The organism is Exiguobacterium sp. s57, assembly GCF_018617685.1.
GTDB lineage: Bacteria > Bacillota > Bacilli > Exiguobacteriales > Exiguobacteriaceae > Exiguobacterium > Exiguobacterium marinum.
This window is the reverse complement of sequence record NZ_JACSKR010000001.1, coordinates 230,686-461,371: the sequence shown is the minus strand read 5'-3', so window position 1 is coordinate 461,371 and position 230,686 is coordinate 230,686. Positions and strand designations below refer to the sequence as shown.

Here is a 230,686-nt window from a genome sequence, read left to right as displayed (position 1 = left end):
TAACGCATCAACTGCCTCATGTCATCAAACGGACATTCTGCGATGACGAAATCGACGTCAGTGAGCGGTGTCGTCTGTAAGACGGTCGCTGCTCCCATCGAGACACCATGTAGACCGACTTGCTCGACTTGTTCATTTGTTTTCAACCAGTCGACCCAGTCAATCATATCGTATTTTTCATGATAGCCGTATGAGGCATATATTCCTTCGGATTCACCATGTGATCGTAAGTCAACGGGGAGCAGGTTGTAACCGAGACGATGGAACATGGCGAGGTGAGGAGCCATGAAACTATGTGAAGCGGTATATCCATGCACAAAGACAATCCATTTCGTCGAGGAATCGTTCCGATAGATTCGTCCATAGAGTCGATAATCGTCTTTGGACTGAATCGAGACGTGTTCAAATGGAACGTCGTGATAAAATGCGCGGTCCTCTTCCGTATATGGAGCGAGTAACATCTCTGGTGTCTTGCGCTTGCCTCTCGTCATCCGTTTGAAGGCATAGTAGCTGACCGCATAGTATCCTGTGAATAGTGAGGCTAATCCAATTTTCCATTTTTGTTGCATATATACCGACTCCTTTCATCGCTATTGTACCCGAAACGAATCGATACGGTCCTGTTTTCTTACATAAGGATGGGCTATACATAGCATAAGCGGGTTAATTGAAGGAATCATGGTGCATCGAAAAATATGGGTCCGAGCGATATGATGGAATGACAAAAGCAGGGAAGTGGGGGAGATCTTGATGGAGAGGGCAGATATCTATCGAATGATTCAAAGGGTGTTGAGCAATCGGGAGGGGACACTCGAACGAGGAATAACTTTCTCGTGGACGACCGATGGTGATGAACGAATCGTCGGACTCGTATTTGATCTGTTACTCGACCGCTCTTTTCTACTCAACAAAACGAGCCTCCTCACCGAAGTACAAGAGGTTGCGCATCTGGTCGGGTGTCGACCAGAAGAAATCGTCCACGCATTCTCCTGTCTCTCGGGGATTCGACTCGAATCGAATCATATCACCGAACGACTGATGACCATTGAAGAGGCGACCATCTCCGGGGATGGGTTAATTAGTGTCACTATTCGCCTTGGAGGATGGCTCACTCATCAACTGCATCAAATTTGTCTTCGTGATGCCCTTCTTCCTTGTTGACCTCGGTCAAGGTACCGTCGATCACGCGAAGGACACGGTCACACACATCGAGCATACGTTCATCATGTGTGATGACGACGACACTTCTTCCTTTTTCATGTGCCTGTTGGGACAATAGTTCCATCACACGTCGCCCATTCTCATAATCGAGACTCGCCGTCGGTTCATCTGCCAAAATGAGTTGCGGGGAGTTGATCAAAGCCCGTGCGACGGCGACTCGTTGCTTTTCTCCTCCTGACAAGGTCGCCGGGAGAAGATGCAGTCGATGTCCTAAGCCGAGGTCGCTCAGTAGTTGCTTTGCGTCGATCTTACTTGTCTCTTGAATGAGTTCGAGTTGTTCGAGCACCGTCAGATACGGGATTAGATGAGCTTGTTGAAACACGAAGCCTACTTCATGTAGCCGTATAAGACGACGTTGTTCCTCATCTAGTTCGAACACGTCGCGTTCGTTCATCAAGAAGGTGCCTTGATCCGGTTTTCGCAATAGTCCCAGAATATATAACAGTGTACTTTTTCCGCTGCCACTCGGGCCGACGATGGCGATACATTCTCCGGATGATACATCTAACTCGATATCATTTAATACAAGTTGACCGTCGAACTGATGTGACACATGGCTTAACTTCATGATGCTTTCCCTCCTATAATCTCAATTGCGTCGACTTGACGGAGTTTCCATAGCGGTAACAATGCGCCGAGAACAGATAAGTTGATGAACATAAATCCGAACAGCGCGACATGACCGAAGTCAACGAGAAACGGTAGCGACGATGGAATCACCGCATCGACGACGTACGTGACCCCAATCGATGTGGCGACAGCAGCCGAGACGATGACGATGACTTGAAAGAGCAGTGCCCATCCGATGATGCGTGGCGAGATGCCGATTGCCTTTAAGATTCCGAGTTCGGGTAATTTTTGAAGCGTGAACAAATAAAAGAATGCGGTTAAAATAAAGGTTCCAATCACGAGTAAAAATGCCCGCATCATCGTGAACGTACTCTGTTCGGCACTATATCCCGGAACCGACTCAATCAAATCTTGTTGACTCATGACGAGCGCGTCGGATATCGTAGATTCAGTCCCAATCTCAGCAGATACATATGGACGTTGTTCGGAATGATTCAAATAATCGAACCATGTCTCGTTCGTCGTGTAAATCACTGGTCCATGACTATAGCGTCCATGCGATTCCCCAGCAATCGTAAAACGATAATCAGACACGAAGTCTGTCAAGGTTTCACCTGTTCCAAGATTATCTGAAAGACTGGGGTCGAAAACGACCTCACCTTTTTTAAGAGCGGCAACAGGACCGATATTGCTATCTTTTGGAAGAGCGAATAGTGTCACTTCTTCTTTTTTTCCATTAAATGTGACCGTGAGCGGTCGAACACTCATCGTTTCATTTGAAGTATCCGCTGTGACGTTTATAAACGATCGTGTTAATTGACCTTCTGAGTCTGGATCAAGTTGATACGTCGTAGCATTCAATTCGTGCAAGGCGGAGCCATTATCATATGCAAGGCCATCTGCTAGCCCCGTTATGAGTGTCGTCAACATGACAATCAATAATGTGATCACAAATAGCATCGAGAATTTTCTTTTTTGTCTCCACATCTCTTTCCAACCTAACTGCATAAAAAAACCTCCTTCAAGTGCTGATGAAGGAAGTGTACTTCAGTAATATGAACAGAATATGAACAGAATCAAAAATGTAGATGAATCGTGGTGCCGATTCCTTCACTCGATTCAAGTGTGATCTGACCGCCATGTAAGTCAAGGATATCTGAGGTGATGGCGAGACCGAGACCGGTTCCTCTGCTTGTCCGAGCCGTGTCGCCACGATAAAAACGGTCGAAGAGATGTTGTTTCGTTTCCTCGTTCATGCCAATCCCTTCATCAGTGAAGGATATAGTGACATGTGGTTCTAAAGTACATATGATTTGAATCGTACCCCCTTCGTGAGAAGCATGTATGGCGTTCACCAATACGTTATTCCATACTTGAGCGAGAAGGACCGGGTCGCTCGTCAATTCGACATCATTCGGAATATCTATGATGACAGCAATCCCTTTTTGATCGAGCAAGAAGGCGTTTATTTGAATGACTTCAGATACCGATTGGAGCACATTCACTTTCGTCTCAAGGATTGGTGGATTTTCATCCAGACGTGACAAAAGAAGGAGCTGTTTCGTCAATTGGGATAGACGTCTCGTCTCCTGTTCGATGACACGCGCATATTCGTTTGATACACCGTCCGTTCCGTCAACTAATTTTTCAGCATAGCCGACAAGGGATGTCAGTGGGGACTGGAACTCATGAGAGACGTTCGATACAAAACGCCGTTGTCTCGCTTCGGTCTGATTGATTGTGTTGGACATGTCTTGAAACTGTCGTGCTAGCGTCCCAATCTCATCTTGTCGTTCTATAGGTAGATCTTCAGGCTCTTTACGCATAGCGACAGAAGTGGTCGCTTTTGTGAGTGTCTTTAACGGACGAACGAGTGAGCGTGTCGAAATAGCAATCAAGCCGAACGCTAGGAGCGTGACGAGGGCGAAGAACATTCCGACGAAAAGATGTAACTCCCGGATTTGGGCACTTAAGTCCGGGCGGATAAAGATAATGTCTCCGTTATCGAGTGCAAATCCATACGTGTTAGTCAATTCGTTATCAAATAAACCTAACAAGAAGAGGTGAAACGGAAAGTCTCGCATTCCTTGATAAGGAGTACCTTCTCGTACTGCTTCGATTACATTGTCAGAAATAGTTTCGTCACGAAACGCACCACCATAGCGCCGGAGTCCATCTGTCGTATCAATGACGACCAATTGATAACCTGCCGCTGCTAAAAACATATAAAATGCATCAGCATCCTCATCGGTGTGTTGTTCAAAATAGATTGACGCTCCATTAGCAACCGCTTCAGTCTTCTCGCTATAGGAGGGTTGCCACCATCTATAATAGGCTACGTTACTAAATAATAGTGAAACGGCTCCTGATAGGAGTAAAATCAAAAACATGGTGACGATGATTCGTGTATAGAGTGTCTTCATGCGTTCACCTCGAGTGAATATCCAACGCCTCGAATCGTACGAATAAACAGTTCAGGATGGTTGAACCGGTGACGAAGTCGTTTAATATGAACATCAACGGTCCTCTCATCCCCCTCGAAATCGAATCCCCAAACAAGTTCAATCAACTCCTCGCGACGATATACCCTGCCAGGGAAGGAGGCTAGTTGAAATAAAAGTTCGAATTCTTTTTTAGGAAGGTAGAACAATTGGCCGTCAAGTTTCACCTCATATTCTCTTATATCCAAATGCAGTGGTCCTGTTTGAATCTTTGACGCGGACGAACGTTGATATCTCCGCGAAACGGCTTGTAAGCGGAATAGTAATTCCTCGGGGATGAACGGTTTTGTCACATAATCATCTGCCCCATGCTCGAAACCTTGGCGTTTATCTTCCCATTCATCGAGAGCCGTCAATAGGATAACTGGAATATCGAGTGTCCCCTTTAAGCGCTGACAAAGCTCTCGACCGTCCAATCCAGGAAGCATGACGTCTAGAATTGCTGCATCAATCGGACGGGTCGTGTATAGATGCTCACCTATTGTGCCATTTGTTGCGATTAAAACCTCGTGCCCTGCATTTTCAAACGTCTCCTTCACAAGTCGTAAAATAGCGGGATCGTCTTCGACGATGAGTATACGCATGTCAATCGTTCCTTTCAAAAAGTTACTGCAGGAAACGAGGTGACCTTTTTGGGGTCACCTCGAGTCGGATCAGCTCAACTGTTTCGTCATTTCTTGATGCAAGGAACGAAGCGCCCGGATGAATGCATCTTTGAAGTATTTGTCTTCTTGTGTCTCTAATGTTTGGATTGCTTTTTGGTCACCATTGCTCGCCTTGACGAGTAGATTGACGACAGTTCCCCAACGTTTCACATGTTCTGGGCGGGGATGATTCAATGCCGTCGTAAGTGTGAACCAGTACGGCTGATCACGTCTTTGAAGTGTGGCAATCATCCGTTTTGCGAGGAGCGTATCTTCTTCAGAAGGAATTGTTGCTGTAGCGAACCAACCGAGCATCGAGGCGCTCATGGATTCGAATTCCTGTTTCATAGACGGTTCGATTGCTAAACGACCGAAGTCTGTCACGTTGACGAACACCAATCGATCTTTGAGATCGACATGTGTGACCCAACCGGATATAGATTTCAGCTTCTCTCGCTCTTTTGACTGTGCTTTACACGTATAGCCCTGCTGTTTCCCGATGTAGATTCGGAATTGCCCCCGATCGATATGCTTGTCTACCTTGAATTCAATATCTTGTCCCACTTGAAACGGTTGATTTCGTTTATTCAATGTTTGTCCCTTTTTCAATTCTGGTCGTTTTGAGATATGCCGTAGCGCTTCTTGCTCAGTCCGGTCATCCAACGTCCACAGGTTGTGAGGGGTCACATTTTTAAACCGATGTCGTCGTACATAAATGTACTGGTCGAGCGCTTCAATCGCATCTGCAGAAGTGAGCTTTCCAGTCAAATAGTCATCAGCGATGTCACGTAAGGTGAGTGATTCGAGACGATCGATATGTCCGGCATATGGGACGGTTCCAACAACAAATAACGCGGTCGCGACCAACTCACTTTCACGAGGGGTCAACGGTCGTTTGGCCATGGTGCACTTCCTCTCTAGATTCATATGATTAGTATAACAAAAACACATTAGCCGTTGCGAATTCAACTATGATTTGGAAAAAAATGAGGAATGGAAAGGATTCCACTTACTTATCTCGAATAGTGACTTGTAGAGAATCAGACGAAGGATTGAAAGAGTGAGGTGAGACGATGAAGCTCTCTATCGAGCCAGGGGATTACGTTGTGTTGATTGAAATCAATAAAGAAGTATTGAAGTGTTCCTCCTTTGAGGAAGTCGATCAGGCGGATCGCATTAGATATGAACTTGTTAGTCGGATGAGTGAACGTTTACCAGCTGAGGTCATCGTCCCATCCATCATCGATTATATTCGCTTTGGTAGCGGATACATTGGGGACCACATCATCTGGGATGCTGAAACAGAGTCTTTTTTTTGTCAGCAGTTTGAAACCATTGATGGTTCTCCACTTGGAGAGGATTTAGAAGGATTTCGTCCTGACCCGAGTCGGGTTGAATTGGCGCGATATTATACGTACTTGACGATTGGACGAATTATTGAATTCGACATGCTACATCCGGATGAATCAAATTATTGGTAAGTTTTTCGGCAACTTTTTATTCAAAAAAAGGGAAATCTAATCCAAAGTTTGAGATAATGAAATCACTTTATCAGTTTGGAATGGAGCGGAAGGAATGAAGAAGATTGCCCTTTTGACAGCAGTTGCGCTTTTACTGCCTACGACGGTAGGTGCAGCCAAACCTGTCATCCTTGAGAAGCATGGTTATGTCGTCTCAGAACCTCGTATATCGAGTCAGTATTATGTTCATCAAATCGGAACCGATTTGGCCTGGAGTAAAACGAGAGGAGCCTCCGACATCGTCGTGGCACTGATTGACTCATCTGCCGACCGGAATCATATGGATTTGAAAAATGTTCCTCGTGTCGTCAACTCAATGAAAGGACCCTACAGCGCTGACATTCACGGGACGCATACTGCAGGCATTTTGGCCGGTAAACATAATCAGTTCGGTATTGCCGGACTCGCACCGAACGTACGATATCACTTTTACAATGTGTTCTACGGAAAGAATTCAAAGTACACTGATTCATGGACTGTCGCGAAAGCTGTGGATACGGCAGTCGCGAAAGGTGCAAATCTAATCAACCTGTCTCTTGGGGGGGATGATTATGACAGCCGATTGGCCACATCAATCAAGCGGGCAAGGGCGAAGGGTGTGATCATTGTCGCATCTTCTGGAAATGATGGGCAACGCAAATCGACCTTTCCAGCAAATATGAAAGAAGTGATTGCGGTCGGTGCGATCGATTCCCGGCATCGTATCGCCGACTTTAGTAATATGGATGCAAACGTCAAAATCGTTGCGCCAGGCGTCAACGTCTTGTCTTTAGGGGTCAACAATCGTTTTGTCTATATGGATGGAACGTCCATGGCAGCACCGATGGTCACTGCTAGTCTAGCTCTTGTCAAATCAATCAATCCTTATTTAACTCCGGGAGAGATCGAAGCTTTGATTGCAAAAATGCCTCGAGTGTCCGGAACAACACATACCGAACTAAATACGATGAAATTGCTTGAAGCGACAAGCCGTCCGATTTATATTTCTACACCTTCTGTTTGGAAAAGTCGATACGTCAAAGACGTGAAATTGAGTGTCATGAATCACTCGAATCTCAAATCATCGTTCACACTCTATCAAGGAAGTAAAAAAATTAAAACGTTCTCACCGAATCGTACGTTCACAATGTATTCGAGCGGAGACTGGTTACCGAGTGGACAATATCGGATTGTCGGACAAGTGACAGATGGGAAATATAAGCGCTACACGAGTCGAACAATTGACTATGTCAACACGTTAAAAACATCTGTTTCGGTCGAAGCGACAGATGAAAAGACCTTTACGTTACGGACGTCACGAAAAGGGATGGTCACGGTTCTTGATTTAGATGGGAATGTACTATATGAAGCCCTTCATATTGCCGGAACGTTCCCAGTACGAGGGGATACGACACGAGGCTTGACTGTCATCCTGAAACCGACCGATGTACGAGAAAAAGTCGTGACAACCACTTATGACGCTCCTGAGATTGAGAAGGAGCAGCCCGTCGTCGAAACACTGTAAAATTAAAAGCCGCCTACTCCTGAAGAGAGGCGGCTAATCTTATTTAGTCAATGGTGATGGCTTCTCCACACCAACGGATACTCGCTTCTAAGACATTTCCCTGGTCGTCGATATGCTCAAAACTAAGTTTACCATCTCGGATGATCTCACATAAACCGACTCGAACACGGTCACTCCATGTGCGACGCGTTTCATGCGTTTCATCGAACACTGGGATCGCGTCCGGGAAACGCTCTTCCAAGTGTGTTAAATTGTGATGGTCAAAATGATATGATCGTTTCGAGAGTTCGTTCGGTGCTTTAATGTCGAACGGTTCAAACCCTCGAACGAGACGATTATTCCGGTAGAAGGCGAACACGCCGTTGTTCGGGTGGAGCACTTTAATGTCATCGATTTCTATTACATAGGTTAGACGTTGAATCCAACCGTTTTTTGCATCCTGATGCATCAAAATCCCTCCTTATTCAATGAACACGCCTTATTTTATCGCTGACTGTTCGTAAAATCAAGTTTCGAATTTCAGTTGTCAAGCATTGAAATATCCGCTACAATAGTTGAAGTGACTATGAAGTCTGGACAATCGCGGGACGCAAGTCTTGAGGAAAGTCCATGCTCGCACAGCCTGTGATGGCTGTAGTGATCGTGCTACACGAAAAGATAAGTGTAGGCAACGCAAGTTGACGGCAGAAGAAACACCTAAGTCCTAGGATACGGTGTACGCTTCTTGAAAGTGCCACAGTGACGGAGTCTGATCGGAAACGTTCAGAGTGGAACGAGGTAAACCCCACGAGCGAGAAACCCAAACTATGGTAGGGGAACTTCCAGACCGGAATCGAACGGGACGGAGGGCGCACTTGTGCGTAGATAGATGATTGTCACTCCATCGTGCCAGGGAGACCGTTATGAGCACCGGAGTACAGAACATGGCTTACAGGACAACATAGTCTCAACTTACAACGACAAGGAGTTCAAGCACATATACTTGAACTCCTTTTTTCATGAACTTTTTATAACTTACAGATTAATGAATGATACCTTGTAGAAAGAAGGCGATAGGTAATGGCAAAACGTAAACTGATTGCGACAGCAGCGATGGGGATTGAGGCGCTCGTAGCAAAAGAAGTGAGAGATTTAGGGTACACGTGTGAAGTGGAAAATGGACGGATCTATATCGATGCGGAGATGGAAGACATCCCTCGCCTCAATATGTGGTTGCGGACAGCGGACCGAGTCAAACTCGTCGTCGCAGAATTCAAAGCGACGACGTTCACCGAATTGTTTGACGGGGTCGTGGCATTACCATGGACGGAACTCATGCCATGGGATGCGGCGTTCACGGTTGACGGACGTTCTGTCAAGTCGAAACTGTTCTCGATTCGTGACTGCCAGAAGATCACGGAGAAGGCAATCGTCGAGGCGATGCAACGTGGTTACCACAAGGAAGGCGAGTGGTTGCCGAAATCAGGCGCAAAATTCCCGATTGAAGTCGCACTATTAAAAGATGTGGCGACCATCACAATCGATACATCCGGTCCGCTTCACCGTCGTGGTTATCGAGAGCTTCATTCGCAAGCTCCACTCAAAGAGACGATGGCAGCGGCGATGATTCAATTGACGAACTGGCGTCCGGACATGCCGTTTTATGATGTATTCACCGGTTCAGGGACGCTTGCAATCGAAGCGGCGATGATCGGACGTAACATTGCTCCGGGTATCAATCGTGAATACTTCGCTCAGGACTGGGCATGTATCCCGAAGAAAGCCTGGTATGCGGCAATCAATGAAGCGAACGAGAAGGCAGAGTGGGATAAACCCCTAAAAATTTACGGGATCGATCTCGACCCACGGATGGTGAAGCTCGCGAAAGATAATGCTGAACTCGCAGACGTTCGTGATGCAATCACGTTCGTCCATAGTGACGCGGCCGCGTTGAAGCCGAAAGAAGAGTACGGTGTCATCATCGGCAACCCACCATATGGTGAGCGACTCCAATCTGAAGAAGAAATCATCGACTTGTACGAGCGAATCGGGGCACAATATGCGAAATACCCTGGATATAGCGTTTATATGTTGACGAGCTATGAAGACTTCGAGAAAGCGTACGGTCGCCCGGCGACGAAGCGTCGTAAATTGTACAACGGAAACATTGAGACACAATATTATCAATTCTTCGGTAAACGTCGTCCACGTCCGGATCGTGATACGAATCAAAAATCTGACTAATGTAGAGAATGACCGTTCCATCGAGCGGTCATTTTTCTAATTTCCTTCACTTACTCAATTGTTTCATCATTCGATGAACAGGTTATACATATCATATGTATAATAAAAAGGGGGACATGTGATGCAGACGTATACCGTCGAATATCAGTTACATGCGAAAGAACAGACCACCCGGACGGTAGATGTGAAAATGAACCGTGCGCCAAACTTGAATAATCAAGAAGAGCTAAATGCTGCCTACCAAATTGTTTCGGACGCGATTCGTGAGCCGATCACTAGTTTTGAGATTGTATCCATTACGTGAGCCCGAGGCAATCGCTTCGGGCTTTCTACATATGACTGAAGGAGTGAACAAATTGAATATTTTAGTAGTCGGAATTGGTGATGTGGCCCAAAAAGCATATCTGCCAGTGTATGCCGGATTGAAAGACGTCAACGTATACCTCGTTTCAAGGGATAAACAGAAGCTCGACGCTATGCTGTCAACGTATCGTTTCCAAGGTGGATACACTGACCTTAAGGAGGTGACGATGTCAGAGATGGATGCTGTCATGATTCATTCGACGACATCAGCACACTTTGAACAAGCCGAGTACTGTCTTCTTCAAAAGAAACATGTCTTCATTGATAAGCCGATCACGTTCATGCTTGAAGAGACGGAACGGCTTGTCATGTTAGCCAAAGAAAACGATGTTCATCTCGTCACCGGCTTCAATCGACGATTTGCGACTGCGACACAAGCGTTGAAAAAGATCGGACAAAAGAACATGGTGTTCATTCAAAAAAACCGAACTTATAAACCGGCGACGCTTCGTGAATTCGTCATCGAGGATTTTGTTCACGTCGTTGATACACTCCGCTATCTAACCGACCTTCGTCCGGTCGAACGGTTGCGTGTCACTCCGCGTTATGACGGCGACGTTTTGAAACAAGTGGTGATTCACTTCACTGCAGGTGGGATTGAAGCAATCGGTTGGATGAACCGTGATAACGGTTGCACCGAGGAAGTGATGGAGGTCATGTCTCCGAATGTGAAGCGTGTCAGCCGTGACGTCGAGCGGATTGTGGATTATGGACCCGACGGGGTGAGAGAATGGGCACTCGACCCGTGGGAGTCGAACTTGAAACGTCGCGGATTCATCCACATGGTCGAAGAGTTCATTCGGTTAGTAAACGGGGAACCGAATACGTCGGTCATTGCCGAGGATAGTCTTGAGACGCATCGACTGTGTGAAGAGATACTCACACATGTGCAGTGAATCGTCTGTTTCTGTCAGATTCAGAGCGGGTAAAAACTCGATAACCCGATAAAAGGAGGCGATTTTGTTGGATGTTCGTGAACTGATTATGCAAATCAATGACTATTTATGGTCGTACCTACTCATCTTTGTCTTGATTGCCGGAGGACTTTATTTTACGATTCGGATGGGATTCGTTCAATTTCGAATGCTACCTGAAATGTTTAAACTGCTATTTGTGAAAGGACTCAAGCATGAGAAAGGTCAGGTATCTTCCTTCCAGGCGTTCGCAATCGGGACGGCAGCTCGTGTCGGTACGGGAAACATCGCCGGTGTGTCGACCGCCATCGCATTAGGAGGTCCTGGCGCCGTGTTTTGGATGTGGCTCATCGCATTGATTGGAGCGGCATCAGCATTCGTCGAGAGTACTCTCGCCCAAGTATATAAAGTGCATGATGGCAAAGCTTGGCGTGGTGGACCAGCATATTACATCGAGCGGGCATTAGGGGAGCGCTGGTTAGGGATCGTCTTTGCCATTTTGATTACCTTTGCATTTGGATTTGCTTTCAACTCGGTACAGGCGAATACGATTGCGCTCTCTGTGAACAATGTATTTGAGATTGATACGATATGGGTCGGGCTGATTTTAGCCGCCCTCACTGCAATTGTCATTTTCGGCGGAATTCGTTCGATCTCGACTTTGTCGGGAATTATTGTACCAATCATGGCGGGTGGTTATATCCTACTAGCGATTTGGGTCGTCCTCACGAATCTTGATGTAGTGCCACAAGTATTCTCGGCCATCTTCTCAGAAGGTGTCCTCAGTTTCCAACAACTGTTCGGTGGAGCGGTCGGAGCAGCTGTCCTTCAAGGGATTCGCCGTGGATTGTTCTCGAACGAGGCAGGGATGGGTTCAGCACCGAATGCCGCCGCAACGGCTGAAGTTAGCCACCCTGTCAAACAAGGATTGATTCAATCGCTCAGTGTTTTTGTCGATACATTATTCATCTGTACGGCGACGGCGATGATTGTCTTGATTTCGGGTGTGGAAGGTTCTGAGGCGTTTCAAGGAATCGAGCTTGCCCAAGAGGCGCTCCTCGTTGAGATCGGTCCGATAGCAACGACACTCATGACAGTTGCGATTCTTCTTTTTGCTTTTAGCTCGATCTTGGCCAACTACTACTATGGAGAGACGAATATTGAATTTATTTCTGAAAAAAAACGATATCTCATCACTTACCGGATTGCTGTTGTCGGTATGGTCATGTTTGGTTCGGTACGCTCGGCAGGACTTGTCTGGTCGATTGCGGACATCTTCATGGGGTTGATGGCACTTGTCAATATGTACGCGATTTTCCGATTAAGTACAGTTGCTAAGACGCTCCTCGATGATTATATACTCCAGAAGAAAGATGGCAAAGACCCAGAATTCTTAAAAGATGATGTAGATTTACCTGGCAAGGAGCATATTGAAGCGTGGGAAGCAAAAAAAGAAGAAATCAGTTGAACGATATATGGGAGTGCTTCCGATTCAGGGAGCATTTTCTCCATTCACTTATTATTATTTCAGATACCGTATTTATTTTAATTAAAGAAAGTAGAGAATTATTATGAAACAAGTAATCTTGACAATCGTCAAGCGATTTTTTGTAGAACGATTTTTTGATCAAGCTGCTATGTTAGCCTATTACTTCATTCTTTCTACATTCCCGTTCTTGTTGTTCGTGTTGGGGATTGTTGGACTTTTACCTTTTTCAAGTGGCGATGTGATTCAAGCATTGTCGCTCATTATGCCAGAAGCAAGTTATCGTCTATTAGAAGGAAATATCGAGGCGATTTTTGACAATTCAAAATTGAAATTGGCATCATTCAGTATCTTACCCGCACTTTGGATTTCATCGATTGCTGTCCAGTCATTAGTCCGGGCCTTGAACGATGCCTATCGGGCAGTCCGAAACAAGGCGTTTTGGAGAGGGATTTTACAGGATATTGCCATCACGTTAGCACTCATGTTTGTGCTTCCATTTTCTTTGCTCGTACCGGTGATTGAGACGGCGCTACGCGAGGTATCTTCGTATATCCTATTCATCGATGAGATTGTCACAACCTATGCTCAAATTTGGTTTTACTTTAGATGGATTATCGGAACGAGTCTTCTATTCATAGTATTCGTATTCGTCTATAAGTGGTTGCCAAGTGTTGTTGGTACTTTCAAGAATAGTTGGGCTGGAGCAGCATTTGCGACTCTCGGAATACTAGTTGTGTCAAATGTGTTCAGTTACTATTCACAGTTTGCGAACTACGAACAGTTTTATGGACAACTTGGAGCGTTCATCGTCTTATTGATTTGGTTTTATCTAGCAGCCTCTGTGATCTTACTCGGAGGCCTCTTAAATGCGACACTGATCGAGAGGGAAGAAAAACTTCGTTAGACTTGTAATTATTAGTTATCATTCAAAAGAATAGGGAATGGTAACGTAAGGTCACATCATCTAAGCGGAGGTGGGAAACATGAATATGCAACGGCTCGTTCACAATCGTCGTTTCATCGATCAATCATTGTTTTACCTCGCCTTACATCTGTGGAAGTGGATTTTACTATTACCTGTTTTATTCTATTTGAACGTATCGTTTCAGCAATCACCATTTTCGGAGTACTTGATGGTCAGTATCATCCTGTATCTCATGTTTCGAGTCATTCAATATGTCGTCGCCAGTCGTGCTTCTTTCATGGAGTTAGTGGAATTCGGATATGCGATCTTGTCACTCTTACTCGTCTTTTCGTTCTTGATGGAGATTGGGTCGCCGCCAGTCGCCATTGCATTGATTGGCATAGTATACTTGAGCCATCCTATGCTAGCGCTTCATCACTATCAGAATTTCTCAGAACGGAAATGGCTGAACAAGCAGTTCCAACTATTTAGCCCGATGTTACGGCAAGGAGAAGTGCCAGTTCACGTTCTAGTATTGACGGAAGATGAGATTGTAATTACTGTAGAGAGTGGTAAAGAGTTTACGTACCGTCATATATATTGGGGCGGTTTTTATGTAGAAAATCCTTCCTAAAAGGTGGTTACACAGTTGTTTAGCGGATTCGATAATGTGATTGTCATTCTATTTTGGATTGCGACATTCATTGCGTTCTTTAAAGGAGCGTATGATATGTGGCGTGAGTATCGATCAACGAAAGAAAAATCAGTGCTCTATTATTTGATCGCATTGATCATTACTTGGTTTTGGTTCAACCCATACGAACTGGTCGCGCTTCATCCGTTCGTATTGATGGCGTACTATTGGAATCGGAACAAATGGATGCGTAACGCGATGCTCGTATTAGTGCTCGTTCCATTCGTGATTCGTGTATGGTTAATAGCCGCTTCCATGTAAAAAACTCGGTCCCTTTAAGGGAACCGAGTTTTTGTTTGTGGTATTATTCTTTTTTCGCAGCTGCCAATTCAGCTTCCATTTCGCCGAATTCACGAGTAATGCGTTTTTGTTCTTTCTGGCTTGTAAAGTTACTGACAAGTACGATTGCCAACATACTTAAGAAGAAGCCAGGGACCATTTCGTAAAGGACAGTTGAGAGTCCAGTCACAATCCAAAGAATAACTGTGATGGCACCAACGAGGATACCAGCGAGGGCACCTTGACGTGTCATCTTCGTCCAATAGAGTGACAAGAGAATTGCTGGTCCGAAAGCTGAGCCGAATCCAGCCCATGCATATCCAACGAGTGTCAAGATTGTGCTAGATGGGTTGAGAGACATGAGTGTTGCTACGAACCCGACGACCAAGACACCGATACGACCGGCGCGTACCATTGTTTTTTCACTTGCTTCTTTGTTGAAGAACTTACGATAAAAGTCTTCTGTTAAAGCAGACGACGTAACGAGCAATTGTGACGATACGGTCGACATGACCGCTGCAAGAATCGCAGCTAATAAGAATCCAGTGATGAACGGGTGGAACAAGACTTCAGAGAATTGAATGAAGACTGTTTCTGGGTCACCAAGCGGATTTCCTTGACCGCGGAAGTATGCGATTCCGACGAAACCTGTCATGACGGCACCAATAATCGATACAGTCATCCAGCTCATTCCGATACGACGAGCTGTTTTCAAAGATTTCACATCACGAATGGCCATAAAGCGGACGATGATGTGCGGCTGACCAAAGTAACCGAGTCCCCAGGCGAGGAGACCGATAATCCCAAGTGTTGTCGTACCTTTAAATAAATCAAACAAGTCGGCATTGATTGCTGTTGCAGAGTTGACAGCAGTGTCTACTCCACCGAGATCTGTTAATGCGACGAAAGGAACGAGCACGAGTGCCAAGAACATGATGACGCCTTGGGCGAAATCCGTCCAACTAACTGCTGTAAACCCACCGAAAAGGGTGTACAAGATGACGACACTGATTGTGACGATGACACCTGTCTGATAGTTTAATCCGAATGAGCTTTCAAACAACTTCCCGCCAGAAACGAGTCCGGCTGACGTGTAGAACGTGAAGAAGATGATGATGACGGATGCGGATAGGATCCGTAGCCAGTTCGAGTGATCTCGGAACCGATTCTCTAAAAAGTCTGGAATCGTAATCGAATCGTTCGCCATCTCTGTGAAGACGCGAAGTCGTGGAGCAACTAACAAGTAGTTCAAGTAAGCTCCGATGACCAATCCAACGGCTAACCAAATTGCTGATAGTCCAGTTGCATACATTGCACCTGGTAGTCCCATTAACATCCAACCACTCATATCCGAAGCCCCGGCTGACATGGCTGTAACTCCTGGCCCCATTTTACGGCCACCTAACATATAATCTGATGAATCGGTCGTTCGCTTATACGCGACGTATCCGATAAGAAGCATCATCACGAGATAAAGCGCGATTGATACCCATTCTTGCCATAGCATTGAATTACCTCCTATTAAGTTAAAAAAATCTATCTCATCAACTCGTTCGCGATTGTGTGAAGTCGTCACACAGTCAAATACAAAAGTTGAAAAGGCGAACTTGTGGTTTACCTTACAGAACCTTTGGAATGATTGCAAACTGTCATCTTTTCATAAAAACGGCTCTAAAGCCTATCATATCAACGGATAAGAGCAAATTTCTTTCATTAAAAAGTTTAAATATTCTGAATATTTGAAATGCTAAAGACTTGTTGTTGTAACATTAATGTAATATTAAATGATGTCTTTTCAGAAAAAATAAAAAAGAGCATAGATTAAATGCTCTTTCTCATCATTATTGAAATGCTGTCTCTTCAACGAGTCGCATCGTCGGGAATGTCTGCCCAGATTTTGCTTGCATTGTGACTAAGATATACGTCTCTTCTTCATGTTGCATGATGAACACCATCGTATAACCGGATTCGTCGGTGTAACCTGTTTTAGTAGCCGTCACGTATTTCGAATAGTTAATGCTTCTCTCATTAACAGCGGATCCGAGATGATACCACCAACGCCGTTTGCCGTTTCCGTCAATGTCGTCAAATTCAGCTTTGTATTCATAAGTCCCGGCAATTTCAACAAGTTCAGGGTATGTACTGAATGCGAAGGCAATTTTAGCCATGTCGTTCGCCGTTGTATAATGATTCGGATCTGAGTATCCGTGTGCATTCATAAAGTGAGTGCCAGCTAATCCTAAAACTTTCGCACGGTCGTTCATTAATTGAACAAATGCTTCGGTAGACCCACTCGTATATTCCGCTAGACTATTCGCAGCATCATTTCCCGATTCGAGAAGAGTAGCATATAAAGCCTGGCGTACCGTCAATTTATCACCAATTGTGAGATGGGCGATGTGACTATCCCATGGAATGTCGAGTGTAGATGCTTGGATGGTGATAACTGATTGATCGAGCTCGTCTGCGACGGATGCTTTTTCGTAGGCGAGCAGTGCCGTCATCAGTTTGGTTGTGCTCGCTGGGAACACGCGATCGTCTGCGTTCTTATCGATTAAAATTTCCTGCTTCGTCACATTGATGAAGGTCAAAGCTCCAACGGAAATGTCATCGTTTGATAATATAGTTGATTCACTGGGATGCCATGACCCCATCTCAATATTCGGAAAGACAGGACCTTGTTTCATCGGTTCCATTTTCGGAGCGGCTGCCTCTGCAGGTGTTGGTGATTCCTTGTCTTGTTTAAATCCGACTAAGGTCGGGATCATTGCGATGATGCTGAGCAACACAACCGCTGCAATCATTCGTCGCATGATGTACGTTCTTCTTCGGTGTCTCCTTTTACGGGTCAACAAAAGTCCCTCCTTTTATCATTACTCATTAAACATAATAGAAAATGCTCTCTTTTTTCGCTATTAAAATAAAGAACTAGGTCAATGATTGATGAGGAAACAATGAAGATTTGGGTAAAGACGTAGAGATACTACTATGAGAGGAGAATTTACCATGCATCGTTATCCGTTCACGAATTCTATTTGGCGACAGCATGACACGGGGCCCTTGTATCCCTCGTTAAATGTTTCAGAATCAGCTGACGTCGTAGTCATTGGAGCCGGGATTGCCGGACTTGTCTGTGCTTATGAGTTGCAGAAGCGAGGGAAGCAAGTGACGCTTTTAGAAGCGTTAGAGATTGGTCATGGTACCACTGGTCATACGACGGCCAAATGTTCTGTTCAACACGGGTCGATTTATCAAAAATTGATACGACACTTCGGTGAAACGGTTGCGCGTCTTTACTACGAATTCAATGCTGAAGCACTTGTCTATTTACAGAATCAAGTAAACGAAGGATTCGATTGCGATTTTTCTTTGGAACATTCGTACTTATATGCGACGGAACCAAATGACGAACTCGTAAAAGAACTCGATGCTTACCGCCGTCTAAAGATTGATGGGGGAGAAGCGACAGAGGAAGTGAATCATGCACTTCCATTTACAATCGAACAAGCTTTAGTAATTCGCAATCAAGCACAGTTTCATCCCGTCAAGTACTTACGTGAATTAGCTGAACGCTTTGTCCGACTCGGCGGAAATATCTATGAACAGACGAGGGCGATGGAAGTGAGTCAAGGTCCACGACCGATTGTCACGACTGCTACAGGAAGACGGGTTCAGGCAAATCAGGTCGTGATTGCGACCCATTATCCGTTCAATGACCTACGTGGGCTATACGTGTCTAAATTTTCAGTAGAGCGCTCCTATATCGTTGCTTGTGAAACGGATACAGATCCGCTGAAAGGGATGTATTTAAGTATCGATCACAACAGTCGATCGTATCGGTCATATGTTGATAATGGAAAAACATATTTACTAATTGGTGGAGAAGGACATTTAGCGGGACAGGTGACGGACACCCGAAGTCGTTATGATCGTCTGGAGAGCGATGCCCAACATCATTTTGGAACGAATCGGGCGACGTATCGTTGGTCTTCTCAAGATCTCATCACATTAGATTCCCTCCCGTATGTAGGACAGATGTTTAAGCGGGAACCAGATATCTTCGTGGCGACAGGATTTTTAAAATGGGGTATGACTAACGGAATTGCTGCCGGAATATTGTTAGCTGATCAACTCACGAATCGTCCAAACCGTTTTTCAGAGTTGGTGTCACCACTCCGGACAACTGTCAAATCAACAGACCTCCCTGCATTTTTAAAGACAAACCTCGACACCGCCACACAATTCACGAAAGGAGCGGTCGAACGGGTGCTCGAACAACAAGATGTTCAAGATCTTCAGCTAGATGAAGGTGGAATCGTGCAAGTGGGTCATCGCACAAAAGGGGTATACCGAGATTTAGAAAACCGTTGCCATGTTGTCAACCTGACCTGCACACACCTCGGTTGTACAGTGAAATGGAACAATGCGGAAAGGACATGGGATTGTCCTTGTCATGGATCGCGGTTCGATACAAAAGGAGCCGTTCTGGAAGGACCTGCTACAAAACCACTCACCTATAGCAAGCGAGAAGATTTGTAAACTGGTGTAGGCGAAGGTTGATAGCTATAATAAAGTAGAAAGAGAAAAGAATAACACAGAGGGGTGACTGACAGATGGAAGTAACAAAAGAATGGCGTGATCATTTTAAACAACTCCGGGCATTTGATGAAGCAATTTCTCTCTTATATTGGGATATGCGTACACAAATGCCGGAACATTCGGCACCGTTACGGGCAGAAACGATCGGATATTTGTCGACCGAGGCGTTCAAACGACAAACGAGTGAATCGTTTGCTTCTTTATTGGGACGGATGACTGAGGAAGAGGGGCTATCTGATATCGAAGTGCGTTCACTTGAAGTTGCAAAAACGCAATATGAACGAAACGCAAAGATTCCTCATGATGAGTATCAAGCTTACGTGACGCTTGTCTCTGAGGCGGAAACGGCATGGGAGAAAGCAAAAGACCAAGACGACTGGGACATGTTCGCTCCTTATTTAAAGAAAATCATCGGATTCCAACAAAAATTTGCGGAATATTTCGGTTATGAGAAGCATCCGTACGATGCACTGCTTTATGACTTCGAACCCGGTATGACGGTTGAACTCTTAGACGAATTGTTCGCCTCGCTCCGAGACGAACTAGTTCCCCTCATTCAGCAACTCCCGAATGAATCGTTCTCCATGGACTGGTCGATGCCGGCAGACGTTCAAGAGAAAATTTGTCACGACTGGATGAATGTTGTCGCCTACGACTTGTCGCGCGGGCGTCTCGATGCGACCGTGCATCCATTTGAGATCACAATCAACCGTCGTGACGTCCGAATCACGACGAAATATGATGAAGCCGATTTTCGGAATGCGTTGTTCGGTACGATGCACGAAGCGGGGCACGCGACGTATGAACAGCAAATCGACCCAGCCCTCGATGAACTCGGTTTAGGAGGGGGTGCATCAATGGGAATCCATGAATCGCAGTCGCTCTTCTTTGAGAACTTCATTGGACGCAGCGAGGCCTTTTTACGGCGTGTCTATCCGCAACTCAAACAACTGCATCCAACATATGCTGATATCGACTTCGATACATTCTATCGTGGGGTGAATGAAGCCAAGCCATCCCTCGTTCGAATCGAGGCAGACGAGTTGACGTACAGTCTCCACATCATCATCCGTTACGAGCTTGAGAAAGCGCTCATTCAAGGAACATTATCCGTAGATGAGCTGCCAGCGGCGTGGAACGAAAAATATAAAGAGTATCTTGGTCTCGATGTGCCGTCGAATGCCAAAGGGGTCCTTCAAGACGTCCATTGGGCAGGTGGTTCATTCGGTTACTTCCCGAGCTATGCCCTCGGGTTGATTTATGCGGCGCAATTGACGGAGGCTTTGAAGTCCGACCTTCCTCAATTCGAGACACTGATTCAAGATGGTGAGATTGAGCCGATAAAAGCATGGCTACAGGAGAATGTCCATCAATATGGAAAACGTCTAACGCCGAATGAACTTATTCGACAAGTGACCGGTCAAGAAATCTCGGTGCAACCTCTTGTTCGCTATTTGACGGACAAGTATCAGACTGTTTCCAAATGAGGCGATTCGCGCATCGTGGTGTGATGGCACTTCGACCTGAGAATACGATGTCGGCGTTCAGACTCGCGCTGGATACGGGGGCAGATGGAATCGAAACAGATGTTCATTTGACCAAAGATGGTGAGCTCGTTCTCATTCATGATGAGACACTGGAGCGAACGACGGACGGGAGCGGTATGGTGTCTTCATACACACTCAACGAACTGAGAAGGTTTAACGCCGGAGTTCAATATTCTCAACAAGAGGTCATCCCGACACTACAAGAACTTCTCGAACTTGTGAGTGATGAATCAATCCGATTAAATCTTGAGGTGAAGACCGATGTCCTTCGCTACGAAGGGATTGAATCCCGCATCATCGATACAATCGAAATGGCAGGAATCAACCCGTCGCGTATCCTTTTCTCTTCATTCAACCATGAGACGATTCATCGGTTGAAGCAAATGCGTCCAGATATCGAGTGTGCGATTTTATTGGCACAACCCTTATATGACCTTGTCGGATATCTTAAATTTGTGGGAGCCGACTCGGTCCATCCACATATCAATCGCATCACAGATCAAGAAATCGAATGCTTAAAACAACATGATATTCCTGTAAGACCTTATACAATCAAGACAGCTAGTGAAATGAAGCGCTGCCTAGCTCTTCAAGTCGATGCCATTTTTGTGAATGATATCGAATGGGCAAATCAAACCTCTTAGTCGCAGACTAAGGGGTTTTACTTTATCGAGATTGGGAATCTAAAATAGTGTAGAGGTTGCGCTTTCATTCCATAACATATCGGAGCACATTCAGGACATAATGTCCCCTTTACGTCACTGTCGGATTGTCTTAAGTTTAAGATGTCACCGAGCTACATAGCAATCAGATGTAGCACGCCATGTAGCACTGCATCACACTTGTTGTATGCAAGTCATAGGTTACCGTAGAAAAAAGGAGGATATTTCACATGAAGAAGTTGATGTCTTTACTTGGTACACTAGCACTGGCTTTCGCGTTCATCTTACCGGTTAGCGCCGATGGACATGAAAATGCGATGGTCCGTGTGCTACATGCTTCACCTGATGCACCGGCAGTTGACGTGTATGTGGATGGGGAAGTCGCGGTCGAGGGAGCAGAATTCAAAGACCTCACTGACTACTTGACTCTTCCTGCTGGAGATTACAACGTCGAGATCAAGCCAGCAGGTGACGCAGAAACAGTCGTCGTTGCAGCAGACCTTTCAATCGAGGCAGGCAAATTCTACACAGCTGCTGCGATTGGACAACTTGAAAACATCGAAATCGCTGCAATGGAAGACGATGCGAACTTCGAAGACGGTAAATCAAAAGTTCGCGTTGCTCACTTCGCACCGGATGCTCCAGCAGTTGATGTAGCACCTAAAGGTGGGGACCCACTATTCTCAAACCTCGAGTTCAAAGCAGTAAGTGATTACGGCACACTCGATGCCGGCACGTATGACCTTGAAGTTCGTCCAGCGGGGGCGACCGATGTCGTCAAAGCACTTGATGGTGTCGCACTCGAAAGTGGTATGAACTATACGGCATTCGCTATCGGACTCCTTGAAGGAGAACCAGCGTTTGAAGTACTCCTCGCTGCAGATGGCGGAGAAATGGCGATGGCTCCTGAGACTGGACAAGGTGGTCTCGCTCAAACAGCATCAATGAACTGGTTGCTCGCAGCAGCGGTAGTTGGAGCTGCAGCGGCAGGATTCTACGTCTTTCGTCGTCAGAAGCAAGACGCTTAAGCTCATCTTTTTAGGAACCATCACATTTTTCCTGTTGAGTGCTCAGGCCGATGCACCTGATCGATCATTCGTCATGCCGATGGCTGACTTCGGTAAACCAATCGTCTTGACGTCAAAACAGGTCGATCGTCAATCCTTTCATTCGAATAGTTTTGTCCCGTCCCGGCTTGTGATTCCATCAATCGATGTTGATGCATCGATTGAAGCAGTCGGGAAGGATGATGCTGGACGGATGGATACTCCGGCTGACGTAAATCAAGTTGGCTGGTATCAATACGGTGCGAAGGCAGGCGCAACAGGAAATGTTGTGTTATCCGGTCATCTCGATGACTTGAACGGTCCCGCCATCTTTTCGAACCTTGATCAACTTCCAATTGGAGAAGTGGTGACGCTCCAAAAAAAGGGTCAAGTCGCAACATATGAAGTCGTCAGTGTAAAACAATATCGCCTTGAACAAGTTCCGCTCGCTTCGATTTTTGCGGCCACTCAGGCAAAACGGATTCAACTGATTACTTGCGCGGGACCATACGATGAGAAGCTAGGATATCGTGACCGGATCGTTGTCACAGCACACTTGATTGAAACGAAATAAACAAAGGAGATGCGAATCAAAGATTCGCATCTCCTTTTAAAGTAAAACAGACCCCGCCCGTCCAGGGTGAGGTCTGTTTATAGGTTAAGCATCCATACGATCTAACAATTTTGAGAGTAAAATGAGTTCGTCATCTGAAAAATCAGTAAACACTTCTAACAAATATTCGATTTTCATGCTCTCTAGCGTCTCAAACAACTCACGACCGGCATCGGTCGCCTGAAGTTCAACGACACGGCGGTCACGCTCGCTACGCTCGCGAGAGATTAAGCCCTTTTTCGTTAACTCATCAGCGAGTGCTGTAATCATTGAAGCCGAAAATTGAAACTCGTTTGACAGTGCAGAGGCGATTTGAGGACTCTGTTGACAAAGAGAACGTAGAATGAAGAATTCATTGCGGGTCAAGTATTGTGAGAACATCGAACGGAGATTTTTTTTAACTCCGCGATAGTTCATTCGGATTCCACGTTCAGCATCAGCGACGAGCTGACGACGTGAAGTGGTCTGTACAGGTGTGGTCATCCTCTAAACTACCTCCTAGTTTAATATTATTCATATATACTTCAGAACATAGAAACATTCTACATTAAAAAGGTGTTGTCTGTAAAGTTATAGCGGCTCGTCTTTCACTCTAATTTGTTGAATGATGTCTTCGTAATGCTTTAGGTCCGGGTAGAAGCGTCTAAAGAAGAATTCGATTTGCGATTCATCTCCTTCTGCCAGAAGTTTTGCGAGCACGGCGTAAACAACTCCCATTCCTTGTCTTGGTAAAAGAGAAGAAGGAAGAAGCGTCGCACATTGGATGGCTTGCGTGAAATAAGTTGAGAGCGTATCACTTAAGTCTTTGAATGTCCGAATATCTGCGTAATGGAACATGCGTGTCAGTTCGACGATGGCCGAGAGGTCGGTTTCGAGTAACCACTCACTCTTAAAGATGGCGTTATCCAACTTTTCAACGACTTTGTCATTCGCGATATAATAATTCAAATTATCACGTGTAATCGCCACTTTCTCAGGAGACTCAAGAATCTGTTCCACCGTTTCTTGTTCGAATGTCCTTAATTGTTTCCGGATGTTCACGAACTCAGAATCAGCAATCTCCAACAGACCGGCGACTCGGCTGAAGCTGCGTTTAATCTCAGGCGGGACAGCGTTGGGATTTTTGTATCCAAGGTCATGCTCAATCTCAGCCCAAGCATGTTGCAAAATCGAGCGGACTTGAATCTCTGCCTCTTTTTCCGCAAAGCGACGATATTCGCCAAGTGCGAGTCGTTTGTCACTCAACTCCACGACGTAATGTACAGAAAGATAACCAAATTCATTGGAGTCAAGCAATGTCGATTTATCAATCGATTGTTCTCGATCGATGGTGAACTCATCTTCTAAAATTTGGGCAACAGTCCTCACATCATCATGAAAGTACGTAACAATACGAATTCCTGCCAAATCCTGTACATCACGTAAGGACCGATATTGGTAAGGTTTTCGGGATAGCTTCGCAAATAGACTATCTGCTTCTTTGGCACGGGCAACGATTGAATGAAACTGAATACCGGCTTCTGTCAATAGTTCGCTGAGGAGTGCTTTCAGCTTCGTCGCAAATGCTTCATAGTCTTCCTTTTCATTCAAATATTCGAGCATGATTGTATTTAGATCTTGTTTAGGCACGAAAATCACTCCTTTTCTCTATCAATAGTATATCATCTCAAACGAGAAACGATATGGTAGCATACGTATGATGAGAGGTTTGAAAGGAGATGATATATATGCATGTCTTTCAATCGGCAGAGAAAGAGAAGATTGAAATCATCGCAGGCTTATTGCAACAGGCAGGATATCGGATATCCCGTATCCGAGAAGACGAGAATCAGTTCACGGTAACCGCTCGATTAGAAGGACGAACAGGGATAGAGGATGAATGTGAGCGAATTCAGGGAATCGTACAACATTTTGATATCGAAGTGTGGGCAATCCACGAATAAACCATAGGGGTTCATGTTTATCACCTCACTTTTGGGGAATAGTAAAAATAGTAAAATTATGAGTGTGAACGTCTAGGAGGATGGGGCATGATAGAAACAAGAGTAGTGAATGATATGACGACAGTCGACCATGAAGTAAATGAAATGGTTTCAGGAGGTTGTGTGAACGAACACATCTATTTGTTCGCAAAAGACGAGGAATTGACAGTTCGATTGGCTGCAGAGGCGGGTGTTCAATCGTATCGTATCCCTGAGAAGGGAATGTTTGAGTCGCTTCTCTCCAAATTTACAAGCAATTCAGATGATCGAATGGAACAGATGGAGAGCCTTGGGTTAACAAAAGAGATGGTAGATTCACTCGAACGTGAGATTCAGGACGGTAAAATTGTTTTAGTTTGCGATAAATGACGATGGACCGGTACCCCGGTCCATTTTTATTTTGTTTGGTAGTATGCATTCACAATGCGACGTAATGATTGATGATCGAGTCGAAGTGGTGAGAATCCTGCATCCCGAAGCAACTGCTTCGTATTTTCATCATAGAACTTAATATTGCGATTCAAGTACGGATTGAATACTTTGACCATATCGTTAAAAGACTGTTCGATGGAACTGAGTGTGGATGTCGGTGTCTCAGAAATCATCAAATGTGGGAAAGATAATGACTCTTTCATAAAATCGAGCATCGTCTCATTTCGTGGGGGCGTATCATTCGTCACGTTATAGATGGTACCCGCTTTCGCATGCTCAATGGCTGCTAAGAGCACATCTGTCACATAATCGACCGGAACGAGGTTCGAAGTACCTGTTGCAGATCCAATCAGGCGAAGGGACTCAAAATCGTGACCCCGGCGCTCAAGTTTGCGTTTGAATAGCTCGAGGGCGCGCATGTATCCATACATCGTAAATTTTGAATCAGCCTCACCTGTCTTTGAGTCGCCGACGATGATCGCCGGTCGGAAGATGGAAACCTCAAGCGCTTCACGCGAGTCCCAGACCGCCCGTTCGGCGTGCGCCTTGCTCTCTTCGTATGGGTTTAAAAATGATTGCGACACATCGTACAAAGTCTCACCACCGATTTCTTTTGCGCCGAGCGTATAGGCCGTACTCACATGGAAGAAGCGGCGGCAATTGAGCGCCTTGGCCAATCGCAGGGCCTCTTTCGTCCCGGTCAAATTGGTTTCAAACAGAGCTTCACGTAGTTCTTCATCAAATTTGACGAGTGCCGCCATGTGTAGAAATAAATCAACCTTTCCTCTGTGAGAGTCGATGAAGCGTTCATCAGCACCGAGTGCATGCGCCGTCAAATCCCCTTGCAATATATCTATCATCTCACGTTCCTCAGTCGTGAACTGAGCGTTTACCTTTTCTGGCGTTCGTGCGAGCATACAGATGCGATGCCCACGACCAATCAACTCTTTGGCGAGACGTCCTCCTAAAAATCCAGTTCCACCAGTCATAAATATATACAATCGCGTTCTCCCTTTCTGTGACATTCTGCATCCATCATATCAAGTCTCGGCTGATGTAGCCACTTTGCCTCTTTTGAAATTTCATGTTTAGAAAAAAACGAAGTCGGTTATGAACTATAGAGAAGCGTACGAACGGTGCGTAAAGACAGCTTGCCTGTCAAATCCATTGAAGTGAGGTTTTTTTGAATCATGGCAAATCTATTCGGAACAGACAAGGATGACGCAAAGAAGAAGCAACAAGACATTGAGAAAACGGTACAAGAGAAAAATGTTACCCAAATCCATCTATACTTTTCAGATGTACTCGGTGATTTGAAACTCTTGACGCTTTCGGCAAAATTGTTGCCAGAAGTATTTGAAGGAAAAACGATGTTTGATGGCTCCTCCATCAATGGGTTCTCTTCCATCAAAAACTCTGACTTATTCTTGAGACCGGATTTAGATCGTCCACGGTATGAACAAGATGGTGATGAGAATATTTTGGCATTCTTCTGCGATGTTTGCACACCAGAAGGCGAACGATACGAATATGATCCCCGGAACGTATTGAAAGATGCGCTCGAACGTGCCGCCAAAGACGGCTATTCGGTATTCGTCGGTGCAGAGCCAGAATTCTTTATTTTTGACGAAAACGGCGAGTTTTATGATGAAGCTGGTTACTTCTCGACACGTTCAGAAGACAAAGGCTATGAAGTACGTCAACATATTGCGAATCGGTTGAGTGAAGTCGGATTTAATATTGAAGCGGTCCACCATGAAGTCGCCCCGGCACAACATGAGATTGGCATCAAATATGACGATGCACTCCATACTGCGGATAATATCCAGTTCTTCAAAGAAATCGTCAAGATTGCTGCGAAAGAAAAAGGGGCATCTGTTTCGTTCTTACCAAAACCGTTACGTGACGTGAACGGTTCGGGAATGCATCTTAATATCTCGGTATGGAAGAATGATGAATCCGGTAACCCGACAAACAATGCGTTCGACGAAGTTGATGCGGACTATGGCCTCTCAAAAACAGCTCGTCATTTTATCGAGGGAATTTTAAAGCATGCCCGCGCCACTGCCATCTTTACAAACCCGCTCCCTGAGTCGTACGAGCGTCTCGTTCCTGGATTTGAGGCTCCAGTCAATATTTGCTGGAGTCCATCGAACCGCAGTTCGATGATTCGTATCCCGGCTTCTCGTGGAAGTGCGACACGTGTCGAAGTGCGTAATCCTGACCCGAGTGCAAACCCATACTTGGCACTTGCTGCGCTCATTTATGCTGGACTCGAGGGAATCGAACAGCAACTTGTTCCGTCTTCTCCGAATGAAGACGACTTGTTCGAATATTCAGCAAAACAGATTGAGAGCCAAGGAATCGCATCACTCCCGGCAACGTTCCATGAATCGATTCAATCCCTGAAGCAAGACAACTTTCATGACTACTTTAATCACAATATGGTCGATCGTTACTTGTCACTCATTCAAGTACGAAAATAAAAACAAGCCAGCCGCTCTTCAGCGGCTGGCTTGTTTCATGATTAATGAATACCACGCATGTACACTTTGATTTTTGGTGCGAGCGCGAATAGGATCAAACTTAAGACGATGGCAGCACCACCGATGATTCCGAAGTATAGCATTTCATTCTCTGGTGAGTAAAATTTGACGAGCTGTGCGTTAATTCCTTGTGCAGCAGCATTTGACAAGAACCAGAGTGACATCGTTTGAGCAGAAAATGCGGCTGGGGCGAGTTTTGTCGTAGCTGACAAACCGACCGGTGATAAACTGAGTTCACCCAAGACGACGATAAAGTAACTCAAGACGAGCCAGAGCGGGTTGACGAGGGCATCTGGACCGCTGAAATAAGCAGGAAGTAAGATGACCAAGAAACTGATTCCTGCAAACAAGATCCCAAATGCGAACTTCGTCGGGATGCTCGGCTCGCGATCTCCTAGATGTACCCATAACCAAGCGAAAATCGGTGCGAGTAAGATGATGAAGAGCGGGTTCAATGATTGGAACCAAGCCGGTGACAATGTGAAACCGAAGAACTCAAGGTCAGTCCGTGTGTCCGCATAACTTGCGAGGATTGTTGCCCCCTGCTCTTGAATTGCCCAGAACATGACGGAAGCGATAAAGAGCGGGATATAAGCAATAATCCGAGACCGCTCGACTTCTGTTGTTTTTGGACTGCGATACATCATAATGAAATACAATGTCGGAATCGCAATTCCGAATACTCCGACAAGCGAGATGAACGTATTGATCGTGAACCAACCAAGTGGAATCAAAATCGCAAGTAGGATAGCGATTGCGATAGTGGCGATACTGACGATTCGAATCGTTTTCTTCTTCTCTTCAGGCGTCAACGGGTTTGGAACATATGACCCGGCTAGACCGAGATTTGTCTTACGGGTCAGGACGAAGACGACAAGACCGACGAACATTCCAATCGCGGCAAGGGCGAAGCCCCAATGGAAACCATAGTCTTTTTGTACTTGTCCGACGATGAGTGGTGAAATAAACGCCCCCAAGTTAATTCCCATGTAGAAGATACTAAATCCAGCGTCACGGCGGCGGTCCGTCTCGCTATACATATCTCCAACAATGCTTGATACGTTTGGTTTTAATAAACCAGTACCGATGACAATTAACGCCATCGAAATGAACAAGAAGACGACACTTCCCGGAATTGAGAGGACGATGTGTCCGAGCATGATGAACACACCACCGTAAAAGACTGCACGTGACGTCCCGAATATCCGGTCTGCGAGCCATCCCCCAATGACTCCTGACATATAGACGAGCGCACCATAGACGGACATGATCGATAGCGCGACGTTACGGTCGAGCCCGAGTCCTCCTTCAGAAACCTCATAGTACATATAGAATACGAGGATGGCACGCATTCCATAGTATGAGAAACGTTCCCAAAATTCTGTGAAAAACAATGTGAACAATCCTTTCGGTTGTCCTAAAAAACCTTTTTGTGGAACGCTATCCACAATTGTTTGTTTATCGATCCTTTCCATGAAAGATCCCTCCTTAACCGTTTTATCATAAAAAGGATTATTATGATTGTAAAGTGAAATTGAAAGATAATTTCAAATTTTAATAAATATGAAAAGAAACAAAAGACCACATCTCATAAAAATAGAGAGTGGTCAATGAGTGATTAAGCAGTCTTTTGTTTTGCTTCGGTTGATTGGACGTAGCGTCCGAGTTGCCAGTAAATAATGCCTGATAAGCAACTCGCACCACCAATCAAGATTAGAGCGATGTGCCCGGCACGATTATCAAAAAAGACACTTGCGATAATAGGTGCCGTGACTCCACCGATCAGCCACTGGACACTGGCAGCGCCGTTGTAGGCGCCGCGCATATTCTCCGGAGCAATCAAGGCGATGAACGTTTGTTGAACAGGGGACATGATCATCTCACCTAACGTGTAAAAGGCATAAACGGCGAGTAAGATACCTACGAGGGGCACATATGGCGTATCAAGTGCGAACAAAGTTCTTGGCACAATCGCCAATAAGATCATGCCGATACCAAATACGGTCGCTCCGGCCAACATGACTTTACCAAATGGTCTATTCCCAAGTTTTGATGCGATCGGGAACTGGAAGAGTACGACCATGATTCCGTTCAATGCTAAAAGATAAGGGAACGGATTTTGTTGTGCGGTATACGTCGGAAGCGATTCTTTTAAAAAGAGTGGCAGCATGCTCTCGACGACTGAAAATCCCATCGATATGAATATACCTGCAAAGATGAAAATAAGAAAAACGCGATCGTTGTAAAATACGCGCAACACTTCTCGGTTACTCGGGGTTTCATCTTCTGTAAATTCCGGCAACGATTCTCTGATAAAGTATCCGAGTGTGAGCGCATATAAGGCAAAGACGAACGCTGCTGTAAAGAAGATGAGCTCACGGTCGATGAACAGCACCGCGCTCCCGAGAAGCGGTCCGAATGCAGCACCGATATTATGCCCCATCCGTAAGAGTCCGAATGCTTCGTTCATATGCTCAGGCTCCGTGACGTCAGCGACCATCGCGCTTGCCGCAGGGTGGAAGAGTGAGTTCGTCAACCCGAGCATTGCGTTCAATAAAAGGAGTGGCCAAAACGAGTCAGCGAAGGCGAACCCGACGAGAGCGAGTGCGTCCCCTATGATGGCGATCATCATGATTGGTTTTCGACCATATAGGTCAGCAAGCCGTCCCCCAATCATCGAACCGAGTAGGGCCATGATGGGACCCGTCGCCATAATGATTCCGACTTGAAGGTAGCTGTCTAACTGATCACTATAATAAAGGACTAAGAATGGGGCAATCATGAACATCATGATTCCCGTGATCGTCTCCCCTAAGAAACGAATCCAGATGTTGCGGTCGAGCCGCTTGAGTGTTTGAAACATACAGGTCACCTGCTTTATTAAATTTATGATACACAAAAGGGACGTCATATGCATAAAGGCATACGACGTCCCACATTGTTTATGCATGCCTAGATAGGCAGGCATCTTAGATATAAATCAATCGAAGAGGTGCCTGCCAATCAGTATGAACTTGAGTGAATGCTTTCGAAGATACTACTGACATAGGAACCTCTCCTTTCTTTTAAATATTAATCTTCTTTTCAACTGTATGACACATTTGTTTAATATGTCAACAATTTCATGGGGAGAATCAAAGTAACTCGTTCAAATTTTTCCGATTCAGTCGATAATCGATGAGTCGGGACAAGACAACTTGAATCATGGCCGTGATTGGGACACTCACGAACATTCCGACCAGTCCGAATAGACTGCCTCCGATGATGATTGACGTGATGACCCAAAACGGGGTGATGCCGACACTACCCCCGAGAATCTTCGGTCCGAGCCACAACCCATCAAACTGTTGCAACAAGAAGATGAACAGGAGCACGAGCAGTGCCGTGAACGGATCATAGAAATAGGTGATGATGAACGCAGGAATCATCCCGAGGAGCGGTCCGACGTAGGGAATAAAGTTTAAGACGCCGACGATGATCCCGAGGAGTAGCGCATATGGGGCACCGATGATCAAGAGCCCGATGACTGCCAATACTCCAATGATTAGACAGTCGAGCGACTTGCCGATAATGTATCGTTTAAAGATGTAATCCATCTCTTGAAAGATATCGATTGTCGTCTTCGCAGTACCAACGGGTAATAGCGCGTAGAGAAGACGCTTGAACATCCGGGCAAAGACTTCTTTGTCCTTCAAGAGATAGATGGAGATCACAATCCCGATTAAGAAGTTAATCAGTGTCATCGTGAAGCTTGATACATAACTGACGGACGAGAGGACGGCCAATTCAACCCATCCTGAATAACGTTCCTCGAAGCGGGCAAAATCAATCGCCTGAGCAATTGTCGCGTTATAATCTCTCAAGTAATTATTCACCTCACCTAAAAACACGTCGATTTGACGAATATATACCGGTAACTCATCGATGAGTGATGACAGACTCGAGTAAATCCGCGGGAACAACGTGACGACCGAAATCGCCAAGATGCCGATGAACGTGATATAGACGATAAGTAGTCCCTGATACCGCTTCAAGTGGAACCGTTCTTCAATATAGGAGAGAACGGTGTTGAGTAACAAGGCGATGGCAATCCCCATGATGATTGGGGTCAGTAACTGGAACGTGTACTGTAAGACACGTGAGATGGTATCCGGTTCACTGATGACACGCCATAAGACGAGTAAAATCAGCCCGATTACACTCAGTTTCCAAATAAGTTGACGATTAAGCTCCAATGCTCTATCCCCTCATACAAATATAATTTTTCTACTCTTTTACTATGAATGTTTTTTGAAAAGGATTCAATAGATGTTAACCTTGAAAATTTTCTAACATAGGAAGTATACTGACGAGACAGAACGGGTTTGTTTACGGTGAAATGTCGAGCGTCATCAACTTCATCCACTCGATTCTATTCATCCAATACAGTCATTAGGAATCCGATTGGCAGCCAAGTTAAAACGTACCTAAAAAATAATCGTGTCGCCTTGGCGACACGATTTATGCGTTGTGGAGCAAGCGTTTCAGTTCAGCGATGCGGTCATTCCGAGGAATGAACGTTCGAATTTCCTTTTCACTGAAGCCGACCTGGATCCGATGATGATCGAAGACGATCGGACTTTTTAAGATTTGGGGATTCGAGGCGACAAAACTGTATAGTTCCCGTATCGACATCTCGTCGAGCTTCTCTGCAGCTTGTTTATAGACACTCTTTTGGACCGACAACAAGTCGGTCGTCCCATTCTCGGTCAGGCTTAACATCTCTTTAAATTCGCCAAAGGACAAACCTTGGTCGGTCAATTTCTTTTCGATGAAGGGGATGTTTTGTTCCCGCAACCAATCAATCGTTTTTCTAGAAGAACTACAGCTCGTATGCGTGAATACCGTGACCGTCACGACAACCACTTCTCCTTTACATCAGTTTGGTTCTAACTATTATCTCTTTTTATACGTTGTGTTTCAGGATTATGTTTCAAATCACATACAGTTTCTTTTTGATTGAAGAAGACTTCGTTCGGGTACAGTTCTCATGAACAACACGCTAAGGAGGAATCAAGATGTTTGATTATACCGTGCAATCTGATCGCACTGTGGATGACGTTGTCGTTCGACTCGGAGAGGCATTGAAAGAGGAATCGTTTGGCGTATTATGGGACTTTGACTTGAGTGAGACACTTGAGAAAAAGGGTCAAGCGATTGAAGGAAAGTATCGCATCTTAGAGGTATGTAATCCGAAAGCGGCAAAAGAAGTACTATCCGAACGATTAGAGGGAGGTTATTTCCTTCCATGTAAGATTGCGGTGTACGAAAAAGACGACCATACACGAATCGGCATGCCGAAACCGACAGCATTGATTCGACTCATCGATGACGAATCGTTACAAGCCGTTGCAGCAGACGTCGAATCTAGATTGCAACGTGCAATCGACCAAAGCAAGTAATAATTCTACCTTCCGCTCAAGAAACATGGGCGGAATTTTTTCGTATAGAACAGTTAGATAATGGTAAAATTGGATAGTACGATGACTGGAGGGGATTTTGTGTCCAAGCGAGGTATTGCGATGCTTGTAGGAGCATCACTATTAAGCGCATGCGGAACATCTGACATAGAAGTGATTCAATTAGACTATATAGAAGACCAATGGAATGTCGAAAGTTATTCAAAAGAAGGGGAAATCGTTCCGATTTACGAAACGAAAGAAGTGCTTGCGGCATGTGAAGGAGAACGACCGACCGAGCTTAAGGGGAACGTCACCGTATATCAAACGGTGATTGCAGGAAGAGAAGAACTCGTGTCTAGCCTTAATCCTTATATGATGAAAGTGGTCACATATTTAGAAGGGGACGAGCGCTATGTCGTTTGTCGAGAGAGCTATACGAATCAATTGATGGCTGAAACGGTTGACGCGTTCCCATCCTTTGTGGGGACATCTGAAGGCAACAGAGTTCCTCGATTACCTAGCATTGATCAAACGCCGTCATCTTTAAAGGACAAGTTAGCGGAAGCAGACGTGCTAGACTTTGATGGGAAACAGATTACCCCGCTCCCGCATACGTTACTAGAGGTCACCCCGGCACTATACGGCAATCTTGAAATTGAACTTGATGGTAAAGTGATCAGACATCCAATCGCCCAATTTGAACCGATTGGAATCGAGATGCCGAATCAACAGATTGCCATTGGATATGATAAAAAATCGTTTCGTCCATACATTCTCTACTCATATGACGGTCATTATTTTATGCCACATCCTATTGAGTTTGTAGAGCTGAAGGACCCCGAGTCAAAAGAAAATACTGTCTTTTCTGAATTAAGTATCCAGTCCATCGTGGAATCTCGTGAACTCAATGAGAAAGAGTCTATTCCCTTATATGAATTCACGTATATTAAAAAAGGACAGCAAGTGACTGAAACAATGTCGGCACGTTTCGTGCCCGGCACGTTGCTGAAGGAAGATGAAGAGCCTACCCCGATGTTCGAGGATTGGATGCCTGCATATGAAGAAGGACCAAGAGTCATTGCACATCGTGAAACGTTTGACGGAAAAACACTAAGTCATCCTGACTTTCTCGAGGCATCGAAGAAAGAATCCAAAGAAGTCGTGAAGATACTAGAGGAAGCCGTATCGGTCAATCGTTCAGGAGAGTCTTTAGACTTTCGATACTTAACGTTAATCGATGGATTGAAAGGTCAAGAATTCGAAATCAGTTATACACAACGTTCCAAAAAAGTCGATATTTATCTGACAGATCCGCTTCGTGATCAAACGTTTAAACTATCAAGCGAAGGGGCGGAAGCGTTCTTAGACATCTTTCCGCGGATGAGGGAGTCGTTATGAAACGAATCGTATTCATATTGTGTATGGTTGGCTTATTAGTAGGTTGTGGTACTCGAGAAACCGATGTCGTGCAGCTAGACTATATGCCAGAGCAATGGGTTGTGAGAGATTTGTATTCGGGTCGGATGGATGCTAAGTCGGAGACGTGGGCGAGTCATATCCTCGGTGCATGCACAGGCAAGCCGATCACACAAATTGAAGGGGATGTGACGGTTTTCAATTCATATGCTTTGAATCGGAAAGTAATGATATCAGATTATGATCCAAACAACTATAAATTAGTGACCTTCCTAAAAGGAAAAGAGAATTTTACCATTTGCTATGATGGCGATTATTCCAAAATGAAATTAGGAAAGATAGATGACATACCCGATTTTCTTGATTTGACATCCGGTGTGGAGGTTCCGCACGTCCCTTTGATCAAAGCGGGTACGAAAGAGGAGGAAAAAGTCGCAGAGCAGAGTGATCCTTCAGAATACCTTGGGATGCCGATTAATCTATTCGAAGAGACCATGGTTCACGTGACCACCCCATTAAATGGAACAATCGGATTAACAATCGGAGAACAACAAGGCCTCTTTCCAATCTCATTCATTGAGCCATATAATGCTCAAATGGGAACCGCGAAAATTGCGCTTGGCTATAATGACAAATTGAAACAAGCCTATTTTTATTTCAAGGCAACAAACGGAGCCACATCAATCCAACCGTTTGTTGTTTGGGATGAGGATGAATTTGGACATGAACCCATCCAGTTCGAAGGATTACAAGTCGAGCGGGTACTTCAAACAGACACACTCGATCCAGGTGTAAAGACGCCTCTTTACACATTCTCATACAGGAAAAATGGGAAGCGTGTGAAAGCCGATGTCAGCTTAACGTACACGAAAGGCGAGTTTGCCACAAAAGAAACCATTGACGAAGATATCATTGCGAACCCTTCCGTACCGCGCGGCCCATTCTTCTTTCTCCATAAAACACCGTTGGATGGAGCGGCTACATTGGAGTATCCGGACACATTGCGTGCGGCAGGAATCGACATGTCTGATTTGATGAACGCATTTGAGGAGGCAGAGCCTGTGGATCGAGCTGGGGAAGTGGGGGACTATCCGCTTCTCACCATCATCGAAGGATGGAAAGGACAAGAGTTTCAGTTAAGCTTCAAGAAACGGTCTAAAAAAGTGGATGTCTATGTAACAGATGAAACACGAGGCCAGACGTTCAAACTGACAAGTGCCGGTGCAGAAACCTTCTTCTCTTACTTTCCCGATTCAAAGAAATAAAGGCGCCTTTTGGCGTCTTTATAAATGGTAAATACTTCAAACTCAAGATATTGACCTTATGTATAAAAAGTGTGAGATGGGACACCATTCGTTACGTTACACTGTAATTCATGATTTCGTACGAATATCCTATTGAAAAGAAAGGTCGGTATTGAGAATGAGTACTTTGAACCAGAAAGATGTGACTTCAGTCGACGTGCTTCGGTCCATCGAGACGAACATGGCAATGATCCGATTCGATCGCCAACGCCGTGTTGTCGATGTGAATGATACGTTCGCGAAAGCGATGAAGTACAAACGAGAAGAGATGATCGGGATGCAGCATCATCTCTTCTGTCCTTCATCTTTTGTGAATAGCCCGGACTATCCTGAATTTTGGGAGAAATTATGGAACGGATTCAGTTTCTCGGATAAGGTGGAGCGCGAGAATGCGAAAGGGGAGACGATTTGGCTCGAGGCAACATATATGCCGATCCTTGATGGGGACGAGGTCATTGGTGTCGTCAAAATTGCATCAGATATCACCAAACGTCAACAGGTGATTGAAGAGTATGCGTATCGTTTCAAATCGATGACCGATGTGCTCGATGATCGGGCGAAGACGGGGTTGAACGATACGAGCGAATTGAATGAAACGATTGAAAAGCTTGCGAAAGATGCTGTTGACAATCTCAACGCCCTGCAAAATTTAAGACGTCAAGCAGATGACATCGCCAAGATTGCTTTGTCTATAAAAGAGATTGCGGCTCAAACGAATCTATTATCCCTTAATGCCGCCATCGAGGCAGCACGGGCCGGTGAGCATGGTCTCGGGTTCAATGTCGTGGCAACGGAGGTGCGGAATCTTTCCCGTATGGTCGAACGTGCCGTCGTAGATGTCAATTCGAATACGGAAGGGATGAACCTTGAACTTCAAAAGATTGTAGAAGGTGTCACTGCGTCTAATCGAGAAATTCAATCGAGTGCCAAAACGATGGAACAGACGATGGAGCGCTTCCAGTCGTTCGAACAGGCTGCTGCCGAGTTACATGATACGGCCGACACGTTCACTTCCAACCTGTAAACCGATTGACCCTAGGACGGGTCGGTCGGCTTTTTTAGTTGTAACGTATGTCCGTATTGTTTCAACCATGCTTTCGCACCATCCATTTCTGGATAAACGGTACGCAGCGTCTTCCAAAATGAAGCGGAGTGGTCGAAGTGCACGAGATGTGTCCACTCATGTGCGATGACGTAGTCCATAATCTCTATCGGCGCCAACATGAGTCGGACGTTGATGGAGATGGTCCCGTTCGAGCTACAAGATCCCCAACGTGTCTTTTGATGGGCAATTCGTACGTTCATTGCTCGGACATCTAGACGTTCTTCATATAATGGTGCCCGTTCACTCACATAATGTAAGGCGCGTTCGCGTAACCATGTCTCATACTTCTGCCAGAGCGTAGTTTCGTCCCATGCGTTCGGCACCAAAAATGAAGTACCGTCATGTCTGATTGTCTTCTTATCATCTTTTCTAGTCGGATAGACCTTCCCGTGGAGGATGAGTCCTTCATCGAGAACGGACGTTTGTTTCGGGAGATTTTGCAATGTATCACGAATCCATGAATCATGCTCTTCTAATATGTGGTCGACGAGATGTTTCGGCAAACGTTCCGGGATGCGGAGCTCGATACCGTCCGGAGTGACGTGAAATGCGGCTCTTTTCCTTCGCTTGTTTCGAATGATGTTGACGTGCATAGGCGATCTCCTTTCATTTCTCGATTGAGTATAACGAAGTCGATGACAATCCGCCATACTTTTTTACTACGTAGTCGAATCAACTTTGATACAGTAAGAGAGGGAGGGATGAACATGAAATCGATTTTACAACAACAACTCGTACGTAAAGGCACAAATTCAGTGAAGTGGGATGGCTTAGAGCGATGGTTCCATCTGTCGGAAGATGTCTTGCCATTATGGGTAGCGGATATCGATATCCGTACTGCACCATCTATTTCAGAGGCGCTTGCTTCAACAGCTGCACAAGGAGAATTTGGTTATACTTTATTCGCGAGAGAGGCACAAGAAGCCGTCCGCTCTTGGTATGATCGTCGCCACGATTTGAATGTTGACCCGAAACACATCATGTTTTCAAGCGGGGTCGTTCCAGCGTTGACGCACATCGTCGAGGCGTTGACAGAAGTGGGGGATGGGGTCGTCATCCAGTCACCTGTCTATCCACCGTTCCACGAGCTAGTCGTCGGTTCGAAACGTCAAGTGTTCGATGCGCCTTTGACGGAGAAAAACGGTCGTTACGAGATGGATTTTTTCGCGCTCGAGGAGGCGATGAAACAAGCGTCTCTATTCTTGCTTTGTTCTCCGCATAATCCGGTCGGACGTGTTTGGACAAAAGCAGAATTGACGAAAGTGGTAGAACTGGCGAATCAGTACGATGTCATCGTCGTTGCGGATGAGATTCATGCTGATTTGACATTTCCATCTCACAAACATACTGCCATCGGCTCGCTCGACCCACGTGTCATCACGGTGAGTGCACCATCGAAAGCATTCAATATTGCCGGGCTCTTCGCATCTTATATCATCTGTACAGTCGATGATTGGCGTAAACAGATCATCAAAGTACAAAACAAACATCATGTCCTACCTACACCGTTTGCGAACACAGCTATTATCGCGGCGTATACTGATAGACGTGCGGAACGCTGGCTCGATCAGTTACAGGAAGAGCTCGAGCAACAAATGAATGAGGTGATTGATTCGATTGAAACGAATCTACCAATGCTCCATACAACACGTCCTGAGGCGAGTTATTTACTTTGGATCGACTTTTCGGAGCTCCCGATGACCGCAGAAGAGCGAAAGTCTTGGCTCCACGGAGATGTCCGCGTTTTCTTGTCACCAGGCGGTCCGTTCGGTCCTCACGGAGAAATGTTCGAGCGTATGAATATTGGTACACGTCGTGAACTTTTAGATGAAGCGATTGCACGGCTACATGTACAAATGAAACGAAAAGCGTTTGTCTAAAACGAGAATCGGGAAAAATTCACAATGAGATGATGAGAGAAAGTGAGTGGATAGCATGGAGAAAATCAATTGGAAGAAAAAGATGGAAGAGCAGTTAAGGCGTAGTGGATTCACCTTGGAAGTCGAAAATATGTCCAATATCCGCTTAACTGAGATTCATGCGAGTTCTTCTCCCCTAATCTCCTATCCCCTACGCATTCGTCTATATGAACGGATGGGATGGCTCATGTGTACGGTTGACTCGCCAACGCTTGACCGGAATGTAGATCACCCACTTTTCGAGCGGATGGTAACTGCCGTTTTCGAACGGATTGTCCGACATTTATATAACGGGTATGGGTTTAATGTATTGACATTCATCGGTGATACAGGAAATTACATCGCGCCGAAAGATTCAGAGACGGGAGAAGTCGTCCGACTCGTCGCTCACCTTTGGAATGACCGCTCGTATATTCATCTCGACACGTTCGAGGAGTATCCGGCCTTATACGTGACCCCGCCATGGGCCCATCAGGCATACGCAATCGAAAGCACAGATGATGAATGGGTCATCTATTCAGGAAGAAGCGGACGACCATCAACCGATTATCGAGCGAATGGTGTCGAATTGAAACCGCATCGTTTGGCGGACGGGGAACTGTTCTTCCCAGTCGACCGGATTTCAAAAGACAAAGGGACACTTGCCCTTGCCGAGTGGCTACGGCTAGAACGGAGAGAAGTCGAGGACTTTATGATGTCGTTCATGCAGACGATTCAAAAGTTTGACCCGTCATTCGGATTCGCGTGGGGCGGGACAGAAACGTTTTTTCATGGGGTACCAGTGGAGCCTTATGCGCAAGTACTCAGACTCGAGAATCGCAAACGCCGCTATCGCGTCATGAATAATACGGAGAAACGGTTGTTCGCCGTATCGGACGACGCGAACGAATGTCTGAAAGAAGTGAGTCAGACATTAAGGACGATCACGCTACCAGAACGACGTGTGTCAGCACTTGGACAACTTGTCATGGGAATTTGGCAGCAGTTCGAGCCTGATGAAGAAACCTATATTCAAGAAGTTGCTTATCGAGATATCTCTAAATTTCAGATGGAAGAGAAAATTGGTCATGCTCTTGCGAATCAACAACCGATTCGCTGGATCGACAAGAATCATCCACATCAACACGTGATTGAATATGCTCATCTACGGATTACGTTTCCGAATCGACCACCAGGTCTTGTTACTGTCGAACCTGCTGACTCTGGTTATGAGAGAGGTGCCTTATGAGAATCGTTGACGCACGGGCCATGCCTATCGACCACGAAGATGTAATAGCGGTCACGTCATCTTCTGTCTACTATCGAGAAAAAGTAGGTCGCACGACTTTTTCTCTTTATCGTTTTGATGAAGAGAACGCTGCGGTTACACAGTTAAATCGTCATCCGTATGAAGACTACGGCTATGCAAAACTTTTCGTGGATAGGGACATCGTGTATTTTTTGAATGAGATACCAGATGGGCAAGGTGTGATCAAGACAGAGTTGATTGCGTTTTCTTATGAGGAGGGGACCGAGGAAGTCCTAACAATGTTTGAAAAACGAGGAAATAGTACGTTGTTTTGGGTACTTGATAACCGTTACTTCCTCTTTTTGACGGCGTTTGAATCGTCTGAATCTGATGAGGCGTGGTTATACGATCGAGTGACGGGTCAACGTGAACGCATTCGGGATGAACGACTCGTCGGCAAAACAGAACGTTTTCGTGAGTTGTACTTGTTCACTACTAATTTTAATGGTGTGCCATATATTGTGTGTAACGCGAGACTTGATGAATTTGACTATTATGACGCGCTCGATAACGGACGAATCTCTCCAGATGATCCGATTGATCACTCCGAGGCACTTCTCATATGCACGCTAGACGAAGCGATCGAGGCTATCTGGGACCAACAAGATGAATTGCCTTTTGATGATATTCTTCGCTTACATGGAAAAGGGGATACAGTTCAATATCTTGGGGATAACGATGGTATCCTTCGATTTTCCGCATTTGTCGATGCATTGAACGAGGAAGTCATTTATGACTTGACGGCACCAGATGTGTTACACGAAGTGTCAGTCGTCGATTGGGGCGCCTATGAACCGCTCGACTTCACATATGACGACATCGGTTCAACGATTTTTATAAAAGTTGATGAAAGTGATATGCATACAGAAGTCATTGATATCACCACGGGGGCACGCTATATCGATGTGAACCCTTTTGAACGTGTCATCAGTCAACGCTATCTCGTCCATGAGTATACTGATGGACTCACAAGCGGGGTCATCCTCTTTGATTTGGAATTAGAAGAGCGTTTTGCATATGAAAATGCTTACTTTATGGTCATTGATGATACGATTTTAATTTTGTCAATGTCTAGCATTTAAATATAAACACCACCTATAAATTAGGTGGTGTTTATATTTGGATATATGGTTAACATAACGTATTATTGTAAACCTGATACCGCGTGTTTTTTGCGTTCGTCACCGATATGGGCATAAACTTGGGTCGTTGCTACCGATTCATGTCCGAGAAGTTGTTGAATCGTCAACACGTCAATCCCACTCATTGCAAGTCTTGTCGCGAATGTATGTCGAAGTTTATGTGGTGTCACTTGTTTGTGGGTCAAAAAGGGAAGGTACGGCTTTAACCGATCGATGTGGCCTTTCAGCACATGTTGAACCGTCCGCACGGCAATACGTCTTCCTTTATCATTTTGAAATACCGCTCCATCACTCGACACGTGTCTATACTCAGTAAGGAGGGGATGGAGTGGGTTGGCGATCGGGATGACACGTTCTTTATTCCCTTTCCCGATCACACGGATCGTTTCCGTCTCGAAGTTGATATCGGACCAATTGAGTCCAACGAGTTCGGACACGCGCATCCCCGTCAGTCCGAGCAGTTGGATGATCAAAAAGTCGCGCGTGCGATTCGTTTCATAATAACTCGCTTCGCGGTTCGTCATCCCGACGTTGCTTCGTACGAGCGTGGAGAAGTCGAGCCATTCCGACTCTGTCAAATAGACTGGATTCCGTTTGCCTCGTTTCGGACGTTCCACAGCTTGGAATGGGTTCACTGCTGCCTGGTTTGTCTCAATCAAATAATTGAACAGGGATTGTAATGTCGATAGTTTTCTATTAATGACACTCGGTGCGTTCTCGAGGTCGAGGGCTAAATAGGTCGCATACGCTTCTGCCCCAGCATGGTCAATCTCGATGAATGCCGTTAAATCAACTGTTTCAGGGTCTAGTTCAGTCCCGCTTGCATGTTCGACCCACCGAAAGAAGTCCAATACATCATAAACGTAGCGTTGTGCCGTTTGTTTGGAATAGTGTTTGGCAGCTAGATGGTGAAAAAAATATTGAATAAATGTCGGTAGTCGATGCAGACCATTCAACTCGAATCGTTTCGTAGTCGTAGGTGTCGATCGCTGTCCAAGTTGACGGAAAATACTCATTGAAATCTCCTTTCTTCAGGTTGATCTGACTTGATTTTTACCGTTTTGCTTACCTTCTCGAAGATAATCATCCGCCTCTTTCACTATCTCTTCAATCGTATCAAAACCACTGCGAACCGCGAGTCCGAACGTCATCGTGACACGAAGTCGTTCGCCTGCGTAATCGAGATACGTCGTCTCGATATGTCGTCTTAACTGTTCGATTGTCTCGTAAAAGTCGTCGGACGGGTCGGATAGGAAGATCAGGAACTCTTCTCCCCCCAACGGACCGTAATCCCGTCGACATCGGATAGGGTCGAGGCAACCTGTTGAATGACACGATCTCCACAGTCGTGACCATATGTTTCATTGAAAGATTTGAATCGATCGATATCACCGAGCGCGAGCGCGTATGGTACACCGTCCCGAGTGGTCTGCTCGATTGCTTCGGAGATTCGTTCATGACCGACTTTACGATTCAATAGCCCGGTCAACCCATCGGTCGAGGCGAGGATTTGCAACCGCTCGTTCGACAGTTCGAGTTCATCCGGCACTGCCACGACAGCTGACTCGAAGATGAAGGAGAGCCCTGCAATCATCATAACGGTCGATAGGATACAAAAGAGTCCAAGCGCTTGTTCTACGTGTATCGGCAGGGCCTCGATGCCGTCAGATACATAGATGAATAGAAGGCTATAAATCAGCATCGCGAGGGCCGTGGTTAAAATTCGTTGGCCCCTTGGGACACTCGGCATGAAAAAGACACCGTAGGCCATCATGAGAATAAAGTAATGCATATTGATCTCCCATCCGAGGATGACCGTCGAGATGATGGCGTTATAGATGACCTCGACGAAGAGCCCAGTGAAGAAAATACCATACCACCGTTTATGTACGAAATAAAACGAGATTGTATATTAGACGACGCTCAATCCGTTTGAAATGAAAAGTGAGTTTACTTCTAGTCGCCAAAATAAAATACAAAATAGGAAGTGGACCAACCAAGCGAGCACATTTCCGTAAAAAGCGAAGCGCTCATTATACAGTGTTCCACGACTAACTTCATAAGCTGTCCTCATCTTACACCCCCTACTTTTCAGTATATCGAAAGAAGAATCATATTTGTATAAAAGTCATAAAAACACTATATAAATATTGCCTATACTCGGTATCTAACATTGCGTGAAATAGATATTTCACGCAAGGTTCTTGATTTGTACTTTCGTTTACTTATCGGTCAGTTAATCATTAAATCATTTTTATCGCAAAATAAAAGGTATACAATAATTTGTTATGTAAACCATATTGATTTGTCTTGAGATTGAAATGATGAACCATTATACCTTATGATGAAAATAAGACTTGAAACCGTTAGGAAGGTAACGTTACACTGTAAACGTAAACCAAAGGGGGATTTTGGATGGATGATCAGCGTTTGAAACAACTTTTGTCTGAAGCGAAAACCATCGCGGTCGTCGGCGTGTCCGACAACCCAAACAAGACGGCCAACCAGATTGCGGAGTATTTACTCCGTGTCGGCTATACCGTCATCCCTGTCAACCCGATGCTCGAAAAATGGAACGGCCGCAAGGTGTATCCTTCCGTCGAGAGCATCCCGGGTAGAATTGATATCGTCGACGTGTTCCGTCGCAACGAATTTTTAGCAGGTGTCGCGGAAGATGCGGTACGACATGGAGATGTCGGGCTCGTCTTCAATCAGCTCGGGCTCTCAAGTACTGAGGCAGAGCAGATCGTACGCGATGCTGGACTCGATTATATCGAGAATCGTTGCCTGTACGTGGAGCATGCTCGTCTACTCGGATAAGACCTACCTCCTTGGTAGGTCTCCTTTTTTTCAGCAACAGCTGTCGAGGGAGGCTTGCCAGAATCGATGAACAGCTATACAATAGGAAAGAAAAACGAACGTGTGTTCGAAGTTGAGGTGACTGCTATGTCAACAGATCTATTTAATTACAATGAAGACGCCATCCAGGTGCTCGAAGGACTCACGGCCGTACGGAAACGACCGGGGATGTACATCGGGTCAACCGACCATCGCGGACTTCACCATCTCGTTTATGAGATCGTCGACAATGCGATCGATGAGGCGCTCGCAGGGTTCGGTGGTCAAATCGATGTGACGATTCACAAAAATGATGCGATCACAGTCCGTGACCACGGACGAGGTATGCCGACAGGGATGCACGCTTCAGGAAAGCCGACACCTGAAGTCATTTTCACGGTCCTCCACGCCGGTGGGAAGTTCGGACAAGGCGGTTACAAGACGTCTGGTGGACTCCACGGCGTCGGTGCATCGGTCGTCAACGCGCTCTCGAGCAAGGTCATCGTGACGATTTATCGAGACGGCAAAGTGTTTGAGCAGACATTCGCTGACGGCGGTGTGCCTCAAACGACTCTGATTGAAACAGGAAAGACACGCCAGACCGGGACGAGCGTCTATTTCAAACCGGATGTAACCATCTTCTCGACAACGACTTACAATTATGACACACTCGCCGAACGTCTACGTGAATCGGCTTTCCTTTTAAAAGGGTTGACGATCACGCTCACAGATGAGCGTGCTGATAAGCAAGAAACGTTCCATTACGAGGAAGGGATTGCAGAGTTCATTCAATATTTGAATGACGATAAGGCAACACTCCATCCGATCGTCTATTTCGAAGGCACGGAGAACGAGATTGAGATCGAACTCGCGTTCCAGTTCACGGACGCCTATTCCGAGAACGTCCTCTCCTTCGTCAACAACGTTCGGACACGCGATGGTGGGACGCACGAGGTAGGTGCCAAGACGGCAATGACCCGCATCATGAACGAGTATGCGCGCAAGAACGGATTACTCAAAGAGAAGGACAAGAATCTAGACGGCGGTGACGTCCGTGAGGGACTCACGCTCATCGTCTCGGTCCGGATACCAGAGGAGTTCCTTCAGTTCGAGGGACAGACAAAGTCGAAACTCGGTTCACCGGAAGCACGCGCGAGTGCCGACAGCGTCATGGCGAAACAGTTGACGATCTTCCTAGAGGAGAACCCACAGATGGCCACGATGCTCATCAAAAAGGCGATTCGTGCGGCTCAGGCACGCGAGGCGGCTCGTAAGGCCCGTGAAGAGGCGCGGAACGGCAAGAAAAAGAAACGTTCAAGTATCTTGAACGGGAAATTGACACCGGCGACGTCGAAAAATGCCGCGAAGAACGAGCTCTTCCTCGTCGAGGGGGACTCGGCCGGTGGTTCCGCCAAACAAGGGCGTGACCGGACGTTCCAAGCCATCCTCCCGCTACGCGGGAAAGTTATCAACTCCGAGAAGTCGAAACTCCAGGACATCATGAAGAACGAAGAAATCAACACGATCATCCATGCAATAGGTGCCGGGGTCGGACACGATTTCGAGTTGGACGACTGTAATTTTGATAAGGTCATCATCATGACGGATGCCGATACGGACGGTGCACACATCCAAGTGCTCCTCCTTACATTCTTCTTCCGTTATATGCGCCCGCTCGTCGAGGCGGGTCGCGTGTTCGTCGCCTTGCCACCGCTCTATCGCATCTCAAAAGGGAAAGGCAAGTCCGAACAATTCGACTATGCCTGGGACGAAGAAGCGCTCGAGAAGCTCGTCAAGGTGTATAAGAAAGGCTATATCCTCCAACGCTATAAAGGTCTCGGTGAGATGAACGCTGACCAGTTATGGGAGACGACGATGAACCCGGACACTCGTACGCTCATCCGGGTCACAGTCGACGATGCTGCCGTCGCGGACAAACGGGTCTCGGTCTTGATGGGTGACAACGTCACGCATCGCCGGGAATGGATCGAGGAGAACGTCGCCTTCGGACTCCAGGAAGATGATTCGATCATCGCCAATGAACATGTGACTAAAGCGATTGAGGAAGTGATGTAACGATGTCGACGATTCAACACATTTTAAACTTATCTCTCGAACAGGTCGTTGGAGACCGGTTCGGGCGTTATTCGAAATATATCATTCAAGACCGTGCCTTGCCGGACGCGCGAGACGGTCTCAAGCCTGTACAGCGCCGGATTCTATATGCGATGCACCATGAAGGGAATACGAACGACAAGCCGTACCGGAAGTCTGCGAAGACCGTCGGGAACGTCATCGGGAACTATCACCCGCACGGTGACTCGTCCGTCTATGAGGCGATGGTACGTCTCTCGCAAGACTGGAAACTCCGTTATCCGCTCATCGACATGCATGGGAACAACGGATCGATGGACGGTGACCCGGCAGCGGCCATGCGTTATACGGAAGCGCGTCTCTCGAAGATCGCAGGCGTCATGCTGACGTCGATTGCGAAGAATACGGTCGACTATACGCCGAACTTTGACGACTCGACAGAAGAGCCGCTCGTCTTGCCGTCACTCCTCCCGAACTTGCTCATGAACGGGACGACAGGAATTTCAGCCGGTTATGCGACGGAAATCCCGCCCCATAACTTGACGGAAGTCCTCAACCTTGCCATCGCGCGCTTGAAAGGACAGGTCGATAACGCGAAAGACGCGCTCGAGTACGTCGCAGGTCCTGACTTCCCGACCGGAGGGACGGTCATGGGGAAAGACGGCATCCTAAAGGCGTTCGAGACCGGTAAAGGGAAGGTCATCATCCGGGCGAAGTCCGAGATTGAGAAATTAAAAGGTGGCCGTGAACAGATCACGATCACAGAACTCCCGTATGAAGTGAACAAGGCGAACCTCGTCAAAAAGATGGAAGAGCTTCGCCTCGATAAAAGGGTCGAAGGCGTCGCGGAAGTCCGTGACGAGACGGATCGGACAGGCCTTCGCGTCGTCATCGAATTGAAGAAAGAAGCGGACGCGGAAGGTGTCCTTCACTTCTTCTTGAAGCATACGGACCTGCAGCTCGCTTATAACTACAACATGGTCTCCATCGTGCATCGTACCCCGAAACAGATGGGCATCATCCCAATCATCGACGCCTATTTGAAGCACGTCGAAGAAGTCGTGACACGCCGGACGACGTTCGAGCTTGAACAGGCGAAGAAACGCGCCGAAATCGTCGACGCCTTGGAACAAGCCATCTCCGTCCTCGATGAGACGCTTGAATTGATCCGTTCCGCCAAAGACAAAGCGGACGCGAAGAAGAAACTGATGGAGCGATTCTCATTCACAGAACGGCAGGCAGAAGCCGTCGTCATGCTCCAATTGTATCGACTCACGAACACGGACATCGTCGAGTTGCAAAAAGAAGCGAAGGTGCTCCAAAAAGAGATTGCTCGCCTCTCGAACATCCTTGAGGTGGACGCGACGAAACGGAAACTGATCGTGAAAGAACTTACGGCGTTACGTGATGAGTTCGGGGATGGCCGTCGTTCAATCATCGAGTCAGAAGTCGAGGAATTGAAACTGAAGACGGAAGTCATGATCGCTGTCGAAGAGACGATGGTCTTCGTCAGCCGCGACGGGTATGTCAAGCGTGCCTCGATGCGCTCGTACGGGGCGTCGAGTGACGTCTTGCCAGAGATGAAAGAGAAGGATCGTCCTCTTCTGACGACACAGGCGATGACAACGGACCATTTGCTCGTATGGACGAACAAAGGAAGCTACCTCCTCATTCCGATCCACCAGATCCCAGAATCAAAGTGGAAGGATGCTGGGCAACATGTCGCCAACCTCGTCCCGATCGAAGGGGAGCAGGTCATCTCGGCAGACGTCGTCTCGACGTTCGAAACAGATGCCCATTGCCTCTTCGTGACGAAAGACGGGATGGTCAAGCGTACGCCGTTACGTGACTATGACGCGCAGCGGAAATCGAAACCGCTCATGGCCTTGAAGCTGAAAAGTGACGATGAGGTCGTCTTTGCCGGAATTAGCGACGGTCCTGGACAGTTGTTCCTCGTCTCAGAGCGTGGATATGGACTCTGGTTCAAAGAAGATGATGTTCCAGTCGTCGGACAGCGGGCGGCGGGCGTAAAAGCCATGAATTTGAAAGACGGTGACGTTGTCTCCGATGCCTTCTCATTCTTCACACCACCGCTGTTCGTCCTCGTGACGCAACGGGGAGCGGTCAAGAAGATGAAACTCGAAGACCAGTTCGACTGTACGAACCGCAACCTTCGCGGAACGATGCTCATTCGTGAGGTCAAATCGAAACCGCATCAAATCCGTCGTGCGCTCCCGGTACATGGGGATGAGACGCTTCATATCGTCGGTAAAGAAAAAGTGAAAGAAGTGAGCACCAAAACCCTTACGCTACTCGATCGCTATGCCAATGGGTCATTCGTCTTTGACGAAGATTCGTTCGGCGAGATTGAAGATGTGTATCTCGATTAAAGAAATTAGGTCTGTGGGTCGGCGACTATGCCACTCACAGACTTTTTTTGTGCATTCATTGCGCCTGACTGTTTCAAGGGAATGTAAAAACCAAAAAGGAAGAATGCCTCGATTTGCCGAAAGAACATATAAGACAAAAGATAGGGGGATCTATATGTCTCAATGGCTGACGTGGGCAAAACGGATTCAGGCGCTGTCTCAGGCCGGTCTTACGTTCACACATGATCAATTTGACCGAGAACGGTATGAAGAGTTGCAGGAAATCGCAAGAGAAATGTTCGAACGTCATTCCGACTTATCGAGTGATGCCATCTTACAACTGACGCATGTGAACGGTTATCCGACACCGAAGCTTGATGTACGTGGTGTGGTCTTTAAAGATGATCGACTATTGCTCGTCAAGGAGCGGTCAGACGGATTATGGACCTTACCAGGTGGATTCTGTGAAGTAAATCGTTCTCCTGCGACGAATATCATTAAAGAAGTGGAAGAAGAGGCTGGTTTGGATGTGATTCCTGTGCGTCTACTCGCGTTGTTCGATATGCACGAACATCCCCATCCGCCACTTTCCGAGCATTACTATAAACTCTTTATCGAGTGTGCGCTGATCGGTGACGGAGAGGGGGTTGCTGGCATTGAGACGAGCGACGTCGGTTTCTTTGAGCGTGACCATTTACCGGAACTCTCTCTTGCCCGAAATACGATTGAACAGATTCATATGTGCTTCGATGCGCATTGGCAAGAAGAAGACTGGACCACTTTATTTGATTAGGAGGTTTTTTCGATGAAAGTAAGACGATACGGACATATCCATCAACTAACTTTTTACGCTCCCGTTCTGCCGATCAACGTTCAACTGTTTGAACATGACCTCGGTCTCGTCTTGATTGATACGGCGCTGAAGCGGAACGCGACCGATATCCTGTCATATATCGCTGAGCTCGACAAGCCGCTCCTGGCGATATTGTTGACGCATGCCCACGAAGACCATGTCGGCGGGGTAGACATCATCAAAGCGGAACATCCGCTCGCCGAGCTCTTCATCTCCCGCCGTGATGCCCGTCTTTTGTCAGGAGACCGATCGCTTGATGAGGGAGAACAGAGGAAAATTCGGGGGTCGTTACCGACGCTCCGTTCCACACCGGACACGTTACTCGAACCTGGTGAACGGCTATTCGGTCTACGTGTCCTTGATGCAGCGGGCCATACGCCAGGGTCTGTCGCCTATTATGACGAGACAAATCGGGTGCTATTCGCAGGAGATGCGTTTCAATCGCAAGGAGGGGCGGCGGTGGCGGGGGATGTTCGTCCATTGTTCCCACTTCCCGGACTTGCGACGTGGAACCGGACCGTTGCTGTCGAGAGCGCAGAACGGTTAGTGGATTTGGCACCACTCCTCACATTCGTCGGACACGGTGCACCATTAAAAGGAACGCACCGCCTCTATTTGGCGCTGAAGCGGGCAGAACGGAAGCGGGCAAGAAAATTTATCTGATGACGGGAGGGGTAAGGCATGCAGCTACAAGAAATCCCGATCAAACAATTTGATCAAGCCCAGCAGATGCTTGAGATACAACGAAATGCCTATGCTGTGGAAGCGGAATTGCTAGGGTTTGATGAGATACCGGCTCGATATGAGACAATCGACGTGATACAAAACTTACCAGGTACGAGCTACGGCTTGTACATCGAGGAGCGGTTGATTGGATTCGTGACTTACGAGGCATCAGAAAAAACCGTAGAAATCACAAAACTGTGCATTGATCCGACATATTTTCGATCGAGGCTGGCCACGACGTTACTTGATCATGTACTAAGCGTTCATGAAGGTCGACTTGTTTATGTGCATACCGGTAAACATAATGGACCGGCAAAACGTCTTTACACGAAGCTCGGATTCGAACCGAGTGCTGAATTTGAACCAGAACCGGGTGTCACATTGATCCGATTTACGCATACGTCTTAACAATCAATCTCATCTCACTATCATAAGTATACTAAGATAATGAGATGAGTTCTTATTTTTACTGATAATATATGTTATGTAAACTAATAAAAAGTAGAGCAATAAATTGCTCTGCATTGAAGTTCCCTATTCCTTAAAAACCTTGTACCAGTACAAAGTCAACTCGATCTGCAGACCCTCATATTGTTTGATCGTGTCGACTCCTTCAAGTTGGAATCCCTCTTTTTCATAAAAGCGACACGTAATGAGGTTATCGTACTGCACCTCAAGCGACTATCCAATTTTAGCTCAATGTTCGGCCGAGACGAGCAACACTCGTCCTACACCGCGCTTACGATGTGTTTAACGGGCCGCGATTTATTCAGTGTATGCGAATCGAAATCAATCTATTACGAGTCGATTTTTTTCCGATGTAGTTATCTCCGCCCATCGCTAAAAAATGATGCGACTGTTATGTTCGATATATTGTTTCCAGTCTAATCGATCGTAAAGAAATGTAATTTCCGTAACTTCCTTATCTAATTCTTCGACATGTGTATATCGTCTAACTTTTATGTTAATTTATCACCTGTTTCATAAATAGTTCTTCTCTGTATTAATGAAATGAATTTGGCATTCAATAGAATGATAGCGCTTCATGAATATACGTTTCAAATATAATATGAAACTGTATAAACTAAGCTTCACAGTTGCTAGACCGCTGAAGTCATGCTATTTTTAGACAGATGAAACATCTTAAGGAGGAACTCTTGTGAAACGAACGACAAAAGGTTTGGCAGCAACTTTATTTTTAGCGATCCCGCTTGCCGCTTGTGGTGATGATAGCACGAATCAAGCAGACATGACACCGTGGGAAGAGATTCAGGAAGAAGGGACATTGACAGTCGGGACTGCCGGCACCCTCTACCCCGCTTCTTTCCGTGAAGAAGAGAGCGATATGTTGACAGGGTTTGACGTTGAACTCATGAAAGAGATTGGAAATCGTCTCGACCTCGAGATCGAGTTCAAAGAAATGGCGTTTGACAATATGTTGACGGGCGTTCAAAACGGACAAATCGACATCGCAACAAACGATATCTCCGTCACCGAAGACCGTAAAGAAAAATTTGCTTTCTCAAAACCCTATAAATACACTTACGGGACTGCCATCGTTCGTAAGAGCGACCTATCTGGAATCGAATCACTCGAAGACTTGAAAGGCAAAAGAGCTGCTGGCGAAGCGACGACTGTCTTCATGGACGTAGCACGTGAATATGGAGCAGAAGAAGTGATTTATGACAACGCGACGAACGACCAGTATTTGCGTGACGTCTCGACAGGACGTACCGATGTCATCTTGAACGATTACTATCTTCAGACGCTTGCTCTTGCTTTCTTCCCTGAGTTTGATATTACAATTCACCCGGATATCGCCTACAACCCACAAGAAGTCGCATTCTTGATGAATAATGAAAACGACGAGCTCCAAGAGAACATCGACCGTGTCATGGATGAGATGCTTGAAGACGGTACGGTCAAAGAATTGTCTGAGCAATTCTATAACGGTGCGGATGTCTCGGTTGAGCCCGACGTAGACGCAACAATCGTCGAAACGAAGTAAGGTCGACATGTCGTTCTCAGATATCAAGTGGGACGCTATCTTTGACGTAGACCTAGCCATAGAATCGTTCCCTTATTTATTGGGTGGGCTCCCGAATACGATTTGGATCTCATTCGTCAGTATGTTTTTCGGTCTCGTGCTCGGTCTCGTTTTGGCATTAGGAAAGTTGTCTCCGACGCGTCTCCTTCGCTATCCATCAACATTTTATATCTCGTTCATGCGTGGCGTGCCCATCTTGATTATCTTGTTCATCCTTTATTCGGGTTTCCCGTTCATCGGGATCGAGTTCGCCGCTTTGACGGCAGCGATTCTCGGGTTCAGTTTGAACTCTGCCGCCTATATCGCTGAGATCATCCGCTCTTCGATTCGCGCGGTCGATTCAGGACAAGTTGAGGCGGCACGTTCGCTCGGGATGGGAAGATGGTTGACATTGAAAGGTGTCGTCTTGCCGCAGGCGACACGGATCGCCCTCCCCCCGCTTTCGAACGTCTTTCTCGATTTAATCAAAGCGAGTTCACTCGCCGCAATGATCACAGTACCTGAGATTTTTAACAAGGCCAAGATTGTCGGTGGACGAGAGTTCGACTACATGACGGTCTATATCGTCGTGGCATTGATTTACTGGGCGATCTGTACGTTCATGTCATTTTTTCAGGAATGGCTCGAACGTCATTTTGAACGATACTTAGATTCTCCGAAACGTTGACTGATTGGCTCTGCCGGTCGGTCTTTTTTAGTGAAATGGATTTTTGATACATCTCATGAAGTGATTATGCTATGATTTTCTTAATTATCAGAAAAATAATAGGGGGATTTTGAATGAACCATCCATGGGTTTCACATTTGAATAATCAAATCGTAGGTCAAGCGAAAGCCATCAAGCTCGCTTCGATTGCGTTACTATCGGGAGGCCACGTCTTACTTGAAGATCGTCCCGGTACGGGGAAGACGACACTCGCCCGTAGCTTGGCAAGCTCCATCTCGGCTACGTTTCAACGTGTACAGTGTACTCCGGACACATTACCAAGCGATATTTTAGGGATGGAATTGTTCAATCCGACGACAGGAACGTTTGAACGTCGGACGGGACCGATCTTCACTTCGATTTTACTCGTCGATGAGATCAACCGGACGACACCACGTACACAATCCGCGTTGCTCGAGGCCATGCAGGAACGTCAAGTGACACTCGGGGAAGTGTCACTCAAGTTACCTGATCCTTTCTTCATGATCGCCACACAAAACCCGTTTGACGGTCAAGGAACGTTCCCGCTTCCGCAAGCTCAATTGGACCGTTTCTTATTCAAGTTGACACTCGCCCCGCTTTCGAGAGATTCCGAGCGGCGCTTGATTCGCAATGAGCACCTCGCTACCGAATCCTTCTCACTGCAACCGGACGAACTGTTGAACATGCAGCAAGAAGTACGAGATGTCCGATTCCACGAGGCGATGGAAGATTACTTGCTTGATTTGATGGAGTCACTTCGTCACCATCGCGACGTCGAGGTCGGACCAAGTCCACGAGCGACGCTTGCGTACACAATGGCAGCCCGTGCGCATGCCTATACGGAAGGTCGAGACTATGTCTCTCCGGAAGATATTCGGGCACTCGCGCTTCCGATTTTAGGGCACCGCATCGTCTTGACGGTCGAAGCGTCGCTAAAGACGAAGCCATCAAAACTGATTAAATCTGTACTCGAGACCATCCCGGTCCCTTCAGAGGTGTAACATGCAGTTAGTCAGCCCACGCTATCTCGAGTCCGGCTATATGTGGCTCTTGTTCGTCGTCGGGGTCTTCACGGCACTTTATGGGAGCGTCTTGATTGCGAGTCTATTGATCGGCTTCAGTCTATATGCACTGATCATGCCTTCCTTCATGTTTCGTTTGGCCGAACAGATTCATGTCGACCTCACAGAAGAACTGAAATTATTTCCGAACGACGAGGCCGTCTATGTATTGAAACTCGTATCGACGGCAAAAGTACCGCTTGGCGTCGTCCGCCTATCCGGCTATTTACATCCGACCGTGGAATCGGAAGGACATGCGTTCTGGCGGCAGGAAAATTTTGTCGAGACAAATGCGACCGTCGACTTCACGATTCCGCTCCATGCGAAGAAGCGGGGCCCGGTTCGTCTCGAAGCGATCGGTTTGGAAATCCGGGACCCGTTGCGCATGTTTTCTCTCTACAAAGAGGACTCACTCCCACGCATCGGCTATGTCTTCCCTGAGTTTTCGCCTTATCCGATTCCAAAACGCCCGCCTACTCTCCCTGGTGAGGAGATGGTTCGTCATAGTGCCTATCGCGACCCGGAAACGTTCCAGTCGGTCACCCCATATCACGGACAACCGATGCGACAGCTGTATTGGTCCGCCTATGCAAAGACGGGCGAACTGCTCGCCCGTACTGAACAACCGGTACAAACGAATGAATATGTCATCGTCCTCGACTTGTTGACGAAGGATGGGCGGGCCCTCACCTATCAGATGGAACGCCTCATTTCACAAGCGGCCGCATTATGTCGTGATTTTGAGAAAGAAAACGCGAGTTACGGGCTGATTGTCCCGACCCTCACGAAAGATGGGATCACGTATGACCTACAACCAGGAAGTGGCGAGGTGCATTTCCGGAAGATCATGACGACGTTTGCCTGTCTGTCTGAGAGTGACTTTCCACTTGCTCGCTCCTTGTTTGAGCGAAAAGTAGCTAAATATAGCGGGAATCAATCGATTTTACGGTTAGGGGGTGACGGTCAATGAGATGGCTATGGTGGGTCTTTTCAGCATTTTATATTGGACATGTGTTTCCACTACTCTTTTTATTGACGCTTCGTCTCCCTCGGAACATACAACTCATCGTCCAGACAGTCATGAGTATCGGTGCCCTTTACTTCTCGTATGAGATGAGTGTCCTGCTATTGGTCTTCACATACGTCCATGCATTCATTCGGACGTTAGATTGGACCGACCGCTATGCGATGGCAAGTGTACTATTCTTGGTGGCGGACTGGTTATTCCCTCCGGCATCGCAACCGCTTGCAATGGTGCTCTTTCCATTCATCTTTTTGATTTGGCAACGGAACTTGTATTATCGGCGTGACTATAAACGAATGGTGACGATGCTTGTCCTCGGTTTAGGCATCGGTTTAGCTGTTTCCCTCGTCATTCGTACAATCAAAGAGCTGTTGTTCGGAAATGTCGTCGCCTGGATCAGTCCGTTCTTTCTGTGGATTGGGGGGTGGTTTGACGGAATCGTACTCGATCCGAATGACCGCGTGAACCGGTTCCTCGTCCCAGATAACCCGAACCTAGATGCGGAGACGGTGGCGCAGGAGACATTGCTCGATTCGGCATCGGGTAACTCGTTGTTCTATATCGGGGCCTTCGTTGTCATCTTATTGATTGGGGTAGGCTTGTTCTTCTATTTACAGAAACGAAAAGACATCCAGGAAGATGGAATGATCCCGAGGAGTATTTACCATCCGACGCTTTCGGATAAGCGGATCGTCCGCTCCCCTCGTCAGATTCACCTTCTTGAAACGGGACGAAAGTTGGAACAGCAGCATCCGCGTCTTCGTGAAGAGACAGTATCCGACTGGTTACAACGAATTGAGTTCACGGACCATACCATTTACGCTGAATGGTTAGAGGCAGCGGAATATGGAGATAAGGAAGCTCCGCAAGACGTCAACGAATCATTTGATCGTCTTGTCGCACAAATGAAGAAACGTTAAAAAACATCCGGTGAGGAATATCTCTCCGGATGTTTCGCGTTATAGGATTGGACTGAGTAAGCGTGACACACTCTCCTTAAAGCGAATCCAACGGGTCCTTGACTCATATCGTTCAATCGTCAAGAGCTCGGCATTCGATTCGTCTCGTTCGAACGCATCGATGACGGATTGTGCGACATCTCGATCAAAGACGAGCGCTGAGATTTCAAAATTGAGACGGAAGCTTCTAGCATCGATATTCGTCGTCCCAATTGAGGCGACTTCTCCATCGATGACGAGCGTCTTCGCATGGAGGAACCCTTCCTCGTACGTAAAGACCTCTGCCCCATAACGCACAAGCTCTGCCGCGTTCGCATAAGTCGCCCAATAGACAAACATATGGTCGGGCTTGTTCGGAATCATCAGTTTGATTTTGGTACCTGTCATGAGCGCGATGCGACAGGCATCGAGGAAACTCGCATCTGGAATGAAGTAAGGCGTCTGGATATAAATACATTCTTTCGATTGCGTGATCATTTTGACGAGCATATTCTTTAAATGCTCCGTCGACGAGTTCGGACCCGATGTCACGATTTGAACGGGGGACGCGTGATGAGTGATCCCTTCCGACGGCCAAATGAAGTCGTCTTTTTGTGCCTTCGTTCGCGTCGGGACAGAGCGATTCCAATCCAAGATAAAGCGTTCTAACAACTCTTTGACAGCATCACCGGAGATCCGTAAATGGACGTCCCGCCAATAACCGAAATGTTCATCCTTGCCGAGATATTCATCCCCGACATTGAATCCCCCGATATAGCCGAGTTCACCGTCGATGGTACAAAGCTTTCGGTGATTTCGATTATTGACGCGGAAATTGATGCCGAGTTTTGACGGGAAGAAGGATTTGACTTCCCCACCGTGAGAGAGTAAGTCCTTGAAGTGCTTGTGTCTAAGTCCCCTCGATCCGACAGCATCATAAAGGAGTCGGATGCGTACCCCTTGTTTCGCCTTCTCCGTTAACAGGCGGATTAATGCCTGCCCGAGTGGATCGTTTTGGATGATGTAATATTGAATATTGACTTCTTTCGTCGCTCGTTCGATGTCTTGAAACAGCTGATCAAATTTTTCAGTTCCGTCGTGCAGGACGCTGATATCGTTGTGAAAAGACATCAACGCATTCGTTGACACGAGATTCAGACGAGCGAGCCGCCGATATTTCAAAAGGAGCGGGTGATCGAACGGTGCGAGAGAACGGTCGAGTTGATCGAGTTGTTCTTCGACATGGTGATGATACGCTTCGCGTTTTTCTTCTTCCACTTCATAAAAATTATGAGATTTGATCAGTCGGCCAAAGAAGATATAAACGAAGAAGCCGATCAGTGGTAAGAAGAAGAGGACGAGTAGCCACGCCCATGTCGTCCCGATGTCTCGTCTCTCGAAAAAGATGATGGTGATGGCGAACGTGAGATTAAGTAGTAAGATGAGCCATGTCAATATGACGATGATGAGTCCGATAGTCACTTCCATCGTATCCCTCCCTTTCTTTCAATTCTTACCCGAAATCGGGCAATGTTAGCAAATGTTTTTCATGATTTGGGTATACATTTAATGAAGAAGTGAAGAAACGGGGGGAGCATATGGAAGACATGATGATTGGATTCAGCCTACTTGTCCTCATCGGGGCACTTTCGCAGTTACTCGCTTGGCGTTTTGACTTCCCAGCCATCTTGATCATGACGGTTGCCGGGATTTTGGTCGGACCGATTTTCGGTTGGTTAGAACCAGGTCAGATATTAGGGGACCTATATAGCCCGCTCATCTCGATCGCGGTGGCGCTCATCCTATTTGAAGGAAGCCTCAGTCTTGAATTCAGAGAGATTGATGATTTGCGAAAATCGATTTTTCGTCTCGTCACGGTCGGTGTGTTCGTTTCCTTTATTTTGACGTCGGTGTTACTGATTATGGTCGGCGATTTTCATTGGTTGCCGGCGTTCACGCTCGGTGCGATCTTCGTCGTGACCGGACCAACCGTCATCATCCCGTTACTACGGCAAGCCAACTTATCCGCACGTCCGGCCAAAGTCTTGAAATGGGAAGGCATCATTGTCGACCCGCTCGGCGCCTTGATGGGATTATTCGTCGTCCGAGTCGGTTTCATCTTCTATCAAAATGACGGGCTCGCGAGCCACTTGCCATTCTTTTGGTCCTGTATCGTCGCCGTTGCCTTCGGGATCACTGTCGGACATCTATTGATTCGTTTGTTCGGGAATGAGAAAGTCCCTGAATATTTAAGAACAACCCTCACGTTCTCCGGGGTCCTTCTCGTATATTCAATCAGCGAATGGGTCATGAGCGAAGTCGGGCTATTGGCTGTGACGGCCATGGGATTGACGATGGCAAATTCTAAGCATGGACATATGCATATCCTGAAACAGCTTCGTGAGTTCAAAGAGAACATTTCCATCTTACTCGTGTCGACCGTCTTCATCATTTTGACGGCGAGTTTGACACGTGATAGCTTGCTCGCCATTCTCGACTGGCCGCTCCTCTTGTCGATTGTTGGGATCTTATTCTTGATCCGACCGATCTCGGTACAGACGTCGCTCCTCGGTTCCCCGTTATCGATGCAAGAGCGGGCGCTCATCAGTTGGATTGCCCCTCGTGGAATCGTCGCCATGACGGTGACCGGCTTTTTTGCCCAAGAAATCGCCGAACTGGGAATTGAAGACGCGGAGCGGATGTTACCGATCACACTCGGTTTAGTCGTGACGTCTGTCGCCTTGCATGGATTGACGATTAAGCCACTCGCGAAGCGACTCGGACTGACGAAAGTGAAGAATCCTTGGGAGAAGGGTTAAACAAAAAAAGACACCGCCCGATGGCAGTGTCCTTGATTAGCTTGAATTAGTTCAAGACTTTGATTGTAATTGACTTGCGACCGAAGTTGAGCGCTTGCTCTTGTGTCGGCATCAAGATATCGATCTTATTCCCTTTGATGGCACCACCAGTATCTCCTGCGATGGCTGTACCGTATCCTTCAACCCATACTTTAGAGCCGAGCGGAATGACAGAAGGGTCGACCGCGATGACTTTTTGGTTCGGGTTCGAACGAACGTCGATACCTGTCGCTGTGATACCAGAACATCCAGCACAGTATGGTGTATAAGCTGTTGCTTCAACAGTCATCGTCTTACCTGAAGCCGGAGCTTGGGTTTGCGTTGTAGACGATGCTGTTTTAGTGACAGGCTTAGATGTTGAAGTCTTTGGTGCTGATGTCTTCGCATCGTTTGCTACTGACGCAGCTGCTGCACCTTTCACGGCAAACTGTTGCCCTGGGAAAATAAGATCTGAATTAAGACCATTCCAAGTCATCAATTGATTGACAGAGATCCCGTTGTTTAATGCGATACGATAAAGTGTATCTCCTGATTTAACTGTATACGTTTTTGATGCAGTAGAAGCTTTTGCTTCTGCCTTTCCAAGTTTCAAGACTTGGTTCGGATAAATCATATTTGAGTTTAAGCCGTTCGCTTGTTTGATGTCATTTACAGAGACGTTGTTGTTCACGGCGATACGATAGAGTGTATCTCCAGACTGAACTGTGTGTGTTGATGCTGCCGAAGCTGGAGCAGCGACTCCTAAACTAAGGCCAGCGAGTGCCGTTAGTGTCAATAGTGGTTTTTTCATAAGAATATTCCTCCCTTTTCTAACGCCCCCTTACTGTAACACCTATATGTTTCACTGCGATTACAGGACGATATGAGAGTGTTATCAGTTCATTTACAGAACAATTCGCGAGGATGAGAGGTTTCAGAAAATTGTTTTAATCTATTAGAACGGCTTTGTAAAGCCATTTTAAGATATAATGAAGAGAGAAATAAGGAGGTTTTGGTCTTTGGAACTATTACTGCTGTATTACATTGTGACTAATTTACTAGCCTTTGTGTCATTTTTTGTCGATAAACGACGATCTCGCGTCGGGGCTTGGCGTATTTCGGAGCGTACGTTATTGACGATGACTTGGGTTGGTGGAGCTTTTGGAGCGTATTTGGCGATGCGGATCTTTCGCCACAAGACGCTGAAGCCTATATTCCGGATTGGGGTACCTGTCGCCATCCTCGTTCATGCCGCATTTACAGGATGGCTAATCTTTTAGGCATTATATAGAAGAAGCTTGATTGAGCCTATTACTGATCGACGATAAGAAATGTCGGATTTGTCCCAATTTATTCTCGTTTTAAAGTGTTTATCCGTGAACAATCGAAACAAAATGTCGGGAAATTATCAAAATGAGGAGGCACCACTTTTGAGGAGTATCGAGATGATTCATCACGGACCATTGACATTAAGGGTAACCGATGGCTTCACTGTTCTTTTGTGTGAGTTTGGGATGTCCGTGATTCGGGTGAACGGAGTGAGCCTCAACCTTAATTCGAGAGAAGCCGTTCTCTTGGCACGAGGACAAAGTGTCATGTTGGAGAAGATCGAGGAATCGTCGCGGTTGAGGCTACTCGAGTTTGATCCCGCTGCTTTGTTCCATCCCGATCTGGCGAAGCGATATGTCACACCATATCTCACGTCGGAAAAATCCATACATATTTTAAAACAGGAACAGGGACATCACGCGATCATTCAAACGATTGAACGCGCCCTTCAACATTCTCAAGCGGACGGACCGCTCGCATTAATGGATGCGACACTGCAGTGTACGGTCATCTGGCGTTATTGGATTCAGCAAGAGGGTCAAGAGATGAAGGATGAGAAGAAACGGGAGAGCCTTCGTCACATGCTCGCTTATATCGACGCTCATTTAGAAAGCAAACCAACATTAGCTCAAATCGCTCATGCGGGAAACGTGAGTCGAAGTGAGTGCTCTCGTTTGTTTGTGACCTTCGGAGACACGTCTCCCATTGCATATGTACAAATGAAGCGAATGGAGCGAGCTGCAACTCTGCTAGAAAATTTGACTGAAAACATCGCAGACATTGCCAATCGACTTGGCTACGCCAGTGTCAGTCACTTCGTTCAAATGTTTAAAGCACATCACACCATGACACCGCTCACCTATCGAAAACAGTACAAAAGGAAAAGAGCCGATTGAACCCGACTCTTTTCCTTTATCTATCTTGCCGTCCAACCACCATCCGCTTTCAACACATCCCCATTCACGAAGCTTGAATCGTCTGATGCTAAGAAGAGAGCGACACTCGCGATTTGCTCGGGTTCTCCCATCGGGGCTTCCCCAGCCCCTTGAATGGCCCGCATCCCGAGTTCGCTCGGTGCCGTGATCGTTGCACCGATGTTCGTGTTGACGCCACCATGATCTTGTTTTTCCATCACTTGGATAGCGGCACGTGCTAGTTTCATCGGACCGGTCAAATTGACGGCAAGGACTCGGTCCCATAGTTCATCCGTCACCTCACCCACCGTCATGAAGTTATCCATGATTCCCGCATTATTGACGAGAATGTCGACCGAGCCGAACGTATCCTTCGTCGTGTCAATGAGTCGGTCGATATCCGACTGATTTGTCACGTTACCAGCAATCCCGACGACATCCCCGCCTCCCGTCTTGATTTCTTCGACGACCGCCTGAACACCATCTTCATCCAAATCGAAGGCGACGATCCGGGCGCACTCTTTCGCAAACAGTTTGGCGATGGCTCGCCCCATACCCGAACCTGCGCCAGTGATGATTGCCGTTTTCCCCGAAAGCTTCATTCATCATTCCTCCTTTGAAGGTCAGAACGTACATGATGCGTGATGACAGAGATTTGCCTGTCACTATGTTATACCCGCATTTGTCAGCGACCCCATTCAGAAACATAGAAAATTTTCTTCAATTGATTTCCAACTATCTTTATACTTGAATGGAAACCACTTCATTGTATAGAGGAGAGATGACGTGAGACAATTTCAAGTCACGATTCATGGCCAAGGTGATCCCGTATTATTCCTTCCCGGTGGGGGCTTCACTGGATCGCAAGGATTACAGTTCGTTGAAGCCCTACATAAAAAATCTGAAGTCCATCTCTTAGATTTACCGGGATTTGGTGAAAGTGAGGGGCTACATACATACGCCACATCCAAAGTACTAGCGGACTGGGTCGAGTCGTATCGAATCTCTCGAAAACTTGATGCTGTTCGATTAATCGGTCATTCGATGGGGGGCGCGATCGCTCTCGCCTACGCGGTCCATTATCCCGACCGAGTCAGGCGCTTAATACTACTCGACCAAGGTCATAAACCGAATGCTGTGCTCCCATATCGTGAATACGGCATCTTCGGCTTCACCTTCCCGCTTTTGCGACTACTGTATCACTGCTCTCCACAACATCTTTTAAACTGGTTTGAAGCTCGCATGAACAAGAGTGACCCCACGTTTTCTGAAGAGCGGTTCCAAGTGTTCTGTCGACGGATCGGGGTTGAACCGACCGCAAACGTTCGAACAGCTTTCGAGCGTCCGGCACGTCTGTCGTCCGGTGGCTTACATTTGTTGTTCGGATATGACGGACTTGATTTCACCGACTTGCTACAACGGCTCCAAGTCCCGACGCAACTTTACTATGCAGACTTCACAGGTATTGGTTTGAAAGAGGCGAAACGGACGCTTTATCATGTCAAACGAGCGGAACGACAACTCCATCCCTCTGTACAATTGATTGCCATACCAGGCGGACACTTCGTTCAGTGGAGCCGTCATTTCTCGATGGGAAACGTCGAGCGATTCCTACATTCGTAAAAAGAGACAGCGGAGCAGGATCGGCTGTCCTTTCGTCATGATGTCCAATTGTGGCGTATGAGCCATTCGTGAAGTTGATGCTGTAGCTCAGGATGGAGCGGCTCCCTGAGTTGTGAACGATATTGTTTTTTCACGTCCAAAATACTCATCTCACCATCGAAATGTTTCAACATATGGTCCATATCCTTAACTTTTTGTACCTCGATATGTTCCGCGTGAAGTGCGTCGAGCTCGTCTAGATGCCGGACGTCCGTTTGAACGTCACGGTCCCCTGTCAGTGCGAGCGTTGGAATGTTCAACTGAACCAATCGTTCCCGAAACGACTCGTCTGTGTAAGCAAGATGCTCCCGTAACCATTTGGCAGGGAATTTCATCAGCTGGATACGCATCATATCTTGATCCATTGCTGTGACGCGCTCGAACAGTTTTTCTTGTTTCCCGATGACCGACTTCTCGTTCAAGCTAAGTCGAAGCAGCTTGCCCTTGATTCCTTTCGTACGTTTCACTTCTTCGAGCAAAGCATATGCCTGTTCCTGCATGCTCGTCTTCAAGGCGACACCGGCACCGGACAACAGGATGAGACCGGAAACGGATTCACGTTCGGCCGCGAGCGTTGCGATGATGCATCCTTCACTATGACCGAGCAATAAAATGTCTTGTGAGACATGGTCATGAGATTTCAGATAACGTACGATAGCCGTCACGTCATCAACGAGTCCTGTCAGCCCGACGCTATTTCGATTGCCGCCACTCTTGCCAACCCCACGTTTGTCATAGCGTAACGTGACGAATCCTTGTGTTGTCAGCCATTCTGCTAAGTCTTCATACACGTTCGACTTGAATCCGATTCCGTTTCCGTCACGGTTCAACCCTCCCGTACCCCCGATGAGGACGATGGCTGGAAATGTCGACTTTTCCTGGTTGGGTGACGTTAGGGTAGCAGCAATCGTTGTTTCTCCTTGAATCAATACCTCTTCTTGTTTATACATCTTCCGCTTCCTCCTTTTCTCCGACCGGCATGACGGCATAGGAGAATTTTCGTAACGTCCGTTCTTCTGACGGTTCATGTTCGAGCATACTTTCTAATAGATCATAGAGACCTTTTAAGAATCGATCACTTTCAGAATCGGACAGATAAAGCGGGATACTTCGGAATCCAACTTTGTCTTTCTGAAGGTCAATCGAGTCGCGCTTCAGATAGTTCCCAAAATCCATGAGCAGTGACATCGTGAATGTATAACAGACCATGTACAGTTGTTCGCGGTCCTCTTCCTCCACAATCTTGTTGATGCTGGTCAACGGGTTGTTTTGAATCGCGTACACCTTCTCATACACCCCGCGTACTTTGTTCTCGCTGACGACGGATAAGATTTCATCTTGTACCATCTTGTTGATATGGCGATAGAGGCTCGCCTGCGGTACATCAGGAAGTACTTTTGCCAAATCAGCGGTCGTCACTCCTTCATTCATCAGAACATGTTGAAAGATTTTCATGCGAATCGGGTTCAACAGGCTTTTTAAAACGTCTTGGTCCATCATCTTCACCTCATTATTATCATATTTAATAATATTATTACTTATGATAATATCATGCGCCTGAATAGATGTCTATCTGTATCCAAAAAGTCATCAAGTTTGTGGTTACCCTATCGTGAGGTGATGCATCTTCAAAAACACCATTAAAAAATCCTTCTCATTTTCCATAGAAAACAAAAAGGATGTGATTTATTACTTCTTTTCAACGACACCTCGAACAATCGCGAAGAATAGACGGTTCGGAAGATAGCGCTTGAGCGCAATCAATAACCCTGCCTGTTTACCCGATGGATAACGGAGTCGTTTCTTCCGTTCGGTCGCAGCGCGCCAAATCGTCTCGGCGACGACATCAGGTCCTTCGGCGTTCGCACCAGCGACGTTCGTGTTATGAAGTGCGACCTCCGTATAGTCATCATATACATCGAGCGGTTGGTCGCGAACGAGTTCTTGGGAACGACCGTAAAAGTCTGTCTTGATTGGTCCCGGTTCAATCAATTTCATGTTGATATTGAACGGTGCCAATTCGAACTGAAGCGATTCGATGAATCCTTCAATCGCCCATTTTGAACTGTGATACAAGCTGTAAATTGGGAATGTGATCTGTCCACCGACGGAGGAGACGGTCACAATCCGTCCGCTCCGCTGTTTGCGTAAGTATGGAAGTGCTGCCCGAATCACGTTCATGACCCCGAAGACGTTCGTATCAAATTGCCGTTGAATCTGTTCCGGCGAGGCTTCCTCGAAAATCCCGACCGCACCGTACCCGGCATTGTTCAACAACACATCGATCGTTCCGTGATCCGAGACGGTTTGTTCAAATGCCTCTCGAATACTCGTCTCGTTCGTCACATCTAGCTGATAGAGCGACACCCCTTTAAGGTTAGACAGTTCTTGATGGTCTTCAGGTTGTCGCATCGTTGCGGCGACAGTCCAACCTCGTTTGCTGAACAGTTCGACCGTTGCCCGGCCGATTCCGCTCGATGCTCCTGTGATGACAATGGTATGTTTTTGATTCATGTTCATTCTCCTTTAATGTTTATATGTTTAAACTTTTAAACTGATTGGTGGAAAAGAAGCCTTTCTCTCTGTTTCCAAAAAGAAAGGTCAAAGGATGCATTCGTCTTCGATCGCACGTGTCAGTGCCTTCAGCAGTCCGACCGCGTCCTCGAGCGTCAGGAAGTAAAAGTTCTCTGTCCCGACTTTCTCGGATGAGACGATGCCCGCTTGTCGCAACAGTTTAAGATGATGCGAGATGGCCGGTCGAGACAACTCGATCTTTTCATCAATCTGATTGACGTTCAAGCGTTCATGTTTGGCGATCTCGACGATGATCCGTTGACGATTGACATCGGCTAATACTTGGAACAGTGGGATCGCATCTTCAAATAAAGAAAGCGATAACTCGGGTGTTGTATCTGTTTGTTTCATATTCATCACTCCGTTCAAAAGTTTAAACGTTTAATCCTACATTTAGAATACTAGGTGATCCGCCTTCTGTCAACGAAGTTGTTCGTACACTTCCCGAAGAATACTTGAAATCATATGTCTCGAATCATAGTCTCGCTTTGAGATTTGGACGAGCGGTGACGGTTCGGGAAAGAGCCGGACATTGATGTCGTCAATGGTATAGCCTGCTGCGGTTTTGGTTAGCACGTCATCGGTCAAGCGCTCGAGGTAGTCAAGCTTTTTAGTCAATTGCGCCCTCCCCTGTTCGAGACGCCCGGCATGTTGGCAGTATACTTCCTCGAAATCAAGTGTCAGGACACGCTTGAGCGAACGGATCTGTTCAGGGAGCGACTCCTCTGGAATCATCACTTTCGGATACGGATGGACGAACAAATCACCTGAGAACAGTCGACCGTTCTCCTCATCGTATAAGACGACGTGATTCGGTTCATGGCCGGGTGTATAGATCACCTCATACGAATGATGTTCTGACGTGATTTGATTGTCATGATAGGCGATTGGTTGAAACGGTTCCGGGTCACCGGAGAAGCGTACCCGATAATCGGGGATGTCTAGCCCCGTTCGGCACAGTTCCAACGCGGATTCTCGTATGTAAATCGGGACACCGTATGTTCGTTCAAGCCAGGCCGCGGTTCCGATATGGTCTTCGTGAGGGTGTGTGATACTGACAAGGTCGATCGGGACCGACTCATAAAACGATTGGAGAGCCGGGAGCATCGTGCGCGTCCCCGTATCGATGATCATCCCATCGATGTAATACACATACATCGACATTTCGAATGGACCGTTCTTTACTTTGGCACTAACGGCCGTCACCGGTCCATGTTGTTTCACTTCCATAAGGCTTCCCTCCTGTATCGTGTTTTTTATATTATAACGAAAAAAAGCAAAGACCTGCAGACATTTCACAGTTCTTTGCCCCCTTGTCTCACTTATAGTTCTTCCCCATTCGTTGCGATGACCCGCTTATACCAGTCGAACGAGTCTTTCTTCATCCGCTCCATCGATCCGTTCCCTTCATTGTCACGGTCGACGTAAATCATCCCGTATCGCTTCTTCATCTCGCCTGTCGTGAACGAGACGATGTCGATAATGCCCCAAGGTGTGTACCCGATCAAATCGACCCCGTCATAGAGGACGGCTTGCTTCAATTGTTCGATATGTGCCTTCAAATAATCGATTCTGGCCGCGTCATGAATCTTCCCGTCGACAATCTCATCGACGGCACCAAATCCATTCTCGACGATGAAGAGCGGGATTTGGTATCGATCATAGAGTCGGTTGAGCACATAACGGAGACCGACCGGGTCGACCGCCCAGCCCCAGTCACTCGACTGGATATACGGGTTCTCGACGCCGTTCGGCAAACCACCGTTGACGATATCTCCGCTGTTGTCCGCGACGACGTCACTCTTCACAGTCGTCGACATATAATAGCTGAAACCGAGATAATCGACCTTCCCGTTCTGTAAAATCTCTTTGTCCCCTTCGAGGATCGGGATGTTGTACCCTTCCCGCTCGAACTCGTTCAAGGCGTAACTTGGATAGAACCCACGAACTTGTACGTCCGGGAAGAAATAGCGTTGCCGCATCATCTCTTCGGCAAGCATGACGTCGTCCGGGTTTGATGAATACGGATAGATCGGGACGTGAGAGACCATCGCTCCAATCTTGAAATCCGGATTGATGGCTTTCCCTTTAGCGACGGCGAGTGCACTCGCAATCAGTTCGTGGTGTCCGGTCTGATACATGACTTCACGCGCGTTCTCCCCTTCCTCTAGGAGGACACCCGAATTGGTCCACAAGAAGAGAGGATTGTTGACGTCCATCTTGTTGTTGATTTCGTTGAACGTCATCCAGTATTTGACCTTGTCTTTGTAGCGGTCGAAGCAGACCTCTGCAAAGCGGACGAAGTGGTCGACGACTTCACGATTTCGAAATCCTCCGTATTCACGGGCAAGGTGGAGCGGCATCTCAAAATGCGAGAGCGTGATGATCGGCTCGATATCGTGCTTCAACAGCTCATCGAACAAGTCGTCATAAAATTGAAGACCTGCTTCGTTCGGTGCTGCATCATCCCCGTTCGGGAAGATGCGACTCCACCCGATCGAGGTACGCAAGCATTTCAATCCCATCTCAGCGAAAAGCGCCACATCTTCTTTATAACGATGATAGAAATCAATCGCCTCATGGTTCGGATAAAACTCGTTCGGCTCGACCTTGTCTGTGATGCGGCGCGCGACACCGTGTGCGCCTGCTGTCAAGACATCGACGACGCTCGACCCTTTTCCGTCAGCGTCCCAACCGCCCTCGAATTGATGGGCGGCGAGTGCGCCTCCCCATAGGAAATCTTTAGGTAACGTCTTCATCCTCTGTTCCTCCTTCTGATATATCATACATGTCAAGTATAATTGTACCGGCACAATTTAACAAGGTCGATACACTTAAACATTTTTTGTTTTCTCATGATATAATGAAAGCAGTGACGAAAAAGTGAGGAATGACCATGCTAAAATATCAACAGATTGCGAATGAAATCGAACAATACATTAACGAACAACAGTTAAAACAGGGGGATAAGCTCCCTGTCCTGGAGCAGATGATGAATCAATATGCAGTGAGTAAGAGCACCATCACGAAAGCATTAGAGCTGCTCGAACGAAAAGGGGTCATCTTTCAACTGCGGGGAAGCGGCATCTTCGTCAGACGACATAATCGACCCGGCTATATGAGCCTCTTCTCCACCCAAGGATTCAAGAGCAATCTCGGAGACCGTGTGTTGACGTCTGATGTGATTGATGTGTCTGTCATGAAGCCAGACGCAACCGTTGCGGAGAATCTAGGGATTGACGTGTCTGACGATGTGTACCGGGTCGAACGGGTGAGATATGTGGACGGGGAAGTGCTCTGTCATGAGGAATCCTATTATGTGAAAGCCATCGTCCCTTATTTGAATCGAGAAATCGTGGCGGACTCGATTTTCGATTACGTGCAATCGGCGCTCGGCGTCACGATTGGGTTTTCTGACATGTATCTACAGGTCGATCGATTGACGGAAGTGGAAGCAGGCCACCTCGGATTGCAAGAGAATGATCCGACACTTCGCATTGAAACCATCTTTCATCTGACGAACGGAAAACCTTTCGACTATTCACGGATCACCTATCATTACGCACATTCCCAGTTCGTCATTCAGGCGAACGGACCCTATATGTGAAGAAACCCCTCATGCGCGCATGAGGGGTTGTTTGTCGCGAGATGAATATCACTTCACGACCGGGAGATTGACCTGTTCGACCCAATCGTCAATGAACCGACGTTGATGTTGATGTAATCGTGGTAGGTCTTCTCTTGAGAAAAATCGATGTTCGTGACTTTCGTCTGTCAATTGAGCGATTTCTCCTGAGAATGAATGGGTGTAAAAGATGACTTGAACACTATAGACGCGATCACCGTTTTCATAAGTGGCATATCCCTCATCACCGGAATAGATTCCGAACAGTTTCAAATTCTTCGAGAGTTTGTCGTGGAATTAAAAGGATTTTACCATGCTCTTTAACGGAATATTCAGATATTTTTAGACAAAAGAAAAATGCCCTTTCATTGAACGAGCATCCACAATTCTCTACCTTCATCTTCTTCGTCGAACAACCATTCTTCAAATCCATACACGCGAATATCTTGATCACTACAAATGTCCCATTTATTCATAAACGTTTTCTCATGAGAAATCGGGATCCATTTTTGATGGGATGAATCACGCCGCATGAACGTTTGTAACACCTCTTCATCTTGAAACACGAGAAGCTCAGAGTTCCAAAGTGTAGGAAGATCTAGCAGCACGACGACTCGCATTCGTTCATCCACGCGTTGTTTCGTTAGACGCGTCGCTTGATCGAGCAGAGTATGAATGATTGTCTGTTTGATTTGGGCATTGTGTTGAATATCCAGTAAAAAGGTTTGTTCGACCGGAATCTTGGTATTCCAATAACCATTATGAAACTCAGTTGGAAAATCATGATGGGTCCTTTGCATATTTCGCTGAAGACGACTTAATTTCCGTTTCAGACCTCGCACTTTCCGTTGTCTCATTTCAGGATCGACTCGACTTGCTTCATATGGTGTCGGTCATGCTCGATGAACTCCCCGATGATCACATGTAACGAGTAGGGGGCACCTTGATGCGGATCATGAGAGACACCATTCGCTGTCGTTTTGTAAGTCAGCGCTTCTTCACTTAGGGACTCGAGCATCGTGACGAGCGTTCGCCGACTTTGTAGTGATTCCTTCAATACGACGTCACCCGATAACTTCTCCGCCCTTTTCGTCGCCCGCGCGTTGAACGAGTCAAAGTCAGGGAAAATCATCCCTTCCCCGTTCTTCACCGATGGGATAATGACATTCAACAGATGGTTGTCCCAATGGGCGATATGTAGAACGATTTGCTTCACTGTCCACTTATCTGAATCCATTCGTTCATTCCAATCGGATTCACTCAGCTTTTCTAACGACTCGAGCCATTCTGTGTACGATGCGAATTCCTGAAGGACTTGCATCCAATCTCCTCCCCGTTCCATTCAAATTACTGCGATTATAGCATGAACCGTCTCATTCGATTCATATAAAAAGGGCACCGTTCGTGATGAACGATGCCGTGCGTGTCTCTATAACCAGACTGGTAATGAGAAGAAAAATAAGAACAATACGGTCAAGACACCGACGACCGGACTGAGTGACCGGTAGCCCTTCTTGAACAAAACAATCATCGTGTATGCGATGAACCCGAGACCGATCCCATCGACGATGGAATATGTGAACGGAATCATGATGATGACGAGAATCGCCGGGAAGGCATGCTCCCAGTTATCGAGCGGCAAGTGCTTCACGTTCTGGAACATCATCATGCCGATGATAATCAACACCGGTGCAATCGCCGTCACGGGGATGATTGCAAAGAGTGGTAGCAATATGAGCGATACCACATACAATCCCGATGTGACGAATGAAGCAATCCCGCCTCGTGCACCGACCGATATCCCGGCAGCCACTTCGACTGTTGAGACAGTTGGGCTTGACCCGAACATGGCCCCGGCCATCGTCGACAAACCTTGTGCGACGAGACCTTTCGGCGCCTCTTCTTCTTTGCCGATTGCCCGTGTCTGATTCTGGATCAAGCTGATGTTTTCAATCAACAAGACGAGCGTCAGTACACCGACCGCGACCAAGAAGAGAGGAGACGCAGATTCCGCGAACGAGATGTTTCCGAATACCGTGCCGAATGACTCGAAGAATGGTGTCAATGCGAAGCTTCCCGTCCATTCTAGTGTTCCCATCACGGCACTAAGTCCGACACCGAAACCGATCGTCCAAAGGAAGCTGCTCGGTCCCATCTTCAAGAACAGCAAGATGGCGACGAAGAGTGATAGAAAGGCCACCTGGACGTTACGCTCCCCGAGGTCACCGATGTGGAGCAATGCCCCACCCCCGCCTGAGACGATTCCAGCCGCCTCGAGACCGATCAAGATGAGGAAGAGGCCGAGACCGACCGTCAATCCGTCATGAATGATTGGTGGAAAGGCGTTCGCCAATTTCCTCGCCACTTTGGTGACCGTCAACAATACGACGAGTACACCTGAGACGAACGAGACCGCGAGCGCGCTTTGCCAGCTCAAGCCCATCTGTAAGACGAGCGTGTACGTGAAGAGCGCGTTAATCCCCATCCCCGGTAACAAGAGCAGCGGAAGATTGAAGAATCCCGCAATCAACGTCCCGATGATGCTTGTCAAAATCGCTCCGACGAGCGCCCCTTCGAACGGGAGTCCGGCTTGTGTCAAAATTGCCGCATGCACGGCCGGGATGTATGCTGTCGCCAGAAAGTTCAGCACGCCCCCATATGTTTCTGTTTTCCATTCTGTTTGTTTTGCCATAGGAATCAATCCTTTATTGGCACCCTCACCCACCCGTGTATACACACGAGATTGATTATATCCTGTCAGACATCTAACAAGCAAGAGCGATTCGACTCAATTCCTTCTTTGGACCCATTCATGAGACCGATTCCTTCAAAAGATTCATTTCATAAAATAAGAACGTTTGTTCTTATTTTTAACGCCTTTTTACGAACGAATCTGTTATAATGAAGGGGCAGGTTAACGCAGCAATAGTGGGGTCAGCCGCCAAGTCCACAATGGAGGAAGGCGGTGGTGCGGATGGAACAACTTTGGACCTGGGTTGGGGATTATGTCATGATTCCAATCCTCGCTCCGATCATCGTTCACTTGGTGATTCACCGAACATCCGATCGTGCAACGTCTGAACGCACAAAAAAATGACCCCCTCGGCGCAATGAGATGGGTCACTTTCTGATTCACTAACCATTGTGGCGGCTGGGACCACTCTTAAAGTGGTAGCCTGTAAGCCAGAGGTCGGTGTGTCCAGCACCGATCTCTTTCTACTTGCATCATACCATACTTTATCCGCGTTTTCAGTAAGAGAAACATCATTTGACACGAAAATCACAAATAATTCAAACGCTCAGGAAACTTTATCCTGAGCGTTTTTCTTTGAGTTCGTTATAACGAGAGAACCAGACGAGCATCTCGTCCGCTTCTTCTTTCGGAATGTCGTCAATTATCTCGATGGACAAGAATCCTCCTCGAGTCGAGAACTGAACCGTACAAAGTCCGAACCGACGTTGCAAGAGCGATTGCTTCACTTGAATCTGTTCGATTCGCGGTTTGTCCGTCAAGAACGATTGGACGTTGAATGCTCCAGTCCGTAACTGAATGAATTGATCGGTGCGGACATACTTGGTTGTGACGTAACTGAGCACGCGTCCTCCGATGATAATGGCCCATAACAGGAGGAGCCACCATGCGTAATCTCGGAAGAAGTAGAGCACGAGTCCTGATAGGATGAAGCCGAACCAGCTGATTCGTAGTAGTTTGATTCCTAACGCACGTCTCGGGAGTCGATGTAGTTCGTCCGACCACGTGAAGTGAGTGAAGTGTTCACGGAGCACCCTCATCGCTCGGTCACGCCGGACGAACGGGAGAATCGTCGACGACTCGTCCTTCAATTCATCCATCGTGCCTGCTGCGACGAGTTCGACTCCGACGATGTGGAACCAGCGACGGATGAACGTTTCTTTAATCCGGATTGCTTGAATCTTCTCATATGGGATCTCTTTCGCAATCCGGTTCAACAATCCTTTTTCGACACGAATGCGCTCCCCTCTCCGCTCGAGCCGGAAGTTCCCATACTTCAAGAAGTTGATGACCATGCCGATCACGACCGATAGCATCAACACCCCGATGACGAGAAGACCGATGACGATGATGGACGCACGGATGACATAATCTTCGACCTGATTGAACGCCCCATCCAAGTTGATGAAGTCGTCAATCGACGAGATGATCGTCGAGGCGATCGGGAAGATGGCGAAGACAGAGAGCGACGTGACGGAAGCCAACACGATTTCGCGCGTCGACAAGGCGTATAACAGACGGCTTGGTAACGGCTCTGACTGTTCAGGTGTCGCATCCGACTCTTCAGAATCGCCTTCGGTTTGTGCATTCTGTTTCCGATGACGGACTTGCTCGAGAATCTCTTCAAGTCGTTTGGCTTCTGTCGGAAAGACACCAGCCAGTTTGAAAGAAGCATCGTCACTGTTAGCGTTCGTATCGAACGTCAATTCCACGACACCAAGCAATCGATAAAGGAACGGGCTGTTCGAATGGACGCTTTGAATTTTATAGAGCGGGAGCGACTTTTCTTTTTTCAACCAGTTCCCTTCAATGACATAGACGGTTTTTTCGTCAAGGGCATAACGGAAGTTTAACCATCCAAAGAATTTCTGGACGATGTCGAGCAAGAGGAAGAGTAAGATCCCGACTCGGAGAATGATTCCATAAGTCGAATCCCAGTCGTTATTAAGCACGAACAATAACACGATTGGAATGGCGAATGATTTGATGACCTCTAGGATGCGTAGTACTAAAACACGATTTGGAAGTCGATGCCACGTTAACGCAGAATCGGTCATACGACATCCTCCTCTTCAATTCGCGCATAGATGGCGATTTGTTCACGGAGCGTCTTCGCAAAAGACTCTTCAATCGCATAGATGTCGTGAGAACCGGCCGCTGTTCCGATGGTGATGGTCTGTAATCCGTATTTACGGAGAAGCGGTCCTTGTGCCGCATGGACATACTGGACTTTTGTCATCGGGATGAGTACGTCATGTGTCGTGATGATCCCATGATGAATCCGGATTTCAAGTGGCTGGACATCATACGTGAATCGTTCTTGTTTCCACTTTTGGAACCAGATGAGATCAATCAAGCTATAGACGACATCGATGACGAGTAGCACGATTAAACCAATCTGTAGCCAAGTCGGCCAGTCGAACCAGTATGATGCGACAACAAGAGCTCCCGTGATGAGAAGTCCAATGATATAAAAAATCGCACTTGATAACCGGAAGACGGCACGTGCCTCGATTGGAAGTGTGCCGCTGATTCGTTGTGGTGTGCCACCTTCTTCTGGTGTCGGTGTTGTTTCTGACATGGTGAATCCCCCTATCGTTCTTATGTATCTGTCTCTATTGTATACGTGTTTCTTCTCGAAAAGTTTCAGGATTCGGTCGGGAATGTACTTAAGCGTTTATATAACTCATCAAATATAGACTGGACCTCTATTTCGAAAGCTTGTTTTAATCGATGGATGGCTGCTAATCCCTCCACTTTCAAATCACCCGTCAGATCGCCCATAACGGTGATGTTCCAATACTTTGTCGTGTGCTCAAACGACCGCTTGATTATTTAAGGTTTCCTCCCGTCTCCAGCGTTTTCAATCGTATGACAATTGTACCTCGGATAAATCAAAAAAAACGAACCTTCCAATCGGTTCGTCTCTCCGATTAATTCGTAATTCTTCTCTCGAGTTTGTTTATAAACAGGATCTTTACTTTGGTTCGTAGCGGAATCGTGCAATTTTTTCGTTCGCTCTCGCATAAAGTGTTTCCAATGAAAAACGACTGGGCCGAGAGATTTCTTTGGCATACACGGCCTCAATGGTTTTGTCGATATAGGCATTTTCCTCTTGAAGATATTCGATAAGCAACATTTTATACTCTTCAGAAGTCGCTTCCTTATGCTTCAATTCATTCAGTTCATCAAGATATGCATCATTTTTTGCTTTGAATCCTTCTAACTCTTCGACTGCCCCGGTCACGTCAACGTTATCCATCGGTACACTTGATAGCATCAGCATTTTTATCTGATGATTCTGAGCATCTGCGAGAATGGTTCCGGCATCGAAAGAAATCACCGGACGAGGGTACATCTCTTCTGTAGAGGATGTCGCGCCACAACCAATCAACGACATCATCATTGTGGTCATCAGTATGAGTGTTATGAACATCTTTTTCATGTTTATCCCCCTTCAAAAGTAGATGTTAACAGCAATATAGCGATAGACTTCTTAACGTTGTCAACGATTTTTCCAGACTAACACAACTTACGTTTATTACCAATTGATTCATTAAGTCTATATTGACTCGTATATACTTGGAATCGATTTACACTTGTGGATATAACTGAGATAATTAAACCAATCTCGTTATCAATTAAACCACAACACATTCATCGAGGTAACTATGAAACAAAACATATTAAAAGAATTGATTCCTTTTTATTTTAAACAGATGAGCCGAAACGTATTCTATTTGATTGCACTTATCTTTATCCCGGTTGTCCTCATATTTAAAATCGTTGCGAACGTGAACGAGCCGTTCGAGTACATGATGTTTCCTAATGTCTTAGGCGGCATAGTGATTCCTATTCAAGGTGTTATGTTGATTGTCAGCGTAGTCATGTATCGTCTTACTTCAGATGAGGCACAATATAGAAGTCAGTTGACTCTTCCAAACATTGTGTGGATTCAATTTCAAAAGATTGTCGCCCTACTCTTCATGCATACGTTCTTTTCATTTTGTGCCATCTTACTCGGGCTTCTACCTGTCGTCACTTATTTCTTATTTAACCAAATCGAAACATGGTCCTTTTATCAGCAACTGTTCTTCCATTCAGTTACTTTCTATTTACTCCCACTACTGATTGCCGCGCTATGGGGAATCAATGTGGGTCTCCTGTTCGGAAAAAAGCGAAGCGGCATTCTCGTCCTCTTTATCCTATGGATATTGTTCGGACCACTGAATACAGAGATTTTTTCTGAGTTCTTCTTAAAAAAAGGATTTAATAACCCAAATGCTTTCTTCTTTTTCGGCCCTCTACAACCTGAGGTCATCTATTACGAACTGACAGGTTTCTTGAGTAGCAACGCACTATTCATTAAAAACATGTTGATTTTATGTTTTCATTTTGGGCTCACCTTATGGATCATCTCGTATTGGGCAATCAGACGGACTCACCGTATTCAGATGACAGTCCTCACAATCATCCTATTCTCAGTGATCGCGTCTAGTGCTTCTTTCGCATTGAATCATGACCAGTTGGTATTCGATCGTTCTCTCGATACGGAAACGACAGAACATTATGAACTACCTTATCCATATGATTTTTCACAGATGGATTCATCTTTGAACTATGAAATAATCGATGTACAGTTGAAATTAGAGAAGCAACAACATGATCAGTTCGAAGTGGAAGCAGACTATACGATAGTTTCGAACACAGAGACAATCGTGTTATCGCTCTATCATCATTATCAAGTGAAAAGTATCAGTGTAAACCAGCAAGAGGTATTGTTCCGCCAAGTTGGAGATTTCATCGAGATTGAGGCTGTAACGCTCGGAGCACCAACTGCACTGACCGTCCAATACACAATCCCTAACACAAGTCTATTTCCGATCAATAAAGAAGTCACTTATTTGCCTGCTTGGTTAAACTGGTATCCAACAAAACAATCTTACCCAAACAGCAGACTCGGGTCTGAGAACTTTAAGCCTGTGATTAATCGAACGAATAGCGTACCTGTCACGCTGCATTATTCGACACAGTCTAAGTTTTTAACAAACCTTACTGAGAAAGCGCCTGCTCATTATGAAGGTGTGCAGACAGGGGTGACGTTGTTTGAGGGATCATTTGAAGCGTATCAAGTGGATGGCCAAGAAGTAATCGTCGACCAGTCATGGACACCGCCATACTCATATTGGCCGATTCTAAAAGCAACTCTTCAATCAATTCATGCAATCACTGAAAGAGAGTTCGATGTATCAAGCTCGTTGCCTGAAAAGATCATCCTCTTATCGCCTAATCTTGAGAAATACAGTTATCTTGATGATCAGCATTTACTCCTTCATGTCGGAAGTAATTTACGGTTAGATCATGACCTACCAGAAGTCGTTAGAGCATACATGTCTGCCTTGTTTTGGTCACATTCAAAGACAGACAGCCAAATCCAGCCGACTCGCGCGGCATTCGATGATGCGATGGCTTTTTGGCTGTCTGTCGAATTAAATCTTCCCTCGCCGCTCGAACCAGATACTTTCTTCTTAGAATCAATTCTTAATGGGGATGAACTGGCTGTATCTAAAAAGAAAATATCGGAATTCATGCAATTGACTCATCAACAGCAACTCATCTTTTTGAAAAAATGGTATCTGGATTTGAACAGTACGTCAAAAGTATAAGTGATTTGGAGGTACACCATGATACAAGTGGAACACATCGTGAAAAGGTACAAGAAACATATGGTTCTCGATCATGTCTCGCTCAACATCGAAGGGATATACGGTCTCCTTGGGTCGAACGGAGCGGGAAAGACGACATTAATGAAAATCATTTGCGGGCTAACGAATGCGTCCGGTGGAGATATCCGAGTGAACGGTCAATCAATGATGAAACGTAAATATGCGGATACAGCTGGGATGATAGGTTTCTTAGCCCAAGATTTTAATGTTTACCCCTCCCTGTCTGTAAACGAAGTTCTCTTGCATCTAGCCCTGTTGCAAGGTATCGTCGACCGCAAGAAACAAGAGAGTGTCATTCAACAAGCATTAGAAAGAGTCAACTTGACCGATAAATCCCACCTGAAGATGGAAGAACTATCAGGTGGGATGCGACGCCGCGTTGGGATTGCACAATTGTTGTTGCGTGAGCCGGAAATACTCGTCTTCGATGAACCAACTGCGGGCCTTGATATCGAAGAACGAATCCGCTTCCGCAACCTTCTTCGCGACTTAAGTCATGATCATACAATCATTATTTCTTCACATATCGTGGAGGATATTGAGTTTTTATGTACAAAGATTGGACTCTTGTCGAACGGACACGTCTTATTCGAAGGTACACCTGAGGAATTGAAGAAGAAAGCAGAAGGTTCTTTGGTGGAATCGCAAATCAATCTTATGGAATTGAATAAATGGGTGAAAGATCATGATGTAGTACATATCGAAGAAACATCAGACGGGGCCTGTATCCGATATTTTGATGAAGAGAAAGGCGATGCGAACATCGTTCCTCGGCTTGCCGATGGTTACTTAGCTGTGATGAGGGAGCAATGATGGATATATATCGTATACTAAGAATTCAATTGTTTGAATGGAGATATCAGCGGTTGCTTGGGATTTTCCCGCTACTTGCATTCTGTGCCTCTCTCCTTATTGTAATAAGGGATAGTTCAGAATTGTACCTCAGTATACAGATTGTCCATTCACTCTACCTGCCTTGGATTTCATGGTCAGTCATTCTCTATTTTCAGCCGCTTTACGACACAGGAGCTTATTACACATTAATCCCACACTACCGAAAATGGATTGGGTTCAATTTCGTGTTCCTGTTCATATTATATGTTATAGGGTATCTTTTATTGCTATTTAATATCGATGGCGCGTTCCGATTGATTCAAACAAATCCATTAATACTGGTTCATCATCTACTTTTACTAACTCTGTTTTGGTCGATTGGAGCGGGTCTGGTTCTTCTTCTAAAAAGCTTCGAGTATGCGACTGCCCTCGTACTAACCTATACACTCATCGAGGTTATCACACGAGGTGAGTTTATGCCTTGGCCGCATATCTTTTACTTCTATGAGTATTATGATCTTACAATTTATATGCAAAAAATCAGTTTGATCGTGTTCATTTCGTTAATTTTTGTTTGTCTGGCACTTGTACGTTTATACAAAAGAGGTTGAAGAGATTTATTCACTTTTCTATAGATCACTCTGTTATTATTTCAGCCAAATAAAAACCTGAAGGAGCATTCGAAACCGTGTACTCCTTCAGGTTTTTTATAATTTTTTTTCCTTTTTAGTCTTCAAAAAACCATTTCTTACGCGGTTCCACTTTTAAGTTGTCCCCATGTTTCTTCATTTCAGTGACAAGATAGCGTTCGAGTTCATTCATTGCCTTGACCCAGTCGGTCATCGTTGCCACGAGCGGCACAACGATGAGGATGAGTTCTTCCTCTTCTTCTCGCATCCTCTCAATCATTAACTTCGCAAAGTCAAAGTTCTCATGGATAAGATCCTCTTCCCGATCGATGAGGTGCTCGTTCTCGAGTTCATAGGCTGAAAACAGACGCTCATGTCGACGTAACAAGTGACGAATATGGCGATACAACTCTTCGCTTAGTTGCGGGGGGAGTTGTTCGATTGTATGGAAGTCATGATCAAGTTTCTCGATGACATGGAGTGCAGCCCGGTTCGTCTCAATCATCTTAGATTTAATAACGGCTCGTCGGAAAATCGGCGTCTTCTTCTCAAGCCAGCGATTCGCTTTAATTTCTTCTTCAAAATAAGCATATGTTTGCTTTGAGTCACTATGCAACTTCTTCGTTTCAGGTAGCGACTCGAATGATGAACGACCGCCTTCCGTTTCAGCAAACAAACGCGCGATTCGGACGACCATTTGAAAGACATCGGTTACTTGTGCTTCGAGTTTCCGTTCATACCGAGGTGGGAACAAAAGTGCGTTTACGATTAACGCAACCGTAATCCCCATCATGATGAGTAAGTAACGTTCGCCCGCAAACACCCAAACCGGCATATCGGACTGACTTGCCCCTTCCATGATTAGAATCGTCGTCAAGATAACGGTGCGCGTCGTCGATTCTAAATTTAAAAAGAGAAGGATGGAGATGGCGATGATGATGACGAATCCGATTGCAATCGGTGTCGGATTCGGAGTCAGTAGCAAGGAACCGACCGCAAGCAATGCTCCGATGAGATTCCCTTTCATCTCCTCGATTAGGCGAAGCCCAGTCTGATAGACAGACGGCAGAAGTGCTAGTGACGCAGCGAGTGCCGGGACGACGATTTGTTGGAATTGAAACGCCTCGGCAATCAGTAAGACGATTGCGACCGATAGTCCGGTCTTAATAGTTCTAGCCCCAAATTTCATGTAGTGGTGCCTTCCTCTCTTACAGCTGTCATATGTATTTTTTGCCTTCTTCTTCAATTCTAAAACGTACCACATTCTTTTCAAGCATAATCGAACCATTTCAGGCAGTTTTGTGAACGCTTCCGTGTTATGATGGCGTTGGATATTTCTTTCATCTTGATGGGGAGGGGTTTACTTGTCAACAATTGCTTTATTCGGCGGAAGTGGCCGTACAGGGGAACGGATACTTGAGCGCTTATTGAATCAAGGGCATAGTGTCAAACTTTTATCGAGACGTTCAATCGATTCTAAGGAAGGTCTTCATGAAATCATCGGAGACGCGACGGACCATGAAGCAGTACTAGAAACGGTTCAATCTGCAGATGTCGTCATCTCAGCATTAGGGACGGACAAACAAAACGTGTTATCAACCTTCACACCACTCGTGATCGAAGCGATGAAACAATTTAACGTAACACGCATCATCACAGTCGGGACCGCCGGCATCTTGAAGGCACATGACAGCGACAACTATCGCTTTGAAACGAAAGAATCGAAGCGTTCGATGACAACCGCAGCCGAAGATCATGCGCGGGCTTATGAGTTATTACGAGATTCCGGATTGGCGTTCACAGTCATCTGTCCGACTCAACTGATCAATGAGCCATCGAACGGAGACATCATCGTCTCAAAAGAGGTATTAGGCACGAAACAATCAGGTCCGATCTCGAGAGACGATGTCGCCGAGTTGGTGCTAGATTGTTTCACGAATGATGACTATGTCAGACACCGTGTCGGCATCACGACGGAATCATAATTAGGGGATGGGAAACATGCACGAACAACGAGAACAATTAGCAAGACTCGCTTTAACGTTTGAACAAGAGGAGATGACGGATGCTGCCCGACTCGCCCGCACCGCCCTTCAAAAGGTAACGAATGAAGAAGTATGGATTGCTGTCTGTGGTCACTTTTCAGCCGGGAAGTCGACATTGCTCAACGACTGGCTAGAAGAAGGATTTCTTCCGACAAGTCCGATTCCGACGAGTGCGAATATCGTCACATTACGAGGTGGCGAATCAGCGGCAGCTGTTGCGATTAATAATATGGATTGGATTTCATTAGATTCTTCTTCCCTATCAAATATTAGTGACTATTGCAAAGTCGAGGAAATCAAGGAAGTCGAGTATACGATTGACCGGTTTCCATTTGATGAACACGTCGTATTGATGGATACGCCAGGAATTGACTCGACGGATGAACGACATCGCCAAGCGACGGAGCGCTCGCTCTTCTTGGCAGATCACCTGTTCTTCATGATGGACTACAATCATGTCCAATCGGAACAAAACATCGGGCTGATGAAACAATTTAGCCGGGAAGGTCGTCCCTACTCCATCATCATTAACCAAATCGACAAGCATGACGAAGGGGAGCTCTCCTTTGTAGACTTCAAAGCGTCATTGACGAAGGCGTTCCGTCATCATGACATCGTCCCGAACGATACATTCTATATTTCACTTCGTGATGTACAGCACCCTTATAACGAAGTCGAGCGCTTGCGGTCGTATGTTCGACAAGTCATCAAAGAATCGAAACAGCAACAAGTCGAGCATGCTGATGCATTGATTCATACGCTAGTCCGCCGTAACGAAACATCGATTCAATCGACGTTGGATCAATTGCCAACTTATGAAAAGAGTCCGAAGGAAATGCAGTCACGTCTACATCGCCTAGAGAAGAAACGGGCATGGTGGACATCATTCCGTCGCAAATTCTTCAAACATCAGGCACCAATCGTAGAAAGTGCACCGATCATGACCTATGAGTTCCGTGAGTTGTTGCGGTCCTATCTCGAGAGTTGTGCCCCGTCCTTCAAGGTCGGTCTCTTATTCTCAAAAGAGAAGACGAAGCAAGAACGAGCTCGTCGTGAGGAAGTGGCGGTCAAAGAGTTCAACCGTTTGATTGACATGAACTTGCGCCCACATCTCGTGAAGTACGCGGAAGATATCATCCGAGATTTGAAGCTTCCTGAAACGTTGCTACCAAAAGGAGATGTCCTTCCGATTGCACCGAGCTCACTCATCACCAATCAAGTGAAGTCCGGTGCATCCCTCAGCGGCGACACCGTCTTACAATTTAGCCGTGACATCGAAACCGCCCTCGCGTCATGGGTCACGAAAGTATCAGAACCGTGGGTCCATTCGACGGATACGTATATGAAAGCGGAAGTCGACATGCGCTTGGAACAATTTTCGACTGAAGAAGACGAATTATATGAGGCACTTGATAATGAAGCATTACGTTTACGCCTCATAAATCGTCTACATGCAATCGATAAATATGAAACGTTACAACTTGATTCAGATCAGTTAGATCAGTTGGCCGTTCGAAACTATGTCGACGCGACGTACCTTCCTGAAAAACAGTCGAATGTTGTTGAATCAGAGGTTGCATCGACATCGATATTAGAAGATGATTATGATTTATTTGATTTTAATTTTTCTTATGAAAATACGGTATGTGAAATATTAGAGAGTCATCCTTTATTCCGCTCCCGTGTGACGACCCTTCGTAAAAAAATCGAGCGTGCGAAGCATGAACAATATACGTTTGCCATCTTCGGTGCGTTTTCGGCCGGAAAATCTTCGACCCTCAATGCCCTTCTCGGGGAGACGGTTCTACCGACCTCACCGAACCCATTGACGGCTTCGATCACAAAAATCGTACCGCCAGATGGTCGGACGAATCGAACGGCGATGATCACCTTCAAGTCACGAGATGAACTTGAGGAAGAGTTACAAGGTTATGGGACTTCCCTCGCCTCACTCGATGTCGATCACCCATTCGTCAATGCTGTTAAATCAGCACCGCTCGATTATCTCGGGCAAATGGAGACCGTCGACTATGACACGTTCTGCGCGTTCGTCGCACAAGAAGAGAAAAGCTGTATCGTGAAAGAGATTGAACTGTACCTCGACTCATCGTGGGCGCGACGCGGCATCGTCTTCGTCGACACACCAGGAGCCGATTCACAGTTCAACCGACACAGCGAGGTTCAATTCGGTTACATGCGTGACGCGGATGCTGTCTTGTTCGTCACGTATTATAATCATGCGTTCACGGAAGCGGACCGAGAGCTCGTCATCCAGCTCGGTCGTGTTCAAGGGACCGGAGACCATGAGATGTTCTTCCTCGTGAACGCGTCCGATCTTGCGACAGATGACGAAGAACGGGATGCGGTCACAAGCTATGTTTCGCAACAGTTGACCGCGCTCGGTGTCCGACGACCGACCGTTCTCCCCATCTCAAGCCGAAACGCCATGCAAGGGGATGACGCGGGATTCGACCGATTCGTCTCGACGCTTGAACGCTATGTCGACAAAGACCTTCGTCTCGCGAACGCGATGCGTATACAGGAAGAAACGACAGCGCTACTCGCTACATTCGATCGTGTATTGAACGAAGCGAAAGAAGACGCGTCGGCGAAAGAACATCGTCGCCAGCAATTGATTGCTTTACTCGAGAACCCGCCTGCACTCGATATATCAGCACTCATCGATTTGTTTGACCGGGAAGCGAAAGAACTCCTCGCCCACCTCGAGACCCGTTCGCTTCTCCGCCTCTCAGACTTCGTCAAAGAGACGTTCCACCCGGTCGAGGTCGACGGGTCGAGGAAGAGCCTGGAGCGTGCCCTCGGACGTACACTCGATAAATACGCCTATGACATCCAACAAGAGCTCCAAGTGTTTCAATATAGGTTAGAGCGATACGTTAAACGTGAGTTCCTCGCCTTGGTCGAACGGTTGACCGAACGTCAAGCATCTCTCCTTCCGACGCTTGAATTCGACCGTGAACTCGACGTGGCATGGCTAAGAGAGGCTGTCGAACCGATTCATCTCGAGACACCACCTTATCAGTCGGTGTTGAAGCGCTATAAGAATGCGAGTCAATTTTTCGAGGGAGAGGGTCGGACGCAACTGAAGGATGAATTGACGGCACTCCTCCGTGACATGATTCGCACTCGTCTCGAGAGCATTCATAAGAAACAGCTCGAGCGGGCCAACAATGAAATCAGTAAAGCTGAAGTCGATATTGAACAAGATTGGTCAACCCAAGTGAAAGAACTCGCCGCTGCAGAGCTCAGTATGTTGACGGATAGTCAATCCTTTGATGACATGCGTGAACGACTCGAGACGCTCAGAAAGGAAACCGTATGAGTACGTTACTATTAATCGGACTCATCCCCGCTGTCGTCATGACGATTGTATTGGGATTGTTTCTAAGGTATCTCTATTTGAACAAAGAATAATGGAAACAGTCCTTGATGTGCAGACGACATCAAGGACTGTTTTATATTTATTTATCTGCTGGATAGACCACACCAACATGTTTGCGCACGGTCGTCATCACATTAGCTAAGCGAATCATATCGGTCGCTGAGTGCACAGCCGTTTCTGTATCCTCCGCTTTAATTGCTCGGACGAACGCTTCGATTTCATATGACATCGGAGCGTTCTGCGCTTCTGATATGATTTCTGATGTGCCATCCCGTAACTCTAGACGGACATCATCGCACGTCGCAATATCATCGATGATGATGCGTCCCTTTTCCCCGATAATCTCAGAAGGCGTCGATGTCGCATGGATCTTTGAGTGCATGACCACTACATCAAGGTCATCATAGGAAAGGATGACCGTCCCGCTTCCGTCCACTCCAGATTCGAGTTTGACACCGCTCGCCTGGACGTCATTCGGTTGACCGAACAATTTCAAGGCGGGACCGAGTAAATAGACGCCAAGGTCCATCAATGACCCGTTCGAAAAATCGGGATTGAATGTATTCGGATTTTTCCCTTGTTTATACAAATCGTATCGGGAAGAATACTGTGATTTATTGAAGACGGCCCGACGTACCGGAGCGATTCGCTCCATCGCCTGTTGAACCCGTTCAAAGTTCGGCATGAATAGATTACGGAGTGCCTCAAGTAAGACGACCTGGTTCTCCTTCGCGACTTCAATCATTCGGGTGACTTCCTGAACGTTCGAGGCGAGCGGCTTTTCACACAGGACGTGTTTGCCATGCTGCATGAACAAGATGCTCTGTTCGGCGTGAAGCGAGTTCGGGCTCGCAATATAGATCGCATCGATGACATCACTCTGCGCCATCGCTTCAAGTGATGTGAACGTATGTACAATGGAGTGACTTTCTGCATATTCGTTAGCACGCGACTCCGTGCGCGAGTAGAGTGCTGTCACTTCTACATCATCCAACTGATTGATGGTTTCAATAAACCAGTCTGTGATGAAGTTTGTACCAATGATACCAAAACGGATCATGTGAATTCCTCATTTCTGTTCTTTCAGATTTTTGATGAGTAGGATTTCATCCAATAAAGGAATCTTATCATATCCGACTTGTGGGATTGTCGATTTCTGTTTTTTTGCTCTCGTCACCGCATCATGAATGATTCGTTCTAGACGATAGCCACGACGTTGATTAAAGCCGAGTGCTCTCAAATTATCATTGGTTGTGATGACAATTGATTGCTTAACGCCATGCTTCATACTAATTTCTTCAACAGTCTGGAGTAAGCGAGAGCCAATCCCACAATTCTCCATCAGGCTATCAAGAGATATGATTTCTATTTCCTCATCCCGCATAACATATGTAACAAGACCGTGAATTTGATTTGATTTCATGTAGACAAATCCTCCGAGCTCTGTACAATCGTAGGTTCCCGAGGAGACGACCATTTGAGCTGAACCCCATTGTTCAACAAAAAAATTGCGAATGTCTTCTTGCATATTAGAATGGATTGGTAAGATCATTTAATTCTTCTCTGTCTACATATAATTAGGTATTAAATACGGTATTTGAAATATATAGTGAGCTAAAATACTCTCTTATCATTTGTTATCATTCTGAAAGACTTCGGCACGCTTCTTCTCCTTAAAAGGCCAACGATAAATTTGTCCTTCTTTCTCGACATAGGCTACACCGTCTTCAATTGTCAACGAGGAACAGTCAAGGAGATGACGTGGCATCGGATATATTTCAATCCACCCGTTCGCATGGACATGAACGAGACGACCATCGATTGAAGAGATGACCCATACCCCCTTCTCTGACGTACACATCACGTCGCAGTCATGAAGAACTGGGGCCTTTCTGACCTCTTGATTATATTGAAAACGTACGGTTCCCTCTTTTGAGAAGCAGACGAGAGCCTCGGTCGAGATCCCTTCTCCAAAGATGCCCTCGTCCCCGTAACCAACCCAGATCCCGGTATCATTGATCTCAACCGCTTCAATCGCGTTACCTGCGTGAAATGAATGTTTGATGTCGCCGTCTACATCTAGCACCCACGCATTGATTGGTTCTCCTTCCAACGTAAACGCCCAGATGAACAAGTGATTCTCGTCAATGATTCGAATACCCGCCACATATTCATGTCGATTGAAGTCCATGATCAACCCATTCCAATGGATGTAGAAATGATGATTGGACTTGACCAAACGAGCTGAACCCATTGACTTGCGCGTATCGGAATCAACCACCTCTATTTCATCGTTCATACACAATCACCCCTTACCGTCTTCCAATCGCTTGAAATGTAATGCCTCTCGAAACCGTCTAGATTCTTCATCACTCACCACTTCGTCTATATATCTTGATTTCCAATAAGGCGAGAGGTCCACCTCTTCCACACCGATCCGCTTGAACCAATCCAACACCGTCTCATTCGATTGGTGTCTTAAGGAAATCGGCAAATCCAAATTGAACTGGATGAGCGCATTCCGAATCGCGTTATCGGTCCATTGGATCTCACTGGGTTCTACAAAACCTTTTGCTTTCGTCGTTCTGTTTCCCCGTTTCACACTGTTTCTTGAGGAATCAATGGTCGAGACGACACCCTTTCTTTTACGTAGCATGCTGAGCGTCAAAATCAGGAGAACGATCAAGCCTCCAATAAGGAACCACATCCAGACTGAATTTCCCGTCTCTGTTACCGTCCCACCTGATCCGAATGTATAGTCTAGAAAGTCATGATTTAAGAGTTGAAGATCATCATCTTTCCACTTACGGAACTTCCCATCAAATGCGTCGCCGCTAACACCATCTTTCCCAGAAAAACGTAGTATAATTCCACCGTCTGTCGGGTCGTGAAACCATTCCCAAAATAGACGAGCCAGATGGATAAATCCAGTCACCAACATCAAAATGCCGAGCATGATCATCAATAATCGGGTTGTAAATCGCATCGTAACCTCCGTCACACATTATGTATGATCGTATCATGTATGATAAGAGATTGTCAGAAAAATCCAAACGAAAAGACCGAGAGTTCTCGGTCCACTGTATTACAAAATTGCTTCTGCGAGCAGTCGGTCGAACTTACGCACGTCCACTTTTTTATTCAGATTGATTTTAATTGTACCGGAACGGGTGAACAATTGAACCTCGGAGTTCAAGTCAAACATTCTTCCTGCATTCTCCGTCGAGTACATATTAATCGAGTCGTACGGAAGCGAGTAGACTTCAATCTTCTTCCCCGTGAGTCCTTGCGCGTCGCGCACAATCAGACGTTTGTTCGTGAAGACAGCGACGTCACGTACTGTCTTATAGGCAGCGACCGCTCGCTCCCCGTCGATGAATGACTCCGTGATATCACTCGGAACCTCACACTCCGAATAAAACGTCCAAGATAAATCTCCAATCGGGTTTCCCATGTTGATTCCTCCCTGAGTAAATTAAATGTACTATCCCCTATATTCCACAATTCTCGTTTGATTAGACCTTGAATGGGAAGATAGTGTATAGCATGTTGATGTAGAGGAGGACGTCGTCATGATCGCGCAACAAGTCATCACATTACTACTCATTGGCTATCTCATTTATTTGATTGATTCCAAACGAAATTACTTCCCTGTCCCGGTCATCTTGGTCTTGATTGGGATTGGACTATCTTATATCACTTTCTTTGATTCCGTATTCATTACGAAAGATATGATTTTTGAAGTGTTCCTGCCGGCTTTACTTTTTACGTCGGCCTATCAATTTAAGTATAACGACTTGAAAGATAACTTTGGGATCATCGCGATATTGAGTACGGTCGGTCTTGTCTTGACCGCCATCTTGATGGGATATGGCACGTTTTGGATCAGCGAGCTCTTCACCCCGCTCACGTTGACCGCTTCCTTCTTATTAGCGTCCATCTTGATTCCGACCGACCCCGTTTCCGTGACTGCGATTTTAAAACGGAGTAAAGGGGAGAAGCGGATTGCGGACGTCGTCGAAGGCGAATCGATGGTGAACGATGGGACGAGTGTCGTCATCTTCACAATCTTTCTCAGTATGTTCGCGACTGGAGAACGATTCTCCACGCTCAGCTTTTTAACTGATTTTTTGATTGTGTCTGCTGGTGGGATCGGCATTGGCTTCATTTCTGGATTTTTACTTAAAAAATTGATGATTGTCAGCTTTAAAAAGCATGAGCTCGTCATGTTGACGATCGTGACTGCATATGGCGCCTTCTATCTTGCCGATGCGCTAGAAGTGTCTGGTGTACTCGCAACGGTGACAGCAGGTATGATGTTGTCCCACGAACTCGGAACAAAAGCGGATTACGAATCGGTCCAGCGTCATCTAGATGGTTTCTGGGATATCGTCATTCCCATATTGCTCGCCCTCTTGTTCTTATTGATTGGAATCGAGGCAACGGAATACTTGTCCGTATCTCTTTGGACGTTCGCCGTTCTTTTATTCCTGCTTTCAATCGTGACTCGGTTCATCGTCGTCGGCGGTCTCGTCTATTCGGTCCCCGTCTGGCGTAAGGAATTTAAAGACGATTTAACGGCGACTTCCTTACTCACATGGTCGGGAATCAAAGGAACGATGTCGATTGCCCTCGTGCTCTGGCTAGAGGCAGAAAATATTGACGGGTCGAGCGAAATGATATCCCTCGCATTCGCCGTCATTTTACTCTCCCTAATCTTACAAAGCATCGGTGTCTACCCATTGACGACCTATTTAACGAATAAACATGACGAGTGACGGAACCCTTCCTTAGAGAAGGGTTTTTTAGATTCTGAAATTGACATTGTCCACTTTTAGTGTAAAATTACACTTGTAATATACTAGGAGGTGATTATGTTGGAAAATACTTCAACACCATCCGCTGCTATTTCTACTGGAGTGGTGACGGTTGTACTTGCTCTTGTTGCATCATATCTTACTCCATCGTTCTTGAAAGTCGGAATCATCTGGGATCTCGCCGCTTTCTTAGTCATCGGCATTGCGACATTCAGTTTTACATACCATTTTTATCAATCGAAACGGTTGTCCTATTGGCAATACATTTGCTGTTATGTCATCGTTTGTCTCTTTTTATTCACCGTGTTTCTCGGAATCTCGTGGATCTTGATTTTCATTAGCTCAGCGACGCTGTAATTCAGACAAACAGGAAGGAAGGAGCGCTTATGCAAAAATCCGAATTTATTGGACAAGTCTCTCGAAAAATGAAATTGATTCGTATCGAATCCCAGCATTCACAGGAAGAGATGGCGAACTTACTCGGCATATCCAAAAAAACGCTCATCCAAATCGAGAAAGAGCGGAATGAAGCGAGTTGGTCGACGGTTGTAACGCTATGCGCGCTGTTCAATGAGAGTGAGGTTCTCATACATCTGATTGGTGACGATCCGGTCGAGTTCGTCAAACTGATCGCAACCGAGAACACATACGAGCCGAAAGAAAAGACGCTCGGAGGACGTGTCTTTTGGCATGCAATTGAGGAAGGTCCCTTCTATATTCTGCAACAAAACATCATCAGCGGTCATTACCGCGTCATCGATCATGAGTATGTGAGATGGTACAGCACGTTTGATGCAGAGGATGCCGAACAGGTGCGGTTGAAGTTGGAACATCAACGAGGGGGATTAGATGACTAAAAAACCTAAAGATTTAATGGTCACTCTGTGTCTAATCGTGATGACAATCGCCTATTTTTGGCTGATTCCGAATGTAATGACTGGTTCCATTTGGTTTATCGGCACAATCGTCTTACTCGTTCTCTCGTCGATTTATATGACACGCTTGATTCAATCATACGTTCCACTTTCTTTGATGAAATTTGTACTGATTAGCGTGATTTCTTTCCTTGTACTTTGCTGCTTGTTGATCATTTTATTTTATAAAGTGGCTCTTTACCAGATGAATCATCTATAACGAATTGGAGGTTTTCACATGCGATTTTATGTCGGTTCAAGCTTTTCAAATATCGAAGAAGTACGGTTCATGTGTAATGAGCTGATTGCGCTCGGCCACACCCACACGTATGACTGGACTCAAAACGAACGCGCCGCTTCAATTGATGCGTTACGCTCGATTGGCGAAGAGGAGGTTTCTGGAATTCAATCAGCGGACTTCGTCGTCATCCTCTTGCCTGGAGGTAAAGGCGCACATGTTGAACTCGGGATTGCTCTCGGGATGAATAAACACGTTTTCCTATACGATTTGGGTGACCAGATGATGAATATGAAGGAGACGAGCACGTTTTATCATGTGGATGCGGTACAACACTTGAAGGGACCGTTCAACGCCCTCCCCCACCAAATTCAAGATCGATTGAAGCTCTCTAATCACGTTTGAGCTGATGCCCTTTATTCTCACGGAATCGAGCCGGGGTGCAGCCTACCCATTCCGTGAAATGCTTGTTCAGTTGAGCCGAACTATTGAATCTGACTACCAATTAAAGCAAGATTCGAATATCCTAGGAGAGATTTCGCACGAGATACATATTTCTCCAAAATGTTGTTTCCAATATTTTTTCAATATGCTATCCTTACGAAAATGATCTGATAAACGCGATGAAGAGAACAGTACATCAATGAATCTTTCGTAGAGAGCCCCGTCCGGTGAAAAGGGGTAAAGAGGATTGGTCGAAACAAGACTCCGAGCAGCGCTATGGAACTCACCCCGAGGGATATGGCGACGGGCACTCCCGTTATAGAGTTGAGGTATAGTCCGACTCGTTCGGCAGTACCGAACAAGGTTCGTGCGGTGACGTGCGGACGAACAGGGGTGGCACCACGATGAGAATCTCGTCCCCAAGAATTCGTTCTTGGGGGTGGGATTTTTTTTCGTTCCGAAAGTGATCAAAAATAGAAGGAGTGATACGCTTGAAATCGTTTCGAAAAACCTCTGCGCTATGGCTCGTCAGTGTCGGAATCTCAAATCTCGGTGCCTGGGTATACTTTATTGCGCTCAACTTGATTGTACTTGAGATGACGGGATCCCCTTTCGCCGTCTCGATTCTCTATGTATTAGTCCCGCTCGTCTCGCTCATCTCGAATCTTTGGTCAGGTAGCCTGATTGACCGGGTCGATACGAGACGCCTGATGATGTTACTGGATGGTCTACGTGCGAGCCTCGTATTCAGTTTAGGTTGGATCGAGTCCCTGTGGGTCATCTACGGGATTGTCTTTCTCCTCAACATTATGAGCTCGTTATTCGAATCATCGAGTCTGGTCTACATGACGCGACTCGTACCTGCCTCGAATCGCCAAAAGTTCAATGCGATGAAGAACTTTGTGCAGTCATCCGGGTTTATTTTAGGTCCAACAATTGCCGGACTACTCTTCCTAGTTGGGAGTCCAACAACTGCAATTTTCGTGAACGCGTTCGCACTCATCGTCTCGGTTGGTATGCTGTCGCGCCTTCCATCTCATCTTCGAGTAGAAGCGTCTGTTGAACCATTCTCTATTCGGATGATTATTGACGATTGGAAGGTCGTTATCCGATTCGCTTCGAATGCCAGATATGTGACGCTCATTTATGGATTGTTCTGTCTCATGACCATCTTCATGTCTGGACTCGATTCGTTGGAAGCGTCATTTGCGACCCAAGTCCTTCACTTGTCTGAGAGCCGATATGGATTTCTCGTCAGTATCGCTGGGATTGGAATTATCGTTGGGTCACTCATCAATTCAAGATGGAGTCACCGTTTATCCTTATCGTTTTGTATTGGATTCGGGGCAATCATGACACCGGTCGGCTATCTTCTTTTCGCAAGTTCATCGTCATTCATGATGGCCTCGGTTGGATTTTTTGTCCTGACATTCGCGCTTGCGTTCGCCAATACCGGATTTTTGTCATTCTATCAACACCATGTTCCTGTCGAAATCATGGGCCGGTTCTCTGGTGTCATCAATGTGGCAGAGTCGCTATTCGTCATCCTGCTTACATTCGGGATTGGACTCTTTGCCGAAATAATCGGGATTCGCCCAGTCTATCTCGCATTCTCGATTGTCTTCTTCCTAATCGGTTGTTATACGTTGTACGTCATTCGCGATCCTTCGAAACGGGAGTATTTCACTCAAAATCAAATTGAAGAAGCGTCTTGATTCATGAGCCGGTCGTTTATATGCGACCGGCTTGTTCTAATCGGTGAATCGCTTCGATGATTGTGTCTGGTCGTTGTAAATGAATTTGGTGTCCTGCCTTTTCCGCGATGATGAGTTCCGATTGATTTGATAATCTCAACTGTTGATGAATGAGTTCATGCCATGTCTCTTCTAGCAAGCGAATTTCTGACTCAGGCATCCCACTATTTATTCCTTCCTGAATCATCGCTTCATGGTCTCTGCCGATGACAATTAACGGAATCGATGAAAAAGTGCCCATTTGTTTGATGATCGCGGCGTCATCACGCCAGAACGATTCTTCTTCCAACATCGTTTTATACAATTGCGGAGATTGATAAAATCGTTTAAGACGTGCGCGTGCATCTGATGATAAGCCTTGTTGCTCGGGTGAAAATTCTGGCTGATGGAGTCGCTCTAATTCTTCTTTCGATAGATTTGAATAAGAACGACACATCGTCCGCCAATCTTCATCTGAATACTGACAATCCATTACAGGAGTTTCTAACTCATCTAATATTGAAAGATTATGGGAAGTGGAATCAACGAGTACGACTCCTACTACTCTATCCGAAACAAGTTTGGCCATGTGTTGCGCGCACAGACCTCCGTAAGAATGACCGACTAATATGATTGGTTGATTTAGCTGAAGGGCATCCAACAATTCTGTACATTCAAGAAGATGAGATGACGTTCGACTCGAACGCATATTTATCTCACTCTCACCATAACCTGAGCGATGATAAAGCAATACTTGATACGACTCACTTAATTGTTCAGAAAGAGAAACCCACTCTTCGAATGAACCTCCCATTCCTGTCATCACCACGATAAGGAGTTCCCCGGAACCGAATAACCGATATTCCATGTGATGTCCATTGACTTCAATCAATCTATTCATACACTCCACCGTTTAATCAGCTCAAGATCCTCTGGAAATGCAAGTTCCAATCGCTCTATTTCATGAATCGACCACCATTTGACTTCATCGATGTCCGAGTCGATAGTTGCGGTCGCCATCCGCTCGTCACACGTTGCCGAAAAATAGTGCGTTTCGACTCGATAACTTGAGATGATGGCTCGTTTGATATGTAGTCGTTGATCAATCGAAATGCGATATCCCGTCTCTTCTAACACTTCACGCAGACAACATTGTTCCGGCGTTTCCCCATCTTCTAAACCACCTGATGGCAAACTCCATTGTTGTACGTCACGATTCTTTACGAACAGGACTTTCTTTTCTTCGTTCATACATAAACCAGCTGATCCAATCCACTGTTTCATAGTCTTATTTCTCCTTTTTCATTTTTCTGCTTGCAGGTGACGTTACGTCACCCGATAAGATGGGGCTACAACCACACAAGGAGGAATAACGATGTTCAATCAAATGCAAAAGAAAATAACACCCATCTGGACATGGAGACAATTCGCAATTACGATGATTCTTCTTTTTGGAGTGACTCCTTTACTCATCGAGCAACAATTACACAACTTTCTAGAGCGGTCATGGGGAAACACCCTCTATCCAGGAACGAGTATCGGCCTGTTATTAGCCATAATATTTATGACTGTCCTCTATCTCGTCGCAATACGTCCTCAAACCTTATCGCTGGAAACGTTAGGACTTCGCCGTATTTCATGGAAAGATTCGGGCATCATCATTCTATGGACAATTGTGTTAATTGTACTCAGTATCATCATCGTCGTAGTCCAATCATATTTCGGTATCGGTACGTCGAATACAAAAACAGAGAGTTTACAAAGTGACTTGTCGCCTATTTCAATTTTAATTGCATTTGGATCGGCGGCTATCGTTTCACCAATCTATGAAAAAATCTTTTATCGTGGGTTCTTATATCGCTTCTTTGAGCAACGATTTGGGGTTTGGATTGGGATGCTAGTAAGTGCTGGGATTTTCACTCTCGCTCATTTACCGACAACAAACACGTTACTCATCAATTTTGTATCGGGACTCGTGTTCGCCTGGGTATATGAACGAACCAACTCTATATATTCTAGTATACTCATCCATGGCACCTTTAATGGGCTGGCCGTTCTATTGACTGCATTAGCATAAATGGGATCAATCCGCTCCCTCTTGATATAGTGAATCAATATAGGCAAGAATCGATGCATCGATTGGATACAGTCCTAATTCATTCGATGCATCAGTTGATTTTCGAATCTTCCAAAATGATTCAATCAATTGTTGATTGTCTCCAAATGTCTCGTCTGTTAACCAAGTCAAATCTTCTTTAAGAATTTGGGCTTCTTTTGAGGAAGGGGCGACCCCACGTTCGATTAGAATTTCGGTTCTCCGAATCAAGTTGATCCACTTTTTCGTATCATGTTCAGCATCTTCTAATTTTGGTAAACTCGCTTGCAACAAATCAGAGTCTTTTTCAGTAAAATAGTCCGTCCATTGTTTCCGGTCATTTGATTTGGCTTGAATAGTTTGCAGTTTCGTCCAATCGATTTTTTCATTTTCGAGCTTCATAGATTGAAGGAGCGTGACCGTATGGTTCTGCGCCTGCTTCAATTCCTCTATCTGTCCTTCTAAGGAAGAAAGATGTGCGGACAAAATAGACGTCAACGATTCCTCATCTAGGATTCTCCGAATTTCGTCAAGCGGAACGGCCATTGATTTTAGGAGCATGATTTTTTGAAGTCGAAACAATTCAAAGTCGCTATAAAATCGTTTCTGTACATCATTTATATACGATGGGGTAACCAAGTTGATTTGACCATAGTATCGCAGCGTACGCACCGACACGTTCAGTTTTCTCGCGACATCTCCAGTTGAATAGTGTCTGGTCAATTTTTGATCCTCCTAACTACATATGGTGTGTATGTATGAATATCTTTTGAACTGATGAATCCCTTCATCCTAATCTGAAAATGAATTTCGTGGTACATCCCCATCCATTCACTAATCATTTCTCGAGTGAACATCTACGTCATCCTTTCGTGTCCCAATCAATCGATAGTCGTCTTGATTCTGAATGGCATCGAGAACCCCTTTCACAATCTCGTCGTGTGTCAACCAACGGACGGATGCTAACTCATGCATTTCCCCTAATTGAACTTGTCGATACGTTTGTTGTTCATTGAGACATAGACATTTCTTCTCATTTTCCGGATTCGCCCGGCCACCTAAAATATGTATCACCTCTGCAGTCTCCGAATGATCCAAAATGAGTTGCATCGCACTCCCTGAGCCACGATGCACCCAGGCGATGACTCGATCAAACGGACCTCTTTGTTTCACTGCGTACTGTAGTGCGTTTGAAAGTGCTTCCTCCTCGCGATAATCAACAATCAGCGGATGACACGTGTCAGGATTTCGTTGTACAATGCTTGCCATTTTTACTTTATCTCGTCCAATGACCGTGACATCCTGTTCGATTGCTAAATAAGATGTGAGTTCTGCCAACATTCCTGTCCCTCCGACAACCAATATATGTTTTCGATTCATGCCACCACCTCATTTTCCATTATAAACCAATCACTCATTCTTCTTTTCCTACAGAAGTGTTCGGAAACATTCACGTTTTTTCAAAAATAAGCCTTTTTTAATGCACTGAATCACTTATAATGAATCAAGTGTTCGAATCGGTTTGAACAATCACTATTTCGGAAAATGGATAATAGTGTAACGATTTCAATTTATTTCTTTTAAGAGGAGGATACCTATGAGACATTGGACAACGAGTTCACTACAACTGATCGCACTCATCGTTGTATCGTTGGCATGTAGTATTCTATTTTCCTCTCTGCTGATCATGAATCATCTACCTGTTTGGTGGATGATCTGTATTCCGATTCTTTATCTTTCAACTTTGCTCATACATCGCGGGTCTGGTGTACTCATTCTGTTCGGATTCGCAGCTTACTTTTTAATCACCATGCCTGTGTATGCGACTGCCGCTACTGCGCAACTATATATTTTATTACTATTTGCGGTTTTGACGGGTCTGTCTTACTGGCTTCAAGTCTTCCTGTTCCATGCCCAGTTTGCACTAAAGGTTGCGGAAGCGAGAGTGAGTCAGTTGATTGCGGTAGACCCGGAGACCGGTTTTGATAACCGAGATCGGTTTTTGATGGATGTAGAGGCTGAACGGGATCGGTTGATTCGCCACGGTGAAACGTTCGTGGTGTCATTCATCACATTACCGATTCTTGATGATTTTGAAAAACGGTATGGTTCATCCGAGTATGAATGGTTCTTGAACTACTTTAGTGACGAACTTCACGAAGCGACTCGACGAACGGACAAGAAGTATCGGGTTGCGCAAGACACGTTCGCCATGATTTTCCCTCGAACTTCAATCGAAAATGCACATATTGTACATGAACGAATCAGACCACTATTACTAGAGTATTCACGTCAAAACGGCGATTCGCTCACTGTTGAATGCTCAGACAAATCGTTTGAAGTGAACTTAGAGAACGCACCCATACGATTAGAAGAAATTTATCGGTATGTCGAATCAAAGACTAAAAAATGAGTTCATTCGTGAACTCATTTTTTGATGGAGTGAATATGAAATTCGTGTTTCTCATCTATTTCTACGATATATTGTTGATTAAGTACCATCTGAATCGGGCTCGGAATCGACAGTTTTGGTGAGAAGAGCCAAACACGCCCTCGAGGTACGAGGAGAATGTATGTATTGTGATTTGGAGGACCTATAAAGTTCAAATGACGAGGGTCGATTGAGTTTCCATCTCTCCGTGTTACTCCAATTTTTTCAAGCGCCTGTGCGACGAGAGACGGGTCTTCTACCGTCAAACTCATCTCGCCGATTCCAAGAAACTCATTTGACGAAAAAGACTCGATGTTACTTTCCGGATTAATCGAATGTCGAGCAATCAACTCGACGACATTCTCGTCCGCGTCGTAAAAATAAAGCGATGATGCATCGATTCCTTCAAAATAAATTTCGTCCTCCCCCTCTTCGGTCAAAAGCGGGACACGTGACATGATCCATTCCTTCGCTTCTTTGAACCGGTTAGCCGGAATATTGATTGCGAAATGGTATTGTCGCTCTTGCTCCATTACAGCCCCTTGGAATATCAAGGTATCTTCCCCAAATTCAATTCGAAATCGGGTAGAATCCTCCTCAATGACGGTTAGTTCAAGTTTTTCCGCATAGAAACGTTTCATTTCATCAAGCCGGTTCGTGTAAAGTGTAACTTCTGTGATTCTCATGAAATTCCTCCTCGGTTACAATTTTGTACTAAGTTCAATTCAATGATAAGTTGTACACTGATGGTATGTGAAATAATATTCTTTTATAGCCATGATTCAATAAACATCCCAACCCCAATCGGATTGAAAATGATAGACAAATGATCGATCATGCGTCTTTTATCCATCTAAACCAATAAAGATTTCCCTACACAACAGATATCCGTATTCATGCGTTCCATCCGTTGCACTTGATGGCATCAACAACAACTCATCCTCTGGTGTTTATTCCTAATTGACTGTCACGATCACATTTCCAACTTTTTTCCCTTGGTCCACATATCGGTGTGCTTCGACAATCTCATCGAGTGGATAAATCGAATCAATGACGGGTTGCAATGCTCCTGATTCGAACAGTTCGTTTAAAAACATCAAGTCCTCTTTACGTTCGCTCGCCGGTCCCTGTCCCGCAACAGAACTGAACGCCCCGTTCTCGCTCACATGGGCTTTTGCTAATCGTTTATCGATTTTCCCTGAGGCATCAAAAACCGCATCATACGTATCTAATTCAAGGTCGTACCCCTCTTTCGTACAATCGACGACCGCATCAGCCCCAAGTCGCTTCACGAGTTCCACGTTCCGCTCGTGGCAAACTGCCGTGACATGTATACCAAAATACTTTGCAATCTGAACAGCAGTCGAACCGACAGCACCCGCTCCACCATATATAAGAACATTTGTCGCCCGTTCGATGTTTGCTTTCCGTAAAAAATGTAAAGAGGTCGTCCCTCCGAACGGAAGTGCCGCCGCCTCGATAAAACTGGCATGCTCAGGCATCTGAACCACACATTTCGATTCGTTCACGCAAGCAAACTCCGCATATCCGCCAAACCGCATTCCCGTGAGCGCATAGATGTTGTCTCCGACCTGAAAGTTTTTCACACTGGTGCCTGTTTCCACGACGATACCCGCCAACACGACACCAAGGATCGGTTGTCTTGGTGCCTTGAACCCCATAACTATCCGCATCGGTAATTTTCCGAGTGCAGGAACGTCCAGTGCGCGTAGACGTCGATCTCCTGAATGAACAGCCGATGCATGTACCTGGATAAGCATCTCATTGCTTTTTGGCTTCGGTCGGTCTACTTCTTGGATGACGAACACTTCTGGACCTCCATATGCGGTACAAATCGCAGCTTTCACGTTGATTCACTCCATTCATGATTTGTCACTTCATTCTGATATATACGTTCCCTCAAAAAAGAGCGTTCAGTCGATTCGGCATAGAAAAACCAGATGACATCAAACGATATCATCCGGTTCATTCTTTACTGATAAACTCACATCGACGAGTGAAAACGGATTGTCGAGTGACGCGGCTGCCGCTTCCGATTGTGCAAATTTCATCTCGGTCACCCTCGGTTCTTGGCGACGTAGGCGGAATGCCCGTTCGAGTCGGCTCGTCAATACATTAAAGATAAAAATAAGCGCAGCGAGCGCAATCGCCGGGACAAGGAATAGATGATTTGTCATCCAAGTCATTGCTGTGAATTGTCTGAAGTAGTATCCAAACATCGAAGACCATTCATAGACGGTCGGCATGATCCCTTCATGTAATAGAACCGTTCCGCCGAAGAAAATCCCAAACAACGAAAGATGAATGAGCAACATGAGCGTCTGCACGAACTGTTGCATAAAGACGATGACAAGCGTCGGAATCAGGTGGGGCAAGAGATGTAGTCTCACACGATGCCAGACACTCCCACCAAGTGTCTCGGCAACAATCATGAACTCTTGTTGTAGCAATTGGCGAATCTCCGTGATGAGATATAACGTGACGGCAGGTAACCCGAGAACGACTAAGACGATTAATTCAATCTTCACTCGTTCCAATAGTGGAGGTACTTGTGTCGAATCCCAAAACGTCATCGTCGACGCGAGCATCATCAATGCGAGTAACGAAATCGGTAAAATCAAGAATCCATCGAGCAACTTTTTGAAGAAGTGATTTAATCGTGCTCCGCGGAAAGCAAGCGGAATCCCAACCAATAAACCGATCGTCATGCGCCCAAGCGCGACAATCGCACAAATCCCGACAGTCCACTTAAAACCTTCGACGAACATCTGAAACAAATCATATCCAGCATTATCCGTCCCGAGCCACTGATCTTTTGACGGTTCAAGTGGTGGGATTCCGATGAGTCTCCCCTCATCCGAGTAGAGCATAAGGGTTTGGTCAACGTTCCCATCACGAAGTACGGTATTTCCAAAACTCATGAACAGGAGACCCGCTACGATGATAAAGCAGAAGATAAAAATCGGGTCACGTATTAATACGCGTCGCATCAAATCCCTCCTTTCCAGGCATTCGGAATGATCCACTCAATGAATAGATCCAACAGAAAAATCGGGATATAGATGACGAATAAAATGACGAGCAAGATCTCCATCTGTGGATTGTAGGCGGCGAATCGAAACAGTCCCTGGACGTTAAATAAATATTCGACGATGAGAAGCGTCGATAAGATGGTGATGAGGTTTGAACGAAAAAAGAGGTAAAAGCGATAGATGATGTTCGGCAACAAATGCTTCCAAAATAGTCCACTCGGTCGAATCCCTTTCGCTTGGGCAAGTTCAAGGTAAGGGATGGACTCTTGTTCATGGATATGGATGGTCAGCCATTTGATAAAAAAGAACAATGTCGTAAGTGTCAAAGTGACAATCGGTAGAAATCGTATGTATTCGGCAAACCCGCCAGCTACTTCAATTCGGTCAAATCCCGTTGCTTTATGTATGGAAATGGCGAGAAACTGTGAAAAGATTAACCAAAATAAATCAGGCACCATCTCAAGCGTCTGACTCGTTTGGTGTAGAACCGTGCGAACACGACTACCGCTACGATAATAGAAGTAGGCATACATGAGACCAAGCATAGTCGACAGGGCGAGTGCTGTCGTAAAAATGATGACCGACTCTTTGACGAGCGGTCCAAGTTCCGGCAACAAAGGTAAATCTGTTTGAGCGGTGATGTTGTAGTATGTAATCTCGTCAAGCTTTTGCAGTTGGTCCAACTGTTGTTGGATGCCGCTCCAGTAATTCGTCAGACTAAAATCGGTCTGAACGACGAGCGTCGGTAAGGCACTAATCGCAATCAAGACAAAAAATGCGATGACAAGATGTGCAGATTTCCGTGCAATATAGCCCATAGTTCTGTCTCCTTTAAATTACTTATCTCAACCAAACGCGTGAAAGGATGTCCGGTATTCTTTCATTTTGTAAAGGGAATTATATCCAAAGACACGTTCTATTGATTCTAGCATAATTATTATGTGAATAGAAACAATTTTCAGAAATTAATGTGGATCACAATGTATGCTATGATGGATTTGTAGAAATATTTAGGAGGTTGAAACATGTGGATTATATTGGGACTAGCAGCGATTGGAGCCACGCTTTTGAACTTGACTGCCTTTATGATGGAGAAAGATTACAAACTACCGATGGCGATTGCGCTGTCCTTGACTGCACTCACACTTTGCGCAGAGTATAGCTTGCTCAATATGTGGGTGGAGTCTGAGGACTGGGCTGCCATATCGGATGTCGTACCCGGCATGTCGCGTGCGCTATGGTTCTTGACGATTGCGGCAATCTTTTTGAATATTCTTCCGATCTTTTTAGAGAAAAAGCGAGCACGCATGATGGAATCGAAAAAATAAATAATTATAAATGGAGCGTGACTATGGAAAATAAATTATTTGCGACTTTCGCTAACCCTTTTGGAATTCTCATTTTGGTAGTGATTGCATTTTCATTTTTATACCAGGCCACATCACGTCTCTTCTCGTCTCACTACATATTGTTCGTAACAAATATGGTAGGAGGACTAGCTTTTATCAGCATCATGCTACTTTTATCGCGTACATATAAGAAAAAATGACAATAAAAACGTGTACGAAGCTATATTTTTAGCCTCGAACACGTTTTCGTTTAACAATGATTCGATGTCAAAAACCTACATTCATTGCTACACGTGCAAATTCAGTAGATGCTTTATATGTCAACTTGACCAAAGATGTCGAAAAATTCCGCACTTAAGAGCGATGTTTCTACTTACTCAACTACTGTAACTCACTAATCACTGTAAAAATTCGCATATATGCATCTAAAACATTCCGCTCGGTTACTTCGTTGTCGTTCAACTCAAAACCCCAGAACTGAAACTGCTCCTGGTCAATTTGCAAATAACCAGCGACATAGTCGCCTGGAATGTCTGGTGCATCATCATAAGTCATGTCTTCAAATACGAATGGAAGATAGCTCTTTTTTGTACCGATAAAGAAGATCGGGATACTTAAAGCCGTATAGACTTCTACATATTTCTCTTGATCTGCTGTATCAAATTGATTATTCATGATCCACACGGCATCAAATGAAGAAGAAGTGGAATTGGTATTCGCTAACTCTTGAAAAGAGATCGTTTTGAATTTCACCTGTTCCAGTTGAATTTCCGGTAGTTCCCCGATCACAGCGATATGTAAGGGTTCTCCACTATACAGTTCGATTGGCCTCTGTTGCGATGCACCCAATCCGCAGCCACTCAAGGTCGCAATCAATAAGAACAAACAAATAAGCATTTTCTTCAATTCAATGCCCTCCCATGATGATTCATGCACATAATATACCATTTATCTTTTTAATATTTTAAACCTTTATCCTTTTTATCCAATTTGAAAAGTGTATTCAAAATTGACGAATAATGTTAATTTATTCAAGCATCCATCACTTCATCAATCCTTTAACTTGGTCGAATACAATAATTCACCATCTCGTGAGCGCAACTCATAATCGATTCCTGTTCGCATCTGCTTCGTCATCGTCGCACGACATGAAAATAGTTGTCCCGGACCATATGCAACGTCGGGAATTTCCTTGAAACCGTATGACCGCTCACCGAACCATAGCGTCAAGTTCGATGAACCCTTCGATGATCGGTCATCGACGACATAACATTCTCCCGTCTCGACGATGTAATTCGTCGTCATGCGGTCATACGTTTCCATACCTGCCATTCCAACAAGAACAATTGACGCGATGCCCGCGAGAACGGCTTGGCCTAATTTTACACGATTGCGTGTCTTGCGCCAATCCATCCAATAGATGACAAGTGAACCTAGACACAATAATCCAATCAACCAAGTGAGTACAATTTCCAACAACCCAATCACCTCAATCTTTAATACGAATTCCCTCGAAAAAGGATTCGATTCTTCTTCTCAATCAAAAAACTCGACACAAGTCGAGTTTAAGTTATTTCATATTCCAGTTTTCGCTTTTGCCAAGCGACAAGCAGGATGCTAATGATGACGAGCAGGAACCAAGAAGATAGTTTTCCTAAATCAACGATAGCCCAGCCGTTCATCTGGTCCGGATACGCCCAGCCGTTGTAAAAGGTCACAATATTTTCAGCGAGCCAGATGAAGCAGGCGATCAAAAAGAACGACAGCACGACCGGCATCTTGAATCGCCGGTCATCAAGCCTGTATGAGACAACCGAGCGACCAAATGCTAAGAAAATGAGTGCGATCAATAGCCATCGCAGATCTAGCCAAACATGGTGCCAGAAGAAGTTGAAATAAATCGCAATGCCTAGCCCGAAAGCGATGATCGGGTTCGGCATCTTCGTAAATCTTAAATCGAGGCGACGCCATGCCTGGACGACGTAACTTCCGACACTCGCGTACATAAACCCCGCATAGAGCGGAACACCCCACACTTTCGTGAACGCCTCATCCGGATAACTCCATGACCCCATCTGCACTTTGAACAGTTCAAGTCCGAGACCGATGACATGGAACCAGCTGATGACCTTCATTTCTTCCATCGTCTCGAGTCCCGTTTTCACGAGGACCACTTGGACGAACAAACACCAGATGAGTAAGACGTCATATCGAGGAAGTGGCAACTCGACAAACTTTGTGACGGCAAGCGCACCAAAGATGGCGACCGGAAAGATACAACTGAGTGCCTGTTCGTAAGCGAAGATAAAGAGATAACGTATACGTCCCATCCGTTGCCCTACCTTTCGATATATTCGTATAAAAATGAAGACTCTCCGTCATAAAAACGTGGGTCAAAGACGCCGAGCCGTTCTTCGTCTGCCACGATGACGACGAACGGTGACCATTTTGTCAGAGTAAGCGCCTCTTGATTCGCTTCAAACAATGGCTCAAGACTCGTCTTTTCGGCACTCGTCAATTCGTATTGCAAGGTCGCTTCTTGATAAATGGAATCTTGAAAGAGCGATACGTTCTCGTCAGTCTTCGTGATGACGGTGAACTGAGTTGGGATAAATGAAGCCGATAGCGCCACTTCGTCATGTTCATCTGCATATGTCTGATACAAGTAAGCTCCTTGCGCACTTTGAATCGCGACATACAAAACGAGAGACGCCCATGCATACCGATACGTCTTATAGCGGACTTCTTGTTTACGGGCGACGAGCCAGGCAACCAAGAAGATCCCCCAATAGACGAAATCCACAATTGGAATCACACCAAACGTAATCCTCACGTCCGAGATCGGTTCAAAGTAACCCGTCCCCCACGCATTGAACAAGTCAGATGTGTTGTGTATGAACACGGACAACAGTGCCCACCAAAAATAACGGATATCTGTCACGCGAAAGAGGAGGCGAACGAGTATGTAGATGAGCAAGGCAAAGAGCGGGACGAGAAAAATCGAGTGGGTGATGCCGCGATGCCACATCTGATACATGCCTTCCGTGTCCCATAGCCTTGAAATCACATCACTGTCCGGGATTTGGCTCCCGACGAGTGTCGTGACGAACAAGGCTCGTTTTTCATGTTGTTGTAAATCACGTTTATCGGCTGCACCATATAGCGTTAGACCGAATAACGTATGTGTAATCGTATCCACGTTCTACCTCCATAGCGAAAGAGACATCTCCCAGGCCTGGATGATGTCTCTTCATATTAATTCTCTTTATCCATTTTCATGGCGCGTCTTGCGACGATCGTTACGAAAATGACAGCGACAATCGGAATGATCAATGGCATCCAATTCAACATCCGCCTGTCCCCCTTCATCTAGTGTCGCAAGCAGTATAGCATATCTGCTTACTCGATGGATGAATGAATGCTTGTATATTCATAAGTAGTTGCCATCTTCTCAATCGTGGCTTTCATATGGTCACGAAGTGTGAGCGGTTCGACCACTTCTACTTGTGCGCCTAATGAGAGCAACCAGTAAATGAATCCGTCAGATACGGCTGCGTCGAAACGGATGAGGAATCGTTCTCCATGTTCGGACACGGAAACATCTTCTCCTAATTTGTCAAAGATGACCGGGAGTACCCGTTCGTCGACAGACAAGACGATTTGTTCATCAGATCCATTATACATATTGAACGACTTTTGATAGTAATCATCAGGTAGGTGATGTTTCGGACGGATGGTGCCGTCTTCCACAATCTCTGAGTTGACGATTCGGTCGACCCGGTAGTTTCGCACTTCTCCGATCGATTCGTCAATACCGATCAAGTAATACTGCTCGTGATTCCAATGCAAGTCAATCGGATTGATGACGTATCGTTCTCCGTCACGGCGAAGCGGGAACGTTCGTTTCGTCACATCGAATCCGACGACATCTGTATACTGGAACGAGATGGCTTTTCGCTCATGAATAGCTCGTTGGATTCGGTCGATATGGTAAGGAATGTGTCCGTGTTTTTTCTTTGGCGTTTTGATGATGGATTGTAACGTCTTCGCTTCAGGATTGCTCGTTAGCATCTGGAGCTTTTCAACAATCTCTTCGGTCACGTCTTCCGAGATGAACTTAGCTGCGACAATTGCATCGACCATCATCCGAAGTTCATGAATCTCGAACAAGCGAGCCGAGTGCCAATATTTTTTGGCGAGACCATTCTTCTCCAATTCATCCTGCACTTCAAACCCCGAATTGTTCAGTGCCTCGATATCGTCTTTCACCGATTTTTTTGCTAACTTAGAAGTATCTCCGATCGTTGACAAGTATTCGAGCAAATCCTCAAGCGTCTTTGGATTTGCTTCGTCCGTATAACGTTCGAAGAAACGTCGTACTTCAAGTAACCGCTCTCGGTTATTCACGGTTCTATCCCCTTTCATTTCTCTATCTAAATTATGTATAAACAGACATTATCATTTTATTTCCACGAAATAAAGGTATTTTCCATTACAAAACGTTTAAGGAGGCGCCATCTGAAATGAAATATTATGCACACGTCAACGGCTCAAAAATTGAATATATAGACCGTGGTCACGGTCCTGTTATCGTACTGATTCATGGGACCCAATCCTCGAGTCTAGAACCATACCATGTGGACCAGCTCGTTTTATCTGGTTTTCGGGTCATTGTCCCATCTCGGCCCGGATATGGAGAAACTCCGTACTCATTCTCAGCATCTCCTCAAGTGTTTGCGACACAACTCCATCACTTGATGCAGATGCTAAAAATTGACCGATATCATGTATATGGTATTTCTGCCGGTGGACCGACCGCCATCGAACTCGCCTCACAAAATCCGGCCGTGCTCAGTCTGACACTTGCTGCAGCCGTGACGAGTATCGTCGATTTTCCATATCGGGACACGGTCAGTCGGAATATCGTCCAGCCGGCATTCATCGCGCTTCAATACATCATGAAACAGTTCATTGCTCGTGCCATCCAAAAGCACCCGTTTGAGGCGACGGCTCGGATGATTCAATCGACAAGCGATTTGACGCTCGACACGATTCGGGAAGAAGTGTCACCCTACGACATCTTCCTCCTCAAACGCGTCGCGAATCAAATGTCATTCGGTCTTGGCGCACAGTTCGATCTGAAACAGCGTGTATCGAGCGAGGTATTACTCGGTGTCAAATGCCCGACCTATATCGTCCATTCCAAAAACGATAAGGCCGTTCCGGTTCGCCATGCCCATTACGCGAAGCGCTTAATCCCACATGCTCAACTATCGATTCTGAACAGTCCCGGTCACTTGATTTGGGTCGGACGGCACGCGAGAAAGTCAGAGCGACAAATCGAACGATTCATCCGATTTAACTCATAAAGCATCTCAACACAAGAGGTGCTTTTTCTCTATTAACCATCCAATCCCAAAACTTGTATCAAATGATTGGTCGTATGTTCTGGCAACTTCCATAGACTGCCTGCTCGATTAAATCCCGCGAGTACACTTGGACGGTTCAATTGACCGAGCCAAAGCTGATAACGCTCTTTCTCTCCACCTTTATATTGCACCGTAAGATCAAAATCGGGTGCCACTTCGATTTCGATTTCTTCGATTTCTTCTGAACTTCGTAGCATTTCCGCGAACACCTTAACCTGATCCAATTCGTGAAACTCTAACGCTACTTCTGGATTGAATGTTCCACGCTCCGTTGACTCCGCCACCATCACGCGTTCCATTTCTTCTCGTTCCAGTTCTTCTGTATCGATTTTATAAGACAATGTCGCCTTACGAATTTCACCTGCCCACCGAATCCATTTATCCATCATTTCACTCCTCTCGTCTAATGTACGTATTATCAATCAAAACGGTTTCAACATTTGCAAAATAAAAAAGCCGAGCAATCGCTCAGCTTTTACACTCATTCATATTTCCAACCAACCAAAGTTGCATCCTCTCCGACATAGCGAATCCGTTTCTCGTCATCATTTGGGAAAACACGAAGCGTGGCCACAGCGTCACCGTCGTTGACGAAACATTCGACACTCGACGAGTCGACGAACAGATGTAAAGACGTGACATCGAGCACTATTGTTCGGGTCGTCCCGAACTCGGTTGCGAACGGTTCACCCGCATTCGTCCGATCGATGGTCAATTCCTGTGTTTCTTTCTTGTACCGAATCACGAGCGACTCATCTTCTGTCTTCAACAGTTCGAGCTCGAAGTCTTCTCCGGACGTCGACAATTCCAATTCATAACGTTCGGGCGAAATCACTTCGATATGCGCGCCTGATTCATTTACGAAATGATTAGTTCGGAGTTGCTTCATTTCAGGGACTGGACGTTGCTTCAATACGCCATTTTCAAGTGACAGCTCTCTAGGTAGCGTCAATGCATGCGCCCAGCCGTACCGGTCTGTCGGATATTCAATCTCCGGTAAGCCCATCCAACCGACTAAGATGCGACGGCCATCATGCTCCGTCGTTTGCGGGGCGTAAAAGTCAAACCCGAAGTCCAATTCTTCGAATGCACCGTGGTTGAATGTACTCGTATTCAAGTCGAGGTCACCGGTCAAATATCCGGACTGATAGATGTTGTGGTAGCGATGACCCTCGGGCTTGATCCCTTGCGGAGAAAAGATGAGCACGTGTTTCCCGTCAAGTTCGAACACATCAGGACATTCCCACATGTAACCAAACTCTTCGAGTTCGGTCTTTACTTCACCTAAAAACGTCCAGTCATTTAAATCGGTCGAACGATATAAGACGACACATCCCGTCTCATCCGTGCGTTGCGCACCGACAATCGCGTAATACGTTCCATCTTCTTCCCACACCTTCGGGTCACGGAAATGTTCCGTATAGCCTGCTGGAATATCCGGGATGGCCACATTTCGACGTTCAATCATCCCGTCACGCAATACACCGATAATTTGCGAGGCGTGACGCGTCCAATCGTCTGTGCGATGATTCCCGGTATACATCACATGAAGGGTGTCGTCTACAACGAAACCACTTCCAGAGTAGGCACCGTGGGAATCTTCTTTCGTTTCAGGGACTAACGCCACCCCGCGGTCTGTCCAATGGACGAGATCGGTTGAACTGACATGGTACCAATGTTTGAGACCGTGAACTGGCCCTAGCGGAAACCATTGATAAAATAAATGGTATTCTCCATCGTAATACGTGAAGCCGTTCGGGTCATTGAGGAGGCCCGTAGGCGGCTGGATGTGGTATCCAAACCGCCATGGGGATGCGGTCGTCTTTGCACGGAGCACCTCCATCTCGAGGGCGCTCACGTCACGGAGTGAACGATAACGTTCGGCCTTCGTCCAATTCATAGTGTCACTTCCTTTTTTGTTATGCGGCTTGTTTGACCGCTTCTTTTTTTGCTTGTCGTTTCGCGAGGATGAATGTCAATCCGAATGTCACGGCGAAGGCGATGGCCATGCCAATGATATACGAGATGATCGAACCCGGTGCGATTGAAATAATACCTGGTAATCCGGCAGCACCGAGCGCTACTGCCAATACGTCGTTTCCAACGATGAACGCAGAGGCGATGGCTGAACCGACGATGGCTGCGATGAACGGATAACGAAGTTTTAAGTTGACCCCGAACATGGCAGGCTCTGTGATTCCAAGTAGTGCAGAGATTCCTGATGCTGAGGCGACCCCTTTCATCTTCTTATCAGCAGTTAAGAAGAAGACCGCAAGGGTAGCTGCCCCTTGTGCGACGTTTGACATCGCAGCAATCGGGAAGATGAACGATCCGCCAGTTTCGGCGATATCAGCGAGAAGCTGTGTCTCAATCGCAATAAAGCTATGGTGCATCCCTGTGATCACGATTGGGGCGTAGAGAAGACCCATGATCAAGCCACCGACGAATCCGAGTGAATCATACGTCCACACCAATCCATCAATGATTAGGTTCCCTGCTTCACGTGTGATTGGACCCACGAAAGCGAACGTGATGAACGCTGTGAAGAGAAGTGAAAGTAATGGCGTAAGCAAGATGTCAAGTGACGCCGGCATGAACTTCCGGATGTTGATTTCAAGCTTCGATAAAATATACGTCGAGACGAGGACTGGTAAGACTTGTCCTTGGTATCCTAACTTTTCAATCTCAAGACCGAAGATGTTCCAAACCGGAATGTCTTCAACCGTTGCCTGTGCATATGCGTTAATCAAGTCCGGGTGAACCATGATCATTCCTAGTGCCGCACCAAGATATGGATTACCACCAAACCGCTTGGCTGCGGAGAACCCTATGAGTACTGGTAAGAAGACGAAGGCAGCGTTTGCGAACGTATTGATCATCGCTGCGAGATCCGCCATGCCTGGATACTGATTAATCAACGATTGTCCGTCAAAAAACAAATCCGGTGCCGTCAATAAGTTGTTGATCCCCATCAAGAGACCGCCGGCGACGATGGCCGGGATGATTGGAACAAAGATATCGGATAACATTTTGACGAACTGTTGGAGCGGGTTCATCTTTTTCGCTCCGGCTGACTTCACGTCTGTCGTTGACATGTCTCCAAGACCAGTCATCTGTGAGAACTCGGCATATACCTTGTTGACCGTACCTTGTCCGATGATGATTTGGTATTGTCCTCCCGTAGAGAACGTCCCTTTGACAACATCGAGTTGTTCGAGAGCTTTCTCATCGACCTTCGACTCATCGTTCAATACGAGTCGAAGGCGAGTCGCACAGTGGGCGGCTGCCGCAACGTTTTCTTTCCCACCAATCGCCTCTAAGATCGATGCTGCTTCTTTTTTGTAATCCATTTTCATTTCCCTCCTAACGTTTCATTTACAAGTTTTCGTGATGGAATGGCTGGTATAGCGCCGTATGCCGTACAAGTCAATGCTCCTGTTACGTTTGCATATTCAATGTCAGCCAGTAATCGCGCCGAATCAAATCCGAGTGTCGCCAAACGATACAAATAGGCACCGACGAACGCATCTCCCGCTCCCGTCGAATCGACACTGTCGATTGAGATTGAAGGAACGATTTCATGATGCGCGCTTGTCGCAATCAACGTCCCACGAGACCCTAGTGTGATGGCAATCTGTTTTGCACCTAATTCAAGCAGTGCACGAACAGCGTCTTCTAGTTGTTCTTCTCCGGTTAACAAGTGTGCTTCTTCTTCGCTCAATTTAATGAAGTCCGATTCCGCGATGAAGTGTCTCGCATCTTGTTTAAATTGCTCGAGGTCCGTGATCAATGCATCTCGATAGTTCGGGTCGAACGAGATAAACAAGCCATCCCGCTTTGCAAATTGCAATAACTTGAAGTACGCGTCTTTCAATTTTCCATCAAGTAATGCTGTCGCCGAGCCGAAATGAATGATGTCTCCTGACTCGATTACCGATAAGTCGATCGACTCGAAAGCGAACTCTCCGTCACTTCCGCGACGGAATGTGAAGTCCCGCTCTCCGTCCTCTTGAATCGATACGAATGCAAATGTCGTATTTCCAGATTCCACAAGGTTTTCTGTTCGGACGCCGTTCTCGATCAACGTCTGTTTCAAGAAGAGACCAAACGGGTCATCTCCAACCTGTCCGAGGAAACTCGATTGTCCCCCGTGCTTACTGACGACTGCCGCGACATTCGCAGGTGCGCCTCCTGCTTTTTTGACGAACGTCGTGCCGTTGACGAGGTCGCTCGAAGCATCCTCACACACCCAGTCAATCAACAACTCTCCGATACAATGTACGGTGTTCATATCGTCCACCTCCATAAATCATAATAAGTTCTAAGTATGATTGGTACCGGTTCCAAAATGATTTAAAAAAATGTTACGGAACCGGTTCCGCAACACGAATATAAATCATTTATTTTATATTGTCAACGCTTTCGCGCACTTTTAATTCGAAATTTGTGAACGTTTTCATCGGAACTTGTTCACCATGTAAAAGTTGCAACATCATATCGGCTGCTTTAGCACCAGTTCGGCGATATGGAAGACGGACGGTCGTGATGGATGGATGTAAGACTTCCGTAAAATCGTAGCCTCCGAAACCACTGACAGAAACATCATTCGGGACAGAGATACCACGATTCGCCAATCCTTTCAATACGCCAAGTGCGATGTTGTCTGTCGCACAGACGATGAGAGAGATTAAGCCAATCTCTTCAGACAGTTGTTCACCGATCGGGATCGCATCATCAATTTTAAACGTTGTTTGAATAATTTTGACACGTGCTCCTGTTTTCTGAAATGCTGTTAAAAAACCGTCACGTCGATCCTGTCCGACGGCGATATCCACCTCAGACACACCCACATAGATGACGTTCCGGTGACCCCACTCCGTAAATCGTGTACCGAGCGCATAGGCTGCATCGAAATCAGGATAGACAAGGCTGTGCACATTGTCATGCCGCTGACCAATTAGCAAGACAGGGATCTGGATCGCTTCAATTGCCTCAAGGTGACGCTCTGTGACCGTTGTCCCAAGCCAAATGATCCCTGCAACCTTTTGTTTGGTCAAGTTGTATAATTGTTCGATTTCACGCTCTGTCTGCTGTGCCGTATTGACGACGAGCATCTGATATCCTCGTTCTGTGAGCTGTTCATCGATCCCCATCATCGTCCGTGAGGCAGCGTACGAATCGAGCCGTGGAACGATGACACCAATCATCTTCGTCTGTTTCGATTTGAGACTTTGCGCGAACTGATTCGGTTCATAATTCGTCTCTCGAATGACCCGGTCGAGTTTTTCTCTCGTCGCCTTGCCGACAGAACCTCCGTTCAAATAACGCGAGACTGTACTTTTTGCGACTCCTGCGAGCTCGGCGATATCTTTAATGGTGACTTGTTTCATCATTACCCCTCCATATGAAAAAAGCTGACGTGCGAGACGCCGTCAGCTTAATGGTTTACTACATATCGTTTCTTAAAATTTAAATAATACAGGCCGTTCCGCTTTTCGAATCCATTTCGCAAAAGGACTTGTTGCATCTCTTGTTGGTGAGGACTCGTTGGTGGAATGCCAGCGCGGACGGTCTGTCCGTCTAATAACTCCGAATCTAGTAAGGCAAGACGTAGCCCTTCAGTCGCATACCCTTTATTTTTATACGGATCAAACACCATCAGGTCGAGTTGATATACTCTAGCAAGCTTGAGCAACAATACTTTACCGACAAGTTCGTCGTCGACCATCAAATCATAATAAAAGTCTTCTCCATAGCTGTGCTCTTTTGCGTGATAGAGTTGTTCTGTCCCCATCTCTTCAAAGATGCCTTTCAACTCTTCGGCAGAAACACCATATGAGTTTTCTCCGTATTTTTGAAAGTGTTCATATTCGATCTCATCAATTTGGCGAATAGGTTGACGCACGATGTTCATCCCGTGCCCTCCTTAACTAGTAGTTCAATATCTGTCTGCGCTTATTATAAACGAATCTACTCATGAAGCGCAAAAGATAACCGAACGTCATATCGGTTCAATATGAATATGAACCGAGTCGACAGCATGTTGTTCATCCAGTTTCCGTTCGATTTCGTCACACAATTCATGAGCCGAATCCACCGTCAAATCCCCATCAACTGCAATTGTCACGTCGAGCATCACGTGATTCCCTAAATGTCGTCCTTTGATTTCACGGACTTCTTTCACACGTTCGAACTGTTCGATTGTCTCCTCATATGATTCCACAAGATGTGGCGGGAACCCATCTGAGAGTTGATGTGTGGCATCTAAGAAGATTTGTATCGCTGTGCGGATAATCATACCGGCAATGACAACTGCCAAAACCGTGTCCATCCAAGGGAGCTGAAAATATGCGAATAGAACACCGAGTGTTGCCCCAATCGAAATCATCGCATCTGCCAAGTTATCTTTCGCCGCTGCCTTTAGCGCCAGTGATTTTGTTTTCTTCGAAAGATTCAAATTGAAGCGATATACAGCGAACATGACGAGCGCACTGATGAACGCGACGACGGCTGCTAATGGGTTCGGTTCTGCATATTCTCCTCCGATTAAGTTAGACAGGCTATTGAAGAATACAAAGATACCGACTGCAACCATGATCAATGAAGCAACTAACGCCGAGATTGTTTCCATCTTCGCGTGTCCGTATTTATGTTCAGCGTCTCGAGGAAAAGCCGCAACCCGAATTCCGATATATACGGCGACCGACGCGATAATATCTGTCGTATTGTTGAATCCATCGGCTAGCACAGCCTCAGATTCATATAGATAACCAAAAAATACTTTTACTATAGATAAGATCAAATAGGTTGTGATCGATACAATCGCTCCTTTGAGCGCTTTTGGTGGATGATTTGTCGTTTCCATCCCCCCACCTCCTTTTTAGCTCAGTTAGTATAGCAGGTGAACTTCGTGTGGGGATAGAGAAACAATGTTTCTTACAGCCAAAATAAATGGAATAAATTCCCGGTAGTTTCGTTTAACAAATTTTATGGTAAAGTAAACAGGAAGAGACCTTAGGGTTAAACCGTAAAAAGAGGTGAAACAAATGTTTACAGAACGAGATGGAATCAAATTAAGATTGGAACAAATTGACAGGTTACTCGTCGATTTGAATCGCGAGGCGAAGCAATTGATGGCACGCCTTCGCGAGCTAGATGCCTCTGGAGAAAATCCGCATGAAGTATCCTTGAAACCTGAAGAACGAGATACGTTGAAATCATCAATCGATGAGACGCTTGAAGCACTGCAAAGCCGTTCAAAGCGTCCGGTGAACGTAAACGATGAGAAGAAGAAAGAACTTGCTTCTCATAAAGCACTTATCGATGAACTATCAGACTTACTCAGTAAGAAAAAATGAGACGCAGCGGCGTCTCATTTTTTATGGAGGAGCTAGTAACATGTATATCGTAACCACCTGTTTACGCCCGACAGACGAAGTTTTGTCTCGGGCGCATAGATATGCTGCAGAGTACAAGTTGAAGTTTGTCGATCGACGCAAACATTCGATTGATGAGCTGAAGAAACGCCATCACCAAGATGTACTTGTGTTTGATAAACGACGCGTCGAATACACACCACTGCACAGTACAGAACCATTCTTTTTTCATCCTTCTAGCTCGGTCTTTCGAGTGAAACAACTTAGTCGTGGTGGAACAGATCCACTCATTGATGCATTACAAGCTACACTGGGTGATCGAATGTTAGATTGTACGCTCGGTCTGGGATCGGACAGCATCGTCATGAGCCATGCAGTCGGCACAACAGGAAAAATGGTCGGAATCGAAAGTCAATTTATCACGGCGCAACTCGTTCGAGAAGGCATGGCCGTTTGGGTAGAAAAAGATGAGCATGTGACTGAGGCGATGCGCCGCATTGAGGTCGTTCACGCCAATTCACTCGACTATTTGAAAACGTGTGCGGAAAATTCGTTTGATTGTATTTACTTTGATCCGATGTTTGAAAAAACGATTTCAGAATCGGTTCATTTGAACCCACTTCGCTCGATTGCCGACACTTCTCCTCTCACTCAAGAGTTGATTGCCGAAGCAAAACGCGTAGCCAAGAAACGAATTGTCTTGAAGGCGCATTTTGAGAGCGATACCTTTGAACGCTATGGTTTCACTCATATAAAACGTAAAACGTCGAAGTTCCATTACGGATATATCGACCTAGAGTCTAAGTCTATTTAGTTCATATTGACTAAATAGGTCATTAGACTCCTTTTTTGTTTATTATTTTCTGAATATTGACATTAATCAGACACAAAAGGTACATTTACATCAAGCTCACACATTTTCCCATTATCTATTTACAGGAGGTTCACACAAATGAAAAAACGTTCTATTCGTCGAACGACACTCGCGGCTCTCATGACTTCTGCCATGACAGTCAGTATCGTTCCGGCTGCAGGTGCTGCCCCTTTAGCGGTTGCGCCACCCGGTCCGGCAACGAGCGAACTCGCTCCGTTCGACCACAACATTATCGACGAAGACCGTCTCGCGAAAGCGCTCGAGAAACGGGGCGTCATCAAAAAGGGGTTATCTGCATCTGAACGTATGAAAGCGGTCGACGCATATATCTCGAAAAAGCAAGGTGCAGCAAAAGATTCACATAAGCATGATGAAAAACTGAATGAAAAGGCTTCAAAAGCAAAAGAGAAGGTACATACTCAATTCGAAAAAGAAACAGAACGAATTCTCGACAAAGCGAAAAAAGGACAAGCGAACTATCGAAAAGGAAAACCAAATGGTCAAGTAAAAGTATCCCCTGCACAACAATCTGCATACAACGGAGCTGTTCGTGAAGACAAAGTCCTCGTCCTTCTCGTCGAGTATAGCGATTTCAAACACAACAACATCACCCAAGAACCGGGCTATATGTATAGTGATAATTTCAGTAAAGAACATTACGAGAACTATATGTTTGGTGACAAGTCATTCGAACTCTTCAATGGAGAGAAAGTCCGGACGTTCAAACAGTATTATGAAGAACAATCAGGTGGAAGCTACACAGTTGATGGTGAAGTTTCTGAATGGTTGACCGTTCCAGGGACTGCGAAAGACTATGGGGCGGACAAAGGTGATGGTGGACACGATAACGTCGGGCCTGGTCCACGTCAACTCGTCAAAGATGCGTTGAATGCAGCGGTCGCATCTGGTATCGACCTCGCAGAGCACGACCAATATGACCTTTACGACTTAGATGGAGACGGCGATTTCAACGAGCCGGACGGTCTCGTAGATCACTTGATGATTATCCACGCAGGTACTGGTCAAGAAGCTGGTGGTGGTGCGCTTGGTGACGATGCGGTTTGGTCACACCGCTGGGTTCTCGACGGTGTATATCCAGTAGCCGACACAGAAGCTACAGTTCCTTACTGGGGCGGAAAAATGGCTGCGTACGATTATACGATTCAACCTGAAGATGGCGCAGTCGGAGTCTTCGCACACGAATTTGGACATGATCTCGGTCTTCCAGATGAGTACGATACGCAGTACACAGGTCAAGGTGAGCCGGTACAGTCATGGTCTATCATGAGTGGCGGTAGCTGGGCCGGTAAAGTCGCAGGTACGGAACCGACAAGCTTCTCACCACAAAACAAAGAGTACTTCCAAAAAATCATGGGTGGAAACTGGGCGAACATCACAGAAGTCGACCTTGAAGACATCAACTCACAAGGGTTCGTCTCACAACTCGACCAATCTGTGACGAAATCAAACAACCCAGGCATCGTCAAAGTCAACCTTCCTGATAAGAAGATAAAAGGAATCGAACCAGCTTATGGCGATCGCTATTACTACTCGACAAAGGGTGACGACATCCACACAGAGATGGCGACACCAAGTGTGAAACTCGGTGCTGACGGAGTCCTCACATTCGATTCATTCTATGAAGTCGAATCTGACTATGATTACTTGTACATTAAAGCCCTCAGCGGTGGTCAAGAAGTCGTTCTCGATGTATTCGGTGACGACGTCAACGGTGCAAACGAAGCAGGTTACCCTGCTGAGACGACGAACGGGGCATGGGTCAACAAATCATACGACCTCTCACAATTTGCTGGACAAGATGTTCAAATCGTCTTTGAATACGTGACAGACGGCGGCGTCGCGATGAAAGGCTTCGCAGTCGACAACTTGTCAATCAAATCAGAATCAACAACGCTCTTCGCAGATGATGCGGAAGGCGCTGAAGCCGTCACTCTCGATGGATTCGTTTCTTCAGACGGATACGATTCAAAACCACACTACTACTACCTCGAGTGGCGTAACCATGCCGGGTCGGATATGGGTCTTCTCAACGGCCGTGGCGTGAAATACAACACAGGTCTAGTCGTATGGTACGGTGATGACTCGTATACAGACAACTGGGTCGGTGTCCACCCTGGTGAAGGCTTCCTCGGTGTCGTCGATTCACATCCACAAGCGCTTATCGGTAACTTGAATGGACAACAGACAGTGACAGGTAGCACACGTTACCAAATCGCTGACGCTGCATTCAGTCTCGATAAGACGCTCGCTTGGTATATCGATTCACCAAGTCGTGGTATCTATGACTACAAAGCACAAGCTGGCGTGAAGCAGTTCAATGATGCGAATTCGTACATCAACTCACTCATTCCAGATGCAGGACGTAAACTCCCGCAATACGGCCTTGTCATTGACGTAGTCGGTGAAGCGAAAGACAACTCTGCAGGTGCTGTGTGGATCCGAACAAAATAAGCATGATTCATCCGACCTCTAGTCTTCGGTTACCGAAGACTAGAGGTCTTATTATTCTGAAAAAGCTTGAAAAAGGCGATTAACCTGTGTAACATAGTGGGTGTAACGCCTCTGTAGGTTAGTGGCAGACCTCAGCAATGGTAATGCTGCAGCACGAGTTCGATTCTCGTCGGAGGCATCAATAATACCGCTTAACAATGCGGTTTAGGGCACTTCCTGTTTATGACAGGGGGTGCTTTCTTTTTGCCCGTTCCCACTTTGTTCCCACTTTCTTATTTTTCATGTCGCGAATGACACTTTGTCGAATGGCCCGTAGATTTGTCGAACGATTGCACTTCACAGAAGTTTCCACTAGCACTTTTTTGATATAGAAGAAGGTTTTTCAATTTTACAGTGTTTACCTAAGTGGACCCTTTTCCTCTCCCCTCACCTTGACATCATTTCCGTTCCTCTATAAACTTGAAAAGTTGAAATTATTGAATAGTTAAAGGAAGGAGCATGATTCATGCTAAACGAATGGTTATGGATTCCTTCCGCCATCCTTACACTCGGTCTTCTCGTCGTTAGCTACAAATTATTTGGTCGGGTCGGACTATACGCTTGGATTGCGATGGCTTCTGTCGTCGCAAATATTCAAGTCACGCAACAGATTGTAATTGGCGGATACATTTTTACGCTCGGTAACATCGTCTACGGTTCGCTTTACTTAGCGACGGACATTTTGAATGAAAAATACGGGCGAGCAGCTGCCCGAAAAGGGGTATGGCTCGGATTTTTCATTTTGATCGTCTCAACGGTACTCATGCAGTACGCCCTTTTGTATGAACCGTTTGAAGAGGCGCTCTTCATGCACGAGAGTTTTGAGGCACTCTTCTCGATGCTACCATTGATCACACTCGGTAGCCTTGCCGCCTATTTAGTCTCTCAATTGTTCGATGTCTTCGTCTATTCGAAAATTCGCGCAAAAACGGGCGAGAAAAAGCTATGGCTCCGGACAACCGGTTCGACCGTATTATCTCAATTGATTGATACGTTCACGTTCTGTATTATCGCTTTCTGGGGGATGGAATGGGACATTTGGTGGAATATCTTTATCACGACGTACGTGGCGAAGTTTGTAATTGCATGGATGGCTACACCATTCATGTATTATGCAAAACGGACAAATCCACAAGACGAAACAAAACAAGATGCTGCATAAGAAATGCCGTAACTTCTCGTTTGAAGTTACGGCATTTCTTCATGGTCGTTCGATTTGGATACGTACAGCATAAGGCCGAGCGGCTTCAATCGACGTCTCATCTCGACAAACTGTGATGGCCTTAAACGCATCAATGGCGACCGCCTCAATCGTTTGATCATTCATTTCGACCTCAAGAATGGTATAGACAGGCAAACGCTCAAGTTTAACCCATTCCCCGTTATGTTTTTTTTTCGTAAATGACTGGTGATTGAATCGCGTATCGCCGGAGTAAATCATGGACATTCATCTGATCTCCTCCCTGTTCAAAACGTACACTTATTATAGAAAGCGTTTTTACTTTTGTAAAGCAAGTACATAATAATTTTTATAAGCATTTCCTCTTCATTTTTAATTATCCTGTACCGATATAACGAGTAGAGAAATGGGGTGAATTGATGCGTTATCGCAGACAGGAAACTTTCCGCTACATACTACCAAATCCGCGTATAATTCCTTACAAACTGATTTGGGGAGACAAAGAATTATATGATGGCGAGGGGCTACTTCTCAATGTAAGTTCTCACGGATTAAAATTACGCTCGGATTATCTCTTTCCACTTTCTAATGACTTACAAGTACATTTTGTCCTCGATCTCGTTCCAACTCTCCAACCGATCGAACTGATTGGATACGTTAAACATCGCAATCAATTGGGAACTCTTTATGACTATGGAATCATGCTTGATATAAAAATGGAAGAAACCCAACAACTCGTCACGATGATAAAAACGTATGCACGTGAAAATAAATGAGAACATGCATGATGCATCTTCTCATTTTTTCGTGTTTACAAAAGAGGGTATACTACAACTATCAATCATTGGCGAGGTGTTCGTATGACTAGAAAATTTTTATTGATTCCATGGGGGGCGGCTATCGCGTTGGCCATCTTAGGTCAGAACGTCCCGTTTGACGGGCGCTTTCTAATCGACTTTTTGACTTATAATACCGATGCGTACGAAGGCTATTCTCTCTCACTCTTTAGTATCTTAGGTGTGTTTCCATTAGCGATGTTCCCGCTTCTTTGGTCAGAAGTGAATCAGCTGAAGCCGAATCCGCTCATCGCTGCCATCAGTAGTTTTTTTATCGGTGGTTTTCTACTCGCTCCTTATTTGGCTTTTGCGAGACAGTCGCCTTACCCGACTCCGGTCAAACCGCTTCCGACGCGTATCCTTGGTGTCGTGTTGCTATTAGTGACAATCGGACTGTTCATCGCTGCCGCGAATACGGGAAATGTCTCAGAATATTGGTCGTATGTAGAGAATAATCAGTTTGTGCGAACGATGACCGTTGACTTTTTCTTATTGGCGTTCATTCAAATCATATTAATGAATCGGGATGCGAAACGCTATAAGATGAGCCTTTGGCCACTTCCGTACATCCCGCTGTTCGGCTTAATCTTCTGGCTCATCATTCGACATCAGAAACCGTTTAACGAAGCTCCTCCGAAGCGCGAACGTGTTGAAATGCAACATTGATGTCCCGCTTTGTCTCATAAACGGCTATACTAAAAATTAGATTTGTTATAAAGGAGACCATCACATGCGCTATTTTCAGGTCACATCTTATGTGACTGTTAAAAATGAAGTACTCGAATTGAATGAATATGCTAAAGTGCCAAATCAAAAAGTAGATCAATTTTTAAAAGAAACACTAGAGCTTGATCTGTATGATGACCAGGTGACATTGCGTGAATGCGTTGTCGCAAAAGGAAAATGGGAATGTCCCGTCGGCGATTTTATCATCACAGAACATACGGATGAGAAAAAGTTCAATCGTCTACAAAACAGCCGTTCCTCAAAAATGACAAAGTAACCTCTACACCAAAAACCTCCTCGCCGATTCAGACGAGGAGGTTTTATTATACACAGGTAACTTGTTTATTCGTCCGATTCTTCTTCGGGATTTGGGTCAGGGTGTTGTGTCGGAGCCGGCTTCTTAGCCGGGTTCGATTCATCATCTGGAATTGGATCTGGATGTACCCCTGGTTGTGATTCATCTCGTTTCATCGTATCCCTCCTTCGTCGTTACTCCTTTTGTTTATCCGTTTTCTACATACATGAAACGTATTAGTGAATGTTTTGATTTCCGATCACTCGTCTTGAGATAGCTTTTTCGATTTCAACGATGACAAACACCACGGCTCCAAATGCCACTGGGTAAATCCAATCTTCCCACGTAAGTGGTGCAGTCCCGAACAGCGTATGCATGAACGGCACGTACGTGATGAACAATTGAAGAGCGATGAGTAAACCTGATACGATGAAAGCGATCTTATTGTCGAAGAACCGACGATTGAACGCAGGGACCAACTCGGTGCGACAGTTATATAAATGGAATAACTGTGCCATGACGATTGCATTTAAGGTAATTGTCTGTAATTTCTCGGTTGAATAATCGAAATCACCGAGCATGTAATTAATCCACAAACTACCTCCTCCAATCAATATCGACACGAATGTGACACGGAAAATGTAATAGCGACTGAGAAGTGGCACGTTCGCCGGTCGTGGAGGACGCTTCATCGTACTCTCTTCAAGAGGTTCAAAGGCAATTGCCAGTGATAAGGTGATTGCGACGACCATGTTCACCCATAAAATTTGAACAGGACTGAGTGGTGCTGCTGCCCCAAGCAAGATACTCATCGCAACGAGTAACGCCTGTCCACCGTTTGTAGGGAGTAAGAAGAGGATTGTTTTCTTCAAGTTATCATATACTCGGCGACCTTCACGGACGGCGTTATAGATTGTTTTGAAGTTATCATCGACAAGAACCATCTGAGAGGCTTCTTTAGCGACTTCCGTCCCTTTGATTCCCATCGATACCCCGATATCTGCACGTTTTAAGGCTGGAGCGTCATTGACGCCGTCTCCGGTCATCGAGGTGATCAACCCGTTCTCTTGTAACCCTTTGACGAGTCGAAGTTTATCGTTCGGGCTCGTTCTCGCGAACACGTCATTATGAACGGACGCCTCTTTGATTTCTTCATCGGACATATCCGTCAATTCGCGGCCTTCGAGCGCCCCTTCAACTTCCATACCGAGCTCTTTTGCGATTGCGACGGCCGTGTCCTTATGGTCACCCGTAATCATTTTAATTCGGATGCCAGCATCACGACACGCGGCAACAGCATCGATCGCCTCTTGTCGTGGCGGATCGACGATACCGAATAACCCGAGGAAAGTCAGACTATTTTCAACATCTTCATGGTCAATCGATTGTTTCGAACTGTCAACTCTCTTGAAACCGGCACCGAGGACACGTTGACCTCGGTCAGCAATTTCTTTCCGTTTTTCGTCCCAATACTCTTCAGTGAAATCTTCAGACGATGCCATCTCAAATAGACGGTCAGGTGCACCTTTGACGAAGATCATGCGCTCCCCTTTATAATCGACGAGCGTCGCCATGTACTTGTATTCAGAATCAAATGGGATTTTAGAGATGACTTTAAGTCGTTCAATCGGACGTTCCGCTTTCTCAGCGACAGTCAGTAAACAAGCTTCGGTCGGGTCCCCATTGATGACCCAACTCCCGTCCTCTTCGTTCAACTGTGCATCGTTACACGTCTTCCCGACAGTCAAGAGATCAATCATCGATTCATCGTCATCCAAATCAAACGGTTGACCGTTCAATTCTAGGTCTCCGTTCGGTGCATATCCACTTCCTGAGACTTCAATGTCATGTTTCGCCGTCACGATTTGTTTGACGGTCATCTCATTTTTCGTCAACGTTCCCGTTTTATCCGTACAGATGACGGATACTGCGCCTAACGTCTCGACAGATGGTAAGCTTCGAACAATCGCTTTCTGTTCAGCCATATTCCGAACTCCGAGCGCTAAGATAATGGAGATGACAGCTGGTAATCCTTCAGGGATCGCTGCGACTGCCAGACCAATCGTCGTCAGCATCAGTTCGACAGGTTCATAATCTCTCATGAAATAGCCAAATGCATAAATCACCACAGAGATGATTAAGATGGCAATCGATACGGTTTGACCAAATTTCGTCGTCTGACGAATGAGTGGTGTCTTGACGGTTTGTACTTCCGAGATGGATGCATTGATTTGCCCAAGCTCAGTTCCTTCGCCAATCGCAGTCACGATGGCTTTAGCGCTACCTGTCGCCACACTCGTTCCTGAGTAAACCATGTTCTTACGGTCAGCGAGTACGGCTTCTTCATTGACGATATCCGGTTTTTTCTCGACCGTTGTCGCTTCACCGGTCAATGCGGACTCTTCTACTTTGAACTTTTCGGCCCGAACAACCCGGGCATCGGCTGGCACTTTATCACCAGCTGCGAGGACGAGTACATCTCCGGCGACGAGGTCACTCGAGTCGATTTCGGATTGTTTCCCGTCACGAATGACGGTCGCTTTCGTTTCCAACAATTTTTTGATTCCTTCTAGTGCTTCTTCCGCTTTGTTCTCTTGTAGGTATCCAACGACACCGATGACCGTGACGACTAAGACGATGACAATCGTATCGATATATTCACCAAGAAAACCGGTGACAACTGCCGCACCGATCAAGACGTACACAAGAATGTCATTAAATTGTCTTAAGAACTTTATGATTTCAGGCGTTTTCTCTTTCTCCGGTAACACGTTTTTACCGAACTCTTCCTGACGACTTGTGACACTTTCTTTCGAGAGCCCCGTTTCGATATCAGTCTCCACTCTTGCTTTTACTTCATCTACTTCGAGAGCATGCCACTGTCTGTCTGCATTCTGCATGATTCTTCCTCCTCGACCAATACTTTATGAACAGTCTTTCCTCTACCTGTTCCCAATCTGATGCGGCTCGACACGTCAAAACTTGTACAATTGATGTCATTTTCAAAGTAAGCGCTACCATGATTCTTTGTTTCTTCATGTAAACGATATCATGCTTCAATTTTAATTTTTCTCGTCAAAATGGCTTTACAGAAGCGTTTCTATCATTGAATATAGAAGAAATTATGAATGAATACAGATAGATAGAAAGAAGGAAGAGTTTATGGTCATTATTCAAGGAGTTGCACTCTTACTGCTCATCCTGGCCTTGTTCACACTTTTCAGCTACAAGGCACCATTCGGAATGAAAGCGATGGGCGCCTTGGCAGGTGCGGCAATCGCAAGTTTCCTTGTCGAAGCATTCAACGCCTACGCAATCGGAGGATTACTGCCACTTCCTCTATATGAAGAGGTCGGGCAGGCAGCCGGTTCCTTATCAGGTCCTGCTGCGGCGGCACTCGTTGCCATCGCACTCGGGATCAACCCCGTATATAGTATGATGATTGGATTATCCGTGTCTGGATTCGGGATCCTTCCTGGATTTTTCGCAGGATATATCCTTGCCTTAGTTGGTACACGCATCAATCGCTATCTTCCGACCGGGGTCGATATGATCTTCTACGTCATTGTGATGGCTCCACTCGCACGACTCGTTGCAATCGGCGTAGACCCACTTGTGTCAAACACTCTCGCTCAAATTGGTGCAGTCATTGAACTCGCGGCGACGCAAAACCCGGTCGTCATGGGGCTCGTGCTAGGAGGAATTGTCACTGTCGTGTCGACGTCCCCTCTCAGTTCGATGGCTTTAACAGCGATGCTCGGCTTGACAGGTGTGCCGATGGCAATTGCCGCACTTGCATTGACCGCATCGATCTCGATGAACTACTTGTTGTTCCGTCAATTGAAGATTGGAACGAAGAAAGATCAACTATCAGTTGCAATTGAGCCGTTGACTCAAGCTGATTTAATTTCCGCAAACCCAATTCCTATTTATAGTGTGAACTTTGTGGGTGGGGCTGTCGCAGGACTGATCGTGGCAATGACGGGTATGATCAATGATGCTCCTGGTTCAGCTGCGGGTATCCCGGGACTTCTCGTTATGTATGGATTCAATGACTGGCAAACGGTCACAATCACAGCTGTCGTTTTATTCATCTTAGGAATCGGTTTTGGTTTGATTGGAAGCCGCCTATTTAAAAACTTCCCAATCGTCCGTCATACTGAAAAAGTCGAATCGACAGAAGAAGATGCTGCATAACCAAAACAATCGATGCACGGAACGTTCAAGCGTTCTGTTGCATCGATTGTTTTATTTTGTCGATGAAAGTGGCGTATCAATCTTTACAGGTGCTCGATACATCGGAAAGTAATCAGACATTCCATGCAGTTGAATATGGGCATCGTTTAACCTTTGATACACATCGTCCTTTAGAATACTTTTTCCAATATAATAAGTGAGCGGTTCTTCTCCAGAGAAACTCGATTTAAAATCGTAGAGAGCATCCTGTCCTGTCACCCCCCCACCAAGGTGCAAGTATACTTTTCCTTTATTACTTGAACGGCGAATCATCTCACTGAACAGAAAATGGTTTGGCCGGAGTGACAAAAAGTTATTTAACGATCCACCTAGATGATAATGAGCACCTGTCTCTCCATACAACAGCAACACTCCTGCAATCACGCTTTCATTATGAAGCGCAAATAAAAACTCGGCTTCAAACGACTGACTCGTGAGCAATTTCCTAAAATACGAAGTTGAATAATAATAATCACAATTCGCTGAACGACGATTCATGGTTTCTTCATATAATCTTATAAATGTTTGAATGTCTTCAGCGCCACCTTGTACAACGGTCAATTGTTCACGCGTCGCCCGTTTTACATTACGCTTCGTCATTTTATGAAATCGCTCTGTCAACTGTTCATAAGGTTTATCCAGCTGAACATGGACTGTTTTTCGAATAGGGAAAGCCTGTCCAAACGTTTTCATGATGGCTTCATCTATTCTAAGCGGATGGTAGCGAATTGTCTCTGTGACCGTCATTTCGTTTTCTTTTCGTAATAAAAAGGTATGGCGAGCGACCTTTACTTCGTCATCTGTGAACTCTCCAACTCGAAATGGTCCACCATAACCATAGGCTGTCACGAGATCATCATACCGCTGATCGATTCGTCTCCGGATATATGGATATATCAACATCCCCTTTGATGTATTGGCGACAAAAAGTTCTGGCGAGTCATGTGATCCACAATTCACTTTGACATAATCATAACTGTCATATACATCACATTGTGTTTGACTTAACCAATATTCCCACTCGGCTCGGTCTTTGATGATTCTTGTTTCCATCATCTCACCCCTTTATAAGTGATTTTCTTAACTATTTTTCCCATTTGAGGATGAGTACACAGATGAATAATGTAACTTTTTATTATTAACAATCAATTTCCGTACAGTGTAGTTTACGAAAAACATATCACTATTTCTTTCGTATGTTGATTCACTCACAATTAAAAAACGGACCCGCTATATAGCGAATCCGCATGTTGAAGGATATTGATACGACATCAGTCCACCGTGATTACTACACCTGTTTCACTCGATTGACGAGCAAGTTCAATAATTTGTGTTGTCAATGCGGCATCTTTTAAAGAGACAATCGGGCGTCGTGTCTGATAACTTTCCGCCAACTGGTGATAATAAGTGAGGTAGCTTCCCTTCTCAACTTGAATCGTTTCCACATCTTCGACAGACAGGATACCAGTTTCTAAAATATCAGCTTCTAATTTCCCATCCTTCAGCGCCTCTTCCTGGGGATCAAGACCGTATTTCACAAAACTTCCATTCGTTCCATGCAGTTCAAAACGTGGAGTTTCTCCTGCGATGAACGGGTTTGAACGAAGATAGACTCGTTTATTTCCGTAATAGAGCGTCACATGAAACCCATCGTCAGATTGTCCACCCTCTCGTTGAGTCATCACATCTGCTTGAATTCGATCAGGCTTTCCAAACAAAACGAGCGTTTGATCGATGAGATGACTTCCTAAATCAAATAAGATGCCTGAGCCCGGTCCTGCATTTTCCCGCCAACGGTCACGTACATTCGGTCGGAAGCGATCAAATCGTGATTCCATTACTTTCCAATCACCTATTGCGTTTGAGCCAAGCATCGACTTAATCGTTAAGAAATCACCATCAAAGCGACGATTTTGATACACATTGACGATTTGACCCGTCTCCGCCTCAAGTTTTATTAACTCATATCCTTCTGCAGTCGTCAGAAAGGCTGGTTTCTCTACTAATACGTCTTTACCTGCTCGTAGACAAGAAGCGACCATCTCTTTATGTAAGTAAGAAGGTGTCGTGATAATGAACAAGGATGCATCTGCTTGTAGTGCTTCCTCTAACGTCTCATATACATTAGTTTCTGGTAGTTTGGCGTGAACTTCGCTCGGACGCGTTGAGACGACTCCAATCACGTCAAATGAGTCAACGGTATTTAAGAACGGGAGATGAAATGTGTTCGCAGAAAAGCCGAACCCCACTAAGATAGTTTTAATCATGGAAAAATCCTCCTTTTCGCTTTAATCATTATATCAAAAAAAGGGTCCAAAGACCCTCATGCACTCATACTCTCATCTAATCTGTATTCGAACGTATTGTACCCGTTTCGGGAGTCAACATAGACGAAACCAAAACGTGGATAATAACTATTGAGGAATTCATTATCAGCGACACAGTCGAGTCGGATCGGCTCATCCTCGTCGGCCGACTGTAACACGTGCTCCATGAGTTGCTGTCCAACCCCGCGTCCTTTTAACTTTTCACTGACGACGATTCGATGGATGTATTGTCCATACTCACTGTCATCCCATAAATTGTCGTCCCATTCATCAGGAGGCAACAATGCGATTGAAGCTAAAATTTGTTGATTATCTTCAAAGACATATACACTGCCTTCCGTAATATCAGTGAGCACACGCTTCACGAGGTCCTGTTCCAAATATTCGGTCCACTGTTCGCTTCCCTGTTCATTTAGCGCTACGGCTCGTTGTTCGATTAGGTTCGCGATGCTCTTGGCATCGCGCTTCGTCGCGAGTCGAATCATAACGTCCTCCTTTAATTATACAGTATTTGAAATACAAATATAACGGAGAACACTATGTCTTTCAACCATCTTGCTCACTCTTTCATTTCAAACGGAATGACTCCATTCTCGTTTAATTCATAACTATAGGTCAATGTCGCATTCAGACTGTGTGAAACGGAACAATATCGTTCAACAGACAGTTCGATTGCCCGTCGAACCCGCTCTTCCGACATATCGCCTTTCAAAATATATAAGATGTGAATGGCTGTAAAGCGTTTCGGATGATCGATTGCACGAACCCCATCAATCTTCATCTCGAACGACTCGAGCGGTTGACGCATCTTATGCAAAATCGATACGATATCGATTCCCGTGCAGGATGCAGTTGCGTGAAGTAACATCTCGGTCGGACGAGGACCGGTGTCATGTCCCCCAACATCCTCAGACGCGTCGAGTGTGATCTTGTGTCCCGAAGGCGTATGCGTTTCAAACGCCATCCCTTGCTTCCATACGACTTCCATATCCATCGTCTACTCCCCCTATTTCATTTGATAGCAATCTATTCCCTCATTTGATGTATGATTAAGCTACAAATTGATTTTTAGGAGTGTATGTCGTTGAATTTGTCCATTTTATTCAGCTGGGGACTGTATATCGTCCTTGGGTTAAACCTGTTGTTCGCACTCGCTGTCATCTTTGCCGAAAGAAGGGACGTCGGGGCGACCTGGGCTTGGTTGCTCGTCCTATTCTTTTTACCGGTGCTCGGCTTTATCATCTACCTCTTTCTCGGACGACAACTCAAGAAGGATAACTTCTACAATTTGAGTGTGGAAGAGCGTTCTTTCCATGCGCTTCAAGTAGAATCACAAATCGAACAGATTCATGCCCGAGAAACATTGCTCGCTCAGCCATTGTTTGAAAAGTACGATCAATTGCTTCAAATGAATTTACGTTCAGCTAAATCATTGATTAGCGTACATAATCGTTCCCTCATCCTGCACGATGGTGAACAAAAATTCAAAGCGCTAATGGATGATATCCGCTCTGCCGAAACCGAGATTAACATTCAATACTACATCATTCAACGTGACGCCCTCGGCCAAGCACTTTTGAAGGAACTGATTGAGCGTGCGAAAGCCGGTGTCAAAGTACGACTCCTTTATGATGCGGTCGGATCTCGGAGTCTTCGAAACTCCGACTTTAAGGAGTTGATTGCGAACGACGGCGAAGTCCGTGTTTTCTTCCCACCTACTCTCGGAATGATCAACTTTAAACTGAACAATCGAAATCACCGTAAGGTCGTCATCATTGACGGGAAGATTGGGTATGTCGGGGGCTTTAACGTCGGCACCGAATATCTCGGGCTCGTCGAAAAATTTGGCTATTGGCGCGACACGCATTTGCGAGTTGAAGGTGACGTCGTCTATCATCTTCAACACCGTTTCATCTTGGATTGGAACTATTCAGGCCATCGCGACCACGAACCAGAAAATACATTTTCTTTTGCGCGACACGAGATTAAAGACAAGTCTCCAATGCAAATCGTCACGAGTGGACCGAACTCGGATACGGAACATTTAAAGAATATGATGGTGAAGATGATCATGTCGGCAAAACGACGGGTCGTCATTCAAACGCCTTACTTCATACCTGATACAAGCTTCATGGATGCTTGTAAGATGGCGTTACTCTCCGGGATTCAAATCGATATCATGATTCCCGGAAAACCGGATCACCCGTTCGTCATGTGGGCTTCCCTCTCTTTCCTCGGAGAGTTGCTCGATTATGGTGCGAACGTCTACTTGTATGATGAAGGATTTCTGCACGCAAAAATCCTAGTCGTCGATGATGAGATTGCGACCGTTGGGACGACGAATTTAGATGCCCGAAGCTTCCGTCTCAATTTTGAAGTGAACGCTCTCATTTATGATGAACGTGTCGCCCTCGAACTCGTCTCTTTGTTTGAAACCGACACCGCGGTCAGCCGATTTTATACGATGGAAGACTATGAAACCCGTAAATGGACGGTCCGTGCACGGGAAGGGGTGTCACGACTCCTCAGTCCGATTTTATAAGAACGACGACATGAGGCAGAGCAAAGCGCTCTGCCTCATTGTTTCAAAGTTTAAAGCGTGAAACGAGTTCTTGAAGTTCCTCCGCCATCGTTGCGAGTGATTTTGCTGATTGTGACACTTCTTCAATCGACTTCAATTGGTCATCAGTCGTCGCTGCGACTTGTTTTGAGACATTGGAGTTTTCGTCGGCGATGTCAGCGATTTGTGACGCGGTCGCGGCCACTTCCTGAACGTTCGCCGCAATCTCCTCGACAGTTGCGGTCACATCTTCGATGCGCGGTGTCATCGCGACTGTACGCTCTTTAATTTTCTCGAAGCGGTCTGCTGTCATCTCAGATGACGTCAATCCTGCTTTCGTATGAGTAGATACTTCTTTCATCAAGTGAACGGATTGTTCCGTCTCATGTTTGATCCGGTCAATCAGTCCTGCGATTTGTTTTGTCGACTGTTGTGACTGTTCGGCAAGCTTTCGGACTTCGCTCGCGACGACCGCGAACCCTTTTCCATTCTCACCTGCACGTGCCGCTTCAATCGCAGCGTTCAAGGCCAATAGGTTCGTCTGTTCTGCAATGCCGTTGATGACCGTGACGATTTCTCCGATTTCATTCGAACGATTCGCCAACGACTGAATAACCCCTTCAAACGTCACGACTGACGCATCGATTGCCTGCATCTGCTTGACGTTCTCTTTTACGGTCGTCGATCCGTCCTCGGCTTCATTTGACGTTTCACGCGACAGTTCGGATACATCCATCGAGCTCTCCGAGATGCGCATGATACCGGATGTGATTGCTTGAAGTGATGTCGCATTGTCGTCGAGTTGTCGCTTCGACCCATCGGCGCTGAGCGCCATTTGATCGACCGCTTGAACAATTTGCTCCGACGACATGGTATTTTGTGCCGAGTTGGCCATCAGTTCTTGAGAAGATGCGGCCACTTGACTGATTGAATCATCGAGATGAAGTAACACCATACGGAGTGAATCGCTCATTTCGTTAAAACTTTCTGAGACACGACCGATTTCATCGTTCGATGAGACGGTAATCGGCTCTGTCAAATCACCTGCCTTGATCCGTTCTGCTCCCTCAGTCAATACACGCAATGGACGTAAGATTGAACGAAGGACGAAGTAGAGAAGGATGGCTGCGACACCAAACATTCCGATGATGACAAATCCAGTCGTCCAGAGGATACCGACCGTCTCGTCCTGAATCTCACCGTCATATAAAGTACCTGCAATCTTCCATCCTGTGATTGGGTTCGTTGCGAACGCTTTCTCAACACCTTCCCCGTTCTCAGTTGCAGATAGAATACCCTCTTCCTCGGCAAAGAGAGATTTCGCCCAAGGCTCAGTTATTTTTTCACCGACAGCCGTCGACGGATGGATGACAACTTGTTCTGCCTCGTCAAAGATGGCAACGTATCCTTCTTTACCGATTTGAATGCTTGACGCTACTTCGGCTATATCATTCACATCAACGTCAACAGCGACTACTCCACTATCGTCAGCTGTCTTCTTCGATACGGTAATCATCATTTTTTGAGAAGAGGCATCGACATACGGATTCGTGATGGCGACATCTTGCCCACTTGCTTCAGCCGCTTCATACCAAGGACGAGTTCGTGGGTCGTATCCTTCTGGCAATCCCTGTTCAGGATAGATTGTCATCGCGCCTTCCGATGAAGCAAAGTAAATGTTCGTCACTTTTGGATGCGTCTCTAAATACTCGGTAAACTTCTCTGCTAACGCCTGATTCTCTTCTCCTTCTTCATAGATCGAAGCATCAATCCGATTCGCAAAAAACGAGATGTCCGTTTGAATCGGCTCGATGAGGTTCGTGACCTCATTGTTCATCCGGTCTACCCCCGAATTGGCAGACTGGATCATTTGAGACTCAATCTTACTTTTCGCCTGCGAATAAGCGACGATTCCAATCAATGTGGCTGGAATGAGTAATAATAGAACGGATAAGACAATCAACTTTTGCTTGATACTAATCGTACGTTTCTGTTTCATAAAACATCTCCTACCTCGAATAAAGTGTTCAAGGAGTGTCGTTGACCTACCGAGTCATCCTTGGGTTATTCACAATATCGGTTAAGAAATATATATTTTAATAGTTGATTGAATTATTCGAAAATTATTTTTCGGAACTTGAAATGGAGTTTCATACGTACAATATAAAATTTAAAATCAAATCATTCGAATTAAATATAAAATTGAGTTAACCTATCAGGAAAGGGGGTAAAAATATGAATTCATTATTGGAAGAAATTAAAAGTTATAAGGAACAGTTCAAACAAAAAGCACCTGCCGAGAAGCAACGATTGATGGCAAAGGCAACGCAGGAATTGAAAGATTCGGGAATTGCGTCAGGATTAAGAGTAGGTGAGTCAGCACCTCTGTTTGAATTGCCTCACGCGGACGGAACAAAAGTCGAGTTGCAGTCGTTGCTTGAAAAAGGACCTGTAATTGTCACGTTTTATCGTGGCGGATGGTGTCCATACTGTAACCTCGAGCTTCGCGCATACCAGCGCGAGTTGGCAACGATTCAAGAAAAAGGGGCTACTCTTGTCGCAATCAGTCCTGAGACGCCGGATTATTCCCTTTCAACGAAAGAAAAGAATGAACTTGATTTTTACGTATTGAGCGACGGAGATAATCAAGTCGCACGCCAATTCGACCTCGTCTTTGACATGCCGGATTACTTGATCGACGTTTATAAGGCGTCTGGGCTGCACGTCGACGCACATAATGGGAACGAGGATTGGCAGTTGCCGAAACCGGCCACGTTCATTATAGATTCAGACGGAACGATTTCATTCAGTGACGTCCCTGCGGATTATACAGAACGTGTCGACCCGTTGACGGTGATTGGAAAATTATAAAACAAAAAGAGATGGCGCGTCACGTCATCTCTTTTCCCATTCGCATTTTTCATCCATTTGATTGACAAACTCCTCGTGCAACATGGCGTACACCATGCTGTCAGTCCACTCCTGTTTACTCCAGTAATCTTTGATGAAATGGGCCTCTTTTCTCATCCCAACCCGTTCACATAATTTCTGAGAAGAAACATTTCTGGCGTCGAGATTGGCTTGCACTCGATGTAGATTGAGCTTCGTAAACAACTCCCCAAGCAATCCGCTCACCGCCTCCGTTGCATATCCTTTTCCTGAATGTGAATCAGAAAAACAATAGCCGATCTCGACGGTTTCTTTCATCCCCGTGTACCATACCGTAAGATCACCGATTACTTTTTGTTGATGGAGCACCGCCAGACTCAACGCACTCTTTTCGGAGAGCGTACGCTGATCTCGTTTCTTTCTAAACTCTGTCTCCACGTTCTCAGTAGTCCAAGACTCATGCAAAAGATATCTACATACTTCTGGCTTGCTATACATTTCGAATGTAGCATGCAAGTCTTTCTCCGTAAATGGTCTGATTTCTAGACGCTCAGTGGTAAATTTCACGTTGTCTCCCCCTTACATTTGATCGCAATCGCCCTGTGAAACTCCCCACCGGTTCACGACCTATGAGGAAATCATAAATTGCTCCACTCGCTTGAGTAGTGTTTCAAGTAGCCGTAGTGACTCGTATGTGTTACCTGTGTACTCGAGACTATGATTCATCTGCTCGACAATCTCGAGTTTAGTCAATGCTAGATGTTCAAGATGCTCGATTCGTTCCAGTACATAATGTTGGTCCGCTGTTCCCATGAGAACCATCTGTTGACCTTTATGAGACTGGATCGCTTCGTATATGTCGTCTTGTTTCAATAAAGGTGTCAACCAAATCAGTTTAGCATCATGAAACACGTTTCGGGTAAGTTCACTTGCCATCGCAACCGTACCGAGCGATTTCCCAACGATTATGTACTCATTAAAAGAATGGGATTGTAGCACTTGATCGATGACGAGACGAACATCGTCAACAATCGCCTCTGATACATCGACTGAATCATACCGCTCATCCCGATAGTTGTAGTTGACTTCAAGAATGTTCAATCCATTCTCTAAACAAAGTGCTGTCGTGTATCGAAACATCGGGGAATCATTCGTATATCCGTATCCGGGCAACAACATCACGAGCGTGTTGGATGACGAATCAGGCTGCAGGAACGAATACGAGACAGATATTCCGTTTGTCCCGACGACTTGACCATCTGTTACTTCATGCATATCGTCCCCTCAATTCTGCAAAAGTTGCGTGTCATGGTGATGAATCAGCGTTCCAATGGTCTCTCCTTGGAGAATCCGATGAATGGCGTTCCGTTCCTTGAAGTCGAACAAGTGAATCGGCAAACCGTGGTCTCTAGCGAGGAGTAATGCCGATTGATCCATCACTTTCAAGTCATGAGCGATGACGTCGTTATAGTGTAGGGTTTCAAATTGACGAGCGTCCGAATCCAAACGAGGATCTCGGTCATATACGCCGGAGACACCGTTCTTGGCAACAAACAAGGCATCGCATCCCACTTCGATCGCACGCTGAACAGCCGGATAGTCTGAAGAGACGAACGGTTGACCGTTACCGCCTGCAAAAATGACGATATATCCTTTTTTCAAATGATTGATGGCTCGAAGTTGAATGTATGCCTCGGCTACACTCGGCATTGGAATCGACGTCATGACGCGTACTTCTCGATTGGCATCACGTTTCAAGATGCCACGCAGCATCAATGAGTTCATGACTGTCCCGAGCGTCCCGATGCTGTCAGCTTCCACTCGATTGATCCCCCATGCTTCTGCTTGATTCCCTCGGAAGAGATTTCCCCCTCCGACCATGACACATACTTCAACCCCGCTATTTGCGAGTGACAATATTTCTTCTGCAATCAGGCTGAGACTCATTTCGTCAAAATTATCCGGTCCATCACCAGCTAGAGCGGCCCCACTTAACTTAATACAGATTTTCCGGTGTTCCATCTTTCCCCAACCCTTCATTTGGAATTTTTTGTTCAATTCAGTATAGAAGAGTTTATATAATGGAACAACACTATTTTTAATTGATTCATAAGGACATTTCTTTATATTCCTTGTAAAACTCATCGAACATATAAAGTCCACCGATTTCTTCATCGATAAACGTATATAAAGAAATTTCAAATTCTAGAGGCGATGCTTCATTGAAACACTCTTTTACTCTTAGCAAACCTTCTCTTACATACTGCTTTCCCTTTTCAATACTCTCGGTTGAGATATAGTACCGTCCAAGACAAAGATAGTAACGAGGAAATTCTGGGTACTCTGCTATCGCCTTTAATAGATACGATTCATATTTTTCTGGATGTTCGATTTCATGTAGATTGGCCATTGAATAGTAAAGGATTCCTTTTGACTTAGCATCCATTTTATCGAGCATCGACTCGATCTCTTCGATCTTTGTTTCGTCATATACTGGATAGACGAAAGTTGATTCAAGATATACGCCGAGGGCGAAAAAAATCGAATGCTCCGGAAACTTATCAAATGCTTCGAATAAGTGTTTAGAGGCACTCTCATAGTCTTCTTCCGGCGTATCCATTTCAGCACTAATGAGAGTCGTCCAGGCGATGAATTCGTCTGGGTACTCTTTGACTAATTCTCTGGCGGCACGGATTGCAAGGAACAGCTTCTTTGGCGATTGTGCCATAGTTTGTATTTTTTTAATTTCTTGATCAAAATTTATCATTTTATCTCCCCCTTAAAAAACAAAATTTTCACTACTTCACCCTAATTTAACTGGGTGATTTGAATACGATTTTGTCACCACACATAAAGTAGCAATATGAGTTTCCAAAAAATAACTGGACGCACATTACTATGATTTATTGAACATACATGAACGGGTAAATTTATTTCATGTATGTTTATGATTGTAGCTCAAAGGCAGAATGAATCACTATAGATAAAAAGCTCCAATCGGCACAAAAAAAGACCGTAGAACATTCTACAGTCTTTAAGCTTAGGCACCCATAATCGAATCATGACGAGTCGTTTCCCAACCGTATGCCACTTCGCGGAGTAACAATTCACCAAACTCCCGATCTTTTTGGTCGATGACCTGCCCTTGTTTTCGCTCATAAAATGTGCGGAACGGATTCATCTCTAGTGCCCAGATCAAGAGACCCGCTTCACACATCGATTGCACGGCATGTTCAAGGAGAGCGGACCCGATTCCGTTCCCTTGATGGTTCTCTAAAATATAAATGGCATACACTTCGTTCGTATGGTCTGGATACTCACCCGTACGTTCTTCTCCGTATAGAACGAAGCCCACAATCTCGTCATCGACAATCGCCACAAAGCCGGCTACCTCTTGCCGACGAAGTGCTGTCCGCAACCGTTCTGCCCATTCGATGGAACCGGACGAAAGTTTCAATAAGTACTCGGTCGGTACGATCCCCCGATAGGTCGTGCGCCATCCGTTCACACGCACTCTCGCAATCCCATATACATCGTCTGGTTTGGCGACCCGAATGTCCAATGTGACCCCCTCCTACCCGAATCTTTACAAATAGTTTACCACAAATCTCCAACATGCAATCTCGAATTATGTGAATTCTATTCGATCACCTACCATAAAAAAAATAGACGCCACCTCTACTGAGGCAGTGTCTATTCACTAATTATGCAACTTCTTTTGACTGAATCGGTGTAGCCGTTGTTAACGGTTTTTTCAAGAACGAGAGAAGCAATGCTCCGACCACCGCACCTGCCAAGATAGCGAGTGCGTAAAGACCCATACTCACCGCGACATTTCCAGCACCTTCAAGAAGTGGGAAGACGAAGATTCCACCGTGTGGCGCCGGCAATTGAATCGTGAAGAATGCGGACAATCCGCCTGCGATGGCAGAACCGAGAATCGCTGATGGAAGAACGCGAATCGGGTCCGCAGCTGCGAATGGGATCGCCGCTTCCGTGATAAACGAAGCTCCCATGATATAAGCGGTTTTTCCTGCTTCGCGCTCTTGTTTCGAGAACTTTTGACGAGCGAAGACTGTTGATGCGAGTGCGACGAGGAGTGGTGGTACCATCCCTCCAGCCATGACCGCTGCCATGACTTCTTGGTTACCCGCTGTAAGTGCTGCCGTACCGAAGACGTACGCTGTCTTGTTGATCGGACCACCCATATCGACTGCCATCATCCCACCGACGATGACTCCTAAAAGGATGGCGTTCGCGCCACTCATGCTGTTCAACGTATCCATCAACCATGTCATGAGTGCTGCAATCGGTTCATTGACGACGAGCAACATGACCATACCTGAGATAAACGAACCGAGTAACGGATACAAGAGGACTGGTTTGATTCCTTCAAGTGAAGCAGGCAATTTTGCGAGTGCTTTTTTCAAGAACAGGACGACATAACCTGCCAAGAAACCAGCGATGAGACCACCGAGGAATCCTGCGTTCCCTTGACTTGCGAGTACCCCGGCCACGAGACCTGGTGCGAGACCTGGGCGATCGGCGATCGACATCGCGATGAAACCGGCGAGAATCGGAACGAGGAAGCCGAATGCAGCTCCACCGATCGTCATCAACTGTGCAGCAAATTCATTGTAAGACGGGTCATCCGGGTTGGCGGAGTTGATGCCCCAGAAGAAGCTGATGGCAATCAAGAGTCCACCTGCGACAACGAGTGGAAGCATCGCGGATACACCGCTCATCAAGTGCTTGTACACGCCTGTACGTTGCTCTTTCGAAGCACCACCTGACGATTTCGAAGCCTCATATACCGGCGCATCTTGTTTCACCGCACGATTGATGAGTTCTTCCGGTTTCCGAATCCCTTGTGCGACCGGAACTTCAATGACTCGTTTACCAGCGAAGCGATCCATTTCAACAGCCTTGTCCGCTGCGACGATGATTGCTGTTGCCCGGTCAATGTCCGCGCGCGTCAATTCATTTTTGACGCCAGTCGACCCGTTCGTTTCGACTTTGATGTCGACGCCCATCGCTTCCGCTTTTTGCTTCAAGCTATCTGCTGCCATATACGTATGAGCGATACCGGTCGGACAAGCCGTGACCGCCAAAATGAACGGTGCATCCGTGTTTGTCGGTTTGACGACCTCTGGCTTCTCTTCTGCTGCTTCTTTTTCTTCGATTGCACGGATGACATCGTTTTCAGAAGTAGCCGCATAGAGCCGTTCCTGGAATGCAGGGTCCATCAAGTAAACTGATAGTTTAGAGAGTGTTTCAAGGTGTTCATTATTGGCGTTTTCGCCTGCCGCAATCATGAAGAAGAGGCGGCTCGGTTGTCCGTCTAACGCTTCGTAGTCGACACCTTCCGAGCGACCGAACGCGATCGCTGGTGACTTGACTGCACTCGTTTTCGCGTGCGGGATGGCAATGCCTTCACCGAGCCCAGTCGTGCTCTCGCTTTCACGTTTTAGGATCGCATCGCGATAACCGTTGCGGTCCGATAGTTTACCAGCGCGGTCGAGGACATCGACAAGTTCTTCGATGACCTCACGCTTAGAACTCGCGCTTAGATTCAATTGAATCGTGTCGCGTTGGAGCAAGTCCGTGATTTTCATGTTGTTTCCTCCATTCGTTTAAGTGGTGTGAGTTGTACTTGATCGATCAAGCGATCGATCTCTTGTTTCGAACATAGACCGAACGTATATGCAGATGCGCTTCCTGTCGTGACCGCATATCGAAATGCTTCTTGTTCGCCTTTTTCTTTCACATTCGCGACAAATCCGGCGACGAGCGAGTCTCCTGCACCGACCGAATTGACGAGCTTCCCTGTCGGTGTGTTTGCTGTGACGGCTCCGTCCTTGTTAACGAGTAGCGCCCCGTCTCCCGCAAAGGAGATGATGACATTTTTCGCCCCACGTTTGACGAGTTGTTCCGCATAAGGAAGAGCTTCCTCGAATGTTTCAATTTCGGTATCAAACAATTCACCTAATTCATGGTGGTTCGGTTTGATCATGAGTGGTTCGAGGGCGAGCACTTCGAGCATGGCTTCTTTCGTCGTATCAACGACAAAGTCAGCCCCTTTTTCGCGAATCGATTCGGCAATCGTCCGATATAGAGAGTCTGGTAGGTTACTTGGAATACTACCCGCAAGGACGACGATATCACCTTTTTGAACCTGATCGAACTTGGCCGTCAATTGTTCGAGCTCATACTCTGTGATATTCGGTCCGCTCGCATTCAGTTCCGTTTCCTCTTTCGCTCGAATCTTGACGTTGATCCGGGTGCTTCCATTCACCTCTACGAAATCGGTGTGTACACCGTGATCGACGAGTGACTTTTTAATGAAGTCACCTGTCGTCCCACCGATGAAACCAAGTGCCTTTGTGTCTTGTGCATACTCCCGGAGAACGATTGAGACGTTGATGCCCTTCCCACCTGCTCGCTCTGTCGTCTCTTCGATTCGGTTCACTTCTCCTAGATGTACTTTAGGTAATGTTACGTAGTAATCAATAGAAGGGTTGAGTGTTAACGTATAAATCATTTCGCATTCACCACCTTTGTGATTGTTTGGATGGAACTCATTGACTCATCGCTTGATGTGATCAACTGTGCGGCATCTAACGTCGCAACTCGGCTGAACGTCCGTTTCCCGATTTTCGATGCGTCAGCGAGTACGAAGGACGTTTGTGCCAATTCGATTGCCGTTTTTTTGACAAGCGCTTCTTCTGGGTCTGGGGTCGTGTAACCCGCATCAAGGTCGATTCCGTTCATTCCGAGAAAGGCGAGGTCGACTCGATAATTCATCATGCTCTCGCGTGCGTTATACCCGACAAGTGCTTGGGTGGAACGCTTTAATTCTCCGCCAATCACAAACGTCTTAATATCAAGATCAAATAATTCATTCGCAATCGGTAGACTGTTTGTGACGACGACGATTTTCTTCCCTTCTAAAAATGGAACCATCGCCTGAGTGGTTGTACCGGCATCTAAATAGATCGACATCCCGTCTTCGATGAATGTCGCGGCCTTCCGTGCAATCGCAACTTTTTCATCTACGAACCGATCTCGCTTCTCTTCAAACGTCGGTTCTTCATCTGGAGTCGCAATGAGTGTTGCTCCGCCGTGAACCCTTGCCAAATATCCTTCCTCTTCGAGGTCCGTCAAATCTCGACGGATCGTCGACTCGGACGAATCGGTCAAATCAACCAGTTCTTTCAATTTGACGACCTTTTGTTCAGATAAGCGTTGCAAAATCAACTGATGTCGTTGTTTCGTTAACATCTTGTTCCCTCCATACGTCTAATATAAAGCGTTTCCATTATGAAAACAACTAAAATCATTCAAAAACGTCCATATTCATTCAACTTGTCACAATTATAACACAAAAAAACGGTCATTTACTGACCGTTTTTTTGTGTTCATGACTGTTTTTTTAACCATTCATCCAACTCTTGAACAAGTTTTGGATGAATCGGCGCATCGATTGCTTCTCGATATTCTTTATGCAGCATGAGAAGCGAATGGGGTGACTCACGTGTCACGAGGAGATGATTCATATCATCGATAATCGATGGGGTGACCTCCCCTTTCGTTTGAATCATATGGACGTGTTCTGGTGGGACTTGAACATCACGTCCCCCTGTAATCGCAAGCACCGGGACGGTCACATGCTCTAACCGCTCACGGACGTCATAGGATGCATGTTCTCGAATCCATTTCGCATTAACGACTTGCCCACGATATTTGAAAGACGACACGTTCGTCCGTAAAGACCGCTCGAGCAAGTCGTCCTGTCGCTGTCTGACTTTTTTGGCAACGCCCGTCAACCGATAGAAGAGACCTTTTATTCCCTTCACATGTTCGATGTCTTTAGCCAGCGCGTCTGCTTGGTATAGGAACATCTGCTTTGACGATTCATGGAACCCAGACAGTAAAATCAATCCATCGGCTTTCGTCTCAAGCTGAACGGCAGGAGCAAGAACGGCCCCTTCACTATGACCGAGTAGATATAATCGATTCACATCGGCTAGTTGTCGAATGGTGCGCACGACAAGAATCGCATCGTTAATCAAATCATGTAAGCCAACTTTATTAAAATCCCCATCGGACTTCCCGATTCCTTGTTTATCATATCGGAACACGTTGTAACCGTAGTCGTACAACGCTTCTGCCAACTTGGCATACGTATTAAAACCGACACCTCCCATGTTACCATCACGGTCACTCGGTCCACTCCCGCTCAACATGACGATGGTCGCCCGAGGCTCCTCATGCGAAAGAAAAGTTCCTGCAATCGTTCCATATGCTGTCGTAATCGTCATCTCTTGTTTCATCGTATCGCCTCCATTACTATCATACCCGAAACTGACATCCAAAAAAAATATGTCGCCGTCAAATGAGACAGCGACATCTATACGGTCAGTCCGTTAGCCAAACGTGCAACCAATTGACCGCATCAGCTAACCCATCTTCCGTCAGGCGTTCGAACGTATCCTTCTCCGTAAACACTTGCCAACTTCCTTCTAATGAATCACTCAACATCAGATAAGGTAATCCTTCTTCATCATAAGCATCACCCGGAGAACTCCCCATCGAACGAACTGTTAATTGATCGAACGGAGTCTGTTCAAGGATACGATATGATTTCATCCCTTTCGTCCGAACGTATAGTGGGCCGTCGCCGGTCCCAAGAATATCGAGCATGACGACTGCATCGACTTTCTCCCTTTGAACCATTAATCGTTCGAGGAAATCGTCACTCGCTTCTCTAGAGTCCCCATTCCCATTCAAAAAGACATATCGAATCGTATAGTCCGGTGTCTCCTCGTTCATCACTTGCATGAGATGATATAAGACCGTCGACGGTCCGACGGCAGACAAATAATGGGCACCGTGCCAGGAAGAATCGAGTCGGGACATGATGATGATTTCTTGATTACTCTTCCCTGTTTGAACAAATTCGATATATGGGATCTCTTCACGGTAAGGCTCTATCTTTATCGATTGTCCATCCTTCAGCTGTTCAGCCGTATCGGAGTCTACACCCGTACCATCTAACGGCATGTAGGATGACGTGAAAACAAAACCCATCCCATATGGATCGTCTTCATAAGGTGTGATCAAGTATCCTGCCGCTCCCTTAGATGCGAGTAATGACAAATATGCGTTCGCTTCTTGGTCATTCAATACTTCACCCGTGAAATCGACGGTATACGCATCCTCGATATTGTCATATGAAAACTTTGTCGTCGGTAAGACAATCACTTTCTCTTTGACATCCGGAATATCTTGTCCCCACTCCATATGTAAAATTGTTCCTTTGAACGGTTGATCAAACGTCATCGATGAAAGACCTTCATACGTTTCATCACCCACCTCAATCTCAGTCCAACCGGTTATCCGTTCTGTGTAAAGGACGTTCCGGTCCATGTCGACGGGTAAATCGGTTCCGAATGATTCAAAAAAGTCAGCACTTTCCCAGCTATCTGCATTTCGATCGACTGATGAAAAGTATTCCGCAGTCTCGAGCGGTGTCGGATGGATTGGATTAAAAAAGAGAAAGACTGTCGCGATTGAACGCAACAAACTAATCACTATTAACATTACATGATCCCCATTCAATGATATTGGCTAAGTATGCCAATATTTATTATAGACAGCTATTTATCGTCTGACTATTTAATATTTTATCCATTAAATATAATTTTAGAAACTGAATATCATGTTCAGACCACAAAAAGAGCCCGTTCGAGTTGAACGGGCTCACGCGTGACTATTGATTCTTATACGCCTTCGTATGCTGCGTACATGATTTCTTTCAATTCTTCAACGAGCGGCATTTTCGGGTTCGCCGTCGTACATTGGTCTTCGAATGCGTCGACCGCCATTTTGTCAATCTTCGCATCAAGATCTGCTTTCTTGATGCCTTGTGCTTTGAACGAGAGTTTGATGTTCAAACGTTGTCCGAGCTCAATGATTGCTTGGACGAGTGATTCGACACCTTCTGCTGTCGTGCTTGCCGGAAGACCGAGGTAACGTGCGATTTCTGCGTAACGTTCGTCAGCGATGAATGACTCATATTTCGGGAACGCCGCAAGTTTTGATGGGCGTGTCGCATTGTAACGGATGACGTGTGGCATGAGGATCGCGTTTGTGCGACCGTGCGGTACGTGGAACTCTCCACCGATTTTGTGAGCGATCGAGTGGTTGATGCCGAGGAACGCGTTCGCGAACGCCATACCTGCCATTGTTGACGCGTTGTGCACTTTCTGACGAGCTTCCGCGTCGCTACCGTTTTCATACGCTTTTGGTAGGTAGTCGAAGATCATCTTCATCGAACGGAGCGCAAGTCCGTCCGTATAGTCGTTTGCCATGACTGATACGTAAGCTTCGATGGCGTGTGTCAACACGTCCATTCCTGTATCTGCCGTGATTGATGCTGGTACGGTCATGACGAACTCAGGGTCGACGATGGCGACGTCTGGTGTGATCGCGTAGTCAGCAATCGGATATTTCACATTACGTTTTTTGTCTGTAATGACGGTAAAAGGTGTTACTTCTGAACCTGTACCAGAAGTTGTTGGGATTGCGACGAACATTGATTTGTTACCGAGTGTCGGGAACTTGTATGTCCGTTTGCGAATATCCATGAATTTCTGACGAAGGTTTGAGAACTTCTCTTCTGGACGTTCATAGAAGAGCCACATTCCTTTCGCAGCATCCATCGGCGAACCACCACCAAGTGCGATGATCATGTCTGGCTGGAAGTGACGCATCGCTTCAGCACCGTTCATGACCGTCTCAACAGATGGGTCTGGTTCGACTTGGTCGAAAATACGGTACTCAACACCTGCTGGTAAGTTTTTGATGACTTTATCAGCGAATCCGAGTTTGACCATCATTTCATCCGTTACAATCATCGCCCGCTTTTTCGTTGTGAGTGATTGAAGGTATTGGACAGAGTTTTTCTCAAAGTAGATTTTTTCAGGTACTTTAAACCATTGCATATTCACGCGACGTCTCGCCACCTTTTTCACGTTGAGTAGATGTTTCGCCGTCACGTTTTCAGAGACGGAGTTTTTACCGTAAGACCCACAACCGAGCGTGAGGGATGGTGTCATTTCGTTGTAAAGGTCACCGATTCCACCGTGTGCTGATGGTGAGTTGACGATGATGCGACAAGCTTTCATACGAAGACCGAAATCAAGGATGGCATCGTCGTCCGTTGAGTGGATGACAGCTGTATGGCCGAGACCACCGATTTCAAGCATTTTTTCAGCAACCGCAAATCCTTCTTCACGTGATTGAACTTTATAAGCACCGAGGACCGGGCTCAATTTTTCATGTGAGAGAAGTTCTGTCGCGCCAACCGTTTCAAGTTCAGCAATCAAGATTTTTGTGTCAGCTGGGACTTTGAGACCTGCTTTTTCTGCAATCCACGCTGCCGGCTTCCCAACGATCTCTGGGTTGACTGCGCATGTGTCCGTACGGATGACGAGTGTTTCAAGTTTCGCTTTTTCTTCAGGTGAGCAGAAATAGCAACCGAGTGCTGTCATTTCCGCTTTCACTTCTTCGTATACTTCTTGGTCGACGATGATTGCTTGTTCAGACGCACAGATCATCCCGTTGTCGAACGTTTTTGAAAGGATAACGTCTGAGATGGCACGTTTCACTTTTGCTGTTTTGTCGATATAGGCTGGTACGTTACCAGGTCCGACACCGAGAGCCGGTTTACCAGTCGAGTAGGCGGACTTGACCATCGCTGCTCCACCAGTAGCAAGGACCATCGCGACACCAGGATGATTCATGAGTGCTTTCGTCGCATCAAGTGACGGGACTTCTACCCATTGAATCAAGTTTTCAGGAGCTCCTGCGGCTACCGCTGCGTCACGGAGGACCCGCGCTGCCTCACTAGAACATTGTTGAGCTGACGGGTGGAAGGCAAAGATAATCGGGTTACGTGTTTTAATGGCGATGATCGCTTTGAACATCGTAGTAGAAGTAGGGTTCGTGACCGGTGTGACACCTGCAACGACGCCGACCGGCTCTGCGATGTATGTGATTCCGTTTTGAACGTCATCTTCAAGGACGCCAACCGTTTTCTCTCCACGAAGTGAGTTATAAATATATTCTGTCGCAAAGATGTTTTTGATCATCTTATCTTCAAAGACACCGCGACCTGTTTCTGTATATGCTAGTTTCGCAAGTTCGACGTGCTTCTCTAGACCTGCGAGCGCCATCGCTTGTACGATGTGATCAATTTTCTCTTGGTCGAACGTCATTAACGTATCGAGTGCGGCGTGTGCGCCCGCTACGAGCGTATCCACCATTTGTTCTGCCGTTGTTTCCACTTTTGCTTTCTCTTTAACTGCCATGTTAGGTTCCTCCTCATAAGTGAGAGCTTTTAATGAACATATTGACTTGATGGAAGCACGATGTGGTGCTTGTTTTCAAGAGATTGTGCTTTCCTTCACATTCATAGAATACAATGTTTTCCCGGTTTTGTGGGTGACAACAATGTGAACTCTTTCACAATATTTTTTTATCATTTGTTGATAGCTCTTGATTTTTTCATGCACCCTCAGTAAAATCGAATACGTTTTCATGAAAACATGAGTAACAATTCATGTAAACGCTTACATTAATTGTGTCAGTTCTATCTCTTATAAGATGTATCAATCATCACATCAACCCGTTTTTAGGTTCAACTGCACCTAACTCGTGTATAATGAACATAGAACCTAACTAGGAAGTGAATCTATTATGCCGAAACAAGATGCAGCGGACCAGTTTGTCAAACTAATCCCTTTAATTCGTCGTAAATTGCTACGTCGATCTGATTTTCCTCAAATTCCAAACTTGAACTTTTCTCATTTCCATCTATTAATGTTGATTGAAGACGAGGGGGCAGTCACGAATGGACGAATTAGCGAGACACTCTCCATCGCACCACCGAACGTCACCCCTCTCATCACGAAACTGTTGAACGAGGGCTACATTACCCGCGTACCCGACGAACGGGATCGCCGAGTGATATGGAACCAGCTGACGGAGAAAGGTGAGCGAATCTTACTTGAACGAAGAGACTCGTTCCGAACGCTATTCGAAGAGCGCCTCGCATTTTTAAATGAAGATGAGACAGACCGGCTGATTGAAAGTTTGAAGACCCTCACTGAGATTGTAGAGAAAATGGACAAAGGCGACGAGTAAATCTTTACTCGTCAATTCAGCCAACTTCTTATATAATCTGTAATGAATCTACGTACAAATGGAAAGAGAGATGACATGTAATGGGTCGTAAATGGAACAACATTAAAGAGAAGAAGGCGTCTAAAGATGCCAACACGAGTCGCGTTTATGCGAAGTTCGGTCGCGAAATCTATGTGGTCGCCCGACAAGGGGAACCAGATCCTGAATTGAACCAGTCATTAAAATTTGTGGTGGAGCGCGCTAAAACATATAACGTGCCTCGCGCAATCATCGATCGTGCAATCGATAAAGCAAAAGGCGGCGACGAAGAGAACTTCGACGAACTTCGTTATGAAGGATTCGGACCGAATGGTGCGATGGTCATCGTCGACACGTTGACGAACAACGTGAACCGTACAGCATCAGAAGTTCGTGCTGCTTTCGGTAAAAACGGAGGCAACATGGGCGTCAGTGGTTCGGTCGCTTATATGTTCGATGCGACAGCCGTCATCGGTGTCAACCAAATGTCTGCAGATGATGTTCTTGAACTTATGATGGAACACGACCTTGACGTTCGTGATGTCATCGAAGAAGACGAGACGGTAATCGTCTATGCCGAGCCTGAAGCGTTCCACGCCGTTCAGACCGCATTCAAGGCTGCCGGGGTTGAGGAGTTTGCCGTCGCAGAGTTGACGATGCTCCCACAGAACGAAGTGTCGCTCGATGACGCATCGAAAGAACAATTCGAAAAATTAATTGACGTTCTCGAAGACTTGGAAGATGTGCGCCAAGTGTATCACAACGTCGATATGTAACACGCAAGCGATAACTTTTACGAGTTATCGCTTTTTTCATGAGCGATTTGACAAGGGTCACATCATATGTTAAATTTCAAAAAGTCTTTATCATATTAAAGTGATACCAAGAGAAAGAAAATATGAAAGGTGTTGGATGTATATGAATGCAGTGTTACTTGCAGTCATCGTCTTATTCGCGCTCGCCATCAGTCGAGTGCACATTGTATTATCCTTAATATTAGCGGCGCTAGTCGGAGGGCTTGTTGGAGGACTTGAGTTTAACGATACGTTGACCGCTTTTAGCGACGGCCTCGGGGGCGGAGCGAGCATCGCGCTCAGTTACGCACTCCTCGGCGCATTCGCCGTCGGGTTGTCGAAGACGGGTCTACCAGACGTCTTGGCCGAAAAACTGATTGCCATGTCGGGTCGTGACGTGTCGGGTAAACGCGTGAGTTATGTCAAAGCGTTCTTATTGTCGCTACTCTTATTATTGTCGATCAGCTCACAGAACGTACTCCCGATTCACATCGCCTTTATCCCGATTGTGATTCCACCGTTACTCGTCTTATTCAATGAATTGAAACTAGATCGCCGTCTCGTAGCGACAATCTTAACTTTCGGTCTTGTGACACCATACATGTTGTTACCGGTCGGATTTGGCGGAATCTATTTGAATGAGATTCTCATTGCGAATGTCGAAGCGAACGGCTTGACAGTCGGCGACGTCAATATCATCTCAATCATGGGAATCCCGGCATTAGGTATGGTCGTCGGATTGATCGCAGCGTTCATCCATTACCGGAAACCGCGAACGTATGAAACAATCGCACTCGGACCGTCTGACTATGAAGTTCGTCAAATGGGCGGTTTCAAGATGATCATGACGCTTGTCGTTGTTCTCATCGTTCTCATCGTTCAATTACAGACCGAGTCGATGATCGCCTCGGCAGTGACAGGACTGATGTTACTCTCGATTTTCCGCCTCATCCCTTGGTCGGAGGCAGATGACATCTTCACAAGCGGCATGCGCATGATGGCGTTCATCGGTTTCGTCATGATTGCCGCAAGCGGATTCGCAGCCGTCATTCGTGAAACAGGCGCGATTGATCCGCTCGTCAACGGTGCGAGCAATCTGATGGGTGACTCGAAAATGATTGCCGCTCTCGTTATGCTACTCGTCGGACTAGTGATCACGCTCGGAATCGGGTCAAGTTTCTCGACCATTCCAATCATCGCAGCCATCTTTGTTCCTCTTTGTGTACAGTACGGTTTCTCTGTGGAGGCGACGATTGCCATCATCGGGACTGCGGGTGCTCTTGGTGATGCGGGGAGTCCTGCAAGTGACTCGACGCTCGGACCTACGAGTGGATTGAACGCTGACGGCCAACACGATCACCTACGTGAGACGGTTTGGCCAACGTTCCTACACTACAACATCCCTCTCATCATCTTCGGGGTGATTGCGGCAATGGTCCTTTAATCATTTCTTCCGTCGTGAATAAATAGTTCCTAGTAAAATTAATATGAGGATAAACCAGATTCCGGTGTACATGAGGATTTCGGTAAACATAAAACTCCTCCTAAACAAAAGATAAGGAGCGACGGTTGTCGCTCCTTTTTTATGATGAGGTTTTTAAGACAGTCTTGCAAGTTTCGAGATAGGAGTCGACGACTTCTGCCACTTCTCGCCCTTCTCGAATTGCCCAAACGATTAAGCTTTGACCTCGCTTCGCATCCCCGGCGACAAAGACGTTATCCGTTGCTGTATGGAAATCCTTCGTCTTTTCGACGCCGATTTTCCGCAATTCATGCTCCGGTCTCTCAAACCCAATCGCAACGAGGACGAGGTCCGCAGGATACGTCTCTATCGAATCTTCTTCCACGAAGAAAGTCGCCTGACCATCCGGGTTGACAACTTTCGTCATCCGTTCCGTTTCAATCCCAGTGACACGTCCCTCTTTCGTGACGATTTGGTTGGAACGAATCAAATACGTTCTCGGGTCTTTCTCATACACCGCGAGCGATTCAGCATACGCATAATCGGTCGTTAGCGTGTCAGGCTGCAACGGCCAAGGTTTCTCAGGTGCACGAAGCAACCCTTTTGATGGGTGCTTACCAAATTGAACGACTGATTTTGCGCCTTGACGAATCGCAGTCGCCACGCAATCGGCGCCTGTGTCCCCACCTCCGATGACGATGACATTTTTGTCTTTGGCGTCAAATTTCGATTCGAGATGTACTCCTTTTCGTTCATGCATCGAGGCTGTCAAATAGTCCATTGCCATTTCCACGCCAATGGCATCATCTCCATCAATCCCAAGCGTACGCTGTTTTTGTGCGCCAGTCGCCAAAATGACAGCATCGTACTCGTTACGAAGCGATTCGACCGTCACGTCGGTACCGACCTCTACATTCGTCCGGATGACGATTCCCTCTTGCTCGAGCAGGCGAACACGACGTCTTACGACACCTTTATCCAGTTTCATGTTCGGGATTCCGTACATGAGGAGCCCTCCCGCTTCGTCCGCTTTCTCAATGATGGTGACCGAATGTCCAAGTTGATTCAATTGATCGGCTGCAGCCAATCCGGCTGGACCGCTTCCGATAATCGCGACCGTCATCCCGGTTCTATGCTGAATCGATCTCGGTTTCACCCATCCTTCTTCAAAGGCACGATCGATGATTGTCCGTTCAATCGATTTGATGGCGACAGGATCTTCACTAATGGCGAGCGTACATGATCCTTCACACGGCGCCGGACAAACCCTTCCCGTGAACTCCGGGAAGTTGTTCGTCTCCATCAATCGATGATACGCACCCATCCAGTCTGCTTTCGTGACAAGCTTGTTCCATTCTGGAATAAAGTTATGAATCGGGCATCCAATCGTCTCCTGACCAATCAACTCCCCGACATGACAGAACGGTGTGCCGCAATCCATACAACGTGCGGCTTGTTGCTGGACAGATTCGTCATCCATACGAGACGCATATTCATCATAATCTCTCACCCGTTCATCAACCTGACGCTCTGGTAAGGTCGTTCGCGCGATATTCAAAAAGTTATGTTTCATGCGGTACCTCCTTCAGTCACGACGCGGAACAATTCAAGTGCTCGGTCGGCCTCACTCAATTCTGGACGATTCGCCTCAATCTGACGCATCACGTCTAAGACGTTCGCATAGTCTCTCGGAACGACTTTCACAAAGTGTGAACGCACTTGTTCAAATGACTCTAAAATCGTCCGTGCTTTGACGCTGTCTGTATGGAATTGATGCGCTTCAAGAAGTGTATAAATTTGTTCCATGTCCTCATCGTCCAGTTCTCGTTCGACGGAAACGAGTTCCTCATTGACGAGTTGTTCATACGCTTGTGCTCCGTAAATATAAGCTGTTCCACCAGACATACCGGCCGCAAAGTTTCGCCCAATCTGTCCGAGTACGAGAACAGTACCACCCGTCATATATTCGCAGCCATGATCTCCGACTCCTTCGACGACTGTCGCTGCACCTGAGTTACGGACGGCAAAACGCTCGCCGACGTGCCCGTTAAAGAAAGCTTGACCGCTCGTCGCTCCGTATAAGCAAACGTTACCAGCAATCATTTGTTCACTCTCGTCAAAAGGGGCATGTTTTTCAGCAATCAACGCCAGTTTCCCTCCACTCAAGCCTTTACCGATATAATCGTTTGCATCTCCAATCACAGAAATGGTGATTCCACGTGGTATGAATGCACCTAAACTTTGTCCGGCCGACCCACTAAGTCGAAGTGAAATCGTATCGTCCGGAAGACCAAACTGACCATGAACTTTCGTTACTTCAAATCCTAACTGCGTCCCGACCGCTCGATCGGTGTTGCGAATCCGGCCAACGAAGAATGTCGGCTGCAACGAGCTAATCGACCGGGAAACTGCTGGAATCAATTTCCGATGATCATAGGAATAATATGCCGGATGAGGTAGCTCTTCAGATTCTGGGAGTGGTGTCGGCATTGAGAGCATCGGTGCTAAATCCAACCGTTTTGCTTTCGGATGAATCGTCTTCCACTCACTTTCTTCGAGTAAATCCGTTCGACCAATCACTTCGTCGAGTGACGTCACACCAAGTGATGCTAAGATCTCCCGTACTTCTTCAGCTAAGAATGTCATCAAGTTGACGACATGTTCTGGTTTCCCCATGAATTTTTGGCGAAGTACCGGGTCTTGCGTCGCCACACCGACCGGGCAAGTATCTAAGTGACATGCGCGCATCATGATACAGCCGAGAACGACAAGCGGTGCTGTCGCAAAAGCGAACTCTTCCGCTCCGAAGATTGCGGCCATGACGATATCCCGCCCTGTCATAAGCTTACCGTCCGTCTCAAGCGTGACTCTCCCCCGCAATCCATTCAATGCAAGCGTTTGATGTGTCTCTAAGAGACCGAGTTCCCAAGGGAGTCCCGTATGCTTGATTGATGTCTTCGGAGAAGCACCAGTCCCGCCATCATATCCACTGATGACAATCGTATCCGCGTTCGCTTTTGCCACACCTGCCGCAATCGTCCCGACCCCTGATTTCGATACGAGCTTGACACTGATTTTTGCGTTCGGATTCACATGCTTTAAATCAAAAATCAGTTGTGCCAAATCCTCGATGGAATATATATCGTGGTGCGGAGGCGGCGAGATCAGTCCAACCCCAGGAACCGAACCTCGAACTTCCGCTACCCATGGATACACTTTGTTCCCCGGAAGTTGTCCACCTTCTCCAGGTTTTGCTCCTTGAGCCATTTTAATTTGAATTTCATCGGCATGATAAAGATATTCGGCTGTCACACCGAAACGTCCACTCGCGACTTGTTTGATGCGACTGATTCGCTCGTTTCCAAATTCATCTGCCACATAACGAGCGCGGTCCTCTCCCCCTTCACCAGAATTACTTTTCGCACCAATCTGGTTCATGGCGATGGCGAGTGTTTCGTGCGCTTCTTTCGACAACGACCCGAACGACATCGCGCCGCTCTTGAATCGTCCCACAATCGAAGTGATAGGTTCAACTTCGTCAAGCGCCACAGGACGTTGTGCTTTGAACGTAAACAACTGGCGGATAAACTGTCCTGAAGACTCATGCAATTTAACGTAGGCGTCGTAGTACTTTCGATCATTCTCGCGGCAAGCTCGTTGCAACAAATGAATTGTCTTTGGATTGAATGCATGCTCTTCTCCGTCTGCCCGCCACTGGAAATCGCTCCCCGCTTCTAGCGGACGATTCGTCTGGTAAGCGGATTCGTGCAACACTCTCGCCTCGCCCTCTAGTTCAACGAATCCAATCCCAGATAGTTGAGATGTCGTTCCTCGGAAATGCCTTTCAATCAATCGACTGTCTAATCCGATCGCTTCGAAAATTTGAGCCCCACGATAGCTTTGAATCGTCGAGATACCCATCTTCGACATGATTTTGACGATCCCTTCTACGACCGCTTTCTGATAAGATCGAACAGCCTCTTCAAACGTATGAGCGATTTGACCATGTTCAACTAAGTTTTGAATCGTTGCATACGCGACGTATGGATAGACCGCATCTGCTCCGTAACCAATCAACGTCGCTGCCTGATGCACTTCTCGAACTTCTCCACTCTCACAAATGATGCTACAGCTCGAGCGTAAGTTCTCCCGAATTAAATGCTGGTGTACCGCACTAAGTACGAGAAGTGAAGGCATTGCAATTCGCAACTCATTCATGAGGCGATCAGATAGGACGATGACGTTCGCACCTTCTTGAACAGCTTGACTGACGCTCTTCAAGAGTACGTCAAGTGCCGATTCTAAATCACTCGCAAATGTTGCATCGATTCGTTTGAGTGTAAGTCGTTCATCAATCTGATCAAGGGTGGTGCCATCAATAATCGGATGGTCTAACCAGACACGCTTCGCATGCCCGCGTCCTGTATGGACCGGATCTCCTTGCGGACCAATCCAGGTGAATGTCGCCGTGACAATCTTCTCTCGTAATGCGTCAATAGGCGGGTTCGTCACTTGTGCAAAATGTTGTTTGAAGTAATGGAATAGCGATCGTGGGCGTGTCGAAAGCACAGCGATTGGTTGATCGTGTCCCATCGACCCGATTGGATCTTTCTCGTCATTAATTAAAGGAACCATGTATTGTTCGATGTCCTCTTTTGTATAACCGAATGCACGTTGCACACGATCTAGCTCTGAAACCGTTTGCTCCTGAACACCTCTGTCCTCACTAATCATCATTTGCTTTAGCCATTTATGATATGGCTCTGACTTCGCAATCGTCTCCTTGATTTCACTGTCAGGAATCAATCGCTTCTCAATCAGGTCAATCAACAACAACTGCCCTGGTCTGAGGCGTTGTTTTGATTTGACGTTCTCAGCATCGACCGGAATGACCCCCGTCTCAGACGACAGGATCAATTCCCCGTCCAATGTTTCGATGTAACGCATCGGACGCAATCCATTCCGATCTAAAATTGCCCCGATTTGCCGACCATCTGTAAAGACGACACCAGTCGGACCATCCCACGGTTCCATGATTGAAGAATGATATTGATAGAAGTCACGTTTGAAAGGTTCCATTTTCGCTTCCACGAACGGTTCTGGAATTAACATCATGGCTGTGTGCGCTATCGAACGACCGGTCCGTGTGAAAAATTCAAAGGCATTATCGAGCATTGAGGAGTCACTGCCATCCTCTTGGAGAACAGGGAACAAGTGATTCACGTCTTCAAACAGGTCTGTTGAGGTGACTCCTTCACGTGCACGCATCGCATCGATGTTTCCTCGTAACGTATTGATTTCACCATTATGGACAATCATCCGGTTTGGATGCGCTCGTTCCCAGGACGGGAATGTATTCGTTGAGAATCGAGAATGGACAATGCCGAATGTACTCTTATAGTGAGGCGATTGTAAATCCAAGTAAAATGCGGAGATTTGGCTAGGCGTCAACATTCCTTTATAGACAATTGTCTTCGTCGACAAACTAGCGATATATAAGTTTAACATTTCGACTTTTTCGATTTTTCGTCTGAGTTCATAAAAAACCCGTTCATTTGCATCTTCATCCAGGAATGGGCATGAGATGAACCACTGATAGATGACCGGTTGCGTCACACGGGCATGTTCACCGATTTGTGTGGAGTCCACGGGTACTTCGCGCCACTCGATCGTCGAGCAATCCAATTCATCCGCCATACGTTCCATTAATTTAACTTTTTCATTCAGTCGATCTTCTGACGGCTGAAAAAAAACCATTCCGACAGCGTAACGACCGAGTGACGGAAGGTTCATCGTTTGCATGAACAACTCATGTGGAATCTCTGTCATAATGCCAGCACCATCTCCGGCATCGATGACGCCTTGTCCACCTCGGTGCTCTAAATTACACAACATCGAAAGTGATTTACGGACAATCTCATGTTTTTTAAGTCCGTGTAAATTGACATATAGTCCAATTCCGCACGCATCTTTCTCAAATCTTGAGTCATACAGTCCAACTCGACTCATATCATCGACCCCTTTCACTCACAGTTTCGTAATTAACATTTTGTTCTAAATATTCTGATAAATCAAGTGCGCTGTATGTATTTTTGCATAATAAGAATATCAAAGAATATATATGAAAGCGCATACATCATTGATATCAATGAGTTACTCAGTTTTAGTTATATTAGATAAAGAATAAATATCCATCAATATTATTTGTTTATAGGTTCTTAAGAACGTAAAAAAGGATATCACTTAAGATATCCTTTTTTATTATTCAACTGTTTTACGCGTATGGTGTATAAACGATTTCGGTCGCTTCCACAAAATCAATCCGATATACCCAATTGCAAGCAATGCGAGCGCACTAACGATGACGACATATAGCGTCCCCTCTTCGATTCTTGCAAAAATACCGATGTATGCCCAAACGAATACGAGAGGATAGATGAAGTCGTGGTGCCACCACATGAAGAGAAGGGCTAGTACGACCCCAACCATGAGCATGAGTGACGTCCAAGCAAGTTCATCGAGTCCTAACAGTGAAGTAATCTGCTCCGTCTTCATGACGACAAACGTATTGACGATTGTTGCAACCGATACCCAACCGATATAAATGGAGAATGGGAAGCGGTCGAGCCAACTTGTAGACGTTCGGAACGCGATATAGTACAGCCAACAAAGAGAAGCTAAGAATGATACCATGACGACGAGAGAGATGATGAACCACTCATTCGTGAATGCAAGTAGCCATAACCCGTTCAATACACATGAGATTAGAAATCCTGCCTTCATTCGATTAGCTTGTCGATTCGCCACCGTCCCTTTTTTCACTTGCAAGACTAACCATACAAGTAACGCCACATAGATGACTCCCCAAATCGAGAAGGCGTAGCCCGCTGGCTTAAAGTAAATATCGATCCGGTCTGAAACCGCGGCATTGTCACCACTCGCAAAATAATTGATGACAACCGTCGCCAAGAAAGCGACCCAGTTCACTATCGGCCATTTAGATAAGTCCATATCCTCGATCTTCTAAACGAAGATCAAACACCTCCTTTTAGCAACATAATAATCAATACCCCGATCCGTGTGACTCTACACGTCAAAAGGGACTTGCCTAAGCGAGTCCCTTTTGATTAAAAATCGATTTCATCTGGGTCTGGTCCGAGACGTTCACCCGTCGCCACTTGGTCGATTTTTGCTAAATCGTCTGCATCGAGTGAAAAGTCAAACACGTCAAAATTCTCACGGATTCGGTGTGGTGTAACCGATTTTGGTAAGGCGACGTGACCCGACTCGAGGTGCCATCGAAGCACAACTTGTGCAGGCGTCCGGTCATGCTTCTCAGCTATTTCCGAAAAGACAGGAATGTCTAAGAACTTTCCTTGCATAAGTGGACTCCACGCTTCAATTTGAATGCCTTCATCTTGGCAATAGTCTAGCAAATCCGGTTGTGGTAGTTGTGGGTGTAGTTCCACCTGATTAATGAGTGGTGTCATAAGTCCCGCTTCTTTCAACGCTTCAAGATGGTGCTCTTTGAAGTTTGATACACCGATTGCTTTAATCTTCCCAGCCTTATACAAATCGATGAGGTCCTTCCATGCCTCGACAAAGCCATCTACCGGCCAATGAAGTAGGCAAAGGTCCAAATAATCTGTCTGGAGTCGCTTCAATGAGTTTTCAAAAGCTACTTTTGTTTTCCCCTCACGAATATCATCATTCCAAATCTTCGATGTGATGAACAATTCTGAACGGTCGACTCCTGAAATTTTGATTCCTTTTGCGACGCCATCTTCGTTTTTATAAATTGCAGCCGTATCGATATGACGATAGCCCGTTTTAATGGCCTCAACGACAGCTGCTGGTGCTTCAGTATCATTGTCGACTTGCCACACTCCAAAGCCGATCATCGGAATTTCTACCTTGTTTCTTAACGTAGCATATAACATCTAGTTCATCCCCTTTTTATTCTATCGAACTGATTCTATCATACCCGAGAATTTATTTTGAAAAACTAAATCGTCAAATCTTTTCGGATAAAACGGATGAACGAGAGTACTGAAAAGAACATTAATAAGCCGATTAACCATATAAAATGAATGCCACCAAATTCTTCACGCATGATGGCCGGAGCATCAAAGAGAGAGAAGAAGGAAATGTTCCCTAGCCATTCGAACTGCTCACTCACTCCGTTAATGATATTCACCATTAAGAAAAACGTAAAGATTCCACCCGTCACCATATAGGATTTGCTACTATCATCGAACAGACTTGCCAACATATAAGCAACGACACCTAATACGAGCAGCATGAGTGCTCCGTTCAATTGAAGCATCCATAGAACAGAATAGTCGATTTGTAAATCAAACAATACATCTGCTGCCATGAGACTGAGCCCATTTAATCCGACAAAAAAACTTACTGCAATGATGAGGATGACAAATGTGGACAATACATACGTGACTCGAGAAATCGGTGCCGCCATGTAAAGCATGATTTCTCCAGAATCGACCGGTTTGGCGAGGAGTTTTGAGGCAAACGTCAACGCAAACAACACAGCGAGTACATAAAAGATCAATCCATAATAATTACTCGACAACAAATTGAGCAAATTATCCATCGCCATCGTCGCATCGATTTGGAACACGTCGAGCAGTTCCGGTGGTAAGGACTCTAACTTTGCCTCAATCAATCCCGTTTCCTGAATGGATGGGAAAATAGCCGCCAAAAAGAAGAGGTAGATACTTGTTCCGATTGAATAACCGAGAATCCAACTGCGATTTTGTCTAAACATAGATCTTATTAACATTTATGTCGCCTCCCCGTAATACTGCATAAACAAGTGTTCGAGTTCGTCTTCGCCACTCTCAAGTGAACGAATCTCATAGTCGGCAAGCGTTCGGATTAAGTTGTTTAAGTCTCGTGGCGACGTGATCGCGACCTCGACGTGTACTCCATCTCGCGATCCGGAAGCTTCGATGAACCGGATCGCCTCTGTCTCTGATGAGAATTCGATTCGATATCGTTTCACACTATGCTGTCGAAGTTCTCCCATGTTTTCCTCGATGATAATGCGGCCGTCTTTAATCAATGCGGCACGATCACACGTCCTTTCCATCTCTGGAAAATGGTGTGAACTCATGAGAATCGCTTTTCCTGCTTGTTTTTCTTCAATCAACCAATCGATTAACCGTTCCTGCATGAGCGGGTCAAGTCCACTCGTCGGCTCATCTAAAATATAGACAGGCACATCTTTCATGAAGCACGTGATAATAGCCAACTTTTGCTTCATTCCTTTTGACATCTTCCGTACTTTCGTCGCTTCATCAAATGAAAATCGTTCACGAAGCCGCCGTTCGCGGTCAGTATCTGTTTTGTGCAAATGACGGGTCAACCGAATGATTTCTTCTCCGGTCATGTTTTGTGGGTAATTGATTTCTCCCGGCAAATAGCCAACGCTCTCTTTCACCTTCTCTGTTTCTTGCCAACAATCGAATCCATTGATTGAGGCTTTCCCTTCATTTGGTTTCAAAAGTCCCATCAAATGCCGAATCGTTGTTGATTTACCTGCACCATTCGGTCCGATGAATCCAAAAATCATTCCCGGTGATACGTTAAGCGAGACGTCAAAAATACCGTGTGTCGAATCGAACCGTTTCGTCAATTGCTGAATCCGAATCATCTTGAATCCCCCTTTTTTGAAATATTCATTTAATATGATTACAAAATTAGTATATCACGTTCTTTTTTGAAATGGTAATGGTATATTTATTACAAAACTATAGAAAGGAGCGATTATACAAATGGATGGATTCGCAAAACGCACTGAAGAAAAACGACAGGCCATTTTAAGCGCGGCTTTTAACTTAATGACAGAGAAGCAATCTCGATTTACCGTAAGCGAGCTCGCTAAAAAAGCACACGTTTCCCCCGTATCCATTTATAATTATTTTGGTTCAAAAGAGCAGGTCATCATTGAAGTATTGAAAAAAATGACGGAGGAACAAATGAATTGGATCGATCAAAAAATCGAATCGAATACTCCCTTCGACGCGTTACTCGTAGACATCTTGAAGCGAAAAATTAAGACAGCGGTTCTCTTTGATGAGACCATTACGAAGACAATGCAACAGGACCCAAACTGGGAACAACTTGCGACCCGGGGATACACCGCCTTCGCCCGACTGATTGAGTACGGTAAGCAACAAGGATCAATCGATGTGACCTTATCGACCGCCTCTTATCTTCGCTATGTTCAGTTAATGCAGCAGGCCATCCTGTCCGATCCTCATTTTTCAATCGGTGATATGAAAGAAACGATGGAAGATTATTTTCATTTCTTTTTAAACGGGGTTATTAAACGTTAAAAGGTGACTGTCTAAGATTTTCAGACAGCCACCTTTCTTCATGTTTTATAGATAAAGTCTTCGATCGGATAAAGCGATAGATCCACTTCGGCGTCGCCTGTAAGAACGAGATCACTTAACACTTTCCCGATGAATGGGCCTACCGTCAATCCGGATGAGCCTAGACCGTTCGCGACTAGCAGGTTTTCTGCCCCGGGCACCCTTCCAAGCACAGGGATCGAATTCGGTGTGACTGGACGGAAGCCAACTTTCGTTTCAATGAGTTCTGCTTCAGCAAGACCAGGTGAAGACTCCAAACCTTTTGTCAGTACTTCATGAACACCAATCGCCGTCGGTCGTGCATCGAATGCTTTTCCTTTCTCATGCGTTGAGCCGATGACAACCTTACCATCGTCAAATCCAAGTAAATACCGTCTCCGTGGTGGCATGACAACCGGCCAATTCGATGCATCGGTGTCCTTTAACTGAACGTGAACGAGTTGCGCCTTCTCTCCGTCGACACGAGCTGTATATCCAATAGGCTGTAACAGTTCCGGTAGCCACGCCCCCGCCGCAAGGATGATTTCATCCGCTTCATGGAGAACTCCGTCACACTCTACGCCAATCTCATCCCCACCAGTCAATCGTGCCGAACCATAGACGAACTTTGCACCGCGTTTTTGGGCGACACGCTCGAGTGCTCCTCGGAATTTCCCACCGTCCACACGTGCTCCACCTGTTACTAGAAGCGCATCATATTCATCGGATAACGGAGGAAAGCGGAGTTGTGCCTCTTGTGCGGTCAATCGTTCGAGGTCGCCGATTTCCGGGGCCTCTTCACGTCGTTTCATCGTCCGCTCCATCATCTGGTCAAGTTTTGCTTCTTCATGTAGCGCAAGAGTCCCGACCCGTTTGTATCCGGTCTCCGTTTCCCCTTCAGCTTCCAACTCTTTCACGATCTGCGGATAATAGTGCGCACCTCCTTTTGCGAGTGCGTACCATGCTTTATTGCGTCGTTGCGCAATCCATGGACAGACGATTCCTGCTGCCGCATCTGTCGCACGTCCTTCTTCTTTACGGTCGATGACCGTCACGTCAGCTTTACCTGCTAAATGATAGGCTGTCGATACACCAACGATTCCCGACCCGATAATCACAATTTTCTTCATCATAAATCTGTCCTTTCAGACAGATGGACACATCCTTTCGTGAAAAAATCATCGACCCAATGGATCGATGATTACATGTTATTCTCTCATCGCTAGACGATACAATAAGTCTAACAATTCAATATACAACCAGACGAGTGTGACGATTAATCCGAACGCCGCCACCCATTCTAATTGTTTCGGCGCACGAGCTTCGACCTGACTTGCAATAAAGTCAAAGTCTAAGACGAGCGCGAGCGAAGCGACGATGACAATGACAAACTGTACGCCGATTGCAAGCGGGCTCGAACCGGTCATAAACGCCAACCCTGAACCGAATAGACTCATGACGAGTTGCACGAGATATAGCAACATGACTGTGAACATGGCAGCCATGACACCGGCTCTGAATTTTTGTGTCACTTTGACGAGACCTGTCGTATAGACAAACCACATCGCAAAAGCAACGACAAACGTCGTCAATACGGCACGTCCCACAATACCAGGGACCATCGCTTCAAAGAAATACGAAATCGAACCGACAAACACACCTTCAATAATACCGTAAAGTGGTGCAACAACCGGCGCTGTATTCGGTTTAAACGTGATGAGCAAGGCAAAGATAAACCCGAGGATGAGCGATCCAATCATGATCGGGAACAAGAGTTCTTCCTCAATTGTAGGGACGACAAGCCATGTCGTACCGGCTGCCGCCGTCACGAGAAGAAGCAATGTAAACACTTTGGACCATGTCCCTGCTTTTGTCATCGGCTCAGCACTATAAGCTGTAGAGTGCATAGATTTACGAAGTAATGGATTCGATTTTAAGTTCAACGTTGTATAGCTCCTTTATGATTCAGTTACTGTTTTGCGAACACGTCGATGAACGCGCGCATATAATCTGGTAAATCTGGTGGTCGGCGACTCGAGACGATATGTCCGTCAACGATGACCGGCTCATCATGCCAAATCGCACCCGCATTTTCCATGTCATCTTTGATTCCCGGCGTGCTCGTCACGTTCACACCGTCTAAAATGTTCGCTGAAATCAGCACCCAACCAGCATGACAAATTTGACCGATCGGTCGCTTTTGTTCATCCATATAGCGGACGAACCCCTTCACCGAATCAAAACGACGTAACAAGTCAGGTGACCAACCACCCGGAACGAGAATCGCATCGAACGAAGTGATGTCTACATCATCAAACGATACGTCTGATTTGGCAGGGACACCATATTTACCGATATACGCATGATCGGCTTTCTCTCCCGCGAGGATCACGTGCGCTCCTTCTTCACGAAGACGGTGCACCGGATACCAAAGTTCTAAATCTTCGAAGTCATTACTGACAAGTTGAAGAACTTTCTTTCCTTGAAGTTTCATCAAACCCCTCCTTATATTCATTCACCATTATACCCGAAACCGAGAGTGGCGAAAACGAAGAATCGTGATTGTTGTTCCATGATATTGATTAGGGATGACTCTCACCACTATATCTTGTGTTTCCACTCTACAATATTGATATTATATGATACCTTTAGTGGTAGGAGATTGAGAAGGAGGCACATCACGTATGAAGCAATATCATGACTTATGTCGACATATTCTCGACAATGGAATAGCGAAAGAAGACCGGACTGGTACAGGGACGACGAGCGTTTTTGGCTATCAAATGCGCTTTAATCTGCAGGAAGGTTTTCCCCTTATCACGACGAAAAAATTACATACTCGTTCGATCATTCATGAACTACTTTGGTTCATTTCGGGAGAAACAAACATTCGTTATCTACAAGAGAATGGAGTCCGTATTTGGAACGAATGGGCAGATGAAGAAGGCAATCTAGGACCCGTATACGGCTCACAATGGCGTTCGTTCCCGCGCCCGGACGGCTCGACCGTCGATCAGTTGGCTCAAGTGATTGAACAAATCAAGACAAATCCTGATTCGAGACGGTTGATCGTCTCCGCATGGAACCCTGGACAACTAGAGGAGATGGCCCTCCCGCCCTGTCATCTGTTGTTCCAATTCTATGTCGCCGACGGGAAGCTATCTTGCCAATTGTATCAGCGGAGTGCCGACACCTTTTTAGGAGTTCCGTTCAATATCGCTTCCTATGCGCTTCTGACGCACATGGTTGCGCATGTGACCGGCCTTGAGGTTGGTGATTTTGTCCACACAATCGGAGATGCACATATTTACCACAACCATCTCGAGCAAGTGGAGCTTCAACTCTCACGTGAGCCACGCCTGTTACCACAACTCAAGATTGTCCGAGACGTCCCCTCAATCGAATCATTCCGTTTTGAAGACTTTGAGATTCTCGGATATGACCCGCATCCACATATTAAAGGGGAAGTGAGCGTATGATTTCGCATGTCGTTGCGTATGGGCAGAGCCGAGAAATCGGAAAAGACAATGATTTGTTATGGCGCTTGCCAGATGACTTGAAACACTTCAAGACCGTCACGTCTGGCGGGACAGTCGTAATGGGAAGAAAGACGTTCGAATCAATCGGAAAGGCTTTGCCAAACCGACGCAATATCGTCGTCACGTCCGACTCTTCATTTGAAGCAGATCAAGTCGAAGTATGGCATGACTTGGACCGTCTTGTTGAATTGAGTGAGCAGGAAGAATGCTTTGTCATTGGTGGTGCCACCTTATATGAGCAGACGATGCCGATGACGAGTCGAATCTATGCCACGGAAGTCGAATCTAGGTTCGAGGCCGACACGTATTATCCTGAACGCACAGGGGAATGGACGGTCACAAATCAAATCAATCATCCACAAGACGAAAGACATGCATATTCCTTTACATTTAAACAATACGACAAAGCAGACATCGAGTAATCATTGATGTCTGCTTTTTAGTCTGGTAGTTTTTCTAGCCACTGTTCAATTTTTTTCGTAATGATTTCGTCATGTTCTTCATCCGCATAGTCATCATAAATCGCTTCAAGCTCAGATGCGGTACGTTTCGATACTGCGAGAATGTGGCTATATTTCCCCCGCTGCTCCTTCACGGCAGACAATGTACCTCTCGCTTCATCTACCCGGGCATCATCCAAGACGAACATTTCAATGTTATCGTTACAAGAATACGCTTCATAAGGACGATACACTACTTCATATCGGCGGTGTTCTTTAGGCAGTCGGTCCGCGAGCGAAATATATGTATTCGTTGACATCGTCACATATGCAATCCGCTTCTCTTCACGGACTGCAGATGAATAACGGACAACACGATTTCGTCCATCTCGTTTCGCTTTGTATAACGCCTCATCTGCATAGGCGCACCATTCACCAAGTGTATAGCCCGTCTGGCAGACACGCGTGTAGCCAATCGATACCGTCACTTGATGGTCATAAGGAAACTCCATCGTTTCGATTTTTGAACGGACACGCTCCAACACCGTTTCGACAATCGCCCGATCTGAAACATTTAAGAGAATTAAAAATTCTTCTCCACCATAACGAATGAGCTCATCGCTCGAGCGAATCGCATGGCGAATTTCCTCTGATACACGATGAAGGACGTCATCTCCGTATGAATGACCGAACGTATCGTTCAATTGTTTGAAATGATCGATATCAAGTAAGGCGACAGCAAAACTCTCTCCAGAGCGCTCCAATCTCGAGATGAATCGAGAGAATGTCGGTTTCAAATACTTGCGGTTAAAGGCTCCTGTCAATTCATCCACGAGTAACGCCTTTGATACGAGACGGGATTTTTCAATATGTAATCCGAGACGTACCAACCGTTCCTCCATCGGAACCCACGATTCCCAATAATCATCGAATCCGTAAGAATATGCAGCAAGACGATAGTGTTCATTCGTACCGATGACGATGAGCGGCACATAGAGTTTTCTCATTTTGCTGACGAATGATTGGATGTCTCGTTCTTTGAACTGCGGCCATAGTTCGACGTCCATGATGATGGCTTTTGGCACATCCTCATAATCGTATTCAACCGCTTCTTCGAGGGTTTGTAAAAATACCGGACGAGCTCCTAGTTTTTCGACACGCGATTTATAGCGACTAAATGTAGAAAAACTTGCTGATAAAATCAGGACAAGGTCTTCATCTTCTTGTTCAATTCCTAGGACTGTATGGATATACCGCTTCACAGGTGAAATCAGGGTCAATGCTTCCGCTTGGGTGAGGACACTAGGTAACTCCTTCGCGTCAGACTCGACACGACTAAAGATTTCTAACAAATGCATCAAACGTCGTTGTCTAACTTCCTTCTTCATCCAATCGAGTAGAAATTCGATATCGCTTTTTGGAATTTGTCTAGACTCTGATATCTTCTTCAAAATCATATGTATACGCTCAGTGAGTTGACCTTGCTCCATTTTCGTCCCCCCTATGTTCGTACTCCCCGAATTATCTTATGCTTCGATTATGCGACTTCGGCGGTTAAAATACAACTATTTCCTTATTTATTTTCTATTGTTTTACATATACATAGGTCATATGTCCTAAAATAGACATACAAAAAGCGGTCTTGCGACCGCTTTTCGTTATTTTTTCACTTTTAGATTTGGAGTAGTCATCTCTTCGGGACGAATCCATTGATTGAATTGTTCTTCTGTCAATAAACCTGTTTTCAATGCCGCTTCTTTTAAAGAGGTGCCGTTTTTGTGTGCCGATTTTGCAATTTTTGCAGCGTTCTCATATCCGATATGCGGATTGAGTGCTGTGACGAGCATGAGTGATTGCTCTACGTTTCGTGAAATCACTTCCTGATTCGGTTCAATCCCGACAGCACAATGATCATTAAATGAATGTAAGCTGTCCGTCAATAGACGGCATGTTTGTAGGAAATTGTACATGATGACCGGCTTGAAAACATTCAGTTCAAAATTCCCCTGACTCGCCCCAAAGCCAATCGTCGCATCATTACCAAGTACTTGCGCGGCAACCATCGTGAGAGCCTCGCTTTGCGTTGGATTTACTTTACCAGGCATAATCGAGCTTCCCGGTTCATTTTCTGGAATCGTAATTTCTCCGATTCCCGCACGCGGACCAGAAGCCAACCAACGCACATCGTTCGCAATCTTCATGGCGTCCATCGCTAGTGCTTTTAAAGCACCGTGCGTGAAGACGAGTTGATCGTGACTCGTTAGAGCGTGGAATTTGTTCACGGCTGTAATGAACGGCTTGCCTGTCTCTTCTGAGATTTTCTTGGCTACGACTTCACCGAACTCAGGGTGCGCGTTGATACCTGTCCCGACGGCCGTTCCTCCGAGAGCAAGCTCAGTGAGTGGTTCTATCGTCCGTTCAATCATCTGTTTTGACAGTTCTAGCATCCGCACCCAGCCGCTGATTTCCTGTCCGAGCGTGACCGGTGTCGCATCTTGAAGATGCGTCCGTCCGATTTTGACGATATCCATATACGCTTTCGCTTTTTGCGAAAGGGTTTTGTAAAGCGAGTCGATTGCCGGTAGGACATCATCTTGTACAGAAAGGATGGCTGCGATGTGCATCGCTGTCGGATACGTATCGTTCGAGCTCTGCGATTTGTTGACATCATCATTTGGATGAATCGTGATCGATTGTCCTCGTGCCTGTAACTTTTCATTGGCAAGATGCGCGATGACTTCGTTGACGTTCATGTTGGACTGCGTTCCTGAACCCGTCTGCCAGACGACAAGCGGAAATTCGGCGTCGTGTTGCCCTGCTAAAATCTCATCCGCAACTTCCGAGATGATGATCGCTTTGTCTTCCTCAAGTACACCAAGTTCGGCGTTCGCTAAAGCCGCTCCTTTTTTCAAAATGGCAAAAGCGTATACAATCTCAAGCGGCATCTTCTCAGCACCGATTTTAAAGTTTTCAAGACTTCGCTGCGTTTGCGCTCCCCATTTCGCATTAGCTGGGACTTTAATTTCCCCCATTGTATCCCGTTCGATCCGAAAATCCATTGTAAATTCCCCCTCTATAGTTGAGTACGCTTTCATTTTAGCGAAAAACCATCTAAAAAGAAATGACTCCGTCAAAAAAGCGACCAAGAATGATCTTAGTCACTTAACTCGTTCCATTCAATGCCTCACGGGCAATCAAATCCGCTCGATTTTCCACACGCGGAATCCATTTCAAAAAGATAGTGGGTAGTTCATCATACGCAATCAACGCTTTAAGAAAGAGCGGCTTCGCCGAATCATCTTTCATGAAGCGTTGCTCTAATGCACGAACAACCACGTCAGCATCAGAGTAGAGCATGAATGACGTCTCCTCTTGCATCAAATGCGCCTTTTCAAGTGCATAGGCACAAGCTGCTAGTTCAGCATGGACGCTCGACAGCCCTAGCACCCGTTGCTTGAATGTTGATACTGTACCGTCTGATGACTTGATCCAAACACCGATGCCGTTTTCTCCAGTTGTTTGATTGGTTGCCGCGTCAAAATAGATGTGAACCAAAGCGGTACGCCTCCCAGTCCGTATTGATTGGAGCATAAATGTCAATCTGCGACAGACGTTTTGACAAGAGCGCAATCTCTTCATGACCGTCTAGTTTTTTTGCAAACTTTTGGTGGGTCGCTTCAAGCGTTTCATTCTGCACGTGCATGTAAAGCGTCTCAATCGTATCGTAATGTTGAATCAGGATAGTTGCCGTTTTCGGACCGATTCCGCGCACACCTGGAATATTATCTGAAGCATCTCCTTGGAGTGCCTTCACGTCGACAAACTGATTAGGTTTTACCCCATACATCGCTTCAAACAAACCCTCATTCACGAGTTGCTCCTCACCTTTTTTCGGCATGATTTGAAACACGGTTGGTGACAACAATTGTAGCAAATCACGGTCAGAGGAATAGAGATACGATTCCCCTGGAAACGCCGTCGCAACAGCTCCCATCAAGTCGTCTGCCTCATAGCCGGTCAACTCGGATTGTAAGATGCCTCGTTCATCCAAAGCGACCCTCAATTTCAAGTAGTCATCAAACAACGGTTCAGGCAGTCCACTTCGCGTTGCTTTATATTCAGGGTACATGGCATAGCGATGTGTGGACTCTCGCGTTCCGTCCCAAAAGAAGGCGATGTGCGAAAAGTCTGTCGTCCATGAATCCACTTTTCGAAGCAACCCTTTCACCGTTACGTCCGGATCTTGTGCCCGTCTCCGCTCCGTCGCAAAATAATAGCGTGACAATAAGTTGAATCCATCAATTAGAATGAGCTTCATCTTGCTCCACCTCACATGCTTTTAATCCTCGTGCCAACGCCTCGGCATCTAATTCTTTTCCAATCCAGACGAATACCGAACGGTCCCCTTCATGTAACTCGTTCGCAAACGTCGCGCCCATGAGCTGATTCGTTGCTTGAATGACGAACTTTCGATTCTCGTCTTTTAGTCGGACAATCGCTTTCATCCGATAAATCGAATCCTCATAATGCATCAGTACCTCACGGACATAACGGGTCACCCGATCCCGAGACAAAGGGCGCTCAGCATTCAGTGTGATCGCACGAAGGGAAGACACCGATTCACTCATCTCCGTCAGTTGACTCAACTTCTGTTCGTCGACTCGTGACAGTTGGAACGTATTTTCGAGTAGTTCGTAATCGCCTACTGTTTGGACAGTCTCCACAATCCGAACAGTCGGGTTGAGTTGTTCAATTCGCTGATGTGCCTGGTCCAGCTCTTCCACTGAGACTAAATCCGTTTTATTTAACAAAATCAAATCCGCATAGGCGATTTGATGAATGCCTTCTTTAAACAGTTCGCGATCCATTTGGCTTGCATCCACGACAGTTAAGATAGCATTCATCTTGAAGTGTTGTCGTAAATATTCATCATAATAAATTGTCTGGATGATTGGGGCCGGGTCGGCAACACCAGTCGTCTCGATGATGATTCGGTCAAATGTCTCCTTCTTCGCCACGAGTTGATAAAACGTCTTACTCAAGTCATTTTGAATCGAACAACAAATACAGCCGTTCGAGAGCTCGATTTGCTCCTGGTCCATCTTCACAATCAACTGTTCATCGATATTGACAGACCCAAGTTCGTTAACAATCAAACAAATCTTCTCATCGGTCGCAGCGAGTAAACGATTCATATATGTTGTCTTGCCTGCTCCTAAAAACCCGGTCACTAATTGTACGGGAATCATGTTATCACCCTTTTCTTACAGTTCTTCGTGTGCGCGAGCCCATTTCTCATAGCGCGCATCCAATAAATCAATCAAATGAAGCATCCAAGCTTCCGTCGTCATCGGCAAAACACTTGATCCCCACTCACGCTTCCCGTGATGCGATAAAATCATATGCCAAATACGATGATGAACGTCGATCGGCAGTCGAATCTTTGATTGGCGTAACGTCTCTTCGAACAACAGGCCACCGTATGGCATATGCCCAATTAATGTTCCAATCGGATTGATCGAGATGCCGGTCGTTTCACTTGTACCCTCAACAGGAGATAGTTTCTCAAAACGATTCGGACTAGATAGCAGATGACTGTATTCATATATTTTTCCGATGTCGTGGAAAAGGATTCCAAGTGCGAGTTCGTCCCAGTTCAATGGCTCTTTCCGTTCTGCCATCGCTTCGCATGCGGCATACAATGATTCGAACGTTCCTTTATAGGCCTGTTCAATTTTAACCCCGTTCATCGTATTCCAAAGGTCGACTTTATGCAACTGCTCGGCTTCTTTGATTACACGGAACACCATGGCCAAATAGTCATCCTGTTCTTGAATCCGATATCCGAGACGTAACATACAAACGGTATGCTTCAGCAATCCTCCAGCGTAATTATGATGATGGTAAAGCGCTGCTGGCGACAGTACGAAATCATCCCAAACGAAATCAAGGAGACCATAGGCGATCTGTTGATAAGTCGGCGACAACGTATCGATTAAGCTGAATAACTCATCAGCAAATTGTTCCATCGTTTCGTCACCCGGTAAGCCAGGGAGTAAAGAGATGGCTTCATCTTTTGAGATGGGATGAACCCGGTCGATAATGATTGATTTTGCACCATCTGGTTTTGGATAGATATCGATTTTTCCTGACAATTCAATCACGCCAGACTCATAGATTGGAAGTAGTTCGCTCTCGTTCCCACGGAGCCAATGTTTCGCGCGCATCATCCCGGTCGCCGTCGTGACACTTAGTTGTATCCACTTCGCACCGCTCTTCCCTTCCTTCACTTCAACCGTACTGACAAGCGCTTTCGTCTGGACAGGTGCGCCGTCCTGTAACCGGTCTAAACGTTCTTTCGATTTTTCAATTTGAGGTATTCGAAATCTTTCTTGGTTCGTAGAAGTACCTATGATCGGATCAATCTGTTGGTAATAGTTCATATACATTCCCTCCTCGCATCTTCTGACATTGTATCGTGTTTCCACACATTAGGCGAACATACTTTCTAGTAGGGTTTCAATTTCGTCCCCACCATATTGAAAGCGCTTACGATTATTGGTACGATAAAGGTAGTTCTATAAAGGGGGAAACGAGAATGATTTCATTAATCGATACGTATGAACGTTTCATCGCCTCGGGGGAAGCGACACGTTATGCACAAGAACAGCAATCGATTGAACATATTTTACAAGCGTCTGCTTGTCCGGTGGGAATGCAAGATTTAGAGCAGTCTCTTACGCACCATTCCGGTAATCCATATGCAAAAGATGAGTCACTCGACAAAATCGTCGAACATGAGATGAAAGGGGCGATGGCTACTCTCGAGCTATCCGGGTACCCACTTCAGACCCCTCTAGCGAAAGCAGTGATTCTGTCGGCCTTCGCACGTACGAACCGCCTCAACATCGACAAGTTAAAAGAATTAAGCCATGCCGACCTTCTCGTCCGAATTCAATCGGCTGAACGGGCATGGAAACGGACATACACATTGTTACATCGGTCAACACCAATTCAGATTTGTGGTCAAGTAGATTCTCTACTCGGTGGATGCGCCATTCAGCGTGTACTTGAGGCAATCAAACAGCCAGGAACATCAAAAACGGCATAAGAAAAGGAGCGGTCCCCGGCCCGCTCCTTTTCTTATGCTCATCCTTCTGTTACTTCTACTGCATCCGGCTCATAAAGCGTCACGTTACGTGCCGGTGAAAATGTCGAAATCGCATGTTTATAGATCAACTGTTGACGCCCTTCCGATTCGACGATGACAGTAAAGTTATCAAATGATTTGATGACACCTCGAATTTGAAACCCACTTACTAAAAATACAGTCGTTGGCACCATTTCTTTTCGAAGTTGATTCAAAAAATGGTCTTGGATGTTGTAGCTCGCTTTCATGCTGGATTCCCCCTAGTCTTTATCTCTTTAAAATAATCGGAATTTTCGAAAAAACTCCTCTACATCATCATAAATACTTTTATATGATAGTTCAAATGATTTTCGTCCCATATCTACCCAAATTCCATCAAATTGATGTCGGAACCACGTCAACTGCCGTTTGGCAAATTGTCTTGTATGTTGTTTTAACAAATCTGTAGCCCGATCTTTTGAGATTTCTCCTTCTACGTATGGAATAATTTCCTTATAGCCGATGGCTCGCATCGCCTGCGTATCACGATATCCTTGTGCCAAAAGTCGTTCGACTTCTTCGACAAGCCCTGCCTCCATCATCGCATCGACGCGTTGATTGATTCGGGCGTATAGCATCTCACGATCCGCATGAAGGACGAACAATCGATAATCATAATGTTCGGATGGAGCACTGTCCGTCGTCTGTGTATCACCTTGCATCGCCACCTCGAGCGCACGCACGACGCGACGCACGTTATTCGGGTGAATCGTAGCCGCACGCTCTGGGTCAAGTTGAACCAATCTTTGGTGTAGCGCCTCACGCCCTTCGACTTCTGCCAATCGTTCGAGGTCAGCCCGCAACGCTTCATCCACAGGTCGCTCCACAAATTCATAGTCATATAAGATGGAGCGAATGTATAGCCCCGTCCCGCCGACGATAATCGGTAACTTGCCACGGGCATAAATATCATCGATGGCGGCACGTGCTAACTGCTGAAACATCGCGACGCTCATGGCGTCATCCGGGTCACATATATCAATCAAATGATGTGGGATCCCTTCGGCCTCTTCTTTCGTCACTTTCGCTGAACCGATGTCCATACCTCGATACACTTGAACCGAATCACCCGAGACGATTTCGCCGTCGAACGATTTCGCCAGTTCGATACCCGTCTTTGTTTTTCCAACGGCGGTTGGTCCGACGATGACGACGACAGGTGTTTTTTTCATACTCTTCACTCCTCAATTAAAAACCCGTCTCCTCGCGAGACGGGTCATCAAATTCTTCTTTTTATTCTATCATCAAATACGACGGCAAACAGCATCCAGCCACATAAAAGTAATCCGAGTAATAACACGAGACCATCACTCATCTGCTTTCGCCTCCTTTAGCTTCCTCATTCCCATTTTTCACAATTTAGACACAAAATAAAACACACTCATAAAGAGTGCGCTAAGAAGAACAAGAAAACCATCACTATATATATCGAACTACTGGAACTAAAAAAGTCACCCGGTACGATTGAATCACACTAGATGACCTCGTATGATTTTATAAATGTTATTTACGCAACCTCAACAGATTGTTTCGTACGCTTAACAGATACGATGAAGTAAAGAATCGCTGTACCACTCGCAGCCCACCAAATCATCTCGTATAACCCGTTCAAAAGTCCTGCCATCCCGATCATCGCTGGAACAATAAGAGTCAACCATGACAATACAAGGGCAACACGAGCTGTAAATGCCTCGTTTGGTCGACCAAGTCCCATCCCGAAAAAGAAGAGCGACCATAAGAATGACCAGAAGAACCACGTCAACGCACCCATTGAATCGCCGCCAGCAATCGCCATCACCCCATAAAATGAAGCTGCAATCGATACGAATAACGAGAACCAGCCGACTCCACGACCGTCTAAATTCAAAATAAATGTCACACCAACGTATAAATAAGTGAATGAAAACAGATAAATGCTTGCGAGACCGAACTGCTCTTCAGGACTTGCCCCGATCAATAACCACGTGGCGATAAACGTTTGTAAGATTCCTGTAAACAGACTAAATACCCCAGCACTTTTTGTATCTACCTTCCCGAGAAGGACAAGACTATTTAAAAATAGCGCGACACCACCAAATAATAAACTTACGTTACCCACATTCATTACCCCTTTTGTACAGATGTCTGACCTCTATTCTACTGTATCACTTTAGCTTGAATTCGCTTACAGTGCAAGGGGAATTTTTATTGTTCACGAGAACGTCATCCATTACTCATTTTCAAGCATTTGAATCATTCCATCAATGACCCTTTCCTATGTAAAAAAAAAAATCCTTTCCGGAACATCCGGAAAGGATTTCGAGGTATTAATAGATTCCGACAGCGTCAAATGATTTCGCAGCCGATACCGCTTGCGGGCTCGTTGAACCGTAAAAGTCTTTCGCGGATTGCACAACCGCTTGACGAAGGCTTGAGAAGTTTGATGTTGGCGTCAAGTAAACGTTTAGAGCGCGGTAATAGATATCCCCCATCTCCATGACTCCTACACCCTGTACAGACACGCCGTAATGTGATCCACCGTTACCTAAGAGGTATGCCGCTTTGTTGACGATACCCGAGTTGATGTGAACCCCACCATTGTCTTGTGTCCCTGTGTAACGTTTCGAGTAGTGATCTGGGTCTCCATATGCGGCAGGGTTTGCCATCGAACGAAGTCCGTCGCCTGCAACTCCCGGTGTGTAGATGTCTTCCCCTACCAACCAATCGAAGTTTGTACCGACACTATATTCGGCAACCGTTCCTAAAATATCTGATATTGCCTCATTGATTGCACCAGATTCGTTTTGATAGATCAACCCTGCCGTATACTCCGTGACCGCGTGTGTCAATTCATGAGCGACTACGTCAAGTGCACCTGAAAGGTATGTGAACGTCTGACCATCTCCGTCACCATATACCATCTTGCTACCATCCCAGAACGCGTTGTTGTAACTACGGCTATAGTGAACCGTCGAGTTGAGGGCAGCACCAGCGTTATCATAACTGTTACGTCCATACGTATTCTTATAGAAGTCATACGTTTTCGTTGCGTTGACGTGTGCTGAAACCGCTGCACGGTCATATGTGGTGTTCAAGACGTTATCGACATCAGCCCAAAGTGAACCCGGAAGGCGTGTACGGTTTCCAGCATCGTACGTATAAATCCCTTTTCCTCGTGTTGAATCCTGTAAATAGTAATATGAACCACTCTTCGTTGTCTTGAATGTCTGGCTATAGCCGAGAACATCGATTCCCGTTCCTGTATATGTTGTGCCCGTCACACCGTTCGTTGGTTTAGCGTGTGCCAATTGATCGAATTTGTTGAGAACTTCTCCAGTACCCGCATCGATAAAATATGTCCAACGCGACGGTTCTTCCGCTTCAAGGATTGTTCCGGTCACTTGATACGCATAGACCGACTTGTCACCTTTTGGATAAACAATCAATTCCGTTTCAGGTTCGAGCTCGTAAGCCCCTTTATGTCCAACGAGCTTTTTATAACTCGCGATGGCTTTCTTCTCGCTTAACTTGATTGACTTATGTAGGTTTTTCACCGATTTGGCATCGTCTACAACCGTCTTCAATTGACCCACTTCATCTACGACACCGACTACCACACCACCGAATACGGGCACGCCATCAACTGTTTGTTGAAGCTTAACCACTTTCCCGACTTTGTCCGACTTCGACTCGATCGTCTTGAATTCACCTTTTGATTTGACGTACTCTTTGACGATCGTCGTTGGTTCACTTTCTGATGGTTTCGTCAATGTGCCTGACTTCAATTCTGCCGCACCGACCAGTTGTGGTACGAGCAAGACGCCTGCGATTAATGATGTAGATACAACTTTTTTCATGTGTTTCCCTCCTTTGTGATAACTCTTACTTTACACACTTTACCAAAAGGTTTGTATCCATCCTTTTAATTATTTTGACAATTCTAAATATTGAGTCATCCGGACCAAAACCTATTCTCTTATCCTCATTTCAGCCAAAAAAAATAGTACTACCTAGGAAGGTAGCACTAACAAATTAATAGACATCTTTTTGCGTAAAGTGATAAAACGCATACGCCAGGGCGGCCATCGACCAAATGAGAATGACAAGTAGAGAAAACGGTAATGTCATCCCATCAATGGGTGGGGCTTGTCCCTCCAAATAGGTATGAAGGCCGAAGTTGACGTTCACCAGGTATTTCGAGCTATCCCAATTTGAGCCTAGTGATGTCAAAAGCGGCCCAGAGATGAGGACGGCCATCATAATCCCGATTCCAGTCGCCGTGTTTTTCACCAATACAGAGATCATAAGTGAAATTGTTCCGACTGCGGCGACGACAAGCCACGACAGTCCCATCGACATGAGCAAGTATTCCCACATCGGCAAAATATGCACAAAATCGGTCGAGAACGTTCCGGTCGGTGAAGCTTGGAAACCAGTCAGAATCGGAGCGGTCCAACCGTCCCAACCTAGAACGATTCCGGATATGGCGTAACTGACGATGGCGGTCACAAAAATTAAGATCGATGTATAGAGTAGCGTTGTCAGCCATTTGGCGATCAGAATCTTAAATCGCCGGACCGGACGGGATAACAGTGTCTTGATTGTCCCATCGTTATGTTCCCCGCTGACGATATCCGCCATCAATACGATGATAAAGAGCGGCAAGACGAGCGTCGTCCCTTGGGAGAAGAAGACACGCATGAACGTCGGGGCCCCCGGATAATTCGGATTGATATCATTATCAAGATAATATTGATTCTGTTGGACTTGAAATTCGAGAATCTGCCTGAACTCGTCTTGAACGTTCGCAGAGGCGAGTCGGTTTTGCGTATCGATGATCTCTTGCTGGAGATCGACACGCCAATCAATCGTGCCTTGTTCTTCACGTTGCTTCTCGATTTGACGATAGTTTGCGTACGTAAACATGGAGACGAGTACGATCAAGATAATAGAGACAACCATCAATCTGCGTTTCCGATGAATTTTTAATACTTCATTACGAATAAGGCCAAGCATCGATGGATTAGGCAATATGATCACCGCCTGTCAATGTGATGAAGAGGTCTTCTAGTGTCTGCACCCGTCGTTCGAGTCCGAACACTTCGACGTCTCTTTCTATTAAATAGCGATTCAACTTTGCCGTCTCTTCAACGTTCATCGAAATGCGAATCGTCCGCTCATCAACCACGTCCGCTTGATCGATTCCAACGTATCCTTGAACGATGGGTAACACTTCAAAACTATTAGTGACATGCAAGTCAACTGTCGATGCAAGTTCTTCAATTAATGATTCAACTGTACCTACTTTGACGATCTTACCTCGGGACATGATAGCGACTCGATCCGCGAGTAGTTCAATCTCCGCCAAGATGTGACTCGATACGAGAACACTCAGTCCCGTCTCTTCTACAAGACGACGAATGAATAATCGCAAATCTCGAATCCCCATTGGGTCGAGTCCGTTCGTCGGCTCATCTAAAATAAGAACTCGTGGGTTATTCAACAACGCCTGAGCAATTCCGAGCCGTTGACGCATCCCAAGGGAGTACGTTTTCACTTTATCATCGATTCGAGCAGTCAAGTCGACGAGATCGATGACTTCCTGAATCCGTTTGTCATCCACATTAGGTAACATCCGTGCAAATGCTTCTAAGTTCTCACGTCCGGATAAAAATTTATACAGTTCTGGATTCTCGACGATGGCTCCGATTTGGTTCATCGCTTGAACAAATTGTTTGTCGACACGATACCCACAAATCGATACATTTCCTTTCGTCGGTTTGATCAAGCCAACAATCATTCGAATCGTCGTCGTCTTCCCGGCGCCGTTTGGTCCTAAAAATCCGAATACCTCGCCTGGATAGACGTCTAACGAAATATTATCGATAATCGTCTTTTTACCAATCACTTTTGTTAGTTGATGTAACTTTAACGTCGGTTCCATTGTCTCACCTCTTCTCTTATTCTATCGGACAAAAGCGAATCTGTCCTATTCGAACATTCACATAGGGCACATCCATACATTTTTGATATGATATGTGTATAGAAAGCGAGGTCAGCCCATGAAACAGTCGAAATGGTATGCATTTTTAAGTGGTGCCGTTTTATTAACGGTAATCGCCTTATACGGTCTATGGATTGGTTATCAGGATATCGTCAACCCCCCGGAACGAACACTTTCCGTCTCCGAAGACGAACGCCCTGAACCAGAAGGAGACGTCTACGTCGCACTTGGCGATTCGTTGACGCGCGGAGTAGGGTCAACGTCTGGTGCTGGATATGTTCAACCCGTAAGTACGGTACTTGAAGAAGACGGTGTCCGTACCCAAAACCTGGCCATCTCTGGAGCACGCACAGAAGATTTACTCACACAACTCGAGCAGCCTGAAGTGCGTCGGACAATCGAGAACGCCCGATATATCACGTTGACCATCGGAGGAAACGATTTGTTTAACCGTGGAGAAAATGTCGATAATTTCGAAGAGGTCGATATTCAACAAGTCATCACGGATGCGAAGACAAATCTTGAAACAATTTTTTCTGAAATTCGATCATTGAACGACTCGGCGACCATCGTCTATATCGGTCTATACAATCCGTTTCAAAATGATGAGAACGGACAGGCGTTCAATCAACTCATCCTCGATTGGAATGCATCTGCGAAACAATTAGCGAATGCTCAAAACATCAATGTGATTGACCCGTTCTCCTACATCTCTGATTTATCACGAGATCTCGCGACCGACCAATTCCATCCGAGTGACCGCACGTATGAAAAATTCGCGAATGATGTACTCTTCGTCCTTGAGTAACAAAAATCCTCGTCAGGCTAAGCTTGACGAGGATTTTTTACTTCTCATATCGAACGACCCACTGTTCCCCTTGTTTCATCATGTCCGTCCCGACCCAACCTGCTTGAAGCAACTCAACTTGTCGCGCCCGATCTTCCATCGGCACCTCCGTCACTTCTGAAGTAGGTTGCCACATACGATGCATCTCTTTGTAAAAAATATATCGAAGTTTCCCACCATACTTCTCTTTAAACGCACCGATTCGGAGTCCAAGAGAGAATTTGTCTTTCATACTTGGAATATTGAATGGGGCGACGGTTGCACAGACGACATCGAATCGGTTATCCGATTCAACTTGTGACATCAACAGTTTGCCTAAATGTGTCTGTAGTCCATATCCACGGAATTCTGGATGGACGTTCGTCACTTCTTGATAAATGACACGTTCAAGCAAATCCTCTGGCCAACCGATATCTCGCCCTAAATGTTCGTTGTCAATCGGCGGGATGAGCATCGCTCGGAATGCGATGATCCGACCATCTGATTTTGCCCCAATCAACGTCTGATCCTTCAATAGTTTCGTGAACTCTTCGATTGATAGAGATTGATAATGTTCTGGTTCAGCCAACACCTGAATGACCGCATCTTGAACGGACAATAGTTCAGGTAAATCTGACAAGCTTAGAACGTCTACTTGAAGTGAAAGGTCTTTGATTTCACCTTGCCACATGCGACTCTTCTCCAATCTCGTAAGAATCCGTCGTCAATTCACACAACACGTCTTCATCGACATCAATACCGAGTCCCGGACGATTGTTCAGCGAGATGATTGGTAAATCATATGATAAGTTTCCGACATCTTTCCCGAACCGGAGCGGTCCCGTCAACTCGACCGTCTTCACGATTTTACTCGAGAAAGCGACGTGGAATCCTGCACTCGATGCAATGGATGATTCGACCATTGAACCGATTTGACATTCAATCCCCGACATTTCCGCCATATGGACTAACTTCTTCGCCGGATAGATGCCACCACACTTCATCAGCTTGATGTTTGCTTTATGGGCTGCCTGCATCATCGTCAAGCGTCTCATATCGTGAACGTCTTTCAGCCCTTCATCGATCATGAGTGGGACGGAGATTTTTTGTTTCACTTCGAACATGCCTTCAAAATCATCCGCCTTGACCGGTTGTTCGACCCAATCGATTCCATACGGTTCGAGTAGACGCATGGCTTGAACCGTATTGGCCGCATTGACCCATCCTTGGTTAACGTCGACTCGAATCGGCACGTCATTTCCTACTGCTTCCCGTACCGCCTTGACACGCGCCACGTCCGTTTGCACATCGACTCCGACCTTCATCTTCACGGCCGTATAGCCTCGTTTCATTTGTTCGAGTGCCTCTTGTGCCATATGGCTCGGCTCTCCGATACTCAAGACGTGAGTGACTGGGAATGACTCATGGTACCGACCGCCAATCCATTCGTAGATTGGTTGATTCAGCTTTTTCCCAATCACATCATGACACGCGATATCGAGCGCTGCTTTGGCAGCCGGAACACCTCGAATCGCACGGTCCATCTCGTCATGAATATGCTCTAGATGCATCGGATTTTTTCCGATTAAGAGCGGCGCCAACAGATGACGGAGGACACTGACAGTGCTCTCTGCCGACTCCCCTGTCACATGCTCATCCGCCACGGCTTCTCCATAACCAATCAGTCCACAAGACGTGGTCATTTTGACAATGACAGACGGCATATCATCATAACGGTGATAACTGACGATGAATGGTACTTTTAACGGAAAGCGAACCGAGAAAATTTCTATTTTTTGAATATTCATTTTCATCACTCCTTTACTTCAACTGCTCTTTCCTCTATATTGTCGTTATATAGTCGCTAAATTGCAAGGGGGATTTTTATATGTCCATCCATATCGCCGTCGTCGGCTCACCAGCGTTTATTCAACAGGTACGGAAAGGTTCCTCTTCCTTACCCGATGTCCGGATCGAAGGATTTCCTTATGATGACCCACGTGAAGCGAAAGACATCGCTACACAACTCCTATTTTTTGACGGAGTGTTCTTTTCCGGTTCATTCCCTTATACGTACGCGACAGAGGAGGCGACCCTTCCATACGCCCACCATGTCGTTCAAGATGATGTCGTGTTATTGACGTCACTCTTATACGTGACGTTGACTGAGCAGCTCCGGATCGAAAATCTCTCCATCGATCTCGTCGACACGTCACGACTTGAATCGATTTTAACATCATTTCCAAGTCACATGTCGCCATCGCAAGTGAAAGAGCTCAGTCCGTATATGAATTTCGAAGAGTTGATTGCGTTTCATGAACAGCTTCAACAAAACGGGACGACACGATTCGCCTTGACGAGTGTCGAGCGAGTCCATCGTCACTTAGTGGAAAATGGTTTTGCTAGTCAACTCATGATTGAGCCAAAAGAAAGGATTCTCCACCACTTCCATAATTTTATTCAACAGATTCGTTTGAACAAATCAGACCAGTCACAATTTGCTGTGCTCTGCTACTCGGATGCAAGTAAAGATACGCTCAACCATGTGAGAAAACATCACTGTTTCGGTGGCAAATTCATGGGGACCGCCCAAGACAGTATCGTCCTTCTATCGAATAAAGGAAAGATTGAATCCGCCATTTCAAACGGTTTCATCTTGTCAGAGGACACTCCTGGTCATGTCGGCATCGGGTATGGATCCGATTATCAACGTGCCTTTGACCATGCCGAACTTGCCCTTCATACGACAAGCGATGCCACTATACGAATCGTCGATGATTCAAAACGAATGACGTTCACCGATCAACCCGCACCGATTCATTTCCGCGTCACGCAAACGCGTGTCTATGACATGATGAAACAGACCGGTATGAGTCCGACTAATATCGAAAAGCTCATTCACTTTTCAACGGACCATCTCGAGTTTACAGCGAAAGAGTTGACCGACCATTTAAACGTGACACGTCGTACGACAGAACGACTCATCAAAAAATTGGTTGATGCAAAACTCGTTCATCGGATTGGCGAAGAGATGAGTTACAGTCAAGGTCGACCGCGCACTGTCTATAAATTTCAATTCCCGGTCGATTGACGACCGGGAATTGTTTTATTGTGCCGCCTGTTCAGCGACAGGTTCTTCTTGTTGAATGACCGCCATGCGTTCAATCGTATATCCTGTGAAGGCATACAAAATCGAAATGACCGGTACGATGAAGTTTAAGACGGCGTATGGCGCATATTCGAACGCTCCGACACCGAGCGTCCCAAGTATGAATACCCCGCACGTGTTCCACGGAATAAATACCGACGTCAATGTTCCACCGTCCTCGAGTGCACGAGATAAATTCTTCGATTGAAGTCCCATTTTCTCATAAGCCCCGGCAAACATGCGTGACGGGACGACGATGGAGATGTACTGCTCGGAACACGTCGCATTCGTCGCAATCCCCGCTAGAATCGTTGAAGCAATCAACGATCCTGCCGTTTTCGCCAACTTCAAGATTTGGTTCATAATGGATTGTAACATTCCCGAATATTCTAAAATCCCACCGAACGTCATCGCGACGATGGTCATCGAGACCGTGTACATCATCGCATCAAGACCACCTCGGCTGAAGAGGTTATCGACCAGCTCATTTCCAGTATCAATGACATAGCCACTTTGTAGAGCGCCTACGCTGTCAGCAAGCGTTCCGCCTTGGATGAACACTTGAGCCAAGAAACCGAGTGCAATCCCGACGACGAGTGCCGGAATCGCCGGCACCTTCTTTGCAACGAGCAAAATGACGGCGAGTGGGACGATGAGTAACCATGGTGAGATGACAAAACTGTCCTCTAAAATCGTTAGTGTCTGCGTGATTTCGGACGAGTCTGTCGTCGAATCCGCAAATCGTCTACCGAGCCATGCGTAGACCCCGAGCGCAATGATGAGTCCTGGAATCGTCGTATATAACATGTGCCGGATATGTACGAATAAATTGGTTTTAGTCAACCCTGCCGCCAAGTTTGTCGTGTCTGACAAAGGTGACATCTTATCCCCGAAATAAGCACCCGAGATGACGGCCCCCGCAACCATCGGCGCTGGTATCCCCATACTCAGCCCGATGCCCATCCCCGCTACCCCGATCGTTCCCATCGTCGACCATGAGCTCCCGATCGAAAGTGCGACGACCGCACAGATGAGGCAAATCGTTAACAAAAAGTATGCCGGTGAGATGATCTTCAGTCCGAAATAAATCATCGTTGCGACAATCCCTCCACCAATCCATGCTCCAATCGTCAACCCGACGAGAATGATGATGACGACTGCCGGCAAGGCGAGACGAATTCCTTTATACATCATCTCTTCAATCTCTTTCCACTTAAACCCGTGACGCCAGGCGACGATCGAGGCGACTGCCGTCCCAACGATGAGCGGGATATGTGGTCCTTGACCGAGTTGGACGATCGAGATGAGCATGACGACAATCATCACACTGAGTGGCAACAGTGCCCATCCTAGTTTCATGTCTTTTTTGTTCCCCATTGTTTCCATCTAGCTTCCTCCCCTTATAGCGAAAATTCAGAATTGTCGTTATATTGTCGCTAATAACGTTATGATAGCGCTTACAATGGACTGATGCAATAAAAAAATGAGTGGACAGACATCTGTCTATCCCACTCATCCTGATTTATGTCGCTGCAATCCGGAGTGCATCCGCGAGCAGGAGTGCCCCGTCTTCCAAGGCGTCACGGTCAAACGTCATATGAGGATGATGAAGACCTGGACCTAAATCAGCCCCGATTCCAATCATCGTCGCATCCAGCGTCGGTTTCTCAACGGTATAAAAATGAAAATCATCACTACCTGACGTGACAATCCGTTCGACGAGAGCCGACTCACCGAAGCGTTTCTCAATCGCTCGCTTGACGATTTGGCTAGATTCTTCCCCGACAACAGCTCCCGGTGTGAAGTCTTGCCACTCCCATTCCAGTTTCACGTGATGAAGTTGAGCGACATGGTGAAGCATGTCCTCGACACGATTTCGCAAAGCGAGCAATTCTTTATTTCGTTGAGCACGGACATCAATCGAGAACGTCGCATTTCCCGGAATGATGTTCATGTTGTCACTCCCGGCGTGTACTTTCGTCAACTTGACGGAGTGGGGCTCAAAAGGCGACAAGTAAATGCTTTTTAACATGTGTTGAATCGTAAAGATGACATCGAGTGCGTTCTGCCCTTGATGCGGTCTCGCACCATGAGCATCATCTCCAAGCACTTCTCCCTTCAGGAAGAAGGCAGCCCCATGTTGAATCGCTGCCGCGTATTGTCCCTTTTTCAACTCTTCTTGTGGACGCAAATGGATCCCGAGCAGTTGTGTCACATCTTCAAGCGCGCCCCGTTCAATCATGGCGAGTGAACCGTTTCCTTGCTCTTCGGCAGGTTGGAAGATGAAACGGATTCGCTTTTGTAACGCTTCGTCTTTCAACTGTTCGAGCGCACCGAGTACCATGCTGATGTTCGCATCATGTCCACACGAATGATTAGCACGAAACGTTCCGTCCACTTGTTGCCATAACGCATCGATATCGGCTCGGACCGCAATCACGTCTTCTCCTGATCCAATCTCTGCGATTACGCCGGTCACATCCTCAAACGTCCGATGCGGAATCGACCAGTCTGATAAGATCGATGCGATTGTTCGAGTCGTCTCGACTTCTTTCCAACTGATTTCTGGATGTGCATGAAAATGTTCAAACCACTTGAGTACGCTTGTCATATGTATCTCCACACCTTTAAATTTTTTTGACGCCTTTGATGAGGACCCACTGTAAAGGCAGTCGACTCCATGTGATCCATTTCGGGATGACTTTCCCGCCGATTCTAGATGGCTTCACGGCCATATTGATATTTGCCGGGAAGACGGCGATAAAAAATGCCGGCAACATCCGTTTTACGAACGACGTCCCCTTGTTCAGTAAGAGCATCGCTCCGAATGTGACTTCAACGACTCCGCTCAGTTGCACCATCAGTCGACGGAACGGCCAAGACTTCGGAATAATCGACATGAACGCCTTCTCTCTGACAAAATGTAACATCCCTGCCCCGAAGAGTAACACCCCATATAAATTTCGTACCATATCTCATCCTCCTTTTGTATAAGCATAGCAAAAAAGGCGGGCATATTGCCCACCTTTTACAATGTAGAACCGTTCGCGTTTTGAATCTCGACTTGAACAGTCTCTGTTTTTCCGTCACGGACGTATTCGATATCGACCGTTCCATCCGTGTCTCGAATCAATTCACTACGGAGATCGATGAACGAGCTGACTTCTTTGTCATTGATTTTCACAATGACGTCACGCGCTTTAAGACCCGCTTTCGCAGCTGAACTATTTTGTTGCACTTCCACGATGATCGTTCCCGCCGTCACCGATTCAGGCAAGTTGATTTGTTCCGTCAAGTAACCTGGAGGGAACTCTGATACGTCACGAAGCGAGACGCCGAGTGAAGGATGATTCACTTCTCCCGTCTGTTCAATTTGATTGATGAGCGGAAGCGCGATGTCGACCGGGATGGAGAATCCGACTCCTTCGACTTCTGCCGTCGCAATTTTCATCGAGTTGATTCCGACGAGTTGTCCTTCTTCGTTGATTAACGCACCACCTGAGTTACCTGGGTTGATGGCCGCATCCGTTTGAATGACCTCGGCGTTGAAATCGGCCTGTCCGTTCTCATCCGTATCGACCGGTACGAGACGTGACGTCGAGGAGACGACACCGCGCGTCACGGAGTTTTCGAATTGTCCGAGCGGATTCCCGATGGCGATGACCGTTTGACCCGGTTTTAACTCGCTCGATTTGCCGATTGAGATGACGGCCGGTACTTTGTCAGCGTCTACTTTCAATACGGCCAAGTCATACGTCGCGTCACTTCCCATGAGTGTCGCTTCCGCTGTTGTGCCATCATTAAACGTGACCGTCAGCTTGTCCGCTCCATTGACGACGTGGTGGTTCGTCGCGATATATGCCGAGTCACCTTCTTTTTTATAGATGACGCCCGACCCGACTCCAGCCTCGACGGCCTCACTTGAGAATCCGGTTTGGGCGAAGTTGTTCACGGTCACGACGGCAGGTTGAGCGGTCGCGACGGCATTCGTGACCGAAGAATCGGATACGTTCGATGACGTCTGGACCGGAGTCCCTTGCGAGGTCACGTTCGTGTCACTGACACTCGTTGCAGGTTGGTCGATAAACGGGTAAGCAATTGCGCCCGTCAGCAATGCCCCGATGACCCCGCCCACAAGTCCTGGGAACATGCGGCTGACGAATGACGGTTTTGTTTGTGTTCGTACCATTGTCTCTTCTCGGTTGGATGAACCGAGTTCTGTATCTAACCAATCTTTTTGTTGTTCTGATTCATGTAATTGATCGCGTTCATTTGATTGATCGTGACGATCCATAATGATTCATCTCCTCTGTGTTATCTTCTACCCTTACTATAACGAAGAGGAACACTCATTTATAAAATGATAAATGAATTACAAGATTCTTCACATTTTGCGTCATTTCATTCAGACAATCACATTTCTTAACGTACCGAGACCTTCAATCGCCACTTCGACGGTGTCTCCCGTTTGAAGATACGTCGGTGGCATCATCCCATGCCCGACCCCGGCAGGCGTACCCGTCGCGATGATGTCACCCGCTTCGAGCGTCATGCCTTTCGACAATGTACGAATGAGCTCGTCAATCGGACGAATCATATCGGCTGTCGTCCCGTTTTGACGCGTCTCCCCGTTAACACTTGTTTTGATTTGGAGAGGGAACTGGAGCTCGTCCGGTGTCACGATGAATGGTCCCATCGGACAAAACGTATCGAACGACTTACCACGGAAGAATTGGACATGTTCTTTTTGTACGTCCCGTGCCGTCACGTCATTTAAAATCGTATATCCGAATATGTGTTCCTCGACCGCTTCGATGTCTCGTCCCGACTTTCCGATGATGACGGCGAGCTCACCCTCATAGTCGAGTTTATCCGTCAATTCCGGATGACGCTCAATGACAGCCTCCGGACCGACGACCGAGGTCGGCGCTTTCGTGAAGATGACGAGTTTCCCTGCTCCCGCTGTATCCATCTCTTTCACATGTTCTTCGTAGTTCTTGCCGATACAAATCACGTTTTTTAGCGGACGGTACGGGGCGAGCAATTTCACCTCCGTCACTCGGTATGAGGGCGCCACGTCCAAATCGATATCCGGTTCGAATTCACGCGCGATCACTTCTAATAAATTTGTCGTATGTACTTGATTGCTGACATCGTAGACGAAATCACCCTCGACAATTCCCACTCGTTGTTCTTCCTGCATCTCAAAACTACACCATTTCATCAATACTCCCCCTTTTTCATCATTATACAAAAAATCGAGACATCTCTGCCTCGATTACACTTTATTCAAAAAGATGATCCGTTGATTACTCGATCCCCGAAAGCGGAGTTCCATGTCTCGTAGCGACTGCTCGTAACGACCGTCGACGAGCACATCGGCGTAGTCTAACACGGTTTGAACCGCTTCGTCGTGCATCGCTTCCAACTGTTCAAGCGTATAACCCGTATACACCCACACATTTTTACCGAGCGACTTACATGCCATGACGAGTTCCGCTAGCGCTGACGATTGAAGAAACGGTTCGCCTCCAGAAATGGTCACCCCGTCCCAACCACTGAGCTTGACGCGTTGAACAAGTTCCTCCACTTCGACTTCCTCACCACCGGCTGGATTCCAGGAAGACGGATTGTGACAACCTTTACAGTGATGCGGACAGCCTGCAGTAAAGATGACCGTCCGAATCCCCGGTCCATCGACCACAGACTCTTCAACGACGGATAGAATGCGCATCATGTTTCACCCTCGCTCGTTCTTCTTCTCGCTTTGCCGTGTTCCAGCGATCCATCGTCCCGACTAAATAACCGGTGATGCGGCGGATTCGTTCAATGTTTGTATCCTCGCCACAAGTCGGACAGGCCGCATCAATCAATCCTTCTAACCCGCAATTCCCGCAGCGGTCGACCGGATGATTGATGGAACCATAGCCGATGTCATGCTGACGCATCAAGCGGACAATCGATTCTACCGCTTCCGCATTGTGGGCGAGGGAACCATCGACCTCGACATAAGAAATATGTCCCGCGTCACACAATGCGTGATACGGTGCCTCAATCCGAATTTTCTCACGAATCGATACAGACTGATAGACCGGCACGTGGAATGAATTTGTATAAAAGGCACGATTGGTGACACCTTCAATCATCCCAAACGCTTCCTGGTCTCGCGTTACAAATTTACCTGACAATCCTTCTGCCGGTGTCGCGAGCAACGAAAAGTTCAAGTCGTACGTTTCGGCTGCCACACGCATGCGATTGGCCAAGTGCGTGACGATGTCGAGACCGAGTCGTTCCGCCTCACGCGACTCGGCATGTGTACCTCCCGTCAACACCTTCAACGTTTCAGCGAGTCCGATGAAACCGAGTGAAAGCGTTCCTTGTTTCAATACGTCTCGGACTTCATCATGAATATGTAACAGCTCACTTCCACGCCAGACACCTTGTGTGTAGAGGAATCGGAATTCTTCAGCGCGACGCGTACATTGATATTCGAAACGCTCGATCAACTGTTCGATCCCGATGTCGACATATTGGTTGAGAATGCGGTAAAAATCCGAGATCGACTCCGAGACAAGTGCCATCTTCACTAAGTTGAGTGTGGAAAAGGAAAGATTGCCACGACCGATCGACGTCTCTTCTCCGTGCCGGTTTCCCATGACCCGAGTGCGGCAACCCATATACGCCACTTCAGATGCATGCGTCCCATCGTAGTATGACGCGTTGAACGGGGCATCGATGAAAGAAAAGTTCGGGAAAAGCCGTTTGCCCGTGACGCGACACGCTTCACGGAAAAGATCGACGTTCGGATCGTCCTCGTGGAAGTTGATGCCTTCCTTCACTTTAAAGATTTGAATAGGAAAAATCGGGGTCTCTGCATTCCCTAACCCACGTTCCGTGGCACGAAGTAGCTCTCGAATGAGGATGCGTCCCCACTTTGATGTGTCCGTTCCATAATTGATCGAAACGAAAGGCACTTGCCCGCCACCTCGTGAGTGCATCGAGTTCGCATTGTGAATAAACGCCTCACACGCCTGATACGTCGCAGAGATCGTTTCTTCTTCCGCGAGTGTCTCCAATTGCGCATCGTCCCAGTCAACAGGCAATGATTGGAGTCGGCTCAGTTGACGCTCATATGTCTTCTCGACATACGGTGCCAAATCGACGTCAAACATCGGGAACGCCTGCCCCCCGTGTTGCATATTTTGATTCGCTTGAAGGATGATCGATGCGAGTGCCATGGCGGAGCGAATGTCCTTTGGTGACCTGATTGTTCCATGCCCCGTATGGAATCCATCTTTTAATAATTGACCGAGTGGAATTTGACAACATGTCGTCGAGCCTGTGATGTAATAGTCGGCGTCGTGCACGTATAAATAGTTATCAGTGACGGCCTGTTTTGGTCGCTCCGACATCAAATACGTCTGCGATAGTTCTTTCGACACTTCCGAAGAGAGTCGTGCTAGTTTCCCGAGCGGGGATTTACCGTCCACGTTCGCATTCTCTTGTACTAAGTCTTGGTCTGGTAAGATGCAGACGTCCTCATACAACTGCAGTAATTTCAAAACCCATCACCTCACTATATATGGATTCAAAACAATCTTAATCGTTTTATTAATCCTATATATAGATTATGGCACGTATTTTTCTCGATGGTCACGAGTCGATATTGTGACAGTTTATTTGTGGCATACGATAAAAAAGAGCCTCGTCTTCGGTAAGACAAGGCTCTACGCTGCATGTGACAAACATCATTTATTTAACAGCTTTTACAACTTTTAATTCGACTTCTTCCTCTAATTCTTGTGCTTCACGGAGACCCTTCGAGTTGAGCCACGTATAGATGGCTCCCATGAAGAGCGCTCCACCGATAATGTTACCGAACGTCGCAGGAATTAAGTTGTGAATCGCACCTGCCATGCTGATCGTCTCAGGATGTGGGACGACGAGCGTTAAGGCGAACAAGACGAAGTTGGCAATGACGTGGTCGAATCCTGAAGCGAAGAAGACCGCGACAAGGAAGATCATCGAGAAGATTTGAGCGAACTCATTTTTCATTTGTTTCGGTAAGAAAATAGCGAGACAGACCATCCAGTTACAGAAGATAGCGCGGAAGAAAATTTCGACCGTCGTATGATGCATTTTCCCCTCAACAACGGAGAACAACCAGTTGTTCATGCCAAGTTCTTGGATGACGCCAGTCGGTGCTAGTAATAATGCGAAAAGGATGCCCCCGAGTGCGTTTCCGACGAAGCAGAGCAACCAGACGAGCATCGTATCACTGAGCGTCGTATAACCGCGAAGTGTCGACGTTGTGAAATACATCGTATTTCCCGTGAACAATTCCGCTCCCCCATAGATGATCATGACGAGCGCGATCCCGAACGAGAAGCCCCCGATGAGTGTCGTGAACGGAGATTCCGCTAAATACATACCGTTAACGACTTTCAACGTAAAGATTGAAGCAAAGCCGATGAAGATCCCGGCTAACATTGCCCGTAAAAAGTATTCCATTGGACGATAATGAATCATTTGCGAGGAAGCCTGTGCTTTTTTCCGTAATGATTCGAGTGCATGGATTTCCATTGATGCCATGTCACAAACCCTTCTTTCTGAATAATTAAATAGGAAAGTATCAGTTCTAATATGTGAAATCATTAACAATATAAACTGTACAGTCTCTGTTGGCAATCACTTCTAGAAGGAATTGACAGAGTGTTCACATCGTAATCGTTTACATATGGCGGATTTGTGACAAATAAAAAATCTCCCGTTTTTAGGGAGAATGACTATCCAAATCTCTTTAAATCATAGTGGAAATTTCATCAGTGATATTCCGTTCCGATTCAATTTTTTTGAAATGAATCTCAGCGGTAACAGGAGACAATAAGAGATGACAAACAAAGATTTCCTGTCCCTCTAACTCGTTACTATCGATGCTAATACCTTCCATGAAGTAAGCACGTTGTAGCCTTGTCAATTTTTTAATCAGCACAATTCGATCATTGCATACATGTATCGGCATTATACGTTAGAACTTGTATAAATTGCTGCCATCACAATTCATTTTCGTTTAAATAATCAATATCAAATTTATGAGGTATATATTTTGTTAGTTCTTCAATAGTCTCATATTTTTTTTCATTAGAAAATAAAATAAATCCAAGACCATCTCCATCTACTTTAATAAAAGAAGTTGGTATGCTCATATCAATTAAAGGTACAAATTGAGTTCTAGAGAACAGCCACTTACCATATTTTTTAAAAGTGAAGTTCAATTCATCTTTAAAGATAATGTTATAAAACCCATTTTGAGCAGGTATCAAGTACGTTTCGTTAATCAAAAACCTTACATCTTTTTCGTTTTCTATTATTGCATTGCAGTAATAAAAAGAATTCTCATCCTCAGAGTAATCGTTCATAGAATAATTTATTTTCCTTGAATCCATCTTTTTAACAATCTCATTATCCTGACTTATATCTTTAGATAAAATGAATGTTATAACTATTGGATATACATTTTGGTAAATCAAAAAATCAATTAAAATTTCTTGGTTATCATTAATTGTTAAATCATCATAACTAGCAATCTCATAAACCTTTTTAATTTCATCTAAAATAAAATAATTATCTAAATTATCTTCAATCTGCTTATGTAGATGCTTCCTTTCAATAATTGTAAGCTCTTGCATAGTGATCACCTTCCGATACTAAAAATGAAGAGAGGTTTCTTAATAATTACGTTATCAGTTATAGACAAGATTAGCGAAACAATACTGAAAAAAGAGGAGCATCGCCCCCATCTCGGGACGATGCTCCTCTCAATTGAGTCGTGTCATTATTACAGACACAGACGCAACTTTTATTCTTTATCCTCAGTCGATTCTTCTGTTTCTTCAGAAGATGCTTCTGAAGCTTCCCCTTCAGTTGAAGCTTCTTCCGTCTCTTCTTCCTCAGAAGCAACCGGCTCATTCACTGATGCGATATGCATGTCTGACTCTGAGACAATCGTGTACGATTTATCTTTCGGAAGGTCTGCTACCGTCACCGAGTCACCGATTTCGAGGTCAGTTACATCGAGTTCGATCCGTTCAGGGATGTTGGCAGGTGTCGCTGCGACCGTCACTTTGTAGAGCGACTGGGCGAGGTATCCGCCTTCTTTGACGCCTTTCGCGTCACCAACAAGGACGATATCCGCTTCGACTTCTGTCTCTTCATCCATCTTCACAGCCATGAACTCGACGTGTTGATAGAAGTTTGTGAACGGGTTCGTTTCCGATCCGTGCACGAGCGTGTTGATTTTGTTTCCATCGTAATGGAGCTCAATCAAGGCATTGTCACCATGGTCTCGAAGAATTTTACGAAGGTCCATCTCGTCAAACACGATTGGCGTACTGTCTACTTTATAGCCGTAGACGACACCTAACGCTTTTCCTTCGTTACGCAACTTCGTGCGTAGTGAGCGTGGGCGTAATTCTCGTTTTGATACTTGAAGTTTGTTCGTCATTTTCTTTTCCTCCTACATGGATATACATTTCATGTCGACATCTTGAGGGTGAGGCAGTGAAAAAGCCACCTCTCAACCTCGATGCGTTGCGTGACATGTGTATAGTTTTCCCATGTGGACTGTTGAATAAACGTTACAGCGTATTAAAAAGAAGTAACAAGACGATTACATGACGCGTTTAAACAACTTCTCAAGCTCGTACGTGCTCCACTTCACGAGAATCGGTCGACCGTGAGGACATGTGAAAGGAGACGTTGTTCGGCTTAAATCATCAATCAATTGTCGCATCATCTCCATATTGAGTGGATGATTCGCTTTGATCGATCGTTTACACGCCATGAGGATTGATGCTTCCTCGCGGTATTTCGCGATGTCAATCGACCGCTGTTGAATCGCCATCTCTACTAAATCACGAATCGTACCTTCTAAGTCATGTTGCGGATACCATGTCGGAATCTCACGGACAAGGAACGTGTTACCCCCAAACGGCTCTAACGTAATGCCGGCATCCGCTAGGAGCGGGAGCACTTCTTCAATAGCAAGCGTTTCTTCTTGCGTGAACTCTAACGTTAAGGGGATCAATAGAAGCTGATACTCTTTTTCCGGACGTCCTAACTGCTCATAAAACAACTCATACTTGATGCGTTCCTGGGCAGCATGTTGGTCCATCACGTACATTCCGTCTTCCGCTCCACAGATGATATAACTCGAATGCAGTTGCCCGATGACGTCTAACGCCGGAAGACGTTCGGACTGACGAACGGGTTCCTCGACCTGTTCTGCCTGAAGCATCTCTGGCTCCGGCTCATGAACGAGCGGAGCCGGATTCCACTGGGAAGGAGATGTGAGCGACTCTTTTCGCTCCCGAGGAATTGGATAGTTCCACTCGACGGTGTCTGCTTGTTTAGGTTGCGGCTCCATCGAAAAGTCGAGTTTCGACTGTTCAGACGGTGTCTCTCGTTTTGGCTTTAATTCTTGTTTCACAGACGGAATGAGACGTTGCTCACGGAGCGTCAATTGAACGGTCTCTATGATGAGCTGGCATAGTTCTTTTTCTTTTGACAACCGCACTTCACGTTTCGTCGGATGGACGTTCACGTCAATCAACATCGGGTCCATCTTCACCTCGAGCACAGCAATCGGATAGCGACCGATCGGTAAGAGCGTATGGTAGCCCTCAAGCACACTTTGTGTCAGGGCAAAGTTCTTGATGCTTCGCCCATTTAGAATGAGAGTCACGTATTGTTTGTTCGAACGGGTCACTTCTGGGCGCACGAGATGTGCGCTCAGCGTATAGTCATTCGTCTTACTCGATGCCGTCACGATTTGTGCGGCGACTTGACGACCATAGATGGCGAGCATGACTTGTTTCAAGTCGCCATTCCCGTTCGTTCGTAGCAACTCTTTCTCTTCATGGAAGACCGTGAAGCGAATCTCTGGATGAGACAGTGCCAAACGGTTCAACGTATCGGTAATGCTCGCAAGCTCTGTTGCTGACGTTTTCAAATATTTCAGACGGGCCGGTGTGTTGAAGAAGAGCTGGCTGACCGCGATTTCGGTCCCGACGTTCGTCGCCGCCGGATTTGTCGCTTGGACGACACCGCCTTCGAGCGTCATCTCAAAGCCGTCCTCATCTGCTCGCTTTGACTTCAACGACACGTGACTGACCGACGCGATCGAGGCGAGTGCCTCACCGCGGAAGCCGAGCGTCCGAATCCGGAACAGATCATGCTCGTCCCGAATCTTACTCGTCGCATGTCGCAAGAAGGCTCGCGCCGCGTCTTCTTCATGGAACCCATGCCCGTTGTCACGGACTTTGATCAAACGGATGCCCGCCTCTTGTAAGTCGACGTCAACTTTCGTCGCTCCCGCATCAATCGCATTTTCGACTAGTTCTTTGACGACGGAAGCAGGTCGTTCGACGACCTCCCCGGCTGCGATTCGGTTCGCGAGCTGTTCCGGTAACTCTCGAATGATTCCCATCGACTCACCCTTTCTTTGCGGTCTGTTGCAGTTCGTAAAGTGCCTGCATCGCTTCGATTGGATTCATTGCCAACAAATCGAGTTTAAGCAGTTGCTCCCGTACGGCGTCATTCGACTCGAACAGCGACAACTGGCTGACTTCTTCCACTGAAGGTGGGGCAGGTTGCTCGTTCAAACTCGGTTTCGTTGCTTCCGACTCGAGTTCTGACAGAATCGTCCGGGCCCGGTCAATCAATGAATCCGGAAGTTCAGCCAATTCCGCCACATGAATCCCGTATGATTTGTCGGCACGTCCTGGGTGTACCTCATGGAGGAAGACGACTCGTCCATCTCGCTCAATCGCCCGGACATGAACATTCTCAAGTGTCGGAATCGAATCTTCGAGCACCGTCAATTCATGATAGTGCGTCGAGAACAGTGTCTTCGCGCCGATAGACGAGGCGATATATTCAACGATTGCCTGTGCGAGCGCCATTCCGTCATACGTCGACGTCCCGCGACCAATCTCATCTAATAGAATCAGACTATGCTTCGTCGCTTCGGTGACCGCTTGTCGCGTCTCGGTCATCTCGACCATGAACGTCGACTGTCCGCTCACTAAATCGTCCGCTGCACCGATCCGTGTGAAGATACGGTCAAAGAGCGGGAGTTCCGCTGCTTCTGCCGGGACGAATGAACCGATTTGATGAAGGATTGCAATCAAGGCAAATTGACGCATATACGTCGATTTACCGGACATGTTCGGTCCGGTGATGAGTAACATTTGACGCGAGTCGTCAAGCGTCAAGTCATTGGCGACATACGCACCTCGTGGCAAGACCGTCTCAATGACAGGATGTCGTCCGCGTTCGATTTGTACATGCGTCGCTGTAACCGGACGCACATACTCCCGTTTCTCGGCCACGACGGCAAGGGCGAGGAGAACATCCAACTCGCTGAGTGAACGTGCCAATTGTTGAAGATCCTTCGTGTACGTTTTCACTTCTTCGCGGAGCGCGACAAACAAGTCATATTCAAGCGTACAGCTCTTCTCTTCCGCTCCCAAGATGAGCGCTTCCTTCTCTTTCAGCTCTGGTGTGATGTATCGTTCCGCATTCGTCAACGTCTGCTTCCGCTCATAACGCCCTTCTTCGAGCAACTTCGCATTCGCCTTCGTCACTTCCAAGTAGTAACCGAATACACGGTTATACCCGACTTTCAACGACTTGATGCCGGTCGCGATGCGTTCCTGTTGTTCGAGATTGGCGATCCACGATTTCCCGTTCGCTTTTGCCTCTAACAGTTCATTGAGCTCTTCAGAGTAACCGTGACGAATCATCCCACCTTCTTTCGTCGAGATCGGTGGTGAGTCGACAAGGGCAGCCCGGAGTTGTTCACTCAACGTCTCGAACGAGTCAAGATTCTGTTCGATTTGCTGTAAGCGATCGGCTTTAACCGTCTGTAAGAGTGACCGGACGGCAGGCATCCGCTCGAGCGTGTCACGTAGTTGGACGAGATCCCGCGCATTCGCCGTCCCGTACCCGACTTTTGCGACAAGGCGTTCGATATCATAAACTCGCTTCAGCTCTTCTTGTAGTTGATCACGCAACATGAAGTCGTCCACTAAGTTCTCGACGGCGTCCTGTCGCTCTTTGATGCCTTGCTCCGTATAAAGGGGCTGTTCGAGCCAACGTTTCAACAATCGACCGCCCATCGCCGTCGTCGTCTCATCAAGGAGTGCAAGGAGTGACCCTTTCCGTTCCCCTGAACGAGCCGAACGGAACAACTCAAGATTTCGGGCCGTATTGGCATCGAGTTGCATGTGTTGTTCAACTTCATAGGCGACAGCCGGTTGCAAGTGGTCGAGCGAACGTTTTTGTGTTTTCGTCAAATAGGCAAACAACAATTCAAATGCCGAGCGTTGCGCATCGTCTTTCGCACCTTGTGCGAGCGGACTATCCCGCTTGTCCACTTGAATCGAAAGAGGGATCCCGGTCTGTCGTAACAAATCAGACAGTCGCTCGTCCTCGACGATGACCTCATTCGGGAGCAATCCTTCGATTTCTCGCAAGACGGCCTCTTCTGACGAAAGCGTCGTCAACCATGATTCACCGGTCGTCACGTCACCTCGAGCAATTCCGAATCGGCCTGCGATATTTGAAATGGCGACGAGATAACGGTTCTCTTTCTCGCTAAGTGACGCCATATATGTACCAGGCGTAATCACTTGGATGACTTCCCGATTCACGAGCCCCTTCGTCGCTTTCGGGTCTTCCGTCTGTTCACAGATGGCGACGTTGAATCCTTTTTCAATCAGTTGTTCAATGTAGATTGCCGCCGAATGGTGTGGGACGCCACACATTGGAATTGGGTGTTCGGCCTGCTTCCCATTTTTAGAAGTGAGCGTGAGCTCTAACTCCTTTGCGACAATTTGCGCATCTTCAAAAAACAACTCGTAAAAGTCGCCGAGTCGATAGAATAAAAAGGCGTCCGGATAGTCTGCCTTGATGGAGAAATATTGTTTCATCATTGGTGTCTGATGGACTTCTTGCATGCTGATTCACCTCTAGAAAGTACAACAGCTGACCATCGGCCAGCTGTGTCGTTTTAGTATCCGCAACCGCCGCGTGCTTGTTCAGCCGCCATGCCGCTACCTGTCTTCCCTGCAAGGACGTCTCCGTCCGTCGATTCGATGATGCGATCCGTCACGGAGTTCGCGAGCGTGACCGTCACGTATTGAAGCAAATCGTTCACTTCGACTTGTGTTTCTTGGAATGCTTGAACGACCGGAATCGAGTCGAGTTCTTCCATCGCTTTATCAATCTTTTGCTCGACTTTCGCAAGTGCTTCCGTCTTGCCGTAGTGCTTACAGTTGACCGCTTCTTTTTGTAAGAACTTGATTCGTTTAATCAACGTCTGTACGCGGTCACTTCCGTTTACTTTCGCTTCCGCTTCCTTGAAACGTGCCACTTCTGGTGTTTGTGCTAATACGTCTGCCAATTCTCTTGCTTTTGCAATTACTTGTTGATCGGTCACCATTGTAAACCCCTTTATGTCTATGATGTAATCGTGCTCAATCGCACGTGAATGTTCTTTCTCATTCTAACATGAACGATTCGGAAACGGTACTAGCGGGATTCGAGGATTCACGCAACATATCGACATGTGGAATCCCGTCTTCTTCGTATACGTCACTCGTCCGTTTGAAGCCAAACGATGCATAAAACGGTTCAACGTACGTCTGGGCTTGAAGATACAGCGTCTCATGTCCGAAGTCCTCGATTGTTGCTTCCATCAACTTACGGGAATACCCTTTCCCTCGATGCGCCGCTTTCGTGACGACACGCCCGATGGCGACCGGAGACGCTTCCGTCAACACGCGAAGGGCTGAGACGATTTCTCCATCTTCTTCAATCCAATAATGAATGGCCTGTTCATCTTTCCCATCGATTTCTTGATACGGACAGTTTTGTTCGACCACAAATATCTCAGTCCGTAGCGCCAGTAAACGGTACAGTTCAATCGTTGTCAGTTCATGAAATGCTTTTCTCTTCATCCCTATTCCCCCTAATCAATCGTGGCACCGAGTGCTCGGGCGACGTGTAATCCGCTCGTCATCGCGCCAATCGTCCCCGCTCCCGGAAACACGGTATCCCCGCACACGTAAAAGTCAGGTAAGTCTGTACGATAACTCGCAGCACGGAACAGCGCCTGACTCGGTGTCTGGGCATAGCCTCCGACCGCCCCATGCGGTCGCTTCGTATACTTCACCCATGCACCTGGTCCACCAGGAAGGAGAAGTGACGATTCACGGTCCCATGTAGGGAACGCAGTGGCGACGACGTCGACGAGACGATCGGTCCAATCTTGTTCTAGTTTCTCATAGGCTGTCCGGTCTTTCCAATATTGCCATTCCGATAAATCGATATGTGTAGAGACCGTGATGGCCCGTTCCGGTTTTTCTGTGCGCAACACATCATCCGGCGCGGACATGGAAATGAACGCATGCCCACTCGGTAATCGCTCGTGATAGATTTGTTGAAACAGCGGTTTCTGTCGACACACATCCTCAGGCAAGACGAGATAGAGACTGAACGTGCCCCATTGCGACTGCTTCAATTGTCTCCGATACTGTCGATTGAACCGTCCTCGATCCTTTCCTCTGAGAAGTTCACTCGTCCGCTCAATCGGGATGGCAGACACAACAACGTCGACCAGTTCAAGTCGTCCTCTTCGGTCGGTGACGAGCCATCCATCCGTCACTCGTTCGATGGACTGAACGTCCCTCCCTAATTTCGTCTCGCCACCAAACGTTCGGATTGCGCGCTCTAACGCATGAGCAAGTTGATACAGTCCTCCTTCTACATAATACGCCCCTTCATGATAGACTGATAGCGCCACAGCACCAAGTAAGTGACTCGCGTCTTTCGCTCCTGTCTGTAAACTGTCGAGCAGGACGCCATCGATGAATCGTTCGAACATCGTACCGTTTAGTCCATGACGGGCTAACGTGTCGCCGAGTGGTCGCTGGAGTTTAAGGAGTGCTGTGATTTGATTCGGTCGGAAACCTTTCAGTGCGTAAACCATGTCCGATATCGTGCGAAGCGGAAGAGCAGGCAACTGCTGAAACAATGGTCGAATCTTCTCAAAATCTCCCCACACTTCACGGTAAAACGCATAGATTGCCTGACTGTTCTCAGGGAAGGTACGACTGAGCTCATCGAGGAGACGTTCTCGGTCGCGATAATATGTGATGGTAAGGTCCGAGAGATGAATATTCATTACTTCATCCAATAAAATGACCTCGACCGCTTCTCCAATCTTCTCGAGAACCCGCTGATGGACCCCTCCCTGCTCAAATCCCATTCCGAGCGTCGCGCCTGCCGGGAACAAGTAGTCACCCCGTTGAAACTTCCCGGCACACCCGCCCCATTCACGTGATGCCTCTAAGACGACTACATCATGCCCTTTCTGCTGCGCGAGCGCAGCAGCTGTCAACCCTGCGACACCTCCACCAATGACTCCGATTTTCATGTACATCCCTCCTCTCTGTATCATACCCGCTCTTTCAAAAAATTGAAGAAATGAATCGGTTTTTGAGATTCCAGCGTTCTTTTGAAGGGAACTGATTCTCTTATGCAGAAATAGTTCACATCTGAAAAGGTAAGGTGATGAAAATGCGCAGTCGTGTCATGGTTTATTTATTGATTCCCATCCTCATCTTTATTGGTATACTGATTACCCCGCCTTCTGAGGAGTCGCTCAAGCTCGCGACGATGACGGTCGTCAGCATTCAGGAAATGATTCCTTATGAAAAAGAGTATACGGCGCAAAAAGTGCTAGAAGAACGAACGATAGACGATAAGTCAGCCATCATCGAAGAATGGCGTCTCGAACGTGGGGCGAGAACATCGTACAGTTATGTGCTCAGACTGAGAGGGTTTGAACACGTTACACAAATCGACGCAGGTGCTGCCAACACGAGATCGGACGGATATTACGCGATGCAGGCGCATAGCCCTATTTTTGAGACGGACAAGCCGGTGTCCACGAACTATCCGATTGTCGTGTTCAATTCGGAACAACGTTTCGTCATCGGACAGATGGACTTTCGGGTGATTTATGAAGAAGATGGACAACTGAAAAAATGGATTGTATTGGAGGATGAGCAAGAATAGATGAGCAACTTACCGATTAATAGCAATATAAACATGAAACGAATCATGATTATCGGTTCAGGCGGTGCGGGAAAATCCACACTCGCCCGCCAGCTCGGTGAACGATTACAACTTGATGTCTATCATTTAGATGCCCTCATGTGGAGACCGGGATGGGTGATGGCATCAAGAGAAGAACGAATCAGTATTCAACAACAACTCGTGAAGAAAGATGAATGGATCATCGATGGAAACTTCGGGAATACGCTTGATTTACGACTGCAGGCAGCGGACACTGTCATCTTGATTGACCTACCACGCATCGTCTGTATATACCGTGTCTTTAAACGAGTCGTCCGATATCATGGTACGACGCGACCGGATATGGGCGCATCCTGTGAGGAAAAACTCGATTTTGCCTTCCTCAAATGGGTTTGGAATTTCCCAAACATTCAACGGCTACAGCTGTTGCAACAGATTGAACAGCACCCGACAAAACTCAATTTGATTCATTTGAAATCGTCACGAGCAGTCAGAACATTTTATAATTCACTTTAAAAACGCTTTCATATCGAAAGTGTTTATTCTTTTTAAAATTTTGTATATTTATTCTTTACAATTAATAATTATGCATATACACTTAGTCTCATCTACAACAGGGAGGCATTATACATATGAAAAAATGGTTATTAGCAGGAACACTTATGATGAGCGCAGTATTACTCGGTGCATGTAGTCAAGAAACAGGAGGGGAAGCGACAGAACAGAAAACAATCGTTATGGGGACGAGTGCCGATTACTTTCCATACGAATTTGTTGATACAGCGAACGGGGATGCAATCGTCGGATTCGATATTGAAATCGCAGAAACGATCACGGAACGTCTCGGCTATGAATTGAAGATTGAAGATATGGACTTCGGTAGCTTACTCGGAGCCTTGAACAGTGGTCGAATCGACTTTGTCATGGCTGGGATGACACCAACAGAAGAGCGGAAAGAAAATGCAGACTTCTCGGACATTTATTTATCAGCAACAAACTTGATTATGACAAAAGACGAGTCCCTTCAGGCGATTGAAGATTTGTCTGGGAAGAAAATCGGTGTTCAAACGGCTTCGATTCAAGAAAACATCGCAAAAGAACAGGCTCCTGACGCTGAACTCGTATCATTGAACAAAATCCCTGAGATTGTTCAAGAGTTGAATACAGGTCGAATCGATGCGATGGTCATCGAAGACACGGTCGCACAAAAATACTTAGACCAAGATGACAACTTCTATACATTCGCTTTGAAAGAGGATGGCGAAAAAGGATCGGCAGCCGCCTTCAAATTAGATGATGAATTACGCGACCAGTTCAATGAAGAGTTGACCAAAATGATGGAGTCTGGTGAAATCGATGAATTGGTGGAAAAATGGTTCTCGATGGAGCCGACTGAATGAGACAAGTCAAGCTACCGATCTATCCCGTCGTCTATCCGACGGGACATCGGTTGAACCAAAATGAAAGTCAGTTCCCGTTACCTGACCGAATCATGAGCCAACTTGATTCGGTGACGTATCACGACTTACACGAATATCCGGTCGAACCGATCAATGAATTGTTCGAACACTACGCTGCGTACGTCGGCGTCACACCTGAGCAATTACTCGTCGGGTGTGGGAGTGATGAGATGATTCACGTCGTGACGCAAGCACTGCTCGCTCCACATGACATCGTCTTATCTCCTGCACCTGACTTTTCGATGTATCCGATTTTCACGACAATCGCACACGGTCATCATATTCAAGCCGTTGATTTGTCGTATGATGGAATAATAGAGGCGATTGAGATGCATCATCCGAAGCTTCTCCTTCTCTCGAACCCGAACAATCCAACCGGGAAGCTGTGGAACGTGGAAGAATTGGCGCATCTCGCCTCACTCGTGCCGTACCTCGTGGTGGATGAGGCGTATATGGACTTCACACCAGATGCCAGCATGATCCCGTTCATTGCCACCCATCCGAATCTCATCGTCCTTCGCACGATGTCAAAAGCGTTCGGATTGGCAAACGTCCGAATCGGATTCATGGTGACAAACACAAAACTCGCACATTACTTCCGTCAATTCATCCCACCGTTTAACATTAGCGGAGTAAGTGCGAAGATTTGCAACATCTTCTTAAAAGATGCGACTTATCTTCAAGAAACAATCGAATGGCATGACGAGATGCGGCAACAGTGGGCACTAGCCTTTGAATCCATCGGTCATGTCCTCGTCGCCTCGACAAACTTCTTGTACGTCGAGTTAGAGCAACCTGAAGCAGTATGGTCCCATTTGACTGCCTTGAACGTACACACGTCGAAACAACCGACGGGGATTCGGGTGACTATCGGTGATGAGACGGCACTCCAGCTTACACAAGAAGCGATTCATCAGTACGTTGAATCCATGAACGTCAAAAACTCCTGAACCTCGTGTTCAGGAGTTTTTGTCAGTCGATCGTCTTAATCACACGCGCCGGATTTCCTCCGACGACTGTTCGAGGTGGTACATCTTTTGTGACGACCGCACCGGATGCGACGACAGCCTCATCCCCAATCGTCACACCCGGGTTGATGATGGCCCCGCCACCAATCCATACGCGTTCCCCGATGGTCACCGGTTTTCCGAATTCATACCCAGAGATTCGCTCAATCGGATCAATGGGGTGTGTCGCCGTATAAATATGTACACCCGGTGCGAGCATGCAGTCATCCCCAAACGTGATGGGACAGATGTCTAGAAAGACACAATCAAAGTTCGCATAGAACCGCTCTCCCAAGTGAATATTGTACCCGTAATCACATTTGAAGTTCGGTTCGATGTAATACGACTCTTTCGTTGAACCAAGTAATGCGCTAAGAATTTCTTTTCGCTCTTCCAAGTCATCGATTCCTGAACGATTGAATCGCTCGGTTAATCGCCGAGCATGTTTCCTGTCGGCGACGAGCGTCTCATCACCAGCTAAATATAATTCGCCACGAATCATCTTTTCTTTTTCCTTCATTTTCATCCCTCCTCAATGAATAGTATAGAGGATTTTCAAATCATTTAGGGAATAGAGAGAGTGATGAGCAGAAGGAGGCAGATGTGATGAAACGAATATTAGACTGTCGAGCAAGTGATTTTATCACGTTTAATCGTCAAGATTTAGTCGAATCAATTCGAAAAGCGGAGGGACGGACGGTCATGGCCGAGGTCATTCCGACGGTGCAGCCGCTTTACCCGGAAGTAACGAACGCAGAACTGGCGCGAGCGTTCGGTGCCGATTTGATTTTATTGAACATGTTGGATGTGTTCCATCCTTATATTAAAGGACTTGAAAGTCATGCGTTGTTCGGCGAGATGCCAGGTGATGAGATGAGCGATCATCCGATTCTTGAATTAAAACGACTGATTGGATTGCCGATTGGAATCAATTTGGAACCTGTCGATTTTTCGGAGAAGTCGTCTGAGATGAATGAAGTGAAACGAGGCAGACTCGCTTCAATCGAAGCGTTCCAAAAAGCATCTGAGCTTGGGATCGACTTCGTCTGTCTGACAGGTAACCCGAATACCGGGGTCACAAATGAAGCAATCGAACAAGCGATTATTCAGGCGCGTCGTGAATTTGCCGGTGTCATCATTGCTGGGAAGATGCATCAAGCCGGTGCCGGCAACGTGTTGGACCGCGACGCATATATCCGCTTCGTCGAAGCTGGCGCAGACATCATCCTACTACCGGCGCCAGGCACGGTACCTGGCGTCCGTGAAGAGGCGTTCCACGAACTTGTACAAGAGCTACAAGCGCTCGGGGCACTCACTCTAGCAGCCATCGGAACGTCTCAAGAAGGGGCTGATGTCGCGACCGTTCGGGACATCGCACTCTCTTCGAAGCGCGGCGGTGCGGACATCGTTCATATCGGTGACGCCGGATTGTCTGGGATCGCCGTACCAGAGAACATTCAGGCACTTTCGATTGCCATTCGTGGAAGACGCCATACATACATTCGCATGGCCGCTTCGGTCAATCGATAACTCAAAAGAGGAAGGAGCACGTCTCCTTCCTCTTTCATTTACCATTCTGTGACGTCGCGACGAGGCTTCGCCGGTGTTGTCGTACCGTGACGTTTGGCGAGTAACGCTTCCACATCCTCTAAGCGGACCCCTTTAGCCGCCAACAAGACGAGCAGGTGATACAGAAGGTCTGCTGACTCTTCGACCAAGTCTTCGTCCGTCATGGCAGCAATGACGACCTCGAACGATTCTTCTCCGAACTTCTTTGCTATTTTTTCGACGCCTTGTTCAAACAAATACGTCGTATAAGAACCTTCTTTCGGTTCATTTTTTCTGGACTCAATCAATTGCTCCAATTCATGAATCATACGTTCACCTCCGTAAAGAAACAGGTTCGATTTCCGGTATGACACGTCGGACCGTTCGCATGAACACGAACGAGAAGTGCATCCTGGTCACAGTCGACGTGGATGCTGACGACATCAAGCGTGTTCCCGCTTGTCTCTCCTTTCATCCAAAGCCGACCTTTTGAACGAGACCAGAACGTGACGACCCGTTCACGAAGCGTCTGTTGAATCGCCTCCTCGTTCATATATCCTAACATGAGGACTGCCCCGTCTTCGTTTGAGACGATGATGGCGGGAATCAGTCCATTTTCGTCGAAACGAACCGCATCGGCAAGTTGTGACTCGTGCATACGTGCTTCACCTCTTCTACTGTCGTTTTTCGGTCATGTAAGATGGAGGCAAGTAAGGCAGCGTCGACTTTCTTAAGTGCCTCGACTACGTGCTCCGCATTCCCTGCCCCACCAGACGCGATAATCGGAATGTCGACGACTTCACGCAGTTGTTCTAAAATTGCCAGGTCATATCCGCTCTGCTTCCCGTCCTGGTTCATGGACGTGACAAGAAGTTCCCCCGCGCCGAGCGCGGCCACTTGTTTCGCCCATTCGACTGCCAACAGCTCGGTTTTCTGTTTGCCGCCATATGTGTACACGTAGTATTCGCCGTCTTCAAACTTTACGTCGATTGCGACAACAATACATTGTGATCCGAAACGGTCCGCGGCTTCACGAATGAGACTCGGTGATTCGACAGCGAGCGTGTTCAACGATACTTTGTCCGCTCCTGCTTTTAACAGTGAAGAGATATCCTCTAGCGAACGAATCCCTCCACCGACCGTCAACGGGATGAATACTTTTCGCGCGACCGCACTGACGACATCGAGCATCGTCTGGCGTCGTTCCGTACTTGCCGTGATGTCGAGAAAGACGAGTTCATCGGCTCCGGACTCATCGTAATATTTCGCGATTTCGACCGGGTCCCCGATATCTCGTAATTGCACGAATTCAATCCCTTTGACGACACGACCTTCCTTCACATCGAGACATGGAATAATTCTGCGTTTAAGCATAACGCGCCTCCCATTCAATCAGTTCTTCGATACTCACTTTACCGGATAGGAGCGCTTTGCCAACGACCGCCTCATCAATCTTGGCCATCTTCAGTTCCTTCACGTCCTCTTCGGTCGTCACACCGCCTGAAGCGATCAGTGTGACGTTGACGATTTGACGTAACGCCTTCATCCGAGAAACGTTCGGTCCGCTCAGTTTTCCGTCGGACCCGATGTCGGTATATAGAATCGTCTCAATGCCTCGTTTGACGAGATCTTGGGCGACCGAGATGTCATCGAGCTTTGTCGCTTCCTGCCATCCGTTAATGGCGACCTTCCCGTCGTAGGCATCGAGTGCCACAGCAACTCGTTTGCCATACTTTTCAATGGCCCGATCTAAAAAGTCAGGATCCGTGAACGCCTTCGTCCCTAACAGGACACGGTCCGCACCGGTTTCCATGACCGCCTCAAGTGACGCCTCTGAACGAATCCCGCCTCCTGTCTGTACGAGGAAGCCAAGAGACTTCGCATAGCGGACAACGTCTAAGTGACGCGGCTCGCCTGCTTTGGCCCCTTCTAAATCGATCAAGTGAATCATCGGGACTTTTCCTTGCCATTCCTTCAGTAGCTCATACGGGTCACCGTATTGTTCTTCTGTCGAAAAATCACCTTCCGTCAAACGGACGATCTTCCCTCCGATTAAATCAATGGCGGGTAGTAATCTCACGCTCGACCGCCTCCTTCCATTCTTGAAGTAAACTGAGACCGAACGTCCCGCTCTTTTCCGGGTGAAACTGCATGCCCATGACGAGCCCTTTTTGAACGATTGCCGGAACTTTCTCACACATATATTCAGCCGCAGCCACGATGTATTCGTCGTCCGTCACGGCATGGTAAGAGTGGACAAAATAGACGTCCTCATCGCGTAGGATCGAATTCCATCCGACGTGTGGGAGGCGCTTCGCACGCATCCGTTCGACCGTCCCCGGGATCAAACCGAGACCTTTCGTCGGCATCCCTTCCGTGCTCGAGTCAAACAAGAGCTGCATCCCAAGACAAATGCCTAAAAACGGCTTTTCTGTAGCCATTCGTTGCAAAAACGGGATCAGACCTGACTGCTCGAGCGATTGCATCGCTTGCGGGAAAGCACCGACACCTGGGAGTAAAATGGCGTCTGCTTCTTCAATTTGCCTCGCATCGTTCGTAATCACGACGTAACATCCGATGGCTTGTAAGGCACGTTCGACGTTGAACACGTTTCCCATGCCATAATCGATGACCGCTACTTTCATCCTTCGATCCATCCTTTCGTAGAAGGGAGTCGGTTCGTCCCATCGCTTGATACCGCCTCGGCAAGCGCTCGACCAAACGCCTTAAACAACCCTTCAATCATGTGATGTGAATTTGACCCGTAAAGGACGGCGAGATGAAGGGTAAGCCTGCCATTCATGGCAACGGCCCGAAAGAACTCTTCAGCGAGTTCGGTATCAAAATCACCAAGCTTTGGATTACGAATCTCCGCCTGATAGACGAGATAAGGTCGTCCTGATACATCGACGACTGCTCGCGCTAGCGTCTCATCCATCGGCATGTAACTCGACCCGTAGCGGCGAATCCCGACTTTATCCCCGAGTGACTTAGCGATGAGCTGACCGAGTGCGATGCCGACATCCTCGACCGTATGATGGGCGTCGATCCATGTGTCGCCTTCCACTTTTACGTGTAAGTCCATCTGACTGTGAAAGGCAAGCAACGTCAACATGTGATCAAAAAAACCGACCCCCGTTTGAATAGAGCTTTCACCTGTTCCGTCCAGATTTAATTGAATATCAATTTTCGTCTCTTTCGTTTCACGTTTTAGTTCAGCTGTTCTCAACAGAATTCACCTCTTCAATCGTTTGTCGGATATAGGTATACGCCTCGTCTGTCCCTGCACTGACACGTAATCCATCCGGAAACGCACGTACATGAACTCCTTTTTCAAGGAAGCGCGATGCCCATCCTTCACTATCATCCGTTTTGACATAAATAAAGTTGGCACGACTCGGTAAAATCTCGCCGATTGGACGTAATAAGTCCGTCAATTTTTCACGTTGTGTCGTATGGAACTCGATCGATTCTTGAATATATGATTCGTCTCGTAAAACGACGTTCGCGACAGCGGCACTGAGTCCACTGACATTGAACGGCGATCGGAAGCGATCAATCTGCTCAATGATTTCTTCTGACGCAATCATGAAACCAATCCGGAGGTTCGCTAAACCGAACGCCTTCGATAACGTCCGTAAGATGATGACGTTCGGATGTTCGTTCAAGCGAGATACAAATGAGTCCTGCATTGTGAAATCGATATACGCTTCATCTACGACGAGGTACGGAACGCGTGACGCAATATCTGACAATTCGTCAAGTGTCCACATCTTGCCGGTCGGGTTATTCGGATTTGAGATCAGGACGAGCTTCGGTTTGATCGTTTGAATGAGCTCGACGAATGTCTCATAGCTCAATCCGTTCGTATCAGGTTGTTTGAACTGCCCCCTCGCAATTTGTGTGTAGATGCCATACATCGAAAAGTCTGGAGCCGGAGCGAGGACGTGGTCCTCCGTATCTAAGATTGCCTGACTTAAAATCGCCAACAGTTCGTCGCTTCCGCTTCCGACCATGAGTTGTGTCGCCTCAACTACTGCATATTTGGCATAACTCGCTTTTAAGGCAATCAACTCTTCGACCGGATAACGACTGAGCGCCTCAAGTGACACGTCTCGAATCGATCGCTCTAGTCGTTCTGGTAACGGATATTGGCTTTCGTTTTGATTGAGTGCGAATCCTGACACGGCATGTGGTACATAGCGAGGGATATTTTGATAGTTTCGTCTCATATGCCCTCCATCCGAACAGCCATCGCACGGGCATGTCCTTCTAATTGTTCTTGTTTGGCGATTCGAATCGCAGCCTTTGTGATTGTCTCATCAAGTTCTGTCATCTCAAGGAACGTCTGGCGGCGATAAAAGTCGTCGACCGATAGTCCACTTGAGAATCGAGCCGTTCCGCTAGTCGGCAAGACATGATTCGGTCCAGCGATATAGTCTCCGAACGCTTCCGCTGCCTCGTGACCGAGGAAGAACGATCCACCGTGACGAATCATTTTCATCAATTGTTCCGGATCTTTGACGGCCAACTGGACGTGCTCCGCGGCCATCGTATTCGCATACTCGATCGCATCCTCGATTTTCCGATAAAAGACGCCGCCACGTTTCAACGCTTCTCTTGCGATGTCTTGTCGTGGTAAGAGCGCGAGCTGTCGTTCAAGTTCTTGCTCCACTTCATCACGAAGCGTCTCTGTCGTGACGAGCGCAATCGCTGTCGCCTCGACGTCATGTTCCGCTTGTGCGAGCAGGTCAGCCGAGACCCACTTCGGGTTCGCCGTTTCATCGGCAATGATTAACACTTCGGACGGTCCCGCAACGGAGTCGATGCCGACAATGTGGGACACGAGCGCTTTCGCTGTCGCGACATACGCATTTCCTGGTCCGACAATCTTATCGACGGGACGAATCGTTTCCGTTCCGTATGCGAGTGCAGCAACGGCTTGTGCGCCTCCGATAAGAAAACACTCGTCAGCACCCGCAATTTTTGCCGCGATTAAGAGTGAGATGTCGATCCCATCTGCTTTCGGTGGCGTGACCATGACGACTCGTTTGACACCGGCGACTTTTGCCGGAATGACGTTCATGAGGACGCTCGACGGATAGACAGCTGTCCCGCCTGGCACGTAGACCCCGACCGAATCGAGTGGCATATAGCGTCGACCGAGTCGAAACATCGTATCTTCGAACATATGATCTTGTCGTACTTGACGCGCGTGGAACTTACGAATCCGTTCCGCCGCTAACGTCAACGCTTCCGTCAGTTCAGCATACGCTGCTGGCGGGGTAAAGCGGGCTAAATCAACCGATTCAATTTTGTCGACACCGTCGAATTGTTTCGTCCATTCAAGGAGCGCTTCGTCTCCACGGGTTTCGATCGATTCAACGATTGGTTTCACGGACTCGGCCCATGCTTCGCGCCGTGATCGATTCGTTTCAGTGCTCATGTGTTCTCCTCCTGACTCAGCTTTCGAATCCATGCCTTCAATTCGTCAGGCTGTTCCGCCAAAGCCGTTTCGCTCGTAATGAATTTTGCATTGATTGAAAAAATAGTCTCATATTCTTCTAAGTCGTTCGCGGCAAGTGTCGCCCCTGTCTCAACGATGTCAACGATGCAATCAGCGAGTCCGGTTAAAGGCGCGAGTTCAACCGATCCATTCAACGCGATCACTTCTACGTTTTGTCGTTTCGATGCAAAATGTGAGATGGCGATATTCGGGTATTTACTGGCCACCTTCAATTTTTTCGTTCCGTTACGTCGGACTTTTGGACCACAAACAGCCATTCGACAACGTCCGAACGGCAAATCGACGACTTCAAGCACACCCGGCGTTTTTTCCCGTAAAATATCTCCACCGACGATCCCGACATCTGCGGCCCCGTGCATAACATATTTATAGACATCGTCACCTTTGACGAAAATAAATTCATGATCGCCTGCTTGCACCGTCAGCTCACGTCCACGTGTTTCAGGCCATACGGGTAAATCACGTTCTACAAAAAATTGACGAGCTGCTTTTTCGATCCGACCTTTCGCGACCGCTACTTTCATTTGATCACCTCATCTAACTGTTCTAAATCAAGCGACATGCCGAACGCTCGTCTCGATTGTCCGAAATGGCCATATAGTGAATCGTATCGTCCTCCTGACAGGACACGCTTCCCTTCGACGCTTCCTGTCACGGTCAAACCAGAGTAATAGTCAAAATCACCCGTTTGACCAAAATCGTATGACACTTCTAAACCGATTGCGCGCAAGTGTTGTACCGCCTCATCGACATCATCGATTGCCTCTTTTAAAGAAGCCGGTGCTTGAGTGCGCAACTCCTCGAGCGCTGAATTGCCAATTAGAAACGGTAATTTCGCAATCAATGGATAACGATATGTCTCCGCTAATTCACGTAACGATTCTAAATTGCGAATCGCCAAGATTTTACGGAATGTCCGCTCTTGAACGCCTGTTTCTTTTGCAATAAGTGAGATGACGGCCGCAGAACCGATTTTGATCGTTAATTGATTCGTAGGCAGGACTCCTTCCGTCATATCGAGAAATGATTCGATGAGATGATGATCCTTCTCTTCGCCGTCGACCCACTCGAGTCCAAGCTGTTGTCGTTCATGCGGTTGACCGGAATGCTTGACCGTCCGACGATAGACGGCACCCGCATAAGCGACGCGCATCGGTTCATGACCGTCGGCTAATTTTCTCGCAATCTGAAGTGTATAGTCAGGGCGCATGACGAGAAGTTCGCCGTCATTCCCAAATAACCGATAATAGGCCGACTCATCAAAGAGCGCCAAATTTTGATAATGCGAATAGTATTCAAGTAGAGGCGGGTCAATCACGGCATAACCGCTCGCCTCTGCTTTTTCTAAAAATGAAAGCATCCACCGCTTTGGCCGAATGACGTCTCCTGATTGAAGTTCATACCATCCTTCTGGAATTGAACCTTTTGAATTTGACCAAATCATGATAACCACCCTTTACCTTATTATCACTTTACCAAACTAAAGTATTGTGTTAAATTTATCAAATACAATCATACCTGTCAACCAATTAACTTATAAAGGACGTGTAACAAAATGTTTGATTTTACCCACGATGGACATGTGCATACTCCATTTTGTCCACACGGTACAAAAGACCCACTTGAACAATATATTCAAGTCGGAATCGAAAAAGGCCTGCAAACAATCACTTTTACAGAACATGCACCATTTCCTGAGTCATTTATCGACCCTGTACCGAATCGAGATTCGGCGATGCCATTTGATTCACTTCCTGATTACCTCAATACATTGCAACAGATGAAACAGCAATACAAAGGTGTAATAAGCATAAAGATCGGATTAGAAGTCGACTTGTTGCCAAACTTGGAGGAAGAAACGATCGCTTTATTAGAACCATACGCAACGTTGCTCGATGAAGTCATCTTGTCACAACACTTCTTATATGTAGATGGCACCTATATGCCGATTGATTATTCTGCCGAAACGTTCGATGAACTTGTCACAGCGCTCGGCTCATTCGAGAACGTCATGAAAGCTTATTATGAATCGATTGAACAGGGTCTCGCATTTTCGTGGAAAGACATTCGTGTCGCTCGGATTGGACACCTTGACCTCCCGATTAAATATCAAAAAAATTATGACTGGGATCGTTCAGAAGTAATAGAGGAAGAAGAACGTCTCTTACAGGCGATTGCCGACCGAGGATTCGGACTCGATTTCAACACGGCCGGACTAAGAAAACCCGATTGTGGAGAACCGTACGTCGCAGGGCTTGCAAAAATCGCGAGTCGGTTTCACATTCCGTTCACGATGGGTTCGGATGCACATCTCGCCAAAGACGTTGGGGCGGATTTCGACATGATTGCACACAAAAAAGCCACGTTCCTATGAACGTGGCTTTTTGACAGCGATCTAGCTATCTAGATCCCCATACTTATGGTTGACAACGATATGGCGTTCCATTTCTTCATCTGTAAACATCATACCATAAAGAAAAATAGATGCAATAAAAAATTGGGTGAAATTGTTCACCCAATTGAAATCACATCGCTGCGTATAATGTTTTTAAATCATTCGTAGATGCCTCGTCCATTTGGAGGGCTACTAGCTCAACATATTGTAGTGCTGGGTCCTGGTCTTTTGACAAAGCGACAATTTCGGCGGCTGCCTTATCAAGCGCCAACAAGATTCCTGATACACCAAGCGTCGGATAATATCGAAGTAAAGCTCGAACATGTTTAATCTCAGATACTTCACTTCCGTTAATCGTCAACGATTTGACAGCCAACTCTTTACGCATGCCAATCGCAAATTTATCTTCCCACACTTCTTCGAGCGTGATCAAGGCTTCTACTTCATATGCACCATCTGTAAAGCGAACAAGTTTTTCCATAAACAATTTCCCCTCTCCTGAATCTATTTTCATTATATAAGAGATTTCAGAGTATATATTGTGAAATATTGAACATTATGTGTAAAGTTTGTCTCACTTGATTTCGAACAAAAAAAGGCCCCTCCGAGGAGGGGCGAATAATGGAAGAGTAAAACACCATTGGCAGTACATTAATAATATATCACCTTATGAAAACGTTTACAATGTATTTTTGTACATTTTCTCTAGTGGCATATGTAGCACTTCAATCCCACTGTCACGCATCAATTCTAATCCGTCGCCATGCTCGTAACCGACCGCATAGACTACTCGTGCGACTCGTGCGGCGATTAGGGCAAGTGAACAGGCGTGACACGGCGAATGGGTGACATAAGCGGTCGCACCGAAGGCGTTCGTCGAATCAGCAGCCAGTTTTCCAATCGCATTGATTTCGGCATGGATTTCATGTTGTTTCGACCAGTGATGATGATCATACGGGTCCGTACATTTGATATATGTCACACCATCACGGATGAGTCGTGCTGGTTCGTTGATCATATTGAGATCCGTCAATGCAACATAGTCAGCATGCTTATAGAACCCATCTTCTAGCTTGATATAGATTTCATTACAGTTTGTATGACCTGAAGGTGTACCATTCAGACCGATTGAAATCGGTTTTTCATCTTTCACGATGACACAAGCGACACTCTTCGATGCACACTTCGAGTGTCGCTCGGCCATCATATCGGCAAACAGCAACCACGTCTCGTCCCACAATCGTTGTTTCTCCACACAAGTCCCTCCTCGTAGAAAAGGAAAGTCTGATTGCTCAGACTTCCCCCTTAGTATCCAGTGTCTTTTGGCAGTTCTTTATTTTTCGAGGCGATCTCGATGACTTTCTCTTTAAGCTCGTGCTCCATTCGGTCGAGTTCACGCTCGGCGTCGCGACGTTTTTGCTTCCCTTCTTGTTGAATACGTAATGTTTCATCCAACGTTGAAAGTAAGTTCTCGTGAGCAACTTTCAGTGATTCAACAGAAACAATCCCTTTTTCATTTTCTTGTGCGATTTCAATCGAAGAATCTTTCAACATCTTCGAGTTCTGCTCAAGCAACTGGTTTGTCGTCTTCGTCACGTCCTGCTGCATACGAAGTGCCGTCTTCTGACGCGTTAGGCTGAGCGCAAGAACGACCTGGTTTTTCCAAAGCGGAATCGTGTTGACGACCGCCGATTCAATCTTCTCGGCAAGGATTTGGTTATTCTGCTGAATGACCCGAATTTGCGGTGCCATTTGAAGGCTAATGGTACGACTGAGTTTTAAGTCATGCAATTTCTTCTCAAAACGGTCCGCCAATTGAATCATGTCGTTCAATTGTTGCAATTTTGACTGGTCTTTAGAAACTTCCACTTCATGTCGCAGTGGCGCAATCTCATGCTCACGTACATGATCTAGCTTTGTTTCACCCGCTGCGATATAGACGTTTAATTCTTCGAAATAACGCTTGTTTTTGTCATACATTTGATCGAGCATCGTGATGTCTTTCATTAGACCGAACTTGGCACGATCTAAATTGTGGATAACTTCTTCCAAATAGACGTTCATTTTTTCGAATTGAAGTTTATAGTTTTCAGCCTTCTTTTTTGCGCGACCGATGAGCGGGATGTTATCCATGAAACTCTTCTTCTCCGGTTGAAGCATGTCCGGGTCCATCTTTCGGACGTTTTGCATCAAATCTGACAAAAGTTTCCCGGCGTCCCCGCCATCTTTCATTCGGACTTCCGTCAAAATTTGGTCGGAGAATTGTGACAGTTCACGTTGGACATTCGACCCAAACAACATAACCGAATCCGTCTTTTTAATATCGATTGATTCAGCCAATCGCGTGATGCGCTCACGGTGCTCTTGAGGGACGTCTGGCTTCGCTTGGATAGCAGGCACTTCCTCTGCCTGCGAAACAGATGACCACTCTACAGACGGATCGCTAAACCCCTCTGCCTCAGTTTTTGTTTTTGTATCAGATGTCAGCTCTTCTTCCGGCCATGACTGCCAGTTCGTTTCATTCGATGAAGTCATGCTTTTTTCTCCCTTCCGGCTGATCAGATAAGACTCGCTCCATCATAATCAGTTCACGTTCAAAGTCTACGGCATCATCTTCAAGAAGACGTCCGCGCTGTTCTTTAAATTTATCGACAATTAGCCGCATATTCGTTATTAATTGTTCTCGAGTTTCTTCTTGAATGATGACCCGTTTTCCTTCCAGTTCTTTAAATTTCAAGACGACCGAGACGAGGGAATCTAAGTAGAATGTGAACAAGTCTCGAACATGCTTCGCGTCTTGCGGATTTTCGAAAAGTTCCTCGAACAATTCATGCGCTTCTTTTGACACTGCTTTCATTTCTCGCCTTACTTCTACATCTTTGATTTCAGGCAAGACACGGTCAATCTGTTGCAGTTTCTCATACCCTTGCTCAATCGTCCGTTGCAAGAATTGAAGTTCTAAATCATCCGTCGCCTCGAATTGACGTGCCGGGATAGGATCTTCAATCGGTTTTAGGATTCTTGAGCCTGAGAACGATTCTTCCTCATCAAGCAGCAGTTTTTTCTTCGCCCGTTTTGCGACCGTTGTCGGTGTTCGCTGACGGTTTTTGCGCTTATTCGTTGACCAGACTTCGTTCAAGACGAGCGCCCCTACTATAATGAATAACCAGGAGAAATCGAATACGTTGATGGCAAAGTATATGACTGCCCCAGTCAGGGCCCATTTCATCCATGTTTTCATTCTTTTCACCTCATCTCATGTTACTTCTATTGTACATTACGAAACCGATCAAAAAAAGTTTCGTCACCTCTATCATTTTAGCATAATAAAAGTCTTTGTTTCCTCCGTCCACAGGTGTAGAAACAACTACCTATATCGACTTCATTCCCGTTGCGAGACGAAAAAAACCGTAGACTCGAGAGCCTACGGTTCCTCAATTATGTGTTAAGCCACGTGGATACCATGACGACTCCTACTGTCACCGGTATAACATAGCGTATGAGCGCATGCCAGATTGGATAAAGCTTCATACCTGGTTGAGATGTTTGAATCTCGTCTTTTAAAATACGTTGGTCTACTACATAACCAACAAAAATTGACGTTAAGAAGGCTCCGACCGGCATTAAAATATAACTGACGAGGTAATCCATCGTGTCGAAAAACGTTCGCCCGTTCCAGATTTGTAAATCGCTCAATAACCCAAATGACAGCGCAGACGGCACACCGACGAGGAAGACGAGCAAGGCAGCTGTAACCGTTACTTGTTTCTTCGACCATGTCGGTTTCTTTTCATTCAGACGATCGGTCACACCCGCGACGACGACCTCTAACATCGCAATCGAAGACGTGATTGAAGCGAATGCGAATAATAAGAAGAACAATACCATGAAAAATCCACCGAGCGGAACTTGATTGAAGACCGCCGGTAGGACGACGAAGAGCAATGCCGGTCCTTCAGCTGGGTCTAATCCTGAAGCAAAGACTGCCGGGAAGATAGCAAGACCTGCTAGGAGCGAAACGGTAATATTCAATAGAACAATCATGTTCGCGGAACGTTTCAGCGTCCCTTTCGTCTTAATGTAAGATGCATATGTCAGCATCGCAGCCACCCCTAGAGATAAGGAGAAGAAGGCTTGTCCGAGGGCAAATAAGACCGATTCCCCTGTGAGAGCAGAGAAGTCAGGTTGTAAGAAGAAGCGGACTCCTTCCATCGCCCCGTCAAGTGTCAATGAGCGGACAACGAGGACTATAAAACTGATGAACAATAATGGCATTAAAATCTTGCTCATCCGTTCAATTCCCGCTTCTACCCCACGTAAGACAATCAAAAGCGTAATCGTGAGAAATAAAAACTGTCCGATGACGGCGATTTCAGGTGTTGACACGACACTTCCGAAGACATCACCAAATTCGTCAGCACTTCGTCCATTTAATGTTCCGCTCAAACCGAGTCCGATGTAAATGAGGACCCATCCTCCAATAACACTATAGAAGGAAAGCAACAGGAAACAGGCAATGACACCAAGATAGCCGATGATGCTCCATCGTCCATGTCCCAATTGTTTAAAGGCAAGAAGTGCTGTCTTTTGAGTCGAACGTCCAACGATGAACTCCCCAATCAATAATGGTAGACCAAGTAATAACGTGAACGCCAAAAACATGAGTAAAAAGGCACCGCCCCCACTAGTTCCAGTGACATACGGAAATTTCCATATCGCACCTAGACCAATCGCCGAACCTGCGGCAGCTAAAATGAATCCAATTTTTGAGGCGAATGAATTTTGCGCCATGATTACCCCTACTTCCTGTTTTTCATTTCATTTTCATAATAATAGTGAAATACTAACACGGTTCAACAATCAGGACAACAAAAAACAGAGAAAAGTCTGAATACTTTTCTCTGTTGATGCTTTATGGCGTTAAAAATGTTACTGCATTCTCTTGAATCTGGATGGACAATTGTTCAGATTCGAAATGTTCACCATCGATATCGATAATTTGAGGTTGACTCAATTCTACTTTCACATGAGAAGCCTGAAAGTGATTCCACTCGGGGGATTTTTGATCGAGACCGAGTTGCTGCGCCAAAAGTTGTCGAATCATCGGAAACCCGATTGATGAACTGTGAACAACCTCTAACAGTCCATCAGAAAAGGACTGTGTCTCAAGCTTCGTCGGGACTGTCCCGAGGTAGCTACCGTTTCCAATATAAAGAAAACTTACATCGCCTTCATAGAGCAGCTCATCTTTTCGATATAATCGGATTTCAAACGGATCCGCTTCACGAAATTGTCGAATCGTCGCTAAAAAGTAGCCGATTGACCCTAGTGATTCCTTTTCATCTGGGTCGATTTGTCGTGATGTATCGGCAATCAATCCAATCCCGACAAAATTGAGGGCATACATCTCATCCACTTGAATGACGTCTACTTGTTGCGTATGTTTCGACTTAATGACATTTGCAGCTTGTGTCGGTTGAATTGGGAGTTCGAGCGCTCGCGCAAAATCATTACATGTCCCGGCCGGAATGATGCCTACGGTAGGTCGCTCCTTGCGCTCTAACGTCATCAATCCGTTCACTACTTCATTCAGCGTACCGTCCCCACCAATCACGATGAGATGGTCGAAAGGTCCACTCTCTGAGGAAAATCGGAGTGCATCCCCAATTTCTTGCGTCTTCTTGATGGTGATTTCTTCATAGAGCGATTCAATCGTTCCAATGACCTCCCCGAGCATCGTCTCGCTCGTACCAGACTTCGGATTCGAAATAATCAAAGCTCTCATAATAACCCTTCCTGCTCTAAGAAGTCTTTCGCTACGTCATATGCACGTTCATTTCCGTAAGCGACACGTCGGTTCAATTCAGACATCTGTTCGTCCGTGATTTTTCCAGCGAGTTGATTAAGGGCATCTTCGATTTCTGGATATTCTTCAAGTGTTTCTTCTTTCAAGAGGGGTGCCCCTTGATAAGGTGGGAAGAACTGTCGATCGTCTTTTAAAACGACCAAGTCATTTTCGGCAATATCAGGGTCAGTTGCGTAGGCATCAACTAGATTGACGTCTCCTCGAGAAATGGCACGATAACGCAACTTTTGCTCCATCGACACAACGGATGGGAAATCAAATCCATATTCATCTTGAAGACCAGGATATCCATCTTCACGATCTGTAAATTCAAGGGTGAACCCTGCCTTAATATCTGATTCCACGTTTCGTAAATCTGAAATCGCAGTAATGTCCTCTGCTTCTGCATATTCACGTGGAATAGCAAGTGCATACGTATTATTAAACTGCATCGGCTCAAGCATCACATACCCGTCTTCTGCAAGTGCATCTCTCGCTTGTTCGTACACCTCGCGTGCATCATTTGACTCAGGTGACTCTTTTACGAGACTAGCGAGTGCCGTACCAGTGAATTCCGGATAGATGTCGACATCACCAGATTTCAGAGCACCCCATACGAATGTCGTTTCACCAAAGTTCGGTTTCACTGATACGGACAGATCCGTTTCTTCTTCAATTAACAACTTATACATATTCATCAAAATTTCAGGCTCAGGTCCAAGTTTTCCGGCGACGACTAAATCCGTCTCCTGTGAGCGACCGAATGCGAGCGGAGTGATGATAATCAAGGCGAGTACGGTTGAGACGGCAATCAATTTCGTTTTATTGCGAGATGCTGTTGCACCTTCCATCTGACGCAACAAGAAATCAAACAATAGTGCTAAAATAGCAGCCGGTATGGCCCCAAGTAAAATTAAGTAATTGTCATTTCGGTTAATCCCAAGCAAAATTAATGTACCAAGCCCACCCGCTCCAACGAGGGCAGCGAGTGTCGCTGTTCCTACGATAAGGACCATGGCAGTTCGAATACCAGCCATTATGACAGGGAGAGCAAGCGGTAGTTCGACTTTCATCAAACTCTGATTCGGCTTCATTCCACAAGCCCTTGCTGCTTCAAGTAATGATTTATCTACTTCGTTCAAACCTGTAAACGTATTCCGTAAAATCGGAAGAAGCGCGTATAGGACGAGCGCAATGATTGCAGGTAATGCACCGATTCCTACGAGCGGAATCATCAACCCGAGCAAAGCAAGAGAAGGAATCGTTTGAATGATGGCAGTAACACCAATAGCGGTTTCAGCAATTTTTTTACGACGCGTCAGCCAGATTCCTAACGGTACAGCAATCAAGACGGCGATTAAAAGTGATACGACAGAGAGCTGTAAGTGCTCAATCAGTGCCTCGACAAGCTGTCCTTGTCTATTTTGGAACGTCTCAAGCATCCAGCTCACCTCTTCCACGTTGTGTAAATTCCAAGACGAATGGGTCATCGCTCGCCAATATCTCTTCTGGCGTACCGACAAGCATCAATTCGCCATCACGCATCAATGCGATACGATCACCGAGCTTCATCGCTTCCTGCATATCATGTGTGACAAAGAGAATCGTCTTTCCTAGTTCATCATTCAATCGTTTGATGTCGTCTTGCAATTGTCCGCGGCTAATCGGGTCAAGTGCTGAGAAAGGTTCGTCCATCAAAATGACTTCTGGGTCTGCCGCTAGGGCACGCAATACACCAACTCGTTGCTGTTGACCTCCTGATAGCTCTGAAGGTTTTTTGGCACGTAATTTCGGATCGAGACCGGCAATTTCCATCAACTCTGTCACGCGGTCTTTTGTTCGATCCTTCTTCCATTTTAATAGTTCAGGAACGACAGAAATATTTTCTTCTACTGTCAAGTGTGGGAATAGTGCGATTTGTTGTAACACATATCCGATATTACGACGTAACTCGTAAATATCAAATTGATAGATTTCTTTTCCATCGATCAATATTTTTCCATCTGTGTGATCGATTAACCGATTCACCATTTTCATTGTTGTAGTCTTGCCACAACCTGAAGGACCAATCAATATAAAGATTTCTCCCTTTTGAACTGTTAAGCTTAACTCTTTGACGGCCAATGTCCCGTCTTCATAACGTTTTGATACATCCCGAAACTCAATCAACGTAATCCCTCCTCGACTATTTCCAAAATGGAAATTCAAATAGTATTTTGCCCTTTTCTATGCTTTGTTAAACAAAAAAAGGCTCTCCTGAATAGAGAACCTTCAAAATTAATAAAGAGTGACTTGGATATGTCGACGACCCCATTGGATCGCATCCTGTTTTGAATCGACCAATAAATCAACAATATGTCCTTTGATTCTGCCACCGGTATCAAGGGCTATTGCATCACCGACACCTTGAATATGCACTTTTGAACCTAATGGAATGATAGAAGGATCGACGGCGATAATTCGCATGCCGTTATAATAAATCGAATCAGTCACGTCATGACCAGTCGCAGTCAAAACACGACCTCCATACGCCTTATTGTCAGCAACATCGTTTGAGTAAGCTGTCGATTCGACAGTAATGACTTTTTTACTCGTTGTCGTAGACACTGGTGATGCCGTAGCGTTCTTGTTTGAAGAAGCCGCTGCCTTTTGTGCAGCTGCTCTTTCCGCTTCTTTACGTTCTTCTTCTGCCTTACGCTCTGCTTCAAGTTTAGCTAGTCTCGCCTTCTCTGCTTCTTCCTTCGCTTTCTCTGCAGCGAGACGTTCTGCTTCTAAACGTTTCTCTTCAGCTAAGCGTTTCTCTTCGGCAATTTTCTTTTGGCGAGCGATTTCCTTTTGCCTCTCTTCTTCAATCGCTTGTCGTTCTAATTCAAGTGGATTTTGAACGATTTTCTGTTCTGTCCCGATTCCGATCTGAGCAGCATCTGCTTGATTCATGAATGTGAACATTCCCATCATCGCGGTTCCAATTACTATCATATATTTAATCAATTTCATCGTAGTAAGGTCATCACCTTTCTCGTTATGTAACGAACAGATGTTAATTTACCACGACACGTCATCTTGGAGTAGCTATTTTATCGAAGTGAAATAATCCTGACATATGACATAAAAAGTGGTTACAGATTGTAACAATTGCGAAAAACGTTGCTATTGCAAGGTTTCACATAAAAATTACAGATTCGTTACAATAACACTTGTAACAAATCTGTAATCTCCCTGTCATGCTCTTCACTTATTCAATTGGCTTCAAATCATGCAATCTGAGCATCCCCCACGGCGCAACATCGACTTGAACCGTAAAAGAATTTTCACCTTCGACCGCATCCATTTCATCTTGAGGGACACGATACGACCCCATTTCTTCTATATAAAGAATACGGTCATAATAGTTCGCCCGTACTCCTCCGAGAAACGGTTTTGACTCAACTCGGTCAATCACAGCAAATCCGTCTTCCCCTTGCCCGAACGAGACGTAAACCGTACCCGCCTCCACATTTTGTCGTCCTTCAAACTCGTCATATTCAAGATAAATCGAGTCTCCAAAATATGGATCGAACGGTTCAAACGAAGTTCCCTTAAACGTGTACGTTTCCCCTACCCATGAGATGGCATAGACGAGGATGACAAACAAAATGGCAATCATAACTTGTACGGCCGGAATGACCCACATAGACAACCGTTTCATGTCGTCACACCCTTTCTTGTACGATTACGCCACCATAATCCGAGTGACAACGCAAAGACGATCAGTGCACCGATTAAGAAGAAGAGGGATACATCCAAACGGTCCCAAACATAAATGAAGTAAATCGTCATTTGGACGACTAAAAAATAGATAAAGGCGAAGATGGTGGGTTGTCTCGTCATATCTTGGCGAACGAGGTACGTGAGTGCAATGACTTCGATCATCACTGCCAATAAGACACCTGAATCTTCGAATAGCGCAAATGGGATTACAGCAAGAAAGCATACCCACAAAAGGTCGTTTCGACGATGGATTAAATAGATCGCAACGAATGAAATAGAAAGGAGTGTTGCCTCAAGAATGGATGGTGGTCTTTGAGAAAGCCAGCTTCCCGTTACATTTACTAAATATCCAATCGACAAAACAGCTGCGACAAACAGATATACAGATTGCCACCCGGCTTGTTTTCGATAAAACAAGAGAAGCACATGGAGGATAACAAGAGACCAAAGTGGCCATAGTCTACCTTCATAGTCCACATATTGACCAAAGATGTTAAATAATCCGTAAAAGGTAAGCCAAGCAAACGTCCGATCTAACGATTCTTCCACAAAATGGAACCATACCCATGTCACGATGAGTGCAAATCCAATTAACGTTAACCCGATGCCTTCGAAACTGTTTGTGACAGCCATGAACGCAGTGATAGCGGAGATGATGGAAAAGATGACGTTCTCATACATGATTCGGTGAAGGACTGCCATCGTGAAGAGTATCCAAAACAGCAAGGTCAACTGCCCCGACAGATTATACGTCGTAAAGATGACCGCCATGGTCGCCACAAAAAAGACGAATCCTAACACGCGTAATAATATGACATACCTCGGGGTTTTCAAGCGAACTCGTTCGGCAAACACATAAAATCCAACCATAAAAAGAAGAAATAGTCCAATCTTTAAAAGGTCGGGAATCGCCTGCCAATTAGCTGCGACGAAGCTAAATAGACTGAGCGCTAATAAAATCGACCCGACAATAACTAAAACGGGCGGCTTGTGATTGTTTCGCTCACTAGCCGCCCGTTGTTTATGTTCATAGTCGACTAGTCTTTTACCGGTCGATTCATCTAACAATCCCGCTTCTTGCCATTCACGAACTTTTTTGTCAATGGACACCTCAATCATCCCTTTCAAAAAAAAGGTCAGCTGGCGCGTTCAATCAATTCTAATTCTGATTTTAATAAAACTTGTTTTTCAAACTCGAGCCCGAGTTGTTGAAATTCTTCCATAATCGATACGTCTGCGATCACGGTATTGGTCAGTACGGCGGTCACTTCAGCAACCCATCCTTCACGAGTCGACTTCACGATATCACCTACGAGGAATTCTTCAGACACACCCATTCACTTCCAATCTAAATTTGTTTCTATCATTATAACGAAATTATGTCGGTTTGAATACGTTTTCTTTTATGCGTTGAATAAATTGTGTCAAAAATTTTCCAGTAAGCCCCCAAATGATGTAGTCATCGTGTTCATAAAAGGGTTCTTTCATTTTAATTACCCGTTTTTCGTACGCTTTAGCATTTGCCAAGCGATCAAGTGGGATATTTTGATCTGGGTTCATCGTCCACTCCATCTCACCATGGAACGGGTCTATCATAAGTAATGTAGATAAAGGAACGGTAAATAAATGATCAACTTCATCCGTTCCCTGTGCAGTTGGAAGCCGTGACAACATCCCGACAAACGGATAAATCAATTGTCGATGGGGTGTGGCAAGTGGCCTTAATTTACCGATGACTTCAACTTGACCAGAAGTAATCTCTAATTCCTCACACGTTTCTCGAACGGCGGCTTCAACAGGTGTTTCTCCTTTTTCAAGTCGTCCTCCCGGAAAAGAAATTTCGCCGGGCTGCTGCCGCATCGTATGGGCACGTACTTCAAAGACGACATGCCATTCCTTCTCTATTTCTACGAGCGGAATCAAAACCGCTGCTGTCTGTTCGTAATCTTCTTCCATTGTAAAGCTATTTCGAATTTGGTCTTCATTAATCAATGGCTGCACACTGTTCACTCACCTTCCATCATCGAATATCCTATACCGTTCTATACCCTACTTTTCGTTTAATCGCTGCTAATGTCGGAAATATCATTATTAATGATAGGAGTTGATCACTTTGAATGAACAAGTGGATGTACTAATCGTCGGAGCCGGACCTACCGGCCTTACCCTCGGACTGACCTTGGCAAGATATGGCGTCTCATTTCAAATCATCGACCGAAAGACGACCCCGTCGGATAATTCTCGAGCCATCGGGATTCAACCACGGACAATTGAGGTGTTTTCTCGATTAGACGTCGCCCAAGAAGTACTCGAACGGGCCCGTACGATTGAGCGGGGAAATCTCTATTTCTCAGGTCAATGGACGGCAAAGCTCGAATTTTCAAAGCTTGTCACTCCGTATCCGTTCGTGACACTGCTGCGTCAAAATGAAACAGAAGAAATTTTAGAGCGTGCCTTGCAAAAACATGGCCACGCAGTGAGACGCGGAGAGTCACTGTCTTCCATCACACAATATCCATCGCGGACGATCGCACATTTGACTGCTGAAGACGGAGCTCATCGTTCTGTCGAAGCTAAATATGTCGTTGCTGCAGATGGCGCCAATAGTTCAATCCGTCGAATGCTCGCTCTCCCATTCAGTGGGAAGTCGTTTAAAGAGGCGTGGGTATTAGCAGATTTGAAAGCAGATTGGCCCATTTCTCGTGAAGAGGTGCATATTTTCTTCTCGGATCGAGGAGTACTCGAGGTCTTTCCACTCACGGATGAAACGATTCGAATCACGGGAAACTTACGGACCGATGAGTCGTTCGTCGAATCTGACCTTCAACAATTCGTGGAACAACGTAGTCATATGCCAGTTCGCATACACGATGTCGAATGGTTCTCGCTCTTTCGGGTCCATAATCGAATGGTCGATACGTTCATCCATAATCGCATCATCCTAATGGGCGATGCCGCTCATATCAATTCACCGGTGGGGGGTCAAGGAATGAACACCGGGATTGCGGATGCATTCAACTTAGGTTGGAAGCTATGGCTCCATTTGAAGACAGGCGCACCGCATCAAGTCGTCTCGACGTATCGGAATGAGCGTGAGTATGTGGCAAGGAATGTTCTACAGACGACGAATTTCGCGACTGAGATGCTCCAGACGACACTCCCGATGCTATTACCGTTTCAAGCGATCGGGGCTGATGTCTTCACACGAGTCAATCTCGTCAATCAAAAGATCACGGAACGAATCTCGCAACTTCATCTATCGTACCCAAAAGCGTTGCGTATGCCGTTTCGTCGCGTCGCCGAAGGAAAAATATTCCCAGAGACTGAAATTTTACGAACCGACGATGGATTTCGGACGAAGATTTCAGAGATCGCCGATGGGCGCTTTCAAGTGCTCGTATTTGACGATGGCAAACGTGATTTGACGCCAATCTATGAATACTTAAATGAGTATCACCCGTTCCTTCAGACTATCTCATTGTCCAAGACAAGCCGTCCATTTTTCGACCAAGGGAATGAGCTTGCCAAGTCACTCTTTATGAAACGTGGTATTCTAGTCATCCGTCCGGACGGCTATTTGTTGCACAAGCAACACCACGTCCGTCTAAAACCGTTACAGGACAAGTTGGCTGTCTGGCTTCCACCATCTTAAGGGTGTATAAATGGAGAGCTTCACCAAATTGGTGAAGCTCTCCATTTCATTTACTCTTCAACATTCACATACAGAATACCAGGTTTCGAGAGCGTCAAATCGTAGAATGCTTCGAATGCCTCGATGTCTTCTAGCTTGCGAAAGTCAATCTTGTCAGTCTCTTCATTCGGGATGGCGACGATAATGCCTTCCTCCGTCGACTTGATCATGCCCGTTTGTCCATTATGAATCCGAACGTAGAGTACTTGCTGGTTTTCTAAGAGCGAGATCGCCTCTCGTCTCGATTGAATCGGTTTTTTCATATAATCCCCTCTTTTCCATTTTAGTATAACGTTCCGTTCGTATTGCTTTCAACTCGTCACCCTATTAAACTTGTGTAAAGAAGGGGTTGAATGCGTTGGAAACATTACTCATCATTGTGCTCGCCATCTTGTTCATCATTTTAGTCACGATTCGTACGATTCGCAACTTAAAATGGGTTCGCTTCGGTGAAGCGTTCGGGAAACAGGGCGAAGAGTTATTAGCTGATTATCATTACCTGACAGAACGGGAAATCACATGTCGTATCGAACAAGGACTTCCGACCGGTAAATTGTTAAAACCGCTCGCTAAAAATTTAGACGATCGTGTCGCGCTATTCGTACATCGAGATGATGCCGCAAAAGCAAGAGAACTTTTAAAATAAGAAGATGGCCGAATGCATCTCACTCGGCCATCTTCTTATTTATGTATCTGTCTTTCTGAGCAGTAGTAAGCGATTTGTTTGACGAGCGGCTCCGTCAACGTTTCAAGAGTCGTTTTGCTGATGACCTGATCGACGAGTGTGAAAGAATCGCCACAATTGGCCTTGACCCGCTTGAGCTTCAACTGTTCCGTCTCCGGGAAGATCAAGAAGGAATAGACCGGAATCGCTTGTCCACACTCTTTCTTCAACCGTGCCCGCACTTGTTTAGTCATTCGCTCTAGCTCCGTGACAGGATGTGGATAGATGTGCTTCCATCCCATAGACGTCTCCGTCCGACACTCACGGTTCGTCAAATGGACAGGGGCTGGAGTTCGATTTAATTGAATCAAGAATACACCTTTCGGCCCGACGAGCACGTAATGAACGAGATCCTCGCCAAATTCGACTTGTTCAATCATCATCCAGTCAAATCGACATGTTTGTCTGATGTTCTCGACGAGACGATCTGTATAGCTTGTCGGTGCCTTCATCACTTCTTCTTTCGTACGAAACAGCTTTTTTGTCTGTTGTTTGACAGGTTGTTTCTCCGTGGCCGTTAACACTTGCAACATTGACTCCACCCCCTATTCATTATTGATTATTCACTCGGCCCTACTTGCTTACCAAAGACCGCTTTTTCTAAATTTGAGATACGGCGCAGCATGTCATAGTTAGACGCAACCGGCTGTGCCGGTTTAGCAGGTTCCGCAACAGGTGCAGGCTCGCGACGCAATGAGTCATTTTCTTTTTGAAGACGTTCGATTTCTTTCATCATTTTTTCATAATCCCGGATGACCACGTCTAAAAATTGATCAACTTCTTCTTGCGAATAACCTCGTAGTGCCGTTTTAAATTCTTGTTTATAAATTGCTTCTGCCGTTAATTCGGTTTGCATCATATCACTCCCATTGTTGTTCCCATTGTTTTTCTTCCTCGATGACACGTAAATCTTCCTGTGTGATGAGAAAGACCTCCATAGTGGACTTTCGCCGAGCCCCGTCGACTAAAAAACGGGGACTTCCCTCCGTTTCTTCGTCGTATAAGGTAATCAATCCTTCTGCTTTGTCTAAAAAGAATGCAGTTTTAGCGCGTAGTTGACTCGGATCTTCGTATGGCCGCTGTGTCAACGGTTCAAAAAAGTCCGCTTCAAGTTGCAGCTGTGCAAACAATTCCTGTTCGAACGGCTTATACCGTTCATCCATATTTAAGAACGGAGGAAATACTGCAATTTTAATCGGGTACGTTTCTCTTAACTCTAACAATACTTGTCCAGCCCATAATTCACAACCATTCGTTCCACTAAAAATAAACCACTCGGCGCCCAGTTCGATGACTTCGAGTATCTTTTTACGATAAGCTTCCTGAATGATTTCAATTCCTGGATGGTCCGCTTTAAAGATGCCCAGTTCATGAGGACGATATCCTGTAACGGCTACTACTTTCATAATCGCTTCCTTTCTAGACGGGCACGGCGATGTTCTAGCTCGTCTTTCTCTCGTACAATCGTTTGACGCAAAACCGTACGTTTTTTCTCGAGCAGTTCCATGGCCCGCTCCGTATAATCAATCGCGAGTTCCACGTCCTTTTGCTTGTGCTCTGCATACTTGGCAAGTTCGACATAGCCTTCGATCGTCTGCAGCGACTCAAATAACGGGATTGCTTGCTCCATGCGACCCGTTCGCTTCAATAACATCGCTTGCCGCATGACGGCTCGCTTCGAAGGACTCGAAAGTTGTTCAAACTCTTTGAGTGCACTTTCCTGATCCCCAAGGTCATGTAACCAATGCGCACGTTCTTCTCCGAAATCTGTCTCGGGAGTCGTGACGAGTTGACTGAGTCGTGTGTAAAGAGAAACAAGGCTCAAACAGTCCGCATGATGGTGCTCAAGGACCGGCAATAGTATCTCTGGGTTCAGTTCTTTGACGTACTGAAAATAATGCATCGGAGCTAAAAAACCAGGTAAATCGTCTGTCCGTCCGTGACCGAAATACGTTTCAACTGCTTTGAGCGACACCGATTCTAATCTCGGTTTCAACAACCGTCTTGCCGCATGTAGTAGATCAACATGCCCGACGGAAGGCAATGCTTTTACCCGTGATTTGACAAACGTATGTCTCGTTTTGATTTGTGGCCAGTCAAAGGACTTCCCGTTATAAGTGACGAACCGCACCTCATCCCCGATATCCTGTAAAAAATGATAGTAGAAGGCAGTCTCAAAGGCAGGATGAGGCAAGACATATTGAATCATTTCAAGTTGATCCGCTTGAATTCTCGCGAATCCGATTAAAAAAATCGACGTCCCAGACCCACGCAACCCGGTCGTCTCCGTATCCATAAACAGGACTTGTTCAGGCTCTAGGTCGACCGTAAAGAAAGGATGCTCGGTTCGATGCATCATAAGTCTTGCATCTCCGAACGCAAAGTCGTGGTACATCTCATCAAGCGGATACGTAGTTCGGAGACGAACACACCATTCTCCTTCGAACGTTAAAATTTCTCCACCCTGTTCAATCCATTTTTGCTGCTCCACTTCGTCAGGTGAGGAGACGCGTGATGGTTCGACAGGTTCTTTCGTTTTAATTAATCTAGATAACTTTGCTTTCATAACGATCCTTTCAATGCTTGTAACTGACGGATGACTTGCTGTTTGAAGTCCCCGTATCCAATCATACCGACACAGCGAGGGCATCCGCTCTCACACGGACAGTCGGATACCGTTCGTTCCGCTGCTTCAAGTACCTCGTCTGCATCTTTATAGAGTGCCTCACTAAGACCGATGCCACCCGGATAGCGGTCGTATAAATAAACGGTCGGTTTAGTCGTGTGAGTCGACTTCATTTGAATGGTTGTAAATAAATCGAGCGTATCACACATGAGATAGAGCGGCGCAAGCCGTCTGAGTAAATCACTGACCGCTTCAAGTTGATCTTCGAGATCAGCCTCCGAATAGGCAAAGCGTTCATCCAATGTGAACCATGTCGCCGTCGTATGCAGTTCTCGCTCCGGAAGATGAATCGGGCCAGACCCGATATTCTCATGCGTCCCGAACTTAATTTTTTTAAAGAGAGTGGCCATCGCGATGACAGAAACTTCTCCGAACGTTTTCACACCATCTGTCTTGTTCTCTTCTAGCACTTTTAATTCCACGGCCAAATTCGCATCCGTATAGTAATCGACATCGACTCGGCGTACAAATGCCTTTTTTTCTTCAAAATCTAACTTCTCGACTTGATACTGCTCGGCACCATGCAAATAGATCGCCTCATCGTGCAATAGTGTCATCGCACTGAACGTGTCCATTTCGCCGATCACTTGATGTTTTGCGGTTTGATCGACAATGACGACATTTTCTTGATCGCTCGTCCGAAGCGAGATGTCATGCGCTGGGAAGGAATCCGTCATCCAATAATATTTATCGGCCCGCTCATGTAACACTTGTGCATCCGCTAAAAACTCTAAAATATCTTCCGGGTCGACCGTCCCGAACCGTTCACTTTTATGAAACGGCAATTCGAATGCGGCACATTTCATATGGTCGACTAAAATAATGAGGTTGTTCGGGTCTAAACGGGCAGCTTCCGGTGAACGGTCTAAAATCATATCTGGTTGTTCGACGACAAGCTGGTCAAGGGAAGAAGATGATGCCACAAACACCACAAGCGACTCCGAATGACGTCGTCCGGCCCGACCTGCCTGTTGCCATAGCGAAGCGACAGTGCCTGGATAACCATTCAGGACACACGCTTGCAATTGACCGATATCAACACCGAGTTCTAGCGCATTTGTTGAAACAACAGCTTTTATTTCACCATTCCGTAACCGCCGTTCAATCTCACGGCGTTCAGACGGAAGATACCCCCCTCGATAGCCAACAATCGATTTTGGACCAAGTTCTCGTCGCGTCAGTTCCTGTAAATAAGTCAATAATACCTCGACACGTACACGTGATCGTGCGAACACAATCGTTTGAATGTTCGCTTCCACGAATTTTGAGGCGATGCGTTTCGTTTCGAGCGTCGCACTCCGACGAATCCCAAGCGCTTCATTGACGACAGGTGGATTATAGAAGATAAGATGTTTCTTACCTTGTGGTGCGCCGTTCCGGTCAACCAATACAACTTCTTCTTCCGTTAACAATTCAGCAAGTTCACGCGGGTTCGCGATAGTCGCTGATGTCATAATCCATTTCGGATGACTTCCATAGTAGGCACAAATTCGTTTTAAGCGGCGAAACACGTTCGCCACATGACTGCCGAATACGCCACGATACGTATGCAACTCATCGACAACGATGTATTCTAAGTTTTCGAATAGACGAATCCACTTCGTATGGTGTGGTAAAATTCCCGAATGTAACATGTCAGGATTGGTAATAACGATATTCCCTGCATCTCTAACTTTCGTGCGGGCGGCCGGAGATGTATCTCCATCATACGTGAAGCATCGTAAGTTGCCTTCGAGTGCCTCGACCATCTCCATTAAATCACTATTCTGATCTTGGGCAAGGGCTTTTGTCGGATACAGATATAGTGCGCGTGCAGTCGGTTTTTCAATCATCTTTGACAAGACAGGCAAGTTATAACAGAGCGTCTTACCAGAGGCAGTAGGCGTTACAATCACAGTCGAATGACCGGTAGCCGTTTGTTTCACAGCTTCAGCTTGGTGCGTGTACAGTTGCTCAATTCCCCGACTTTTCAATACGTTTGTCAATTGTTCTGGTACTTGCTCCGGGATGGGCGCATATTGTGCTGGGCGCGCATCGACCGTATGCCAATGTCGTACGTTTTTCGCAAAGCTCGGGTCTTCTTTTAATTCTTTAACCATCTCTTCTACAGAGCGCGATTTCCGCATCGATTCACCTTCTTTAGTTAAGAGTTTGAAGGTGCAAGTTCTACTACGACTTCTCGGATATGATTAATCCGTTCATCTCGTATCATTCTCGATACAGCGGGCATGTGAAACAAAGTCATGCTTTGAAACGTAGCGGCAACATGCTCATTTTCTTCTTCAAGACGGGTCAGCGCGTCTTGAAACAGACGTTGCGTTGACCGCCCAAATAAGACAATGGTATGTAGTTTCGTACATTTCGAATGAACCGCTAAAAGATGTTTCGCATAGCGTTGCACCGTTTTATAGTAATCTTCGTCTGTCGACAACGTTTGGCGATTGCCACGAAGTAAGTCAGGATAATATGATTCCTCGCCCGTAAACATCGTTTCGACACCGATTCTTTTTACATAAGAATGTCCAGTCGCCTTAGCAACCGATCGGTCTTGGATGAGACGTCCGAATGGAATCGACTCTTGTAACAGCAAATGTGAAAGCTTCAGTCCGAGATGTCCACCAAGAGGCACTCCAAAATCGTCGTCTTGCAGTCGATCAATGACAAATAACACTTTCATCTTGCGTTTTAAAGAGAGTTGAACCATGTGTCACCATCCTGTTCCCTTTCTTTTCATTATAACAAAGTCGCACGAAAAACAGGGCGCACAATGTCGCCCTGTCCTCCTTAGTTATCAGTGTTGTCAGAATTGCCGTCCTCACGATTCGTGTCAGGCGATTCTTCATTCGATTGACCTTCTAACGGAGCTCCTGAATCCTCTCCATCAGTCGGTTCGTCGGTTCCTTCATCAGTGCCATCATCCGTCGCTGGTTCGTCAGGATTTTGTTCGTCAGTGGTGTCTTCGTTGTTTCCGTTACCATTGCCGTTGTTATCTTCATTCCCGTTGCCGTTGTTCTCGTCTGACGGGTTATCTTCATTGCTCTCGTCTTCAGAAGGATTTTCTTCCTCCTCTTTTGGTTCTTCTTTCGGTTCAATCGAGTAGGTCGCTTGCGCTGGTCCGGATTGCTGTTCACCCGTCAACGGGTTCGCGGCGTTCGCCACAATCGTGAACGTCGTCTCACCTTCAGGCAAGTTTGTAATATCCACACTCGTCTCACCTGTCGTACCCACGACTTTTTCAGTGCCGTCAGCAGATTTCTGCGTCACTGTGAACGTGATGTCATTATATCCGTCCGCTTTCACAGCGTCGAAATCATATGACCATGAGACAGTACCTTTTTGCGATTCTTCATCATAGTTGACACTTGCGCCCGTTGGAGCAACCAACTTCTCAGGTTGAAGGTCTTTCGGTTTCGTCCCTTTTACATAGAGCTCATTGCCAAGTGATAAGACGGAGTCCGGACGCTGGAAACGGTCTGGTTGTCCCGTCGCGTTCGTCACTTGTTGCATCATATACTCGAAATAGTATTGAGCGTAGTCTGGATCAAAAGAAGCGACTGTCGACTCTTTCGTTTTTCCTGTCCACACAGAAATCGAGTAATCTGTGGAGTAACCAGTAAACCATTTATCTTTCGGGTTTGTCGAGTTAGGCTCGTTCGTTGTTCCAGTTTTACCGGCTACATCCCAAGGAAATGCACCCGGGACATATGTTCCACCTTCAGCACTGACGACGTCACGGAGCATATCCGTCAACATGT

233 protein-coding genes, 1 tRNA gene, 1 other RNA gene, 2 pseudogenes and 1 other annotated feature (2 of these 238 running past the window's edge) are annotated in these 230,686 nt (G+C 46.2%); of the genes and pseudogenes, 85 read left to right on the top strand and 152 right to left on the bottom strand.

The annotated features are described in order from the left end of the window. On the bottom strand, positions 1-569 hold the 5' portion of the coding sequence (locus KNO98_RS02360; protein ID WP_214698676.1) for an alpha/beta hydrolase. Its footprint begins 355 nt before the window's first position; the window shows 569 of its 924 coding nt (coding positions 1-569); its start codon is at positions 567-569; its stop codon lies off the left edge, out of view. A gap of 181 nt (positions 570-750) precedes the next feature. Here KNO98_RS02360 and KNO98_RS02355 point away from each other — a divergent pair, with 181 nt between their 5' ends. Then, complete coding sequence (locus KNO98_RS02355; RefSeq protein ID WP_214698669.1) at positions 751-1,161, top strand: hypothetical protein; 411 nt, start codon at positions 751-753, stop codon at positions 1,159-1,161. On the opposite strand, the gene KNO98_RS02350 is transcribed toward KNO98_RS02355, so the two are convergent. The 5 genes from KNO98_RS02350 to KNO98_RS02330 form a co-directional block, all read right to left on the bottom strand. Further along, on the bottom strand, positions 1,109-1,789 hold the full coding sequence (locus KNO98_RS02350) for an ABC transporter ATP-binding protein (RefSeq protein ID WP_026825918.1): 681 nt from the start codon (positions 1,787-1,789) through the stop codon (positions 1,109-1,111). The genes KNO98_RS02355 and KNO98_RS02350 overlap by 53 nt on opposite strands. Continuing rightward, complete coding sequence (locus KNO98_RS02345; RefSeq protein ID WP_214698667.1) at positions 1,786-2,799, bottom strand: ABC transporter permease; 1,014 nt, start codon at positions 2,797-2,799, stop codon at positions 1,786-1,788. Before KNO98_RS02345 ends, KNO98_RS02350 begins: the two co-directional genes overlap by 4 nt. A 68-nt stretch (positions 2,800-2,867) precedes the next feature. Then, complete coding sequence (locus KNO98_RS02340) at positions 2,868-4,214, bottom strand: sensor histidine kinase (RefSeq protein WP_214698665.1); 1,347 nt, start codon at positions 4,212-4,214, stop codon at positions 2,868-2,870. Next, positions 4,211-4,876, bottom strand: coding sequence for a response regulator transcription factor (locus KNO98_RS02335; RefSeq protein WP_214698663.1), 666 nt, complete (start codon positions 4,874-4,876; stop codon positions 4,211-4,213). Before KNO98_RS02335 ends, KNO98_RS02340 begins: the two co-directional genes overlap by 4 nt. A gap of 69 nt (positions 4,877-4,945) precedes the next feature. Further along, positions 4,946-5,839, bottom strand: coding sequence for a hypothetical protein (locus KNO98_RS02330; protein ID WP_026825922.1), 894 nt, complete (start codon positions 5,837-5,839; stop codon positions 4,946-4,948). 170 nt (positions 5,840-6,009) lie between these two features. Between KNO98_RS02330 and KNO98_RS02325 the strand changes: the two genes are divergently transcribed. Continuing rightward, positions 6,010-6,417 (top strand): type III PLP-dependent enzyme domain-containing protein, encoded by a 408-nt coding sequence (locus KNO98_RS02325; protein ID WP_026825923.1) that lies wholly within the window; start codon positions 6,010-6,012, stop codon positions 6,415-6,417. A gap of 94 nt (positions 6,418-6,511) precedes the next feature. After that, a complete protein-coding gene (locus tag KNO98_RS02320; protein WP_214698661.1) occupies positions 6,512-7,960 on the top strand; it encodes a S8 family peptidase in 1,449 nt (482 codons plus the stop codon). Positions 7,961-8,003: 43 nt separating this feature from the next. On the opposite strand, the gene KNO98_RS02315 is transcribed toward KNO98_RS02320, so the two are convergent. Next, a complete protein-coding gene (locus KNO98_RS02315) occupies positions 8,004-8,408 on the bottom strand; it encodes a hypothetical protein (RefSeq protein ID WP_214698660.1) in 405 nt (134 codons plus the stop codon). 120 nt (positions 8,409-8,528) lie between these two features. On the opposite strand from KNO98_RS02315, the gene rnpB reads away from it, so the two are divergent. The 8 genes from rnpB to KNO98_RS02275 all read left to right on the top strand — a co-directional run bounded on the left by rnpB (position 8,529) and on the right by KNO98_RS02275 (position 14,808). After that, an RNA gene (gene rnpB, locus KNO98_RS02310) (RNase P RNA component class B) lies at positions 8,529-8,896 on the top strand. A gap of 123 nt (positions 8,897-9,019) precedes the next feature. Then, a complete protein-coding gene (locus tag KNO98_RS02305; RefSeq protein ID WP_214698658.1) occupies positions 9,020-10,183 on the top strand; it encodes a THUMP domain-containing class I SAM-dependent RNA methyltransferase in 1,164 nt (387 codons plus the stop codon). A 121-nt stretch (positions 10,184-10,304) separates the two neighbouring features. Further along, positions 10,305-10,487, top strand: a complete 183-nt coding sequence (locus KNO98_RS02300; RefSeq protein WP_034771048.1) for a hypothetical protein — start codon at positions 10,305-10,307, stop codon at positions 10,485-10,487. A gap of 52 nt (positions 10,488-10,539) precedes the next feature. Further along, entirely contained in the window at positions 10,540-11,442 is a 903-nt protein-coding gene (locus tag KNO98_RS02295) for a Gfo/Idh/MocA family protein (protein WP_214698656.1), read from the top strand. A gap of 67 nt (positions 11,443-11,509) precedes the next feature. Next, positions 11,510-12,928, top strand: coding sequence for an alanine/glycine:cation symporter family protein (locus KNO98_RS02290; protein WP_026825929.1), 1,419 nt, complete (start codon positions 11,510-11,512; stop codon positions 12,926-12,928). A 103-nt stretch (positions 12,929-13,031) separates the two neighbouring features. Further along, entirely contained in the window at positions 13,032-13,853 is an 822-nt protein-coding gene (locus KNO98_RS02285) for a YihY/virulence factor BrkB family protein (RefSeq protein ID WP_214698655.1), read from the top strand. A 79-nt stretch (positions 13,854-13,932) separates the two neighbouring features. Next, positions 13,933-14,487 carry a hypothetical protein gene (locus tag KNO98_RS02280; protein ID WP_026825931.1) on the top strand — a complete coding sequence of 185 codons (555 nt, stop codon included), beginning with the start codon at positions 13,933-13,935 and terminating at the stop codon, positions 14,485-14,487. A 15-nt stretch (positions 14,488-14,502) separates the two neighbouring features. Then, positions 14,503-14,808 carry a hypothetical protein gene (locus KNO98_RS02275; protein ID WP_026825932.1) on the top strand — a complete coding sequence of 102 codons (306 nt, stop codon included), beginning with the start codon at positions 14,503-14,505 and terminating at the stop codon, positions 14,806-14,808. Between the two features lie 43 nt (positions 14,809-14,851). Here KNO98_RS02275 and putP read toward each other — a convergent pair whose 3' ends face one another. After that, complete coding sequence (putP, locus tag KNO98_RS02270) at positions 14,852-16,333, bottom strand: sodium/proline symporter PutP (RefSeq protein ID WP_026825933.1); 1,482 nt, start codon at positions 16,331-16,333, stop codon at positions 14,852-14,854. Positions 16,334-16,667: 334 nt separating this feature from the next. Beyond that, positions 16,668-17,639 carry a D-alanyl-D-alanine carboxypeptidase family protein gene (locus tag KNO98_RS02265; protein WP_051545973.1) on the bottom strand — a complete coding sequence of 324 codons (972 nt, stop codon included), beginning with the start codon at positions 17,637-17,639 and terminating at the stop codon, positions 16,668-16,670. A gap of 193 nt (positions 17,640-17,832) precedes the next feature. Between KNO98_RS02265 and KNO98_RS02260 the strand changes: the two genes are divergently transcribed. From KNO98_RS02260 to KNO98_RS02240, 5 genes are all read left to right on the top strand, one after another. Beyond that, positions 17,833-19,365, top strand: a complete 1,533-nt coding sequence (locus KNO98_RS02260; RefSeq protein WP_214698653.1) for an FAD-dependent oxidoreductase — start codon at positions 17,833-17,835, stop codon at positions 19,363-19,365. A 74-nt stretch (positions 19,366-19,439) separates the two neighbouring features. Next, complete coding sequence (locus KNO98_RS02255; protein ID WP_214698651.1) at positions 19,440-20,912, top strand: carboxypeptidase M32; 1,473 nt, start codon at positions 19,440-19,442, stop codon at positions 20,910-20,912. Continuing rightward, positions 20,909-21,616 carry a glycerophosphodiester phosphodiesterase gene (locus KNO98_RS02250; protein ID WP_214698650.1) on the top strand — a complete coding sequence of 236 codons (708 nt, stop codon included), beginning with the start codon at positions 20,909-20,911 and terminating at the stop codon, positions 21,614-21,616. Before KNO98_RS02255 ends, KNO98_RS02250 begins: the two co-directional genes overlap by 4 nt. Before the next feature lie 248 nt (positions 21,617-21,864). Continuing rightward, positions 21,865-22,662: a DUF4397 domain-containing protein gene (locus tag KNO98_RS02245; RefSeq protein WP_026825938.1), complete on the top strand. Its 798-nt coding sequence runs from the start codon at positions 21,865-21,867 to the stop codon at positions 22,660-22,662. Then, a complete protein-coding gene (locus KNO98_RS02240) occupies positions 22,607-23,254 on the top strand; it encodes a class F sortase (protein ID WP_251129433.1) in 648 nt (215 codons plus the stop codon). The genes KNO98_RS02245 and KNO98_RS02240 overlap by 56 nt, the downstream gene beginning before the upstream one ends. A gap of 84 nt (positions 23,255-23,338) precedes the next feature. Here KNO98_RS02240 and KNO98_RS02235 read toward each other — a convergent pair whose 3' ends face one another. Continuing rightward, on the bottom strand, positions 23,339-23,776 hold the full coding sequence (locus tag KNO98_RS02235; RefSeq protein WP_026825940.1) for a MarR family winged helix-turn-helix transcriptional regulator: 438 nt from the start codon (positions 23,774-23,776) through the stop codon (positions 23,339-23,341). Positions 23,777-23,863: 87 nt separating this feature from the next. Then, positions 23,864-24,922 carry a GTP pyrophosphokinase gene (locus KNO98_RS02230; protein WP_026825941.1) on the bottom strand — a complete coding sequence of 353 codons (1,059 nt, stop codon included), beginning with the start codon at positions 24,920-24,922 and terminating at the stop codon, positions 23,864-23,866. Positions 24,923-25,020: 98 nt separating this feature from the next. On the opposite strand from KNO98_RS02230, the gene KNO98_RS02225 reads away from it, so the two are divergent. Together KNO98_RS02225 and KNO98_RS02220 are read left to right on the top strand one after the other, a co-directional pair. Continuing rightward, positions 25,021-25,236, top strand: a complete 216-nt coding sequence (locus KNO98_RS02225; protein ID WP_214698648.1) for a PH domain-containing protein — start codon at positions 25,021-25,023, stop codon at positions 25,234-25,236. Positions 25,237-25,323: 87 nt separating this feature from the next. Further along, positions 25,324-25,644, top strand: coding sequence for a YflT domain-containing protein (locus KNO98_RS02220; protein WP_026825943.1), 321 nt, complete (start codon positions 25,324-25,326; stop codon positions 25,642-25,644). A gap of 26 nt (positions 25,645-25,670) precedes the next feature. Here KNO98_RS02220 and KNO98_RS02215 read toward each other — a convergent pair whose 3' ends face one another. Further along, the gene (locus tag KNO98_RS02215) at positions 25,671-26,708 is read right to left on the bottom strand and encodes an SDR family oxidoreductase (RefSeq protein ID WP_214698641.1); all 1,038 of its coding nucleotides are present in this window, start codon (positions 26,706-26,708) and stop codon (positions 25,671-25,673) included. A 189-nt stretch (positions 26,709-26,897) separates the two neighbouring features. On the opposite strand from KNO98_RS02215, the gene KNO98_RS02210 reads away from it, so the two are divergent. Further along, complete coding sequence (locus tag KNO98_RS02210) at positions 26,898-28,193, top strand: glutamine synthetase family protein (protein WP_026825945.1); 1,296 nt, start codon at positions 26,898-26,900, stop codon at positions 28,191-28,193. A gap of 41 nt (positions 28,194-28,234) precedes the next feature. Here KNO98_RS02210 and KNO98_RS02205 read toward each other — a convergent pair whose 3' ends face one another. The 4 genes from KNO98_RS02205 to KNO98_RS02190 all read right to left on the bottom strand — a co-directional run bounded on the left by KNO98_RS02205 (position 28,235) and on the right by KNO98_RS02190 (position 33,149). After that, positions 28,235-29,728 carry a peptide MFS transporter gene (locus KNO98_RS02205; RefSeq protein WP_214698634.1) on the bottom strand — a complete coding sequence of 498 codons (1,494 nt, stop codon included), beginning with the start codon at positions 29,726-29,728 and terminating at the stop codon, positions 28,235-28,237. 143 nt (positions 29,729-29,871) lie between these two features. Next, entirely contained in the window at positions 29,872-31,116 is a 1,245-nt protein-coding gene (locus KNO98_RS02200; RefSeq protein ID WP_026825947.1) for an MDR family MFS transporter, read from the bottom strand. A 271-nt stretch (positions 31,117-31,387) separates the two neighbouring features. After that, the gene (locus tag KNO98_RS02195) at positions 31,388-32,488 is read right to left on the bottom strand and encodes an AI-2E family transporter (RefSeq protein WP_026825948.1); all 1,101 of its coding nucleotides are present in this window, start codon (positions 32,486-32,488) and stop codon (positions 31,388-31,390) included. 265 nt (positions 32,489-32,753) lie between these two features. Next, on the bottom strand, positions 32,754-33,149 hold the full coding sequence (locus KNO98_RS02190; protein WP_026825949.1) for a Spx/MgsR family RNA polymerase-binding regulatory protein: 396 nt from the start codon (positions 33,147-33,149) through the stop codon (positions 32,754-32,756). 161 nt (positions 33,150-33,310) lie between these two features. Between KNO98_RS02190 and KNO98_RS02185 the strand changes: the two genes are divergently transcribed. The 4 genes from KNO98_RS02185 to KNO98_RS02170 all read left to right on the top strand — a co-directional run bounded on the left by KNO98_RS02185 (position 33,311) and on the right by KNO98_RS02170 (position 37,438). Continuing rightward, positions 33,311-33,694 carry a DUF302 domain-containing protein gene (locus KNO98_RS02185; RefSeq protein ID WP_214698632.1) on the top strand — a complete coding sequence of 128 codons (384 nt, stop codon included), beginning with the start codon at positions 33,311-33,313 and terminating at the stop codon, positions 33,692-33,694. 99 nt (positions 33,695-33,793) lie between these two features. Further along, the gene (locus tag KNO98_RS02180; RefSeq protein WP_214698630.1) at positions 33,794-35,092 is read left to right on the top strand and encodes a hypothetical protein; all 1,299 of its coding nucleotides are present in this window, start codon (positions 33,794-33,796) and stop codon (positions 35,090-35,092) included. Beyond that, entirely contained in the window at positions 35,089-36,375 is a 1,287-nt protein-coding gene (locus KNO98_RS02175; protein ID WP_214698628.1) for a hypothetical protein, read from the top strand. The genes KNO98_RS02180 and KNO98_RS02175 overlap by 4 nt, the downstream gene beginning before the upstream one ends. Before the next feature lie 157 nt (positions 36,376-36,532). Further along, positions 36,533-37,438, top strand: a complete 906-nt coding sequence (locus KNO98_RS02170; RefSeq protein WP_026825953.1) for a methyl-accepting chemotaxis protein — start codon at positions 36,533-36,535, stop codon at positions 37,436-37,438. 11 nt (positions 37,439-37,449) lie between these two features. On the opposite strand, the gene KNO98_RS02165 is transcribed toward KNO98_RS02170, so the two are convergent. Further along, complete coding sequence (locus KNO98_RS02165; RefSeq protein ID WP_214698626.1) at positions 37,450-38,112, bottom strand: M48 family metallopeptidase; 663 nt, start codon at positions 38,110-38,112, stop codon at positions 37,450-37,452. 114 nt (positions 38,113-38,226) lie between these two features. Here KNO98_RS02165 and KNO98_RS02160 point away from each other — a divergent pair, with 114 nt between their 5' ends. From KNO98_RS02160 to KNO98_RS02150, 3 genes are read left to right on the top strand one after another with little or no spacing between them, the layout of a single operon-like run. Further along, the gene (locus tag KNO98_RS02160; protein ID WP_214698624.1) at positions 38,227-39,399 is read left to right on the top strand and encodes a MalY/PatB family protein; all 1,173 of its coding nucleotides are present in this window, start codon (positions 38,227-38,229) and stop codon (positions 39,397-39,399) included. 55 nt (positions 39,400-39,454) lie between these two features. Continuing rightward, complete coding sequence (locus KNO98_RS02155; protein ID WP_214698622.1) at positions 39,455-40,666, top strand: hypothetical protein; 1,212 nt, start codon at positions 39,455-39,457, stop codon at positions 40,664-40,666. Continuing rightward, entirely contained in the window at positions 40,663-41,808 is a 1,146-nt protein-coding gene (locus tag KNO98_RS02150) for a hypothetical protein (protein ID WP_214698620.1), read from the top strand. Before KNO98_RS02155 ends, KNO98_RS02150 begins: the two co-directional genes overlap by 4 nt. A gap of 62 nt (positions 41,809-41,870) precedes the next feature. Here KNO98_RS02150 and KNO98_RS02145 read toward each other — a convergent pair whose 3' ends face one another. From KNO98_RS02145 to KNO98_RS14660, 4 genes are all read right to left on the bottom strand, one after another. Beyond that, positions 41,871-42,884, bottom strand: a complete 1,014-nt coding sequence (locus KNO98_RS02145; RefSeq protein ID WP_214698619.1) for a tyrosine-type recombinase/integrase — start codon at positions 42,882-42,884, stop codon at positions 41,871-41,873. Between the two features lie 15 nt (positions 42,885-42,899). Next, positions 42,900-43,148, bottom strand: coding sequence for a diguanylate cyclase (locus KNO98_RS14670; RefSeq protein WP_251129434.1), 249 nt, complete (start codon positions 43,146-43,148; stop codon positions 42,900-42,902). Then, positions 43,127-43,660, bottom strand: a complete 534-nt coding sequence (locus KNO98_RS14665) for a GGDEF domain-containing protein (protein WP_251129435.1) — start codon at positions 43,658-43,660, stop codon at positions 43,127-43,129. The genes KNO98_RS14670 and KNO98_RS14665 overlap by 22 nt, the downstream gene beginning before the upstream one ends. A 120-nt stretch (positions 43,661-43,780) precedes the next feature. Beyond that, the gene (locus tag KNO98_RS14660) at positions 43,781-43,942 is read right to left on the bottom strand and encodes a hypothetical protein (protein ID WP_251129436.1); all 162 of its coding nucleotides are present in this window, start codon (positions 43,940-43,942) and stop codon (positions 43,781-43,783) included. A gap of 341 nt (positions 43,943-44,283) precedes the next feature. On the opposite strand from KNO98_RS14660, the gene KNO98_RS02135 reads away from it, so the two are divergent. The 11 genes from KNO98_RS02135 (at position 44,284) to KNO98_RS02085 (ending at position 56,488) form a co-directional block, all read left to right on the top strand. Then, a complete protein-coding gene (locus KNO98_RS02135; RefSeq protein ID WP_214698617.1) occupies positions 44,284-44,688 on the top strand; it encodes a CoA-binding protein in 405 nt (134 codons plus the stop codon). Positions 44,689-44,814: 126 nt separating this feature from the next. After that, positions 44,815-46,782: a DNA topoisomerase IV subunit B gene (gene parE, locus KNO98_RS02130; RefSeq protein ID WP_214699926.1), complete on the top strand. Its 1,968-nt coding sequence runs from the start codon at positions 44,815-44,817 to the stop codon at positions 46,780-46,782. 2 nt (positions 46,783-46,784) lie between these two features. Next, complete coding sequence (gene parC / locus KNO98_RS02125) at positions 46,785-49,190, top strand: DNA topoisomerase IV subunit A (protein ID WP_214698615.1); 2,406 nt, start codon at positions 46,785-46,787, stop codon at positions 49,188-49,190. A gap of 154 nt (positions 49,191-49,344) precedes the next feature. Beyond that, on the top strand, positions 49,345-49,962 hold the full coding sequence (locus tag KNO98_RS02120) for an NUDIX hydrolase (RefSeq protein ID WP_214698614.1): 618 nt from the start codon (positions 49,345-49,347) through the stop codon (positions 49,960-49,962). 12 nt (positions 49,963-49,974) lie between these two features. Then, the gene (locus tag KNO98_RS02115; protein WP_214698612.1) at positions 49,975-50,685 is read left to right on the top strand and encodes an MBL fold metallo-hydrolase; all 711 of its coding nucleotides are present in this window, start codon (positions 49,975-49,977) and stop codon (positions 50,683-50,685) included. 18 nt (positions 50,686-50,703) lie between these two features. Beyond that, positions 50,704-51,156, top strand: coding sequence for a GNAT family N-acetyltransferase (locus tag KNO98_RS02110; protein ID WP_214698610.1), 453 nt, complete (start codon positions 50,704-50,706; stop codon positions 51,154-51,156). 751 nt (positions 51,157-51,907) lie between these two features. Next, positions 51,908-52,756, top strand: coding sequence for a transporter substrate-binding domain-containing protein (locus KNO98_RS02105; RefSeq protein WP_214698608.1), 849 nt, complete (start codon positions 51,908-51,910; stop codon positions 52,754-52,756). A gap of 7 nt (positions 52,757-52,763) precedes the next feature. Then, on the top strand, positions 52,764-53,462 hold the full coding sequence (locus KNO98_RS02100) for an amino acid ABC transporter permease (RefSeq protein ID WP_026825966.1): 699 nt from the start codon (positions 52,764-52,766) through the stop codon (positions 53,460-53,462). 113 nt (positions 53,463-53,575) lie between these two features. Beyond that, complete coding sequence (locus tag KNO98_RS02095; protein WP_214698606.1) at positions 53,576-54,484, top strand: AAA family ATPase; 909 nt, start codon at positions 53,576-53,578, stop codon at positions 54,482-54,484. Position 54,485: 1 nt separating this feature from the next. Then, positions 54,486-55,514: a DUF58 domain-containing protein gene (locus KNO98_RS02090; protein WP_214698599.1), complete on the top strand. Its 1,029-nt coding sequence runs from the start codon at positions 54,486-54,488 to the stop codon at positions 55,512-55,514. Next, positions 55,511-56,488: a hypothetical protein gene (locus KNO98_RS02085; protein ID WP_214698597.1), complete on the top strand. Its 978-nt coding sequence runs from the start codon at positions 55,511-55,513 to the stop codon at positions 56,486-56,488. The genes KNO98_RS02090 and KNO98_RS02085 overlap by 4 nt, the downstream gene beginning before the upstream one ends. 39 nt (positions 56,489-56,527) lie before the next feature. Here the strand turns inward: KNO98_RS02085 and cls (KNO98_RS02080) are convergent, their stop codons facing one another. Further along, positions 56,528-57,994 carry a cardiolipin synthase gene (cls, locus tag KNO98_RS02080; RefSeq protein ID WP_214698590.1) on the bottom strand — a complete coding sequence of 489 codons (1,467 nt, stop codon included), beginning with the start codon at positions 57,992-57,994 and terminating at the stop codon, positions 56,528-56,530. A gap of 110 nt (positions 57,995-58,104) precedes the next feature. Between cls (KNO98_RS02080) and KNO98_RS02075 the strand changes: the two genes are divergently transcribed. Further along, positions 58,105-59,325, top strand: a complete 1,221-nt coding sequence (locus tag KNO98_RS02075; protein WP_034771057.1) for a cation:proton antiporter — start codon at positions 58,105-58,107, stop codon at positions 59,323-59,325. A gap of 46 nt (positions 59,326-59,371) precedes the next feature. Here KNO98_RS02075 and KNO98_RS02070 read toward each other — a convergent pair whose 3' ends face one another. After that, positions 59,372-60,154, bottom strand: a complete 783-nt coding sequence (locus KNO98_RS02070; protein ID WP_214698586.1) for a LysM peptidoglycan-binding and 3D domain-containing protein — start codon at positions 60,152-60,154, stop codon at positions 59,372-59,374. Between the two features lie 208 nt (positions 60,155-60,362). Between KNO98_RS02070 and KNO98_RS02065 the strand changes: the two genes are divergently transcribed. After that, positions 60,363-60,623, top strand: coding sequence for a DUF1294 domain-containing protein (locus tag KNO98_RS02065; protein ID WP_214698584.1), 261 nt, complete (start codon positions 60,363-60,365; stop codon positions 60,621-60,623). Between the two features lie 165 nt (positions 60,624-60,788). After that, positions 60,789-61,568 (top strand): helix-turn-helix transcriptional regulator, encoded by a 780-nt coding sequence (locus tag KNO98_RS02060; RefSeq protein ID WP_214698582.1) that lies wholly within the window; start codon positions 60,789-60,791, stop codon positions 61,566-61,568. Between the two features lie 20 nt (positions 61,569-61,588). On the opposite strand, the gene KNO98_RS02055 is transcribed toward KNO98_RS02060, so the two are convergent. After that, entirely contained in the window at positions 61,589-62,188 is a 600-nt protein-coding gene (locus tag KNO98_RS02055) for an SDR family oxidoreductase (RefSeq protein ID WP_214698581.1), read from the bottom strand. Positions 62,189-62,372: 184 nt separating this feature from the next. Between KNO98_RS02055 and KNO98_RS02050 the strand changes: the two genes are divergently transcribed. Next, positions 62,373-63,209, top strand: coding sequence for an alpha/beta fold hydrolase (locus KNO98_RS02050; protein ID WP_214698574.1), 837 nt, complete (start codon positions 62,373-62,375; stop codon positions 63,207-63,209). Positions 63,210-63,244: 35 nt separating this feature from the next. On the opposite strand, the gene KNO98_RS02045 is transcribed toward KNO98_RS02050, so the two are convergent. The 6 genes from KNO98_RS02045 to bglA all read right to left on the bottom strand — a co-directional run bounded on the left by KNO98_RS02045 (position 63,245) and on the right by bglA (position 68,581). Further along, on the bottom strand, positions 63,245-64,198 hold the full coding sequence (locus KNO98_RS02045; protein ID WP_214698572.1) for an alpha/beta hydrolase: 954 nt from the start codon (positions 64,196-64,198) through the stop codon (positions 63,245-63,247). Further along, positions 64,191-64,745: a helix-turn-helix domain-containing protein gene (locus KNO98_RS02040; RefSeq protein WP_214698570.1), complete on the bottom strand. Its 555-nt coding sequence runs from the start codon at positions 64,743-64,745 to the stop codon at positions 64,191-64,193. The genes KNO98_RS02045 and KNO98_RS02040 overlap by 8 nt, the downstream gene beginning before the upstream one ends. A 192-nt stretch (positions 64,746-64,937) precedes the next feature. Further along, entirely contained in the window at positions 64,938-65,762 is an 825-nt protein-coding gene (locus KNO98_RS02035) for an SDR family oxidoreductase (protein ID WP_214698568.1), read from the bottom strand. 87 nt (positions 65,763-65,849) lie between these two features. Then, on the bottom strand, positions 65,850-66,173 hold the full coding sequence (locus tag KNO98_RS02030; protein ID WP_026825977.1) for an ArsR/SmtB family transcription factor: 324 nt from the start codon (positions 66,171-66,173) through the stop codon (positions 65,850-65,852). A gap of 69 nt (positions 66,174-66,242) precedes the next feature. Next, the gene (locus tag KNO98_RS02025) at positions 66,243-67,052 is read right to left on the bottom strand and encodes an MBL fold metallo-hydrolase (protein WP_214698567.1); all 810 of its coding nucleotides are present in this window, start codon (positions 67,050-67,052) and stop codon (positions 66,243-66,245) included. A gap of 92 nt (positions 67,053-67,144) precedes the next feature. After that, complete coding sequence (gene bglA / locus KNO98_RS02020; RefSeq protein ID WP_214698565.1) at positions 67,145-68,581, bottom strand: 6-phospho-beta-glucosidase; 1,437 nt, start codon at positions 68,579-68,581, stop codon at positions 67,145-67,147. A gap of 137 nt (positions 68,582-68,718) precedes the next feature. On the opposite strand from bglA, the gene KNO98_RS02015 reads away from it, so the two are divergent. Continuing rightward, entirely contained in the window at positions 68,719-69,429 is a 711-nt protein-coding gene (locus KNO98_RS02015) for a GntR family transcriptional regulator (protein ID WP_214698563.1), read from the top strand. A gap of 48 nt (positions 69,430-69,477) precedes the next feature. Here KNO98_RS02015 and KNO98_RS02010 read toward each other — a convergent pair whose 3' ends face one another. The 4 genes from KNO98_RS02010 to KNO98_RS01995 form a co-directional block, all read right to left on the bottom strand. Next, on the bottom strand, positions 69,478-69,720 hold the full coding sequence (locus KNO98_RS02010; RefSeq protein ID WP_214698562.1) for an NUDIX hydrolase: 243 nt from the start codon (positions 69,718-69,720) through the stop codon (positions 69,478-69,480). Between the two features lie 92 nt (positions 69,721-69,812). Further along, entirely contained in the window at positions 69,813-70,304 is a 492-nt protein-coding gene (locus KNO98_RS02005) for a DUF3916 domain-containing protein (protein ID WP_214698560.1), read from the bottom strand. Continuing rightward, entirely contained in the window at positions 70,301-70,768 is a 468-nt protein-coding gene (locus tag KNO98_RS02000) for a DinB family protein (RefSeq protein WP_214698558.1), read from the bottom strand. Before KNO98_RS02000 ends, KNO98_RS02005 begins: the two co-directional genes overlap by 4 nt. Positions 70,769-70,876: 108 nt before the next feature. Continuing rightward, on the bottom strand, positions 70,877-72,139 hold the full coding sequence (locus tag KNO98_RS01995; RefSeq protein WP_214698556.1) for an NCS2 family permease: 1,263 nt from the start codon (positions 72,137-72,139) through the stop codon (positions 70,877-70,879). 282 nt (positions 72,140-72,421) lie between these two features. Between KNO98_RS01995 and KNO98_RS14745 the strand changes: the two genes are divergently transcribed. Then, on the top strand, positions 72,422-72,544 hold the full coding sequence (locus KNO98_RS14745) for a hypothetical protein (RefSeq protein WP_255349577.1): 123 nt from the start codon (positions 72,422-72,424) through the stop codon (positions 72,542-72,544). 212 nt (positions 72,545-72,756) lie between these two features. Here KNO98_RS14745 and KNO98_RS01990 read toward each other — a convergent pair whose 3' ends face one another. The 3 genes from KNO98_RS01990 to KNO98_RS01980 form a co-directional block, all read right to left on the bottom strand. After that, positions 72,757-74,256: a PH domain-containing protein gene (locus KNO98_RS01990; protein ID WP_214698554.1), complete on the bottom strand. Its 1,500-nt coding sequence runs from the start codon at positions 74,254-74,256 to the stop codon at positions 72,757-72,759. Further along, complete coding sequence (locus KNO98_RS01985) at positions 74,253-74,780, bottom strand: PH domain-containing protein (RefSeq protein ID WP_214698551.1); 528 nt, start codon at positions 74,778-74,780, stop codon at positions 74,253-74,255. The genes KNO98_RS01990 and KNO98_RS01985 overlap by 4 nt, the downstream gene beginning before the upstream one ends. A gap of 396 nt (positions 74,781-75,176) precedes the next feature. Beyond that, positions 75,177-75,644 carry a hypothetical protein gene (locus KNO98_RS01980; RefSeq protein ID WP_214698545.1) on the bottom strand — a complete coding sequence of 156 codons (468 nt, stop codon included), beginning with the start codon at positions 75,642-75,644 and terminating at the stop codon, positions 75,177-75,179. A 226-nt stretch (positions 75,645-75,870) separates the two neighbouring features. Here KNO98_RS01980 and KNO98_RS01975 point away from each other — a divergent pair, with 226 nt between their 5' ends. Together KNO98_RS01975 and KNO98_RS01970 are read left to right on the top strand one after the other, a co-directional pair. Beyond that, positions 75,871-77,865, top strand: coding sequence for a hypothetical protein (locus tag KNO98_RS01975; RefSeq protein WP_214698543.1), 1,995 nt, complete (start codon positions 75,871-75,873; stop codon positions 77,863-77,865). 18 nt (positions 77,866-77,883) lie between these two features. Then, positions 77,884-78,738 carry an ATP-binding cassette domain-containing protein gene (locus tag KNO98_RS01970; RefSeq protein WP_214698541.1) on the top strand — a complete coding sequence of 285 codons (855 nt, stop codon included), beginning with the start codon at positions 77,884-77,886 and terminating at the stop codon, positions 78,736-78,738. 312 nt (positions 78,739-79,050) lie between these two features. Here KNO98_RS01970 and KNO98_RS01965 read toward each other — a convergent pair whose 3' ends face one another. Together KNO98_RS01965 and KNO98_RS01960 are read right to left on the bottom strand one after the other, a co-directional pair. After that, on the bottom strand, positions 79,051-79,206 hold the full coding sequence (locus KNO98_RS01965; protein ID WP_214698539.1) for a hypothetical protein: 156 nt from the start codon (positions 79,204-79,206) through the stop codon (positions 79,051-79,053). Between the two features lie 279 nt (positions 79,207-79,485). Further along, the gene (locus KNO98_RS01960; RefSeq protein WP_026825989.1) at positions 79,486-80,577 is read right to left on the bottom strand and encodes an FUSC family protein; all 1,092 of its coding nucleotides are present in this window, start codon (positions 80,575-80,577) and stop codon (positions 79,486-79,488) included. A gap of 175 nt (positions 80,578-80,752) precedes the next feature. Between KNO98_RS01960 and KNO98_RS01955 the strand changes: the two genes are divergently transcribed. Both KNO98_RS01955 and KNO98_RS01950 read left to right on the top strand, forming a co-directional pair. After that, positions 80,753-81,373, top strand: coding sequence for an NAD(P)-dependent oxidoreductase (locus KNO98_RS01955; protein WP_214698537.1), 621 nt, complete (start codon positions 80,753-80,755; stop codon positions 81,371-81,373). A 16-nt stretch (positions 81,374-81,389) separates the two neighbouring features. After that, the gene (locus tag KNO98_RS01950; RefSeq protein ID WP_214698535.1) at positions 81,390-84,776 is read left to right on the top strand and encodes a dynamin family protein; all 3,387 of its coding nucleotides are present in this window, start codon (positions 81,390-81,392) and stop codon (positions 84,774-84,776) included. A 139-nt stretch (positions 84,777-84,915) separates the two neighbouring features. Here KNO98_RS01950 and KNO98_RS01945 read toward each other — a convergent pair whose 3' ends face one another. The 5 genes from KNO98_RS01945 to KNO98_RS01925 all read right to left on the bottom strand — a co-directional run bounded on the left by KNO98_RS01945 (position 84,916) and on the right by KNO98_RS01925 (position 88,290). Next, entirely contained in the window at positions 84,916-85,896 is a 981-nt protein-coding gene (locus KNO98_RS01945; protein ID WP_214698533.1) for a Gfo/Idh/MocA family protein, read from the bottom strand. Positions 85,897-85,905: 9 nt separating this feature from the next. Beyond that, positions 85,906-86,364, bottom strand: a complete 459-nt coding sequence (locus tag KNO98_RS01940) for a GNAT family N-acetyltransferase (protein WP_256442695.1) — start codon at positions 86,362-86,364, stop codon at positions 85,906-85,908. Between the two features lie 102 nt (positions 86,365-86,466). Beyond that, on the bottom strand, positions 86,467-87,135 hold the full coding sequence (locus tag KNO98_RS01935) for a hypothetical protein (RefSeq protein ID WP_214698526.1): 669 nt from the start codon (positions 87,133-87,135) through the stop codon (positions 86,467-86,469). A 6-nt stretch (positions 87,136-87,141) separates the two neighbouring features. Continuing rightward, positions 87,142-87,822, bottom strand: coding sequence for an LPXTG cell wall anchor domain-containing protein (locus KNO98_RS01930; RefSeq protein WP_214698524.1), 681 nt, complete (start codon positions 87,820-87,822; stop codon positions 87,142-87,144). A gap of 99 nt (positions 87,823-87,921) precedes the next feature. Next, positions 87,922-88,290 (bottom strand): PH domain-containing protein, encoded by a 369-nt coding sequence (locus tag KNO98_RS01925; RefSeq protein ID WP_026825996.1) that lies wholly within the window; start codon positions 88,288-88,290, stop codon positions 87,922-87,924. Between the two features lie 118 nt (positions 88,291-88,408). Here KNO98_RS01925 and KNO98_RS01920 point away from each other — a divergent pair, with 118 nt between their 5' ends. The 6 genes from KNO98_RS01920 (at position 88,409) to KNO98_RS01895 (ending at position 92,964) form a co-directional block, all read left to right on the top strand. Next, positions 88,409-89,614, top strand: coding sequence for a cation:proton antiporter (locus tag KNO98_RS01920; protein WP_214698522.1), 1,206 nt, complete (start codon positions 88,409-88,411; stop codon positions 89,612-89,614). Positions 89,615-89,713: 99 nt separating this feature from the next. Further along, positions 89,714-90,010, top strand: coding sequence for a hypothetical protein (locus KNO98_RS01915; protein WP_214698517.1), 297 nt, complete (start codon positions 89,714-89,716; stop codon positions 90,008-90,010). A gap of 29 nt (positions 90,011-90,039) precedes the next feature. Further along, complete coding sequence (locus tag KNO98_RS01910; protein ID WP_214698515.1) at positions 90,040-90,510, top strand: helix-turn-helix transcriptional regulator; 471 nt, start codon at positions 90,040-90,042, stop codon at positions 90,508-90,510. Further along, on the top strand, positions 90,503-90,787 hold the full coding sequence (locus tag KNO98_RS01905; protein WP_214698509.1) for a hypothetical protein: 285 nt from the start codon (positions 90,503-90,505) through the stop codon (positions 90,785-90,787). The genes KNO98_RS01910 and KNO98_RS01905 overlap by 8 nt, the downstream gene beginning before the upstream one ends. 18 nt (positions 90,788-90,805) lie before the next feature. After that, positions 90,806-91,210 (top strand): nucleoside 2-deoxyribosyltransferase, encoded by a 405-nt coding sequence (locus tag KNO98_RS01900; protein WP_214698507.1) that lies wholly within the window; start codon positions 90,806-90,808, stop codon positions 91,208-91,210. A 209-nt stretch (positions 91,211-91,419) separates the two neighbouring features. Continuing rightward, positions 91,420-91,673, top strand: a binding site (T-box leader). Between the two features lie 67 nt (positions 91,674-91,740). Next, the gene (locus KNO98_RS01895) at positions 91,741-92,964 is read left to right on the top strand and encodes an MFS transporter (protein WP_214698505.1); all 1,224 of its coding nucleotides are present in this window, start codon (positions 91,741-91,743) and stop codon (positions 92,962-92,964) included. A gap of 16 nt (positions 92,965-92,980) precedes the next feature. Here KNO98_RS01895 and KNO98_RS01890 read toward each other — a convergent pair whose 3' ends face one another. Next, positions 92,981-93,883, bottom strand: a complete 903-nt coding sequence (locus tag KNO98_RS01890; protein ID WP_214698503.1) for an alpha/beta fold hydrolase — start codon at positions 93,881-93,883, stop codon at positions 92,981-92,983. After that, positions 93,880-94,266, bottom strand: coding sequence for an NUDIX hydrolase (locus KNO98_RS01885; RefSeq protein ID WP_214698501.1), 387 nt, complete (start codon positions 94,264-94,266; stop codon positions 93,880-93,882). The genes KNO98_RS01890 and KNO98_RS01885 overlap by 4 nt, the downstream gene beginning before the upstream one ends. 91 nt (positions 94,267-94,357) lie before the next feature. Between KNO98_RS01885 and KNO98_RS01880 the strand changes: the two genes are divergently transcribed. Further along, complete coding sequence (locus tag KNO98_RS01880) at positions 94,358-95,059, top strand: CPBP family intramembrane glutamic endopeptidase (RefSeq protein ID WP_214698499.1); 702 nt, start codon at positions 94,358-94,360, stop codon at positions 95,057-95,059. Between the two features lie 6 nt (positions 95,060-95,065). Here the strand turns inward: KNO98_RS01880 and KNO98_RS01875 are convergent, their stop codons facing one another. Beyond that, positions 95,066-95,800, bottom strand: coding sequence for a MerR family transcriptional regulator (locus KNO98_RS01875; protein WP_214698497.1), 735 nt, complete (start codon positions 95,798-95,800; stop codon positions 95,066-95,068). Between the two features lie 111 nt (positions 95,801-95,911). Continuing rightward, positions 95,912-96,457: a Rossmann-fold NAD(P)-binding domain-containing protein gene (locus KNO98_RS01870; RefSeq protein WP_214698495.1), complete on the bottom strand. Its 546-nt coding sequence runs from the start codon at positions 96,455-96,457 to the stop codon at positions 95,912-95,914. Between the two features lie 217 nt (positions 96,458-96,674). On the opposite strand from KNO98_RS01870, the gene KNO98_RS01865 reads away from it, so the two are divergent. Continuing rightward, positions 96,675-97,490 carry a GGDEF domain-containing protein gene (locus KNO98_RS01865; RefSeq protein ID WP_214698488.1) on the top strand — a complete coding sequence of 272 codons (816 nt, stop codon included), beginning with the start codon at positions 96,675-96,677 and terminating at the stop codon, positions 97,488-97,490. A gap of 14 nt (positions 97,491-97,504) precedes the next feature. Here KNO98_RS01865 and KNO98_RS01860 read toward each other — a convergent pair whose 3' ends face one another. The 4 genes from KNO98_RS01860 to KNO98_RS01845 all read right to left on the bottom strand — a co-directional run bounded on the left by KNO98_RS01860 (position 97,505) and on the right by KNO98_RS01845 (position 101,379). After that, the gene (locus tag KNO98_RS01860) at positions 97,505-98,194 is read right to left on the bottom strand and encodes a glyoxalase (RefSeq protein WP_214698486.1); all 690 of its coding nucleotides are present in this window, start codon (positions 98,192-98,194) and stop codon (positions 97,505-97,507) included. Positions 98,195-98,464: 270 nt separating this feature from the next. Beyond that, positions 98,465-99,376: an NAD(P)-dependent alcohol dehydrogenase gene (locus KNO98_RS01855; protein WP_214698484.1), complete on the bottom strand. Its 912-nt coding sequence runs from the start codon at positions 99,374-99,376 to the stop codon at positions 98,465-98,467. A 99-nt stretch (positions 99,377-99,475) separates the two neighbouring features. Then, the gene (locus KNO98_RS01850; protein WP_214698482.1) at positions 99,476-100,519 is read right to left on the bottom strand and encodes an ABC transporter permease; all 1,044 of its coding nucleotides are present in this window, start codon (positions 100,517-100,519) and stop codon (positions 99,476-99,478) included. Next, positions 100,519-101,379 (bottom strand): ABC transporter permease subunit, encoded by an 861-nt coding sequence (locus tag KNO98_RS01845; protein ID WP_214698480.1) that lies wholly within the window; start codon positions 101,377-101,379, stop codon positions 100,519-100,521. The genes KNO98_RS01850 and KNO98_RS01845 overlap by 1 nt, the downstream gene beginning before the upstream one ends. A gap of 207 nt (positions 101,380-101,586) precedes the next feature. Between KNO98_RS01845 and KNO98_RS01840 the strand changes: the two genes are divergently transcribed. Next, positions 101,587-101,889, top strand: a complete 303-nt coding sequence (locus KNO98_RS01840) for a hypothetical protein (protein WP_214698478.1) — start codon at positions 101,587-101,589, stop codon at positions 101,887-101,889. 402 nt (positions 101,890-102,291) lie between these two features. Here KNO98_RS01840 and KNO98_RS01835 read toward each other — a convergent pair whose 3' ends face one another. The 5 genes from KNO98_RS01835 to KNO98_RS01815 all read right to left on the bottom strand — a co-directional run bounded on the left by KNO98_RS01835 (position 102,292) and on the right by KNO98_RS01815 (position 106,317). Then, on the bottom strand, positions 102,292-102,816 hold the full coding sequence (locus tag KNO98_RS01835; protein WP_214698476.1) for a lipoprotein: 525 nt from the start codon (positions 102,814-102,816) through the stop codon (positions 102,292-102,294). Between the two features lie 144 nt (positions 102,817-102,960). Further along, on the bottom strand, positions 102,961-103,386 hold the full coding sequence (locus tag KNO98_RS01830; protein ID WP_214698474.1) for a hypothetical protein: 426 nt from the start codon (positions 103,384-103,386) through the stop codon (positions 102,961-102,963). An 89-nt stretch (positions 103,387-103,475) separates the two neighbouring features. Next, positions 103,476-104,240, bottom strand: a complete 765-nt coding sequence (locus KNO98_RS01825; RefSeq protein ID WP_214698473.1) for a DUF817 domain-containing protein — start codon at positions 104,238-104,240, stop codon at positions 103,476-103,478. 8 nt (positions 104,241-104,248) lie between these two features. Continuing rightward, positions 104,249-105,109, bottom strand: a complete 861-nt coding sequence (locus KNO98_RS01820; protein ID WP_214698471.1) for a metal-dependent hydrolase — start codon at positions 105,107-105,109, stop codon at positions 104,249-104,251. Between the two features lie 200 nt (positions 105,110-105,309). Continuing rightward, positions 105,310-106,317 (bottom strand): helix-turn-helix transcriptional regulator, encoded by a 1,008-nt coding sequence (locus KNO98_RS01815; protein ID WP_214698470.1) that lies wholly within the window; start codon positions 106,315-106,317, stop codon positions 105,310-105,312. Positions 106,318-106,433: 116 nt separating this feature from the next. Here KNO98_RS01815 and KNO98_RS01810 point away from each other — a divergent pair, with 116 nt between their 5' ends. Further along, a complete protein-coding gene (locus KNO98_RS01810; protein ID WP_214698468.1) occupies positions 106,434-107,279 on the top strand; it encodes an alpha/beta fold hydrolase in 846 nt (281 codons plus the stop codon). A 32-nt stretch (positions 107,280-107,311) separates the two neighbouring features. Here KNO98_RS01810 and KNO98_RS01805 read toward each other — a convergent pair whose 3' ends face one another. The 7 genes from KNO98_RS01805 to KNO98_RS01775 form a co-directional block, all read right to left on the bottom strand. After that, positions 107,312-107,725: a YhfM domain-containing protein gene (locus KNO98_RS01805; RefSeq protein WP_026826021.1), complete on the bottom strand. Its 414-nt coding sequence runs from the start codon at positions 107,723-107,725 to the stop codon at positions 107,312-107,314. A 95-nt stretch (positions 107,726-107,820) separates the two neighbouring features. Further along, complete coding sequence (locus tag KNO98_RS01800; RefSeq protein ID WP_214698467.1) at positions 107,821-109,239, bottom strand: glycoside hydrolase family 32 protein; 1,419 nt, start codon at positions 109,237-109,239, stop codon at positions 107,821-107,823. 19 nt (positions 109,240-109,258) lie between these two features. Further along, positions 109,259-110,689 (bottom strand): sucrose-specific PTS transporter subunit IIBC, encoded by a 1,431-nt coding sequence (locus KNO98_RS01795; RefSeq protein ID WP_214698465.1) that lies wholly within the window; start codon positions 110,687-110,689, stop codon positions 109,259-109,261. 2 nt (positions 110,690-110,691) lie between these two features. Then, positions 110,692-111,630 carry a carbohydrate kinase family protein gene (locus KNO98_RS01790; protein WP_214698463.1) on the bottom strand — a complete coding sequence of 313 codons (939 nt, stop codon included), beginning with the start codon at positions 111,628-111,630 and terminating at the stop codon, positions 110,692-110,694. Positions 111,631-111,739: 109 nt separating this feature from the next. Next, positions 111,740-112,729 (bottom strand): LacI family DNA-binding transcriptional regulator, encoded by a 990-nt coding sequence (locus KNO98_RS01785; protein WP_214698461.1) that lies wholly within the window; start codon positions 112,727-112,729, stop codon positions 111,740-111,742. A 47-nt stretch (positions 112,730-112,776) separates the two neighbouring features. Continuing rightward, entirely contained in the window at positions 112,777-113,253 is a 477-nt protein-coding gene (locus tag KNO98_RS01780) for a GNAT family protein (protein ID WP_026826026.1), read from the bottom strand. 87 nt (positions 113,254-113,340) lie between these two features. After that, positions 113,341-114,204, bottom strand: coding sequence for a cation diffusion facilitator family transporter (locus tag KNO98_RS01775; RefSeq protein WP_214698459.1), 864 nt, complete (start codon positions 114,202-114,204; stop codon positions 113,341-113,343). A gap of 181 nt (positions 114,205-114,385) precedes the next feature. Here KNO98_RS01775 and KNO98_RS01770 point away from each other — a divergent pair, with 181 nt between their 5' ends. From KNO98_RS01770 to KNO98_RS01750, 5 genes are all read left to right on the top strand, one after another. Beyond that, positions 114,386-114,697: a hypothetical protein gene (locus KNO98_RS01770; protein WP_026826028.1), complete on the top strand. Its 312-nt coding sequence runs from the start codon at positions 114,386-114,388 to the stop codon at positions 114,695-114,697. Between the two features lie 40 nt (positions 114,698-114,737). Then, positions 114,738-115,529, top strand: a complete 792-nt coding sequence (locus tag KNO98_RS01765; protein WP_214698457.1) for a class I SAM-dependent methyltransferase — start codon at positions 114,738-114,740, stop codon at positions 115,527-115,529. A gap of 138 nt (positions 115,530-115,667) precedes the next feature. Beyond that, positions 115,668-118,061 carry an immune inhibitor A domain-containing protein gene (locus KNO98_RS01760; protein WP_214698456.1) on the top strand — a complete coding sequence of 798 codons (2,394 nt, stop codon included), beginning with the start codon at positions 115,668-115,670 and terminating at the stop codon, positions 118,059-118,061. Positions 118,062-118,168: 107 nt separating this feature from the next. Then, positions 118,169-118,239 (top strand) — tRNA-Thr (locus tag KNO98_RS01755). Between the two features lie 327 nt (positions 118,240-118,566). Further along, the gene (locus KNO98_RS01750) at positions 118,567-119,262 is read left to right on the top strand and encodes a queuosine precursor transporter (RefSeq protein WP_214698454.1); all 696 of its coding nucleotides are present in this window, start codon (positions 118,567-118,569) and stop codon (positions 119,260-119,262) included. Positions 119,263-119,301: 39 nt separating this feature from the next. Here the strand turns inward: KNO98_RS01750 and KNO98_RS01745 are convergent, their stop codons facing one another. After that, a complete protein-coding gene (locus KNO98_RS01745) occupies positions 119,302-119,547 on the bottom strand; it encodes a hypothetical protein (protein WP_251129438.1) in 246 nt (81 codons plus the stop codon). Positions 119,548-119,699: 152 nt separating this feature from the next. Here KNO98_RS01745 and KNO98_RS01740 point away from each other — a divergent pair, with 152 nt between their 5' ends. The 3 genes from KNO98_RS01740 to KNO98_RS01730 all read left to right on the top strand — a co-directional run bounded on the left by KNO98_RS01740 (position 119,700) and on the right by KNO98_RS01730 (position 121,119). Beyond that, the gene (locus KNO98_RS01740) at positions 119,700-120,056 is read left to right on the top strand and encodes a PilZ domain-containing protein (protein WP_026826035.1); all 357 of its coding nucleotides are present in this window, start codon (positions 119,700-119,702) and stop codon (positions 120,054-120,056) included. An 84-nt stretch (positions 120,057-120,140) separates the two neighbouring features. Then, complete coding sequence (locus KNO98_RS01735; RefSeq protein WP_214698452.1) at positions 120,141-120,782, top strand: hypothetical protein; 642 nt, start codon at positions 120,141-120,143, stop codon at positions 120,780-120,782. Between the two features lie 64 nt (positions 120,783-120,846). Continuing rightward, a complete protein-coding gene (locus tag KNO98_RS01730; protein ID WP_026826037.1) occupies positions 120,847-121,119 on the top strand; it encodes a hypothetical protein in 273 nt (90 codons plus the stop codon). 65 nt (positions 121,120-121,184) lie between these two features. On the opposite strand, the gene KNO98_RS14740 is transcribed toward KNO98_RS01730, so the two are convergent. Together KNO98_RS14740 and KNO98_RS01725 are read right to left on the bottom strand one after the other, a co-directional pair. After that, positions 121,185-121,313: a hypothetical protein gene (locus tag KNO98_RS14740; RefSeq protein ID WP_026826038.1), complete on the bottom strand. Its 129-nt coding sequence runs from the start codon at positions 121,311-121,313 to the stop codon at positions 121,185-121,187. A gap of 60 nt (positions 121,314-121,373) precedes the next feature. After that, positions 121,374-124,037 (bottom strand): cation-transporting P-type ATPase, encoded by a 2,664-nt coding sequence (locus tag KNO98_RS01725; protein WP_214698450.1) that lies wholly within the window; start codon positions 124,035-124,037, stop codon positions 121,374-121,376. 262 nt (positions 124,038-124,299) lie between these two features. Between KNO98_RS01725 and KNO98_RS01720 the strand changes: the two genes are divergently transcribed. Next, positions 124,300-125,334 (top strand): PTS sugar transporter subunit IIC, encoded by a 1,035-nt coding sequence (locus KNO98_RS01720; protein ID WP_026826040.1) that lies wholly within the window; start codon positions 124,300-124,302, stop codon positions 125,332-125,334. Positions 125,335-125,385: 51 nt separating this feature from the next. Here the strand turns inward: KNO98_RS01720 and KNO98_RS01715 are convergent, their stop codons facing one another. From KNO98_RS01715 to KNO98_RS01700, 4 genes are all read right to left on the bottom strand, one after another. After that, a complete protein-coding gene (locus tag KNO98_RS01715) occupies positions 125,386-126,426 on the bottom strand; it encodes a lipid II:glycine glycyltransferase FemX (protein WP_214698449.1) in 1,041 nt (346 codons plus the stop codon). Between the two features lie 218 nt (positions 126,427-126,644). Next, entirely contained in the window at positions 126,645-127,640 is a 996-nt protein-coding gene (locus KNO98_RS01710; protein ID WP_214698447.1) for a Gfo/Idh/MocA family oxidoreductase, read from the bottom strand. Positions 127,641-127,696: 56 nt separating this feature from the next. Further along, entirely contained in the window at positions 127,697-128,185 is a 489-nt protein-coding gene (locus KNO98_RS01705) for a GNAT family N-acetyltransferase (RefSeq protein WP_214698445.1), read from the bottom strand. A 74-nt stretch (positions 128,186-128,259) separates the two neighbouring features. Beyond that, the gene (locus tag KNO98_RS01700; RefSeq protein WP_214698443.1) at positions 128,260-128,694 is read right to left on the bottom strand and encodes an OsmC family protein; all 435 of its coding nucleotides are present in this window, start codon (positions 128,692-128,694) and stop codon (positions 128,260-128,262) included. Positions 128,695-128,778: 84 nt separating this feature from the next. On the opposite strand from KNO98_RS01700, the gene cls (KNO98_RS01695) reads away from it, so the two are divergent. Beyond that, positions 128,779-130,242, top strand: a complete 1,464-nt coding sequence (gene cls, locus KNO98_RS01695) for a cardiolipin synthase (protein WP_371742727.1) — start codon at positions 128,779-128,781, stop codon at positions 130,240-130,242. Between the two features lie 43 nt (positions 130,243-130,285). Here the strand turns inward: cls (KNO98_RS01695) and KNO98_RS01690 are convergent, their stop codons facing one another. After that, on the bottom strand, positions 130,286-132,259 hold the full coding sequence (locus tag KNO98_RS01690) for a methyl-accepting chemotaxis protein (RefSeq protein WP_214698440.1): 1,974 nt from the start codon (positions 132,257-132,259) through the stop codon (positions 130,286-130,288). Between the two features lie 236 nt (positions 132,260-132,495). Here KNO98_RS01690 and KNO98_RS01685 point away from each other — a divergent pair, with 236 nt between their 5' ends. Further along, positions 132,496-133,131 (top strand): peroxiredoxin-like family protein, encoded by a 636-nt coding sequence (locus KNO98_RS01685; protein WP_214698438.1) that lies wholly within the window; start codon positions 132,496-132,498, stop codon positions 133,129-133,131. Between the two features lie 24 nt (positions 133,132-133,155). Here the strand turns inward: KNO98_RS01685 and KNO98_RS01680 are convergent, their stop codons facing one another. From KNO98_RS01680 to adhE, 11 genes are all read right to left on the bottom strand, one after another. Continuing rightward, positions 133,156-133,716 (bottom strand): GNAT family N-acetyltransferase, encoded by a 561-nt coding sequence (locus KNO98_RS01680; RefSeq protein ID WP_214698436.1) that lies wholly within the window; start codon positions 133,714-133,716, stop codon positions 133,156-133,158. Between the two features lie 60 nt (positions 133,717-133,776). Further along, the gene (locus KNO98_RS01675; RefSeq protein WP_214698434.1) at positions 133,777-134,424 is read right to left on the bottom strand and encodes an alpha/beta family hydrolase; all 648 of its coding nucleotides are present in this window, start codon (positions 134,422-134,424) and stop codon (positions 133,777-133,779) included. Between the two features lie 9 nt (positions 134,425-134,433). After that, positions 134,434-135,171 (bottom strand): UMP kinase, encoded by a 738-nt coding sequence (gene pyrH, locus KNO98_RS01670; protein ID WP_214698432.1) that lies wholly within the window; start codon positions 135,169-135,171, stop codon positions 134,434-134,436. An 85-nt stretch (positions 135,172-135,256) separates the two neighbouring features. Then, positions 135,257-135,916: a tetratricopeptide repeat protein gene (locus tag KNO98_RS01665; protein WP_214698426.1), complete on the bottom strand. Its 660-nt coding sequence runs from the start codon at positions 135,914-135,916 to the stop codon at positions 135,257-135,259. A 273-nt stretch (positions 135,917-136,189) separates the two neighbouring features. Next, positions 136,190-136,711, bottom strand: a complete 522-nt coding sequence (locus tag KNO98_RS01660; protein WP_214698424.1) for a GNAT family N-acetyltransferase — start codon at positions 136,709-136,711, stop codon at positions 136,190-136,192. 142 nt (positions 136,712-136,853) lie between these two features. Next, complete coding sequence (locus KNO98_RS01655; protein ID WP_214698422.1) at positions 136,854-138,764, bottom strand: PTS fructose transporter subunit IIABC; 1,911 nt, start codon at positions 138,762-138,764, stop codon at positions 136,854-136,856. Further along, on the bottom strand, positions 138,761-139,690 hold the full coding sequence (gene pfkB / locus KNO98_RS01650; RefSeq protein WP_026826053.1) for a 1-phosphofructokinase: 930 nt from the start codon (positions 139,688-139,690) through the stop codon (positions 138,761-138,763). The genes KNO98_RS01655 and pfkB overlap by 4 nt, the downstream gene beginning before the upstream one ends. Beyond that, a complete protein-coding gene (locus KNO98_RS01645; RefSeq protein ID WP_026826054.1) occupies positions 139,687-140,430 on the bottom strand; it encodes a DeoR/GlpR family DNA-binding transcription regulator in 744 nt (247 codons plus the stop codon). The genes pfkB and KNO98_RS01645 overlap by 4 nt, the downstream gene beginning before the upstream one ends. 137 nt (positions 140,431-140,567) lie before the next feature. Beyond that, positions 140,568-141,482, bottom strand: a complete 915-nt coding sequence (locus KNO98_RS01640; RefSeq protein ID WP_214698421.1) for an alpha/beta hydrolase — start codon at positions 141,480-141,482, stop codon at positions 140,568-140,570. A gap of 85 nt (positions 141,483-141,567) precedes the next feature. Next, complete coding sequence (locus KNO98_RS01635) at positions 141,568-142,752, bottom strand: zinc-binding metallopeptidase family protein (protein ID WP_214698419.1); 1,185 nt, start codon at positions 142,750-142,752, stop codon at positions 141,568-141,570. Positions 142,753-142,931: 179 nt separating this feature from the next. Next, entirely contained in the window at positions 142,932-145,523 is a 2,592-nt protein-coding gene (adhE, locus tag KNO98_RS01630; protein WP_026826057.1) for a bifunctional acetaldehyde-CoA/alcohol dehydrogenase, read from the bottom strand. A 388-nt stretch (positions 145,524-145,911) separates the two neighbouring features. Here adhE and KNO98_RS01625 point away from each other — a divergent pair, with 388 nt between their 5' ends. From KNO98_RS01625 to KNO98_RS01615, 3 genes are all read left to right on the top strand, one after another. Next, on the top strand, positions 145,912-146,358 hold the full coding sequence (locus KNO98_RS01625) for a MarR family winged helix-turn-helix transcriptional regulator (RefSeq protein WP_026826058.1): 447 nt from the start codon (positions 145,912-145,914) through the stop codon (positions 146,356-146,358). 80 nt (positions 146,359-146,438) lie between these two features. After that, positions 146,439-147,152, top strand: a complete 714-nt coding sequence (locus tag KNO98_RS01620) for a YebC/PmpR family DNA-binding transcriptional regulator (RefSeq protein ID WP_026826059.1) — start codon at positions 146,439-146,441, stop codon at positions 147,150-147,152. A gap of 142 nt (positions 147,153-147,294) precedes the next feature. After that, positions 147,295-148,614 (top strand): Na+/H+ antiporter family protein, encoded by a 1,320-nt coding sequence (locus KNO98_RS01615; RefSeq protein ID WP_214698412.1) that lies wholly within the window; start codon positions 147,295-147,297, stop codon positions 148,612-148,614. 139 nt (positions 148,615-148,753) lie between these two features. Here the strand turns inward: KNO98_RS01615 and KNO98_RS01610 are convergent, their stop codons facing one another. The 6 genes from KNO98_RS01610 to KNO98_RS01585 form a co-directional block, all read right to left on the bottom strand. Then, positions 148,754-150,205: a glutamate synthase subunit beta gene (locus KNO98_RS01610; protein ID WP_214698406.1), complete on the bottom strand. Its 1,452-nt coding sequence runs from the start codon at positions 150,203-150,205 to the stop codon at positions 148,754-148,756. Beyond that, positions 150,202-154,641 carry a glutamate synthase large subunit gene (gene gltB, locus KNO98_RS01605; RefSeq protein WP_214698404.1) on the bottom strand — a complete coding sequence of 1,480 codons (4,440 nt, stop codon included), beginning with the start codon at positions 154,639-154,641 and terminating at the stop codon, positions 150,202-150,204. The genes KNO98_RS01610 and gltB overlap by 4 nt, the downstream gene beginning before the upstream one ends. Positions 154,642-154,893: 252 nt before the next feature. After that, a complete protein-coding gene (locus KNO98_RS01600; RefSeq protein ID WP_214698397.1) occupies positions 154,894-155,643 on the bottom strand; it encodes a tryptophan-rich sensory protein in 750 nt (249 codons plus the stop codon). Between the two features lie 116 nt (positions 155,644-155,759). Beyond that, positions 155,760-156,572: an aldo/keto reductase gene (locus tag KNO98_RS01595; protein WP_026826064.1), complete on the bottom strand. Its 813-nt coding sequence runs from the start codon at positions 156,570-156,572 to the stop codon at positions 155,760-155,762. 65 nt (positions 156,573-156,637) lie between these two features. Next, on the bottom strand, positions 156,638-157,432 hold the full coding sequence (locus tag KNO98_RS01590; protein WP_026826065.1) for an ABC transporter permease subunit: 795 nt from the start codon (positions 157,430-157,432) through the stop codon (positions 156,638-156,640). Then, complete coding sequence (locus KNO98_RS01585; protein ID WP_214698395.1) at positions 157,433-158,305, bottom strand: ABC transporter ATP-binding protein; 873 nt, start codon at positions 158,303-158,305, stop codon at positions 157,433-157,435. 121 nt (positions 158,306-158,426) lie between these two features. Between KNO98_RS01585 and KNO98_RS01580 the strand changes: the two genes are divergently transcribed. Continuing rightward, positions 158,427-158,990, top strand: a complete 564-nt coding sequence (locus KNO98_RS01580; RefSeq protein ID WP_214698393.1) for a TetR/AcrR family transcriptional regulator — start codon at positions 158,427-158,429, stop codon at positions 158,988-158,990. 38 nt (positions 158,991-159,028) lie between these two features. Here KNO98_RS01580 and KNO98_RS01575 read toward each other — a convergent pair whose 3' ends face one another. The 3 genes from KNO98_RS01575 to KNO98_RS01565 form a co-directional block, all read right to left on the bottom strand. Next, positions 159,029-160,138, bottom strand: a complete 1,110-nt coding sequence (locus KNO98_RS01575) for an NAD(P)/FAD-dependent oxidoreductase (protein WP_214698392.1) — start codon at positions 160,136-160,138, stop codon at positions 159,029-159,031. 78 nt (positions 160,139-160,216) lie between these two features. Then, positions 160,217-160,951, bottom strand: coding sequence for a Bax inhibitor-1/YccA family protein (locus KNO98_RS01570; RefSeq protein ID WP_214698390.1), 735 nt, complete (start codon positions 160,949-160,951; stop codon positions 160,217-160,219). Positions 160,952-160,977: 26 nt separating this feature from the next. Then, entirely contained in the window at positions 160,978-161,502 is a 525-nt protein-coding gene (locus tag KNO98_RS01565; protein WP_214698388.1) for a type 1 glutamine amidotransferase domain-containing protein, read from the bottom strand. Positions 161,503-161,692: 190 nt separating this feature from the next. Here KNO98_RS01565 and KNO98_RS01560 point away from each other — a divergent pair, with 190 nt between their 5' ends. Next, positions 161,693-162,487, top strand: a complete 795-nt coding sequence (locus KNO98_RS01560; protein WP_214698385.1) for a thymidylate synthase — start codon at positions 161,693-161,695, stop codon at positions 162,485-162,487. After that, on the top strand, positions 162,484-162,969 hold the full coding sequence (locus tag KNO98_RS01555; protein WP_214698384.1) for a dihydrofolate reductase: 486 nt from the start codon (positions 162,484-162,486) through the stop codon (positions 162,967-162,969). Before KNO98_RS01560 ends, KNO98_RS01555 begins: the two co-directional genes overlap by 4 nt. A 17-nt stretch (positions 162,970-162,986) precedes the next feature. Here KNO98_RS01555 and KNO98_RS01550 read toward each other — a convergent pair whose 3' ends face one another. The 6 genes from KNO98_RS01550 to KNO98_RS01525 form a co-directional block, all read right to left on the bottom strand. After that, entirely contained in the window at positions 162,987-164,477 is a 1,491-nt protein-coding gene (locus KNO98_RS01550; RefSeq protein WP_026826073.1) for a GGDEF domain-containing protein, read from the bottom strand. Positions 164,478-164,645: 168 nt separating this feature from the next. Continuing rightward, on the bottom strand, positions 164,646-166,046 hold the full coding sequence (gene fumC / locus KNO98_RS01545; protein ID WP_214698382.1) for a class II fumarate hydratase: 1,401 nt from the start codon (positions 166,044-166,046) through the stop codon (positions 164,646-164,648). Between the two features lie 103 nt (positions 166,047-166,149). Continuing rightward, positions 166,150-166,542: a reverse transcriptase-like protein gene (locus KNO98_RS01540; RefSeq protein ID WP_026826076.1), complete on the bottom strand. Its 393-nt coding sequence runs from the start codon at positions 166,540-166,542 to the stop codon at positions 166,150-166,152. Then, the gene (locus KNO98_RS01535; protein WP_214698380.1) at positions 166,523-167,305 is read right to left on the bottom strand and encodes a 5'-3' exonuclease; all 783 of its coding nucleotides are present in this window, start codon (positions 167,303-167,305) and stop codon (positions 166,523-166,525) included. The genes KNO98_RS01540 and KNO98_RS01535 overlap by 20 nt, the downstream gene beginning before the upstream one ends. Beyond that, entirely contained in the window at positions 167,286-168,236 is a 951-nt protein-coding gene (locus KNO98_RS01530) for a CobW family GTP-binding protein (protein ID WP_214698378.1), read from the bottom strand. Before KNO98_RS01530 ends, KNO98_RS01535 begins: the two co-directional genes overlap by 20 nt. Before the next feature lie 15 nt (positions 168,237-168,251). Further along, positions 168,252-169,430 carry an HD domain-containing protein gene (locus KNO98_RS01525; protein ID WP_214698376.1) on the bottom strand — a complete coding sequence of 393 codons (1,179 nt, stop codon included), beginning with the start codon at positions 169,428-169,430 and terminating at the stop codon, positions 168,252-168,254. Positions 169,431-169,585: 155 nt separating this feature from the next. Here KNO98_RS01525 and KNO98_RS01520 point away from each other — a divergent pair, with 155 nt between their 5' ends. Continuing rightward, positions 169,586-170,098 (top strand): hypothetical protein, encoded by a 513-nt coding sequence (locus tag KNO98_RS01520; protein ID WP_214698374.1) that lies wholly within the window; start codon positions 169,586-169,588, stop codon positions 170,096-170,098. Positions 170,099-170,136: 38 nt separating this feature from the next. On the opposite strand, the gene hfq is transcribed toward KNO98_RS01520, so the two are convergent. From hfq to KNO98_RS01490, 6 genes are all read right to left on the bottom strand, one after another. Beyond that, positions 170,137-170,385 carry an RNA chaperone Hfq gene (gene hfq / locus KNO98_RS01515; RefSeq protein ID WP_012726185.1) on the bottom strand — a complete coding sequence of 83 codons (249 nt, stop codon included), beginning with the start codon at positions 170,383-170,385 and terminating at the stop codon, positions 170,137-170,139. 27 nt (positions 170,386-170,412) lie between these two features. Continuing rightward, a complete protein-coding gene (miaA, locus tag KNO98_RS01510) occupies positions 170,413-171,348 on the bottom strand; it encodes a tRNA (adenosine(37)-N6)-dimethylallyltransferase MiaA (protein ID WP_026826081.1) in 936 nt (311 codons plus the stop codon). Positions 171,349-171,683: 335 nt separating this feature from the next. Beyond that, positions 171,684-172,274 carry an AmiS/UreI family transporter gene (locus KNO98_RS01505; RefSeq protein ID WP_214698372.1) on the bottom strand — a complete coding sequence of 197 codons (591 nt, stop codon included), beginning with the start codon at positions 172,272-172,274 and terminating at the stop codon, positions 171,684-171,686. 208 nt (positions 172,275-172,482) lie between these two features. Further along, positions 172,483-174,012, bottom strand: coding sequence for a M4 family metallopeptidase (locus KNO98_RS01500; RefSeq protein ID WP_214698370.1), 1,530 nt, complete (start codon positions 174,010-174,012; stop codon positions 172,483-172,485). A gap of 175 nt (positions 174,013-174,187) precedes the next feature. Continuing rightward, positions 174,188-175,186: an ABC transporter permease gene (locus tag KNO98_RS01495; protein ID WP_251129439.1), complete on the bottom strand. Its 999-nt coding sequence runs from the start codon at positions 175,184-175,186 to the stop codon at positions 174,188-174,190. Further along, positions 175,179-176,099: an ABC transporter ATP-binding protein gene (locus KNO98_RS01490; protein ID WP_214698369.1), complete on the bottom strand. Its 921-nt coding sequence runs from the start codon at positions 176,097-176,099 to the stop codon at positions 175,179-175,181. Before KNO98_RS01490 ends, KNO98_RS01495 begins: the two co-directional genes overlap by 8 nt. Before the next feature lie 118 nt (positions 176,100-176,217). Between KNO98_RS01490 and KNO98_RS01485 the strand changes: the two genes are divergently transcribed. After that, entirely contained in the window at positions 176,218-176,967 is a 750-nt protein-coding gene (locus tag KNO98_RS01485) for a GDSL-type esterase/lipase family protein (protein ID WP_026826086.1), read from the top strand. A 37-nt stretch (positions 176,968-177,004) separates the two neighbouring features. On the opposite strand, the gene KNO98_RS01480 is transcribed toward KNO98_RS01485, so the two are convergent. Continuing rightward, positions 177,005-177,676: a hypothetical protein gene (locus KNO98_RS01480; RefSeq protein ID WP_026826087.1), complete on the bottom strand. Its 672-nt coding sequence runs from the start codon at positions 177,674-177,676 to the stop codon at positions 177,005-177,007. Continuing rightward, on the bottom strand, positions 177,663-178,793 hold the full coding sequence (locus KNO98_RS01475; RefSeq protein WP_214698364.1) for a mandelate racemase/muconate lactonizing enzyme family protein: 1,131 nt from the start codon (positions 178,791-178,793) through the stop codon (positions 177,663-177,665). Before KNO98_RS01475 ends, KNO98_RS01480 begins: the two co-directional genes overlap by 14 nt. A gap of 80 nt (positions 178,794-178,873) precedes the next feature. Between KNO98_RS01475 and KNO98_RS01470 the strand changes: the two genes are divergently transcribed. After that, the gene (locus KNO98_RS01470; protein ID WP_214698362.1) at positions 178,874-180,076 is read left to right on the top strand and encodes a MarR family transcriptional regulator; all 1,203 of its coding nucleotides are present in this window, start codon (positions 178,874-178,876) and stop codon (positions 180,074-180,076) included. Between the two features lie 15 nt (positions 180,077-180,091). Here the strand turns inward: KNO98_RS01470 and nhaC are convergent, their stop codons facing one another. From nhaC to KNO98_RS01395, 15 genes are all read right to left on the bottom strand, one after another. After that, positions 180,092-181,519: a Na+/H+ antiporter NhaC gene (nhaC, locus tag KNO98_RS01465; RefSeq protein WP_251129942.1), complete on the bottom strand. Its 1,428-nt coding sequence runs from the start codon at positions 181,517-181,519 to the stop codon at positions 180,092-180,094. Positions 181,520-181,655: 136 nt separating this feature from the next. Next, positions 181,656-182,744 carry an amidohydrolase gene (locus tag KNO98_RS01460; RefSeq protein WP_214698361.1) on the bottom strand — a complete coding sequence of 363 codons (1,089 nt, stop codon included), beginning with the start codon at positions 182,742-182,744 and terminating at the stop codon, positions 181,656-181,658. Positions 182,745-182,760: 16 nt separating this feature from the next. After that, positions 182,761-183,105 carry a DoxX family protein gene (locus KNO98_RS01455; RefSeq protein WP_214698360.1) on the bottom strand — a complete coding sequence of 115 codons (345 nt, stop codon included), beginning with the start codon at positions 183,103-183,105 and terminating at the stop codon, positions 182,761-182,763. A 56-nt stretch (positions 183,106-183,161) separates the two neighbouring features. Next, on the bottom strand, positions 183,162-184,427 hold the full coding sequence (locus tag KNO98_RS01450) for a S1C family serine protease (protein ID WP_214698359.1): 1,266 nt from the start codon (positions 184,425-184,427) through the stop codon (positions 183,162-183,164). A gap of 111 nt (positions 184,428-184,538) precedes the next feature. Continuing rightward, positions 184,539-185,357: a fumarylacetoacetate hydrolase family protein gene (locus KNO98_RS01445; RefSeq protein ID WP_026826094.1), complete on the bottom strand. Its 819-nt coding sequence runs from the start codon at positions 185,355-185,357 to the stop codon at positions 184,539-184,541. Between the two features lie 54 nt (positions 185,358-185,411). Beyond that, positions 185,412-185,867, bottom strand: coding sequence for an anaerobic ribonucleoside-triphosphate reductase activating protein (gene nrdG, locus KNO98_RS01440; RefSeq protein ID WP_214698357.1), 456 nt, complete (start codon positions 185,865-185,867; stop codon positions 185,412-185,414). Beyond that, positions 185,845-187,695 (bottom strand): anaerobic ribonucleoside triphosphate reductase, encoded by a 1,851-nt coding sequence (locus KNO98_RS01435; protein WP_214698355.1) that lies wholly within the window; start codon positions 187,693-187,695, stop codon positions 185,845-185,847. The genes nrdG and KNO98_RS01435 overlap by 23 nt, the downstream gene beginning before the upstream one ends. A gap of 190 nt (positions 187,696-187,885) precedes the next feature. Then, positions 187,886-188,716 carry a formate/nitrite transporter family protein gene (locus KNO98_RS01430; protein WP_370568602.1) on the bottom strand — a complete coding sequence of 277 codons (831 nt, stop codon included), beginning with the start codon at positions 188,714-188,716 and terminating at the stop codon, positions 187,886-187,888. A 470-nt stretch (positions 188,717-189,186) separates the two neighbouring features. Further along, a complete protein-coding gene (locus KNO98_RS01425; RefSeq protein ID WP_214698353.1) occupies positions 189,187-189,822 on the bottom strand; it encodes a hypothetical protein in 636 nt (211 codons plus the stop codon). 170 nt (positions 189,823-189,992) lie between these two features. After that, complete coding sequence (locus KNO98_RS01420; protein WP_214698351.1) at positions 189,993-190,637, bottom strand: 50S ribosomal protein L25/general stress protein Ctc; 645 nt, start codon at positions 190,635-190,637, stop codon at positions 189,993-189,995. Positions 190,638-190,802: 165 nt separating this feature from the next. Continuing rightward, positions 190,803-192,620: a DNA mismatch repair endonuclease MutL gene (mutL, locus tag KNO98_RS01415; protein WP_214698349.1), complete on the bottom strand. Its 1,818-nt coding sequence runs from the start codon at positions 192,618-192,620 to the stop codon at positions 190,803-190,805. A 4-nt stretch (positions 192,621-192,624) separates the two neighbouring features. Continuing rightward, positions 192,625-195,153, bottom strand: a complete 2,529-nt coding sequence (gene mutS, locus KNO98_RS01410; protein WP_214698347.1) for a DNA mismatch repair protein MutS — start codon at positions 195,151-195,153, stop codon at positions 192,625-192,627. Between the two features lie 53 nt (positions 195,154-195,206). Next, the gene (locus tag KNO98_RS01405; RefSeq protein ID WP_012726155.1) at positions 195,207-195,638 is read right to left on the bottom strand and encodes a YlbF/YmcA family competence regulator; all 432 of its coding nucleotides are present in this window, start codon (positions 195,636-195,638) and stop codon (positions 195,207-195,209) included. A 58-nt stretch (positions 195,639-195,696) separates the two neighbouring features. Next, the gene (locus KNO98_RS01400) at positions 195,697-196,155 is read right to left on the bottom strand and encodes a GNAT family N-acetyltransferase (RefSeq protein ID WP_214698345.1); all 459 of its coding nucleotides are present in this window, start codon (positions 196,153-196,155) and stop codon (positions 195,697-195,699) included. 11 nt (positions 196,156-196,166) lie between these two features. Next, positions 196,167-197,633, bottom strand: a complete 1,467-nt coding sequence (locus KNO98_RS01395; RefSeq protein ID WP_214698344.1) for a phytoene desaturase family protein — start codon at positions 197,631-197,633, stop codon at positions 196,167-196,169. A 137-nt stretch (positions 197,634-197,770) separates the two neighbouring features. Between KNO98_RS01395 and KNO98_RS01390 the strand changes: the two genes are divergently transcribed. The 4 genes from KNO98_RS01390 (at position 197,771) to KNO98_RS01375 (ending at position 200,708) form a co-directional block, all read left to right on the top strand. After that, entirely contained in the window at positions 197,771-198,277 is a 507-nt protein-coding gene (locus tag KNO98_RS01390; RefSeq protein ID WP_214698343.1) for a hypothetical protein, read from the top strand. Between the two features lie 33 nt (positions 198,278-198,310). Further along, entirely contained in the window at positions 198,311-198,814 is a 504-nt protein-coding gene (locus KNO98_RS01385; protein WP_214699923.1) for a DNA topology modulation protein, read from the top strand. A gap of 116 nt (positions 198,815-198,930) precedes the next feature. After that, on the top strand, positions 198,931-199,698 hold the full coding sequence (locus tag KNO98_RS01380) for a transporter substrate-binding domain-containing protein (RefSeq protein WP_214698342.1): 768 nt from the start codon (positions 198,931-198,933) through the stop codon (positions 199,696-199,698). Then, entirely contained in the window at positions 199,695-200,708 is a 1,014-nt protein-coding gene (locus KNO98_RS01375; RefSeq protein ID WP_214698341.1) for a pyridoxal phosphate-dependent aminotransferase, read from the top strand. Before KNO98_RS01380 ends, KNO98_RS01375 begins: the two co-directional genes overlap by 4 nt. A gap of 22 nt (positions 200,709-200,730) precedes the next feature. On the opposite strand, the gene KNO98_RS01370 is transcribed toward KNO98_RS01375, so the two are convergent. Then, on the bottom strand, positions 200,731-201,285 hold the full coding sequence (locus KNO98_RS01370) for a maltose acetyltransferase domain-containing protein (protein ID WP_214698340.1): 555 nt from the start codon (positions 201,283-201,285) through the stop codon (positions 200,731-200,733). A gap of 86 nt (positions 201,286-201,371) precedes the next feature. Here KNO98_RS01370 and KNO98_RS01365 point away from each other — a divergent pair, with 86 nt between their 5' ends. Further along, on the top strand, positions 201,372-202,295 hold the full coding sequence (locus tag KNO98_RS01365; RefSeq protein WP_214698338.1) for a DUF7916 family protein: 924 nt from the start codon (positions 201,372-201,374) through the stop codon (positions 202,293-202,295). Between the two features lie 38 nt (positions 202,296-202,333). Here KNO98_RS01365 and hisIE read toward each other — a convergent pair. The 9 genes and pseudogenes from hisIE to KNO98_RS01315 form a co-directional block, all read right to left on the bottom strand. Next, positions 202,334-202,971: pseudogene (gene hisIE / locus KNO98_RS14795) on the bottom strand (bifunctional phosphoribosyl-AMP cyclohydrolase/phosphoribosyl-ATP diphosphatase HisIE). Continuing rightward, on the bottom strand, positions 202,920-203,687 hold the full coding sequence (gene hisF / locus KNO98_RS01350; RefSeq protein WP_026826110.1) for an imidazole glycerol phosphate synthase subunit HisF: 768 nt from the start codon (positions 203,685-203,687) through the stop codon (positions 202,920-202,922). Before hisF ends, hisIE begins: the two are co-directional and overlap by 52 nt. Next, a complete protein-coding gene (gene hisA / locus KNO98_RS01345) occupies positions 203,680-204,393 on the bottom strand; it encodes a 1-(5-phosphoribosyl)-5-[(5-phosphoribosylamino)methylideneamino]imidazole-4-carboxamide isomerase (RefSeq protein WP_214698334.1) in 714 nt (237 codons plus the stop codon). The genes hisF and hisA overlap by 8 nt, the downstream gene beginning before the upstream one ends. Then, complete coding sequence (hisH, locus tag KNO98_RS01340) at positions 204,371-204,958, bottom strand: imidazole glycerol phosphate synthase subunit HisH (RefSeq protein ID WP_214698332.1); 588 nt, start codon at positions 204,956-204,958, stop codon at positions 204,371-204,373. Before hisH ends, hisA begins: the two co-directional genes overlap by 23 nt. Next, positions 204,955-205,542 (bottom strand): imidazoleglycerol-phosphate dehydratase HisB, encoded by a 588-nt coding sequence (hisB, locus tag KNO98_RS01335; RefSeq protein WP_214698330.1) that lies wholly within the window; start codon positions 205,540-205,542, stop codon positions 204,955-204,957. The genes hisH and hisB overlap by 4 nt, the downstream gene beginning before the upstream one ends. Beyond that, positions 205,529-206,545 (bottom strand): pyridoxal phosphate-dependent aminotransferase, encoded by a 1,017-nt coding sequence (locus tag KNO98_RS01330; protein WP_214698329.1) that lies wholly within the window; start codon positions 206,543-206,545, stop codon positions 205,529-205,531. Before KNO98_RS01330 ends, hisB begins: the two co-directional genes overlap by 14 nt. After that, positions 206,542-207,759 (bottom strand): histidinol dehydrogenase, encoded by a 1,218-nt coding sequence (hisD, locus tag KNO98_RS01325; RefSeq protein ID WP_214698328.1) that lies wholly within the window; start codon positions 207,757-207,759, stop codon positions 206,542-206,544. The genes KNO98_RS01330 and hisD overlap by 4 nt, the downstream gene beginning before the upstream one ends. Beyond that, positions 207,756-208,364 carry an ATP phosphoribosyltransferase gene (gene hisG, locus KNO98_RS01320; RefSeq protein WP_026826116.1) on the bottom strand — a complete coding sequence of 203 codons (609 nt, stop codon included), beginning with the start codon at positions 208,362-208,364 and terminating at the stop codon, positions 207,756-207,758. Before hisG ends, hisD begins: the two co-directional genes overlap by 4 nt. Further along, complete coding sequence (locus tag KNO98_RS01315; RefSeq protein ID WP_026826117.1) at positions 208,361-209,284, bottom strand: ATP phosphoribosyltransferase regulatory subunit; 924 nt, start codon at positions 209,282-209,284, stop codon at positions 208,361-208,363. The genes hisG and KNO98_RS01315 overlap by 4 nt, the downstream gene beginning before the upstream one ends. 111 nt (positions 209,285-209,395) lie before the next feature. Here KNO98_RS01315 and hisJ point away from each other — a divergent pair, with 111 nt between their 5' ends. After that, entirely contained in the window at positions 209,396-210,214 is an 819-nt protein-coding gene (hisJ, locus tag KNO98_RS01310; protein WP_214698327.1) for a histidinol-phosphatase HisJ, read from the top strand. A gap of 151 nt (positions 210,215-210,365) precedes the next feature. Here the strand turns inward: hisJ and KNO98_RS01305 are convergent, their stop codons facing one another. The 13 genes and pseudogenes from KNO98_RS01305 to KNO98_RS01245 form a co-directional block, all read right to left on the bottom strand. Further along, positions 210,366-210,716, bottom strand: coding sequence for a hypothetical protein (locus KNO98_RS01305; RefSeq protein WP_214698326.1), 351 nt, complete (start codon positions 210,714-210,716; stop codon positions 210,366-210,368). Positions 210,717-210,914: 198 nt separating this feature from the next. Then, positions 210,915-211,490 (bottom strand): deoxycytidylate deaminase, encoded by a 576-nt coding sequence (locus KNO98_RS01300; RefSeq protein ID WP_214698324.1) that lies wholly within the window; start codon positions 211,488-211,490, stop codon positions 210,915-210,917. Between the two features lie 50 nt (positions 211,491-211,540). Beyond that, positions 211,541-212,770, bottom strand: coding sequence for a toxic anion resistance protein (locus tag KNO98_RS01295; RefSeq protein ID WP_026826121.1), 1,230 nt, complete (start codon positions 212,768-212,770; stop codon positions 211,541-211,543). After that, complete coding sequence (locus tag KNO98_RS01290; protein WP_214698322.1) at positions 212,754-213,476, bottom strand: 5-bromo-4-chloroindolyl phosphate hydrolysis family protein; 723 nt, start codon at positions 213,474-213,476, stop codon at positions 212,754-212,756. Before KNO98_RS01290 ends, KNO98_RS01295 begins: the two co-directional genes overlap by 17 nt. Positions 213,477-213,673: 197 nt before the next feature. Next, positions 213,674-215,026 carry a sodium-dependent transporter gene (locus KNO98_RS01285; protein ID WP_214698320.1) on the bottom strand — a complete coding sequence of 451 codons (1,353 nt, stop codon included), beginning with the start codon at positions 215,024-215,026 and terminating at the stop codon, positions 213,674-213,676. Between the two features lie 121 nt (positions 215,027-215,147). After that, positions 215,148-216,020: a diacylglycerol/lipid kinase family protein gene (locus tag KNO98_RS01280; RefSeq protein ID WP_214698319.1), complete on the bottom strand. Its 873-nt coding sequence runs from the start codon at positions 216,018-216,020 to the stop codon at positions 215,148-215,150. Next, the gene (locus KNO98_RS01275; RefSeq protein ID WP_034771093.1) at positions 216,017-217,522 is read right to left on the bottom strand and encodes an ABC transporter permease/substrate-binding protein; all 1,506 of its coding nucleotides are present in this window, start codon (positions 217,520-217,522) and stop codon (positions 216,017-216,019) included. Before KNO98_RS01275 ends, KNO98_RS01280 begins: the two co-directional genes overlap by 4 nt. A gap of 10 nt (positions 217,523-217,532) precedes the next feature. Continuing rightward, positions 217,533-218,249: pseudogene (locus tag KNO98_RS01270) on the bottom strand (ABC transporter ATP-binding protein); the annotation flags it as partial. Positions 218,250-218,357: 108 nt separating this feature from the next. After that, positions 218,358-219,077, bottom strand: coding sequence for a 3D domain-containing protein (locus KNO98_RS01265; RefSeq protein ID WP_251129440.1), 720 nt, complete (start codon positions 219,075-219,077; stop codon positions 218,358-218,360). A 238-nt stretch (positions 219,078-219,315) separates the two neighbouring features. Further along, positions 219,316-219,768 (bottom strand): GDYXXLXY domain-containing protein, encoded by a 453-nt coding sequence (locus KNO98_RS01260; RefSeq protein WP_214698317.1) that lies wholly within the window; start codon positions 219,766-219,768, stop codon positions 219,316-219,318. Then, positions 219,765-220,949, bottom strand: a complete 1,185-nt coding sequence (locus KNO98_RS01255; protein WP_214699919.1) for a DUF2157 domain-containing protein — start codon at positions 220,947-220,949, stop codon at positions 219,765-219,767. The genes KNO98_RS01260 and KNO98_RS01255 overlap by 4 nt, the downstream gene beginning before the upstream one ends. Before the next feature lie 17 nt (positions 220,950-220,966). Next, entirely contained in the window at positions 220,967-221,167 is a 201-nt protein-coding gene (locus KNO98_RS01250; RefSeq protein ID WP_026826130.1) for a DUF2187 family protein, read from the bottom strand. A gap of 40 nt (positions 221,168-221,207) precedes the next feature. Beyond that, a complete protein-coding gene (locus KNO98_RS01245) occupies positions 221,208-221,831 on the bottom strand; it encodes an NUDIX hydrolase (RefSeq protein ID WP_235181848.1) in 624 nt (207 codons plus the stop codon). Between the two features lie 112 nt (positions 221,832-221,943). Here KNO98_RS01245 and KNO98_RS01240 point away from each other — a divergent pair, with 112 nt between their 5' ends. Next, the gene (locus tag KNO98_RS01240; RefSeq protein WP_214698315.1) at positions 221,944-223,482 is read left to right on the top strand and encodes an FAD-dependent monooxygenase; all 1,539 of its coding nucleotides are present in this window, start codon (positions 221,944-221,946) and stop codon (positions 223,480-223,482) included. A gap of 50 nt (positions 223,483-223,532) precedes the next feature. Here the strand turns inward: KNO98_RS01240 and KNO98_RS01235 are convergent, their stop codons facing one another. Beyond that, positions 223,533-223,784 carry a hypothetical protein gene (locus tag KNO98_RS01235; RefSeq protein WP_214698313.1) on the bottom strand — a complete coding sequence of 84 codons (252 nt, stop codon included), beginning with the start codon at positions 223,782-223,784 and terminating at the stop codon, positions 223,533-223,535. 95 nt (positions 223,785-223,879) lie between these two features. On the opposite strand from KNO98_RS01235, the gene KNO98_RS01230 reads away from it, so the two are divergent. After that, positions 223,880-224,167, top strand: a complete 288-nt coding sequence (locus KNO98_RS01230; RefSeq protein ID WP_214698311.1) for a hypothetical protein — start codon at positions 223,880-223,882, stop codon at positions 224,165-224,167. Positions 224,168-224,202: 35 nt separating this feature from the next. On the opposite strand, the gene KNO98_RS01225 is transcribed toward KNO98_RS01230, so the two are convergent. From KNO98_RS01225 to KNO98_RS01195, 7 genes are all read right to left on the bottom strand, one after another. Next, entirely contained in the window at positions 224,203-224,778 is a 576-nt protein-coding gene (locus KNO98_RS01225) for an NERD domain-containing protein (protein ID WP_214698309.1), read from the bottom strand. Positions 224,779-224,804: 26 nt separating this feature from the next. Next, positions 224,805-225,101 carry a cell division regulator GpsB gene (gpsB, locus tag KNO98_RS01220; protein WP_051546020.1) on the bottom strand — a complete coding sequence of 99 codons (297 nt, stop codon included), beginning with the start codon at positions 225,099-225,101 and terminating at the stop codon, positions 224,805-224,807. Positions 225,102-225,105: 4 nt separating this feature from the next. After that, entirely contained in the window at positions 225,106-225,651 is a 546-nt protein-coding gene (locus KNO98_RS01215; RefSeq protein ID WP_026826137.1) for an SLOG family protein, read from the bottom strand. Beyond that, a complete protein-coding gene (locus tag KNO98_RS01210) occupies positions 225,648-226,811 on the bottom strand; it encodes a ribonuclease H-like domain-containing protein (RefSeq protein WP_214698307.1) in 1,164 nt (387 codons plus the stop codon). The genes KNO98_RS01215 and KNO98_RS01210 overlap by 4 nt, the downstream gene beginning before the upstream one ends. Further along, positions 226,808-229,057, bottom strand: coding sequence for a DEAD/DEAH box helicase (locus tag KNO98_RS01205; RefSeq protein ID WP_214698306.1), 2,250 nt, complete (start codon positions 229,055-229,057; stop codon positions 226,808-226,810). Before KNO98_RS01205 ends, KNO98_RS01210 begins: the two co-directional genes overlap by 4 nt. A 17-nt stretch (positions 229,058-229,074) precedes the next feature. Next, positions 229,075-229,635, bottom strand: a complete 561-nt coding sequence (locus KNO98_RS01200; RefSeq protein WP_214698304.1) for a hypothetical protein — start codon at positions 229,633-229,635, stop codon at positions 229,075-229,077. A gap of 80 nt (positions 229,636-229,715) precedes the next feature. Then, a protein-coding gene (locus tag KNO98_RS01195; RefSeq protein ID WP_214698302.1) for a transglycosylase domain-containing protein crosses the window boundary here: on the bottom strand, positions 229,716-230,686 show its 3' end. 1,648 nt of this gene lie beyond the right edge of the window; the window shows 971 of its 2,619 coding nt (coding positions 1,649-2,619); the start codon falls outside the window, past its right edge; the stop codon is at positions 229,716-229,718.

Coding starts and splice junctions, on each gene's coding strand:
- KNO98_RS01330 (WP_214698329.1), bottom strand. CDS start 206,545: ATGAGACGAAACTATCAAAATATCCCTCGCTATGTACCACATGCCGTG.
- KNO98_RS01600 (WP_214698397.1), bottom strand. CDS start 155,643: ATGGACTTATCTAAATGGCCGATAGTGAACTGGGTCGCTTTCTTGGCG.
- KNO98_RS02330 (WP_026825922.1), bottom strand. CDS start 5,839: ATGGCCAAACGACCGTTGACCCCTCGTGAAAGTGAGTTGGTCGCGACC.
- KNO98_RS02100 (WP_026825966.1), top strand. CDS start 52,764: ATGTCGTTCTCAGATATCAAGTGGGACGCTATCTTTGACGTAGACCTA.
- KNO98_RS14660 (WP_251129436.1), bottom strand. CDS start 43,942: ATGAGGACAGCTTATGAAGTTAGTCGTGGAACACTGTATAATGAGCGC.
- cls (WP_214698590.1), bottom strand. CDS start 57,994: ATGGAAGTGACTATCGGACTCATCATCGTCATATTGACATGGCTCATC.
- KNO98_RS01765 (WP_214698457.1), top strand. CDS start 114,738: ATGTATATCGTAACCACCTGTTTACGCCCGACAGACGAAGTTTTGTCT.
- KNO98_RS02150 (WP_214698620.1), top strand. CDS start 40,663: ATGAGAATCGTTGACGCACGGGCCATGCCTATCGACCACGAAGATGTA.
- fumC (WP_214698382.1), bottom strand. CDS start 166,046: ATGGATTTTCGGATCGAACGGGATACAATGGGGGAAATTAAAGTCCCA.
- KNO98_RS01400 (WP_214698345.1), bottom strand. CDS start 196,155: ATGAAGAGAAAAGCATTTCATGAACTGACAACGATTGAACTGTACCGT.
- KNO98_RS01595 (WP_026826064.1), bottom strand. CDS start 156,572: ATGTTATATGCTACGTTAAGAAACAAGGTAGAAATTCCGATGATCGGC.
- parE (WP_214699926.1), top strand. CDS start 44,815: ATGTCAACAGATCTATTTAATTACAATGAAGACGCCATCCAGGTGCTC.
- bglA (WP_214698565.1), bottom strand. CDS start 68,581: ATGAAGACGTTACCTAAAGATTTCCTATGGGGAGGCGCACTCGCCGCC.
- KNO98_RS01850 (WP_214698482.1), bottom strand. CDS start 100,519: ATGCGACGCGTATTAATACGTGACCCGATTTTTATCTTCTGCTTTATC.
- adhE (WP_026826057.1), bottom strand. CDS start 145,523: ATGGCAGTTAAAGAGAAAGCAAAAGTGGAAACAACGGCAGAACAAATG.
- KNO98_RS02315 (WP_214698660.1), bottom strand. CDS start 8,408: ATGCATCAGGATGCAAAAAACGGTTGGATTCAACGTCTAACCTATGTA.
- KNO98_RS01470 (WP_214698362.1), top strand. CDS start 178,874: ATGTCCATCCATATCGCCGTCGTCGGCTCACCAGCGTTTATTCAACAG.
- KNO98_RS01285 (WP_214698320.1), bottom strand. CDS start 215,026: ATGGCGCAAAATTCATTCGCCTCAAAAATTGGATTCATTTTAGCTGCC.
- KNO98_RS01710 (WP_214698447.1), bottom strand. CDS start 127,640: ATGATTAAAACTATCTTAGTGGGGTTCGGCTTTTCTGCGAACACATTT.
- KNO98_RS01825 (WP_214698473.1), bottom strand. CDS start 104,240: ATGGGACGTATACGTTATCTCTTTATCTTCGCTTACGAACAGGCACTC.
- KNO98_RS01705 (WP_214698445.1), bottom strand. CDS start 128,185: ATGATTCGACTCGCGACGAAGCGCGATGCCAAGAGCATCGCGAACCTA.
- KNO98_RS02155 (WP_214698622.1), top strand. CDS start 39,455: ATGGAGAAAATCAATTGGAAGAAAAAGATGGAAGAGCAGTTAAGGCGT.
- KNO98_RS14745 (WP_255349577.1), top strand. CDS start 72,422: ATGGAACAACTTTGGACCTGGGTTGGGGATTATGTCATGATTCCAATC.
- KNO98_RS01700 (WP_214698443.1), bottom strand. CDS start 128,694: ATGGATATGGAAGTCGTATGGAAGCAAGGGATGGCGTTTGAAACGCAT.
- KNO98_RS01275 (WP_034771093.1), bottom strand. CDS start 217,522: ATGCTTGAGACGTTCCAAAATAGACAAGGACAGCTTGTCGAGGCACTG.
- KNO98_RS01205 (WP_214698306.1), bottom strand. CDS start 229,057: ATGCGGAAATCGCGCTCTGTAGAAGAGATGGTTAAAGAATTAAAAGAA.
- KNO98_RS01960 (WP_026825989.1), bottom strand. CDS start 80,577: ATGAAATTTGGGGCTAGAACTATTAAGACCGGACTATCGGTCGCAATC.
- KNO98_RS01420 (WP_214698351.1), bottom strand. CDS start 190,637: ATGACGAACAAACTTCAAGTATCAAAACGAGAATTACGCCCACGCTCA.
- KNO98_RS01365 (WP_214698338.1), top strand. CDS start 201,372: ATGAAACGAATATTAGACTGTCGAGCAAGTGATTTTATCACGTTTAAT.
- KNO98_RS02075 (WP_034771057.1), top strand. CDS start 58,105: ATGGAAGACATGATGATTGGATTCAGCCTACTTGTCCTCATCGGGGCA.
- KNO98_RS02355 (WP_214698669.1), top strand. CDS start 751: ATGGAGAGGGCAGATATCTATCGAATGATTCAAAGGGTGTTGAGCAAT.
- KNO98_RS14665 (WP_251129435.1), bottom strand. CDS start 43,660: ATGCATTACTTTATTCTCATGATGGCCTACGGTGTCTTTTTCATGCCG.
- KNO98_RS01295 (WP_026826121.1), bottom strand. CDS start 212,770: ATGACTTCATCGAATGAAACGAACTGGCAGTCATGGCCGGAAGAAGAG.
- KNO98_RS01805 (WP_026826021.1), bottom strand. CDS start 107,725: ATGGATAAATGGATTCGGTGGGCAGGTGAAATTCGTAAGGCGACATTG.
- KNO98_RS01990 (WP_214698554.1), bottom strand. CDS start 74,256: ATGACCGATTCTGCGTTAACGTGGCATCGACTTCCAAATCGTGTTTTA.
- cls (WP_371742727.1), top strand. CDS start 128,779: ATGTCGTTGAATTTGTCCATTTTATTCAGCTGGGGACTGTATATCGTC.
- KNO98_RS01370 (WP_214698340.1), bottom strand. CDS start 201,285: ATGAAGGAAAAAGAAAAGATGATTCGTGGCGAATTATATTTAGCTGGT.
- KNO98_RS01780 (WP_026826026.1), bottom strand. CDS start 113,253: ATGAACATCGTGCGTCAACCTATTCGCCAAATTGATGAGATCGAATAT.
- KNO98_RS01725 (WP_214698450.1), bottom strand. CDS start 124,037: ATGCAGAATGCAGACAGACAGTGGCATGCTCTCGAAGTAGATGAAGTA.
- KNO98_RS01520 (WP_214698374.1), top strand. CDS start 169,586: ATGATTTCATTAATCGATACGTATGAACGTTTCATCGCCTCGGGGGAA.
- KNO98_RS02245 (WP_026825938.1), top strand. CDS start 21,865: ATGAAGAAGTTGATGTCTTTACTTGGTACACTAGCACTGGCTTTCGCG.
- KNO98_RS02350 (WP_026825918.1), bottom strand. CDS start 1,789: ATGAAGTTAAGCCATGTGTCACATCAGTTCGACGGTCAACTTGTATTA.
- KNO98_RS01260 (WP_214698317.1), bottom strand. CDS start 219,768: ATGAAACGGTTGTCTATGTGGGTCATTCCGGCCGTACAAGTTATGATT.
- KNO98_RS01845 (WP_214698480.1), bottom strand. CDS start 101,379: ATGGGCTATATTGCACGGAAATCTGCACATCTTGTCATCGCATTTTTT.
- KNO98_RS02040 (WP_214698570.1), bottom strand. CDS start 64,745: ATGGACCAAGACGTTTTAAAAAGCCTGTTGAACCCGATTCGCATGAAA.
- KNO98_RS01685 (WP_214698438.1), top strand. CDS start 132,496: ATGAATTCATTATTGGAAGAAATTAAAAGTTATAAGGAACAGTTCAAA.
- KNO98_RS01795 (WP_214698465.1), bottom strand. CDS start 110,689: ATGGATTACAAAAAAGAAGCAGCATCGATCTTAGAGGCGATTGGTGGG.
- KNO98_RS01550 (WP_026826073.1), bottom strand. CDS start 164,477: ATGGAGCAAGGTCAACTCACTGAGCGTATACATATGATTTTGAAGAAG.
- KNO98_RS01785 (WP_214698461.1), bottom strand. CDS start 112,729: ATGAAACAAGTCACCATTAAAGATATCGCCGAGCTCGCAGGAGTCGCA.
- KNO98_RS02025 (WP_214698567.1), bottom strand. CDS start 67,052: ATGGAAGTGAAACAACATGGACCGGTGACGGCCGTTAGTGCCAAAGTA.
- KNO98_RS02000 (WP_214698558.1), bottom strand. CDS start 70,768: ATGCAAGTCCTTCAGGAATTCGCATCGTACACAGAATGGCTCGAGTCG.
- KNO98_RS01255 (WP_214699919.1), bottom strand. CDS start 220,949: ATGATTGAGGTGTCCATTGACAAAAAAGTTCGTGAATGGCAAGAAGCG.
- KNO98_RS02085 (WP_214698597.1), top strand. CDS start 55,511: ATGAGATGGCTATGGTGGGTCTTTTCAGCATTTTATATTGGACATGTG.
- KNO98_RS01290 (WP_214698322.1), bottom strand. CDS start 213,476: ATGAAAACATGGATGAAATGGGCCCTGACTGGGGCAGTCATATACTTT.
- KNO98_RS02015 (WP_214698563.1), top strand. CDS start 68,719: ATGCTAAAATATCAACAGATTGCGAATGAAATCGAACAATACATTAAC.
- KNO98_RS02300 (WP_034771048.1), top strand. CDS start 10,305: ATGCAGACGTATACCGTCGAATATCAGTTACATGCGAAAGAACAGACC.
- KNO98_RS01900 (WP_214698507.1), top strand. CDS start 90,806: ATGCGATTTTATGTCGGTTCAAGCTTTTCAAATATCGAAGAAGTACGG.
- pfkB (WP_026826053.1), bottom strand. CDS start 139,690: ATGATTTATACGTTAACACTCAACCCTTCTATTGATTACTACGTAACA.
- KNO98_RS02335 (WP_214698663.1), bottom strand. CDS start 4,876: ATGCGTATACTCATCGTCGAAGACGATCCCGCTATTTTACGACTTGTG.
- KNO98_RS02220 (WP_026825943.1), top strand. CDS start 25,324: ATGATAGAAACAAGAGTAGTGAATGATATGACGACAGTCGACCATGAA.
- KNO98_RS02090 (WP_214698599.1), top strand. CDS start 54,486: ATGCAGTTAGTCAGCCCACGCTATCTCGAGTCCGGCTATATGTGGCTC.
- KNO98_RS02120 (WP_214698614.1), top strand. CDS start 49,345: ATGTCTCAATGGCTGACGTGGGCAAAACGGATTCAGGCGCTGTCTCAG.
- KNO98_RS01930 (WP_214698524.1), bottom strand. CDS start 87,822: ATGCGATTTACAACCCGATTATTGATGATCATGCTCGGCATTTTGATG.
- KNO98_RS01800 (WP_214698467.1), bottom strand. CDS start 109,239: ATGAATTGGACGAAGGCCGAACGTTATCGTTCACTCCGTGACGTGAGC.
- KNO98_RS01985 (WP_214698551.1), bottom strand. CDS start 74,780: ATGTCAGAAACAACACCGACACCAGAAGAAGGTGGCACACCACAACGA.
- KNO98_RS01210 (WP_214698307.1), bottom strand. CDS start 226,811: ATGAAAGCAAAGTTATCTAGATTAATTAAAACGAAAGAACCTGTCGAA.
- KNO98_RS14740 (WP_026826038.1), bottom strand. CDS start 121,313: ATGAAACGAGATGAATCACAACCAGGGGTACATCCAGATCCAATTCCA.
- nhaC (WP_251129942.1), bottom strand. CDS start 181,519: ATGGAAACAATGGGGAACAAAAAAGACATGAAACTAGGATGGGCACTG.
- KNO98_RS02170 (WP_026825953.1), top strand. CDS start 36,533: ATGAGTACTTTGAACCAGAAAGATGTGACTTCAGTCGACGTGCTTCGG.
- KNO98_RS01500 (WP_214698370.1), bottom strand. CDS start 174,012: ATGAAAAAAGTTGTATCTACATCATTAATCGCAGGCGTCTTGCTCGTA.
- KNO98_RS01575 (WP_214698392.1), bottom strand. CDS start 160,138: ATGAAGAAAATTGTGATTATCGGGTCGGGAATCGTTGGTGTATCGACA.
- KNO98_RS01750 (WP_214698454.1), top strand. CDS start 118,567: ATGCTAAACGAATGGTTATGGATTCCTTCCGCCATCCTTACACTCGGT.
- KNO98_RS01475 (WP_214698364.1), bottom strand. CDS start 178,793: ATGAATATTCAAAAAATAGAAATTTTCTCGGTTCGCTTTCCGTTAAAA.
- KNO98_RS01305 (WP_214698326.1), bottom strand. CDS start 210,716: ATGGAAAAACTTGTTCGCTTTACAGATGGTGCATATGAAGTAGAAGCC.
- KNO98_RS01870 (WP_214698495.1), bottom strand. CDS start 96,457: ATGAATCGAAAACATATATTGGTTGTCGGAGGGACAGGAATGTTGGCA.
- KNO98_RS01655 (WP_214698422.1), bottom strand. CDS start 138,764: ATGAAAATCACGGACTTGCTCCAACGCGACACGATTCAATTGAATCTA.
- KNO98_RS01235 (WP_214698313.1), bottom strand. CDS start 223,784: ATGAAAAAACCGATTCAATCGAGACGAGAGGCGATCTCGCTCTTAGAA.
- KNO98_RS01935 (WP_214698526.1), bottom strand. CDS start 87,135: ATGAACGATGAAATAGAGGTGGTTGATTCCGATACGCGCAAGTCAATG.
- KNO98_RS01910 (WP_214698515.1), top strand. CDS start 90,040: ATGCAAAAATCCGAATTTATTGGACAAGTCTCTCGAAAAATGAAATTG.
- KNO98_RS02325 (WP_026825923.1), top strand. CDS start 6,010: ATGAAGCTCTCTATCGAGCCAGGGGATTACGTTGTGTTGATTGAAATC.
- KNO98_RS01690 (WP_214698440.1), bottom strand. CDS start 132,259: ATGAAACAGAAACGTACGATTAGTATCAAGCAAAAGTTGATTGTCTTA.
- KNO98_RS01810 (WP_214698468.1), top strand. CDS start 106,434: ATGAAATATTATGCACACGTCAACGGCTCAAAAATTGAATATATAGAC.
- KNO98_RS01940 (WP_256442695.1), bottom strand. CDS start 86,364: ATGCAAGAAGACATTCGCAATTTTTTTGTTGAACAATGGGGTTCAGCT.
- KNO98_RS01625 (WP_026826058.1), top strand. CDS start 145,912: ATGCCGAAACAAGATGCAGCGGACCAGTTTGTCAAACTAATCCCTTTA.
- KNO98_RS01885 (WP_214698501.1), bottom strand. CDS start 94,266: ATGAAACAGTGGATTGGATCAGCTGGTTTATGTATGAACGAAGAAAAG.
- KNO98_RS01225 (WP_214698309.1), bottom strand. CDS start 224,778: ATGTTGCAAGTGTTAACGGCCACGGAGAAACAACCTGTCAAACAACAG.
- KNO98_RS02340 (WP_214698665.1), bottom strand. CDS start 4,214: ATGAAGACACTCTATACACGAATCATCGTCACCATGTTTTTGATTTTA.
- KNO98_RS01200 (WP_214698304.1), bottom strand. CDS start 229,635: ATGGTTCAACTCTCTTTAAAACGCAAGATGAAAGTGTTATTTGTCATT.
- KNO98_RS01405 (WP_012726155.1), bottom strand. CDS start 195,638: ATGGTGACCGATCAACAAGTAATTGCAAAAGCAAGAGAATTGGCAGAC.
- KNO98_RS02320 (WP_214698661.1), top strand. CDS start 6,512: ATGAAGAAGATTGCCCTTTTGACAGCAGTTGCGCTTTTACTGCCTACG.
- hisJ (WP_214698327.1), top strand. CDS start 209,396: ATGTTTGATTTTACCCACGATGGACATGTGCATACTCCATTTTGTCCA.
- KNO98_RS01395 (WP_214698344.1), bottom strand. CDS start 197,633: ATGAAAATCGGAGTCATTGGTGGAGGTGTCGCAGGGTTGACAGCTGCT.
- KNO98_RS01580 (WP_214698393.1), top strand. CDS start 158,427: ATGGATGGATTCGCAAAACGCACTGAAGAAAAACGACAGGCCATTTTA.
- KNO98_RS01865 (WP_214698488.1), top strand. CDS start 96,675: ATGAGACATTGGACAACGAGTTCACTACAACTGATCGCACTCATCGTT.
- KNO98_RS02205 (WP_214698634.1), bottom strand. CDS start 29,728: ATGGAAAGGATCGATAAACAAACAATTGTGGATAGCGTTCCACAAAAA.
- KNO98_RS01635 (WP_214698419.1), bottom strand. CDS start 142,752: ATGTTAATAGTGATTAGTTTGTTGCGTTCAATCGCGACAGTCTTTCTC.
- KNO98_RS01445 (WP_026826094.1), bottom strand. CDS start 185,357: ATGAAATGGTGTAGTTTTGAGATGCAGGAAGAACAACGAGTGGGAATT.
- KNO98_RS01485 (WP_026826086.1), top strand. CDS start 176,218: ATGAAACAGTCGAAATGGTATGCATTTTTAAGTGGTGCCGTTTTATTA.
- KNO98_RS01640 (WP_214698421.1), bottom strand. CDS start 141,482: ATGAAACAAGAGATGACGATTACGACAGCATATGGAACGATTGCAGGA.
- putP (WP_026825933.1), bottom strand. CDS start 16,333: ATGCTATGGCAAGAATGGGTATCAATCGCGCTTTATCTCGTGATGATG.
- KNO98_RS02110 (WP_214698610.1), top strand. CDS start 50,704: ATGCAGCTACAAGAAATCCCGATCAAACAATTTGATCAAGCCCAGCAG.
- KNO98_RS01530 (WP_214698378.1), bottom strand. CDS start 168,236: ATGATTCCCGTACAATTAGTGACCGGGTTTTTAGGAGCAGGCAAGACA.
- pyrH (WP_214698432.1), bottom strand. CDS start 135,171: ATGGAACACCGGAAAATCTGTATTAAGTTAAGTGGGGCCGCTCTAGCT.
- KNO98_RS02255 (WP_214698651.1), top strand. CDS start 19,440: ATGGAAGTAACAAAAGAATGGCGTGATCATTTTAAACAACTCCGGGCA.
- KNO98_RS01535 (WP_214698380.1), bottom strand. CDS start 167,305: ATGAAGCTCATTCTAATTGATGGATTCAACTTATTGTCACGCTATTAT.
- KNO98_RS01890 (WP_214698503.1), bottom strand. CDS start 93,883: ATGAATAGATTGATTGAAGTCAATGGACATCACATGGAATATCGGTTA.
- KNO98_RS01950 (WP_214698535.1), top strand. CDS start 81,390: ATGCACGAACAACGAGAACAATTAGCAAGACTCGCTTTAACGTTTGAA.
- KNO98_RS01995 (WP_214698556.1), bottom strand. CDS start 72,139: ATGGCAAAACAAACAGAATGGAAAACAGAAACATATGGGGGCGTGCTG.
- KNO98_RS02260 (WP_214698653.1), top strand. CDS start 17,833: ATGCATCGTTATCCGTTCACGAATTCTATTTGGCGACAGCATGACACG.
- KNO98_RS02235 (WP_026825940.1), bottom strand. CDS start 23,776: ATGACCACACCTGTACAGACCACTTCACGTCGTCAGCTCGTCGCTGAT.
- KNO98_RS01880 (WP_214698499.1), top strand. CDS start 94,358: ATGTTCAATCAAATGCAAAAGAAAATAACACCCATCTGGACATGGAGA.
- KNO98_RS01455 (WP_214698360.1), bottom strand. CDS start 183,105: ATGGTACGAAATTTATATGGGGTGTTACTCTTCGGGGCAGGGATGTTA.
- KNO98_RS02070 (WP_214698586.1), bottom strand. CDS start 60,154: ATGAAAAAACCACTATTGACACTAACGGCACTCGCTGGCCTTAGTTTA.
- KNO98_RS01645 (WP_026826054.1), bottom strand. CDS start 140,430: ATGTTAACGAAACAACGACATCAGTTGATTTTGCAACGCTTATCTGAA.
- KNO98_RS02165 (WP_214698626.1), bottom strand. CDS start 38,112: ATGCACGTCAACATCATTCGAAACAAGCGAAGGAAAAGAGCCGCATTT.
- KNO98_RS01620 (WP_026826059.1), top strand. CDS start 146,439: ATGGGTCGTAAATGGAACAACATTAAAGAGAAGAAGGCGTCTAAAGAT.
- KNO98_RS02030 (WP_026825977.1), bottom strand. CDS start 66,173: ATGAAACAAACAGATACAACACCCGAGTTATCGCTTTCTTTATTTGAA.
- KNO98_RS01385 (WP_214699923.1), top strand. CDS start 198,311: ATGAAACGAATCATGATTATCGGTTCAGGCGGTGCGGGAAAATCCACA.
- KNO98_RS02305 (WP_214698658.1), top strand. CDS start 9,020: ATGGCAAAACGTAAACTGATTGCGACAGCAGCGATGGGGATTGAGGCG.
- KNO98_RS02210 (WP_026825945.1), top strand. CDS start 26,898: ATGGCAAATCTATTCGGAACAGACAAGGATGACGCAAAGAAGAAGCAA.
- KNO98_RS02145 (WP_214698619.1), bottom strand. CDS start 42,884: ATGAGTATTTTCCGTCAACTTGGACAGCGATCGACACCTACGACTACG.
- KNO98_RS02135 (WP_214698617.1), top strand. CDS start 44,284: ATGGATGATCAGCGTTTGAAACAACTTTTGTCTGAAGCGAAAACCATC.
- KNO98_RS01745 (WP_251129438.1), bottom strand. CDS start 119,547: ATGTCCATGATTTACTCCGGCGATACGCGATTCAATCACCAGTCATTT.
- KNO98_RS01480 (WP_026826087.1), bottom strand. CDS start 177,676: ATGTGGCAAGGTGAAATCAAAGACCTTTCACTTCAAGTAGACGTTCTA.
- KNO98_RS01975 (WP_214698543.1), top strand. CDS start 75,871: ATGAAACAAAACATATTAAAAGAATTGATTCCTTTTTATTTTAAACAG.
- KNO98_RS02005 (WP_214698560.1), bottom strand. CDS start 70,304: ATGAGACAACGGAAAGTGCGAGGTCTGAAACGGAAATTAAGTCGTCTT.
- KNO98_RS01920 (WP_214698522.1), top strand. CDS start 88,409: ATGATCGCGCAACAAGTCATCACATTACTACTCATTGGCTATCTCATT.
- KNO98_RS01740 (WP_026826035.1), top strand. CDS start 119,700: ATGCGTTATCGCAGACAGGAAACTTTCCGCTACATACTACCAAATCCG.
- KNO98_RS02095 (WP_214698606.1), top strand. CDS start 53,576: ATGAACCATCCATGGGTTTCACATTTGAATAATCAAATCGTAGGTCAA.
- KNO98_RS01675 (WP_214698434.1), bottom strand. CDS start 134,424: ATGCATGAAGTAACAGATGGTCAAGTCGTCGGGACAAACGGAATATCT.
- KNO98_RS02185 (WP_214698632.1), top strand. CDS start 33,311: ATGTTTGATTATACCGTGCAATCTGATCGCACTGTGGATGACGTTGTC.
- hisH (WP_214698332.1), bottom strand. CDS start 204,958: ATGAAAGTAGCGGTCATCGATTATGGCATGGGAAACGTGTTCAACGTC.
- KNO98_RS01425 (WP_214698353.1), bottom strand. CDS start 189,822: ATGCAAGAGCTTACAATTATTGAAAGGAAGCATCTACATAAGCAGATT.
- miaA (WP_026826081.1), bottom strand. CDS start 171,348: ATGAAAAAAACACCTGTCGTCGTCATCGTCGGACCAACCGCCGTTGGA.
- KNO98_RS01555 (WP_214698384.1), top strand. CDS start 162,484: ATGATTTCGCATGTCGTTGCGTATGGGCAGAGCCGAGAAATCGGAAAA.
- KNO98_RS01790 (WP_214698463.1), bottom strand. CDS start 111,630: ATGAACACCGTACATTGTATCGGAGAGTTGTTGATTGACTGGGTGTGT.
- KNO98_RS01970 (WP_214698541.1), top strand. CDS start 77,884: ATGATACAAGTGGAACACATCGTGAAAAGGTACAAGAAACATATGGTT.
- parC (WP_214698615.1), top strand. CDS start 46,785: ATGTCGACGATTCAACACATTTTAAACTTATCTCTCGAACAGGTCGTT.
- gltB (WP_214698404.1), bottom strand. CDS start 154,641: ATGAGTCGAGTTGGACTGTATGACTCAAGATTTGAGAAAGATGCGTGC.
- KNO98_RS02280 (WP_026825931.1), top strand. CDS start 13,933: ATGAATATGCAACGGCTCGTTCACAATCGTCGTTTCATCGATCAATCA.
- KNO98_RS01665 (WP_214698426.1), bottom strand. CDS start 135,916: ATGATAAATTTTGATCAAGAAATTAAAAAAATACAAACTATGGCACAA.
- KNO98_RS01980 (WP_214698545.1), bottom strand. CDS start 75,644: ATGAAAAAGATGTTCATAACACTCATACTGATGACCACAATGATGATG.
- KNO98_RS01215 (WP_026826137.1), bottom strand. CDS start 225,651: ATGAAAGTAGTAGCCGTTACAGGATATCGTCCTCATGAACTGGGCATC.
- KNO98_RS01590 (WP_026826065.1), bottom strand. CDS start 157,432: ATGTTAATAAGATCTATGTTTAGACAAAATCGCAGTTGGATTCTCGGT.
- KNO98_RS01250 (WP_026826130.1), bottom strand. CDS start 221,167: ATGGGTGTGTCTGAAGAATTCCTCGTAGGTGATATCGTGAAGTCGACT.
- hisD (WP_214698328.1), bottom strand. CDS start 207,759: ATGAGCACTGAAACGAATCGATCACGGCGCGAAGCATGGGCCGAGTCC.
- KNO98_RS01720 (WP_026826040.1), top strand. CDS start 124,300: ATGGTCATTATTCAAGGAGTTGCACTCTTACTGCTCATCCTGGCCTTG.
- KNO98_RS02175 (WP_214698628.1), top strand. CDS start 35,089: ATGAAACGAATCGTATTCATATTGTGTATGGTTGGCTTATTAGTAGGT.
- hisG (WP_026826116.1), bottom strand. CDS start 208,364: ATGAAAGTAGCGGTCGCGAAAGGTCGGATCGAAAAAGCAGCTCGTCAA.
- KNO98_RS01565 (WP_214698388.1), bottom strand. CDS start 161,502: ATGAAACTTCAAGGAAAGAAAGTTCTTCAACTTGTCAGTAATGACTTC.
- KNO98_RS01840 (WP_214698478.1), top strand. CDS start 101,587: ATGTGGATTATATTGGGACTAGCAGCGATTGGAGCCACGCTTTTGAAC.
- KNO98_RS01905 (WP_214698509.1), top strand. CDS start 90,503: ATGACTAAAAAACCTAAAGATTTAATGGTCACTCTGTGTCTAATCGTG.
- KNO98_RS01945 (WP_214698533.1), bottom strand. CDS start 85,896: ATGATCCGTTTTGGTATCATTGGTACAAACTTCATCACAGACTGGTTT.
- KNO98_RS01375 (WP_214698341.1), top strand. CDS start 199,695: ATGAGACAAGTCAAGCTACCGATCTATCCCGTCGTCTATCCGACGGGA.
- KNO98_RS02345 (WP_214698667.1), bottom strand. CDS start 2,799: ATGCAGTTAGGTTGGAAAGAGATGTGGAGACAAAAAAGAAAATTCTCG.
- KNO98_RS01460 (WP_214698361.1), bottom strand. CDS start 182,744: ATGACAAGCGTACTCAAGTGGTTTGAACATTTTCATGCACATCCAGAA.
- KNO98_RS01615 (WP_214698412.1), top strand. CDS start 147,295: ATGAATGCAGTGTTACTTGCAGTCATCGTCTTATTCGCGCTCGCCATC.
- KNO98_RS02200 (WP_026825947.1), bottom strand. CDS start 31,116: ATGTTTCAAACACTCAAGCGGCTCGACCGCAACATCTGGATTCGTTTC.
- mutL (WP_214698349.1), bottom strand. CDS start 192,620: ATGGGAATCATTCGAGAGTTACCGGAACAGCTCGCGAACCGAATCGCA.
- KNO98_RS01585 (WP_214698395.1), bottom strand. CDS start 158,305: ATGATTCGGATTCAGCAATTGACGAAACGGTTCGATTCGACACACGGT.
- KNO98_RS02265 (WP_051545973.1), bottom strand. CDS start 17,639: ATGCGACGAATGATTGCAGCGGTTGTGTTGCTCAGCATCATCGCAATG.
- KNO98_RS01490 (WP_214698369.1), bottom strand. CDS start 176,099: ATGGAACCGACGTTAAAGTTACATCAACTAACAAAAGTGATTGGTAAA.
- KNO98_RS01760 (WP_214698456.1), top strand. CDS start 115,668: ATGAAAAAACGTTCTATTCGTCGAACGACACTCGCGGCTCTCATGACT.
- KNO98_RS02055 (WP_214698581.1), bottom strand. CDS start 62,188: ATGAAGCTTTCGGGGAAAACGGCAATCATCACTGGCGCAGGTTCGGGT.
- KNO98_RS02035 (WP_214698568.1), bottom strand. CDS start 65,762: ATGAATCAAAAACATACCATTGTCATCACAGGAGCATCGAGCGGAATC.
- KNO98_RS01735 (WP_214698452.1), top strand. CDS start 120,141: ATGACTAGAAAATTTTTATTGATTCCATGGGGGGCGGCTATCGCGTTG.
- KNO98_RS01430 (WP_370568602.1), bottom strand. CDS start 188,716: ATGGAAATCCATGCACTCGAATCATTACGGAAAAAAGCACAGGCTTCC.
- KNO98_RS01715 (WP_214698449.1), bottom strand. CDS start 126,426: ATGGAAACAAGAATCATCAAAGACCGAGCCGAGTGGGAATATTGGTTA.
- KNO98_RS01390 (WP_214698343.1), top strand. CDS start 197,771: ATGAAAATGCGCAGTCGTGTCATGGTTTATTTATTGATTCCCATCCTC.
- KNO98_RS01380 (WP_214698342.1), top strand. CDS start 198,931: ATGAAAAAATGGTTATTAGCAGGAACACTTATGATGAGCGCAGTATTA.
- KNO98_RS01610 (WP_214698406.1), bottom strand. CDS start 150,205: ATGAAACATAACTTTTTGAATATCGCGCGAACGACCTTACCAGAGCGT.
- KNO98_RS01280 (WP_214698319.1), bottom strand. CDS start 216,020: ATGAGAGCTTTGATTATTTCGAATCCGAAGTCTGGTACGAGCGAGACG.
- hfq (WP_012726185.1), bottom strand. CDS start 170,385: ATGAAAGCGAGCTACAACATCCAAGACCATTTTTTGAATCAACTTCGA.
- KNO98_RS02060 (WP_214698582.1), top strand. CDS start 60,789: ATGATTCATCACGGACCATTGACATTAAGGGTAACCGATGGCTTCACT.
- KNO98_RS02115 (WP_214698612.1), top strand. CDS start 49,975: ATGAAAGTAAGACGATACGGACATATCCATCAACTAACTTTTTACGCT.
- hisF (WP_026826110.1), bottom strand. CDS start 203,687: ATGCTTAAACGCAGAATTATTCCATGTCTCGATGTGAAGGAAGGTCGT.
- KNO98_RS02225 (WP_214698648.1), top strand. CDS start 25,021: ATGCATGTCTTTCAATCGGCAGAGAAAGAGAAGATTGAAATCATCGCA.
- KNO98_RS01315 (WP_026826117.1), bottom strand. CDS start 209,284: ATGATTTGGTCAAATTCAAAAGGTTCAATTCCAGAAGGATGGTATGAA.
- KNO98_RS01265 (WP_251129440.1), bottom strand. CDS start 219,077: ATGAAATTGATTAAATATATGATAGTAATTGGAACCGCGATGATGGGA.
- nrdG (WP_214698357.1), bottom strand. CDS start 185,867: ATGCGCATTCTATCCGTCGTTGAAGAGTCTGTGGTCGATGGACCGGGG.
- KNO98_RS01525 (WP_214698376.1), bottom strand. CDS start 169,430: ATGAACTATTACCAACAGATTGATCCGATCATAGGTACTTCTACGAAC.
- KNO98_RS01770 (WP_026826028.1), top strand. CDS start 114,386: ATGTTTACAGAACGAGATGGAATCAAATTAAGATTGGAACAAATTGAC.
- KNO98_RS01860 (WP_214698486.1), bottom strand. CDS start 98,194: ATGAGAATCACAGAAGTTACACTTTACACGAACCGGCTTGATGAAATG.
- KNO98_RS02285 (WP_214698655.1), top strand. CDS start 13,032: ATGAAACAAGTAATCTTGACAATCGTCAAGCGATTTTTTGTAGAACGA.
- KNO98_RS01450 (WP_214698359.1), bottom strand. CDS start 184,427: ATGGATCGTCACGATCAATCAAATGAACGCGATCAATTACATGAATCA.
- KNO98_RS01560 (WP_214698385.1), top strand. CDS start 161,693: ATGAAGCAATATCATGACTTATGTCGACATATTCTCGACAATGGAATA.
- KNO98_RS02045 (WP_214698572.1), bottom strand. CDS start 64,198: ATGTATAAACAAGAAGAGGTATTGATTCAAGGAGAAACAACGATTGCT.
- KNO98_RS02160 (WP_214698624.1), top strand. CDS start 38,227: ATGAAATCGATTTTACAACAACAACTCGTACGTAAAGGCACAAATTCA.
- KNO98_RS02250 (WP_214698650.1), top strand. CDS start 20,909: ATGAGGCGATTCGCGCATCGTGGTGTGATGGCACTTCGACCTGAGAAT.
- KNO98_RS01730 (WP_026826037.1), top strand. CDS start 120,847: ATGCGCTATTTTCAGGTCACATCTTATGTGACTGTTAAAAATGAAGTA.
- KNO98_RS01775 (WP_214698459.1), bottom strand. CDS start 114,204: ATGGAAACGACAAATCATCCACCAAAAGCGCTCAAAGGAGCGATTGTA.
- KNO98_RS01925 (WP_026825996.1), bottom strand. CDS start 88,290: ATGGGAAACCCGATTGGAGATTTATCTTGGACGTTTTATTCGGAGTGT.
- mutS (WP_214698347.1), bottom strand. CDS start 195,153: ATGCAAGAAGTCCATCAGACACCAATGATGAAACAATATTTCTCCATC.
- gpsB (WP_051546020.1), bottom strand. CDS start 225,101: ATGCAAACCGAATTAACGGCAGAAGCAATTTATAAACAAGAATTTAAA.